Source organism: Agrobacterium sp. CCNWLW155, assembly GCF_036888815.1.
Lineage (GTDB): Bacteria > Pseudomonadota > Alphaproteobacteria > Rhizobiales > Rhizobiaceae > Agrobacterium > Agrobacterium radiobacter.
Map to the genome: position 1 here is coordinate 56,179 of NZ_JBAKFW010000003.1, position 230,686 is coordinate 286,864.

202 protein-coding genes and 1 riboswitch (2 of these 203 running past the window's edge) are annotated in these 230,686 nt (G+C 60.1%); of the genes, 120 read left to right on the plus strand and 82 right to left on the minus strand.

The genetic code is table 11. From position 1 onward, the window contains the following. Positions 1–94, minus strand: the 5' portion of a protein-coding gene (rhaS, locus tag V6S97_RS12850; RefSeq protein WP_003507005.1) for a rhamnose ABC transporter substrate-binding protein. Its footprint begins 917 nt before the window's first position; the window shows 94 of its 1,011 coding nt (coding positions 1–94); its start codon is at positions 92–94; the stop codon falls past the left edge of the window. Positions 95–141: 47 nt separating this feature from the next. Then, complete coding sequence (locus tag V6S97_RS12855) at positions 142–972, minus strand: DeoR/GlpR family DNA-binding transcription regulator (RefSeq protein ID WP_003507004.1); 831 nt, start codon at positions 970–972, stop codon at positions 142–144. Between the two features lie 200 nt (positions 973–1,172). On the opposite strand from V6S97_RS12855, the gene V6S97_RS12860 reads away from it, so the two are divergent. Both V6S97_RS12860 and rhaI read left to right on the plus strand, forming a co-directional pair. Next, on the plus strand, positions 1,173–3,269 hold the full coding sequence (locus V6S97_RS12860; RefSeq protein ID WP_003507003.1) for a bifunctional rhamnulose-1-phosphate aldolase/short-chain dehydrogenase: 2,097 nt from the start codon (positions 1,173–1,175) through the stop codon (positions 3,267–3,269). Between the two features lie 188 nt (positions 3,270–3,457). Next, a complete protein-coding gene (gene rhaI / locus V6S97_RS12865; RefSeq protein ID WP_003506998.1) occupies positions 3,458–4,750 on the plus strand; it encodes an L-rhamnose catabolism isomerase in 1,293 nt (430 codons plus the stop codon). 201 nt (positions 4,751–4,951) lie between these two features. On the opposite strand, the gene panB is transcribed toward rhaI, so the two are convergent. From panB to V6S97_RS12905, 8 genes are all read right to left on the minus strand, one after another. Further along, entirely contained in the window at positions 4,952–5,791 is an 840-nt protein-coding gene (gene panB / locus V6S97_RS12870; RefSeq protein WP_003506997.1) for a 3-methyl-2-oxobutanoate hydroxymethyltransferase, read from the minus strand. Further along, entirely contained in the window at positions 5,788–6,666 is an 879-nt protein-coding gene (panC, locus tag V6S97_RS12875) for a pantoate--beta-alanine ligase (RefSeq protein WP_003506996.1), read from the minus strand. Before panC ends, panB begins: the two co-directional genes overlap by 4 nt. Before the next feature lie 151 nt (positions 6,667–6,817). Beyond that, complete coding sequence (locus V6S97_RS12880) at positions 6,818–7,588, minus strand: enoyl-CoA hydratase-related protein (protein WP_003506995.1); 771 nt, start codon at positions 7,586–7,588, stop codon at positions 6,818–6,820. A gap of 5 nt (positions 7,589–7,593) precedes the next feature. Next, complete coding sequence (locus tag V6S97_RS12885) at positions 7,594–8,505, minus strand: hydroxymethylglutaryl-CoA lyase (RefSeq protein WP_003506994.1); 912 nt, start codon at positions 8,503–8,505, stop codon at positions 7,594–7,596. Between the two features lies 1 nt (position 8,506). After that, positions 8,507–10,498, minus strand: a complete 1,992-nt coding sequence (locus tag V6S97_RS12890) for an acetyl/propionyl/methylcrotonyl-CoA carboxylase subunit alpha (RefSeq protein WP_003506993.1) — start codon at positions 10,496–10,498, stop codon at positions 8,507–8,509. Positions 10,499–10,505: 7 nt separating this feature from the next. After that, positions 10,506–12,107 carry a carboxyl transferase domain-containing protein gene (locus tag V6S97_RS12895; RefSeq protein WP_003506991.1) on the minus strand — a complete coding sequence of 534 codons (1,602 nt, stop codon included), beginning with the start codon at positions 12,105–12,107 and terminating at the stop codon, positions 10,506–10,508. An 8-nt stretch (positions 12,108–12,115) separates the two neighbouring features. Further along, entirely contained in the window at positions 12,116–13,288 is a 1,173-nt protein-coding gene (locus V6S97_RS12900) for an isovaleryl-CoA dehydrogenase (RefSeq protein ID WP_003506989.1), read from the minus strand. A gap of 81 nt (positions 13,289–13,369) precedes the next feature. Beyond that, entirely contained in the window at positions 13,370–13,843 is a 474-nt protein-coding gene (locus V6S97_RS12905; RefSeq protein ID WP_003500312.1) for an Lrp/AsnC family transcriptional regulator, read from the minus strand. 230 nt (positions 13,844–14,073) lie between these two features. Between V6S97_RS12905 and V6S97_RS12910 the strand changes: the two genes are divergently transcribed. The 6 genes from V6S97_RS12910 (at position 14,074) to gpmI (ending at position 21,765) form a co-directional block, all read left to right on the plus strand. Further along, the gene (locus tag V6S97_RS12910; RefSeq protein ID WP_035213054.1) at positions 14,074–15,189 is read left to right on the plus strand and encodes an acetyl-CoA C-acyltransferase; all 1,116 of its coding nucleotides are present in this window, start codon (positions 14,074–14,076) and stop codon (positions 15,187–15,189) included. A 12-nt stretch (positions 15,190–15,201) separates the two neighbouring features. Next, the gene (locus V6S97_RS12915; RefSeq protein ID WP_003506985.1) at positions 15,202–16,329 is read left to right on the plus strand and encodes an acyl-CoA dehydrogenase family protein; all 1,128 of its coding nucleotides are present in this window, start codon (positions 15,202–15,204) and stop codon (positions 16,327–16,329) included. 44 nt (positions 16,330–16,373) lie between these two features. Beyond that, positions 16,374–17,612: a 3-methyl-2-oxobutanoate dehydrogenase (2-methylpropanoyl-transferring) subunit alpha gene (locus V6S97_RS12920; RefSeq protein WP_003506983.1), complete on the plus strand. Its 1,239-nt coding sequence runs from the start codon at positions 16,374–16,376 to the stop codon at positions 17,610–17,612. Positions 17,613–17,615: 3 nt separating this feature from the next. After that, positions 17,616–18,629: an alpha-ketoacid dehydrogenase subunit beta gene (locus V6S97_RS12925; RefSeq protein WP_003506981.1), complete on the plus strand. Its 1,014-nt coding sequence runs from the start codon at positions 17,616–17,618 to the stop codon at positions 18,627–18,629. A 2-nt stretch (positions 18,630–18,631) separates the two neighbouring features. Further along, the gene (locus tag V6S97_RS12930; RefSeq protein ID WP_003506980.1) at positions 18,632–19,903 is read left to right on the plus strand and encodes a dihydrolipoamide acetyltransferase family protein; all 1,272 of its coding nucleotides are present in this window, start codon (positions 18,632–18,634) and stop codon (positions 19,901–19,903) included. 344 nt (positions 19,904–20,247) lie between these two features. Next, positions 20,248–21,765 (plus strand): 2,3-bisphosphoglycerate-independent phosphoglycerate mutase, encoded by a 1,518-nt coding sequence (gene gpmI / locus V6S97_RS12935; RefSeq protein WP_003506979.1) that lies wholly within the window; start codon positions 20,248–20,250, stop codon positions 21,763–21,765. 73 nt (positions 21,766–21,838) lie between these two features. Here gpmI and V6S97_RS12940 read toward each other — a convergent pair whose 3' ends face one another. The 7 genes from V6S97_RS12940 to V6S97_RS12970 all read right to left on the minus strand — a co-directional run bounded on the left by V6S97_RS12940 (position 21,839) and on the right by V6S97_RS12970 (position 26,733). Continuing rightward, entirely contained in the window at positions 21,839–22,276 is a 438-nt protein-coding gene (locus V6S97_RS12940) for a YeeE/YedE family protein (RefSeq protein ID WP_003506977.1), read from the minus strand. Next, positions 22,273–22,680: a YeeE/YedE family protein gene (locus V6S97_RS12945; protein ID WP_003506975.1), complete on the minus strand. Its 408-nt coding sequence runs from the start codon at positions 22,678–22,680 to the stop codon at positions 22,273–22,275. The genes V6S97_RS12940 and V6S97_RS12945 overlap by 4 nt, the downstream gene beginning before the upstream one ends. Further along, the gene (bigR, locus tag V6S97_RS12950; protein WP_003506973.1) at positions 22,677–23,033 is read right to left on the minus strand and encodes a sulfite-sensing transcriptional repressor BigR; all 357 of its coding nucleotides are present in this window, start codon (positions 23,031–23,033) and stop codon (positions 22,677–22,679) included. Before bigR ends, V6S97_RS12945 begins: the two co-directional genes overlap by 4 nt. Then, entirely contained in the window at positions 23,027–24,322 is a 1,296-nt protein-coding gene (blh, locus tag V6S97_RS12955; protein ID WP_080866905.1) for a bifunctional sulfur transferase/dioxygenase Blh, read from the minus strand. Before blh ends, bigR begins: the two co-directional genes overlap by 7 nt. Before the next feature lie 265 nt (positions 24,323–24,587). Continuing rightward, positions 24,588–25,073, minus strand: coding sequence for a hypothetical protein (locus V6S97_RS12960; protein ID WP_003506968.1), 486 nt, complete (start codon positions 25,071–25,073; stop codon positions 24,588–24,590). 13 nt (positions 25,074–25,086) lie between these two features. Next, the gene (locus V6S97_RS12965) at positions 25,087–25,878 is read right to left on the minus strand and encodes an SDR family NAD(P)-dependent oxidoreductase (RefSeq protein WP_080866904.1); all 792 of its coding nucleotides are present in this window, start codon (positions 25,876–25,878) and stop codon (positions 25,087–25,089) included. Between the two features lie 27 nt (positions 25,879–25,905). After that, entirely contained in the window at positions 25,906–26,733 is an 828-nt protein-coding gene (locus V6S97_RS12970) for an alpha/beta fold hydrolase (protein ID WP_003506964.1), read from the minus strand. A 130-nt stretch (positions 26,734–26,863) separates the two neighbouring features. On the opposite strand from V6S97_RS12970, the gene V6S97_RS12975 reads away from it, so the two are divergent. Further along, positions 26,864–27,850, plus strand: coding sequence for a GlxA family transcriptional regulator (locus V6S97_RS12975; RefSeq protein WP_020812022.1), 987 nt, complete (start codon positions 26,864–26,866; stop codon positions 27,848–27,850). Positions 27,851–27,945: 95 nt separating this feature from the next. Beyond that, positions 27,946–28,677 (plus strand): FadR/GntR family transcriptional regulator, encoded by a 732-nt coding sequence (locus tag V6S97_RS12980; RefSeq protein ID WP_003506962.1) that lies wholly within the window; start codon positions 27,946–27,948, stop codon positions 28,675–28,677. Positions 28,678–28,704: 27 nt separating this feature from the next. Here V6S97_RS12980 and V6S97_RS12985 read toward each other — a convergent pair whose 3' ends face one another. Further along, entirely contained in the window at positions 28,705–29,340 is a 636-nt protein-coding gene (locus V6S97_RS12985) for a LysE family translocator (protein WP_080866903.1), read from the minus strand. 316 nt (positions 29,341–29,656) lie between these two features. On the opposite strand from V6S97_RS12985, the gene V6S97_RS12990 reads away from it, so the two are divergent. Genes V6S97_RS12990 through V6S97_RS13005 form a run of 4 tightly spaced genes read left to right on the plus strand, consistent with a single transcriptional unit; the run spans position 29,657 to position 33,164 of the window. Next, the gene (locus V6S97_RS12990; RefSeq protein ID WP_020813144.1) at positions 29,657–30,679 is read left to right on the plus strand and encodes an ABC transporter permease; all 1,023 of its coding nucleotides are present in this window, start codon (positions 29,657–29,659) and stop codon (positions 30,677–30,679) included. Beyond that, complete coding sequence (locus V6S97_RS12995; RefSeq protein WP_003506957.1) at positions 30,679–31,566, plus strand: ABC transporter permease; 888 nt, start codon at positions 30,679–30,681, stop codon at positions 31,564–31,566. Before V6S97_RS12990 ends, V6S97_RS12995 begins: the two co-directional genes overlap by 1 nt. A gap of 3 nt (positions 31,567–31,569) precedes the next feature. Beyond that, positions 31,570–32,406: an ABC transporter ATP-binding protein gene (locus tag V6S97_RS13000; RefSeq protein WP_003506954.1), complete on the plus strand. Its 837-nt coding sequence runs from the start codon at positions 31,570–31,572 to the stop codon at positions 32,404–32,406. Beyond that, positions 32,406–33,164: an ABC transporter ATP-binding protein gene (locus V6S97_RS13005; protein WP_003506952.1), complete on the plus strand. Its 759-nt coding sequence runs from the start codon at positions 32,406–32,408 to the stop codon at positions 33,162–33,164. The genes V6S97_RS13000 and V6S97_RS13005 overlap by 1 nt, the downstream gene beginning before the upstream one ends. A gap of 383 nt (positions 33,165–33,547) precedes the next feature. Here V6S97_RS13005 and V6S97_RS13010 read toward each other — a convergent pair whose 3' ends face one another. The 3 genes from V6S97_RS13010 to V6S97_RS13020 all read right to left on the minus strand — a co-directional run bounded on the left by V6S97_RS13010 (position 33,548) and on the right by V6S97_RS13020 (position 37,010). Further along, positions 33,548–35,146 carry an ABC transporter substrate-binding protein gene (locus tag V6S97_RS13010; RefSeq protein ID WP_003506950.1) on the minus strand — a complete coding sequence of 533 codons (1,599 nt, stop codon included), beginning with the start codon at positions 35,144–35,146 and terminating at the stop codon, positions 33,548–33,550. An 81-nt stretch (positions 35,147–35,227) separates the two neighbouring features. Continuing rightward, positions 35,228–35,857: an SGNH/GDSL hydrolase family protein gene (locus V6S97_RS13015; RefSeq protein ID WP_003506949.1), complete on the minus strand. Its 630-nt coding sequence runs from the start codon at positions 35,855–35,857 to the stop codon at positions 35,228–35,230. A gap of 4 nt (positions 35,858–35,861) precedes the next feature. Further along, positions 35,862–37,010 carry a mandelate racemase family protein gene (locus V6S97_RS13020; RefSeq protein ID WP_003506947.1) on the minus strand — a complete coding sequence of 383 codons (1,149 nt, stop codon included), beginning with the start codon at positions 37,008–37,010 and terminating at the stop codon, positions 35,862–35,864. A 424-nt stretch (positions 37,011–37,434) separates the two neighbouring features. Between V6S97_RS13020 and V6S97_RS13025 the strand changes: the two genes are divergently transcribed. Then, positions 37,435–38,463, plus strand: a complete 1,029-nt coding sequence (locus V6S97_RS13025) for an LLM class flavin-dependent oxidoreductase (protein WP_003506945.1) — start codon at positions 37,435–37,437, stop codon at positions 38,461–38,463. An 83-nt stretch (positions 38,464–38,546) separates the two neighbouring features. Here the strand turns inward: V6S97_RS13025 and V6S97_RS13030 are convergent, their stop codons facing one another. Next, complete coding sequence (locus V6S97_RS13030; protein ID WP_003506943.1) at positions 38,547–39,854, minus strand: NtaA/DmoA family FMN-dependent monooxygenase; 1,308 nt, start codon at positions 39,852–39,854, stop codon at positions 38,547–38,549. Positions 39,855–40,211: 357 nt separating this feature from the next. On the opposite strand from V6S97_RS13030, the gene V6S97_RS13035 reads away from it, so the two are divergent. From V6S97_RS13035 to V6S97_RS13070, 8 genes are all read left to right on the plus strand, one after another. Continuing rightward, positions 40,212–41,279, plus strand: coding sequence for an ABC transporter substrate-binding protein (locus tag V6S97_RS13035; protein WP_003506941.1), 1,068 nt, complete (start codon positions 40,212–40,214; stop codon positions 41,277–41,279). 7 nt (positions 41,280–41,286) lie between these two features. Continuing rightward, positions 41,287–42,183 (plus strand): NmrA family NAD(P)-binding protein, encoded by an 897-nt coding sequence (locus V6S97_RS13040; RefSeq protein ID WP_003506938.1) that lies wholly within the window; start codon positions 41,287–41,289, stop codon positions 42,181–42,183. Beyond that, entirely contained in the window at positions 42,174–43,358 is a 1,185-nt protein-coding gene (locus V6S97_RS13045) for an LLM class flavin-dependent oxidoreductase (protein WP_003506936.1), read from the plus strand. Before V6S97_RS13040 ends, V6S97_RS13045 begins: the two co-directional genes overlap by 10 nt. Positions 43,359–43,449: 91 nt before the next feature. After that, a complete protein-coding gene (locus V6S97_RS13050; RefSeq protein WP_113007388.1) occupies positions 43,450–44,649 on the plus strand; it encodes a M20 aminoacylase family protein in 1,200 nt (399 codons plus the stop codon). 35 nt (positions 44,650–44,684) lie between these two features. Further along, the gene (locus V6S97_RS13055) at positions 44,685–46,274 is read left to right on the plus strand and encodes an ABC transporter substrate-binding protein (RefSeq protein WP_334427006.1); all 1,590 of its coding nucleotides are present in this window, start codon (positions 44,685–44,687) and stop codon (positions 46,272–46,274) included. 418 nt (positions 46,275–46,692) lie between these two features. Continuing rightward, positions 46,693–47,043, plus strand: coding sequence for a DUF3088 domain-containing protein (locus V6S97_RS13060; protein WP_003506929.1), 351 nt, complete (start codon positions 46,693–46,695; stop codon positions 47,041–47,043). 40 nt (positions 47,044–47,083) lie between these two features. Continuing rightward, a complete protein-coding gene (locus V6S97_RS13065; protein WP_003506927.1) occupies positions 47,084–48,679 on the plus strand; it encodes an ABC transporter substrate-binding protein in 1,596 nt (531 codons plus the stop codon). A 45-nt stretch (positions 48,680–48,724) separates the two neighbouring features. Further along, positions 48,725–50,077 (plus strand): LLM class flavin-dependent oxidoreductase, encoded by a 1,353-nt coding sequence (locus tag V6S97_RS13070; RefSeq protein WP_003506925.1) that lies wholly within the window; start codon positions 48,725–48,727, stop codon positions 50,075–50,077. 16 nt (positions 50,078–50,093) lie between these two features. Here V6S97_RS13070 and V6S97_RS13075 read toward each other — a convergent pair whose 3' ends face one another. The 7 genes from V6S97_RS13075 to V6S97_RS13105 all read right to left on the minus strand — a co-directional run bounded on the left by V6S97_RS13075 (position 50,094) and on the right by V6S97_RS13105 (position 57,376). After that, the gene (locus tag V6S97_RS13075; protein WP_003506924.1) at positions 50,094–51,065 is read right to left on the minus strand and encodes a LysR substrate-binding domain-containing protein; all 972 of its coding nucleotides are present in this window, start codon (positions 51,063–51,065) and stop codon (positions 50,094–50,096) included. Between the two features lie 37 nt (positions 51,066–51,102). After that, positions 51,103–52,341, minus strand: a complete 1,239-nt coding sequence (locus V6S97_RS13080; protein WP_003506922.1) for an acyl-CoA dehydrogenase family protein — start codon at positions 52,339–52,341, stop codon at positions 51,103–51,105. 71 nt (positions 52,342–52,412) lie between these two features. Further along, positions 52,413–53,468, minus strand: coding sequence for an aldo/keto reductase (locus tag V6S97_RS13085; protein WP_099087217.1), 1,056 nt, complete (start codon positions 53,466–53,468; stop codon positions 52,413–52,415). Between the two features lie 18 nt (positions 53,469–53,486). Continuing rightward, positions 53,487–54,422: an ABC transporter ATP-binding protein gene (locus V6S97_RS13090; protein ID WP_003506918.1), complete on the minus strand. Its 936-nt coding sequence runs from the start codon at positions 54,420–54,422 to the stop codon at positions 53,487–53,489. Further along, positions 54,400–55,398 (minus strand): ABC transporter ATP-binding protein, encoded by a 999-nt coding sequence (locus V6S97_RS13095; RefSeq protein ID WP_003506916.1) that lies wholly within the window; start codon positions 55,396–55,398, stop codon positions 54,400–54,402. Before V6S97_RS13095 ends, V6S97_RS13090 begins: the two co-directional genes overlap by 23 nt. After that, positions 55,395–56,390: an ABC transporter permease gene (locus V6S97_RS13100; protein ID WP_113007392.1), complete on the minus strand. Its 996-nt coding sequence runs from the start codon at positions 56,388–56,390 to the stop codon at positions 55,395–55,397. The genes V6S97_RS13095 and V6S97_RS13100 overlap by 4 nt, the downstream gene beginning before the upstream one ends. After that, positions 56,387–57,376: an ABC transporter permease gene (locus V6S97_RS13105; protein WP_020808993.1), complete on the minus strand. Its 990-nt coding sequence runs from the start codon at positions 57,374–57,376 to the stop codon at positions 56,387–56,389. Before V6S97_RS13105 ends, V6S97_RS13100 begins: the two co-directional genes overlap by 4 nt. A 271-nt stretch (positions 57,377–57,647) precedes the next feature. Here V6S97_RS13105 and V6S97_RS13110 point away from each other — a divergent pair, with 271 nt between their 5' ends. From V6S97_RS13110 to V6S97_RS13120, 3 genes are all read left to right on the plus strand, one after another. Then, positions 57,648–59,255: an ABC transporter substrate-binding protein gene (locus tag V6S97_RS13110; protein ID WP_060724860.1), complete on the plus strand. Its 1,608-nt coding sequence runs from the start codon at positions 57,648–57,650 to the stop codon at positions 59,253–59,255. A 110-nt stretch (positions 59,256–59,365) separates the two neighbouring features. After that, positions 59,366–60,397, plus strand: a complete 1,032-nt coding sequence (locus tag V6S97_RS13115) for an ABC transporter substrate-binding protein (protein WP_035213062.1) — start codon at positions 59,366–59,368, stop codon at positions 60,395–60,397. Further along, positions 60,394–61,572, plus strand: a complete 1,179-nt coding sequence (locus tag V6S97_RS13120; protein WP_003506903.1) for an acyl-CoA dehydrogenase family protein — start codon at positions 60,394–60,396, stop codon at positions 61,570–61,572. Before V6S97_RS13115 ends, V6S97_RS13120 begins: the two co-directional genes overlap by 4 nt. A 60-nt stretch (positions 61,573–61,632) precedes the next feature. On the opposite strand, the gene V6S97_RS13125 is transcribed toward V6S97_RS13120, so the two are convergent. Further along, complete coding sequence (locus V6S97_RS13125; RefSeq protein WP_003506901.1) at positions 61,633–62,703, minus strand: LLM class flavin-dependent oxidoreductase; 1,071 nt, start codon at positions 62,701–62,703, stop codon at positions 61,633–61,635. Between the two features lie 399 nt (positions 62,704–63,102). Between V6S97_RS13125 and V6S97_RS13130 the strand changes: the two genes are divergently transcribed. From V6S97_RS13130 to V6S97_RS13160, 7 genes are all read left to right on the plus strand, one after another. Continuing rightward, entirely contained in the window at positions 63,103–63,705 is a 603-nt protein-coding gene (locus V6S97_RS13130) for an alpha/beta hydrolase (RefSeq protein WP_035213050.1), read from the plus strand. A 263-nt stretch (positions 63,706–63,968) separates the two neighbouring features. Further along, positions 63,969–64,898, plus strand: a complete 930-nt coding sequence (locus V6S97_RS13135; RefSeq protein WP_003506897.1) for a sulfurtransferase — start codon at positions 63,969–63,971, stop codon at positions 64,896–64,898. Positions 64,899–64,976: 78 nt separating this feature from the next. Beyond that, positions 64,977–66,158, plus strand: coding sequence for a YeeE/YedE family protein (locus V6S97_RS13140; protein ID WP_003506895.1), 1,182 nt, complete (start codon positions 64,977–64,979; stop codon positions 66,156–66,158). 206 nt (positions 66,159–66,364) lie between these two features. Next, positions 66,365–66,562 carry a hypothetical protein gene (locus tag V6S97_RS13145; protein ID WP_003506893.1) on the plus strand — a complete coding sequence of 66 codons (198 nt, stop codon included), beginning with the start codon at positions 66,365–66,367 and terminating at the stop codon, positions 66,560–66,562. Between the two features lie 168 nt (positions 66,563–66,730). Then, positions 66,731–67,900, plus strand: a complete 1,170-nt coding sequence (ssuD, locus tag V6S97_RS13150) for an FMNH2-dependent alkanesulfonate monooxygenase (protein WP_003506891.1) — start codon at positions 66,731–66,733, stop codon at positions 67,898–67,900. A 189-nt stretch (positions 67,901–68,089) separates the two neighbouring features. After that, on the plus strand, positions 68,090–68,635 hold the full coding sequence (locus V6S97_RS13155; RefSeq protein WP_003506889.1) for a flavin reductase family protein: 546 nt from the start codon (positions 68,090–68,092) through the stop codon (positions 68,633–68,635). Positions 68,636–68,685: 50 nt separating this feature from the next. Then, the gene (locus tag V6S97_RS13160) at positions 68,686–69,630 is read left to right on the plus strand and encodes an acyl-CoA dehydrogenase family protein (RefSeq protein ID WP_113007394.1); all 945 of its coding nucleotides are present in this window, start codon (positions 68,686–68,688) and stop codon (positions 69,628–69,630) included. A gap of 44 nt (positions 69,631–69,674) precedes the next feature. Here the strand turns inward: V6S97_RS13160 and V6S97_RS13165 are convergent, their stop codons facing one another. Next, positions 69,675–70,124 carry an RrF2 family transcriptional regulator gene (locus tag V6S97_RS13165; RefSeq protein ID WP_003506886.1) on the minus strand — a complete coding sequence of 150 codons (450 nt, stop codon included), beginning with the start codon at positions 70,122–70,124 and terminating at the stop codon, positions 69,675–69,677. A gap of 289 nt (positions 70,125–70,413) precedes the next feature. Here V6S97_RS13165 and V6S97_RS13170 point away from each other — a divergent pair, with 289 nt between their 5' ends. The 7 genes from V6S97_RS13170 to V6S97_RS13200 all read left to right on the plus strand — a co-directional run bounded on the left by V6S97_RS13170 (position 70,414) and on the right by V6S97_RS13200 (position 78,462). Next, positions 70,414–71,418 (plus strand): LLM class flavin-dependent oxidoreductase, encoded by a 1,005-nt coding sequence (locus V6S97_RS13170; protein ID WP_165001883.1) that lies wholly within the window; start codon positions 70,414–70,416, stop codon positions 71,416–71,418. Between the two features lie 22 nt (positions 71,419–71,440). Next, positions 71,441–72,781, plus strand: coding sequence for an LLM class flavin-dependent oxidoreductase (locus V6S97_RS13175; RefSeq protein ID WP_107677294.1), 1,341 nt, complete (start codon positions 71,441–71,443; stop codon positions 72,779–72,781). 83 nt (positions 72,782–72,864) lie between these two features. Continuing rightward, entirely contained in the window at positions 72,865–74,052 is a 1,188-nt protein-coding gene (locus V6S97_RS13180; protein WP_003506876.1) for a M20 aminoacylase family protein, read from the plus strand. 21 nt (positions 74,053–74,073) lie between these two features. After that, positions 74,074–74,628: a GNAT family N-acetyltransferase gene (locus tag V6S97_RS13185; protein WP_003506874.1), complete on the plus strand. Its 555-nt coding sequence runs from the start codon at positions 74,074–74,076 to the stop codon at positions 74,626–74,628. 13 nt (positions 74,629–74,641) lie between these two features. Continuing rightward, complete coding sequence (locus V6S97_RS13190) at positions 74,642–76,447, plus strand: amino acid ABC transporter permease/ATP-binding protein (RefSeq protein ID WP_003506872.1); 1,806 nt, start codon at positions 74,642–74,644, stop codon at positions 76,445–76,447. Between the two features lie 23 nt (positions 76,448–76,470). After that, positions 76,471–77,409 (plus strand): ABC transporter substrate-binding protein, encoded by a 939-nt coding sequence (locus V6S97_RS13195; RefSeq protein ID WP_113007398.1) that lies wholly within the window; start codon positions 76,471–76,473, stop codon positions 77,407–77,409. Positions 77,410–77,526: 117 nt separating this feature from the next. Then, positions 77,527–78,462, plus strand: coding sequence for an ABC transporter substrate-binding protein (locus V6S97_RS13200; RefSeq protein ID WP_113007400.1), 936 nt, complete (start codon positions 77,527–77,529; stop codon positions 78,460–78,462). 67 nt (positions 78,463–78,529) lie between these two features. Here the strand turns inward: V6S97_RS13200 and V6S97_RS13205 are convergent, their stop codons facing one another. Next, positions 78,530–79,453, minus strand: a complete 924-nt coding sequence (locus tag V6S97_RS13205) for a LysR family transcriptional regulator (protein ID WP_020812194.1) — start codon at positions 79,451–79,453, stop codon at positions 78,530–78,532. A gap of 113 nt (positions 79,454–79,566) precedes the next feature. On the opposite strand from V6S97_RS13205, the gene V6S97_RS13210 reads away from it, so the two are divergent. The 3 genes from V6S97_RS13210 to V6S97_RS13220 are packed head-to-tail and all read left to right on the plus strand — an operon-like array spanning position 79,567 to position 82,383. Then, on the plus strand, positions 79,567–79,878 hold the full coding sequence (locus V6S97_RS13210; protein ID WP_031234289.1) for a (2Fe-2S)-binding protein: 312 nt from the start codon (positions 79,567–79,569) through the stop codon (positions 79,876–79,878). Further along, the gene (locus tag V6S97_RS13215) at positions 79,857–81,239 is read left to right on the plus strand and encodes an FAD/NAD(P)-dependent oxidoreductase (RefSeq protein ID WP_020812192.1); all 1,383 of its coding nucleotides are present in this window, start codon (positions 79,857–79,859) and stop codon (positions 81,237–81,239) included. Before V6S97_RS13210 ends, V6S97_RS13215 begins: the two co-directional genes overlap by 22 nt. After that, a complete protein-coding gene (locus tag V6S97_RS13220; protein WP_031234288.1) occupies positions 81,232–82,383 on the plus strand; it encodes an NAD(P)/FAD-dependent oxidoreductase in 1,152 nt (383 codons plus the stop codon). Before V6S97_RS13215 ends, V6S97_RS13220 begins: the two co-directional genes overlap by 8 nt. Positions 82,384–82,390: 7 nt before the next feature. On the opposite strand, the gene V6S97_RS13225 is transcribed toward V6S97_RS13220, so the two are convergent. Beyond that, positions 82,391–83,716 (minus strand): NAD(P)/FAD-dependent oxidoreductase, encoded by a 1,326-nt coding sequence (locus V6S97_RS13225; protein ID WP_020812190.1) that lies wholly within the window; start codon positions 83,714–83,716, stop codon positions 82,391–82,393. A gap of 230 nt (positions 83,717–83,946) precedes the next feature. Between V6S97_RS13225 and V6S97_RS13230 the strand changes: the two genes are divergently transcribed. Continuing rightward, positions 83,947–84,423, plus strand: a complete 477-nt coding sequence (locus tag V6S97_RS13230; protein WP_003506856.1) for an Lrp/AsnC family transcriptional regulator — start codon at positions 83,947–83,949, stop codon at positions 84,421–84,423. A gap of 42 nt (positions 84,424–84,465) precedes the next feature. Here V6S97_RS13230 and V6S97_RS13235 read toward each other — a convergent pair whose 3' ends face one another. From V6S97_RS13235 to V6S97_RS13265, 7 genes are all read right to left on the minus strand, one after another. Next, positions 84,466–86,121, minus strand: coding sequence for an ABC transporter ATP-binding protein (locus tag V6S97_RS13235; protein ID WP_112356232.1), 1,656 nt, complete (start codon positions 86,119–86,121; stop codon positions 84,466–84,468). Beyond that, complete coding sequence (locus V6S97_RS13240) at positions 86,121–86,972, minus strand: ABC transporter permease (protein ID WP_020812188.1); 852 nt, start codon at positions 86,970–86,972, stop codon at positions 86,121–86,123. The genes V6S97_RS13235 and V6S97_RS13240 overlap by 1 nt, the downstream gene beginning before the upstream one ends. Further along, on the minus strand, positions 86,972–87,922 hold the full coding sequence (locus tag V6S97_RS13245; RefSeq protein ID WP_020812187.1) for an ABC transporter permease: 951 nt from the start codon (positions 87,920–87,922) through the stop codon (positions 86,972–86,974). Before V6S97_RS13245 ends, V6S97_RS13240 begins: the two co-directional genes overlap by 1 nt. Positions 87,923–88,015: 93 nt before the next feature. Next, on the minus strand, positions 88,016–89,626 hold the full coding sequence (locus V6S97_RS13250; RefSeq protein ID WP_087745712.1) for an ABC transporter substrate-binding protein: 1,611 nt from the start codon (positions 89,624–89,626) through the stop codon (positions 88,016–88,018). A gap of 93 nt (positions 89,627–89,719) precedes the next feature. Next, on the minus strand, positions 89,720–90,433 hold the full coding sequence (locus V6S97_RS13255; protein WP_003506848.1) for an HAD-IA family hydrolase: 714 nt from the start codon (positions 90,431–90,433) through the stop codon (positions 89,720–89,722). A gap of 256 nt (positions 90,434–90,689) precedes the next feature. Continuing rightward, the gene (locus V6S97_RS13260; protein ID WP_003506846.1) at positions 90,690–92,063 is read right to left on the minus strand and encodes an aspartate aminotransferase family protein; all 1,374 of its coding nucleotides are present in this window, start codon (positions 92,061–92,063) and stop codon (positions 90,690–90,692) included. Between the two features lie 14 nt (positions 92,064–92,077). After that, positions 92,078–92,914 (minus strand): GNAT family N-acetyltransferase, encoded by an 837-nt coding sequence (locus V6S97_RS13265; RefSeq protein ID WP_080864837.1) that lies wholly within the window; start codon positions 92,912–92,914, stop codon positions 92,078–92,080. A 323-nt stretch (positions 92,915–93,237) separates the two neighbouring features. On the opposite strand from V6S97_RS13265, the gene V6S97_RS13270 reads away from it, so the two are divergent. Together V6S97_RS13270 and V6S97_RS13275 are read left to right on the plus strand one after the other, a co-directional pair. After that, the gene (locus V6S97_RS13270; RefSeq protein WP_003506842.1) at positions 93,238–93,906 is read left to right on the plus strand and encodes a haloacid dehalogenase type II; all 669 of its coding nucleotides are present in this window, start codon (positions 93,238–93,240) and stop codon (positions 93,904–93,906) included. 15 nt (positions 93,907–93,921) lie between these two features. After that, the gene (locus tag V6S97_RS13275) at positions 93,922–95,196 is read left to right on the plus strand and encodes an NAD(P)/FAD-dependent oxidoreductase (RefSeq protein WP_111797133.1); all 1,275 of its coding nucleotides are present in this window, start codon (positions 93,922–93,924) and stop codon (positions 95,194–95,196) included. A gap of 208 nt (positions 95,197–95,404) precedes the next feature. On the opposite strand, the gene V6S97_RS13280 is transcribed toward V6S97_RS13275, so the two are convergent. From V6S97_RS13280 to argE, 9 genes are all read right to left on the minus strand, one after another. After that, positions 95,405–96,862 (minus strand): NAD-dependent succinate-semialdehyde dehydrogenase, encoded by a 1,458-nt coding sequence (locus V6S97_RS13280; protein WP_113075952.1) that lies wholly within the window; start codon positions 96,860–96,862, stop codon positions 95,405–95,407. A 15-nt stretch (positions 96,863–96,877) separates the two neighbouring features. Beyond that, entirely contained in the window at positions 96,878–97,921 is a 1,044-nt protein-coding gene (locus tag V6S97_RS13285; protein ID WP_111797135.1) for a tartrate dehydrogenase, read from the minus strand. Between the two features lie 13 nt (positions 97,922–97,934). Then, positions 97,935–99,398 carry an aldehyde dehydrogenase family protein gene (locus V6S97_RS13290; protein ID WP_003506835.1) on the minus strand — a complete coding sequence of 488 codons (1,464 nt, stop codon included), beginning with the start codon at positions 99,396–99,398 and terminating at the stop codon, positions 97,935–97,937. Between the two features lie 141 nt (positions 99,399–99,539). Then, positions 99,540–101,507, minus strand: a complete 1,968-nt coding sequence (locus tag V6S97_RS13295) for a hydantoinase B/oxoprolinase family protein (RefSeq protein WP_113007569.1) — start codon at positions 101,505–101,507, stop codon at positions 99,540–99,542. 3 nt (positions 101,508–101,510) lie between these two features. Beyond that, a complete protein-coding gene (locus V6S97_RS13300; RefSeq protein ID WP_113075951.1) occupies positions 101,511–103,553 on the minus strand; it encodes a hydantoinase/oxoprolinase family protein in 2,043 nt (680 codons plus the stop codon). 128 nt (positions 103,554–103,681) lie between these two features. Continuing rightward, complete coding sequence (locus V6S97_RS13305) at positions 103,682–104,137, minus strand: GNAT family N-acetyltransferase (protein WP_111817656.1); 456 nt, start codon at positions 104,135–104,137, stop codon at positions 103,682–103,684. Further along, positions 104,134–104,490: a cupin domain-containing protein gene (locus V6S97_RS13310; RefSeq protein ID WP_003524651.1), complete on the minus strand. Its 357-nt coding sequence runs from the start codon at positions 104,488–104,490 to the stop codon at positions 104,134–104,136. The genes V6S97_RS13305 and V6S97_RS13310 overlap by 4 nt, the downstream gene beginning before the upstream one ends. Before the next feature lie 26 nt (positions 104,491–104,516). Then, positions 104,517–105,440 (minus strand): 2-hydroxyacid dehydrogenase, encoded by a 924-nt coding sequence (locus V6S97_RS13315; protein WP_334427035.1) that lies wholly within the window; start codon positions 105,438–105,440, stop codon positions 104,517–104,519. Between the two features lie 23 nt (positions 105,441–105,463). Beyond that, the gene (argE, locus tag V6S97_RS13320) at positions 105,464–106,588 is read right to left on the minus strand and encodes an acetylornithine deacetylase (RefSeq protein WP_113007565.1); all 1,125 of its coding nucleotides are present in this window, start codon (positions 106,586–106,588) and stop codon (positions 105,464–105,466) included. Between the two features lie 203 nt (positions 106,589–106,791). Here argE and V6S97_RS13325 point away from each other — a divergent pair, with 203 nt between their 5' ends. The 5 genes from V6S97_RS13325 to V6S97_RS13345 all read left to right on the plus strand — a co-directional run bounded on the left by V6S97_RS13325 (position 106,792) and on the right by V6S97_RS13345 (position 111,432). Then, the gene (locus tag V6S97_RS13325) at positions 106,792–107,670 is read left to right on the plus strand and encodes a GNAT family N-acetyltransferase (protein WP_080864845.1); all 879 of its coding nucleotides are present in this window, start codon (positions 106,792–106,794) and stop codon (positions 107,668–107,670) included. 39 nt (positions 107,671–107,709) lie between these two features. Then, a riboswitch (cobalamin riboswitch) is annotated at positions 107,710–107,944 on the plus strand. Between the two features lie 158 nt (positions 107,945–108,102). Continuing rightward, positions 108,103–109,134 (plus strand): ABC transporter substrate-binding protein, encoded by a 1,032-nt coding sequence (locus V6S97_RS13330; protein ID WP_113075950.1) that lies wholly within the window; start codon positions 108,103–108,105, stop codon positions 109,132–109,134. Continuing rightward, a complete protein-coding gene (locus V6S97_RS13335; RefSeq protein WP_112356242.1) occupies positions 109,131–110,159 on the plus strand; it encodes a FecCD family ABC transporter permease in 1,029 nt (342 codons plus the stop codon). The genes V6S97_RS13330 and V6S97_RS13335 overlap by 4 nt, the downstream gene beginning before the upstream one ends. After that, positions 110,156–110,956, plus strand: a complete 801-nt coding sequence (locus V6S97_RS13340; protein WP_112356243.1) for an ABC transporter ATP-binding protein — start codon at positions 110,156–110,158, stop codon at positions 110,954–110,956. Before V6S97_RS13335 ends, V6S97_RS13340 begins: the two co-directional genes overlap by 4 nt. Continuing rightward, entirely contained in the window at positions 110,953–111,432 is a 480-nt protein-coding gene (locus V6S97_RS13345; RefSeq protein WP_113075949.1) for a pseudoazurin, read from the plus strand. The genes V6S97_RS13340 and V6S97_RS13345 overlap by 4 nt, the downstream gene beginning before the upstream one ends. 39 nt (positions 111,433–111,471) lie before the next feature. Here the strand turns inward: V6S97_RS13345 and V6S97_RS13350 are convergent, their stop codons facing one another. Then, positions 111,472–112,296 (minus strand): class I SAM-dependent methyltransferase, encoded by an 825-nt coding sequence (locus V6S97_RS13350; RefSeq protein WP_112356245.1) that lies wholly within the window; start codon positions 112,294–112,296, stop codon positions 111,472–111,474. 113 nt (positions 112,297–112,409) lie between these two features. Here V6S97_RS13350 and V6S97_RS13355 point away from each other — a divergent pair, with 113 nt between their 5' ends. From V6S97_RS13355 to V6S97_RS13400, 10 genes are all read left to right on the plus strand, one after another. After that, entirely contained in the window at positions 112,410–113,543 is a 1,134-nt protein-coding gene (locus V6S97_RS13355; RefSeq protein ID WP_111817660.1) for an ABC transporter substrate-binding protein, read from the plus strand. A gap of 96 nt (positions 113,544–113,639) precedes the next feature. Beyond that, the gene (locus V6S97_RS13360; protein ID WP_112592540.1) at positions 113,640–114,779 is read left to right on the plus strand and encodes an ABC transporter substrate-binding protein; all 1,140 of its coding nucleotides are present in this window, start codon (positions 113,640–113,642) and stop codon (positions 114,777–114,779) included. Further along, on the plus strand, positions 114,776–115,843 hold the full coding sequence (locus tag V6S97_RS13365) for a FecCD family ABC transporter permease (protein ID WP_003506805.1): 1,068 nt from the start codon (positions 114,776–114,778) through the stop codon (positions 115,841–115,843). The genes V6S97_RS13360 and V6S97_RS13365 overlap by 4 nt, the downstream gene beginning before the upstream one ends. Then, positions 115,837–116,589, plus strand: coding sequence for an ABC transporter ATP-binding protein (locus V6S97_RS13370; protein WP_003506804.1), 753 nt, complete (start codon positions 115,837–115,839; stop codon positions 116,587–116,589). The genes V6S97_RS13365 and V6S97_RS13370 overlap by 7 nt, the downstream gene beginning before the upstream one ends. A 206-nt stretch (positions 116,590–116,795) precedes the next feature. Further along, a complete protein-coding gene (locus V6S97_RS13375; protein ID WP_003506803.1) occupies positions 116,796–117,296 on the plus strand; it encodes an RNA polymerase sigma factor in 501 nt (166 codons plus the stop codon). Positions 117,297–117,406: 110 nt separating this feature from the next. Further along, entirely contained in the window at positions 117,407–118,402 is a 996-nt protein-coding gene (locus tag V6S97_RS13380) for a FecR family protein (RefSeq protein ID WP_112356247.1), read from the plus strand. A gap of 149 nt (positions 118,403–118,551) precedes the next feature. Beyond that, positions 118,552–121,323 carry a TonB-dependent receptor gene (locus tag V6S97_RS13385; protein ID WP_111817662.1) on the plus strand — a complete coding sequence of 924 codons (2,772 nt, stop codon included), beginning with the start codon at positions 118,552–118,554 and terminating at the stop codon, positions 121,321–121,323. Between the two features lie 103 nt (positions 121,324–121,426). Next, positions 121,427–122,182 carry a hypothetical protein gene (locus V6S97_RS13390; protein ID WP_003506796.1) on the plus strand — a complete coding sequence of 252 codons (756 nt, stop codon included), beginning with the start codon at positions 121,427–121,429 and terminating at the stop codon, positions 122,180–122,182. Positions 122,183–122,196: 14 nt separating this feature from the next. Next, positions 122,197–124,044: a type I secretion system permease/ATPase gene (locus tag V6S97_RS13395; RefSeq protein ID WP_112356249.1), complete on the plus strand. Its 1,848-nt coding sequence runs from the start codon at positions 122,197–122,199 to the stop codon at positions 124,042–124,044. Then, a complete protein-coding gene (locus V6S97_RS13400; protein ID WP_003506792.1) occupies positions 124,031–125,344 on the plus strand; it encodes an HlyD family type I secretion periplasmic adaptor subunit in 1,314 nt (437 codons plus the stop codon). The genes V6S97_RS13395 and V6S97_RS13400 overlap by 14 nt, the downstream gene beginning before the upstream one ends. Positions 125,345–125,368: 24 nt before the next feature. Here the strand turns inward: V6S97_RS13400 and V6S97_RS13405 are convergent, their stop codons facing one another. Together V6S97_RS13405 and V6S97_RS13410 are read right to left on the minus strand one after the other, a co-directional pair. After that, positions 125,369–126,289: an SMP-30/gluconolactonase/LRE family protein gene (locus V6S97_RS13405; RefSeq protein WP_162691880.1), complete on the minus strand. Its 921-nt coding sequence runs from the start codon at positions 126,287–126,289 to the stop codon at positions 125,369–125,371. A gap of 33 nt (positions 126,290–126,322) precedes the next feature. Beyond that, positions 126,323–127,036 carry a GntR family transcriptional regulator gene (locus V6S97_RS13410; RefSeq protein ID WP_020808676.1) on the minus strand — a complete coding sequence of 238 codons (714 nt, stop codon included), beginning with the start codon at positions 127,034–127,036 and terminating at the stop codon, positions 126,323–126,325. Positions 127,037–127,139: 103 nt separating this feature from the next. Here V6S97_RS13410 and V6S97_RS13415 point away from each other — a divergent pair, with 103 nt between their 5' ends. From V6S97_RS13415 to V6S97_RS13460, 10 genes are read left to right on the plus strand one after another with little or no spacing between them, the layout of a single operon-like run. Then, the gene (locus tag V6S97_RS13415; RefSeq protein ID WP_060724826.1) at positions 127,140–128,192 is read left to right on the plus strand and encodes a Gfo/Idh/MocA family protein; all 1,053 of its coding nucleotides are present in this window, start codon (positions 127,140–127,142) and stop codon (positions 128,190–128,192) included. After that, positions 128,185–129,201 (plus strand): Gfo/Idh/MocA family protein, encoded by a 1,017-nt coding sequence (locus V6S97_RS13420; protein WP_020808678.1) that lies wholly within the window; start codon positions 128,185–128,187, stop codon positions 129,199–129,201. The genes V6S97_RS13415 and V6S97_RS13420 overlap by 8 nt, the downstream gene beginning before the upstream one ends. Next, on the plus strand, positions 129,198–130,271 hold the full coding sequence (locus tag V6S97_RS13425) for a Gfo/Idh/MocA family protein (protein ID WP_003506782.1): 1,074 nt from the start codon (positions 129,198–129,200) through the stop codon (positions 130,269–130,271). The genes V6S97_RS13420 and V6S97_RS13425 overlap by 4 nt, the downstream gene beginning before the upstream one ends. 22 nt (positions 130,272–130,293) lie before the next feature. Continuing rightward, positions 130,294–131,565, plus strand: coding sequence for an ABC transporter substrate-binding protein (locus tag V6S97_RS13430; RefSeq protein ID WP_020808679.1), 1,272 nt, complete (start codon positions 130,294–130,296; stop codon positions 131,563–131,565). A 57-nt stretch (positions 131,566–131,622) separates the two neighbouring features. Beyond that, positions 131,623–132,591 carry a carbohydrate ABC transporter permease gene (locus tag V6S97_RS13435; protein ID WP_003506778.1) on the plus strand — a complete coding sequence of 323 codons (969 nt, stop codon included), beginning with the start codon at positions 131,623–131,625 and terminating at the stop codon, positions 132,589–132,591. After that, entirely contained in the window at positions 132,584–133,627 is a 1,044-nt protein-coding gene (locus V6S97_RS13440) for a carbohydrate ABC transporter permease (RefSeq protein ID WP_060724823.1), read from the plus strand. Before V6S97_RS13435 ends, V6S97_RS13440 begins: the two co-directional genes overlap by 8 nt. 22 nt (positions 133,628–133,649) lie before the next feature. Further along, positions 133,650–134,729: an ABC transporter ATP-binding protein gene (locus V6S97_RS13445; RefSeq protein WP_334427044.1), complete on the plus strand. Its 1,080-nt coding sequence runs from the start codon at positions 133,650–133,652 to the stop codon at positions 134,727–134,729. Between the two features lie 37 nt (positions 134,730–134,766). Then, entirely contained in the window at positions 134,767–136,491 is a 1,725-nt protein-coding gene (gene araD / locus V6S97_RS13450) for an L-arabinonate dehydratase (RefSeq protein ID WP_111817669.1), read from the plus strand. A gap of 11 nt (positions 136,492–136,502) precedes the next feature. Beyond that, positions 136,503–137,300, plus strand: a complete 798-nt coding sequence (locus V6S97_RS13455; RefSeq protein WP_112356252.1) for an NAD-dependent epimerase/dehydratase family protein — start codon at positions 136,503–136,505, stop codon at positions 137,298–137,300. 34 nt (positions 137,301–137,334) lie between these two features. Next, positions 137,335–138,045 carry a ribonuclease activity regulator RraA gene (locus tag V6S97_RS13460; RefSeq protein ID WP_003506768.1) on the plus strand — a complete coding sequence of 237 codons (711 nt, stop codon included), beginning with the start codon at positions 137,335–137,337 and terminating at the stop codon, positions 138,043–138,045. 3 nt (positions 138,046–138,048) lie between these two features. Here the strand turns inward: V6S97_RS13460 and V6S97_RS13465 are convergent, their stop codons facing one another. Then, positions 138,049–140,400 carry a helix-turn-helix transcriptional regulator gene (locus V6S97_RS13465; RefSeq protein WP_334427047.1) on the minus strand — a complete coding sequence of 784 codons (2,352 nt, stop codon included), beginning with the start codon at positions 140,398–140,400 and terminating at the stop codon, positions 138,049–138,051. A 136-nt stretch (positions 140,401–140,536) separates the two neighbouring features. On the opposite strand from V6S97_RS13465, the gene V6S97_RS13470 reads away from it, so the two are divergent. The 16 genes from V6S97_RS13470 to V6S97_RS13545 all read left to right on the plus strand — a co-directional run bounded on the left by V6S97_RS13470 (position 140,537) and on the right by V6S97_RS13545 (position 160,746). Next, positions 140,537–141,565, plus strand: coding sequence for an ABC transporter permease (locus tag V6S97_RS13470; protein WP_334427048.1), 1,029 nt, complete (start codon positions 140,537–140,539; stop codon positions 141,563–141,565). Next, positions 141,565–142,446 (plus strand): ABC transporter permease, encoded by an 882-nt coding sequence (locus V6S97_RS13475; RefSeq protein WP_334427050.1) that lies wholly within the window; start codon positions 141,565–141,567, stop codon positions 142,444–142,446. Before V6S97_RS13470 ends, V6S97_RS13475 begins: the two co-directional genes overlap by 1 nt. A gap of 4 nt (positions 142,447–142,450) precedes the next feature. Next, positions 142,451–144,097: an ABC transporter ATP-binding protein gene (locus V6S97_RS13480; protein WP_334427052.1), complete on the plus strand. Its 1,647-nt coding sequence runs from the start codon at positions 142,451–142,453 to the stop codon at positions 144,095–144,097. A 17-nt stretch (positions 144,098–144,114) separates the two neighbouring features. Further along, on the plus strand, positions 144,115–145,671 hold the full coding sequence (locus tag V6S97_RS13485; protein WP_026330690.1) for a hydantoinase/oxoprolinase N-terminal domain-containing protein: 1,557 nt from the start codon (positions 144,115–144,117) through the stop codon (positions 145,669–145,671). After that, on the plus strand, positions 145,664–146,797 hold the full coding sequence (locus V6S97_RS13490) for a DUF917 domain-containing protein (protein ID WP_013761623.1): 1,134 nt from the start codon (positions 145,664–145,666) through the stop codon (positions 146,795–146,797). Before V6S97_RS13485 ends, V6S97_RS13490 begins: the two co-directional genes overlap by 8 nt. Before the next feature lie 43 nt (positions 146,798–146,840). Continuing rightward, the gene (locus tag V6S97_RS13495; RefSeq protein ID WP_334427055.1) at positions 146,841–148,436 is read left to right on the plus strand and encodes an ABC transporter substrate-binding protein; all 1,596 of its coding nucleotides are present in this window, start codon (positions 146,841–146,843) and stop codon (positions 148,434–148,436) included. A 115-nt stretch (positions 148,437–148,551) separates the two neighbouring features. Next, positions 148,552–149,628 carry a DUF917 domain-containing protein gene (locus V6S97_RS13500; protein ID WP_112952793.1) on the plus strand — a complete coding sequence of 359 codons (1,077 nt, stop codon included), beginning with the start codon at positions 148,552–148,554 and terminating at the stop codon, positions 149,626–149,628. Then, entirely contained in the window at positions 149,625–151,163 is a 1,539-nt protein-coding gene (locus tag V6S97_RS13505) for a hydantoinase/oxoprolinase family protein (RefSeq protein ID WP_334427058.1), read from the plus strand. The genes V6S97_RS13500 and V6S97_RS13505 overlap by 4 nt, the downstream gene beginning before the upstream one ends. Positions 151,164–151,208: 45 nt before the next feature. Further along, positions 151,209–152,153 carry an isoaspartyl peptidase/L-asparaginase family protein gene (locus tag V6S97_RS13510; RefSeq protein WP_334427059.1) on the plus strand — a complete coding sequence of 315 codons (945 nt, stop codon included), beginning with the start codon at positions 151,209–151,211 and terminating at the stop codon, positions 152,151–152,153. 116 nt (positions 152,154–152,269) lie between these two features. Continuing rightward, on the plus strand, positions 152,270–153,175 hold the full coding sequence (locus tag V6S97_RS13515; protein ID WP_003506755.1) for a LysR family transcriptional regulator: 906 nt from the start codon (positions 152,270–152,272) through the stop codon (positions 153,173–153,175). A gap of 180 nt (positions 153,176–153,355) precedes the next feature. Then, entirely contained in the window at positions 153,356–154,300 is a 945-nt protein-coding gene (locus V6S97_RS13520; protein WP_060726914.1) for an ABC transporter permease, read from the plus strand. Then, on the plus strand, positions 154,297–155,115 hold the full coding sequence (locus V6S97_RS13525) for an ABC transporter permease (RefSeq protein WP_003511004.1): 819 nt from the start codon (positions 154,297–154,299) through the stop codon (positions 155,113–155,115). The genes V6S97_RS13520 and V6S97_RS13525 overlap by 4 nt, the downstream gene beginning before the upstream one ends. Next, a complete protein-coding gene (locus tag V6S97_RS13530; RefSeq protein WP_112356259.1) occupies positions 155,112–156,746 on the plus strand; it encodes an ABC transporter ATP-binding protein in 1,635 nt (544 codons plus the stop codon). The genes V6S97_RS13525 and V6S97_RS13530 overlap by 4 nt, the downstream gene beginning before the upstream one ends. 13 nt (positions 156,747–156,759) lie before the next feature. Further along, the gene (locus V6S97_RS13535) at positions 156,760–157,596 is read left to right on the plus strand and encodes a serine hydrolase (RefSeq protein ID WP_162691104.1); all 837 of its coding nucleotides are present in this window, start codon (positions 156,760–156,762) and stop codon (positions 157,594–157,596) included. A gap of 36 nt (positions 157,597–157,632) precedes the next feature. Further along, the gene (locus V6S97_RS13540) at positions 157,633–159,177 is read left to right on the plus strand and encodes an ABC transporter substrate-binding protein (protein WP_334427063.1); all 1,545 of its coding nucleotides are present in this window, start codon (positions 157,633–157,635) and stop codon (positions 159,175–159,177) included. 126 nt (positions 159,178–159,303) lie between these two features. Further along, the gene (locus V6S97_RS13545; protein WP_334427064.1) at positions 159,304–160,746 is read left to right on the plus strand and encodes a M20 family metallopeptidase; all 1,443 of its coding nucleotides are present in this window, start codon (positions 159,304–159,306) and stop codon (positions 160,744–160,746) included. A gap of 199 nt (positions 160,747–160,945) precedes the next feature. Here V6S97_RS13545 and V6S97_RS13550 read toward each other — a convergent pair whose 3' ends face one another. Continuing rightward, positions 160,946–161,281 (minus strand): hypothetical protein, encoded by a 336-nt coding sequence (locus tag V6S97_RS13550; protein ID WP_003506748.1) that lies wholly within the window; start codon positions 161,279–161,281, stop codon positions 160,946–160,948. Between V6S97_RS13550 and V6S97_RS13555 the strand changes: the two genes are divergently transcribed. From V6S97_RS13555 to V6S97_RS13565, 3 genes are all read left to right on the plus strand, one after another. Then, the gene (locus V6S97_RS13555) at positions 161,253–162,182 is read left to right on the plus strand and encodes a sugar ABC transporter substrate-binding protein (RefSeq protein WP_003506747.1); all 930 of its coding nucleotides are present in this window, start codon (positions 161,253–161,255) and stop codon (positions 162,180–162,182) included. The genes V6S97_RS13550 and V6S97_RS13555 overlap by 29 nt on opposite strands. A 239-nt stretch (positions 162,183–162,421) precedes the next feature. Then, positions 162,422–163,963 (plus strand): sugar ABC transporter ATP-binding protein, encoded by a 1,542-nt coding sequence (locus tag V6S97_RS13560; protein ID WP_334427065.1) that lies wholly within the window; start codon positions 162,422–162,424, stop codon positions 163,961–163,963. Between the two features lie 32 nt (positions 163,964–163,995). Next, on the plus strand, positions 163,996–165,027 hold the full coding sequence (locus V6S97_RS13565) for an ABC transporter permease (RefSeq protein WP_003510336.1): 1,032 nt from the start codon (positions 163,996–163,998) through the stop codon (positions 165,025–165,027). 80 nt (positions 165,028–165,107) lie between these two features. On the opposite strand, the gene V6S97_RS13570 is transcribed toward V6S97_RS13565, so the two are convergent. After that, a complete protein-coding gene (locus V6S97_RS13570) occupies positions 165,108–165,863 on the minus strand; it encodes a gamma-glutamyl-gamma-aminobutyrate hydrolase family protein (RefSeq protein WP_060724803.1) in 756 nt (251 codons plus the stop codon). A gap of 304 nt (positions 165,864–166,167) precedes the next feature. Here V6S97_RS13570 and V6S97_RS13575 point away from each other — a divergent pair, with 304 nt between their 5' ends. Next, positions 166,168–167,265 (plus strand): TRAP transporter substrate-binding protein, encoded by a 1,098-nt coding sequence (locus V6S97_RS13575; protein ID WP_003510333.1) that lies wholly within the window; start codon positions 166,168–166,170, stop codon positions 167,263–167,265. A 387-nt stretch (positions 167,266–167,652) separates the two neighbouring features. Here the strand turns inward: V6S97_RS13575 and V6S97_RS13580 are convergent, their stop codons facing one another. Together V6S97_RS13580 and V6S97_RS13585 are read right to left on the minus strand one after the other, a co-directional pair. Next, the gene (locus tag V6S97_RS13580; protein ID WP_112356263.1) at positions 167,653–169,122 is read right to left on the minus strand and encodes a TRAP transporter large permease; all 1,470 of its coding nucleotides are present in this window, start codon (positions 169,120–169,122) and stop codon (positions 167,653–167,655) included. 32 nt (positions 169,123–169,154) lie between these two features. Further along, on the minus strand, positions 169,155–169,694 hold the full coding sequence (locus V6S97_RS13585; protein ID WP_003510329.1) for a TRAP transporter small permease subunit: 540 nt from the start codon (positions 169,692–169,694) through the stop codon (positions 169,155–169,157). A 416-nt stretch (positions 169,695–170,110) separates the two neighbouring features. Here V6S97_RS13585 and V6S97_RS13590 point away from each other — a divergent pair, with 416 nt between their 5' ends. Both V6S97_RS13590 and V6S97_RS13595 read left to right on the plus strand, forming a co-directional pair. Next, positions 170,111–170,335, plus strand: a complete 225-nt coding sequence (locus V6S97_RS13590) for an aa3-type cytochrome c oxidase subunit IV (protein WP_003510326.1) — start codon at positions 170,111–170,113, stop codon at positions 170,333–170,335. A 69-nt stretch (positions 170,336–170,404) separates the two neighbouring features. Beyond that, positions 170,405–170,938, plus strand: a complete 534-nt coding sequence (locus V6S97_RS13595) for a hypothetical protein (protein ID WP_207909203.1) — start codon at positions 170,405–170,407, stop codon at positions 170,936–170,938. A 15-nt stretch (positions 170,939–170,953) separates the two neighbouring features. On the opposite strand, the gene V6S97_RS13600 is transcribed toward V6S97_RS13595, so the two are convergent. Then, positions 170,954–172,207, minus strand: coding sequence for an NAD(P)/FAD-dependent oxidoreductase (locus V6S97_RS13600; RefSeq protein WP_112356264.1), 1,254 nt, complete (start codon positions 172,205–172,207; stop codon positions 170,954–170,956). Between the two features lie 319 nt (positions 172,208–172,526). On the opposite strand from V6S97_RS13600, the gene V6S97_RS13605 reads away from it, so the two are divergent. Beyond that, entirely contained in the window at positions 172,527–174,260 is a 1,734-nt protein-coding gene (locus V6S97_RS13605; protein WP_060726905.1) for a methyl-accepting chemotaxis protein, read from the plus strand. A gap of 79 nt (positions 174,261–174,339) precedes the next feature. Here the strand turns inward: V6S97_RS13605 and V6S97_RS13610 are convergent, their stop codons facing one another. The 8 genes from V6S97_RS13610 to V6S97_RS13645 all read right to left on the minus strand — a co-directional run bounded on the left by V6S97_RS13610 (position 174,340) and on the right by V6S97_RS13645 (position 184,212). Then, positions 174,340–175,659: an LLM class flavin-dependent oxidoreductase gene (locus V6S97_RS13610; RefSeq protein WP_003510317.1), complete on the minus strand. Its 1,320-nt coding sequence runs from the start codon at positions 175,657–175,659 to the stop codon at positions 174,340–174,342. A gap of 18 nt (positions 175,660–175,677) precedes the next feature. Further along, complete coding sequence (locus V6S97_RS13615; RefSeq protein WP_080864868.1) at positions 175,678–177,024, minus strand: MmgE/PrpD family protein; 1,347 nt, start codon at positions 177,022–177,024, stop codon at positions 175,678–175,680. A gap of 4 nt (positions 177,025–177,028) precedes the next feature. Then, positions 177,029–177,829: an amino acid ABC transporter ATP-binding protein gene (locus V6S97_RS13620; RefSeq protein WP_003510314.1), complete on the minus strand. Its 801-nt coding sequence runs from the start codon at positions 177,827–177,829 to the stop codon at positions 177,029–177,031. A 12-nt stretch (positions 177,830–177,841) separates the two neighbouring features. Beyond that, on the minus strand, positions 177,842–178,624 hold the full coding sequence (locus V6S97_RS13625; RefSeq protein ID WP_020811963.1) for an amino acid ABC transporter permease: 783 nt from the start codon (positions 178,622–178,624) through the stop codon (positions 177,842–177,844). Beyond that, positions 178,621–179,364 (minus strand): amino acid ABC transporter permease, encoded by a 744-nt coding sequence (locus V6S97_RS13630; protein WP_003510310.1) that lies wholly within the window; start codon positions 179,362–179,364, stop codon positions 178,621–178,623. Before V6S97_RS13630 ends, V6S97_RS13625 begins: the two co-directional genes overlap by 4 nt. 279 nt (positions 179,365–179,643) lie before the next feature. Next, positions 179,644–180,483, minus strand: coding sequence for a transporter substrate-binding domain-containing protein (locus V6S97_RS13635; RefSeq protein ID WP_003510308.1), 840 nt, complete (start codon positions 180,481–180,483; stop codon positions 179,644–179,646). Positions 180,484–180,789: 306 nt separating this feature from the next. Next, a complete protein-coding gene (locus tag V6S97_RS13640) occupies positions 180,790–183,078 on the minus strand; it encodes an NADP-dependent malic enzyme (protein WP_099087181.1) in 2,289 nt (762 codons plus the stop codon). A 159-nt stretch (positions 183,079–183,237) separates the two neighbouring features. Beyond that, a complete protein-coding gene (locus V6S97_RS13645) occupies positions 183,238–184,212 on the minus strand; it encodes a LysR family transcriptional regulator (protein ID WP_162691884.1) in 975 nt (324 codons plus the stop codon). Positions 184,213–184,537: 325 nt separating this feature from the next. Between V6S97_RS13645 and V6S97_RS13650 the strand changes: the two genes are divergently transcribed. Together V6S97_RS13650 and V6S97_RS13655 are read left to right on the plus strand one after the other, a co-directional pair. Then, a complete protein-coding gene (locus V6S97_RS13650) occupies positions 184,538–186,967 on the plus strand; it encodes a glucose/quinate/shikimate family membrane-bound PQQ-dependent dehydrogenase (RefSeq protein WP_334427075.1) in 2,430 nt (809 codons plus the stop codon). Positions 186,968–187,247: 280 nt separating this feature from the next. Further along, a complete protein-coding gene (locus V6S97_RS13655; protein WP_080866852.1) occupies positions 187,248–188,678 on the plus strand; it encodes a mannose-1-phosphate guanylyltransferase/mannose-6-phosphate isomerase in 1,431 nt (476 codons plus the stop codon). A gap of 65 nt (positions 188,679–188,743) precedes the next feature. Here V6S97_RS13655 and V6S97_RS13660 read toward each other — a convergent pair whose 3' ends face one another. Next, a complete protein-coding gene (locus tag V6S97_RS13660) occupies positions 188,744–189,466 on the minus strand; it encodes a CPBP family glutamic-type intramembrane protease (protein WP_111817895.1) in 723 nt (240 codons plus the stop codon). A 222-nt stretch (positions 189,467–189,688) separates the two neighbouring features. Here V6S97_RS13660 and V6S97_RS13665 point away from each other — a divergent pair, with 222 nt between their 5' ends. The 9 genes from V6S97_RS13665 to queE all read left to right on the plus strand — a co-directional run bounded on the left by V6S97_RS13665 (position 189,689) and on the right by queE (position 197,977). Beyond that, positions 189,689–190,921 carry an ABC transporter substrate-binding protein gene (locus tag V6S97_RS13665; RefSeq protein WP_003506290.1) on the plus strand — a complete coding sequence of 411 codons (1,233 nt, stop codon included), beginning with the start codon at positions 189,689–189,691 and terminating at the stop codon, positions 190,919–190,921. A 144-nt stretch (positions 190,922–191,065) separates the two neighbouring features. Then, positions 191,066–191,968: a carbohydrate ABC transporter permease gene (locus V6S97_RS13670; protein WP_003506291.1), complete on the plus strand. Its 903-nt coding sequence runs from the start codon at positions 191,066–191,068 to the stop codon at positions 191,966–191,968. After that, positions 191,961–192,902, plus strand: coding sequence for a carbohydrate ABC transporter permease (locus tag V6S97_RS13675; protein ID WP_003506292.1), 942 nt, complete (start codon positions 191,961–191,963; stop codon positions 192,900–192,902). The genes V6S97_RS13670 and V6S97_RS13675 overlap by 8 nt, the downstream gene beginning before the upstream one ends. A gap of 5 nt (positions 192,903–192,907) precedes the next feature. Next, complete coding sequence (locus V6S97_RS13680) at positions 192,908–193,996, plus strand: ABC transporter ATP-binding protein (RefSeq protein ID WP_003506294.1); 1,089 nt, start codon at positions 192,908–192,910, stop codon at positions 193,994–193,996. A 57-nt stretch (positions 193,997–194,053) separates the two neighbouring features. Then, positions 194,054–194,818 (plus strand): sugar phosphate isomerase/epimerase family protein, encoded by a 765-nt coding sequence (locus V6S97_RS13685; RefSeq protein ID WP_003506296.1) that lies wholly within the window; start codon positions 194,054–194,056, stop codon positions 194,816–194,818. A gap of 24 nt (positions 194,819–194,842) precedes the next feature. Continuing rightward, positions 194,843–195,976, plus strand: coding sequence for a Gfo/Idh/MocA family protein (locus V6S97_RS13690; protein ID WP_020011901.1), 1,134 nt, complete (start codon positions 194,843–194,845; stop codon positions 195,974–195,976). A gap of 182 nt (positions 195,977–196,158) precedes the next feature. Then, positions 196,159–196,869 (plus strand): 7-cyano-7-deazaguanine synthase QueC, encoded by a 711-nt coding sequence (gene queC / locus V6S97_RS13695; RefSeq protein WP_281037546.1) that lies wholly within the window; start codon positions 196,159–196,161, stop codon positions 196,867–196,869. Continuing rightward, on the plus strand, positions 196,869–197,225 hold the full coding sequence (queD, locus tag V6S97_RS13700) for a 6-carboxytetrahydropterin synthase QueD (RefSeq protein ID WP_334427082.1): 357 nt from the start codon (positions 196,869–196,871) through the stop codon (positions 197,223–197,225). The genes queC and queD overlap by 1 nt, the downstream gene beginning before the upstream one ends. Then, positions 197,222–197,977: a 7-carboxy-7-deazaguanine synthase QueE gene (queE, locus tag V6S97_RS13705; protein ID WP_153316163.1), complete on the plus strand. Its 756-nt coding sequence runs from the start codon at positions 197,222–197,224 to the stop codon at positions 197,975–197,977. The genes queD and queE overlap by 4 nt, the downstream gene beginning before the upstream one ends. A gap of 175 nt (positions 197,978–198,152) precedes the next feature. Here queE and V6S97_RS13710 read toward each other — a convergent pair whose 3' ends face one another. The 6 genes from V6S97_RS13710 to V6S97_RS13735 all read right to left on the minus strand — a co-directional run bounded on the left by V6S97_RS13710 (position 198,153) and on the right by V6S97_RS13735 (position 204,224). Beyond that, positions 198,153–199,202 carry a Gfo/Idh/MocA family protein gene (locus V6S97_RS13710; protein ID WP_111780345.1) on the minus strand — a complete coding sequence of 350 codons (1,050 nt, stop codon included), beginning with the start codon at positions 199,200–199,202 and terminating at the stop codon, positions 198,153–198,155. A 6-nt stretch (positions 199,203–199,208) separates the two neighbouring features. After that, on the minus strand, positions 199,209–199,994 hold the full coding sequence (locus V6S97_RS13715; protein WP_112356269.1) for a ThuA domain-containing protein: 786 nt from the start codon (positions 199,992–199,994) through the stop codon (positions 199,209–199,211). Positions 199,995–200,050: 56 nt separating this feature from the next. After that, entirely contained in the window at positions 200,051–201,079 is a 1,029-nt protein-coding gene (locus tag V6S97_RS13720) for an ABC transporter ATP-binding protein (protein ID WP_013761592.1), read from the minus strand. 10 nt (positions 201,080–201,089) lie between these two features. Then, positions 201,090–201,923: a carbohydrate ABC transporter permease gene (locus V6S97_RS13725; RefSeq protein ID WP_087745639.1), complete on the minus strand. Its 834-nt coding sequence runs from the start codon at positions 201,921–201,923 to the stop codon at positions 201,090–201,092. Further along, complete coding sequence (locus V6S97_RS13730) at positions 201,920–202,894, minus strand: carbohydrate ABC transporter permease (RefSeq protein WP_112356270.1); 975 nt, start codon at positions 202,892–202,894, stop codon at positions 201,920–201,922. The genes V6S97_RS13725 and V6S97_RS13730 overlap by 4 nt, the downstream gene beginning before the upstream one ends. Before the next feature lie 64 nt (positions 202,895–202,958). Continuing rightward, complete coding sequence (locus V6S97_RS13735) at positions 202,959–204,224, minus strand: ABC transporter substrate-binding protein (protein ID WP_099087177.1); 1,266 nt, start codon at positions 204,222–204,224, stop codon at positions 202,959–202,961. 268 nt (positions 204,225–204,492) lie between these two features. Here V6S97_RS13735 and V6S97_RS13740 point away from each other — a divergent pair, with 268 nt between their 5' ends. The 3 genes from V6S97_RS13740 to V6S97_RS13750 all read left to right on the plus strand — a co-directional run bounded on the left by V6S97_RS13740 (position 204,493) and on the right by V6S97_RS13750 (position 206,300). Then, on the plus strand, positions 204,493–205,506 hold the full coding sequence (locus V6S97_RS13740) for a substrate-binding domain-containing protein (protein ID WP_003506318.1): 1,014 nt from the start codon (positions 204,493–204,495) through the stop codon (positions 205,504–205,506). A gap of 174 nt (positions 205,507–205,680) precedes the next feature. Then, positions 205,681–205,878, plus strand: coding sequence for a hypothetical protein (locus tag V6S97_RS13745; protein WP_003506320.1), 198 nt, complete (start codon positions 205,681–205,683; stop codon positions 205,876–205,878). Positions 205,879–206,105: 227 nt separating this feature from the next. Further along, on the plus strand, positions 206,106–206,300 hold the full coding sequence (locus tag V6S97_RS13750; protein ID WP_003506322.1) for a hypothetical protein: 195 nt from the start codon (positions 206,106–206,108) through the stop codon (positions 206,298–206,300). Here the strand turns inward: V6S97_RS13750 and V6S97_RS13755 are convergent. Further along, positions 206,269–206,850 carry a DNA-3-methyladenine glycosylase gene (locus tag V6S97_RS13755; RefSeq protein ID WP_003506323.1) on the minus strand — a complete coding sequence of 194 codons (582 nt, stop codon included), beginning with the start codon at positions 206,848–206,850 and terminating at the stop codon, positions 206,269–206,271. The genes V6S97_RS13750 and V6S97_RS13755 overlap by 32 nt on opposite strands. Positions 206,851–206,944: 94 nt before the next feature. Here V6S97_RS13755 and V6S97_RS13760 point away from each other — a divergent pair, with 94 nt between their 5' ends. The 4 genes from V6S97_RS13760 (at position 206,945) to V6S97_RS13775 (ending at position 210,146) form a co-directional block, all read left to right on the plus strand. Then, positions 206,945–207,328 (plus strand): hypothetical protein, encoded by a 384-nt coding sequence (locus V6S97_RS13760; protein ID WP_031234233.1) that lies wholly within the window; start codon positions 206,945–206,947, stop codon positions 207,326–207,328. Positions 207,329–207,330: 2 nt separating this feature from the next. Next, on the plus strand, positions 207,331–208,110 hold the full coding sequence (locus V6S97_RS13765; protein ID WP_112356271.1) for an SDR family oxidoreductase: 780 nt from the start codon (positions 207,331–207,333) through the stop codon (positions 208,108–208,110). 175 nt (positions 208,111–208,285) lie between these two features. Further along, positions 208,286–209,341: a L,D-transpeptidase family protein gene (locus V6S97_RS13770; RefSeq protein WP_003506328.1), complete on the plus strand. Its 1,056-nt coding sequence runs from the start codon at positions 208,286–208,288 to the stop codon at positions 209,339–209,341. Positions 209,342–209,360: 19 nt separating this feature from the next. After that, a complete protein-coding gene (locus V6S97_RS13775; protein WP_003506330.1) occupies positions 209,361–210,146 on the plus strand; it encodes a L,D-transpeptidase in 786 nt (261 codons plus the stop codon). A 99-nt stretch (positions 210,147–210,245) separates the two neighbouring features. On the opposite strand, the gene V6S97_RS13780 is transcribed toward V6S97_RS13775, so the two are convergent. Together V6S97_RS13780 and V6S97_RS13785 are read right to left on the minus strand one after the other, a co-directional pair. Next, positions 210,246–212,066, minus strand: a complete 1,821-nt coding sequence (locus V6S97_RS13780) for a methyl-accepting chemotaxis protein (RefSeq protein ID WP_111792900.1) — start codon at positions 212,064–212,066, stop codon at positions 210,246–210,248. Positions 212,067–212,209: 143 nt separating this feature from the next. Further along, entirely contained in the window at positions 212,210–213,544 is a 1,335-nt protein-coding gene (locus V6S97_RS13785) for an aspartate aminotransferase family protein (protein ID WP_111792899.1), read from the minus strand. A 146-nt stretch (positions 213,545–213,690) separates the two neighbouring features. Here V6S97_RS13785 and V6S97_RS13790 point away from each other — a divergent pair, with 146 nt between their 5' ends. From V6S97_RS13790 to V6S97_RS13805, 4 genes are all read left to right on the plus strand, one after another. Continuing rightward, positions 213,691–214,239: a cupin domain-containing protein gene (locus tag V6S97_RS13790; protein WP_003506334.1), complete on the plus strand. Its 549-nt coding sequence runs from the start codon at positions 213,691–213,693 to the stop codon at positions 214,237–214,239. A 618-nt stretch (positions 214,240–214,857) separates the two neighbouring features. Continuing rightward, positions 214,858–215,538 (plus strand): sugar transferase, encoded by a 681-nt coding sequence (locus V6S97_RS13795; RefSeq protein WP_003506336.1) that lies wholly within the window; start codon positions 214,858–214,860, stop codon positions 215,536–215,538. 194 nt (positions 215,539–215,732) lie between these two features. After that, positions 215,733–216,992, plus strand: coding sequence for a polysaccharide biosynthesis/export family protein (locus V6S97_RS13800; protein WP_087745626.1), 1,260 nt, complete (start codon positions 215,733–215,735; stop codon positions 216,990–216,992). 7 nt (positions 216,993–216,999) lie between these two features. Then, a complete protein-coding gene (locus tag V6S97_RS13805; RefSeq protein ID WP_003506343.1) occupies positions 217,000–218,268 on the plus strand; it encodes an O-antigen ligase family protein in 1,269 nt (422 codons plus the stop codon). On the opposite strand, the gene V6S97_RS13810 is transcribed toward V6S97_RS13805, so the two are convergent. From V6S97_RS13810 to V6S97_RS13830, 5 genes are all read right to left on the minus strand, one after another. After that, a complete protein-coding gene (locus V6S97_RS13810) occupies positions 218,265–218,759 on the minus strand; it encodes a hypothetical protein (RefSeq protein WP_003506345.1) in 495 nt (164 codons plus the stop codon). The genes V6S97_RS13805 and V6S97_RS13810 overlap by 4 nt on opposite strands. Before the next feature lie 84 nt (positions 218,760–218,843). Then, the gene (locus tag V6S97_RS13815) at positions 218,844–220,202 is read right to left on the minus strand and encodes an HlyD family type I secretion periplasmic adaptor subunit (protein WP_112293299.1); all 1,359 of its coding nucleotides are present in this window, start codon (positions 220,200–220,202) and stop codon (positions 218,844–218,846) included. A gap of 8 nt (positions 220,203–220,210) precedes the next feature. Further along, positions 220,211–222,400 (minus strand): type I secretion system permease/ATPase, encoded by a 2,190-nt coding sequence (locus V6S97_RS13820; protein ID WP_334427093.1) that lies wholly within the window; start codon positions 222,398–222,400, stop codon positions 220,211–220,213. 81 nt (positions 222,401–222,481) lie between these two features. Continuing rightward, a complete protein-coding gene (locus tag V6S97_RS13825; RefSeq protein ID WP_020809647.1) occupies positions 222,482–224,500 on the minus strand; it encodes a hypothetical protein in 2,019 nt (672 codons plus the stop codon). A 151-nt stretch (positions 224,501–224,651) separates the two neighbouring features. Next, the gene (locus tag V6S97_RS13830) at positions 224,652–225,608 is read right to left on the minus strand and encodes a fibrinogen-binding protein (RefSeq protein ID WP_111780237.1); all 957 of its coding nucleotides are present in this window, start codon (positions 225,606–225,608) and stop codon (positions 224,652–224,654) included. 912 nt (positions 225,609–226,520) lie between these two features. On the opposite strand from V6S97_RS13830, the gene V6S97_RS13835 reads away from it, so the two are divergent. Continuing rightward, on the plus strand, positions 226,521–227,294 hold the full coding sequence (locus tag V6S97_RS13835) for a helix-turn-helix domain-containing protein (RefSeq protein WP_020809646.1): 774 nt from the start codon (positions 226,521–226,523) through the stop codon (positions 227,292–227,294). Between the two features lie 59 nt (positions 227,295–227,353). On the opposite strand, the gene V6S97_RS13840 is transcribed toward V6S97_RS13835, so the two are convergent. Continuing rightward, positions 227,354–227,704 carry a hypothetical protein gene (locus V6S97_RS13840; RefSeq protein ID WP_020011870.1) on the minus strand — a complete coding sequence of 117 codons (351 nt, stop codon included), beginning with the start codon at positions 227,702–227,704 and terminating at the stop codon, positions 227,354–227,356. A 394-nt stretch (positions 227,705–228,098) separates the two neighbouring features. Here V6S97_RS13840 and V6S97_RS13845 point away from each other — a divergent pair, with 394 nt between their 5' ends. The 3 genes in view from V6S97_RS13845 to V6S97_RS13855 are tightly spaced (at most 1 nt apart) and all read left to right on the plus strand, a layout consistent with a single transcriptional unit that may run on beyond the window. Then, positions 228,099–229,121 carry a UDP-glucuronic acid decarboxylase family protein gene (locus V6S97_RS13845; protein ID WP_003506358.1) on the plus strand — a complete coding sequence of 341 codons (1,023 nt, stop codon included), beginning with the start codon at positions 228,099–228,101 and terminating at the stop codon, positions 229,119–229,121. Between the two features lies 1 nt (position 229,122). Then, positions 229,123–230,106: a UDP-glucose 4-epimerase GalE gene (gene galE / locus V6S97_RS13850; protein WP_112354795.1), complete on the plus strand. Its 984-nt coding sequence runs from the start codon at positions 229,123–229,125 to the stop codon at positions 230,104–230,106. Further along, a protein-coding gene (locus tag V6S97_RS13855; RefSeq protein ID WP_112346922.1) for a glycosyltransferase family 2 protein crosses the window boundary here: on the plus strand, positions 230,103–230,686 show its beginning. It continues 1,354 nt past the right edge of the window; only the first 584 of its 1,938 coding nucleotides appear in the window; it begins with the start codon at positions 230,103–230,105; the stop codon falls past the right edge of the window. The genes galE and V6S97_RS13855 overlap by 4 nt, the downstream gene beginning before the upstream one ends.

The window sequence follows — 230,686 nt, forward strand, 5'->3', positions numbered from 1 at the left end:
CATCGGCTGCCTGGGCAACGCCGCCCAGTCCAGCGACGGAGAGCGCCGCGCTGAGCGCCAGAGCGCTCGTCAATGTTCTGCGTGTAAGTTTCATGTCCCTTTTCCTCCCGTTTTGAACCTTTTTCCTCCCTCCGGTGCTCCTCAGGCGACCGAAGAAGAATCCTCTTCATCCGATGGGGTGGCTGTCTTGCCATCCTTCACCGCGCCGGCGATCAGCAATTCGACGCCGGCGTCTTCCACCATCCTCGCCGCCTCATCGGAAATCCCGTCATCGGTAATGATGGTCGAGACGTTTTCGAGCGGACATAAAATGAGGCTGGATCGTTTTCTGAATTTCGAAGAATCGACCATCACGATCAGTTCTTCCGCCTGCCGCATCAGCTTCTGCTCGCTCTGGATGACCAGTGCGTCGGATTCCATGATGCCGAGCGCACCCACGCCCTGCGCACCGAGAAAAATGCGTCGTGCATAAAAATTGCGGATCGCATCATTCTCGAAAGGCGACAGGATGAGGCTCTGGTCGCGATAGATCGCGCCGCCCGGCACACTGACATTGCATTTGGAATGCTTGACCAGATGTTCCGCAATCGCGAAGGAATTGGTCATCACCTGCAGACGGCGCGCCGCCATGTAATGCACCATCTGGAATGTCGTCGTGCCGCCATTCAGGATGATCGCATCGCCATCATTGCAGAGATCAACCGCCTTGCGCGCAATTGCGCGTTTTTTGTCGATGTTGACCGATTCGGACACACGGAACGGCCTTGCCGCGAGATTGCCGAGCTGCGGCGGATGTACCGCTTCGGCTCCACCACGCACGCGGCGCAACTTGCCCTGAACGTGCAGCGACGCGATATCCCTGCGGATCGTCGCTTCCGACGCATCCGTCAGTTCGGCAATATCCTGCACCGTCACGACAGCTTTTTCCTGTGTGGCGCTCAAGATGATGCGATGGCGTTCGCGTTCGTGCATGGGGTCCTCCTGATCGTGATTATTCGCAATCTCTTTACGTTGTCAATCAAGAACGATCAAATTAATCAATATCGCGCTGCAACATGAAAATTTATGATCGTTTTTGATTGACATTGTGCTTTTGGATGCGCGATATCTGTCCTCAAAGGAGGCGGGCCGGTATCGGCTCCGCGAATGCAGACAGATATTGGGAGGAAGACATGACGGGAAAATCCCGCCTTCTCGAAAGCCGTTGGGACGATGCTTACGCCAAGACGCTCGATGAGCCGGGCAAGCTGCTTTATCGCTCCAATCTGCTGGGTGCGGACAAGCGCATCACCAATTACGGTGGCGGCAACACATCCGCAAAGGTGCTCGAAACCGATCCGCTGACGGGCGAGAAGGTCCGTGTCATGTGGGTGAAGGGTTCCGGCGGCGATGTCGGCACCATCAAGCTCGACGGTTTTGCGACGCTTTATCTCGATAAGCTGGAAGCGCTGAAGGGCATTTACAAGGGTGTGGAGGACGAGGATCGCATGGTCGGCTTCCTGCCGCATTGCACCTTCAACCTCAATCCGCGCGCGGCCTCCATCGATACGCCGCTGCACGGTTTCGTACCTTATGATCATGTCGACCACATGCACCCCGATGCGATCATCGCGATTGCCGCCTCCAAAAACTCGAAAGAGCTGACGCAGCAGATCTTCGGCGATGACATTGGCTGGCTTCCCTGGCGCCGTCCGGGCTTTCAGCTCGGCCTCGACCTTGAGGCTTTCGTAAAAGCCAATCCCAAGGCCAAGGGCGTCGTGCTGGAAAGCCATGGCCTGTTCACCTGGGATAATGACGCCAAGGCGTGTTACGAACTGACGCTCGCCATCATCAACAAGGCGATCGAATGGTTTACGGCGCAGACCGAAGGCAAGACGATTTTCGGCGGTGCTGTGGCGAAAAGTCTGCCCGTTGCCGAGCGCCGCGCCATCGCTGCCCGACTAATGCCGGAAATCCGTGGCCGCATCGGCCGCGAGGAGCGCAAGCTCGGCCATTTCGACGATCAGGATCCGGTTCTCGAATTCGTCAATTCCAAGGATTTGAAGCCGCTCGGCGCGCTCGGCACCTCCTGCCCTGACCATTTCCTGCGCACGAAAATCCGCCCGCTGATCCTCGATCTCGATACCGCACATCCTGATGTGGACGCGTTGATGGCGGGTCTCGACGAGGCGCTGGAGGCTTACCGCGCCGATTATACGCGCTACTACGAAGCCTGCCGCCACGACAATTCACCTGATATGCGCGACCCGAACCCGGTGATTTTCCTGATCCCCGGTGTCGGCATGCTGTCGTTCGCCAAGGACAAGGCGACGGCCCGTATCGCCGGCGAATTCTACGTCAACGCCATCAACGTCATGCGCGGTGCTTCCACCGTGTCCGACTATCAGGGCCTTCCCGAGCAGGAAGCCTTTGATATCGAATATTGGCTGTTGGAAGAGGCAAAGCTGCAGCGCATGCCGAAGCCGAAGAGCCTTGCCGGTCGCGTGGCTTTTGTCACCGGTGGCGCCGGCGGCATCGGCCGTGCAACCGCCGAACGCCTGGCGGGCGAGGGCGCCTGCGTGGTGCTCGCCGATATTGACGAAGCGGCGCTGGATGCGGCCAAGGGCGATTTCGCCAAGCGTTACAGCACTGACGCGGTGCGTACCGTCAAGCTTGACGTGACGAAGGAAGATGCCGTGATTTCCGCCTTCGCGGAAGCGAGCGTGGAATTCGGCGGCGTGGATATTCTCGTCTCCAATGCCGGCATTGCCTCTTCCGCTCCGGTGGAAGACACGACGCTTGCCATGTGGAACAAGAATATCGACATTCTCGCCACGGGCTATTTCCTCGTTTCGCGTGAAGCATTCCGCCTGCTGCGGCGTCAGAACCTCGGCGGCAACGTGGTTTTCGTTGCGTCCAAGAACGGCCTTGCATCCTCGCCCAATGCTTCCGCTTATTGCACGGCGAAGGCTGCGGAAATTCATCTGGCCCGTTGCCTCGCGCTGGAAGGGGCGGAAGCGGGTATTCGCGTCAACACCGTCAATCCCGATGCCGTGCTGCGTGGCTCGAAAATCTGGAACGGCGAGTGGCGCGAGCAGCGCGCGGCCTCGTCCAAGATCGAGGTGACCGATCTGGAGGAGCATTACCGCAAGCGCTCGATGCTGAAGCTCAATGTGTTCCCGGAAGACATCGCCGAAGCGATCTACTTCCTGGCGTCCGATGCTTCCGCCAAGTCGACCGGCAACATCATCAATGTCGATGCCGGCAACGCGCAGAGCTTTACGCGGTAGGACGTTCGGCACGTTCTCACTTCCGTCATTCCGGCCTTGAGCCGGAATCCAGCCAGCCCAAGTCCTTGGGCTGAAAAGACTCTCTCCGCCGCACAGACGTGCGTCGGCTGGATTCCGGCTCAAGGCCGGAATGACGGAGGTGAGCGCGATGAACTAGCATGCACTGGACCGATTCCCGGGAGGAAGAGATGACCGAGACGAAAATCGCCGCCGATATCATCGCGGCCGAAAACGAAAAACGCGCTGGCGCGCTGAAGGACGATTATCAGGCGCTTGGCAACCAGCTGGCCCGTCGCAATATCGATATCGACGCAGTCACGGCCAAGGTCGCGGAGTTTTTCGTCGCCGTGCCGTCCTGGGGCGTTGGCACCGGCGGCACCCGCTTTGCCCGTTTTCCCGGCGCGGGCGAGCCGCGCGGTATTTTCGACAAGCTGGATGATTGCGCTGTCATCAACCAGTTGACACGGGCGACGCCGAACGTCTCCCTTCACATTCCGTGGGACAAACAGGACCCGAAGCGTTTGAAGGCCCATGCCGCGGCGCTGGGTCTCGGCTTCGATGCCATGAATTCCAACACGTTTTCGGACGCGCCGGGTCAGAGCCATTCCTACAAATATGGTTCGCTCAGCCACACGGATGCCGCGACGCGCCGGCAGGCCGTCGAGCACAATATCGAATGCATCGAGATCGGTGACGCCATCGGCTCGAAGGCGCTGACGGTTTGGGTGGGCGACGGCTCCAATTTCCCGGGCCAGAGCAACTTCACCAGAAGTTTCGAGCGTTATCTTGCGGCCATGGCCGATATCTACAAGGCGCTGCCGGATGACTGGCGTATCTTTTCCGAACACAAGATGTATGAGCCGGCTTTCTATTCCACTGTCGTGCAGGACTGGGGCACCAATTACCTCATTGCCAATACGCTCGGCGAAAAGGCCTTCTGCCTCGTTGATCTCGGCCACCATGCGCCGAACACCAATATCGAGATGATCGTCGCCCGGCTCATCCAGTTCGGCAAGCTCGGTGGTTTCCACTTCAACGATAGCAAATACGGCGATGACGATCTGGATGCCGGCTCAATCGAGCCATATCGCCTGTTCCTCGTTTTCAACGAACTGGTGGATGCCGAATATCGCGGCGTGAAGGGTTTCCATCCCGCCCATATGATCGACCAGTCGCACAATGTGACGGACCCGATAGAAAGCCTGATTTCCAGCGCCAACGAAATCCGCCGCGCTTACGCGCAGGCGCTGCTGGTGGATCGCGCGGCTCTCGATGGCTATCAGCAGGATAATGATGCGCTGATGGCATCAGATATGCTGAAAAGGGCTTACCGTACCGATGTGGAGCCGATCCTCGCCAAGGCCCGGCAGCTGGCGGGCGGCGCTATCGATCCGGTGGCGACCTATCGGGCGAGTGGTTATCGCAAGCAGGTTGCGGCGGAGCGCCCGGCTTCGGTTGGCGGTAGTGGCGGGATTGTGTAGTCGTTCGCTTTGCTGGATGCAAAGCCTGCGATCAGGCCGAATATACCGCTGAGAGCTGACAGCGTCGCCTCAACCTCTCCTCCGTCATCCTCGGGCTTGACCCGAGGATCCAGAGCCCCCACGCCATGGATCCTCGGGTCAAGCCCGAGGATGACACCGAGCTTTAGTCAGGGCGTTGTTCAGCAAGTCAGTCCGAATCCTTCAATCGCGCGAAGGCGATTGCCTGCGAACCTGAAACGTATGCTCCGGCCCCGGAAACGCCCCGGAGCGCACCTCATCTGCATAACTTGCCGCCGCTTCCGAAACGGTCGAACCTAGATCGGCGAAACGCTTGACGAATTTCGGTTTGAAGTCAGTGAAAAGGCCGAGCATGTCGTCGGAAACGAGCACCTGCCCGTCGCAGGCCGGAGATGCGCCGATGCCGACCGTCGGCGCGGCGAGTTTTTCGGTCAGTTCCCGGGCCAGCGGCTCGACGGTGCCTTCCACGACGATGGCGAAGGCGCCGGCCTGATCGACTGCAATCGCGTCACGCCAGATTTTCTGCGTTTCCGCGTCCGAATGTCCGAGCGAGCGGAAGCCGCCGGCGGTGTGCACCAGCTGTGGCATCAGCCCGACATGGCCGAAGACGGGAATGCCGCGCGCCACCAGAAAGGCGATGGTCTCCGCCATCTCCTCGCCGCCCTCCAGCTTAACGCCGTCGCAGCCGGTTTCCTGCATCAGCCGCACGGCGTTGCGGAACGCCTGTTCCTTGGATTCCTGATAGGTTCCGAAGGGAAGATCGACGATGACGCAGGCATGTTCGACGCCACGCATGACGGCGCGGCCGTGGGCGATCATCATGTCCAGCGTGACGCCGACCGTCGTGTCCATGCCGTAAAGCACCATGCCGAGGGAATCGCCGACCAGCAGCAGATCGCAATGCGGATCGAGCAGGCGGGCAATCGGCGTCGTATAGGCGGTCAGGCAGACGATGCGCGCCTCGCCTTTCATCTGCCGGATGGAGGCTGTTGTCAGCCGCTTGTGTTTTCCATGGGCGCTCATTGGGCAGCCTCCCGTTGATCGATCTTGACGCGCCCGATGACGCGGTTGTCGAGGAGCCGTGTACTTCCGACCCTGACGAACAGCGCCACCAGCACCGGTCCCGCCTGCAATGAAGCAATGGGGGCGAGCGTATCGGGATTGCGCACGGCGACGACTTCCGGTGAGGCCAGCGGCTCGGCGGCGATGAATTTTTCTATGGCTGCCTCGAATGCAGCTGGGTCGTCGAAGCCTTCAGCATAAAGCCGTTCCGCTTCGTCCAGCGCGCGCGGCACGATCACGGCGGCGGCGCGTTCTGCGGGGTTTAGATAAACGTTACGCGAGGAGCAGGCGAGCCCGTCGGCCTCGCGCACGGTGGTGACGGGCACGACCCTGACCGGCTGGGCGAGGTCCTCAACCATGCGGCGGATCAGTGTCACCTGCTGATAGTCTTTCTCACCGAAATAGGCGGCATCCGGCTGGACGAGGTTAAAAAGCTTGGTCACGACGGTCGTGACGCCGGCGAAATGCCCCGGCCGCACCGCGCCTTCCAGTTGGCTACCCAGTTCGGGCACATCCACGACGGTCTGCATCGGGCGCGGATACATCTCGGAAACGTCTGGCGCGAAAAGAATGTCGACATCAGCCTCTTCCAGCAATGCGCTGTCGCGGGCGAGATCGCGCGGGTAACGGGCCAGATCCTCATTCGCGCCGAATTGCAGCGGGTTGACGAAGATCGAAACCACTGTCACGCCGTTTTCCGCTTTGGCTTGGGCAACGAGCGTCAGATGACCGATATGGAGAAAGCCCATGGTCGGCACGAAGCCGATGGTTTTGCCCGCACGGCGAAAGGCAGCGGTGGCATCCCGCAATTCGGCGACGGTTTTTACAAGCTGCATGGGTCTCCTCCGGCTCCTCCAATCGCGGTCCGGCGAAAGGTGCTGGATAGAACGCGATTTGCCCAACGGGGTCAACGCACGCATCGGGATTATATCGATTGACCCCAGGACGACTTTCGAAAAAATCGGTCCTCGGGCAGCGCGGCGGCGATCACTCCACCCAGTGCGGCTTCCTTTTTTCGGCAAAGGCCAATCGCCCCTCCCGCGCCTCGTTGCTGCCGCTGATCGTGGCAATGACGCTTTCGGCAAAGGCAAGCCGCTCGGCGGACGACATATCGCGCATCTTCAGCAATGCCGCCTTTCCGGCCGCGATCGCGCCCGGCGCATTCTGCCGCAGCCGGGCGAGAACATCCTCAACCACGCCGTCGAGTTCGGCCGAAGGGACGGCCCGAGTGACGAGGCCAAGACGCTCCGCGTCAGCAGCGCTGATCGCGACGCCGAGATAGGCCATTTCCTGAAGCTGGCCCAGTGGCACCTTCGCCAGCAGCTTTGCCGCCACCATGGCCGGGAAAAGCCCGACGCGCACTTCCGGCAAACCGAATTCGGCATGAGCGGCGGCATAGGCAAGATCACAGGCGGCAACGAGGCCAAGCCCGCCGGCCAGAACCCGGCCATTGATGCGGGCCATGACGATCTTGTCGCAGGCCTCGATGGCGCGCATCACATCGGCAATGGGGTTCGTTCCATCCGGCGAGAGGAACATGCCGCCGGCGCTTTCCTTGAGGTCTGCCCCGGAGCAAAAGCTGCGGTCTCCGGCGGCCGTTATCACCACGGCGCGCAGGCCACCATCACTCGATGCCGCGCGGATGGCCTTCGCCAGGGCGTCCGTCATTGCGGCATTCAACGCGTTGTGCACCTCCTGCCGGTTGAGTGTCAGCCAGAGAACGTCCTTGCGCCTTTCGCTCAGCAGTTCATCCGCCATGCGCGTCACCCTTCCTGTCTTGCCGCAAGCAGCGCCTTGCCGGCGCGGGCTGCATTCGGTCTGCCGAGATGCCGGCTGATCCAGTCGCCGGTTTTAGCCACTGCCATCAGGTCGATACCGGTTTTAATGCCAAGCCCCTGCAACAGATAGACGACGTCTTCGGTGGCGACGTTGCCGCTGGCACCCGGCGCGAAGGGGCAGCCGCCCAGCCCGGCGACGGAACTGTCGAAGACGGAGATACCTTCATCCAGCGAGGCCAACACATTGGCGACGCCCTGGCCATAGGTATCGTGAAAATGCATGGCGATTTTTTTGCGCGGAATGTTGGCCGACACCCGTTCGATGATTTTGCGAATATGCGCGGCCGTGCCGATGCCGATCGTATCGCCGAGCGAGATTTCGTAACAGCCAAGCGCGATAAGCGCCTCGGCCATCGCCGCCACCTCATCGGGCGCGACCGCGCCGTCATAGGGGCAGCCGGCAATGCAGGAAACGTAACCGCGTATGAGGATGTTTCGCCCGCCCGCCGCCTCCGCAACATGGCGCAGGCGCTCGAGGCTTTCGGCGCGCGAGCAGCCTATATTGTGCTGGCTAAAGCCTTCGGAGGCGGACACAAAAACGGCGATTTCCGTCACGCCGGCTTCAATGGCGGCCTCGAAACCTTTCATATTGGGAACGAGCACCGGATAGGCGGTGCCGGATCGTCGTTTGAGGCCCTGAAATACCTCCTTCGAGTCAGCCATTTGCGGCACTTTTTTGGGCGAGACGAAAGCGCCCGCTTCCACCGCAGTCAATCCGGCTGCGGCCAGCCGCTCGATCAGCTCGATCTTGATGGCGGTTGGAACCTCGGCGCTTTCGTTCTGCAGGCCATCGCGCGCGCCCACTTCGACGATTTTTACCGTTCGGGGCCAGCTCATGTCATGCTCCCTCCGGTTCGAAATCCACCAGCACCGCACCGGCCGCGACCATATCGCCCTCGACGCAATTGATGGCCGTGACCGTACCTTTCGCCGGTGCACGGATCGTGTGCTCCATTTTCATCGCCTCCATCACCACTAGCGCCTCGCCGGCTTCAACCGCAGCACCGTTCCGGCTCAGCAAAGCACGGATAACGCCAGGCATGGGTGCTTCCAGACCACCGGTATGGGTGGAGGAATCCTCGATATCGACGGGATCAGGCTGGGCGATGCGATAATGTTCGCCATCCAGGAAAAGCGCGTAACTGCCGCCTTCTGCAAAAAAATGGCCCTGCCGTTTCCTGTCTTCCGCGGTTGCACGGAATTTGCCGTCGTCCGAGAGGCTGCCATGGGCGCTGATCGTCCGTCCGTCGATGGCAAGCGAAAAACCGTCCGCCTCATGCGTGACGCCGACGTTAAGCGGCTGGTTCTCAAAGGTGAAATACAGCGTTTCCCGCGACGGCGCGTTGAGGCGGAAGGCGGCTGCCGTGTTCCACGGGCTATAGGGATCGGCCTCTGAACCTGACTTTCCGTTTTTCTGCCGCGAGAGCAGCAGGCCCAGCGCGGCCATCGCTATCTCGTTCCCATCCTTCGGGGCCGGGGCAAAAAGCACGACATCGTTGCGGGCTATGAAGCCCGTATCGAGTTCGGCTTTTGCGAAGGCCTCCAGTCCCGCAAGCCGGGTCAGAAAGGCGGCATTGCTGGCGACGCCACAGATCGCCAGATTTTCCAGCGCCAACCGCAGACGCCGCACCGCCGATGGGCGATCACGATCCCAGACGATCAGCTTGGCGATCATCGGATCGTAATGCACGGTAATGGCGTCGCCGGCGCGGATGCCGCTGTCTATCCTGACGTGAGGGCCTTGATCGGGAAAAATGAGTTGGCTGATCGTGCCGATCGACGGCAGGAAATCGTGCGCCGGGTCTTCGGCATAAATCCGGGCCTCGATGGCGTGACCGTTTATGTCGAGATCGGCCCAGTCCTGCGGCAGTGCCTCACCATCCGCAACACGGAGCTGCCATTCGACCAGATCCAGGCCGGTAATATATTCCGTCACCGGATGTTCGACCTGAAGCCTTGTATTCATTTCCATGAAATAGAACTCGCCGGAAGGGTCGAGCAGGAATTCCACCGTTCCCGCGCCGCGATAGTCGATGGCGCGGGCGGCGGCGACCGCCGCTTCATACATGCGTTGCCTGAGCGCATCGGGCAAGCCGGGGGCGGGGGCTTCCTCTATGACCTTCTGGTGGCGGCGCTGGATCGAGCAATCGCGCTCGAAAAGTGAGAAACAATTACCGTGGCCATCGGCAAAGACCTGCACTTCCACATGTCGCGGCCGCTCCAGATATTTTTCGATCAGCATGCGGTCATTGCCGAAGGCGGCCAGCGCTTCGCGTTTTGCGCCCGCAAGTTCCGCCGCAAATTCGCGTTTCTTCCGCACGATGCGCATGCCCTTGCCGCCGCCGCCGGCCGAGGCCTTGAGCAGAACGGGATAACCTATAGCGTCCGCTTCACTGCGAAGCCGCTCTTCCGCCTGATCCTCACCGTGAAAGCCGGGAACGACGGGAACGCCCGCCTTCGCCATCAGCGCTTTCGCCTCGCTTTTCCCGCCCATGGCGCGGATCGCTGCCGCCGGCGGGCCAATGAAAACAAGACCGGCAGCGGCACAGGCTTCGGCGAAACCGGCATTTTCCGAGAGGAAACCATAACCCGGATGGACCGCTTCCGCGCCGGTCGCTTTTGCGGCGGCGATGATTTTTTCGCCGTCGAGATAGGAGGCACGCGCGGGCGCGGGGCCAATGGCAATTGCCTCGTCGGCCAGTGCCACATGCATGGCGTCACGGTCGGCATCCGAATAGACGGCAACGGTGCGTATGCCCATCTTGGCGGCGGTGCGGATGATGCGGCAGGCGATTTCGCCCCTGTTGGCGATCAGTATTTTCGAGAACATCGTCGCCTCACATCCTGAATATGCCGAAACGGGTGGGTTTTATCGGTGCGTTGAGCGCGGCGGAGAGACCGAGGCCAAGCACGAGGCGGGTATCCCTGGGATCGATGATGCCGTCATCCCACAGCCTCGCGCTGGCATAATAGGGATGTCCTTCCCGCTCGTATTTTTCCCGGATCGGTTGCTTGAACGCCTCTTCGCCTTCCTTCGACCAGTGGCGGCCATCGGCCTCGATACCATCGCGGCGGATTTGTGCCAGCACAGAGGCCGCCTGTTCGCCGCCCATGACCGAAATGCGGGCGTTGGGCCACATCCACAAAAAGCGGGGCGAATAGGCGCGACCGCACATGCCGTAATTGCCGGCACCGAAGGAGCCGCCGATGATGACGGTGAATTTCGGCACTTTTGCCGATGCGACGGCGGTGACAAGCTTTGCGCCATCCTTGGCGATGCCGCCGGCCTCATAGGCCTTGCCGACCATGAAGCCGGTGATGTTCTGCAGGAAGACCAGCGGAATACCGCGCTGGCAGCAGAGTTCGATGAAATGTGCGCCCTTCAGCGCCGATTCCGAGAAGAGAATGCCATTATTGGCGATGATGCCTACGGGATAGCCATGAATATGGGCGAAACCGCAGACCAGCGTGGTGCCGTAAAGCGCCTTGAATTCGTCGAATTCGGAACCATCCGCCAGACGTGCGATGATCTCGCGGACCTCGAAGGGTTTTCGCGTATCGGCGGGAACGATGCCGTAAAGTTCATCCGGCGGATAAAGCGGCTCCATCGGTTCGCGAATGTCCAGCTCCACCTGTTTGCGGCGGTTGAGCGTGGAGACGATCCGCCGGGTCAGTGAAAGCGCGTGGCGGTCGTCATGGGCGTAATGATCGGTGACGCCCGATTGCCGCGAATGCACATCCGCGCCGCCCAGTTCCTCCGCGCTCACCACTTCACCAGTTGCAGCCTTCACCAGCGGCGGGCCGCCGAGAAAGATCGTGCCCTGATTTTTGACGATCACGGACTGGTCGCTCATGGCGGGCACATAGGCCCCGCCAGCCGTGCAGCTGCCCATCACCACGGCGATCTGCGCGATGCCCTCCGCAGACATATTGGCCTGATTGTAAAAGATACGGCCGAAATGATCGCGGTCGGGAAATACCTCGTCCTGATTGGGCAGGTTCGCACCGCCGGAATCCACCAGATAAATACAGGGCAGGCGGTTTTCAGCGGCGATTTCCTGCGCGCGCAGATGTTTCTTGACCGTTAGCGGATAATAGGTGCCGCCCTTCACCGTCGCATCATTGGCGACGATGACGCATTCACGGCCCGACACCCGGCCAATGCCGGTGACGATCCCGGCGGCGGGAACGGGTTCGTCATAAACCTCGTAAGCGGCGAATTGCGAGAATTCGAGAAATGGGCTGCCGGGATCGAGAAGCGCTTCGATCCGGTCGCGCGCCAGCAATTTGCCACGGGACAGATGCCGTTCGCGGGCCTTGTCGCCGCCACCCCGCGTGATTTTTTCGACGTGCTGCCTCAGGTCGTCCACCAGACCAGACATGAACGCGGTATTGGCGGTGAAGGTGGGATCGCGGTTCAGACTGGATGTAAGCTTCATCGCGTTCCTCACCCGTTGCCTTTGACCAGTTCGCGGCCGATCAGCATCCGGCGGATTTCGCTGGTGCCCGCGCCGATTTCATAAAGCTTGGCGTCCCTCAGCAGCCGCCCGGCCGGGCTTTCATTGACGTAGCCGGAACCGCCGAGAAGCTGGATCGCATCCAGCGCCACCTGCGTCGCCCGCTCGGCAGCAAAAAGGATCGCGCCTGCCGCATCCTGCCGCGTGATGCGGCCATTGTCGCAGGCGCGTGCCACGGCATAGACATAGGCGCGGGAGGCGTTCATGGCCGAATAGATATCGGCGAGCTTTCCCTGCACCAGCTGGAATTCACCGATCGGCTTGCCGAATTGCTTGCGCTCACGGGCGTAAGGCAACACCAGATCGATTGCCGCCTGCATGATGCCAACAGGGCCGGCGGCCAGCACGGCGCGCTCGTAATCCAGCCCGCTCATCAGCACCGTCACGCCGTCATTGAGACGCCCGAGGATGTTTTCCTCGGGCACCTCGCAATCCTCGAAAACCAGTTCCGAGGTGGGTGAACCGCGCATGCCGAGCTTGTCGAGTTTCTGGGCGGGGCGAAAACCCTTGAAGCCCTTCTCGATCAGAAAGGCCGTGATGCCGCGTGGGCCGGCGGACATATCCGTCTTGGCATAAACCACCAGCGTATCGGCCTCGTGGCCATTGGTGATCCACATCTTCGCGCCGTTCAGGAGATAGCGGTCGCCCTCGCGTTCGGCCTTCAGCCGCATCGACACGACATCCGACCCGGCTTCGGTCTCGCTCATCGCGAGCGAACCGACATGTTCGCCGGAAACCAGCTTCGGAAGATATCTGCGCTTCTGATCTTCCGTTCCCCAGCGGTGAATCTGATTGATGCACAGGTTGGAATGCGCGCCATAGGAAAGGCCGATGGAAGCCGATGCCCGGCTTATCTCCTCCATTGCCACGCAATGGGCGAGATAGCCCATGTCAGCACCGCCGAATTCCTCCGAAACGGTGATGCCGTGCAGGCCCAGTTCGCCCATCTGCGGCCAGAGCTTTCTTGGAAATTGGTCGTCGCGATCGATCTCCGCCGCTAGCGGGGCGATTTCATCGTCGGCGAATGCTCTCACGCTGTCGCGCAGCGCTGCGATTTCCGGGCCGAGATCGGCGTCGAAAATGGCGGCGAGGTTCAAACTCATCGCGTCTCCTCCTCCGGACGGCCGTTTATCTCCGTCCCTCTCGTCAGCGGCCAGCACCTCCTCCGTGCTGGCAACTCTCATTTATGGCGCGTCACCTCCGGTGAAGGCGGCGGAACGGCGAACGAATGTCTTGATGGCGAAATTGGACTGGATGCGCGACACACCGGGAACCGTGGTCAGGAAATCCAGAAGCTGCTGATAATGCGGTAGATCCCGCACCATGGCATGAATGAGATAGTCGGAACTGCCGCTCGTCTGGTAGCCGCCCACCACTTCCGGAATGGAGGCGACATGGTGCTCGAACGTCGTCAGCGCTTCCTTGATCTGCCGTTCCAGCGTGACGGAAATGAAGACGCCCATATTGCCGAGCAGCCGGTTCTCATCGAACACGGCGGTATAACCGCGAATGATGCCTTCCTCTTCCAGCTTGCGGACACGGCGCAGCGTCGGCGTGAAGGAAAGGCCGATCCGGGCCGCCAGATCGCGCCAGCTCACCCGCCCGTCATCGCCGAGCACATGCAGAATCTTCTGGTCGAAACTGTCGAGCTCAATCATGGATCATTTGCTCTATGATATGACTATTTGTTGGATCAAAGATATCGCCAATCAAAAAACTGTCAATCAAAATAGCTTTGAAATGAATTCGAGATAGTGATAGCGTTCACGTCAGTCGAGGTCTGGAGGAGATCACGATGACGGTCGTTCTCTTGGTGGGAGGATGGCCTAGGGAGGTGAATTTGGCTGTGCATGACCCTGTCGTTATCGTCGGGGCCGCCCGTACTGCTATGGGTGGGTTCCAGGGCGAATTCAAATCGGTGGCTGCGCCCGATCTCGGGGCGGCGGCGATCCGCGCGGCCGTCGAACGGGCCGTAATTTCACCCGCTGATATCGACGATGTGCTGATGGGCTGCGTGCTCTCGGCCGGGCAGGGGCAGGCTCCAGCGAGACAGGCGGCCATTGCCGCCGGCATTCCCAACTCGATTGGCGCGACGACCATCAACAAGATGTGCGGCTCAGGCATGAAGGCGATCATGCTGGCGCATGACCAGCTTGCGGCGGGAAGCTCTTCCGTCGTGCTTGCGGGTGGCATGGAGAGCATGAGCAACGCGCCCTATTTGCTGGACCGCGCCCGCAATGGTTATCGTCTCGGCCACGGCAAGCTCACCGATCACATGTTTCTCGACGGCCTTGAAGACGCCTATGACAAGGGCAGGCTGATGGGGACTTTCGCGGAAGATTGCGCGCAAGATTATCAGTTCACGCGCGCCATGCAGGATGATTACGCGTTGGCTTCACTGGAACGCGCCCGACGCGCTATCGCGGAAGGGGCTTTCGAGGCGGAAATCACTTCTGTCGGCGATGTTGCCGTAGACGAACAGCCGGGGAAGGCCCGCCCGGAAAAAATCCCGCAACTGAAGCCCGCCTTTCGCGATGGTGGAACGGTGACGGCGGCCAATTCCAGTTCCATTTCCGATGGCGCGGCCGCTCTTGTTCTGATGCGCAGATCGGAAGCGGAAAGGCGGGGCCTTTTGCCGCTGGCGACCATTATCGGCCAGACCTCCCATGCGGATGCGCCTGCAAAATTTCCGACGGCTCCTATCGGCGCGATGAAAAAGCTGTTCGAAAAAACCGGCTGGGCGGCGAAGGATGTCGATCTGTTCGAAATCAACGAGGCCTTCGCGGTCGTCGCGATGGCGGCGATGCGCGATCTCGAGCTGCCGCATGAGAAGGTGAATGTGCATGGCGGTGCCTGTGCGCTCGGCCATCCCATCGGGGCTTCCGGTGCACGCATCGTCGTCACCCTGCTTGCGGCCTTGCAGCGTCACGGGTTGAAGCGCGGCGTTGCCGCCGTCTGCATCGGCGGCGGCGAAGCGACGGCGCTCGCGGTTGAACTACACTGAGGGGAGGCGGCGATGATCCTGAACGAAGCCCAGCAGCAGATCAGGGACATGGCCCGCGATTTCGCCCGCGAGCGGCTCGCCCCCGGTGCCGCCGCGCGCGACCGGGAAAGCCGGTTCCCGAAAGATGAGCTGAAAGAGATGGGCGAACTCGGCTTTCTCGGAATGCTGGTCTCTGAAGACTATGGCGGCTCGGAAACCGGTGCCGTCGCTTATGCCTTGGCGCTGGAGGAGATCGCCGCCGGTGACGGCGCCTGTTCCACCATCATGAGCGTCCACAATTCGGTCGGCTGCGTGCCGATTCTGAAATTCGGCACGGAAGACCAGAAGCAGCGTTTCCTGCCCAAGCTCGCCTCCGGCGAATGGATCGGCGGTTTTGCGCTGACCGAACCGCAGGCCGGTTCCGACGCTTCCAATCTTAAGACCCGCGCCCGGCGCGACGGCGACCGTTATATTCTCGACGGCGCGAAACAGTTCATCACGTCAGGCAAGAATGGCGATGTCGTTATCGTTTTTGCCGTCACCGACGCAGCGGTGGGCAAGAAGGGCATCAGCGCCTTCATCGTGCCGACCGATACGCCGGGTTACGAGGTCATCAGGGTCGAGGAAAAACTCGGCCTGCATTCGTCCGATACCTGCCAGATCGCCTTCACCGACATGGCGGTTCCAGCCGAATTGCGGCTCGGTGAAGAGGGGCAGGGGTATCGCATCGCGCTCGCCAATCTGGAAGGCGGCCGCATCGGTATCGCCGCGCAGGCGGTCGGCATGGCGCAGGCCGCTTTCGAGGCGGCGCGGGACTATGCCCGCGAACGCAAGGCCTTCGGGCAGGCAATCATCGAGCATCAGGCGGTGGCGTTTCGGCTTGCGGATATGGCGACGCGGATTACGGCGGCGCGGCAGCTGGTGCTGCATGCGGCGGCGCTGAAGGAGGCGGGCGAACCCTGCCTTTCGGAAGCCTCGATGGCCAAGCTCTTTGCTTCCGAAATGGCCGAGCGTGTCTGCTCGGACGCCATCCAAATTCACGGCGGTTACGGCTACATGGCGGATTATCCGGTGGAGCGGATCTATCGCGATGTGCGCATCTGCCAGATTTACGAGGGAACCAGCGATGTCCAGCGGATGGTCATCGCGCGCAACCTCTGAAAATTGTTTCGTCGTCTGGAGGAGATGGCGATGGGAGGAGTAGAATGGATATTACCGAAACCACGCATCTCAGCCTGCATGTGCCAGAGCCAGCGGTGCGGCCCGGTGACCAGCCGGATTTCTCCAATGTGAAAATACCCAAGGCCGGCTCCGTGCCACGCCCGGAGGTGGATGCCGCCCCTGAAAGCATGCGCGATCTCGCCTATTCGATCATCCGTGTCCTCAATCATCAGGGTGAGGCCGTCGGGCCGTGGGCCGGGCTGCTCTCGGACGAGGAATTGCTGGTGGGCCTCAAAAACATGATGCGGCTGCGGGCTTTCGATGCCCGCATGCTGATGGCGCAGCGGCAGGGCAAGACGTCCTTCTACATGCAGCATCTGGGCGAAGAGGCTGTCAGTTGCGCTTTCCGCAAGGCGCTTTCCAAAGGCGACATGAATTTCCCGACCTACCGGCAGGCGGGACTGCTCATTGCCGATGACTATCCGCTCGTCACCATGATGAACCAGATTTACTCCAACGAGCTCGACCCGCTGCACGGGCGGCAATTGCCGGTTCTCTATTCCTCGAAGGAACACGGCTTCTTCACCGTGTCAGGCAATCTCGCCACGCAATATGTGCAGGCCGTCGGCTGGGCGATGGCCTCGGCCATCAAGGGCGATACGAAAATCGCGGCCGCCTGGATCGGCGACGGTTCGACGGCGGAGTCGGATTTTCACTCGGCAATGGTCTTTGCCTCCACCTATAAGGCGCCGGTCATCCTCAACATCGTCAATAACCAATGGGCGATTTCCACCTTTCAGGGCATTGCGCGCGGCGGTTCTGGCACCTTTGCGGCGCGCGGGCTGGGTTTCGGCATTCCCGCACTCCGGGTCGATGGCAATGATTATCTCGCCGTTTATGCCGTGGCGCGCTGGGCCGTGGAACGGGCGCGCCGCAACCTCGGTCCGACGCTGATCGAATATGTCACCTATCGTGTCGGCGCCCATTCCACCTCGGATGATCCGAGCGCTTATCGCCCCAAGACGGAGTCCGAGGCGTGGCCCCTGGGTGACCCGGTTCTGAGGCTCAAGAAACATCTCGTCCTGCGCGGCGTCTGGTCGGACGAGCGGCACCGGCAGGCGGAGGCGGAAATCGCCGATGAGGTGCTGGAAGCCCAGCGCGAGGCGGAAAGCCACGGTACGCTGCATGAGGGTGGAAAACCGCCGAAAAAGGATATTTTCGAAGGCGTCTACGCCGAGATGCCGCCACATCTCGCCCGCCAGCGCCAGAAGGCAGGGTGGTGAGACATGACAAGAATGACTATGATCGAAGCCGTCCGCAGCGCCATGGATGTCTCCATGGAGCGCAGCGACGATGTCGTGGTTTTCGGTGAGGATGTGGGCTATTTCGGCGGCGTCTTCCGCGCCACGCAGGGGCTGCAGGGAAAATACGGCAAGACGCGCTGTTTCGACGCGCCGATCAGCGAATCCGGCATTGTCGGCACGGCGATTGGCATGGCCGCTTATGGTCTGCGGCCTTGCGTCGAAATCCAGTTCGCCGATTATATGTATCCCGCCTATGACCAGATCACCCAGGAAGCGGCGCGTATCCGGTATCGCTCCAATGGCGATTTCACCTGCCCGATCGTTCTCCGCATGCCCACCGGCGGCGGGATTTTTGGCGGGCAGACGCACAGCCAGAGCCCGGAAGCCCTCTTCACCCATGTCTGCGGGCTGAAGGTGGTGGTCCCTTCCAATCCTTATGATGCCAAGGGGCTGCTGATCGCATCCATCGAAGACCCCGACCCCGTGATGTTTCTGGAGCCGAAGCGGCTTTATAACGGCCCCTTCGACGGGCACCATGACCGGCCGGTAACGCCCTGGTCCAAACACGAGATGGGCGAGGTGCCGGAAGGGCACTACACCATTCCCATCGGCAAGGCCGAAATCCGCCGCCCCGGAAACGATGTCACCGTCATCGCTTATGGCACGATGGTGCATGTGGCGCTGGCGGCGGCGGAAGAGACCGGTGTGGATGCCGAGATTATCGACCTTCGCAGCCTCTTGCCGCTCGATCTCGATACCATCGTGAAATCGGTTTCGAAGACCGGCCGCTGCGTCATGGTGCATGAGGCAACGCTGACCTCCGGCTTCGGGGCGGAAGTCGTGTCGCTGGTGCAGGAACATTGTTTCTATCATCTTGAGGCCCCCGTCGTCCGCGTCGCCGGCTGGGATACGCCTTATCCCCATGCGCAGGAATGGGACTATTTTCCGGGACCTGCCCGCGTCGGGCGAGCCCTTGTCGAAGTCATGGAGGCCTGATTATGGCGGAATTTGTTCTCACTATGCCTGATGTCGGTGAAGGTGTGGCGGAAGCCGAACTGGTGGAATGGAACGTCAAACCGGGTGATCTCGTCCATGAGGACATGGTGCTGGCCGCGGTGATGACGGACAAGGCGACAGTGGAAATCCCATCACCCGTGGCGGGCGTGGTCACCTGGCTCGCCGTGACGGTTGGAAACACCGTGCCGGTGAAGGCGCCGCTCCTGCGCATTGAAACCGATGTCGCAGCCGTCGCGCCCAATGGCAGCATGCCGGAAGCGGAAGCACCCATCCAGATGACGGAAGCGCCTGCCGATATGACAGACACGCCGCCACCCGTTGAAACCCAGCCGACGGCACGAGAGCCCGAGGAAGCGCCACCGGCGCCCGCAGCCGAACTGCACCATAAACCGCTGGCATCCCCCGCCGTCCGCCAGCGCGCCGACGATCTCGATATCGATCTCGCACAGGTCAAGGGAACGGGCCCGGATGGGCATATTACCCATGCCGATCTCGACGGGTTTTTAACCGTGCGGGGGCGGCCTGAACGCCCCGAGCCGATAGCGCCCCACGATAGCGCCGTCGAGGAGGTGAAGGTGACCGGGCTCAGGCGCAAGATTGCCGAGAAGATGGTGCTTTCCGCCTCCCGAATTCCCCACATCACCTATGTCGAGGAAGTCGACGTGACCGATCTGGAGGATTTGCGGGCGACCATGAACGGCAACCGCCGTTCCGGGCAACCGAAGCTGACGATCCTGCCGTTTCTGATGCGCGCGCTGGTGAAAGCCGTTGCGGATCATCCCGGCATGAATGCCACCTTTGATGACGAAAAAGGGGTCGTCAGCCACTATGAAGCCGTTCATATCGGCATCGCCACGCAGACGCCGTCGGGCCTGACGGTCCCGGTCGTGCGTCACACGGAAACGCTCGGCCTCTGGGAATGCGCAGAGGAAGTCGCGCGCGTTGCAGAAGCCGCCCGCACCGGCACGGCGCATCGAGAAGAACTGATGGGCTCCACCATCACCATCAGTTCGTTGGGAGCCCTGGGCGGCGTCGTTTCGACGCCCCTCATCAATCACCCCGAAGTGGCGATCATCGGCGTCAACAAGATCATGACGCGGCCGGTCTGGGATGGAATTCGCTTTGTGCCGCGCAAGATGATGAACCTGTCTTCCAGCTTCGATCACCGTGTCGTCGACGGCTGGGACGCGGCGGTCTTCATCCAGGCCGTCAAGGCACTGCTGGAGAAGCCCGCGCTGATTTTCATCGAGTGAAGGAGACCGGCGACCACTCCGCCACGCGCTTCTCATCCCTGTGCTCGTCACAGGGATCCTTCCAGCCCAGGCCCTTGGGTTGAAAGGGGTCTCTCCGCCGCGCAGACACGCGTCGGCTGGATTTCTGTGACGAGCACAGGAATGAGGGGGTGAGTTTTTAAGCCGCCGTTTTCGACCTTCACGGAACTGTTTCGCTGTCGGTATAGGCTTGCGTTCGTCATCTTCGGGTATAGAAGAGAAGAACGAGAAGCATGTTTTCTCACCATGATCATAGTGGCGGAAGAGGGCGCTCCGGTGCCCGGCGGTCCGCCCTCCGCCGGCAACCGAACGAAGAAGGTCCTCCCATGCAAACTCCCAGACCCGTTGTCCTGACTATTCTCGATGGCTGGGGGCTGAGTGAGGATACATCCAGCAATGCGCCTGTTCTGGCGAACACGCCGACCATGGACCGGCTTTTTGCCACCTGCCCGAATGCGACGCTGACCACCTTCGGCCCGAATGTCGGCCTGCCCACCGGGCAGATGGGCAATTCTGAAGTGGGCCACACCAATATCGGCGCGGGCCGCATCGTTGCCATGGATCTCGGCCAGATCGATCTGGCGATCGAGGATGGCAGCTTTTTCCGCAATGCGGCGATGCTTGATTTCGCAGCCAGGGTAAAAGCCGCGGGCGGTGTGGCGCATCTGATGTGCGTGGTTTCCGATGGCGGCGTCCATGGCCATATCCTTCACGGCCAGGCGGCGGTGAGGTTGATGATCAGCCACGGCCTGAAGGTCGTGGTGCATGCCATCACCGATGGCCGCGACGTCGCGCCGCAATCGGCTGAAGATTTTGTGGCGGCGCTGGTAGCGAGCCTGCCGCAAGGTGCCAGCATCGGCACGGTAATCGGCCGTTATTATGCGATGGATCGCGACAATCGCTGGGAGCGCGTCGAGAAAGCCTATGACGCCATGGTTCTGGCGAAAGGCGAACACGCGCGGGATGCGGTGAGCGCCGTTGCCCAGAGCTACAAAAACAATGTCACCGACGAATTCATCCTGCCGACTGTGATCGATGGTTATGAAGGTTTCAAGGCTGGCGACGGCCTGTTTTGCCTGAATTTCCGCGCCGACCGTGCGCGTGAAATCCTGCTTGCCATTGGTGCCAATGATTTCGACGGTTTTCCGCGCGAAAAGCCCGTGCTTTCGGCGCTGCTCGGTATGGTCGAATATTCCACCCGCCACAGCCATTTCATGACGACGGCCTACCCCAAGCGCGATATCGTCAATACGCTCGGCGCCTGGGTGGCAAAACAGGGGCTCACGCAGTTTCGCCTCGCCGAGACGGAAAAATATCCGCATGTCACCTTCTTCCTGAATGGCGGCAAGGAAGAGCCGGAAGTCGGCGAAGACCGCTTCATGCCGAAATCGCCGAAGGTTGCGACCTACGACCTGCAGCCTGAGATGAGCGCGCCCGAGGTGACGGAGAAATTCGTCGAGGCGATCGGCAAGGGTTACGATCTTATCGTTACCAATTACGCCAACCCTGACATGGTCGGCCATACCGGCGATCTGCAGGCCGCAATCAAGGCCTGCGAAGCCGTGGATCGCGGACTTGGTGCCGTCGTTGCCGCGCTCGAAAAAGTGGGCGGCGCGATGCTTGTCATTGCTGACCATGGCAATTGCGAAACCATGGTCGACCCGGTGACCGGCGGCCCGCACACGGCCCACACCACTAATCCGGTGCCGGTGATCCTTTTTGGCGGGCCGGAAGGCGCAAAGCTGCATGCCGGTATTCTCGCCGATGTCGCGCCCACCTTGCTGCAATTGATGAATGTGCCGCTGCCGCCGGAAATGACGGGCAAGAGCCTGATCGACCTCTAATCAAACGAGTCGCACGGGAGCGTTCCAGCCCCGCGCGACTGCCCGTTTCCCGCGTTCGCGACGAGCGTCTTTGCTATGGCTGTTTTGCGTAGAGACGGTCGTGGACCAGCATGCCGGCAATCATGGCGCAGACGAAAAGAACGACCGGCATCAGCCCGAGGGCGAGAGCCGATAGTGCCGGGCCGGGGCAGAAACCGGCAAGCCCCCAACCGATGCCGAAAATGGCCGAGCCTGTTATGAGCGGCCGGTCGATGCGGGTTTTTGCGGGCAGGTTGAAATCCTCAGTGAGGACGGGCCTGGCAAGACGTCGGCTGAGCAGCACACCCGGCACGGCGACCATCACAGCACCGCCGAGAACGAATATCAGGCTCGGGTCCCAATGGCCGCTTGCCACGTCGAGAAAGCCGGAAACACGGGCGGGATCGACCATGCCTGACAGCGAGAGGCCGAAGCCGAACAGCGCTCCTGCGGCCAATGCCAGGGCAACACGGGCCACGGCCGGATTTTTCATGACAGGGCTCCTGCTATCGTCGCGGCACAGATGCCTGATATCAGGAAGGTTACGGTCGCGGCGATGGAGCGCCGGGAAAATCGCGCCAGTCCCATGATGCCATGGCCGGACGTGCAGCCGGAGCCCATGCGTGTGCCAAAACCCACCAGCAGGCCGGCAATGAGGATGAGCGGCCATGGTGCAACGAGGGTGATGGCAGGCAGCCGGCCGAAGGCCACAGCATAGATATAAGGTCCGGCCAGCAAGCCGGTGACGAAGGCGAGATCGGCAAGACGCCGCTCCTTGCCGAGCATTTTGCCCATGATCCCGCTGATGCCGGCAATACGGCCGTTAAAAAGAAACAGCATAATACTGGCAAGACCGAGCAGCATGCCGCCGAAAAGAGAGGGCCAGTAGGGGCTCACAGGGTCTCCTCCTCCGGCGCGCAGAATATGGTGTAAAGGGCCTCGATCAGTTGCGCCGCTTTCGCTTCGCTCAGTTGGTAGAAGATCTGCTTGGCGTCGCGCCGGGTTTCGACCACGCCGGCTTCCCGCAGCACGCCCAGCTGCTGGGAAAGCGTCGGCTGGCGGATATCCAGCTTGACCTCCAGCTCGCCGACGGAAAATTCCCCCTGCGCCAGCGTGCAGGCGAGCATCAACCGCGCCGGGTGGGCAAGTGTTTTCAGAAGCAGCGCGACCTCGACAGCCCTCTCCTCCATGGCGGGAAGGGGAATTTCAGCAATGTGCGGGGTCTTTTCCAGCGCGTTTTCCTTTACCATGTGCTGCCCTCCAGCACGTCGAGCGGGAATTTCAGATAACGTTTGCCATTCGCTTCCGGCTCCGGCAGGCGGCCGCCGCGAATATTGACCTGCAGGGCGTGCAGAATGAGCTTTGGCATCGGCAATGTGCGATCCCGTGTTTCCCTGAGGCGGATGAAGCCCTCCTCCGTCATGCCGGCCAGATGCGGATTGCTGCGCTTCTGTTCGCCGACCGTGCTTTCCCATTTCGGAGCGCGGCCACCGGGCTGATAGTCATGGCCGGTGAAAAGTCGTGTTTCGTCGGGAAGGGTGAGAATATCCTGAATAGACGCCCAGAGTTCTCTGGCGCTGCCGCCCGGAAAATCGGCGCGCGCAGTGCCTGAATCGGGCATGAAAAGCGTATCGTGCACAAAGGCGGCATCTCCCACCACATAGGTCACGGAGGCCAGCGTATGGCCGGGTGAAAACAGCACGCGCGCTTCCAGGGAGCCGATATCGAACCTGTCGCCCGCCTCGAACAGCCGGTCCCATTGCGAGCCGTCGGTTTCGAGATCCGGCCAGTTATATTTTTCCTGCCAGAGCCTCTGTACGCCGGTGACTTTCGCGCCGATCGCCGTTGGCGCACCCGTCTTCTGCTTCAGGTAATGGGCGGCGGAAAAATGATCGGCATGGGGATGGGTATCGAGAATCCATTCCACCGACAGGCCCTGGCTCGCCACATAATCCAGAATGGCGTCGGCATTCATGGTTCCGGTTGCACCGGACTTCTCATCGAAATCATAGACCGGGTCGATAATGGCGCAGCGCTTGGTCGCAGGATCGGAAACGACATATTGCACGCTCCATGTGCGCGGATCGAAGAACGCCTTGACGTGTGGAACCGCCGCTTCGCGTCGCTCCAGCCAGCGGGTGGCGCCGGAAAGGTCAAAGCCGTGCGCCTTGCCGAAAGCCTCGATGTCGCCCCGCTCGATGCGTCCATCCAGCGCTTCGCCGAGAACATGAAGGGTGAGTGCGCGCGTGCCGCCCTTGCAATGGGCGAAAACGGGGCCGTCCGCTTCCGCCATTTTCTGCTGGAAGGCGCGGATATCGGCTTCGGTGATGGCAGGGCCGCTGACCGGGATGAAGCCATATTCCATGCCTGCCGCGCTGGCGGCACTTTTTTCCTGCACATTGCCTGGCTGACCGGGCTCTTCACCATCAGGCCGGGCATTGATGATGCTTTTATAGCCCTGGGCGGAGAGCGATTGGAAATCGGCGATCATCGGCTGGCCCGCAACGGTCAGACGCTCGTTGATCTTCACGGCATTCATCGGCATCTCCTGTTGTAATAAATTAATATATATTATTATATAATGTATATTGTTTGTTTGCAAGAGGCGAAAAGCGTCTTCGTTCCGGATATCTCCCGCTGGATTTCAGGAGAGATTCGGGAGGAAACCCTAGAGACGGGATTTCTTCGTTTTGTGACGGATGAGCGGAGATTGCCTGTATTCGGCATGCAAAAACATGCCTAGTGCCTGAAAGCACTCAGGCACAAGGCATTTCCCCGGAAGCCGGTTCGAACTTCGGCTCGTTTCAGACGGCGAGCCTGCGGCGTGTCGCTTTCCAGCCGAGACAGATGGCTGCAACAAGCAGAACCGTCTGGGCGACTACAAAGGGCGGTTCATTGCCGTTCGGTGCCAGGTTGTTGAGTGTTTCGACCTTGAGAAAGGCCTGAACGATCAACACAAACATATTGAGATAAAGGCTGATCGTGGCGGTGATCGTATAAATAATGCGCGCCCTGCCATTCAGACCGTATCCGTAAAGCGCAACCAGTGCGATTGCCAGAACGAGGGTCGAGATGATGCCGACGCCGAGTGCCGGTGTGAAATTTCCGATTGGAAACAGAAAGCCAGTGAGTGTGGTGGCGAGCGTGGTGACGAGGAAAAGCGCCATCATGCGCGGCATCCACCGCCCCGCCGCATAAGCGGGCAGGGCGATCAGTCCGGTTACGATGCCAATGAGGCTCAGGGCAACGTGCAATGTCGTGAATTGGGGAATGGTCAGTCCGAGGATCATGATGCGTCTCCCTCTATTCGGTTTGAGTTGCACGATACCGGCTGGCGGCAAGTGCATGCGACAGATTGGGCCTCAATGCTGCGCGGGCTGCAAGGAAATTTTCGAAATCGGCCGCATCCGGCAGCGAAGGAATGGTCAGGGTCTCGCCAAGATCGAGACCGGCAAGGGCCGCATCCACCATCTCGTAAACATCCATGACCATGGCGGCCGGAATGGCCTCGAGCCGCTCCTCTTCCCAGATCGCCGTGCGGGTAATACCCGGCAGGACACCCTGAACCCGCACGCCGGACGGGGAAAGCTGCGCCTGCAGCGCTTCGGTGAAGGCGAGCACAAAGGCCTTGGTTGCCGGATAGACGGCGGTAAATGCCGCCGGCATCAGGGCCGTTACCGATGTGATGTTGATGATCGTGCCTTTGCCATCGGCGGCAAGCCGCGGCGCGATCGCCGCTGCAAGCCGGGTGACGGCAAGGATATTGAGGTTGATCATCGTCGTGACATAGGCCGGGTCCAGCGCCGTGATGGCGCCTTCACCGGCAATACCGGCATTGTTGACGAGGCCTGTGATCCGCCGGTCATCGCGCAGTCGTGCCTCGACCTTTTCGAGGTCTTCTGCTCTGGAAAGGTCGGCGGAGAGAACCTCGACTGCGATATGGTGATCCTTCTCCAGTTGGGTTGCCAGTGTCTTCAGCTTTTCGGCGCGCCGCGCCACGAGGATGAGATCATGGCCGCGTTTTGCCAGACGTTCGGCATAGACCGCGCCGATGCCGTCGGATGCGCCGGTGATGAGAAATGTATTCTGTGTCATGTCCCGTGTCTCCTGTGTCCGGTGGTTTCAGGCGTTGATGAAGGCGAGGAGGTCGGCGTTGAAGCGGTCCTGATGGGTCTGCGTCAGGCCATGGTCGGCGCCTTCGTAGATTTTGAGGACCGCGTGTTTGACGATCTTGACCGTGGAGAGTGCCGAAGCGCCGACCGGCACGATCTGGTCGTCATCACCGTGCAGAACCAGCGTGGGTTTGTCGAAGGCCTTCAGATCCTGGTGGAAATCGCTTTCCGAGAAAGCGCGAATGCTGTCGAGCTGACCCTTGAGCCCGCCCATCATGCCCTGACGCCAGAATTCGTCGCGGATGCCTTGCGAAATCACGGCGCCTTCGCGGTTGTAACCGTAGAAGGGAATGGTCAAATCCTTGAAGAACTGGCTGCGATTGTCGTAGGTGCCCTTGCGGATGCCGTCGAAAACATCGATCGGCAGGCCGATGACATTGCTTTCCGTCTTCAGCATCAGCGGCGGCACCGCGCCGATGAGGGCGATCTTGGCGACGCGGGCCGTACCATGGCGACCGATATAGCGTGTGACCTCGCCGCCGCCGGTGGAATGGCCGACCAGAATGATGTCGTGAAGATCGAGCTGTTCGATCAGTTCGGCCAGATCGTCGGCATATTGATCCATGTTATTGTTATGCCAGACCTGGTCGGAGCGGCCGTGGCTGCGGCGGTCGTGGGCGATGGTGCGGAAACCGTTGTTGGCGAAGAACACCATCTGCGCATCCCATGTATCGGCGCTGAGCGGCCAGCCGTGGGAGAAGATGATGGGCTGGCCGTCTTTCGGACCCCAGTCCTTGTAGAAGATGTGCGTTCCGTCTCTGGTGGTGATCGTTGTCATGGCTCTCTCTCCTGTTGCAGGGAGCTTGCTTGCGTCCCGTGGGAATAGAGATACTCTGGAGACAGCCGGGGCTGGATTGGCGCTTCTGACAGAAAGCGAGCCGAAACTGACAAAACGGGGGTGTGGGCGCATGGCGGGTGTAACGGGAAGCGCGCTGGAAGTCGGTCTGGTCCTCTATCGGGACTGTCAGATGGCCATGGTACATGGCATCACCGATCTTTTTGCCATCGCATCGGTATTTTCACAGGATCGCGGCGGGCCGAAATTGCGGGTCAGCCACTGGAGCATGGGCGAGGGCGGTGAATTTTCCCGCTGTCACGACACTCATTCCGGGCAGTCAGGACATCCCGACATTTTCGTTGTACCCGGCCGGTTGACGGGGCCTGCTGAGATCGAGGAAGCCGAGCCTTACGCCCGCTGGCTGCTGGATCGGCATGCGCAGGGGGCGACGCTCGCCGCCAGTTGCGGCGGCTCCTTCATGATTGCGGCAACGGGCCTCCTGTCTGGTCGCCCGGCCACCACCCACTGGCTGTTTGCCGAGCGGTTCCGCGAGCGTTTTCCCGATATCCGGCTGGAGATAGACAAGATCGTCATAGAGGATGGCGATATCATCACGGCTGGCGGGCTGATGGCATGGACCGATCTTGGCCTGCGCATCGTCGACCGGCTGCTCGGACCTTCGGTGATGATCGAGACCGGCAAGTTCCTGCTGATCGACCCCTCAGGGCGTGAACAGCGCCATTATAGCAGTTTCGCCCCAAGGCTGACGCATGGCGACGAGCCGATCCTGAAGGTGCAGCACTGGTTGCAGGCCCGTGCCGGGCGGGCGACGAGCGTTACTGACATGGCCGGACATGCCGGGCTGGAGGAGCGGACCTTCCTGCGCCGTTTCAAGGCGGCGACAGGCATGAAGCCGATTGAATATGTCCAGCATCTGCGGGTCGGGAAGGCGCGGGAATTGCTGGAATTCACCCGCCGTTCGGTCGATCAGATCGCATGGTCGGTGGGTTATGAGGATGCCGCCGCCTTCCGCCGGGTGTTCCACCGCATTCTCGGCCTCTCACCGGGTGAATATAGAAGCCGCTTTTCCAGCAGTTCGGCCATGGCTGCGGCGTGAGGGCCGCAACAGTCGCGGTGGTGCAGAGGTCCGGCCCTTGCAATGTGGCGGGTGTTTGCTAACATGCCAGACAAGTTTAAAACAGGTGGGCCGGAATGGACGTTGAGAGCAGCACGAAGCAGGGGGTATCGCTCGCGGCGAAAATCAGTTCGGCATTGCGGCGGGATCTGGCGGAAGGCGTTTTCCGCCCCGGTGATCGTCTTCCGAGCGAAAGCGCCCTGACGCGGGAATATTCCGTCAGCCGCACGGTGGTGCGCGAAGCCATCGCCATTCTGCGCGCCGATGGTCTCGTTGAAGCCCGCAAGGGCGCGGGCGTTTTCGCCGTTGAAGTAAAACCGGCCAAGGAACTGCCTTTTAACGATCTGGCCGTGGGGCGAATTTCCTCGGTGATCGAATTGCTGGAATTGCGCACCGTTTTCGAGGTCGAATCCGCCGGGCTTGCGGCATCGCGCCGTTCCGCCGTGCAGGTGGAGGCGATTGTGGATGCGCACCGGCGCGTCGGCGACTGTCTTGCCGCCGGGCTGCCGACGCGGGATGCTGATTTCGAGTTCCATCTGGCAATTGCGCAGGCGACGCAAAACAGGCGGTTTCCCGAGTTTCTTCAACTCATTCGCTCCGGCATCATTCCCCGCGGCGAATTGCAGGGGGCAGCGCCCGGGTCGCGTCCGAAGGACTACAACCTGCATCTCCAGGAGGAGCATGCGAGGATTGTCGATGCCATCATCGAAGGTGATGCCGATGCCGCCCGTCAACATATGGCGGCGCATCTGCGCGGCAGTCTTGAGCGCTACAAGGTGCTTCTGCGCTCCCGCACTGCCGCTGAATGAGCCGGAAATGAGCGAGAGGTCAGTGGGTTACGCAGTCGCCCGCCGATAGAAGGCCAGGGAGGCGGCAAGCGTCAGAAGCGCGCCGCCGCAAATCCGGTCGAGCCACAGGGCTCCGGATTTCCGCAACAGCCGGACGGCCTGCGAGCCGAGCAGGGCGTATCCGAACATCACGATGAAATCGATGCCGGCGAAGATCAGCGCAAGCGCCGCATATTGCTGGATCTGCGGCGCGGCGGGATCGATGAATTGCGGCAGGAAAGCGGAAAAGAACAGATATCCCTTGGGGTTGGTGACCGCCACGAGAAAGCTCTTGAGGAAAATCGAGCGAGCGGAAGCGACCCCGTTGGCCTCCGCGGATTGAAGAGCACCATCGAGCATGCCTCTTGAGCGCAAAAGCATGATGCCGAGGAAGGCTAGATAACAGACGCCCACCCATTTGACGACGCTGAACCAGAATTCGGAGGCGGCGAGCAAGGCGCCCAATCCTAGTGCTACTGCGCCGATCAGGACGAAATCCGAGAGGACAGCGCCAGCCATGCCGATCATGGCGCGGCGTACTCCGAATCTTGAGCCATTTGCAAGCGCGAGCAAGACGGTAGGGCCGGGCGTGGCAATGCCGATAAAGGCGACCACTGCAAATGCCAGAAGTGTCACGTCAGCCATATTTTCCTCCCCCTGTCGGCACGGATGTCATCGGTGCCACCGCCCGCCCAGCTAGCCTCCGCGCATTCCGCGAAGTCGGAGAATACAGGCTTTTACGGGTGCCGCAACACAAGTGCTTTTTCCCAAAGCAACACGAAAGCCGGATGATTTCAGCATGAGATTCCTCCTCGAGGCACGCCTTTCAGAGCCCTCGGCGATGCGGATTTCACAGTCACGCGCTTGACAGCTCTCAACACCTGTGACAACTTGCGAATAGTTGTCAGACAGGATTGCGCCTTGGTCACTTGCGCAATCGATCTCTGGCAAGGGAGGAATCATGTCAAAAAGACGCCTTTCGCTTTATGGCCTGTCCGGCCAGATCGGAAGTATTGCCGTTACGCTGCTTGGATTGCTGCTGCTGACCTTTTTTATCGGTCGCCTGATGCCGGCCGATCCAGTGCGGGCCATCGTTGGCGAGGATGCGACGCGCGAAACCTATGAACAGGTCTATCATGCGCTCGGTTTCGACCGTCCGCTGTGGCAGCAGTTCATCTATTATCTCGGTGATGTCTTCAGCGGCGATTTTGGAACCTCGATCCGCACCGGTCGTCCGGTCATCGAGGATATCATCAGGGTCATGCCGGCGACGATGGAGCTTGCGACCTTTGCGATCCTGATCGGTGCCGGCCTTGGCATTCCCATGGGTGTTTATGCCGCGGTCAATAAAGACCGCTGGCAGGATCATCTGGTACGTGTGCTCAGCCTGTTCGGCCATTCCATGCCGATCTTCTGGACCGGCATGATCGCGCTGATCGTTTTTTACGCCCATCTCGGCCTTGTCGGCGGCGGTGGCCGCATGGACCAGTTCTATATCGGACTGGTTGAGGAGCGGACGGGCTTTCTGCTGATAGACAGCCTGCTTGCGGGCGATATGGAGGTTTTCTGGTCGGCCATCAACCACCTGATCCTTCCCGCCGCTTTGCTCGGTTATTCCTCCTCGGCCTATATCACCCGCATGACGCGCAGCTTCATGCTGGACCAGCTGGGCCAGGAATATGTGACGACAGCGCGCGTCAAAGGTCTGTCGCAGCGGCAGACGGTGTGGCTGCATGCCTTTGGCAATATCCGGGTGCAGCTCGTCACCATCATCGCCCTTGCCTATGGTTCGCTGCTGGAAGGCGCGGTTCTCATTGAGACCGTCTTCGCCTGGCCGGGTTTCGGGCAATATCTCACCAGCAATCTTATCATCGGCGACATGAATGCCGTGATGACCTGCGTGCTTATCGTCGGCGTCATCTTCATCGGGCTCAACCTCCTGTCCGACATTCTCTACCGCTTTTTCGATCCGAGGACCCGCTGATGACGGCCCGTGCAGAAACTTCCTCTCGCCTTCCCGTGCCCTTGAACGCGCTGAAGAACATCGTTGTTTTCCTGCTGAAAAGCCCGACATCGGCTTTCGGTCTGGCCGTCCTGCTGCTTCTCGTCATCGCCGCTGTTTTCGCGCCCTGGCTTGCGACGCATGACCCCTACGCGCAGGATCTCGCCAATACGCTGCAGGCGCCCGGCAACGGCCATGTCTTCGGCACGGATGAGCTGGGGCGCGACATCTATAGCCGCCTTCTCTGGGGCGCGCGCATCACGCTCACCATCATCTCGCTGGTATCGATCATTGTTGGTCCCGTCGGCCTTCTGGTCGGCACGGCCTCCGGTTATCTCGGCGGCAAGTTCGACACGGTGATGATGCGCATCACGGATATCTTCCTGTCGTTCCCGAGCCTCATCCTGTCGCTTGCCTTCGTCGCAGCGCTCGGGCCGAGCCTCAACAATGCGATCATTGCCATCGCGCTCACCTCATGGCCGCCGATTGCGCGCCTTGCGCGCGCCGAGGCCATGACCTTCCGCAAGGCGGATTATATTGCCGCTGCGCGGCTTCAGGGCGCGTCGCCTCTGCGCATCATCGTCAAGTCGATCATGCCCATGTGTCTGCCCTCGGTCCTCATCCGCCTGACGCTGAACATGGCGACCGTCATTCTCACCGCCGCCGGCCTCGGCTTTCTCGGTCTCGGCGCGCAGCCGCCGTTGCCGGAATGGGGGGCGATGATCGCCACCGGCCGCCGTTACATGCTGGATAGCTGGTGGCTGGTGACCTTCCCCGGCGTTGCGATCCTGTCCGTCAGCCTCGCCTTCAACCTTCTGGGAGACGGCCTGCGGGATGCGCTCGACCCGAAGCAGATGAACCGGAGATAGGTCATGGAAAAGCCAATTCTTGACGTCGAAAATCTCCGCATCCGTTATGGCGGCTCACCCACCGAGGCGGTGCGGGGCATTTCCTTCACCCTTGGCCGGGAACGGCTCGGCATCGTCGGCGAAAGCGGCTCGGGCAAGTCCACCGTCGGCCGGGCCTTGCTGCGCCTTTTGCCATCGGCGACGATCACCGCCGACAGGCTGGATTTCGATGGTCTCGATCTTCTCTCGCTCGATGAGAAAGAGATGCTGAAGGTTCGCGGCCGGCGCATGTCGATGATCCTTCAGGATCCGAAATTCTCCCTCAATCCCATCCGCCGGGTCGGCGATCAGGTAACGGAAACCTATCTGCGCCACTTCAAGGCTTCGAAATCGCAAGCCCGGGAAAAGGCGCTTGCCATGCTCGATGCAGTGAAAATCCGCGATGCCGCCCGCGTTTACGAGCAATATCCGCATGAAATCTCCGGCGGCATGGGCCAGCGCGTCATGATCGCCATGATGCTGCTTGCCGATCCCGATCTCGTCATTGCCGATGAGCCGACGTCGGCGCTTGACGTGACGGTGCGGCTGCAGGTGCTGAATATTCTCGACGGTCTCGTGCGCGATCGCGGCATCGGCCTCATCATGATCAGCCACGACCTCAATCTCGTGCGCAATTTCTGCGACCGGGTGCTCATCATGTATTCCGGCCGTGTGGTGGAAACGCTGGCCGCGCGCGATCTCGATCGGGCGCAGCATCCCTATACGCGCGGCCTGCTGGCGGCGCAGCCGCGCATTGGCGGTACGCGTGCGCCGCTTGCGGTGCTGGACCGTCGCCCCGAATGGCTGGAGGAGAACGTATAATGGCCGTTTCCGTCGAAACCCGCGATCTCTCCATCACTTTCGGCAGCGGCCACACGGCGCTGAAAGTGCTGCCTTCCGTATCCTTCCGCGTCGAGCCGGGCGAGTGCTTCGGGCTGGTCGGCGAAAGCGGTTCGGGCAAATCCACCGTGCTTCGCTGCGTCTCCATGCTCAACGATTTCTGGACCGGCGATATCCTTATCGACGGCAGGTCGGTGCGCGACATGCCGCTGATCGAGCGGTGCCGCATGCTGCAGATGGTGTTTCAGGACCCCTATGGTTCGCTGCATCCTCGCCAGTCGGTGCGCACCGTGCTTTCGGAATCGCTTGCGATCCACAAGCTTGGCGACCGCGAAGAGCGCATGCGCAAGGTCATCACCGATGTCGGCCTGCCCGTATCGTTTCTGGATCGTTTCCCGCACCAGCTTTCCGGCGGCCAGCGGCAGCGCGTGGCGATTGCGCGGGCGCTGATTCTCGAGCCGTCGCTGCTTCTGCTCGATGAGCCGACCTCGGCGCTCGATGTCTCGGTGCAGGCCGAAATCCTCAACCTGCTGCAGCGGCTGCGCGAAGAGCGCGGCTTCACCTATATCATGGTGACCCATGACCTCGCCGTCGTCGATCATATGTGCGACCGGTTCGCGGTGATGCTGCGCGGCGAAATCACCGAAATCCTGCCGCGCGAGGCCATCGCCGACAATCGCGCGACGCATCCCTATGCGCGTGAATTGATCGGCGCTTCGCTGGAATATGAAGGCGCGTGACGGCTCCAAGAACGTGACCGTCCTCCTCCGGGGCGTCACGGATAATAACATCCTCCTTCCTTGCCCGGCCTCCCCGCCGGGCATTTTTTTGGAGGTAGCTAGGCGGGATGGCGGGCCGCCAACTGCGCCTAGGCTGCTGACATAGTGCGAGACCGGCCTTTCCGTCATGCCGGACTTGATCCGGCATCCAGCCACGGCGCGTCCGCGCCGTGAACGGACTCTCTCGCGATCAAGGACTTGATCGCACTAGACCCCGGATCTAGTCCGGGGTGACGGAGTGCGGAGGCTTCGCTTGCGCCTAACACATTGGGTGAGTGGGGCTTTGTTACAGCAAAAAGGCGCGGGGTTAGCCGCGCCTTTTTATTCGCAGATAGGACGGCCGATTACCGCTCCTTGCTCACCTCTTCAAACCGCGAAAGCCAGGGGCTGACGATCATGCCCTTGATGTCGCTGCGGAAGGCGGCGGTGTCGATGACTTCGGAGAAGGGCTGGATCGACATGACAGTCTCGTCCATATAGCCCTGCAGGTCCTCATAAAGCTTCGTCTGTTTTGCCACATCGCGCTCGACCAGCGCTTCCTCGATCATCTTGTTCAGTTTCTCATCGAAGAAACTGGTGCGCCAGCTCTGGTAATTGGTGAGCTTGGCATCGTCGGCATTGTTGGGGTTATAGGCGATCGAGCGCAGGTTGTTGTCCGGATGCGGCTGCTGGCCGCCGCCGCCGCGCCCGAGCAGCAGTTCGAAATTCCGTTCGCGCATTGCACCGTAAATCTGGTCGCCCGAGCCGCTGATCAATTCAGCCTGAATGCCGGCCTGGGCAAGCGTGTTCTGGATCGCCGTTGCCGCCTTCATGAAGGGATCTTCCGAAAGAACGCGCAGCGTGGTTTTGAAACCATTGGGATAACCAGCCTCGGCCAGAAGCGCCTTGGCTTTTTCGACATCGAGCTTGTAGCCCTGATCGGGCAGCGCGCCCATGACACCGGTGCTGAGGGAGCGCTGATGCAGCTTGCCGTAATAGGGCATGACCGCCTTGTCGAGGCCGTCGTAATCGATCAGGTAACGCAGGGCCTCGCGCACCTTCTTGTTCGCGAATTTCTCATCCTTCATCGAAACGCTGAGGTAATAAAAACCGGAGCCGGGCGTGGATTCGATGGTGACGGCCTTGTCGGCCTCAAGCGATTTCAGGTCCGGGGCCTGCAGGGAATAGGCAACGTCGATATCGCCTTTTTCCAGCATCAACCGCTGCGACTGCGATTCCGGCAGATGGCGCATCAGGATGCGTTTCATCCTGGCCTTCTCACCCCAATAATCATCGTTGCGCGTGAGGATGATATATTCGTTGGACTTCCATTGGGTGAGCTTGAAGGGACCGGAACCGGCGGAATTCAGCGTCAGCCATGCGCCGCCGAGATCGCCGTCCTTTTCATTGGCAAGCGCCGTCTGGCTGTCGATGATCGAGCCCGGACCATTCTGTGCAAGAATCATCAGCAGCAGATTGGGATCATCGGGCTTTGGAATATTGAGCACGAAGGTCTGGTCGTTTTCGGCAACGAAGAGCTTGTCGGCCTCTTCCAGCTTGAAACCGCGCGTTTTGAGGAAAGACGATTGCGCCAGATTGCGGGCGAGCAGCCGCTTCAGGCTCCACGCTACATCCTTTGCCGTCACGGCGTTGCCGGAGGCGAATTTCGCATCGCGGCGCAGATGGAAACGGATGGATTTGCGATCTTCGGCAATTTCAAAGCGTTCGGCAAGGCGTGGCTGGACGCTGCGATCTTTCGGTGAAAGTACGACCAGCGTGTCATAAACGTTGTTCAGAACCTGCACGGTCTCGCGGCCGGTAATGGCGGCGGGATCAAGGGTCAGGATGTTGCTCATGGTCGTGGCGACGATGAGCTGGTCTTTCGGCGTTTCGGCGAAAACACTGAGCGGCATCGCGCCGATCAGCAAGGCGCCAAGCGCTGCGGTTGCAAGAAAATGTTTCATTTTTCCTCCCAATACGGCCGGTTCATACGGCCTTTCCACGTTTTGATCCACGCGCCTGGTTCCTCCACAGGTGTCGCATGATCAGCCAAGAATCTCTCTGACCGGGTCTGCGAGCGCTCGCCCGATTGCGGCCGTTGCCGGCGCATCCAGATGCACGCCATCCACCGGTGAGGCGCTGGCGACCGATCCGGCATCGAAGAAGTGATGCCCCAGTTCGGCGGCGAGTTTGCGGTAAAGCGGCGCAAGCCGTAGCGATTGCGCGATATCCCGCCCGCCCGCCGGCTCCTCGCCCGGACCTGCAACGCAGGGCGGCGGGGCGACGATCAGCAGTTTCGGCACCGCCTCGCGCGGTTTGTAGATGAAGGTCTCGACGATCTGCGCCAGTCGCCGCATGCCGGAAACCGCCGCTTCCGCCCGCCCGCCATGCACCGGCTTGATGTCGTTGGTGCCGAGCATGATGATGACGAGATCGAGCGGCATATGGCAGGAGAGCGCGACTTCAAGCGCCCGTGCGCCATTGCGGCAGGCGGGGCCGGTATGGTCGTCATAACAGGTGGTGCGCCCGCCAAGGCCCTCGGGGTGAACCTTCGCCTTTCCGGAAAGCTCGGCCTCCAGCACCTCCGGCCAGCGATGCTCAGGCCGGTGGCGGAGACCCGTTGCCGGGTCTGCGCCCCAGGTGAGGCTGTCTCCAAAGGCGAGCACGGTTTTCATCGCCTTATCTCACCCGGTTGTTGTCGATGAAGGTGAAATCGATATCCTCGCCAAGGCCCGGCCGGTCGGGAACGTGGACGAAGCCGTCGCGATCCATCGGGTCGGACAGCGACTTCAGATAGTCGTGGCCGTCATCATATTCGAGGAAGGGATGTAGAAGGCCGCGCTCATACCAGCGGCAATTCTTGGTGGCGGCGACTACATGCAGGTTCATGGCCGTGTTGCCATGCACCTCGCATTCCATGCCGAAAGCCTCGGCCAGATGCATGGTCTTGAGCGCCGGGGTGATGCCGCCGACATCGTTGACGCCGGTGCGCAGAATATCGCAGGCACCGGCCTTGATCCATTCTGCCCGATGCCAATGCTTGCCGGCCGCACTTTCAGGGCCGACGACGGGGATATCGAGATTGTCGGAGAGCCACTTGTAGGAGGACAGCGACTGCTCATCCATCGGCTCTTCGATCCAGTCGAAGCCGAGTTTTTCGAGACCGCGCCCGAGAGCCAGCGCGTCGGTGCGGGAATACCAGTGGAAGGCGTCGATCATCAGCCGAATATCAGGGCCGACCGCCTCGCGCACGGCCGCGCAGGCCTTGAGATCCATCTTAACATCCGGCGCCCAGCTTACTGGCGGCATCCAGGTGTGCAGCTTGATGCCCTTATAGCCACGCTTCACCAGCGTTTCGGCAAAGCGGCCGTAATCTTCCGGCGTTGCCAGTCCGCCTTCCAGTTCATCGCCGCACATGATGGAGCCATAGGCCAGCACCTTGTCGCGATAACCGCCGATCAACTTGTATACAGGTTGCCCGAGCGAGCGACCGGCAAGGTCCCACAGCGCGCAATCCACCACCGCCAGCGTGCGGTCAGTCAGCTGTGCGGCCGAACCGCGCTGCCAGTGGGCAAGGTCCTGCCACAGCCGTTCCCGGTCGCGATGATCCTCACCGATCAGGACTTTCTTGACGAATTTTTCAATGACATGCGGGCGAACGATCTCCGGCGCGGTGAAGGAATGACCTTCCTGACCGTCTTCCGTGCGGATGGTCAGCATGGCCTGTTCCACCTGATGCGCCGGACCCGGATGCGCGTGACCGGCACTGTCCGAGTGGCGACGGGTCGTCGTGCGGAAAACACGGACCTCGACGTCGGTGATGATCATAATTCCTCCCTCATGCAGGTATGGCAGCGTTTGCGGCTGCTGCAATGTCATACATGTGCGCGATATTTGTCAACATGTATGATAATCTGTATTACATGTTGCCGCGAAAAATCAAGGCCATTTACAGGCGGTGTTGCACAGATCTTCGGTGGAGAGGGCGGTTGGGGAGATTTTGCCGCTTCGTAGAAGAAAATCGGGTGGGCGCGGCCTATGCTATCCGAGATTAATCTATAATTTTAGTAGACTATTAAATCGCGCAATGATCTTTCAACAATGACCGGGACTATAAACGAACATGCCGTGCCAGCCGTGCCTGTCATCATGCATTCTGCGTGAGCATGCGCCGCATTGAACGGCTGTCCCGCAACAAGGATGGCTGCATCTGCGCCGCTGAGCTTCAACACTCGTTTCCGGATGCACAACCATGCCCCTTTCCCATATCTCCCACTTCGCTTTTCTCGTTCCCGGCAATTATCAGGACGACGATCCGGCGCAGGGACTGGAAGAAACCCTGCAGCTTTTCGAGGCCGGGGAGGCGCTGGGGTATCACAGCGCCTGGGTTCGCCAGCGCCACCTGGAACGGGGCGTTTCCTCGGCGGCCACTTTTCTTGCAGCGGCATCGCAGCGCACTAAGCGGATCGGATTAGGCACCGCCGTCATTCAGCTTGGTTACGAAAATCCCTTCAGGCTGGCGGAAGATCTGGCCACCGTGGATGTGCTGTCGCGTGGGCGGCTGAATGTCGGGGTTTCCGTGGGCGCGCCGCCCTTCGCCCATCTGATTTCGGATTATGTCGATACGGTTCCCGATACGGATTACAGCCATGCCCGCGCCGAAAAGCTGGCGAGGGCTCTGAGATCGGAACCGCTGTCCAGCGAGACGGAAGCGGGCAATGCGGCCGGTGCGCAGGTGCCGCGCCTGCGGCCCGTCGCTGAAGGGCTGACGGACCGGTTATGGTATGGTGGCGGGTCGCAGAATTCCGCCCGCTGGGCGGGCAAGGCAGGGTTCAATCTTCTGACGGGCAATATCGTCAGCGGTGAAAATACCGATGATTTTCTGATTGCGCAGGCTGCTCTCGTTGCCCGCTTCCGGCAGGAGTGGGCGCATGAGCGTCAACCGCGTGTTGCTCTCGGGCGCGTGATCCTGCCGACGGATAGCGCCAGCCCCGCGACCCGCCGCCGTTACGAGGAATTCGCCGCCGAGCGCGACAAGCGTACGACCACGGCGCATGGCGCGCGCCGCACGCTTTTCCTGCCCGATATCGTTGGGACGACTGACGAAATTCTGGAGAAACTGTCGCGCGATCCCGTTCTGCCGCTCGTCTCGGAGTTCCGTCTTGAACTACCCTATGAGTTCCAGCCGGAAGATTATCGCCAGATCGTCACGGATTTCGCTTCCGTCCTGCCGCAGCTTTCCGGCGGGCGGCCCGTTTTGAAAGTGGTGACCGGCCAATAATATTTCCCGTTCCCGCCACTCCCGCTTCCAGCGGGAAGCGGCGGTAGATGGACGTGTGGCGCTTTACCTGCGCCACATCCTATTCAGTCGGGATAGGGCAGGCCATAGCGGTCGCGTATTGTCGCGCCTTCGTATTCGCGCGGGTAAACACCGCGATCCTGCAGCACCGGCACGACCTTTTCGACAAATTCAGCAATATCGTCTGGCGCACGCGGCGGCTGCAGGGTGTAGCCGTCCACCGTGCCATCCTGCCAGAGATCGATAATGCCATCCGCCACATCTTCTGGTGTGCCGAGTAGCAACCGGTGGTGTCCCTCCGAACGGCGTACGGCCTTGCGGGCTGTGAGCTTTTCGTGGGTCAAAAGGTCGGAAAGGCCAAGCCCCATGCCCACCGCCCACTGCCGGTTCTGGTCCGGGATGAAACGCTCTGCATCGAGCTTTGCATCGGGATCAAAATCGCGGGGATCAATGCCGTTTTCCCTGGCGAAACGCGCCAGCAGCCCGTCTTCCGAACCGGCTCCACTGTATAGTTCGTGTTTGCGCAACGCTTCCTCCCGGGTCTCGCCGAGAATGACAACGAGGCCGGGAACGATGCGGATGCCGGAGGGATCGCGGCCGAGGGAGGCAGCGCGGTCGCGGACCTTCTTGCCGAAGGCCTGGCCCGCCGGCCGGGACAATATGTTGCAATAGATGATCTCGCCATGGCGTGCGGCGAGATCGATGCCACCTTCGGAGGCGCCGGCCTGCGCGATGACCGGATGCCCCTGTGGTCCGCGCGGAACATTGAGCGGCCCTTTTACATGGAAATATTGCCCCTCGTGATCGATGGTTTCGGCCGTCGCCGCATCCCAGAAACGCTCTTCCGGCACCTCGCCTTCGCGGCGCGGATCCCAACTCGACCAGAGTTTTTTCGCGACATCGAGAAATTCGGTGGCCTTGGCATATCTCTCGTTGCGCGGCGGCAGCGGGTCGTTGCCGAAATTTGCGGCGACATTGGGATTGAAGGAGGAGACGATATTGACGATCAGCCGTCCGCCGGTGACGAGATCGATGGATTGGGTCCGTCTGGCAAAGTTATAGGGCGAGTTATAGGTGGAGGATATCGTTGCCACAAAGCCGATATCCGGCACCTGCGCGGCAAGCGATGTGGAGAGAATGAGCGGATCGATGGTGTGAAACGGCCGGCTTGCCGGGTCGGTCAGCAATGCGGGATGGTCAGAAAGGAAAACGGCGTCAAACCGGCCCTTGTGGGCCAGTTCCGTCAGCCGCCGGTAATATCCGATCTCGTTGATGTCGTGCCGATCTCCGCTCCGGTATTTCCAGGCGTTGGCGAGGTATCCGGTCGTGTTGATGCCGACATTGAGATTGAGCCGGCGTTTGGTCTTGCTCATGCTTTTACTTTTTCTTCTCGGTCTGCTGGGATTTCCGGCCTTGGCCGGTGCAATTGCATGAAAGCGTAACAGCCGGGGTTCGGGCCGCGAGTTAAAAATCCTTGCTGCTCGGAGAAGAAAAACTTTCATCAGTAGCGGCAGCCAAGCTGCAGTGGACTTAAAGAGCGGATAGAGTCCGGGCGATAATCCGACCCGAAATCCGGCCGCCATCGAAAGGATATTCCGTCATCCCGGTGAAGACGTGACAAGATGGAAACGAATTTCCTCAATCGCACCTGAAATAGTACACTTTATCTATAGAAAATATCTCATGACGTGTAGCGTGCCGTTCAGATCGCAATTTCGAGGACGAACGCCATGGCTGATGCCGCCCTTCGCCAGGTAACCCAACCCGTAACCGTGTGGTATACACGCTGCCCGGCGCCCACCCCGCTTTCCATCGCGGCGCAACTCGGCTGGATTGAGGAAAGTTTCGCCACCCATGGCATCTCCGTTTCCTCCATTCGTGATGCGGCCGACCCGGCCATTCGCCAGAGCCATTTCGACCATCGTCTGGACTGGTCCTTCCGTCAGGGCGGCAATATCCCGCCGATCTGGGCGAAATCCGGTGGCCGGAAAACCCGGCTGGTGGGGCTGACGAGAACCGATGAGTTCCAGGCCGTCATTGCCTTGCCCGCAAGCGGGATAAGCAAGGGCAGCGACCTGAAGGGGCGGCGTATCGGTTTGCCGAAGCGCCCGAACGAAACCATCGATTTCCAGCGCGCCACATCGCTCAAGGGCATCGTGTCGGCGCTGACGGTCTCGGGTCTCTCCGTCGCGGAGGTCGAGCTTGTCGATCTCACGGCTAAAGAACCGGTGTTGCTCGGCCCAGCGGATGAGCGGTTTCACGGTCTGCGCCGGCGGCTTCCCTATGGCGAAGAAATTGCAGCGCTGCACCGGGGCCAGATCGACGCGTTTTTCGTCAAGGGAGCGGAAGGCGTCACCGTCGCCAATCTCATCGGCGCGCAGGTCGTGGTGTCGACGGGGTTTCACCCCGATCCGAAAATCCGCATCAACAACGGCACCCCGCGTCCCTTAACGGTGGACGCCACCTTTGCCGATGAGCGGCCCGATCTGGTGGCGGAACTGGTGGCTACGGTTCAGCGTGTCGCCCAATGGGCAAATGACAATCCGGCCGAAGCCGTGCGTTTCATCGCCCGCGAGATCGGCGTCAGCGAGGAGGCGGTTCTGGCTGCGAATGGGGCGGATGTGCATCGCAATCTGAGGCTTGATCTCGATCCGACCGAGCTGGATGCGCTCAGCCACTTCAAGGATTTCCTGCTGGAATGGAAATTCATCCCCGAAGATTTCGACGTGCAGGAATGGGCTGATCCACGCGCCCTTTCTTTACTGCAAGACGCCACGCAACACAGCGCCGGAAAGTGAGGGAGCCATGGCATCCACCATTCTTGTGACAGGTGCAACCGGCAAGCTCGGGCAACGGGTCGTCAGCCGTCTTTTGCAAAATCACGCAGAGGTTCGCGTGCTGACCCGCCGGCGAGAAGATGCGCTGAAGCTCTGGGGCGACAGGGTCGATATTTCGGAAGGCAATTTTTCCGATCCTGCCAGCCTGAAAGAAGCTGCGCGGGGAATAGACCGGTTGTTCCTGCTTTCCCCCATCGGAGAGACGCTGGCGGCGGACCAGAAGGCGGTCATCGATGCCGCTCTTTCCGCCGGTGTGTCGCGGATCGTGAAAATATCCGGTTCCGACTGGACCATAAAAAATGCCGCACGCTCCATTTCGGGGGCGGCCCATGCAGAGGTGGAACAGCATCTGGCCGCAAGCGGCATCGCGCATGCGGTGCTGCGGCCGAACGCCTGGATGCAGGTTGCGCTGGAGCCCGTTGTCGCCGCGCTGCGCAAGGGGGAGGATGTGCCCGCTCGCTTTGGCGATGCGGCCGTCTCCTTCATTGATGCCGATGATATTGCCGATGTCGCCGTTCACGCCCTGACATCAAGCGCGCTGGTTTCCGGTACTTTTGTGCTGACCGGCGGCGAAGCCCTGACGGCGCTGGAAATCGCCCGCATCGCGGCGCGTATCCTGCATCGCCCTGTCGGGATTTCCCATCATGCCGCCCCGGCCCTTCCGGCCCATCTCGGTGCGTTTGAACAGACGGCGATCGGTGAATTCGGAGAACTCATCCGCGAAGGTCTCGCGGCATCTGTCACCGATACCACCCATCAGATTACGGGCCAACTGCCCCGTGGCGTCGAAGATTATCTGCGCGCCCGGCTGGCGGCGACCGCCCCGCAGGGCGGCAATTCCGAGGGAGAAAAGACATGGCGCTGACTGTCCCATTGCCCGAAGGTCCCGAGCTGAAAGGTCTTGAACTGAAAAGCCCGGTCGATTTCGAGGACAGCCCGCTCAGCCGCGCGGTAAAGCAGCCGCTGATTCTGGGCCTGTTCCTCAATCTGCAGGACATCAATTTCTCCAGCCTGCCGACCAGCAACAGCTGGACCTTCGATTACAACGTCGAACTGGTGAAGCGTGCGGAAGAGCTTGGTTTCGAAATTGCTTTCAGCCGAACACAATGGCTGCCCAAGGGTGGTTATGACGGTGAATCCTCGCTCGACAGTTTTATCGCGCTCGGCGCCATGGCGGCGGTCACGAAGAGCATTTTGCTGATCTCCACCATCCATGTGCTTTATGGGCCTCTGCATCCGCTGCATCTCGCCAAATATGGCGCGACGCTGGATCACATTGCTAGAGGACGATGGGGCATCAACATCGTCACCGGCCACCGCGCCGTTGAGCATGAAATGTTCGGCTGGCAGCGCATCGACCATGACAAGCGTTACGATATGGCCGGAGAATTGTTCGATGTGCTTCATCGCCTGTGGGGCGAAACTGAAAACTTCTCCTATGAAGGCAAGCTCAATCCCTGGGCGATCAACAATGGCTGGATCACGCCGAAGCCCGCCTTCGGCCGCCCGCCGCTGGTGACGGCGACAGGATCGCCCGCCGGTATCGATTTCGCCGCCCGTCATTCCGATCTGGTTTTCGTCACCTCGCCTGGCGGCGCGCATATAGACAGTGCGTTGGAAACGCTTCCCGATCACGTCGCCACCATCAAGAACCGCGCCAGGGCCTATGGCCGGCAGGTGAAGACACTCATCAACCCGATCATCGTAAGCCGCGACACGGAGAAAGAGGCGATCGCCTATGCCGACGCCATCGAAGCGGGAAAACCGCAGCCCGGTACCCGCGCCTTCGCCACCAATAATTATGACAGCGATGCCCATGCCTGGCGCGGCCGCGGCGATGCGCGCCACAAGCAGGGGCGCAATCTCGGCGGTAATATCGAAATCATCGGTTCGCCCGAGCAGGTGGTCGAGCAGCTTGTCGGTCTTAAAAAGGCAGGGATCGACGGCGTTCAGCTCAATTTCTACGATTTCCGCGAAGACCTCGACTATTTCGCCGAGCGCATTCTGCCCTTGATGAAGGAGGCTGGCCTGAGGCTCTGACGTCTTTCCAGCCCTGATTTTCCATATCCAAAGCCAACCCTTTGCAATCGCCCGATTGCGAAAACGATATTTTTTGCCCTGAGGAGATACCGTGAATATCGCCGTCGATCCCATCAAAACGCCCGCTCCTAAAATCCTTGATCGGATCGGGACCTATGTTCCCGAACTTGTCTCCATCCGCCACGATCTGCACCAGCATCCCGAAATCGGTTTCGAGGAGGTGCGCACGTCCGGCATCGTCGCTGAAAAGCTCGCTTCCTGGGGCATCGAGGTCCATCGCGGTTATGGCAAGACCGGCGTGGTCGGTGTGCTGCGCGGCCGTCATGCGGGCAACCGCTCCATCGGGCTCCGCGCGGATATGGATGCCCTGCCGATGCCGGAGGAAAGCGGTCTGCCCTATGCGTCCGTCTATCCTGGTAAGTTCCACGGCTGTGGGCATGATGTGCACACTACCATCCTGCTAGGCACCGCCCGCTATCTGGCGGAAACCCGGGATTTTGCCGGTACGGTGGTGTTTATTTTCCAGCCGGCCGAAGAGGGTCTGGGCGGTGCGCGCGCCATGATTGCCGACGGGCTGTTCAAGGATTTTCCCGTTGACGAGATTTACGGGCTGCACAATTCCACCCATGCCGCGCCCAATCACCTGAAGGTTTCGCCGGGCACCATTCTGGCAGGAGCGGATTTCTTCGATATCCGGTTGAAGGGCAGGGGTGCTCACGCTGCGCATCCCGATGTCTCTCGCGACCCGGTGCCGGCGACGGGCGAACTGATCCAGGCGCTGCAGACCATTGTCAGCCGAAACGTGTCGCCGACCGATCCCGCCGTGTTGTCGATCACGCGTATCGAGGCGGGATCAGCCTATAACGTCATTCCCGAAACGGCCGCGATTGCCGGGACTGTGCGGGCCTTCTCCGACAGCGTGCGCGAAACCATAAGGCAGCGCATCCGCACCATCTCGGATCACGTTGCCGCGGCTCACGACCTCACTGCCGAGGTGGATATTCGCGAGATATTCTCGGTCCTGACCAATGATGACGCATCGGTGGATATCGTCGCGGGCGTGGCGCGCGAGGTTTTGGGAGACGAGCGCGTTTCCACGGAGCCTGGCCGCTTCATGGGCAGCGAGGATTTCGCCGATCTCCTGAAACACGCACCCGGCGCGTTTTTCACGCTTGGCCATTCCGGCACCGTGCCCGCCCATAATCCTGGTTTTATCGTTGACGACGACATCCTGCCCGTCGGCGCCACCTTGTTTGCCCGGCTGGTGGAGACCCGGCTGAAGGCTGCCTGAAAATTTTAAAAACAAGTCTGCAAGAGGAAACATCCATGGATATTACAAGACGTAAGACATTGCTTCTGAGTGCTGCCCTTGCCGGGGCCATGCTGCTGCCGTCCTTGCCGGTGCTGGCGGCGGAAACGCCGAAGAAAGGCGGGATCGTTACCCTTGCAGGCCTTGGCGAGCCGACGACGCTGGTGCCGCTTTCCGATTCCAACACACGAACCCGCGCCATCTCCACGAAAATCCTCGAAGGACTGGTACGGTTCGACAGCGAGTTCAAACCGCATCCGGTTCTGGCCGAAAGCTGGGAAACATCAGCCGATGGGCTGCGCTACACTTTCAAGCTGCGCAAGGGCGTCAAATGGCATGATGGCAAGGATTTCACGTCGCAGGACGTCAAATTTTCCCTGCTGGCCTTCAAGAAGGTTGGCCCGCGCGGACGCATCACCTTTGCCAATGTTGCCGATATCGAAACGCCCGATCCACTGACGGCCGTGGTGGCGCTTTCCAAACCCGCACCCTATCTCTTGAGGGCGCTGACGGGCGGCGAAACGCCCATTCTGCCGGCTCATGCCTACACCTCGGAAAAATATAATGAGAGCCCGAACGGCAACGCGCCTGTCGGCACCGGCCCCTTCGTGTTTGAGGAATGGAAACGCGGCAGCTATGTGAAGCTGAAGAAGAACCCGAATTACTGGCAGGCCGATCTGCCCTATCTCGACGGTTTCGTGGCGCGCTTCGTCGCCGATGCGGCCTCCACCACCATTTCGGTCGAAACCGGTGAGGCGGATTACACCGCCGATGTCTCCTACAGCGATCTGGAGCGGTTGCGGCAGAATCCGAAACTTGCGGTGGAGGTCTATACCGACGCCTATCTCAACAACGCCGCCATATTCGAGTTCAATCTGGAGAATCCTATCCTCGCGAAGAAGGAAGTCCGGCAGGCACTGGCCCATGCCATTGATCGCGATTTCATCAACGATGCCATCTTTTTCGGGACGGCCAAACCAGCCGGTTCAAACATCCCGGCGGTCTTCACTGCCTATAATGACGAAAAGCCCTTCACCTATCCCTTTGATCTCGCCAAAGCGAATGAGTTGCTGGACAAGGCCGGTTATCCGAAGGGCGCGGATGGCACCCGCTTTTCGCTGCGGCTTGCCTTCCTGCCGTCAGACGTCTTCCGCAAGACCTCCGAATATCTGCGTTCATCCTTCGGCAAACTGGGCGTGAAGGTGGATATCGTCGAAGGCGATCTCGCCACCTTCATCAAGCGCGTTTATACGGAGCGCGGTTTTGACCTGACGGTGAACGGCATCAGCCGGCTGTTCGATCCGACGGCGGGCGTGCAGCGCCTCTACTGGTCCGACGGCATCAAGAACCCCGCTCCCTATGTCAACGCCGCCCACTACAACAACCCCAAGGTGGATGATCTCTTCCGTGCTGCTGCCATCGAGGTGGATGAAGCGAAGCGGGCCGGGCAGTTCCACGACATCCAGAAAATCACCGGGGACGATCTGCCGAATTTCTCGATCGTCGCCCTGCCGACAGTCATTTTACGCAACACCAGTCTGCAGTCGCTCGTGACGACCATCGACATTGCCTATGGGGATCTGGCGACGGCCTGGAAGAAGGAGTGAGCGTTTTCATCCAACTCCGTCACCCCGGACTGGATCCGGGATTCAGCGCGCTCAAGTCCTTGATCGCGAGAGACTTTCTTCACGGCACAGGCGCGCCGTGGCTGGATGCCGGGTCAAGCCTGGCATGACGGAAGAGGGGGTCTGCGATCATCAACATTAACCCGGCAATTCTGCCGGGTTTTTTATTACCGAAATTCGCCCTCCATCCTTTTTGCGCCTTCGCGCGGCACGCCCGTTTTCGAGAAAAACTTTGCGCATGAAACATGTCGGCCGAAACGGCGATGTCACCAGTGGAAATTTCGAAAAAATAAGTTTCATCAATAATTTAGCGCAAAGGAATTCTTCGTCTCAAAGCAAGAATTGCTTTCTGGACCCACGCTTTGGCCGCCTGCACTGTGCGCTGGAAATCTCACCGCAAATGATGGACGCCATGGCCAAGGATACGCTTTTTTTGATTGCCCCCGGTTTTGAGGACCCAAAGCACCCCGGTGTCCGCTTCGTCTGCCCGCATTGTAACCAGATCGAAGGCCTGCTTGCCGCCTTTCCGGATCTTGCCGCCGGCATCGATATCCACCGAGTCGATTTTCAGCGCCCGCGCGAGGCGGTCATCGCCGCCGTGGGTGAGGAAAACCAGTCGCTGCCGCTGCTCATCTTTGCTGGGGATGCACCCGGTGACGCGACCGCAAGGGGCGACACGCACTTCATTCAGGACACCAAACGTATTTTGCAAATCCTCGCCGAGCGCCACGGGTTCCCGCAGCTGCATTAAGCTGCCGCACCTCGCATATCGGATTTTTTCGGAGACAGACATGACCTTTTCCCGACGCCAGTTTCATAAAATTGCACTTGCCGCCGGCGCATTCGTGGCGCTTCCGGGCGGTTCTTTTGCCGCCGCCGAAGAGCCGGTTTCGGGCGGCACACTCAAGATTGTTTATTTTCCCGAGCCGACCCAGCTTGTGGCCATCAATACGAGCGCGGGCGGCCCGCAATTCATCGGCTCGAAGATCTATGACGGGCTTCTGACCTATGACTACGAGCTTTCGCCCAAGCCGAGCCTTGCCAGGGAATGGAGCGTTTCGGCCGACGGGCTGGAATATGTCTTTCACCTGCAGCCAAAGGCGAAATTCCATGATGGCAAACCGGTGACATCGGCGGATGTGGCATTTTCCATCCTGCGGCTGAAGGAGGCCCATCCGCGTGGCCGGGCGACTTTCGCAAATGTCGAGAGCGTCGATACCTCCGATCCGCTTGTTGCGAAGGTGAAACTTTCCAAGCCGGCGCCGGGTCTGATCACGGCGCTCGCCTCCTCGGAATCGCCTGTTGTGCCGAAGCACATCTTCGAGACCTTCAAACCGACTGATAATCCGAAGCCGGCGCAGATCATCGGTAGCGGTCCCTTCGTGCTGAAGGAATGGGTGCCGGGCAGCCATATTCTGCTGGAGAAAAATGCCGATTACTGGGATGCACCGCGCCCTTATCTCGACCGCGTCATCATCCGCCTCATCAATGATGCGGGCGCACGCGCGGCGGCGCTGGAAACCGGGGAAGGCGACATTGGCCCCAACCCGGTGGCTCTTGCCGATCTGGAACGGCTGAAATCCATCCCGACGCTGAAAGTGGATGACCGCATCTATGCCTATGCCGGCCAGCAGAACCAGCTGGTGATCAATCTTGAGAACGAATATCTGAAGGAATTGAAGGTCAGGCAGGCGATTGCCCATGCCATTGATGTTCCGGCGCTCATCGATACCGTGCTTTACGGTTATGCCGTGCCGTCGCCGACGCCGATCAGCCCCGGCCTTGCGAAGTTCCACAATTCCGATATCGGTTTTGCCAAATTCGATATAGCGCTGGCGGAAAAATTGCTGGATGAGGCAGGCTTTCCGCGCAAGGACGGCGGCAAGCGCTTCAAGCTCAGGGTCACCACCAACCCGTTCAATCCGCAGACCTATTCGGATTTCATCGCGCAGGCGCTGTCGAAGATTGGCATCGAGGCGGATATCCAGAAGTTCGATTTCGGCACCTATGTGAAGGTCGTTTATACCGACCGCGCCTGGGATCTTTCGGTGGAATCCCTCTCCAATACCTTCGATCCGACGGCCGGCGTGCAGCGTGTCTACTGGAGCAAGAATTTCAAGATCGGCCTGCCGTTCTCGAATGCCAGCCATTACGCCAATCCGGAAGTCGACCGGCTGCTGGAAGCGGCGGCGGTGGAGCCTGACATCGAGAAGCGCGCCGCCTTCTTCAAGGAATTTCAGGCCGTTGTCGCCAAGGATCTTCCCGTCATCAATCTGGTCTCACCCATCCAGCCGGTCGTCGGCAGCGTTCGCATCAAGGATTATGCGACCGGGGCGGAGGGGCTGAGCGGCAATCTCGCCAAGGCCTGGGTGACGAAGGAGGCGTGAGCCTCCTCACCTTTCGGTTCGTAGAGCGAAGAAGAGGTCATTTCCATGAGCAGAAAATCCGAAAAGCTGGTTCTCAATGCGTTCATCTATCCGGGCGGACATCATGAGGCGGCCTGGCGGCATCCGGACTCGGAGCCCCACCGCGTCACCGACATAAAGCTCTATCAGGATATTGCCCGCAAGGCCGAGGCAGCAAAGCTGGACGCCATCTTCTTTGCCGATGCGCCGGTGCTGGACGCCAATATCCGTTATGCCGCCCGCCACCGGCTGGAGCCTATCACCATGCTTTCGGCTCTCGCCGCCGTCACGGAAAAAATCGGCTTCATCGCCACGGCGTCCACTACCTATTATGAGCCGTATAATCTCGCCCGGCTGTTCGCTTCGGTCGATCATATCAGCGGCGGCCGCGTGGGCTGGAACATCGTGACGACTTCGGCCGATGCTGCGGCCGGCAACTTTAACCTCCAGAAGCACCCGCCGCATGCCGATCGATACCGTCAGGCCATTGAATTTGTCGACGTGGTAACGAAGCTCTGGGATAGCTGGGAAGATGACGCCATCGTCGCAGACAAGGAGAGCGGTCTGTTTGCCGAGACCGACCGCATCCATCCCGCCAATCACGACGGCGAATTTTACCGGGTGCGCGGCGCGCTGAACGTGCCCCGTTCACCGCAGGGACGGCCGGTTTACGTGCAGGCCGGCTCTTCGGAGGAAGGGCGCGGCTTTGCCGCCCACTATGCCGAAGCGATCTTTACCGCGCATCAGACTCTGGAGAGTGCGCGGTCTTTTTACTCCGATATCAAGAGGCGTGTTGCCGCCACCGGGCGCAACCCCGCCCATGTGAAAATCCTGCCGGGCATCAGCCCCTTCATCGCCTCCACGGAAGAGGAGGCGCGCAAGCTGGAGGCTTCGTTCAACGATCTCATCCAGCCGGCCTTTTCGCTCAAGCAATTGCAGCGCATCACCGGCATCGATCTCTCATCCGCCGATCTCGACAAGCCTTTGCCGAAAGAGGCAGTCGAGGCGACGCGGGCGCAGGCGGATAGCAGCCGCCATCAACTGGTTCTCGACGTCATCGACAGGGAGAACCCGACGATCCGGCAATTGCTGCACCGGCTTGCCGGCGGACGCGGGCACAAGGTGATTTCCGGAACGCCGGAACAGGTGGCGGATTGGATAGAAACCTGGTTCCGTGAGGGCGCGGCCGACGGCTTCAACATCATGCCGCCCTGGCTGAACGGCGGGTTCGATATCTTCGTGGACGAGGTGGTTCCGATCCTGAAACGGCGTGGTCTGTTCCGCGAGGAATATGAGGGTGATACGCTGCGTGACCACTATGGCCTGCCCCGACCGGAGAACATTTACGCGGCCAGAGAGTTGCAAAGGGAACGCGCCTGAGGTGGGACGGGCGTGTTCAGGCGGCGGCCTCAAGAGAGCGCATATCCTCGCGCAACAAAGCGAGTAGAGATGCAACCTCCGGCAGCCGCCGCCTGTCAGGACTGGTCAGCAGGTGATAACGGCTGGCGGTCGGCTGCGGCGCGCCGAAGGGGGCGATCAGGCGCCCGGTTTTCAGGTCTTCGGAAATCAGCGAGTGACGCACAAGACCGATGCCGTGGCCGGATGAGATCGCTTCTATCAGTGCGGTCTGGCGTGAAAAACGCGGACCCGTCGCCGAAATCCTGAGTGGAATGCGGCAGGCGCGAAGCCAGTTTGCCCATTCGAATGCCGGGTCCAGACCATTGCCGCGCAGCATCGCAAAGCCGAAATCCCGCAATCGCTCCGGTTCGCCTGCAAGCCCATGGCGGGCTGCGAAGTCCGGAGTACAGACGGCGCTGACCGTGTCGGTGAAAAGTGGCTCATGGATGAAACCCGGAATTTGCGCAGAAGTAGCGACGATCGCGCAATCGGCGTCGAAATGGGTGAGGTCGATGGTTTCACCATCAAGGGATTCGATGGAAAGCTCGACGTCTCCCAGTGCCGGAACGATACTTCCCAGCCGCGGTGCCAGCCAGCGGGCGGCAAAGCAGCCCTCGGCCAGAACCTTCAGCTGCGGTCTGGCGTTCGAAACCATCAGGTCGGAAAGGCTGCCGATCATGGTCTCGAAGGCATCGGCAAGGCCGGGATAAAGTGCGCTGCCGGCATCGGTCAGCAGCAATTCGCCGCGCTGGCGGCTGAAAAGCGGCTGGCCGAGATGGGTTTCGAGAATGCGGACCTGCTGGCCGATGGCAGCGGTTGATACATGCAGTTCCTCCGCCGCCCGCGAGAAGCTGGCGTGGCGGGCGGCCACGACAAAGGCGCGCAAGGCCGTCAGCGGCGGCAGCCGGGAAAGTGTCGGCAGGCGAAAAGCCGTCCGGCTCCCGGCGGGAGCGACAAACTCCGTTCTCATTGCTGTTTCTCCTTTGCCGTCTGGACCTCCGGCATGGTCAGAATACCCGGCCTTCCCTAAGGTGCGTCGTGGTGCCGTTGAGGTAATAATCACCGATGACACGCGCCTTGTGGGCAAGCGGATTGTGGTTGTAGACCGTGCGGATGTTGCGCCAGTGGCGATCGAAATTCCGATCGCTTGACGTCGCCGAGCCGCCGCCGAGTTCGTAGAGATTGGTGGCGACCGTCAGCGAAAGCTGCGAGGCGATGATCTGGGTGCGGGCGGTGGCGAGCGAGCCTTCCAGCAGGGCTGCCTCTATGGCCTCTTCGTCGCCGGTGGCAAACGCGACGGCGGTGCGGTCGAGCGTTCTGGCCGCCTCGCGGATCAGGGTCTTGACGGCGAAAGCGCCGGCGCTGATTTCGCCGAGCATCTTCTGCACGAAGGGATCCTGATTGGCTGTTTCCGCGCTGCTGTGGAGCGTGGTGCGCGCCTGCCGCAAGACATAATCGACGCCGTCCTTGAGCGCGCCCTGAACGGCGCCGGCGGCGGAGGCGGCAAGGTGCAGCTGCCGCATGGCCGAGCTGTGGCGGCCGATCTGGCTGCCGAGCTTGCGGGTCGTCAGCTCATGCGGCAGCACTTCGACATTTTCCAGCAGGACGCCGCCGCTCGCCGTCATGCGCTGGCCCATGCTGTCCCAGTCGTCGAGAATGGTGATGCCGGCGCGATCGAGCGGAATGAGCACGCCGATCGGCTGGCCGTCGTCACCGATGGCGCTGAAGGTGCCGAAATCGGCAAAGGCCGTGCCGGTCGCATACCATTTGCGGCCGTTAAGGCGATAACGCTCGCCATCGACGCTAAGGTGGGTGGTGATTTCGCCGGGGCGCTTGGTGCCCTGTTCGGTGCTGGCGCCCGCGAAGAGCTTGCCGGCGAGAACATGTTCGAGATGCCGCCGGTCCTCCAGTTCGATGGGGGAGAGAGCGAGGTTCTCGGTGAAATTGAAATGGCTGCGAAGTGCGTGCGGAATATTGCTGTCGGCTTCGCCAAGGATCATCAGCACCTCGATGTAGTCCGAAATCGAGCCGCCCGGTCCGCCCTTGGCTTCGGGAACGCGCAGCGTGCCGATCTTCGCCTCCTTGATAAGGGCGAAGATGTCGAAGGGAAGCTCCCGCTGGCGTTCGCGACGGGCGGCATCCTTTGCCGCAATAGCCGCAATGTCCTTTGCCCGGGCCAGAATCTCGTCCCGGCTCGGCACGCCGGCATTGTCGGTGGTGGTTGTCTGCAGTTTCGGATTGGACATTGCGGTTTTCCCTGAGCGGATGTGAAGGCCTGCGGCGCGGTCGCGCCGCAGGCATTTGTACTTCTGGACGATCAGGCGACCGCGCGCGGCCTGAGCGCCGGGCGGTGTGCCGGTTCGAGATTGCGCGGCACGCGGCCTTCGACGGGGTGGCTCGGATCGTTGAAGCCCGGCGTCGAGGGATGGCCTGTCGTGACGAGGCTATCGATAAGCGCCTCATCTTCCGCATCGATCTTCACATCGAGCGCACGGACGTAACCGTCCCAATGCTCCTCGGTGCGCGGGCCGGTGATCGCGGCGGTGACGAACTTGTTGTTCAGCACCCAGGCGAGCGCAAAATCCGCCGCCGAAACGCCCTTCGATGCGGCATGGGCAGCGACCTTCTGGGCGATTTCGACCGATTCCGGACGCCATTCCGTTTCCAGAACACGCTTGTCGCCACGGCCGACGCGGGTATCGGCGCCCGGCTGTTCGCCCGGCTGATATTTGCCTGTCAGCACGCCGCGTGCGAGCGGTGAATAGGACACCACGCCAAGGCCATAATGGTTGGCGGCCGGCAGCTGTTCGGCTTCCGCCGTGCGGTTGACGATATTGTAGAGCGGCTGGCTGGCAACGGGCCGGTCGATGCCGAGCTGGTCGGCCAGATGCGAAATTTCAGCGATACGCCAGCCGCGGAAATTCGACACGCCGAAGTAACGCAGCTTGCCTGCATGGATGAGATCGGCGATGGCGCGCACCGGCTCTTCCAGCGGCGCATCGAAGACGGCGCGGTGGAAATAGAGGATATCGATATAGTCGGTGTTGAGACGGCGCAGCGAATTCTCGACGGTCTCGATGACCCACTTCCGGGAATGCCCACCGAGGTTGGGGCCCTTGGTGTGGGAATTGACGAATTTCGTTGCCAGAACCCAGTGATCGCGATTGGCCTTGATGCCGCGGCCGACGACTTCTTCCGACTTGCCGTCGTGATAGACATCAGCTGTGTCGATGAAGTTGATGCCCTGCTCGCGCGCCTTGTCGATGATGCGGAAGGCCACGTCATCCGGCGTCGGGCCTCCGAACATCATCGTGCCGAGGCTCAGCGGTGACACTTTCAGCGCGCTGCGTCCGAGATAGCGATAGTCGACCATTATGGTTGCTCCTTCAGTTTATTGGGCATGGTGGCAGGCCACGGCGTGGTTCTTGCCGAAGAGGGTGTAATCCGGCGCTTTTTCGCGACAGAGATCGGTGGCGAGCGGGCAGCGGGTGTGAAACCGGCAGCCGGATGGCGGATCGTGCGGGCTCGGCAGATCGCCGGAAATGGGGGCTGCCTGCTTGCGGCGCGCGGGATCGGGAACGGCTGCGAGAAGCGCGCGGGTATAGGGGTGTTTGGGTGAGGCCCAGAGTTCCGATGTCGGTGCGCTTTCCACGATCTTGCCAAGATACATGACCAGCACGCGGTCGGAGAAATAACGCACCACGGACAGATCGTGGGAAACGAAGAGATAGGAGAGCGAAAGCCGCTTCTTCATCTCCACCAGAAGGTTGAGAATCTGCGCCTGTATCGACAGATCGAGCGCTGAAACCGGCTCGTCGCAGACCACCAGTTCCGGTTCCAGAACCAGCGCGCGGGCAATGCCGATGCGCTGGCGCTGGCCGCCGGAAAATTCATGCGGATACCGGTCGAGCGAATCCGCCGGCAGACCGACCTGCGTGACGATGGCTTCGACGATTTCCCGCTGGCGCGCCCGGTCTCCGATACCGTGCACCTTCAGCGGCCCGGTCAGAATGGTGCGCACGGTCTGGCGCGGGTTGAGCGAGGCGAAGGGGTCCTGAAAGATCATCTGGATGCGGCGGCGGATGCCGCGCAGTTCGGACGATGTCATTGCCGTGACGTCGGCGCCCTTGAAGGTGATCCGGCCGGAAGATGGCTCAACCAGACGCATCAGCGACTTGCCGAGCGAAGACTTGCCGCAGCCGGATTCGCCCACCAGCGCGACGGTTTCGCCAGCCTCGATATCGAGCGAGACGTCATCGACGGCGCGCACGGTGCCGCGCCCTCCCGAATAGTGGGTGGACAGGCTATGCACTGACAAGAGCGCCATCGGGTACCTCCTGGGATGTGGGAGCAACGAAGGGGCAGGCAGCGTAACGGCCTTCCGAAACCTGCCTCAGCGGCGGTACGAATTGCCCGCAAAAGCCGCGGGCGCTCGGACAGCGCGGTCGGAAGGCGCAGCCGCGTTCCCCCGTGGCGGAAACGATGGAGCCTGGAATTTCAATGAGCGGCCCATCGCGATAATGCTGGCCGTCTTCCGCGCGCGGCGAGGCGGCAAGCAGGCCGCGCGTATAGGGATGGTAGGGATTGGAGAAAACCGGTTCCGGCAATCCCTCTTCCACCTTGCGGCCGGCATACATGACCATCACCCGGTCCGCCCATTGCGCCACGATGCCGAGATCGTGGGTGATGAGAATGACGGCCATGTTGAGATCGCGGCGCAGATTGTCGAGCAGTTGCAGGATTTGCGCCTGTATCGTCACGTCGAGCGCCGTCGTTGCCTCGTCGGCGATCAGCAGTTTCGGATTGCAGGCGACGCCGATGGCGATCATGACACGCTGGCGCATGCCGCCGGAAAGCTGGTGCGGATAATCATCCACACGGCGGCGGGCATCGGGAATATTGACCAGTTCCAGAAGCTCGATGGCGCGTTTGCGCGCCTGGTGCCGGTCGATCTTTTCGTGGATGCGCAGTACCTCGATGATCTGCTCGCCGACCGTCAAAACCGGGTTCAGTGAGGTCATCGGCTCCTGAAAGATCATGCCGATATCGCGGCCGCGAATGCCGCGCCATTGCCGCTCGGAAAGCGGTAGCAGCTCGCGGCCTTCGAGCAGAACCCGCCCGCCGGTCTTGGCGTGTGATGGCAGGAGGCCGATCAGGCCGAGCGCTGTCAGGGATTTACCGGAGCCGCTTTCGCCGACGATTGCCAGCATCTCGCCCGGGCTGACATCGAAACTGACGCCTTTGACAGGCTGGGCCGAGCCGAAGCTGACGGACAGATCATGGACTTCAATCAGTTTGCTCATCGGCGTTCCTCCGAAAAGCGGGGGTTGAGCGCATCGTTGAGACCGTCGCTGATGAGGTTCAGCGAAATGACGGTGAAGACGATGGCAAGGCCGGGAAGGGCGGTCAGGTACCAGGCGGTGCGGATGACATCGCGGCCGGACCCGATCATCGATCCCCAGGAGACGCGGTTGGGATCGCCAAGCCCCATGAAGGAAAGGGCTGCTTCCATGAGGATTGCACCCGCCACCATGACGGAGGAAGTGACGATAATAGGCGGCAGCGCGTTGGGCAGGATTTCCTGAAAGACGATCCGCGCATGGCCGTAACCGAGGCTGCGGGCGGCGAGCACATAGTCCTTTTCGCGGATGGCGCGGAATTCCGCGCGGGTAAGGCGTGCCACCAGCGGCCATGTGATGATGCCGATAGCCGATGTGACCGTGGTGACGGAGGGCTGGGCGATGGCGACGAGCACGACGAGCAGCACGAAGTTCGGCAGGGTCTGGAAGATTTCGATCAGCTTCACGAGAATATCGTCGATGACGCCACCGAAATAACCGGCGAAGGCGCCGACGGCGATGCCGATGGTGAGCCCGATCAGCGTCGCCACGACGCCGACGGTGAGCGAGATACGCGCGCCATGCACGATCCCGGCCAGAACATCCCGGCCCATGGAATCGGTGCCGAGCGGATAGGCGGTATTCTGGCCGGGCCAGAGGAACGGGCGGGCCACCATTTCCAAGGGATCACCGGGATAGATCAAGGGGGCGATCAGTGCGGTGATGATGACGGTGGCGAGAAACAGCAGGCCGACGATGGCGTTGGGATTGGTGAGGAAAATCTTCAGTTCCCGCCGCAGGCCGCGCCGCGGCACGGAGACGGAGCGGGCCGAAAGCGCATCCGGTGCGTGGATATAGGGCCAGACCTTTTCTTCCGGCTTTTTCGGTTTGGGATTGGTCTCTTCAGTGCCGAGTTCGGCCGTGTCGAGAACCGCTGACGTATGGGAGGAATTCATCGGCTTTCTCCGATGCGGGGATCAAGCCATGCCTGCAACAGGTCCACGGCCGCATTGACGATGATGACGACGAGGGAAGAGAGGAGCAGAATGCCGAGCAGCACGCTGAAATCGCGCGCCATGACGGCTTCGAAAGCTAGACGGCCAAGGCCGGGCCAGCTGAAGACGGTTTCAACCACGACAGCGCCGCCGAGCAGGCCGCCAATGTGCATGCCGGCCATGGTGGTGATGGGGATGAGCGCGTTGCGCAGGATATGGCGTGTGGTGAGCCTGATCGGCGAAACGCCCTTGGCGCGGGCCGTGCGCACATAATCCTGCGACTTCACTTCCAGCATCGCCGCGCGGGTGAGGCGGGCATAGATCGCCAGAAAATAAAGCGCCAGCGAAAGGGCGGGAAGAACGATGTAACGTAACCGGTCCAGCAGGGCGGAAAAGCCGGTGAGGCTGCTGCCGATGGTGCTGTCGCCGCCCGAGGGAAGCCAGCCGAGCTTCACCGAAAAGGTCAGGATCAGCATCAGGCCGATCCAGAAGCCCGGCACGGAATAAAAGATCAGCGAGCCGATGGAAATGATCCGGTCCGGCAGCTTGCCTGAGAAAAGCGCCATGATGGAGCCGAGGAACACGCCGACGAAAATTGCTATGCCAAGCGCTGCTCCCATCAACGCAAGCGTGCCGGGCAGTCGCTGGCCGATGAGATCAGCAACCGGCATACCGTAACGGGGCGAAAAGCCGAGGCTGAACTGCGCGAGATTGCCGAGATAATTCATCAGCTGGTGCAGAACCGGCAGGTCCAGTCCGAAACGATTGCGGATTTCCGCCATGGTCTCGACCGTCGCCGAACCCGCTTCCGCGGCCAGCACATCGGCGGCATCGCCCGGCGCCAGCTGCAGCAGGAAAAAGTTCAGGATGACGATACCGAGAACCGTCGGAATGGCCTGAATGGCCACCCGCCTCGCCTGCGATAAAATCCTTTTCGAATTCGACATCGGCTCCAGTCCGTAAGCGTGAAATCAGGAAATCGGCCCCGCTGGGGCGTTGGTATTAGTTGACTAATTTTATGGAATTTGTCAAAGAGTAATAGAATTATTTTCTGAAATTTACGAAAATAAGCGCAATAAAGAAAAGATAATTCCTGTTTATGAGAACGACTGGTTCTTCATGCCAAGCTCGCTCTCGTCTGCGGAACAAACTTCTTCCTAAGCGCAACTGTTGAGTTTTGCCGGTTTTTCGCCGGTTCAATCAAGGAGAGGGTATCGCATGACTGTTTTCAACCAGACGACGCGGCGTGGATTTCTGCTGGCGTCGGTGGCGCTTGGCATGGTGTCGTTGCCGGGGCTGAAGCTAGAGGCTGCAGAGCCGGCCCGTGGCGGTACGGCCACGCTGCTGATCTCGTCAGAGCCGCCGGTGCTGACGACGATCGCGCACACGGCCTATAATTCCGTCTATATATCGCCCAAGGTCACCGAAGGGCTGCTGACCTATGGTTTCGATCTCAATCCCAAACCGCTGCTGGCCAAATCATGGGACGTGAGCGCAGATGGCCTTCGTTATACCTTCAAGCTGAGGCCCGGCGTGAAATGGCATGACGGCAAGCCCTTCACTTCCGCCGATGTGGCATTCTCCATAAACACCATCAAGGAAGTGCATCCGCGCGGCCGCAATACATTCCTGAACCTCACTGCTGTCGAGACGCCGGACGAGCTGACGGCGGTTCTGGTTCTTTCCAAACCCGCGCCGTACCTCATAACGGCGCTCGCGGCGGCCGAAACGCCAATCGTGCCGAAACATCTTTATGAGGGTACGAAGGTTACCGAAAACCCGGTCAATCTCGCGCCTGTGGGCACCGGCCCGTTCAAGTTCAAGGAGTGGGTGCGCGGCAGCCATATCGTTTTCGAGCGCAATGCCGACTATTGGGATGCGCCGCGCCCCTATCTCGACAAGCTCATCGTCCGCTTCATTCCTGACGCTTCTGCCCGCGCGATTGCCATAGAAACCGGCGAGATCGATCTCGCCCCCAGCACGCCAGTCGCCTATAGCGATCTCGACCGTCTCAAAGAACTGCCGAGCCTCGGCTTTGAGACCAATGGCTATCAATATACCAACTCGATCAGCCGCGTGGAATTCAACCTCGAAAAGGACGTATTCAAGGACGTGCGCGTTCGCCGCGCCTTCGCGCATGTGATTGACCGCAACGTCATCTTCAACACGGTCAATTACGGTTATGGCGCGACGATCACCGGCCCGATCAATCCGAAGCTGACGAAATGGTTCGTGGATGATCTGAAGACCTATCCGATCGATCTGAAGGCGGCGGAAGCGCTGCTGGATGAGGCCGGATACAAGCGCGGCGCGGATGGCATCCGTTTCAAGCTCAATCTGGACTACGTGCCGAGCACCGAAGCCTATCCGCGTGGTGCGGACTATATTCGACAGGCGCTGGCGAAGGTCGGCGTGGATGTGACGGTGCGGACGCAGGATTTCGCCACCTATACCAAGCGCATCTACACGGATCGCGATTTCGATTTTGCCTATGAGGGCATGAGCAATCTCTTCGATCCGACCGTCGGCGTGCAGCGGCTTTACTGGTCCAAGAACTTCAAGAAGGGCGTGCCCTTCTCCAATGGCGCGGCTTACAGCAATCCCAAGGTGGATGCGCTTCTCGAAGCCGCCGCCATCGAGATTGATCCGGACAAGCGCGTCGCGCAATGGAAGGAAATCCAGCAGATCCTGGTTGAAGACGTGCCGGCCATCGACATCGTCGCGGCACCTGAGATTACCATCTTCAACAAGCGCATTTCCGATCACACCATTGGCGCAGAAGGCGTGGCGGGAAGCCTCGCTTTCGCGCATATCGCTGCATCCTGATCGTCTCGCCAAACCCGGCTCGCCCTTTGGGGCGGGCCGGGATGTCCCTTCAGTCGACAGGCGCCGCAGCATCGCTTTCCGGTGCCATCGTTTTCATCGAGGCCAAAGCCATGAGCACGACACTTTCTGAAATCTGGTACACACGCTGCCCGGTGCCCACCCCAGTAGGGCTGGCGGCACAGCTCGGTTATCTTTCGCAGACCTTCGAGGAGGTAGGCATAGCGCTGAAATCCATCATCGATTCGCCTGACCGCTCCGTTCGCCAGAGCCATTTCAACCACACGCTGGAATGGTCGTTCCGCCACGGCGGCAATGTACCTCCCATCCGCGCCCGCTCGGAAGGGCGCAATACGCGTCTCATCGGGGTTACCTGGACGGACGAGTTTCAGGCAATCATCACCCTGCCGGAAACCGGTATCCGTTCGCTTGCCGATCTCGTCGGCCGTCGTTTCGGTGTGCCGCGCCGGCCGGAAGGCATCGTTGATTTCATGCGCGCGACGGCGTTGAAGGGCATCGTCTCGGCGCTTTCGCAGGAAGGGCTGAAGGTCGAGGATGTCGAGCTCAAGGATATTGTCATCAAGGATTCAGTGCTGGCCTCGCAGGAAGGGCCGTCGCTGTTCGGCCTGAAGCGCCGGCAATCCTTCGGCGAGGAAATCATCGCGCTGCTGCGTGGCGAGGTCGATGCGATTTTCGTCAAGGGAACGGCCGGCATTGCCGCCGCCAACCTGATCGGTGCCGTGCAGGTGGTGGAGTTCGGTTTTCATGCCGATCCGAAAATACGCATCAATTCCGGTTCACCCCGGGTGCTGACGGTCGACGGGCGGCTTGCCGATGAGCGCCCCGATCTGGTGGAGCGGCTGGTTGACGCCATCGCCAGGGCCTCTCTCTGGGCGGAGCAACATCCGGAAGAAACGCGCCGTTTCATCGCGCGCGAGGCCGGCGCGACGGAGGAACAGGTTCTGGCTGCCAACGGAGCTGAGGTTCACCGTCATCTTGGTCTCGGCCTCGATGCCGATCTTGTTGGCGCCGTCGGCCATTACAAGGACTTCCTGCACCAATGGGGCTTCCTTGAAAACGACTTCGATCTTGGCGACTGGATTGACGATCGTTTCGTCACGGCAAATGAAAGGGCGGTGGCATGAGCGTTGCACTTTCCGCCGTTGCGAACACGCCGGCGCAGCGGCCCGATCCCGTTGCCATCGCAACCGTGCTGGCCGGGGATTTCGGCCTGACGGCTGCGGACCACGACAAGAGCGGCGAATTCGCCGCCGGTAATTTCGAGGCGCTTTTCAAATCAGGCCTGCTTGGTCTCGTCACGGCTGAAAAGGATGGCGGCTGGGGCGAGGGCATGGAAACGGCCCATGCCGTCATTACGGCCATCGCCAAGGGCGATCCGTCGACCGCTCTCATTCTCGCCATGCACTACAGCGTCCATGCCGCGATCCGGCGTGGCAAGTGGCCGGCAGCACTTGCTGCAAAGGTACTGGCCGCCAATAGCACGGAGCCGGCGCTTTTGAACAATGCGCAGGCGGAGCCGGGTGTCGGTTCGCCGGCCCATGGCGGCCTGCCGGAAACGACGGCGCGGATCGAGGGCGATGTCTGGGTGGTCAATGGCCGCAAGAGCTTCGTCACCGGCCTGCCGGGTCTGAAATGGGCGATCGTGCTTGCCGTGACGACGGAAGAGACGCCGCGCCTCATCCAGCTTCTGGTGCCGCTCGATGCGGCTGGTATCGCCGAGGAAAAAGCGTGGGAAGCGACCGGCATGTACGCCACCGCCAGCCATGATCTGGTGCTGGAAGAGGTGAAGGTGCCGCTTGCCGACGTCGTTGCCGAACAGCCGGCGGATGAGCCGCTGCGGCGCGATGAGGCAGATGGTTATAATTTCTTCGTGCTGCTGGCTTCCGTCTACCACGGTGTCGCGCTTTCGGCGCGGGACGATCTGTTGAGCCATCTGAACGGCCATGTTCCGGCAAGCCTTGGCGCACCCCTGTCCTCCATTCCTCGGATTCAGGAAGGTCTCGGCCAGATCGAGGTGCTGCTGGCGGCGAACCGGCGCCTCCTTCTCTCCGTCGCCCGCGACGTCGATGCGGGCGAGAGGGTGGGAACCGATGCGCTCGCCGTTCGCCATGTGGTGATCGACAATGCGGTGGCGGTGACGGATCTGGCGCTGGAGCTTGGCGGCAATCGCGGCCTGCGCCGGGACTACAACCTTGAACGCCATCACCGCGATGCCATCACGGCAAGGGCACATGCGCCGCAGAGCCATATGATCCGTACGATTCTTGGCCGTCAGAGTATCAAGGCGGCGGGTGGCTGATCAATGAAGCAACAGGGCGGCCTTGTCTGGGGCGGGCCGCCCATGTTCAAGCCACGCCAATCAATCCCGCAACAGCGGCAGCAAGCTGTCGCCCTGCCTTTCGATTTCCTTGAGATAGGGCGTGTCGGAAAGCACGAAATGGGTGATGCCCAGCGCGCGGTATTTACGCAGTGACGCGGCGACATCCTCCGCCGAACCGACAAGCCATGTGGTTCCCGCACCGCCACCGCCGAATTTACCCGGCGCGGTATAAAGATTGTCGTCCAGCACGTCGCTTTGACGGTGCAAATCCAGCAGGCGGCGCTGGCCGACAGCTACGGCCTGAAGGTGGTCGTTCCAGCGTACGCCACTGTTTGCGGCCATCTCGGCAACTTTCGCTTCCGCATCGCGCCAAGCCTCGGCCGTGGTTTCGCGTACCAGCGTGGTGATCCGCAGGCCGAATTGCAGCGGCGGCAGATCGCGGCCGAGCTTTTCACTGAAGTGCCTGAGCCGCTCGATCCGTTCGCGCACGCCGGCGAGCGGTTCTCCCCAGAAAAGCTGCACATCGGCCTCGGTTGCGGCAACCTGCTCGGCTGCTTCGGAAGCGCCGCCGAAATAGAGTTTGGGATGCGGTCGGCCTTCGCGTGCGGTGATACGTGGTGAGACGGTGGAGTTCGTCACCCGGAAATGGTCGCCATTAAACGTGACGTTTTCCTCGGTCCAGAGCCGCCGTACCAGCCGCATGAATTCTTTCGTGCGCGCATAACGCTGCGCCTGATCACCTTCTTCGTCGCCATAGGCGGCAAGCTCATCCCTGCCGGAAACGATGTTGATCCGCACCCGGCCGGCGGAAAGCTGATCGAGGGTGGCAGCGGCCGATGCGAGGTTGGCCGGCTTCCAGTAGCCGGGACGGATAGCGATCAGCGGCTCGAATGTGGTGGTGCGCGCCGCAAGCGCCGCCGCCACCGTAAATGTATCCGGACGTCCCCAGCCGGTGCCGATCAGCGCGCCTTTCCAGCCATGGGTTTCAAGCGCCCTGGCATGGCTCGTCAATGTATCGAGACTGTTGTGGTTTTCGCTGACGGCGTCGCCCCGGTGGCCGGGTTTGATGTCATTGGGGATGTACCAGAGAAATTCGCTCGTGCTGCTCACATTATCCGCCTGAATTTTCGTTTTATGTTGCGGTGGAATGGCCCTGCCGACGCTTTGCCTTCACCACTTGGGGCTCGCGGAGGCGCAAGCCTCCGCTGGTGCGAGAATGGCAAAGCGGCGGCGGCCCGGCGAAGCAGCGACGTTTCTTTTGTCATCCGACAGAGGAAAAGCTTTCCGTCTGGAAAGACTATATTGCACATATTTTCTATATAAAAAATTTGAGGAAATGATTCCCTGCGATCGACATTATCTCCGTCGGTGGGAAAGCATTTTCTGCGCTACCGAAATTGTCTGGATTGATTTTTCTCGTGCGTCCGAAAGGTGAGCAAGGCAATAGTCGACTGGAATCGCGAAATTCACCATGCTTGCCACACACCGCCCACAACTCACGGAGCCGGCATGTGTACCACCTTGATTGTCCCTGGCCTGAATGGTTCGGATGAAGGACATTGGCAACGGCACTGGTTGCTGGATGATCCCGAAGCGCAACTGGTCGATCAGGACAATTGGCAATGCCCGGTTCTCGAGGACTGGCTCGACCGTCTCGAGGCAGCGCTGGCGACAGTCGACAGCGCTTATATCGTCGCCCACAGCCTCGGTTGCCTGCTGGTGGCGAATATGGGGTCTCGACCCTCTGCCGCCAAAATCAAGGGCGCGCTTCTGGTCGCACCCGCCCATCTCGACCGCGTAGAGGCGATGCATCCCTGCATCGTCAGGTTCGGTGCCTTTCCGCAGCAACCGCTTGCTTTCCCCAGCCTCGTCGTGGGCAGCATGAACGATCCCTATATGGATTCCGAAGAGCTCTCGCGCAGTGCGAGCCTGTGGGGCAGTGGCCTCATCAATCTCGGTCCCGTCGGACATATCAATATTGCCAGCGGTTACGGACGATGGCCTGAGGGTTATGCTCTTTTCGAGCGGTTGAAGGCAGATGGCGCACCTTCAAAGGCGGTGGCGGGATCGAGACTGCGCAGACTGACTGCCCTGGGCGACGCGCATTTTTAGAGAAAGATCGGGTTTTTCCAGCCTTCCTTGCTAAACGGGATGGATAGCGGTCGGTTTATCGCTCTTTTCGGTTTTGACATCATTTACAACCTTTGGGGGTTTTATTGATAATTTTTATTGATGGAATTTTGAATTTCGCCTGAAGATTGTTTTTGAGTGGCCGCATTTATTTTCTACAGAAAATATAGAAAAGCGTTTCTTCGCTCCGGACGGTTTTGTCGTCACCTTTCATTGGTCATCAAATCAGGGAAAGGGGTAAGGAAATGTCCAGAATCAAGCTTGTAACGTCGGCTCTCGGCGGATTGTTTTTGTCGGCGATATCGTTGGCCACGGCTGGAGCATCGGAAGCGCTTGTCACGGCCGACTGGCTGAAGGAGAATCTCGACAATCCGAAAGTGCGGGTCTTTGAAGTCAGCGTCGATACGGGCGTCTATGAGCGCGGGCATATTCCGGGCGCAGTGAACCTCAACTGGCATACGGATCTCGTTGACAAGGAAAAACGCGACATTGCCGCGCGTGAGAATTTCCAGTCCCTGCTGCAGAAAGCCGGCGTGGGTGACGATACGACGATCGTTTTATATGGCGACAACAACAACTGGTTTGCCGCCTGGGGTGCGTGGATTTTCGAAACCTACGGTCTTGGCGACCGCGTAAAGCTGCTGGATGGTGGCCGCAAGCTTTGGGAGGCGCAGGGCCTGCCTTTCGACACATCCGCACCGGCAACGGCCGAAACGAAACTGAAACTCGCCGAGCCCGACACCTCGGTCCGGGCGCGCTTTGTCGACGTCGTTGCGGTGGCTGAGGGCAAGCACAACATCAAGCTGGTGGATATCCGCTCGGCGGATGAATATTCCGGCAAGATTTTCGCGCCGGATGGCGTCAAGGAGCTGTCCGTCCGTGCCGGTCACATCCCCGGCGCCGTCAATGTTCCGTGGGGCACAATCGTCAACAAGGATGGAACCTTCAAAGCGGCAGAAGAGATCAAGGCGATCTATGCCGAGAAGGGCATCGACGGCTCGGCGCCCATCATCACCTATTGCCGCATCGGCGAGCGCTCCAGCCACACCTGGTTCGCGCTGAAGAAGATACTCGGTTACGACGTCCGCAATTATGACGGTTCCTGGACCGAGTACGGAAATGCGGTCGGTGTTCCCATCAGCAATCCGACGGGAACGGTCTGGACGGGCAAATAAGCCTCCACCGCCTCCATCATGGGGCCGGTGCGTCGGATGGCGCACCGGCATTTATTCTTCCGACATCGCCGGTATTCCATGCATTCGACCCTTTCCCGCCTCGCGGCGCTTGCCATTTTATGCGCCCTGACGGTCGCTGTTTATCAATTGGGGCTGCTTGAGAATGGCAGGCCGCTTGCATTTTCCCTTCTGGCCGGCACCGCTTTCGGCATCGTGATGCAGCGCGGACGGTTCTGCTTTCTCTGCAATTTCCGCGATTTCATCGACGGCAGGCGTTCGGACGGTGTTGTGGCCATTCTTGTGGCATTGCTGGCGGGCGTGGTGTTTTACCAGGTCGTCACCGCGGCGTGGATGCCGGTGCCGCAACCCGGCCGCCTGCCGCCCAATGCGCATATCGGCCCCGTCGGCTGGATTCTGGCGTTGGCTGCGAGCGTCTTCGGTTTGGGCGCAGCGCTTTCCGGCTCCTGCCTGTCCGGGCATTTTTACCGGCTGGGCGAGGGGGCTTTCGGTTCCGTGCTTGCCATAGCCGGAGCGGGGCTTGGTTTCCTGCTGGCATTTCTCAGCTGGAATTTTCTCTATACGGTCAGCATTTTTGACGATCTGCCCATCTGGTTGCCGCATCATCTTGGATACGGCCCGGCGCTGCTGGTTGCCTGCACTGTGTTGGTCATTCTGATCCTACTCGTTCTGTTTTTCGATAAAACCGAGCCCGCTTCATCGACTGCCGCCACGGCAAGCCGGCTGCAGCAGGCGCTCCGAAGCATTTTCGTCGAACGCTGGCCGCCCGTCATAACCGGCGTTCTTGTCGCGGCCATCAGCGCCTTTTCCTATTTCCGTGTCGCACCGCTCGGAGTGACGGCCGAACTCGGCAGCATCGTCAGAACGACGGGGGCTGCGGCGGGCTGGGTGCCGGAAACGCTTGCGGGACTAGACACGGTGCGGGGATGCATCAGCGCCGTTAAAACAACGATCCTGTCGCCGAACGGTGTTTTCGTCCTGGGACTGATGTTTGCGAGTCTGGCGTCCGCGCTTTCAGCGGGGAAATTTCAGCCCGCATGGCCTTCCGCCGGTGGGTTGGCGACACGGTTTGCCGGTGGCGTGCTGATGGGCTGGGGTGGCATGACCGCGCTTGGCTGCACCATTGGCGTGCTTTTGTCAGGCATCCACGCGGGCGCGCTTTCCGGCTGGGTATTTCTCGTTTTTTGCGGTTTGGGTGCATTTGCCGGCCTTTTTCTCAAGCGCCGGTTTGCCTTGCCATGAGACCGGATGCTTGAAATTTACCACCATCGTTAGATGAGGCGGCGATGGCCCATTCTCGGCGGCCGGAAACGGATTTTTTCCCGTCGCCGCAACCTTAGTCCACATTTGCCGGTGATCCTCCAATTATAGAATAGTAATTTTATGGAAAATATTGACGATTTCGGACCGTCGCCCGAGGATAAGGGAATTGAGCAAAGGAGGCGCACATGCCGCAGGGACTTCATGCGTTTACTTTCGATCTGTTCGGTTTGACCCGGCGCCAGCCGCGTAGCGAGGAACAGGTTAGTCTTCATCCTCTGGATCATTCCGGACGCATCAGGCAGGAGAAAAGCGATCTCGAACTCGAAAGGGAAGAGATCTGCGAAATGAACTTTGCGATGCTCGGCCTTTATCCGGTCTTCTGACGACCATTAACGAAGGCTCCTTTTCCTTTCGGAGCGCGGTTTATCGGGGAGAGAAACTCTCTTCGCCGGGTGGAAATTGGAACAAAATTTCTTAAACGCGCCGGGGAATTGGCTACCCTTTTATCATCAAGCCGCATTGCCCGAGGGCAGATTGCAAAGGACCTGCCGATGAGCACACCCGATAAGCCACTCGATTTTCTGTGGTTCATACCCACCTCAGGCGATGGCAGCTATCTCGGCTCAGACGATCTTTCGCGTCCTGCCGATCCCGGCTATTTCCGGGAAATAGCCCAGGCCGCTGATCGGCTCGGTTATTCAGGCGTGCTCATTCCCACCGGCGTTGCCTGTGAGGAATCCTTCATCCTTGCGGCCAATCTTGCCGCCTATACCGAAAAGTTGAAATTCCTGGTCGCCATCCGTCCGGGCGTCGCATCGCCCGCTTATTATGCGCGGCTCGCTTCCACTCTCGATCGCGTTTCCCATGGCCGGCTGCTGCTCAATATCGTGGTCGGCGGCAGCGCCCAGGAACTTGCCGGCGATGGCATTTTTCTGCCCCATGACGAGCGTTACGATCACGCCGGCGAGTTTTTCCAGGTGTTCAATTCGCTGATTGAAACCGGCAAGGGAAACCTCGACGGCAAATATATCAAGGCGGTGGACGCAAAACTCGGCCTGCCGCCGGTGCAGGAACCGCGACCGCCCATTTACTTCGGCGGCTCCTCCGATGCCGGCATCGAGTTTTCGGCCGGTATCACCGACAAATACCTGACCTGGGGTGAACCGCCGGCGCAGGTGGCTGAAAAAATCGCCAAGGTGCGCGCCGCCGCCGCCAAAAAAGGGCGCGAGGTTACCTTCGGTATCCGGCTGCATTTCATCGTTCGCGAAACAGACGAGGAAGCGTGGGCCGATGCCGACCGGCTGATCTCGAAGCTTTCCGACGAAACCATCGCATCCGCTCAGGAGGTCTTCTCCAAGGCTTCGGATTCCGTTGGGCAGGCGAGAATGCAGGCGCTGCACAATGGCCGGCGCGACCGGCTGGAAGTCTCCCCGAATTTGTGGGCGGGCATCGGTCTTGTCCGTTCGGGTGCAGGCACGGCGCTGGTCGGTTCGCCGAAGACGGTGGCGGCGCGGCTCAGGGAATATCAGGCGCTGGGCATCGATACCGTCATCGCCTCGGGTTATCCGCATCTGGAAGAAGCCTATCGGCTATCCGAACTGCTGTTTCCGGAAATCGGGCTCGGTGGGCCCCGTAACCAGATACGGTCCTCTTTCGGCGCGAAACAGGTTTTCGGCGGCGGCGGTCATGGCGGTAACGTCAAGCTGGTGTCCGGATCCTGATTCATCGGCGGGAGGCGGCTTATGCCTTCTTCCGTTTCGGCAGACATCCTTGCGGTGCAATGAAATCAGGCAACGGCATATAAGACATTATTTCTATAGAATATTATCAATATGGAAAACGATGTCTATTTCACCCCCCGCCATCGCTGCTAGCTATTGAACAATTCAGCTGTTTTCAGGAGCAACCCGATGACATTGCAATATGCGGCCAAGGATCAACACTTCATCAATCTCCGCGACCCGGTTGGCGGCAAGTCGGCGGATGCCGACAGCCTCAAGGCGGCGCTGAGAACGCTGGGCGGCGGTGTCAGCGTGATTACGGCGGGTGAGGGTGACGAGCGAACGGGAGCGACCGTGACTTCGGCCACCGCTTTGTCGGTCGATCCGCCGCGCATTCTGGTAGCGCTCAACCGTTCCTCGTCAACGTGGCCGGTGGTGCAGCGTTTCGGTCATCTTGCCGTCAACATCATCGGAGCGAACCATCAGTTCATTGCCAATCAGTTTGCCGGCATCGGTGGCCTGAAGGGCCCGGATCGGTATCGCGGCGCTGAATGGACACGGCTGTCGAGCGGCGCGCCCATCCTCGAAGACGCGGTTGCCGCGATCGATTGCACCATCGAAGAAACGATCGAACGGCACAGCCATGTCATCGTCATCGGCAAGGTGGAGGCGATCCGCATCGGCTCCGGTCATTCGCTGCTCTATCAAAACGGGCGTTATCATTCTCTGGACTGAGCGCCGGCCATTCGGCGCTTTCACTTTGTCATTCTTTGAGGGAGTTGAGCATGGGATCCGTCACGCCTCTCGGCGAAAGACTTCGTTTCGTTCCTCCACGCCTCGGCGCGGATATCGATGTGCTGACCGTTGCCCGGACGATCGCCGAAAACTGCGCCGTTGAAAGTCCCGGGCAAATTCATGCGCGGATCGCCCGTTCCGGTCTTCTTGCTCTTTCCGTTCCAACGGAACTCGGCGGGGCGGATATCACAAATGACGTTCTGTCACAGGCGTTAGCCATCATTTCCGCAGCCGATGCGGGGGCGGCGCATGATCTCGTTGAACATTTCACCGCCCTGGAATTCATCAGGAACGCGGGTAGCGAAGACCAGCGCAAGGCGCTCTTCGCCCGTCTTGATCTTGGCGAGACCTTCGCGCTGGCAATATCTGCCGCTGATCTGGATCAGGCGGTTGTGGTGACGGAAGACGACTACGCCCTGCGGCTGCCCGATGAAGTCGCGGGGTCGGTCAAGGTCGATGCGGACTGGATCGTTGTGCCGGCTGTCAACACGGCCGGACAGCCCCTGCTTGTCGTCCTGCGCAATCGCCCCAATACGTTATGGGAGGGTCTCTTGCGCGCCGATCAGGTGGTGTTCCTTGCCCAGGGCGCCGGGAACCTGGCCGCTTCCGTTTCCGCCCTTTTGAAAGCCGCAGTGGCTCTGGGGCAGAAGCAGCGTGAGCTTTCCGTTCTGCTGATCGACAGACTGGCGGACGAGGGCGCAGCGCGGCCCATGATAGGTGAAATATTTCTCGCCATCGAACTCCTGAAGGCGCAGATAACAAGCCTTGCGGCCAATATCGATGCGGCGCAGGTGGGGGCGGAGAATGTCACCTTTCGTTCGGTCCGCAACAATGCCATCACGCTTGAAATCCTGATGGCGCGCCTCGGTCTTGTCGAAGGCGTCAGCGAAGCCGGGCTGATCGCGTCGCTGGACAGTGATCTGCGCAGGCAATAAGCGACGCTCTGTCGTGGAACCCGAACGAAGGGCCGTGCGAAATTCTATTCGCCGGCCGGAATAGAGCGGGCATCCTGCCCGTCCTTTGCCACGAATTGCGCAAGCGTCATATTGTCCAGAATGGTTGCGATGGCGTCACGCACGTCCGTCATCGAAACCCTGACCTGACAGGTCTCGGGATCATCACAGTCGTCACAGGCTTCAAAGGCCGTGCGGCTTGCGCAGCGGATGGGAGCCAAGGGTCCATCCAGCGTACGGATAACCTGCCCGATCATGATTTCGGATGGCATTTTCGACAGTGAATAACCGCCATTCGGGCCCTTCTTGGAGCGCAGAATGCCGCTATTGCGCAGTTCCAGAAGAATAGTGTCCAGGAATTTTTTCGGGATGTTGTTGCGGGTCGCAATCTCCGTCACGAAGGCGGTCTCGCCCTGAGGCAACCGCGCCAGATCGACAAGAGCCTTTAATCCGTATTTGCCTTTTTTGGTCAACATCGCACGATCCGAAAAGAGAGTCGGCACAGTTTACAGTGCCGGGCCGTATTATTCCTTACTTACTAAGTAGTTTTTAGCGAATTCCGGCGCAAGCCCGTTTCGTCCGGGTTTGGTGCTCAAAGCGGCCTGTTGCAGCCTTTTTGAGACCAGGTCCCCCGTTTTGCCGGCACGGGCTTTCGAAAACATCACTGAAAACAATATTTTCTCTGATCGCGCCGCAACGTGGAACGATCATCCTTTATTAGAATATAAAATCGGTAGACAAAGTATGCATCAAAGACGCGAGGTGATGATGTATACGCTCAGTTTGCTGGACAAGAGCCCGGTTTCAACGGGGGAGGACGCCGCGAGCGCGTTCCGCGACACGATCAATCTTGCCAAACGCGCCGAAGAGCTGGGTTATCGCCGTTTCTGGGTGGCCGAACATCACAATTCGCCGGAGCTTGCCGGTTCCGCGCCGGAGGCGCTGGTTGCATGGATACTGGCGAAGACCTCCCGCATCCGGGTTGGCTCGGGCGGCGTCATGCTGCAGCACTATAGCCCTTACAAGGTTGCCGAGGTTTTCAACGTCCTGTCGTCGCTTGCGCCCGGCCGGGTCGATCTCGGCATCGGCAAGACACCGGGTGGGTTGCCGCTTGCGACGTCGGCCTTGCAGCAGGCCTATGATCCCGCCCGCAAGCCGGATTTCGAAGCGGCCTTCGGTGAACTCACCACATTTTTATCGGGCGCTGTGCCGCAGGATCATGCACAGGCCGGGCTGCAGGCAACACCTGCGCCGCCGGTCGCGGCAGAGAGATTTCTGCTCGGCGCCAGCCCGGAAAGCGCAAGGCTTGCGGCTTCAAGGGGATGGAATTTCGTCTTTGCCGGCCACCTCAATGGTGATGCGGAGGTTCTTCGCCGCAGCCTCTCGGCTTTCCGGGAGGAAAGCGGTGGAGTTGCCCCGATCCTTGCACTGTCGGCTTTTGCAGCCAGCGATCCCGCCCATGCCGCGAGACAGGTCGAAGGTCAACGCATCTACCGGGTATTCCTCAGCGACGGCAGGGCGTTCAACCTCGGCCGCCGCGAACAGGCGGAGGAATTCGCCCGCCAGTCCGGCGATACCGATTATCGCATCGAAGAGCGCAAGCCCAACGTCCTGCATGGCGGGCCGGAGGATATTCACAAGGCGCTTCGTGCGCTTTCCGAAGAGCACGGCATCGAGGAATTCATCATCGAACCGCCCCATGTCGGGGCCGATCAGCGGCTTGCCTCGGTCGAACTCTTGGCCCCACATCGCCTTTCCCGGGCGGCATAATTTTCTCTCAGGAGGGAATGACATGACGAGAAAGAAAATCCGTTTCGGCATCATGCTTCAAGGTCCCGGCGGGCACATGAATGCCTGGCGACACCCCAAAAGCCCTGTCGATGCCAGCGTCAATTTCGACTTTTTCAGAAAGAACGCGCTGAAGGCGGAAGCAGCCGGCATCGCCTTCGCCTTCGTGGCGGATGGGCTCTACATCAACGACAAGTCCATTCCGCATTTCCTCAACCGGTTTGAGCCGCTGACGATCCTTTCGGCGCTCGCCGCCGTCACCTCGAAGATCGGCTTGGCGGGAACCGTTTCGACCTCCTATAGCGACCCCTTCACCATTGCCCGCCAGTTTGCCTCGCTCGATCTTTTGAGCGGCGGCCGTGCCGGGTGGAATGCCGTGACGACACCGCTCGAAGGCACGGCGAAAAATTACAGCCGCAATCACCCCGAACATGCGCTGCGTTACGAGATCGCCGATGAATACCTCGAGGTTATCAAGGGCTTGTGGGACAGCTGGGACGATGACGCTTTCCTGCGTAACCGCGAGACGGGACAGTTTTTCGACCGCGCCAAGCTCCACACGCTCGGCCACAAGGGCCGCTTCTTCCAGGTGGAAGGCCCGCTGAACATCCAGCGTTCTCCACAGGGTCAGCCGGTGGTGTTCCAGGCAGGCTCGTCCGATGCCGGCATCGGTCTTGCTGGCAAACACGCGGATGCGGTCTTCACCAATTCCGCTTCGCTGGAGGAAAACCAGACCTTCCTCAAGCGTGTGAAGCAGAGCGCCGTTGCGCAGGGCCGGTCCGCTGCCGATGTGAAGATTTTCCCCGGCATCGGCCCGATCGTTGGCGAAACGCAGGAGGAAGCGGAGGCGAAATACGACGTCATCCGGAACCTCATCACTATCGAGGATGCGCTCGCCTATCTCGGTCGCTTCTTCGATCATCATGATTTCAGCGCCTATCCGCTGGATGAGCCTTTCCCCGAACTCGGCGAGATCGGCAAGAACAGTTTCCGCTCGACGACCGACCGCATCAAGCGGCGGGCCAAGGAAAAGAACCAGACGCTGCGCGAGGCGGCGCTGGAGGCTGCGACCCCGCGTGAAGGCTTCATCGGCACACCGGACAAGGTGGCCGACGAGATCATACGCTGGGTGGAACACGATGCGGCCGATGGCTTCATTCTGGGCTTTCCGGTGATTGCCGAGGGACTGGATGATTTCATCCGCCTCGTCATTCCGGTGCTGCAGCGGCGCGGTTATTTCGATCCGCATCTGGAAGGCGCGACATTGCGTGATCATCTCGGTCTGCCTTTCCGGGAAAGCGTCTATGCCGGCGGCGAAAACGCGTCTGACAAGGCCATCGCCTGAGCTTGCAGCCGGGCGGCGTTAATCGCTGCCCGGCGCATATTTCAAGACGCGGCGCGCAAAGGCCCCGCGCAGGAGACAGAACCATGAATATCCGCATTGACGGCGCGCGTCCGCAGGACGACGCCGAACGGGGAATCCTTGCCTTCATCGAAGAGAGCATCGCCATCCGGCATGATCTCCACCGGCATCCAGAGCTTTCGCTCAAGGAGACGCGTACGGCGGCGCTCATTGCCCGTTATCTCCTGTCTTTCGGATACGAGGTGACGGAGGGTGTCGGTGGTCACGGTGTCGTCGCCACGTTGAAGCGCGGTCATGGTGAAAAACGTCTCGGAATCCGCGCCGATATCGACGCCCTGCCCATTATCGAGGAAACCGGCCTTGCCTATGCCAGCCAGACGTCGGGCGTCATGCATGCCTGCGGTCATGATGGCCATACCACCATCCTGCTTTCAGCCGCCCGTTATCTTGCCGAAACATCGAATTTTTCCGGCACGCTGACACTGATCTTCCAACCGGCCGAGGAGATCGGTGCGGGTGCAAGGGCGATGATAAAGGACGGGCTGTTCGAGCGGTTTCCGGTCGATGCGGTCTTCGGCCTGCACAATTGGCCGGGTGTCGAAACCGGGCAGTTCGGCTTCGTCGAAGGTCCTGCCATGGCCTCCGTCGACAAGGCGAAGGTGCAGATCATCGGCAGGGGCGGGCATGGGGCGGCGCCGCATGAGACGGTCGATCCGGTTCTCGCCTCGGCAAGCTTTATCACCGCCCTGCAAAGCATCGTTTCGCGCAATGTCGATCCGCGCGAGATGGCGGTGCTGACGGTCGGCTCCATCCATGGCGGAACCGCCTCCAACGTCATTCCCGAGAGCGTCGAGCTGCAGATCACCGCCCGGGCTTTTTCGCCCGCCGTGCGTGACAGGCTGGAGGAGCGGCTTCCGGCGCTGGCCAGAGCGCAGGCGGAAAGTTTCGGCGCAAGCGCCGATGTCTCCTATTCCCGTGGTTTCCCGCCGGTCATCAATCACGCCCCGCAGACGGTCTTCGCCCGTGAGGTTGCCAAAAGGCATTTCCCGTCCGCGCAGATTGCCGAAGCGTTCCAGCCGCGCACTGCGAGCGAGGATTTTGCCTTCATGCTGCAGGAGCGGCCCGGCTCCTATCTCTTCGTCGGCAATGGCGACAGCGCGCCGCTGCACAGCCCCCACTATGATTTCAACGACGCGATCATCGCACCGGCAGCGCGCTTCTGGGTGCGTCTGGCGGAAGCATACCTCTCCTGACGCGAAATTTAGGACAAGGACATGAGCGACAGTTTTCTCTACACATCGGTCAAGGATCCGCTCGCAACGCCGCTTCTGGAGGAGTTGCTGTTTGAATATGACAGCCGTTACGGCACATTTTTCAACGCGGAAGGGGCCAAGGCGGAGCTGAACAAATATCCGCCGGAGGCCTTCAGCCCGCCATCGGGCAATTTCCTGCTGCTTTTGCGCGACGGTAAGGCGATCGCCGGCGGCGCTTTCATGCGCTACGACCACGAGACGGCCGAATTCAAGCGCGTCTGGACCCACTCGGCCCACCGCCGGCAGGGGCTTGCGAAAATCGTGCTTCAGGAGCTGGAGCAGCAGGCGATCCGGCAGGGTTACGCCCGCGTTTATCTGACCACGGGTTTCCGCCAGCCGGAAGCGGTCGGCCTTTATCTCACCAATGGCTATCGCGCCCTGTTCGACACGGCGGCCGATCCCGAGACGATCCGGTCGCTGCCCTTCGAAAAATGGCTTTCCGACGCTGCCGCCTCCATCCCGGATGGCGCGCCAGTACAGGCCGCCCGGCCGCAACTCTCTCCGGTTCATCCGTGAAAGGCTTTCTCCGATGACAATAGCCTCCGATTTTCCGCATGTTGCGGTGAACGAACAGAAGGGTGAGCCGGTCAAGGACGGTTACGCGCATTTTCGCGTCGTTCCCGCCCGTTATCCGCTGCGCACGGCGGGCACCGTTCTCTCGGTCCTCATCATCGCGGCCATTTTGCACTCCGTATTCGGCAATCCCCGCTGGGGCTGGAACGTGTTTGCGGAATGGTTCTTTGCCGAACCGGTGCTTGTGGGGCTCGGCCGGACGCTGTTGCTGACGGTGCTCGGGGCTTTTCTCGGTTTCGTGCTCGGCACGGTTCTGGCGCTTGCGCGCGTTTCAGGTTCGCCTTTGCTTGTCGCGATCTCCTGGACCTATATCTGGATATTCCGTTCCATTCCGCTGATCGTGCTTTTGCTGATCCTCAACAATCTCGGTTATCTCTACGAGACCGTGACGATCGGCGTGCCCTATACCGGCATCAATTTCTTCGGCTGGAATACCACGCAGCTGATGACGCCCTTTGCGGCTGCGGTGCTGGGGCTGACATTACATGCCGCAGCCTTTTCATCGGAAATCGTGCGCGGCGGTATTCTTTCGGTGGAACAGGGCCAGCTTGAGGCTGCGGCCTCACTCGGCCTGCCGCGGCGCAGACAGTTTTCACGCATCGTGCTGCCGCAGGCGATGCGCACCATTCTGCCGAATGGTTTCAACGAGATCATTCTGCTCGCAAAGGGCACCTCGCAGGTCTATATCCTCGCCCTGCCGGAGCTTTTTTATACGATCCAGATCATCTATCGCCGCAATCTGGAAGTGATCCCGCTGCTGATGGTCGCAACCGTCTGGTATCTGGTGATCCTGACGGCGCTTTCCATCGTGCAGCACCATATCGAACGGCACTTCTCGCGCGGCGCGCTGCGCAATCCGCCGCCCTCGCTGTTCGCCACGCTCTACCGCACCTTCCTGCCGCGCAAGCCCTTGCCTGAAGCGGTGGAGACGGCGACGCCTGCGGTTGCCTTGTCCCAACGCCCCGCCACCGTCAGGTCGGGAAGTTTCCAGCTCGGAAATCGCGGCGGTTCGGTCAATATTCACGGTGTCTCGAAATCCTTCGGAACGCTGAAGGTGCTGGACGACGTCAGCCTTTCCATCCCGGCAGGCAGCGTCACCACCATTCTTGGCCAGTCCGGCTCCGGCAAGTCCACATTGCTTCGTTCCATCAACCATCTGGAGCGTGTCGATGACGGCTTTATCGCCATAGACGGCGAGCTGGTCGGTTATCGTCAGAAGGGCGATACGCTTTACGAACTGAAGGAACGGGAAATCCTGAAACGCCGCGTCGAAGTGGGCATGGTGTTCCAGAGCTTCAACCTGTTCCCGCATCTGACCGCACTTGAAAACATCGCCGAAGCGCCGGTCGTGGTTCGCGGCATATCGAAAGAGCAGGCCGAGGCCGAAGCACGCGATCTTCTGGCCCGTGTCGGCCTTGCCGAAAAAGCCGGCGCCTATCCGCGCCAGCTTTCCGGCGGGCAGCAGCAGCGCGTGGCGATTGCCCGGGCGCTGGCCTTGCGGCCGAAGGTGCTGCTCTTCGATGAGCCGACATCCGCTCTCGATCCTGAACTCGTCAACGAGGTGCTTGACGTCATCAAGGAGCTTTCCCGCTCCGGCGTCACCCTCATCATCGTCACCCATGAAATCGGTTTTGCCCGCGAAGTCTCCGACAGGGTCGTCTTTATGGAGCAGGGCCGCATCCTGGAAACGGGCACGCCGGAAAAGGTGTTCAACAACCCGGACCACCCGCGCACGGCCGAATTCCTCGCAAAAGTTCTCTAATCAACAACAAAGGAAACACTCGCATGGTATTTTCATCGAAATTATTGTCCCTGCTCGCCGGCGGTCTTTTCACCGCCACCGCCGCACTCATTCCGGCTGCGCATGCGCAGGAAGTGGACCTGTCGCCCGAACAGAAAGGCCGGGTGCGCGCTGAAAAGGTGGAAGAGGCGATCAAGCTTCTGCCCGCAGGACATAAATTCATCGCCGACGGAAAGCTGACGGTCGCGACCGTGCCGTTCCGTCTGCCGCTGGTGGATTATGCGAGCGACACGAAAACGCCGATCGGCGTGGAGCCGGATATCGCCCAGCTGGTCGCCGACAGCCTTGGCCTTGAGCTGCAACTTGTTCCCATCGCCTGGGCCGACTGGCCGCTCGGTCTCACCTCCGGCAAATACGATGCCGTCACCTCCAACATCACGGTCACGGAAGCCCGCAAGGAAAAATTCGATTTTTCCAGCTATCGCAACGATCTGCTCGGCTTTTACGTCGGCAATAACAGCAAGGTTACGTCCATCGGCAAGCCCGAGGATGTAGCCGGGCTGAAGGTGATCGTCGGCGCCGCCACCAATCAGGAGCAGATCCTGCTGAAATGGATCAAGGACAACAAGGCCAAGGGTTTGGCCGATACCGACGTGCAATATTACGACGATCAGGCCGTGCTTGACGTCGCCCTGCAATCCGGTCGCGCGGATGCCTATCTCGGCCCCAACGCCACCTCTGCCTTCCAGGTGGCAAGCCAGAAGAAGACGAAACTTGTCGGCACCTTCTCCGGCGGCTGGCCTGAGGCGGCGGAAATCGCCGTCGCTTCGAAAAAGGACGCGGGCATCGCCGAGGCCATCACCGCCGCGCTGAACGCCCAGATCAAGAACGGCAATTACGGCAAGGTTCTCGCCCGCTGGAATCTTGGATCGGAAGCCATCACCGAATCCCGCACCAATCCGCCCGGCCTTCCGAAGAGCTGAGTTCTGGTTTGCTTGCCAAAAAGCTGAGTTGAAGGTGGGACATCACTCAGCCGGTAGCGCGGGCATCCTCCCGCCCGCGCTACCTCCGTCCCGCAATCATTCTATCGGGAAACCACAATGACTTTCACCTCTCGTCTCGCCACGGCCACGCTCGGTGCTTTTCTGTCCGTTGCCGGTTTCGCACCGGCTTTTGCAACGGATGTCTTCGATCTGTCGCCGGACCAGCCAGGCCGCGTCAGGGTTGAAAAAGACCCCAGCGCTATTGCCGCTATTCCCAAGGATTTCAAATTCGTCACGCCGGGCAAACTCACCGTCGCGGTCGCACCCGGTGGGCCACCGCTTGCGACCTATGCGACGGATGCAAAAACTGTGGTCGGTGCAGACCCTGATTATGCCCTTGCGGTGGCCGACAGCCTCGGCCTCGATCTGGAATTGGTGGCGGTGGCCTGGGCGGACTGGCCGCTGGGGCTTGCTTCCGGCAAATACGATGCGGTGATCTCGAATGTCGGTGTGACCGAACAGCGCAAGGAAAAGTTCGATTTCTCCACCTATCGTCAGGGCCTGCACGGATTTTTCGTCAAGTCGGATAGCGGTATAACCGCCATCCGCGAGCCGAAGGACGCGGCCGGCCTGAGGATCATCGTCGGCGCTGGCACCAATCAGGAGCGCATTCTGCTGAAATGGAGCGACGAGAATGTTGCCGCCGGGTTGAAGCCGATCGAGTTGCAATATTACGATGATGAAGCCACACGGTTTGTGGCGCTTTCTGCGGGGAGGGCGGATGTGATCGTCCAGCCGCATGCGCAGCTGGTTTTCATCGCCGCACGCGACAAGACGATCAAGCGCGTCGGAACCCTCTCCGCCGGCTGGCCGGAACGGTCCGATGTCGCCATCACCACCCGCAAGGGCTCGGGACTGGCCGATGCACTGACGCTTGCCACCAACGACCTGATCAAGAGCGGCGCTTATGCGAAGATCCTGGATCGCTGGCGGCTATCGGAAGAAGCCCTGCCGGAATCGCGCACCAACCCACCCGGCCTGCCAAAAAGCTGACCGGTCGAATAAATGCGGCGGACGACAATACCCGCAGGCTCAGGCCTTGCGGGTATTGTTTTGTCCGTCAGCCCTGGGCGGGAAGGGCGCGAAATAGCTGTCGCAATTCGCCGACAAAGGGTTTGAAGAAACGCGACAGCGGCCGGGCCGTGTTGGTGGAAACGGCGACATTCATCGTCACTTCAGGCATGAATGGGCGCACCGTCACTCCCTCGAAACTGTTCCACCGCACCAAGCCGTCAACAAGGGCGATGCCGATACCGCCACGCACCAGCGGCACAGCGCCGACCGATGAGGTGACCTGCACTGAGACATCACGCGTAAGCCCGTCGCGTTCGAAGACCTCGTTCAGCTGCGGGCCGATCTCGTCCGCCTGGTTGCCGTAGGAAATCAGCGGCCTGCCGGCGAGGTCGCGCGGCGTCACCGTCATCATTTCGGCCAGGGCATCATCATGCCGCATCACCGCCACAACAGGCACGGAGGCAAGAATTTCACTGCGCACTGTTGGTGCCTGAATGGTGGACAGCGTTACCGCAAAATCGATGTCTCCCAGCAGCAGCTGCTCGGCAATTTCTTTTTTGGGCAGGGCGTTGAGGTGGATTTTGACGGTCGGATGCGTCTGCCGGAAAGCGAGCAATGCTTCAGGCAGCACGGAATAGGTGACCGGCAGGCTGGCCCCGATGCGCAGAAGGCCAAGCTTGCGCTCGCCGATGGTGCGCGTCAGTTTTTTCAGCACTTCCAGTTCACGGAAAACCCGGTCGGCATCCTCGTAGATCAGATGCGCTTCCATCGTCGGCACCAGCCGCCCGCCGATGCGCTCGAACAGCTTGTAACCCAGCTGGCTTTCCAGATGGTGCAACACCTTGCTGACGCCGGGCTGGGAAACGGCAAGCGAATTGGCAGCCGCTGTCACGGAGCCGTCGCGCATGATGGCGCGGAAAATTTCAAGCTGTCGGGCGTTCATGGAAACCTCCGGCGTCATCTCTTCCATAACCCAAGGTTCTGTTCAAGCGACCATTTGCGATTGGCAGGAAACCTCCTGCCGTGGAAATCTGTGACGGTGCAGGAGAGGTGCCTGTGAAGGTTTCGGGAAAGGAAACGCGGATGCTTGCCAGATTCAGGCGCATCGCCGAAGAGCGACGCGCGGTTTGCCCTGTCCTGATCGACGGCATGCCGGTCGAGGCGCTGGAGGGAGACACGGTGCTGACGGCGCTGATGCTGTCGCGCGGGTTTGCCCGCCTTTCGGAATTCGCCGATGGCAAGCGCGCGGGGTTCTGTCTGATGGGCGCCTGTCAGGATTGCTGGGTCTGGACCGGGGAAGGGGAGCGGCTGCGCGCCTGTTCCACCGCCGTTCGCCCGGGCATGGATATCAGAACCGAGGTTCCGGAGGGGTTATGGCAGATTTGCGCGTCGTGATCGTGGGCGCCGGCCCCGCCGGTACGCGTGCCGCCGAGACGCTGGTGCGGGCTGGGCTTCGCCCCGTCGTCATTGATGAGGGAGATCGCAGCGGCGGCCAGATCTATCGCCGTCAGCCGCAGAATTTCAAGCGCTCATATACCGCTCTTTACGGCACGGAAGCGGATAAGGCGAAGGCTCTGCACGACACATTCGACGGGCTTTCAGACCATATCGATTACCGCCCGCAGACCCTGGCGTGGGCAATTCGCGACAATCGCATTCATATTCAGCGCGCAGAGACATCCGAAGCTCTGGATTTCGATGCCCTCATCATCGCATCGGGTGCGACCGACCGCATCATGCCCTTGCCGGGCTGGACGAGGCCGGGTTGTTTTTCGCTTGGCGCGGCGCAGATATCCCTGAAGGCGCAGGCCTGCGCGATAGGGCGACGGGTGGTTTTTATGGGCACGGGGCCGCTGCTTTATCTCGTGGCTTATCAATATATGAAGGCAGGGGCGGTGCCTGTGGCGGTGCTGGATACCACACCATTCTTCACGCAGATCAAGGGCCTGCCGGGGATGGTGGCACGACCAATGCAGCTCCTCAAGGGCATACGGCTTGTCGCGGCGCTGCTTGCGGGCGGCGTGAGGATCGAACGGGGCATCATGCCGATAGAGATTATCGGCGACGCTGAGAGTGGCGTGACCGGCATTCGCTATCGGGATGCGTCCGGTGAGGAAAAACGTCCCGCCTGCGATGCCATCGGCATGGGCTATCATCTGCGGGCGGAAAGCCAGCTTGCCGACCTTGCCGGTTGCCGCTTCTCCTTTGATCCGCTGATCCGGCAATGGCTTCCGGATGTGGACAATATGGGGCGGAGTTCCGTGCCTGATGTCTATCTGGCAGGCGATGGCGTGCGTATTCTCGGTGCAGATGGTGCGGAAGCCTCTGGCCGGCTCGCCGCGCTCGCGCTTCTTGAGGATCAAGGTTTGAAGCCATCCCGTGCGGAGATCGGCCGCTGCCGGAAATCGCTGAAAGCCGCGAGCCGCTTTGCGCAGGGAATGGCCCGGGCCTTCCCCTGGCCGCACCTGTTGGTGCGGTCACTTGCCGACGACACGATTATCTGCCGCTGCGAGGTGGTGACGGCGGGCGAGTTGCGCGCAAGTGTGAGCGGCAAGGGCGCGACGGAGGTCAACCGCTCGAAAGCTTTCTCGCGGGTTGGTATGGGGAGATGCCAGGGCCGGTTCTGCGGGCAGGCGGGACAGGAGATTGTCGCCGCCGCCTCTGGTCTATCGGTGGAATTGGCCGGACGGCTGCGCGGGCAGGCGCCGGTGAAACCGCTGCCGCTGGCGATTGTGAAGGGAGGCGATGATGCGTAACACGCTTGCAGAGGCCGATGTCATTATCGTCGGCGGCGGCATTGTTGGAACCGCGACGGCGTTTTTCCTGCGGCAACGGGGTGTCAGCGTCATTCTGCTGGAGCGTTTCCTCGTCGGCCAGCAGGCGAGCGGCACCAATTTCGGCAATGTCCGCCGTCAGGGCCGTTATCTCGGGCAGCTTCCGCTCGCCAACAGATCGCGGGATATCTGGAGCCGGATCCCGCAACTGACCGGTGCGGATGTGGAATTCATGCCCGTCGGCCATATCCGGTTTCTCTGGGCGGAAGAACAGATCGCCGTGGTCGAGAAATACCGCGACGATGCCACGCAATATGGTCTGGAATTGCAGATACTCTCGCGCGAGGCTGTCAGGCAGAAATTCCCCTTCATCGGACCGGAGGCGGTTGCGGGATCATGGTCGCCGCATGATGGTCACGCCAATCCGCGCCTTGTCGCGCCCGCCTTTGCCCGCGCGGCGCGGCGGGATGGTGCAACCATCGTGGAAAATTGCGAAGTTCTGGCCATCGAAAAGGCGGGCGAGGATTTCCGGGTGACGACGGAGGAAGGGGAATATCGCGCGCCCTCGGTGCTGGTTGCCAACGGTGCATGGGGCGGCGGGTTTGCCGGCGCCCTGGGAGAGGCGGTGCCGCTGGAAGTGGCCGGCCCGCAAATGGGCGTGACGGAACCTTTGCCATGGTTCATTCACCCCGTCGTCGGCGTCTCCACCAAAATTCACGGCGAGGTCATTTATATGCGGCAAATCCCGCGCGGAAACGTCATTTTCGGCGGGGTGAAACGATGCGCCGCCGCGCTGGACGAACGCCGGGCGAAATATGATCCCGCCGGGCTTGATGCTCAGCTGCGCCAGTTGCTGCGGCTGGCTCCCGCTTTGCGCCATGCCCGGCTGATCCGCACCTGGTCCGGCGTGGAAGGTTATATGGCCGACGATCTGCCGGTCATGGGGGAAAGTGCTGCAACCTCCGGCCTTTATTATGCCTTCGGCTTCAGCGGCCACGGTTTCCAGATTGGGCCGGGTGTTGGCGACGTGATGGCGGAGCTGATAGCGACCGGAAAGACCACGACGCCGATTGCGGATTTTCACATCGGCCGGTTCCATCGCGGTGAGTCTGTCGCATCCCATTAAGGGAGGGTCAGAAATCCGCGACCTTGCCCCAGGACGAATCGAGGAAGCGGCTGGGGTGATAGGGGGCGGCATCGACGATCGGGTTCGAGCCCGTCACGATATCGGCGATCAGATGGCCGGCACCCGGTCCGATGCCGAAACCGTGGCCGCTGAAGCCGGCGGCGAGGATGAAGCCGGGCAATTCGCTGGTTTCGCCAATGGCAGGCACGCCATCAGGCGTGCTGTCGATGAAGCCCGCCCAGGCGGCGGAAATCCGGGTTTTGCCGAGGGCCGGCAGAAGCTTCAGTGCCCTTTCATGGGTCTCGCGGATGGCGGCGGCATTGGGTTTCGGATCGAGAATACGAACCCGTTCCATCGGCGTCGGCGCATCGAGCCGCCAGCGTTTCAGCGTCTCGTGGCCGCCGCGAAGACCTTCCAGCCCGCCTGGCCGCAGGCTTCGCCAGCGCTTGAGAAACATCGGAACAAATTCACGGGCAAACCGCATCTGCTGCGCCGTCGGGTCGATGCGGCCCAGCCCGCTGATGGCGAGAGTATAGCCGCCGTCTTTTCTCTTCGTGGCTGAGACGGCGGCGGTGTGCAGTGCATCCGGCAGCCCCTCCGCACCCGGCGTGACGGACAGAATGGAGGAGCGGACGGAGGCCTGCGGGAAACGAATGCCAAGCTGGCGGCAAAAGGACGACGCCCAGGCCCCGCCGGACATGATGGCGGTTTTGGTGCGGATCGTGCCTTTTTCGGTGACAACGGCGCTGACACGGCCGCCTTCCGTCTCAAGCCCGCGCGCGGCGCAATTCTGATGCACCGTGCCGCCCAGTTTGATGATGGCGCGCGCCACGGCGGGTGCCGCCATGGAAGGATCGGCCGTACCGTCTGTCGGTGAAAACACACCGCCCTTCCAGCGTTTGCCCGTAGATCGGCCGCGTTCGCTCGCCTCATCGGCGCTCAGCATATGGGTCGTCACGCCTGCGGTAATGGCAAAGTCACGCCAGCGCGCCCAGCCGGCAAGCTCGGCTTCATTGTCGCTCAGATAAAACAGCCCACAGCGCCGAAAGCCCGTGTCCTCGCCGCTCTCTGCGCCAAATTCTTCCCAAAGCGCCAGGCTCTTGGTGGAAATCGGCAATTCGCGGGCGTCGCGGTTCTGCTGGCGGCACCAGCCCCAGTTACGGCTGGATTGCTCCGCCCCGATCAGGCCCTTTTCGACCAGCGCCACCTTCAGACCGCGCCGGGCGAGGTAATAGGCGGCGAAGACACCGACGATGCCGCCGCCGATAATGACGGCGTCCGCAGATGTCGGCAGTTCCGGCGATGTCGTGATCTGTTGCAGCGGGGCGGGCATGGTCGGACTCCTTATATTCGTCCTAATTTACCTCAGCTGGCGTGTAAACGCTGCCAGACTGGGCGTCTTGCCGGAATCTCATGCTGTTGGTGGCCACGTCTGCAACTCTTTATGCTGCACCAAAAAAACATCTCCACGTCGACAGGGCGCGCCCATGTGGTAAGATTTCCGATACCGCGCCAGAATTTTATGCCGCGTGTTCAAAAAACAAAAAAGGGGTTCCGCACGTGATGAAACTTGACCGGATCGATATCAAGATCCTCTATGAACTGCAGAAAAACGGTCGCATCACCAATGTCGAGCTGGCGGAGCTTGTCAATCTGTCGCCCAGCCCTTGCCTGATGCGGGTAAAGAAGCTGCAGGCGGAAGGTTATATCGAGGGTTATTCGGCGCAGATCAACATCAACAAGCTCGGCCAGACGCTGACTGTTTTCACCGAGATTACGCTGAAGAACCACCGCCAGATCGATTTCGCCCGCTTCCTCGGCGTTGTCGAAAAGATCGACCAGGTGGTGGAGTGCCACCTCGTTTCCGGGGGTTACGACTACCTGCTGAAATTCGTCACCTCTGGCATCGTCGAATACCAGTCGATCATGGAGCGACTGACCGATATGGATGTCGGCATCGATAAATATTTCAGCTTCGTGGTGCTGAAATCACCGATCATCAAGTCGCATATGCCGCTGACCAGCCTGTTTCCGCTTTGAGGTGTGGGAAACGGCCCTTTGCAGGGCCGTACTATCTCGTTCTCACCGCTTCGAAAACGCCCGCACCAGCTCCGCATCCTGCTGCAGATTGTCGAGCCATTTCGGGTCGAGTTTCGGCACCGAGGAGAACAGCAGTTTCGAATAGGGGTGGGTCGGCGACTTGATCGCTTCCGTCTCCAGATGCTCTACCTTCTGTCCGCCATACATCACGACGATTTCGTCACAAATGGTCTCCACCACCGAAAGATCATGGCTGATGAAGATGTAAGAGAGGTTCAGCTCCCGCTGCAGTTCCCCGAGAAGATCGATGATCGCGGCCGCGACCACGGTATCGAGCGCCGAGGTGATTTCATCGCAGATGATGAGCGATGGTTCGGCGGCAAGCGCCCGGGCGAAATTGACACGCTGCTTCTGCCCTCCGGAAAGGCCGGAAGGATGGCGATGGCGAACCGAGCGCGGCAGCTTCACCATATCGAGAAGCTGGTCGATCCGAGCATCGCGCGCCTTGCCCTTCATACCGTGATAAAAGGTCAGCGGCCGGCCGAGGATGTCCTCGATGGGTTTGGACGGGTTGAGTGCCGTGTCGGCATATTGGAACACGATCTGCATGCGGCGAAGCTGATCGCCGGTCCGTCGGCGTGCATCGGCATCCAGTTCCTTGCCTTCGAAGATCACATGGCCGCTTGCCGCCGGCAGAATGCCGGCAATGGCGCGCGCAAGTGTCGATTTTCCGCAGCCGGATTCGCCGATAATGCCGAGATTGCGGCCGGGATAGACTGAAAGACTGACGGAATCCACCGCACGCACCAGCGGCATCTTGTCTCCGCCCTTCGTTCCATATCCGGCGATCAGCTCCTCGATATCCAGGAGGGGCGTGGCCTGCTCCTGTTTGACGGGTGTGACAACGCGTGCCTTGTCGTGAAAAGCCGTCAGCAATTCCGTAGTATAGGGATGCTGCGCATTTTCGAGGATATCCGCCGTGGTTCCGGTTTCCTGCACCTCGCCGCCTTTCAAGACCACGATCCGGTCGGCAATCTGGGCGACGACGGCAAGATCATGCGAGACATAAACGCCGCCGATACCGCCCTTGCGCATTGCCGATTTGAAGGCGCGCAGCACCTCGATCTGGGTCGTGACATCGAGCGCCGTGGTCGGCTCGTCGAAGATCACCAGCTTCGGGTTGCCGATCAGCGCCATGGCGGCGGAGAGGCGCTGAAGCTGGCCACCGGACACCTGATGCGGGTAGCGCTCGCCGATGGTCTCAGGGTTGGGCAGCGACAGGGCCTTGAAGAGTTCCACCGCCCGCACCCGCGCCTCCTGCGGCGGCATCAGATGGTGGATGCGGGTGACTTCGATCACCTGGTCGATGATCCTCTGCGCAGGGTTAAAGGCGGCGGCCGCACTTTGGGGCACATAGGTCACCTTCGTGCCGCGGATCGTTGCTCGCTCGGCTTCGGAAAGCTGCACCATGTCGCGACCCGCCACCTTGACGCTGCCGCTGGAAATGCGGCAGCCCGGGCGGGCATAGCCCATCAGCGTCAGCGCAATGGTGGTCTTGCCGGAACCGCTTTCGCCGATCAGCGCAACGATCTCGCCATCGGCGATGTCGATGTCCACACCCTTGATGATGTCGATGCGGCGGCCGGAATCGGTGGTGGCCTCGACTTTCAGTCCGCGGATTTCAACGAGATTGCTCATTATTCACTCCTGTCGCGGATTTTCTGCGGCAGATTGTCGATCAGCAGGTTGACGCTGATCGTCAGGCTGGCAATCGCCAGGGACGGGAAGATGACGGCGGGTGCCGCGAACGGCAGGCCGCCGATGTTTTCGCGCACCAGCGCACCCCAGTCCGCATTCGGCGGCTGCAGGCCAAGGCCAAGGAAGGAGAGGCCCGACAGCAGCAGCACGATGAAGACGAAGCGCACGCCAAGATCGGCCAACACGGGACGGACGATGTTCGGCAGGATTTCGGAACCGATGAGATAAAGCAGGCTTTCGCCGCGCACGCGGGCGACGGTGACGAAATCCATGGTGTTGACATTGACGGCGAGCGCCCGGGCGAAACGATAGGCGCCGGGCGTATAGATGACCGAGAGCGTGATGATCAGCACCGGAATGGACGAGCCGACGGCGGCGACGACGACGAGGCCGAAAAGCTTGCTCGGAATGGAATTCACCGCATCGAGAAACCGGCTCAATGCCGCATCGAACCAGCCGCCGATGACGGCGGCGCACATGCCGAGCACGACGCCGGAGGTGCAGGCGATGGTGACGGCTGCGAGCGATATGCCGACCGTGAAACGCGCGCCCATGAGAATGCGGGAAAACACGTCACGGCCGAGGTAATCGGAACCGAGCCAGAGATCTGATGTCATCGGCCCGAAATAATCGAGATCGACGATTTCACCGACTGGATGCGGTATGAGATACGGCGCCAAGATTGCGACCATGGCCCAGGAAAAAATCATGAGAAAGCCGAAAACGCCGACTGCGTTGATCTTGTAACCCAAACGCGAAGTCCCCGAAGTTGTTTTGATATTGTCGGCCATCAGCGCAGCCTCGGATTGGACATGATGGCGATAATGTCAGCCGTCGTGATGAGGAGGAGATAACCGACGCAGAAGATCATCGCGCAGCTCTGGATCAGCGGCAGGTCGCGGGTTGCGACGCCATCCACCATCAGCTTGGCGATGCCAGGATAATTGAAGATCGTCTCAACGATGATGACGCCGCCGACGAGATAGGAAAGTGACAGCGCCACCGCATTGACGATGGGGCCGAGCGCATTGGGAAGCGCATGGCGAAGCACGATGCGCATGCGCGGTGCGCCCTTCAAAAGCGCCATTTCGACATAGGGCGTATCCAGCGTTTCGATGACGGCGGCGCGGCTCATGCGGATCATCTGCGCTGAGACGACGAAGGTCAGCGTGATGACCGGCATGGCATAGACCCGCAGTACATCGAAAAGCGTGTGAACCTCGCTGACCAGCGAAAGCGCCGGCAGCCATTTCAGGTAAACGGCGAAAAGCAGCACGGCGAGTGTGGCGATCATGAATTCCGGCACCGAGATGACACCGATGGTCAGCACGGTGACGGCCCGGTCATAAAGCGTTCCGCGCAGCATGGCGGAGCTGATGCCAAGCGTGAGCGCCAGCGGCACGGCGATGATGGTGGTAATGCCGGCAAGCTTCATGGAATTGACGAAGCGCGGACCGATAAGATCGGCAATCGCCATGTTGTTGGCATAGGAGGTGCCGAGCTCGCCATGCAGCAGGCCAAAAAGCCAGCGGACGAAACGCAGCAGGGCCGGGTCGTCGAGATGCATGGCGGTGCGCAGGCCCGCCACGGCTTCCGGCGTCGCCGCCTGGCCGAGAAGGATCGTCGCCGTGTCGCCGGGCAGCAGGCTGGTGGCGGAAAAGACGATAAACGACACGATCAGCAGCGTCGTCAGCATGACGACCAGCCGCCTGGCGATAAGGGACAATATCCGGCTGTTCATTCACATGCTCCTGCGACCTGCCTGATTGTGGAGGCTTCCCGCATCCTGCGGAAAACGTGCCGGGCGCATTTTCGCGCCCGGCCCCATGATCTATCAGGCTTCAAGCCAGACGTATTCCGCAAAGGAATAACCCATCATGCCGCCGAGCGGATTGGCTTCCAGCCCCTTTAGCTTGGAGGTGATGGCGTCGACATTCGAAATATAGGCGGGGATGATGGTGCCGGCTTCGTCGGCGATCATGGTTTGCAGTTCGAAGTAGATCTGCTTGCGCTTCTCCATATCGAGCATGCCGCGTGCTTCGAGCATCAGCTTGTCGAACTTCGGCGACTTGTACTGGCTTTCGTTCCACGGGGCGTCGGAAGCGTAGAGCAGCGAGAACAGGATGTCCGGCGTCGGGCGCGGGTTGATGTTGCCGAAGTGAACCGGCGCCTTCAGCCAGTAATTGCTCCAGTAGCCGTCCGAGGGAACACGCTGCACGTCCAGCTTGACCCCGATTTCGGCGGCCGAAGCCTGGATGATCATCGCCATGTCCACCGAAGAGCTTGCCGCATCCGATGCGATGACCGGAATGGACTGGCCGATGAGGCCGGCCTTCTGGAAGTGGAATTTCGCCTTGTCCGGATCGAAGGCTTTCGGCTTGAGATCCGGATTGTGGTAGGGGTTCATCGGCGGAACCGGCTGGTCGTTGCCGACTTCACCGAGACCGCGCAGGGCCGCCTTGACGATCTGCTCGCGATTGACGATCGACTTCATGCCGGCAATGAAATCGGCATTGTTGCCGGGCGCCTGGTCGAGACGCATGTTGAGGTTGGTGTAGTTCCCCGATGTCGTCTTGGACAGAACGACACCTTCCTGCTTGTCGAGCAGGCGAAGCGCACGCGGGTTGATGGAGGCCGCGAGCTGGATATCGCCCGAGAGAAGGGCGTTGACGCGGGCATTGTCGTCCGAAATCGCCATGAATTCGAAACTGTCGATGTGCGGGCCGCCCGACTTCCAGTAATTGGTATTCTTGGCCATGATCGAACGGACGCCCGGCTCGAATTTTTCGAGCTTGAAGGCGCCGGTGCCGTTGCCCTTGGAGAAATCCGTGGTGCCGTCGGCAACGATCATGAAATGGTGCAGGGCCAGAATGGATGGCAGATCGGCATTCGCGTTCGCCAGCGTGATTTCGACCGTGCTCTTGTCGAGAGCCTTGAAGCCGGTCATCTGCGCGGCAATCTTGGCGACCTTGGAACCGACGGCCGGATCGAGATGGCGCTTCAGCGAATAGACCACGTCATCGGCGGTCAGCGCCTTGCCGTCATGGAAGGTGACGCCGGAACGCAGCTTCACCGTCCAGGTCTTGGCGTCCTTCGTTTCGATGGCTTCGGCCAGCTCCAGCTGCGGCGTGCCGGAAACATCAAGGAAGCTCAAACGGTTATAGAGCGCGCAGCAACGGACATAATCCGTCGAAAGCGAGGCTTTTGCCGGATCGAGCGTATCGGCGGTGGAGGAGGACCAGCCGGCTGCCTTGAGGGTGCCGCCGGAGACCGGCGTTGCGGCCACGGCATTTGAGGCGCGACCGAGAATGGCCGAACCGGCGGAAAGGGCGACACCACCCGCCAGCAGCATGTGAAGCAGCTCGCGCCGCGTTGCGCCGCGTCGGATCGCCTGCTCAACGGCGGCATCGTCGGAGCGGGTCCAGTTTATAATCCTGTCACTCATGGTCTTCCCCTTTTGTATGATTTGTTGAAATGCATCTGAAGAAATTTCAGGCATGCCGCATCCCAGTTCGCGGCACGCCACTGGCGGTGCGGCTTAACCGCCCGCTTGCCTCGCGGCGTCGGCAAGGCCGGCCATTGAGGTGAAGTGGTAGTCCGGCTCGGTGAAGTTTTCCGGTTCGATGGTGCCGCCATATCCCTTCTGGGCGTGACGCCGCTCGATCCAGCAATTGGTCATGCCCAGTTTCCGGGAAATGCCGATATCGTGATACTGGCTTTGCGCGACATGCAGGATGTCATCCTTCGATGCGCCTTCGCTCTCCACAAAAGCAAAAACCTTTTCGAAGAAGGCAGGATCGGGCTTTTCCGTGCCGGTATCATCCGCCGTGAAGGCTGCATGAAAGGGATTGCCGAGTTCCTTCGCGAAATATTCGAAGGCCCAGCGCTGGGCATTGGTCATGGCGATGAGGCGATGCGTCTTGGCAAGCTCGGCCATGGCGGCGCGGCTGTCTTCAAAGCCTTTCCAGCTTTTTGCCGCGTCGCGCAGGCGCTCACCGAAAGCGCGTTCTGCCGGCAGTCCAAGTTGCGGAGCGATGATCAGATAAACGCGGACGAGATCGTCCGGAAACAGGTCGGTCGCGTCGGAGTAACGGGCAGCGCGATAAAGGGCGAGCGCCTTTTCACCATCGACCTCCACGCCGTTTTCCGCGCCGATTGCGGCCAACGTCGATTTCAGGCCGCCTTCGAAATCGATGAGGGTCCCCACCACGTCGAAGCTCATATATTTGAAGTCGCTCAGTTTTTTGGGCAATGTCGGTCTCCGCTTGGCCGCCTCGGCCTCTTGGGGAGGCTGCGGCAGATTATTCTGTTCCCGGACGGGATCCTTGCCCCGTTCCCATTTGTAATTACGCCCTTTTTTATGGCGTTTAGTGCTGTTTGCATTAATAGTTTGGCACTTTCGGCACGCCGGATACGCCGAAATGGATCGGCTCTTCGGCAGAATATTGCGAATATGCGGTGCGTTGCGACATTTCGAGAGGGTGCCGCAACGCTGCCCTTCTATCGGCTCAGGCCATGGCGGCCCTGACGGCCGGGTCTTCGAGTGTCTGGTCGAGCGTCTTCAGCGTCCGCTCGATAATGGCGTCGATCTCGCTATCGGTGCAGCAGAGCGGCGGCGCGTAACCGAGAATGCCGTTTGCAAAGGCGCGCACGATCAGGCCGTTTTCCCAGGCGCGGTCGAAAACCTTGCGTGCAGGGGCCGCTGCAGCCGGCAGCGGCGTCTTTTTGTCCTTGTCGGTCACAAGTTCGATGGCGGCAAGCATGCCACGGCCGCGCACATCGCCAACCAGCGGATGGCTTTTCAAGCCTTCCAGGCCGGCCATCAGTCGTTGACCGGCGCGGCGGCCGTTTTCCAGCAGTCCGCCCTCGTAGAGTTTCAGCACTTCAAGGCCGACAGCGGCGCTGACGGGATGGGCGGAGTAGGTGTATCCATGCCCCACGGCGGCATCGCCGGCAAAGTCGGCTATTGTATCATAGACGTGATCCGCCATGAAGACGGCGCCCATCGGCACATAACCCGACGTGAGACCCTTTGCAGCCGTGATGAAATCAGGCACGATGTCCTCGTCCGTGCAGGCAAAGAGCGGTCCGGTGCGGCCGAAGCCGGTGATGACCTCATCAGCGACGAAGAGAATGCCATAGGAACGGCAGAGTTCGCGCATGGCCTTGATCCAGCCCGGCGGCGGCACCAGAACGCCGCCCGAGCCCTGAATGGGTTCCGCATAAAAGGCGGCGACCCGGTCCGGGCCGATGGCCTCGATCTTGTCTTTGAGAATTTGCAGGGAGGAGGCGATGATCGCGGCCGGATCGCTGCCGGCCGGATTGCGGTAGGCGTAGTGCGACGGAATTTTGTGCTGCCAGTCATAAGGCACACCGAAACCCGCATGGAAAGCGGGCAGCGCCGTGAGACCCGACCCGGCGGTAGTGGAGCCGTGATAACCCTGTTCGATGGAAATGAACTGATCGCGCTGCGGCTGGCCTTTGGCGTGCCAGTAATAGCGGATGAAGCGGATGGTGCTGTCCACCGCATCGGAACCGCCAAGCGTGAAATAGACATGGTTGAGATCGCCCGGCGCGCGGTCGGCGAGTTCGGAAGCAAGCCGGATCGCCGGTTCACTGCCGATGTCGAAATAGGCAGTGGCATAGGGCAGCTCACGCATCTGTTTGGCTGCCGCTTCGACGATGCTGTCATGCCCGTAACCGGCATTGACGCACCAGAGGCCGGCAAAACCGTCGATGAGCTGGTGACCGGTCATGTCGGTGACCGTGGCGCCGCTTGCCGATTTCAGCACCCGCACACCAAGCTTCTCATGGCCGCGGAAGGAGGAGACGGGGTGCACCAGATGGGCGCGGTCCAGTTCGATCAGTGAATTGCTTAACATGGGTCTCTCCAGATTCAGCCCAGTGCCTGGCTGGTCAATGCGAATGTTTTCAGTTTTTTGTCGGCGGGGATTTCGGTTTTCGACCGGCGCATGGCGATGCCGCCGCCGACATGGGCAAGGCCACGTTCGGCAAGCCAGGGGCCAAGACCGGTATCGGCGGTGGTATCCACGCGCAGGAATGCGCCGGGGCGCTCGGAAACTCCAAAGGCGATCAAATCCCTAGCGATTTCAGCATTTTCCGCCACGACCGGGCCGATGACCTCGCCGCGCCCGAAGGTGCGAAGGGCGGCAAAACCCTTGATGACGCCCTGTTTCTCAACGATCGCGAAACGTGCCCTGTCGGCAAGCGCTGCAAAGAGCGCCGTGCGATCCGCGCCGAAAGCCTCCGCATCGAGTGCCGCAAGCGCGGCCGGATCAATGGTTTCGACCCAGATGACACCGGTTGGCCTGTCGGTCGTCACCGGAATTCCCTGATGTTGACGCACCTCGCCGCAGGCGACGAAGCCCAGTTTTTCGTAGAGCGGCAGGCCGTCGGCCGTGGCGACCAGACGGCATTCGCGGTCTTCTGCTGCGTCCATTGCCGCCTGCATCAACTGACGCCCGAGGCCGCGGCCGCGCATGCTCTCATCCACGATCACCATATTGACGGTGGCGCAGCTTTCTCCGAGAAGCGTCGCCATGGCGGTGCCGACGACGCGTCCGTTCTCAAGGGCGACAAAACCCTTGCTCAGGGAAAGGACCAGCGCCCAGTCTTCCTTCCGGTGCGGCCAGCCGGCCTGGCGGGAAAGTTCAACGGCCGCGTCGAGGTGGTCCGGTTGAAACATTTGGATATCGATCAGGCTCGCCTGCATGCCGGAACTCCGTTTTTTCTTACTCTTCATTGATAGACTGACGCCGGAAGAAGATTGTCCCGACAAATGGGAAGGTTCGATATGTTTCGCTGTTGCTTTTATCCGCCGCCGCATCTTATGCCGCATCTTGTCCGCACCCGGTCGTAAAACCAGGGCGGGCGGCGGCTTTCGGTTGGGCTCAACGCAACTCTCTGCCAAACTGGCGGCTGCATACGCAACAATCTGCTTCCGCTGATGGCAATTGCGGTGCGCCGACCGGGCAAAGGCTTTCTATGATCAACTCATTCCGGCACGGCCGATCCCCAAGCAAGGATGACGACGATATGACCATCTTCCGCCCGAAATACATCTCCTTTGATTGCTACGGCACGCTGATCAATTTCCAGATGGCAGAGGCCGCCCGTGATCTCTATGGCGATCGCCTGGATGAAGCGCAGATGCAGCAGTTCATCAAGAATTTTGCGGCCTACCGTCTTGATGAGATCATGGGTGACTGGAAGCCCTATGCTCAGGTGGTCCACAATTCGCTTTCGCGCAGCTGCAAGCGCAATGGTGTCGCTTTCAAGGATGAAGATGCCACCTTCGTTTACGAGCGCGTTCCGACCTGGGGGCCGCATGCCGATGTTCCGGCCGGCCTCGCGAAGGTTGCGAAGGAAATTCCCCTCGTCATCCTGTCCAACGCCATGAATTCGCAGATCATGTCGAATGTCGAAAAGCTCGGCGCACCCTTCCACGCAGTTTACACCGCCGAGCAGGCACAGGCTTACAAGCCGCGTTTCAAGGCCTTCGAATATATGTTCGACATGCTCGGCTGCGGTCCGGAAGATATGCTGCATGTTTCCTCCTCGTTCCGTTACGACCTGATGTCGGCCCACGATCTCGGCATCAAGAACAAGGTCTGGGTCAATCGCGGCCACGAGCCCGCCAATCCCTATTATGGTTATGTCGAGATATCAGATATTTCCGGCCTGGCAGGCGTGGTTGGATTGTAAGGAAAGGTCGGGACCATGAAGTTCGTCTCCTATTGGCACGATACCGCGCCGCAATTTTCAGGTGCCGCGCAAGGTCCCGTCGAAGGTCATTATGATGTCGCCGTCATCGGCGGCGGCTTCACCGGTCTCGGGGCCGCGCGCCAGCTGGCCAAGGCGGGCGCGCGGGTGGTCGTTCTCGAAGGGGAGCGGGTCGGTTGGGGCGCCTCTGGCCGCAATGGCGGGCACCTCAACAATGGCCTTGCCCATTCCTATCTCTCCGCCAAGGCGGAACTGGGCAAGGAACGCGCGATCGCCCTCTACAAGGCGCTGGACGATTCAGTCGACACGCTGGAAGCACTGATCGCGGAGGAGGGGATTGATTGCAATTTCCGCCGTTCCGGCAAGCTGAAGCTCGCTTCCAAGCCGCAGCATTTCGAAGGTCTGGCAAGGAATTTCGAGGCGTTGCATGCCGAGGTTGATCCCGATACGGCTCTCTTGTCGGCTGCTGATCTCGAGGCGGAAATCGGCTCGCCCTTTTATGGCGCCATGCTCTCGAAGAAAAGCGCAATGATGCATATGGGCCGCTATGTGGCCGGCCTTGCCGAAGCCGCCAGCCGCCATGGCGCGGTGATCTTCGAAAAAGCGGCGGTGACGAAACACATCCAGAACGGCAAGCTCCATGAGCTGGAAACTGCCCGTGGCAAGGTCACGGCCAACAATGTGCTTGTTGCTACCGGGGCTTACACACCCTCCGGCTTCGGTTATTTCCGCCGCCGCATCATCGCGGTCGGCAGTTTCATCATCGCCACGCGGCCGCTGACGGATGCCGAAATCAAGGCTTCGGTTCCCGGCAACCGCACCTATGTCAACTCCATGAATATTGGCAATTATTTCCGGCTCTCGCCTGACAACCGGCTGATCTTTGGTGGCCGCGCCCGTTTTTCCGCAACTTCGGATCAGCGTTCGGACTCCAAAAGCGGTGCGATCCTGACGGAAAGCCTGCATCGCATTTTCCCGCAGCTTGCCCATGTGCCGATCGATTATTGCTGGGGCGGACTGGTTGACATGACCAAGGATCGTTATCCGCGCGCAGGTTTCCATGACGGCGTCTGGTACGCCATGGGCTATTCCGGCCACGGTGCGCAGCTTTCCACCCATCTCGGCATGATCATGGCCGACGCCATTCTCGGGCGGCCGGACAACAATCCGCTGAAGGGGCTGGACTGGCCGGCGGTGCCGGGTCATTTCGGCAAGCCCTGGTTCCTGCCGCTGGTGGGATTCTATTATAAGATGCTGGATAAGATTCAGTAGAAGGGCTGTTAGTTCTTCCGTCATGCCGGACTTGATCCGGCATCCAGCCACAACGCGGTGAAAGAATTTCTTGCGATCAATGACTTGATCGCACTGAATCCGGACTGTGTCCGGGGTGACGGCGTGTAAATGCTGCCGCTTTTTCAATCCCACGCTTCAAAAAAGAAGGGCCGCAGAGCGGCCCTTTAGGCGGGGATGAGAAAAAGGCTCAAGCGAGCCCACCGATATGGAAGGTCTTGATCTCCAGATATTCCTCGATACCGACCTGCGCGCCCTCGCGGCCGAGGCCGGATTGCTTGACGCCGCCGAAGGGGGCGACTTCGGTGGAGATGAGGCCGGTATTGAGGCCGACCATGCCGAATTCCAGCGCTTCGCCCACACGCCAGGCGCGCTTGAGGCTCTCGGTATAGAAATAGGCGGCGAGGCCGAAGGGCGTGCCATTGGCGATGGCGAGTGCTTCTTCTTCCGTCTCGAAGCGGAAGAGCGGTGCGACGGGCCCGAAGGTCTCTTCGCTTGCCAGAAGCATGCCGGTCGTGGCGTCCGTCAGCACCACCGGTGCCGTATATTGCGGACCTTCCGGCAGATTGCGCGGCTTGGTGATGATCGTCGCGCCCTTCGAAATAGCGTCGTCGATATGGGCGCGGATCTTGGCGATGGCCGGCTCGTTGATCATCGGGCCGATGGAGACCCCCGCTTCCGTGCCGGGGCCGACCCGCATGGCATCGACGCGATCCGCCAGTTTTTTCGCGAAGGCGTCGTAAACACCAGACTGGACGAGAATGCGGTTGGCGCAGACGCAGGTCTGGCCGCCATTGCGGAATTTCGAAATGAGGGCGCCTTCAATGGCGAGATCGAGATCGGCATCGTTGAAAACGATGAAGGGCGCATTGCCGCCCAGTTCCAGCGACAGTCGTTTTATGCTGTCGGCGGCGCCACGCATCAAAAGCGAACCGACGCGGGTGGAGCCGGTGAAGGAAATCTTGCGCACCGTCTCGTTCGCCATGATTTCGTTGCCGATTTCCGTCGGCATGCCGGTGACGATGTTGATGACACCTGCGGGAATGCCGGCTCGTTCGGCGAGTACGCCGAGCGCCAGGGCGGAATAGGGTGTGAATTCCGATGGCTTGATGACCACGGTGCAGCCGGCCGCGAGTGCGGGCGCGACCTTGCGGGTGATCATGGCGTTCGGGAAGTTCCATGGCGTGATGATGCCGCAAACGCCGACAGGCTCCTTCAGCACCACGATGCGCCGGTCCGGCGTCGGTGACGGAATGGTGCCGCCGCCGATGCGACGCGCCTCTTCTGCAAACCATTTGACGAAGGATGCGCCATAGCGGATTTCGCCCTTTGCCTCCTCGAGCGGCTTGCCCTGTTCCGTGGTCAGGATCAGGCCGAGATCGTCTATATGCTCGATCATCAGCGCGAACCATTTTTCGAGAAGTGCCGCACGCTCCGCATGGGTCTTCTTCTTCCACGGGCTGAAGGCGGCGTTGGCTGCGTCGATGGCCGCGCGCGTTTCCGCGCTCCCCATATCGGGAACGGTGCCGATCACGGCCTGTGTCGCGGGATCGATGACATCGACCGCCTTGCCCGACGCTGCCGTCTTCCATGCGCCGCCGATCAAGCCCGTCTGGCGAAAGAGTTCTTTGTCCTTCAAGCCCTGCATCATAATTCTCCGAAATCAGTCGAGTGCCGCAAGAATCGCGGCGGTGATGGCGTCTGTCTTGTCCTTACCCGGCACCGTGCCGATACCCCGGCCGGTCGCCTTTTCCAGCGCCGTCATGATGCGCACTGCTGCATCTTTTTCGCCGAGATGCTCGAGCATCATCGCGCCGGACCAGATGGCGGCAATGGGGTTGGCTATGCCGAGATGGGCGATATCGGGGGCCGAACCATGCACCGGCTCGAACATGGAAGGCGCGCTGCGGTCAGGGTTGATATTGGCGGAAGCGGCAAAACCAAGACCGCCCTGAATGGCCGCGCCGAGATCGGTCAGAATGTCGCCGAAGAGGTTGGAGGCGACCACGACATCAAGGCTTTCCGGGGCCATCACCATGCGTGCCGCCATGGCGTCGATGTGATAGCTGGAAACTTCGACATCGGGATATTCGGCAGCGAGCTTGTGTGTCACCTCGTCCCAGAAGACCATCGAATATTTCTGGGCATTGGACTTGGTAATGGAAGCGAGCTTGCCGCGACGCTTCTGCGCCTGCTCGAAGCCGAAACGCAAAATGCGCTCCACGCCCTTGCGGGTGAAGATCGAGGTTTCGACCGCAACTTCATCATCGGTGCCCTGATGCACGCGGCCGCCCGCGCCGGAATATTCGCCTTCCGTGTTTTCGCGGATGCAGAGAATGTCGAATCCATCGGCTTTCAACGGGCCCTGCACGCCGGGCAGAAGCCGGTGAGGGCGGATATTGGCATATTGCACGAAGGCCTTGCGGATCGGCAGCAGCAGGCCGTGCAGCGAGACTGAGTCCGGCACTTCCGCCGGCCAGCCGACTGCGCCGAGCAGAATGGCATCGAAGCCGCGCAGGGTTTCGATACCGTCCTTCGGCATCATCGCGCCGGTTTCCTTGTAGAAGGCGCAGGACCAGGGGAATTCCGTGCCTTCAAGTGCAAAACCGGAGGTTTGGGCGGCGGCGTTGAGCACCTGCCACGCGGCATCAGTTACGCTTTTGCCGATGCCGTCTCCGGGAATGAGTGCGATGCGATGCGTTTTCAAGAGAATTCCCCTGTTACAGTCCAATCAGGACGCTTTTGCTCTTGCGGTTGGCGAGATAGGCCTCCCGTCCGAGATCCTTGCCGATGCCGGAGCGTTTGTAACCGCCTGTCGGCAATATGTGGTCGCGGGAGCGGCCGTAACGGTTGACCCAGATCGTTCCGGCCTGAATGGCGCGCGATAGACGCAAGACACGCGAGACATCACGGCTGAAAAGACCCGCCGCCAGACCGTAAGTCGGATGATCGGAAAGCGCCAGAGCCTCTTCTTCCGTCCGGAAGGTCTGCAGCGTCAGCACCGGTCCGAAGATTTCTTCGGTGACGGCGGGCGATGTCTGGTCGACATTGGCGATCAGTGTCGGCTGGTAGAAATAGCCGGGGCCGTCCATGTTCGCACCGCCTGTCAGGCATTCGCCTCCATGAGCGACGGCGGCCTGAACGATGCCGTCGATGCGCTTGCGCTGCACTTCGGAGATAATAGGCGAATATTGCGACGCCTCGTCCCATGTCGGGCCGGGCTTCACCGCCTTCATGCGGGCGATGATCGCAGCGGAAAGGGCATCTGCCGCACTTTCTTCAACGATGATGCGGGAACCGGCCACGCAGGCCTGCCCGGCATTGGAGAGAATATTGCCGGCGATTGCCGCCGCCGCTTTTTCGATATCGGCATCGGCAAAGACCAGTTGCGGGCTCTTGCCGCCGAGCTCCAGCGTCATGGGCTTGATGCCGGTGCGGGCGATATTGGCCATGATGGCGGCGCCCGCGGCTGTGGAGCCGGTGAAGCTGACCTTGGAGATATCAGGGTGCCCGGTGATGGCATTGCCCGTCACAGGCCCGTCACCCAGTACGATATTGATGAGACCGGCGGGGAGCCCCGCCTTGATCGCCAGCTGTGCCATAAAAATGCTGGAGAAGGGCGTCATTTCCGAGGGTTTCAGCACCACGGCATTGCCGGCGGCAAGCGCCGGGCCGAGCTTCCAGCCCGCCATGGAGACGGGGAAATTCCATGGCGTGATGGCGCCGACGACACCATAGGGTTCGGTCATGATCATGCCGAGGCTCGCATCGTCGGTCGGCACCAGATCGCCGCCTTCTTTGTCTGCGAATTCGGCGAAGAAACGGATTTGCTCGGCGGTGACGGCGATATCGCCGGCGATCAGCTGGCCCACGGGCCGCGTCGAGGAGAGCGCTTCGATTTTCGCCAGCGTCTCGGCTTCCTGTTCGATCAGGTCGGCCCAGCGCTGCAAGACCTTTGTACGCTCACGCGGGCGCACGCCGCCCCAGTTGCTGCTCTTCAACGCAGCCTTGGCAGTCTGCACCGCTTCATCGACCAGCGCTGCATCCGCCTTGGGACAACCGGCATATCCAACGCCATCGGATGGGCGATGCATGTCGATGCCGTTTGCCGCCGTAATCAGCCGGTCGCCGATGAAGTGGCCGATCGGCAGGGACAAGCTGTCTGGATCGAAGCTGAGCGTCATGTGGAATCCTCTCTGGATATGCCCCAACGCTAATCCCTGACGGCAAGCAGCATCGACCGACTGCGGCGTGGGCGGTGAATGAAAATCCTGTTTTGCCACCGGCAGACAGCGCAATCTTCGGCGGCGAAGGCAGGCCGCCGGTCAAACGCCGTAGCGTGCACTTATCCGGTCGAAAATCCCGGCCATCCGCTCGCAAAGAGGCCGGGGATCGTCGCCTTCGTTTTCGACTGCTTCAAACACCCGGTGTTTCAGGAAGAAACGCCATCCCACGGGCGATTTTTGCAGAAATTGAGTCAACAGGTCATAACGTTCCCGGGTCCAGACCGCCTCGAAGGCGAGCCGCTCCGGTCCATAACTGATGATATCGTCCGTCTTTCGGCGCGGTGTGGAGCGCAGGGCGGCCGTCGCTTCTTCATCGATCTCATCGCCGATGAGCGCGACCCCGTAGTGTCTTGCAGCATTTTCTGCCGACACTGCGCCGCGCCGCACATCGCGAAGCACGGCCTGTTGCGGGCGGGTGAAGGGGTCGCCGTAACCGCCGGCTCCCGGTCCGATGACACGAATGACATCGCCCGGGCCGCAATGGACGATGTCGGTATTGCCGAGCGAGATTTCGCCCTCCGTATCGGGATTGCGGAGGAAGCGGGAAATCAGCCCCGGGCCCGCACCATTGACGCCCCAGCTTGCCATCAGCGAGCGATTGCGGTTGCGTGCCGTGACCACCGTTTCCGGCGAGGATATTTCAAACTCCATGATGGCCGAAAGCCCGCCGCGAAAATGGCCTGCCCCGCCGGTATCGCGTTGCAACCCATAACGACGGAAGAGGATCGGCACCTCCGCTTCGCTGATTTCGATCGGCGTGTTGCGCAGAAAGCCGGTGGCGCCGCCCGCGCCGTCGCTGCCGTCGCAGAAGGGCGTACCGCCGCCACCGCCGCCAACCGGGCCGATGGAGGCCATGACCGGGCGGCCGCTCCGGTCGCTGGTCTTGATGTTCATGATGGCGTTTCCGCCGGGGGAGGCAGCGGGAATAAGCTCGGGCAGGGCCTTTGCGAAAGCGCCGATGGTGACGATCTGGGTCATGGCGCAGGTGAGTGAGCGCATGCCGACAGCGGCCGGGCGTTGACAATTGACGATCGTGCCTTCCGGCAGCACGGCCCGTACCGGGCACAGGGTCCCGGCGTTCAGAAGCAGGCTGTTATCGAGCGTATAAAGCACATAGGTCAGGCCGACCATGACGAGTGAATGTCGCTCGCGACCGCCGGTTGGCATATTCAGCGACGAGCCGAGCTGCGGATCGCTGCCGGTATAGTCGAGAACCGCCTCGCCGCCGCGGATTTTCAGCGTCAGCGCCACGCGGCATGGCCGGCCGCCAACGGAATCCTCGTCGGCATAGTCGGCAAAGAAGTAATCGCCATCGGGAACCCTGGTGAGGATTTGCCGGGTCTGCTCTTCCGCATAGTCGAAAATCTGGCGCACACCGTCCAGAAAATCATCAAAGCCGAAACGGGCAACGATCTCCTGCATCTTGCGTTCGCCGATGTTGACGGAGGCGATCTGGGCGTGGAGGTCGCCGATATTCTGTTCCGGCATGCGGACATTGGCCTTCATCATGTCGATGATGAAGGGGTCGAGCCTGCCTTTGCGAACGAGCTTGACTGGCGGGATGCGCAGGCCTTCCTGCTCAATTTCGGAAAGCGAGCGGGACAATGAGGCGGGAACCGCGCCGCCGACGTCGGTATTGTGAATGTGCCCGACCACGAAACAGGCGATTTTGCCCTCGTGGAAGACCGGTTTCCAGATGTGGATATCCGGCGAGTGGGTGGCGACGAAACCGCTATAGGGATCGTTGGTGATGCAGATATCGCCGTCTTCATACTCCTCGAACATGGAAATCAGCGGCGCGTAATCGATGCCGCTATACCAGGGCGCGCCGAATTGCCGGGGATTGGCGAAGGCAAGCCCCTCGCGCGTCACCACCTGGCAGGAAAAATCCTCGGTTTCCTTGACGAAGGCGGAATGGGCGGTGCGCATCAGCGTAAAGGCCATGGCGTCGGCGGCGGCCGAACAGAAATTGGCAAGCACCTTGAGATTGCGGCGATCGATGGCCATGGATCAAAACTCCCTCTTGGTAATGACGAGATTGCCGAAACGATCCACATGGACGGAGAAGTCGGGCGGCACCACGGTGGTGGTGTCGTCCTGAAGGATGATGGCGGGACCATCGAAATCGTGTCCGGCCGCCAGATCGGCACGATGATAGATAGCCATGTCGTGTTCCGTGCCACCAAACCAGCCTTTCGCGTGGAAGCGCGGTTTAGCGGGACCGGTGGCCATGCCTGTCTCCCGAAGAGGGGGCTTCGGTGTTTGGCCGGAAACGACGAGCCTGAGGTTGACCATTTGTGCGGCCGCCCGTTCATCGGAATGGCCATAAAGACGGGCATGTTCTTCGTGGAAAGCCTTGTTGATCGCGCCGGCGTCGCCTCTGCCCAGCCATTCCGGCTGCAGCGTGGTTTCGATTTCGTAGGACTGGCCGCGATAGCGCATGTCGGCGGAAAGCCGCATGTCGCAATCACCGTTAAAACCCTGTTCCTTCAGCCAGTTGCGGCCGGTCTCCTGCATTTCGGTGAGAAGGGGGGCGAGATCAGAGGCCGCCCTGTCGTCCACCTCGCAATAGGTGGTGCGGATGAAATCATTCTTGAGATCGGCAATCAGGCCGCCGAGCGCGGAAACGACACCGGGGGTGGGCGGCACCACCACACCTTTCATATCCAGTTCGCGGGCAAGGAAACAGGCGAGCATCGCGCCCGCGCCGCCGAAAGCGAAGAGGTGAAATTCGCGCGGGTCGATGGCGAAGCGGGAGGTCAGGGCGTTCACCTCCGCATACATGCCCGAGACGGCGATATCGACGATGTTGCCGGCGAGCGCCTCGACGGAAAGGCCGAGTTTTTCGGCAAGCGGCAAGAGGGCGGCGCGCGCTGCGGCGTGATCGACGGTCACTGCGCCATAACCGAGCGGCATGTGGCCGATGAGATTGGCGGCCGCCATGGCGTCCGTGATTGTCGGGCGGTCGCCGCCGCGTCCGTAACAGGCAGGCCCCGGCGTCGAACCGGCACTTTCCGGTCCGACCTGCAACAGGCCGAGACTATCCACCCACGCGACCGAGCCGCCGCCCTGGCCAACGGAACTGACGGAAACGGAGGGAACATGAATCTGGAAATCGCCGATCAGCTCACCGACCCCATATTGGGCCTCGCCATCAAGGATAACGGCCACATCGGCGCTGGTGCCGCCAATGTCCAGGCTCATCACCCGCTCAAAGCCGCTGGCCTTCGCCAGATAACCCGCGCCGATGACGCCGGAGGCGGTGCCCGACAGGATCATCTGCACACATTCGCGCCGCGCCTGATCGATGCCCATGACGCCGCCATTGGTCTTGGTGATGAGCAGCGGGCAGGCAATGCCTTGCCTGCGCAGCACCGTTTCAAAACGATCGAGGTAATGTGCGACGCGCGGCTGGACATAACCACTGATGACGGCGGTGACTGTGCGCTCATATTCGCGGATGATCGGCCATGTCTCGGCAGAGGAGACCACTGGCAATTGCGGTGCGATGCGCTCGATCATCGCCTTCACGGCCCGTTCGTTTTCGGGGTTACGGTAGGAATGCAGGAAGGCGAGAACGATGCCGTCGCAACCGGCTGCAATTGCTCCGGCGACAGCCTTCGCCACATTCTCTTCGTTCGGCGTGAGCTTTATCTCGCCGGTCGCCAGCATGCGTTCGGCTATGCCGAAAACCCGTTCACGCGGGATGAGCGGTTCCGGCCGCACGGAATAGAGATTGTGGATCTGCGGGATTTTCAGGCGTGCAACATCAAGCACGTCCTCGAAATTTTCCGTGGTGAACAGGGCGACGTTCTGGCCGTTGCGCTGGATCACCGTGTTGACACCGACGGTGGTTCCATGGGTGAAATAGGAAACGTCCTTCGCTTCGATGCCGTCGCGCTTTTTCAGCGTATCGAGCGCGAGAAGGATTTCTTCTCCCGGCGCATCGGGGCGGGAAAACACCTTCAGGGTGGAAAGCGAGCCGGTCCCATCGTCAAACACGGCAAAATCCGTAAATGACCCGCCCACATCAACGCCAATGCGATATCCCATCTCTTCCGTCTCCTTTTCCAGTCCTGATGATGCTGTCATCGGGACCGGAAAAGGGCCAAGCATTTATGGGGCAAGGGTCATAGCTCCAGGTTATGATGATGGCCGACATGACGTGCAAGTCAGGCTGATCAGCCTTCGCCGGGTTTTGGCACCGTCATGTAATATTCGGGATGCGGTGCGGCTCGATAGCCGGCCTTTTCATAGACGCCATGGGCGTCGCGGGTCGCGAGCATCCAGCTTGATACCGTTGAGAGCTCCGGATGCCTGCGTATCTCGGTGGCGATCCAGGAAGCAAGGCCGCGACCGCGATGATCCTCCACCGTGAAGACATCGCGCAGATAGCCGAAAACGGCATAGTCCGTCACCAGACGGGCGAAGGCGGCCATGGAACCATCGGGGGCGTAGACGCCGACCGGCAGCGAATGCGAAAGCGCCCGCTTCAGCCGGTCGGCGGTCATTCCCTGCGCCCAGTAGGAATCGCGGGCGAGAAAACCATGGACCAGATCGAAATCCACACGCGCCGGATCAGTGCTCAGCACGTAGCCGTCGCGGGTGATTTCGAAAATGGCCGGTTCCCAGTTCATCCGTTCACCGTAACATAGATCTTGCGGACGGTTTCAATGGTTTTCCATACGCCGACGAAGCCCGGCTTCATGACGAAACTGTCGCCCGCCGTATAACGCAGCGGTGCGCCGCCTTCCGGCGTGATTTCGATGACGCCTTCGAGAATATGGCAGAATTCGAAGGTTTCGCCCTTGATCGAACGGCTTTCGCCCGGCGTCGCTTCCCAGATGCCGGTGTGGACGGTGCCGTTGCGGGCTTCGTCCAGCGGCCAGGTCTTGAAGGAGGGATCGCCGGAGATGAGGCGTTCCGGCAGGGCCTTGGAAGCTTTCGGTTCGAAGGCGGGATGGGTGTCGATGGTCTTGAGAAGCGGCATGGGTGTCCTTTCCTGGAACGGTATGATCAATATCCGCGGTTGCGGTCGACGAGGCCGAGCGGCTCGAGGCCGGACTGGTATCGTTTGATGTTCTCGACAACGGTGCGTGCTGCCGAATGCGGCTGGGTGACGCTGGCGATATGCGGTGTCAGGAGAATTTTCGGATGGGTCCAGAAACGATGCTCTTCCGGCAGAGGTTCGGGTTCGGTGACGTCGATCACCGCGCCCGAGAGCCTGCCATTATCCAGCGCATCGACGAGGGCGTCGTGGTCGAGCTGCCTGCCGCGCCCGGCGTGCACGAGGCCAGCGCCTTCTGGAAGCATTGCCAGACGTTCGTCGTTCAGAAGCCCCACGGTCTCTTCGGTCAGCGGCAGCAGGCAGACGAGAATATCGCTTGTCGAGAGGATGGCGGCCAATCCGGCTTCGCCGTGATGGCAGGTGACGCCGTCGATCGCGCGCGGGGAACGGCTCCAGCCGGAAAGTGGAAAACCGAAGGGTTTCAGCCGCTCCAGCGCCGCAACACCCAGCATGCCGAGGCCGAGAACGCCCACGCGGCACTCTTCCGCCTGACGTTGCGGCAAAGCCTTCCAGAGTTGCTGGCGCTGCTGTTTTAAATAGACCGGCAGGTTGCGGTGAAGCGCCAGCACGCCAAGGCTTACATATTCCTGCATCATGCGGATGATGCCTTCATCCACCATGCGCACGACCTTCACATGCGCAGGGACCGCATCGATGTGGGACTGATCGACACCCGCACCGATGGAAAACAGGATTTCGAGATTGCGGTAGCGGCCGATATCATCAGGCACGGTCCAGGTGATGAGGTATCGAACCGCATCGGCATCAACGCTGTCGGCATCCATCGAGAAGGGCAGCTCCGGCAAGTCGCGGGCCAGGGCCTGCCGGAAAATCTCGCCGCGCTTCGCGTCGGAATTGAAGAAAAACGTCATCTGATATCCGTGGTTCCGAAGGTTTAAACCGTGCAGCGGTTCGCCAGTGTTTCCAGCATTGACTGGCAGGCCGAAAGTTCGCCGGCCGTTATGAATTCGTCCGGCTTGTGGGCGCGGCCGATATCGCCCGGACCACAGATGATGGCGTCGATGCCGGCCGCCTGAAAAAGCCCGGCCTCCGTGCCGTAGCTGACGGCGGCGATGCAGGGCGCGCCGGTCAATTCCTCCAGAAGCTTCACGAGCAGCGCATCGGCGGCGAGGGACATCGCCGGATAATCGCTCATCGGTGCCCATTCTATGTCGATGCCCTCAGCGGCGAGCGCTTCGACGCCGTCACGCACCGGCTGGAGCAGGGCGAGCGGCGACACACCGGCAATTGCTCGTGCTTCCAGTTCGATGGCGCAGAGATCGGGAATGATGTTGATCGCCTGTCCGCCTTTCACCGTGCCGATCTGCAGGGAGGAATAGGGTGGCTCGAATGTCGCCTCGAAGGGGCCTTGCGTCAGGGCCTGTGCGGTCTCGACAGCCTTCGCCATGATGCCGGTGATCAAATGGATGGCGTTCACGCCCTGATCCGGCCGCGAGGAATGGCCGGAGCGGCCGCGAATGGTGATGCGTGCAGCGGCCTTGCCCTTGTGGGCGCGCACGGCACGCAGATTGCTCGGTTCGCCGATGATCGCGCCCGCCGGTTTTGCGCATAGTTCCGGCAATCGGGCAATGAGGTGCGGGACGCCGCGGCAGCCCGCCTCTTCGTCATAGGAAAAGGCAATATGAATGGGGCGATTCAGCGCCATGCGCGAAAATGCCGGTGCCGCGGCGAGAACCGTGGCCAGAAATCCCTTCATGTCGGTGGTTCCGCGTCCGTAAAGACGCTCGCCTTCCGCTCTCAGGGTGAAGGGATCGGAGGACCATTCCGGCTCACCGGCAGGCACCACATCCATATGGCCGGACAGGATGTATCCGCTGGTATCTGTCGGCCCGAAGCTGGCGAAGAGATTGGCGCGGTCGCCCTCGGGACCGGCAAGCAGCGATACTTTCGCGCCGTGACTATCCAGATAATCGGCGATCCACCCGGCGATATCGCCATTGGCGGTTCCGACGACCGATGGGAAGCCGACAAGACGCTCCAGAATTTCGATTGCGTTCATGGCTGTCTCCGCCGCTTCAACGTCGAAAAGCTTAGAGTGGCCGGCGGCGTTTATCTGCTGAAATAGGGGTGTTTTCGGTAGATTGTTGTGTCTTTCCAGCGCTTTCGGAAAATTCCTGCCGGCAAGGCTGGTTATCTTCGGATGTCGTGGGCTGGGCTGCCGGGATCAAGGTTCCGCGCCGGAGGGAATGAGAGCCGTTTGTCATGGAGCTGCTCAAGGTCGATAGTTTCGAGTTGCGAACCGTGGATATCGCCGATGTGGAGGCCGATCATCTGCATGCCCTCTCCATGGCTGTCGGATGGCGATACCACGCGAATGAATGGTGTTTCCTGCGTCAATGTGGCATCGGCCTTGCCGCGCTTGACGAAATCGACCGCGTTGTCGCAACCGCCATGCTGTTTCCTTATGATGAAGGTTTCGCAACGGTCGGCATGGTCATCGTTTCCCCCCGTTTGCAGGGACAGGGCGTCGCACCATGGTTGGTGCGGCAACTCATGGCAGATTACCCTGACGCTGCACTGCGGCTGAACGCTACGGAAGCGTCACGGCGGCTTTTTGCCCGGCTGGGTTTTGCCGGAGATGCGGAAAAAGTACATCTCCTTCGTGGCAAGGCGCGCTGCCCTGCCGAGATGCCGACGCTCGGAAGAAAACAGAGGATCGAGCCGCTTTCGGGGGACCATTTGTCCGCTGTTGCGGATCTGGATCAGGCGGCTTTCGGTGTCTCGCGCCAGCGCGTCCTGCAGCGTCTCCTGCGGGAAAATAAGGGTTATGGCCTGTTCGAGGCGGATCGTCTCGTGGCCTTTGCATTGCGGCGCGCAGCGGGACGGGGCCATATTGTCGGCCCGGTCGTTGCGGGTGAGGAAACGCAGGCCATTGCGCTGGTCAGGCGGCATTTTTCCGATCTGGACGATCAGCTCGTCCGTCTCGATGCCGTGCGTGACAGTGGTCTTCTGACCGACTTTCTGACGCAATCCGGCCTGGTGGTGATCGAAACGCTTACCACCATGTCGAAAAACGTGCCGCAACCGGCTGGCTCTGGTTCCGCAATGATTTTCGCCCTGGCTGGCCCGTCTTTGTGCTGAGGTGCGGCACTATCGCAATTGACGCCCCGCCCGTTGCCCCTTATGTGAGAAAGCGACGGTTCCTGCAGCCGAAAGGCGAAGGGATTAATAGGGAACATGGTGCGGGCGATCTTTTTCGCCCAATGCCGTGGCTGCCCCCGCAACTGTAAGCGGATTGTCGTTCATCCCAGTGACGCTTCAAGGCGTCATGCCACTGTATTCTCTGGAATGCGGGAAGGCAGATGAGTGACGCAAATCCGTGAGCCAGGAGACCTGCCGTCAAAATATGAACCATCGTTACGGGCGGGGAAGCCCGGAGGAGGAGATTGTAATGTTATTTCATAACATTTGGTTTGCGTCCCGTCGTCGTTCTCCGTACAAGACGTCCCGCTGTTGCTGCGCGTTCTGACGCCTGCTGCTCTGGAATAAGTTTTACTTTCGACTGGAGAACACATGTTTCATTCTAGACGCCTGCCGGTCCATGCCGGCTTTCTGGCCGCCGCGTTTGCGGTTTTGCCTCTTGCCAACGCTAACGCTGCCGAAACCACTTACCCCCTGACGATCAACAGCTGCGGTCAGGAGATCACCTTCAAGCAGGCTCCCGCCCGCACCGTATCCGTCGGCCAGAGCACGACCGAGGTTCTTTATCTGCTCGGGGTTGCTGACAAGGTGGTCGGCACGGCGCTGTGGATCGGCCCGGTTCTGAAGGGCTACGAGGAGGCCAATGCCAAGGTCGAGCGACTGGCCGATAATGATCCGAGCTTTGAGGCGGTTGTCGGCAAGAGGCCTGACCTCGTGACGACGCAGTTCCAGTGGCAGATCGGCCCTGAAGGCGTCGTCGGAACGCCGGTGCAATTCGCCGAACTCGGCATTCCCGTCTATACCTCGCCTGCCGATTGCATCGGCAAGGATAATTCCGGCGGTGGCGACGGCGTGCGCAACACCGGCTTCACCATGGATCTGATCTATCAGGAAATCCGCGATCTCGCCAAAATCTTCAACGTGCAGGATCGCGGCGAGGAAGTCGTTGCCGATCTGAAGAAGCGTGAGGAAGCCGCCCGCACCAAGATCGCCTCGGCAAATGGCAAGCTTTCCGCCGTCTTCTGGTTCTCCAGCGCCGAGCTGGATATCGACCCCTATGTGGCCGGCCGCAACGGCGCGCCCGGTTACATCATGTCCGCACTGGGCTTGAAGAATGTCATCGAAAGCGATGAGGAATGGCCGACCGTCGGCTGGGAAACCATCGCCAAGGCAAATCCGTCCGTCATCGTCGCCGGCAAGATGGACCGCCGTCGCTTCCCGGCTGACGATGTCGCCGTCAAGCTGAAGTTCCTCGCCAGCGATCCCGTGGCCAGCATCATGCCCGCCGTCAAGCAAGGTCATGTGTTCGAAATGGATGCGCAGGCGATGAACCCGACCATTCGCACCATTGAAGGCATCGAAACGCTGGCTGAAGCGATTTCGGCTGCCGGCCTCGCCAAGTGAACAGTCTTTCCGTCCATTTCGGCAGGGTGGGACTGGCTTTCGCCGCGCTCGCCCTGCTGCTCGTCGCGCTGATGGCCGGAGCGGCCATCGGCGAGACCGCCATTCCTTTTGACGTCGTGGCGAAAACCATCGCCAACCGTGTTTTCCATGCGGGTTATCCGTTGGAGCCGCTGGATGAGGGCATTGTCTGGAGTTATCGCCTCAGCCGCGCCGTTGTCGCCGCCTGCTGCGGGGCTTCGCTGGCGCTCGCCGGGGCGGTGCTGCAATCGCTTCTGCGCAACCCGCTTGCCGATCCCTATATTCTCGGCATTTCCGCCGGCGCCTCCACCGGTGCCGTCGCTGTCGCGCTTCTGGGTTTTGGCGCGGGTTTCCTGACGATGCCGGCCGGCGCGCTCATCGGTGCTTTTGTGGCCTTTTCTCTGGTCAGCCTTCTCGCGGTGCGGGCGGGACATGGCAACAGCGCCATCATTCTGGCGGGGGTGGCCGGGTCGCAGCTGTTCAACGCCATGACCTCTTTCATCGTCACCAAATCCGCCAATGCGGAACAGGCGCGCGGCATTATGTTCTGGCTGCTCGGCAACCTCTCGGGCGTGCGCTGGCCGGATGTCTGGCTGGCGCTGCCGGTCAGCCTTGCGGGTCTTGCTGTGTGTCTCTGGTATGCCCGGGCGCTGGATGCCTTTGCCTTCGGCGGTCAAGCCGCCGCTTCACTCGGCATTCCGGTGCGCTGGGTCTATGCGGTGCTGATCTCGGTTTCGGCAATCATGACGGCCGCGATGGTGTCGCTGGTCGGCTCCATCGGTTTCGTCGGGCTCGTCATTCCCCATGCCGCGCGCATCTTCGTCGGCGTTCGCCATGGCATCTTGCTGCCGGTAACGGCACTGACCGGCGCGGTCTTCATGATCGTCGCGGATATTCTCTCGCGCATCGTCATTCCGGGGCAGGTGTTGCCCATCGGCGTCATCACCGCGCTTGTCGGCGCACCCGCCTTCGCCTTCATTCTGGGGCAGAAAAGGGGGCGGTCATGAAGTTATCCGCCCATGATTTGCATTTCCATGCCGGCAATATCGATATCGTGCGCGGCGTTTCGCTCAATGTCGGTTCCGGGGAGTTTCTGGGCATCATCGGTCCGAACGGTTCCGGCAAGAGCACGCTGCTTTCCATGCTGGCGGGAATTCGCAAACCACGCCGGGGGCACGTTACGCTTGGCGAGGAGCCGCTTGCCTCGCTGGGACGCCGCGATCTTGCCCGCCGGCTCGCCTTCGTGGAGCAACAGGCCGAAACCACCGAGCGCATCACCGCACGGCAGGCCGTGGAGCTTGGACGCACGCCCTATCTCGGGCCGCTTTCCGCGTGGTCACAGAATGACGACGCCATTGTTGATGCGGCACTTGCCAATGTCGACATGGCCGACAAGGCGGAGCGCAACTGGCATCATCTTTCCGGCGGCGAACGCCAGCGTCTGCATATCGCGCGCGCATTGACGCAGGAGCCACATATCCTGCTTCTGGACGAACCGACCAATCACCTCGACATAGGCCACCAGATCGGCCTGCTCGATCTGGTGCGCCGGCAGGGCCTGACCGTCGTTGCGGCGCTGCACGATCTCAATCACGCCGCCATGTTCTGCGATCGCGTCGCAATCATGCATCGGGGCGAGATGATCGCGGCCGGCCCGCCGCGGGACGTTCTGACACCGGCGACAATAGCCGAGGTTTTCGGAGTGGAATGCGTCGTCACCACGGATGAGGGCGGCTTTTCTCATATTCGTTTTCTGCCAGCCCATGGGCGGGCCGAGCACCCAAGGAAAGTATTGGCACGATGATGACATTGACGACGCTCGCGAACGCCGCTGCAAAGACCAGACTGTTTTACGCCGCTGCCGCAATTGCCGTGACGGTCATGGGCTTTCCGCTTCAGGCTGTAGCCGAGACTTTCGAGGTGAAAATGCTGAACCGGGGCGAAAAGGGACCTATGGTATTCGAGCCCGATTTTCTCGAAATCGCGCCCGGCGACCGCGTGCGCTTTGTGCCCACCCACAAGAGCCACAATGCCGCGACCATTGACGGCATGGTTCCGGACGGTGTCGAAGGGTTCAAAAGCCGGTTCAATGACGAGTTCGAGACCGGGTTCGAAAAACCGGGCTTTTACGGCATCAAATGCTCGCCGCATTACGGCATGGGCATGGTTATGCTGATCAAGGTGGGCGATGCGACCCTGCCGCAGAGCTACAGGACGGTGGACGTGCCGGGTCGCGCCAAACCACGGTTCGACGATCTTTTCGAGCAGGCGGAAAAATAGAACGATGTCGGAGGCTGAGCTGCGGTGGTTGATGCCGCCTCAGCTTTTGCCAGTAACATCCGGCTTCACCGCACATACCGCATAACGATGCTGCAGTCCGCGCAGGATGCCTTTCAGCAGGCTGAAGTTCTTCGCCTGGGCGCGGTGAATGGCCTGAAGCTCCTGATCGACCGAGACGAGTTCGAAACCGGTCGTGCGCAAGAGCGCCGCGACATCGCCGGCCCTTGCGCCGTTCGAAAAATAGACCCGTGAGAGGATGCTGTTGAAGGTGTTTTCCGGGTCCGCCGGCTTGTGCGGCTGGTCCGGTTTGACGAGGCCGATATTTTCGAGGCTGGCCGCCAGCTTCTTCACCAGTTTTTCGCGCCAGCCGGTATTCACGAAATCGCCGTCAACGATCAGAAGCCGCCCGCCGGGTTTCAAGACGCGGAGCCATTCGGCAAAACTTGCCTGCGGGTCCACCAGCGTCCAGACCAGATGGCGGGTGATGATGACGTCGGCGCTTTCATCCGGCTCCATGGTGTTTTCGGCATCGCCGACGAAAAAGCGGATGTTGCGCCCACGGCTTTTCGCCTTTTCCCGGGCGAGCGCCAGCATCGTTTCCGACCAGTCCATGCCGGTGACCTGAAAACCGAGATCGTCCATGAGGTGGGAGATGACGCCGGTGCCGCTGGCGAGATCAAGCGCCTTGCGGCCCTCTCCGCGGCCCAGATGTTTCAGGATAAGCGCGTGCCAGGCTTCACGCTCGTCTTCGGAGAAAATTTCATGCCCGGGCGAAAGGTCGAAAGTCGCGGCGCGGCCGGACCAATAGGATTTGATTTCGTCTCTCAGACTGTCGTTTTTGCCATATTGGATAGTATCGATCATCGGTGTTCAGCTCATGTACCGGTCAGTTAAGAATGGCTCTAAAACATAAATGTTGACTAGTACAGTCAGAAAATAATACAGCCGCGCCAGTCAACACTGGAGAGCAATATCCGATGCGCATTTCAGCCAAATCTGCGGCACTTGCCCTTGGCCTTCTCGTATCCGCCGCATGGCCGGCATTCGCCGAAAAGGTCACCGTCAAGGATGTGACCGGCCGCGATGTCGAGGTCAATGTGCCTGTATCGCACGTCATCCTCGGCGAAGGTCGCCAGATTTATTTCCTGGCTGCGCTCGACAAGGAAAACCCTTTCCAGCACGTCGTTGGCTGGCGCGACGACCTGGCGAAAGCCGATCCGGAAACCTACGCCGCCTATCTCGCCAAATATCCCGAGATTGCCAAGCTGCCGACTTTCGGCGGCATGAAGGACGGCACGTTCGATATCGAGCAGGCCGTTTCGCTGAAGCCTGACGTGATCCTGATGAATATCGACGCCAAGACGGCGACCGAAGAAGCGGGTTACATCGAAAAACTCGCCAAGGTCGGCATTCCGCTTGTTTACGTCGATTTCCGCGAAAAGCCGATGGAAAATACCGAGCCGAGCATGCGCCTCATGGGCCAGCTGACCGGCAAGGAAAAGATCGCCGAGGACTTCATCAAGTTCCGCGCCGACTCCATCGCCAAGGTCACCGATACGCTTGAAAAAGCCAATCCGAAGAAGCCTGTCGTGTTCATGGAGCGCGCCGGCGGTTACTCCGACGATTGCTGCATGTCTTTCGGCAACGAGAATTTCGGCAAGATGGTGGAGCTTGCCGGCGGCATCAACATGGCCAAGGACATCATTCCCGGCACCTTCGGTAACGTCAATCCGGAACAGATCATCGCCTCCAACCCGGAGCAGGTCATCATCACCGGCGGTAACTGGAACGGTTATGTTCCGGGCGGCAACTGGGTCGGCGTCGGTTATGGCGCGGATCTGAAGGAAGCCCATCGCAAGCTTGAAAACCTCACCAAGCGTCCGGCTTTCACCGGCGTGCAGGCGGTGAAGGACGGCAATGTCCACGCCATCTGGCATCAGTTCTACAATAATCCCTATCAGTTCGTGGCCATTCAGGAGATCGCCAAGTGGCTGCATCCCGACCTCTTCAAGGATCTGGACCCCGAGGCGACCTTCAAGGAGCTGCATGCCCGCTTCCTGCCGCTCGACTACAAGCCCGGCTACTTCGTTTCGCTGAAGGACGCCAAGTAATACAGGGACGGTGAAGGGGAGCGCCGTCCGACCGATGGATAAAGCCGCAGCCATGCGGCTTTATCGCTTTGTTTTGGAACTCAATGAGGACTTCTCATGCGGCTCAACGCTCTCAGGCATCTTGCGGTGCTGGCCTTCTCCCTTCTCGCCGTGACGGCTCATGCCGGGGAAATCACCGATGTCACCGGGCGCAAGGTTGAGCTGGACCTGCCAGCCAAGCGCGTTATCGTTGGTGAAGCCCGTCAGGTGCACGTCATCGCGGCGCTCAAGGGCGAGCAGACCTTTGATACCATCGTCGGCTGGCGTGACGACCTTCTCAAGAAGGATCCCGACAGTTATGCCGCCTATGTCGAGCGTTTTCCGCAGATCGAGAAACTGCCGCGTTTCGGTTATGTGCCGCAGGGCGATTTCAGCCTGGAAACCGCCATCACCCTTTCGCCGGATGTGATCACCCTCAATCTGGAAGCGGAGAAGTCCGCGAAGGAAAGTGGTTTCGAAGAAAAGGCCGCCGCCGCCGGTATCAAGATCATCTATCTCGATTTCCGCATCGATCCTGAAAAGAACAGCGAAGCCTCGGTCGAGATTCTCGGCAAGCTGTTTGGCGCCGAAGAGCGCGCGAGGGAATTCATTGCCTACCGCCGTGCTGAAATCGCCCGCGTGACCGATCGGCTAGCAAGCGTCAAGGACCTGAAGCGCCCGAACGTCTTCATCGAACGTGCGCCCGGCATTTCCGGCGAAAACAATTGCTGCCGCACTTTCGGGCCAGTCAATTTCGGTGCGATGGTCGATCTTGCCGGCGGCCACAATATTGCCGACGGCATCATCAAGACGACGTTCGGCGATCTCAATCCAGAGCAGCTCGTCGTTGCCGATCCGGACCATGTCATCGTCACAGGCTCCAACTGGGCGGCCGAATCCGACATCAACCAGTTCGTTCCTGTCGGCCGCGGCGCGGATATGACCCTTTCCCGCGATAGGCTCGCCAACCTGATGAAGCGCACGCCGTTTCCTGAACTGAAGGCCGTGAAGGAAGGCAATGTCCACGCCGTCTGGCATCAGTTCTATGGCGCGCCTTACGAGTTCTTCCCGATCCAGCAATTCGCCAAGTGGTTCCATCCCGATCTTTTCGCCGATCTCGATCCCGAAAAGAATTTTGAGGAGTTTCACCGCAAATTCCTTCCCGTCACCTACAAGCCGGGCTATTTCGCCTCGCTGGAAAAAGGTTTGAACCAATGAGTTCGCTGAATGAAAGCGCGGTTGGCATCAGTGGGCGCGATCAATATCGCGCCCTTGCCGCGCGCAGGATCATCATCCTCTTCGGGCTTTTTATCGCCCTGTGTTTCAGCATGGCCGCCGACATGGCGCTCGGCCCGGCGCGCTACACGCTCTCCGAGGTTCTGGCGACCATTGCCGATCCGGCTGCCGTCGGAAACCAGCTCAGGGTGGTGATCTGGGATATCCGCATGCCGATCGCGCTGATGGCAGTCACTGTCGGCGCGTCGCTTTCGGTTGCGGGCGCACAGATGCAGACCATCCTGTCTAACCCGCTTGCCAGCCCCTTCACGCTCGGCATTTCCGCCGCGGCAAGTTTTGGTGCGGCGCTGGCGCTGGTTGGCGGCGTGGCGATCTTTCCGGGCGCGGTGCATTACATGGTGCCGATCAATGCTTTCATCATGGCCATGGTCGCGGCCCTCTTCATCCATTTCGCCTCGACGCTTCGCGGAGTGACGGTTGAAACCATCGTGCTGCTCGGCATCGCGCTGGTGTTCACTTTCAATGCGGCGCTGTCGCTGCTTGAATATCTGGCGTCTGAACAGGCGCTTGCCGCCGTGGTTTTCTGGACCATGGGCAGCCTGACCAAGGCGACCTGGGACAAGGTCTATATCACGGCTGCCATCCTCCTCGTCACCGTGCCGATGTTCATGCGCAATGCCTGGGCGCTGACGGCGCTGAGGCTGGGTGACGACAAGGCGGCCAGCATGGGCATCAATGTCCGGCGACTGCGGTTGACGACCATGCTGACGGTCAGCCTTCTGGCGGCCATTCCGGTTTCTTTTGTCGGCACCATCGGTTTCGTCGGGCTGGTCGGTCCGCACATCGCCCGCATGGTTGTTGGCGAAGACCAGCGTTTCTTCCTGCCCGGTTCGGTGATCTGCGGCGCGCTGCTTCTGTCGGCAACCTCGGTCATCAGCAAGATCCTCATTCCCGGTGCGATCCTGCCGATCGGTGTCATCACCGCGCTTGTCGGCGTACCCTTCTTCTTCGCGCTTATTTTCGGCAACAGGAGACGCGCATGGTAGCGCTCGCACTGAGAGATGTCGGCGCCGCCTATGGGCGCATCACTGTACTCTCCAAGGTCGGCATCGATACGCTGGAAAGCGGTAGTGTTACGGCCGTAATCGGCCCGAATGCCGCCGGCAAGTCCACGCTTTTCAAACGCATCGCCAGCCTGATTTCTGGTCCCGGTCTGGTCGAGCTCTCGGACACGGCGCGTGGCAACCGCGCCATCTGCTATATGCCGCAGGATACCGGTGCCAACGCCGTGCTGACTGTCTATGAATCCGTGCTTCTTTCCGCCAAGCAGGGCGGCGGCTGGCGGGTTCACGATGACGAGCTGTTCGAGATCGACGCCATTCTCAAGGCGCTGAAAATCCACGATCTGGCTTTCCGCGGCCTCGGCGAGCTATCCGGCGGCCAGCGGCAGCTTGTTTCGCTGGCGCAGGCGCTGGCCCGCAAGCCGGAAGTGTTGTTGATGGACGAGCCGACCTCCGCGCTCGATCTCCACCGGCAGATTGAAGTTCTGGGCTTCGTTACCGATCTTGCGCAGAAGACCGGCATGATCGTGCTGATCGCCCTGCATGACCTCAACCATGCGCTTCGTTATTGCGAAAATACGATGGTGATCGCGCGCGGTGAAATGGTGGTGAGCGGCAGTACCGAAGCGGTGATAACCCCTGAAATGCTGCGCGATATCTATCGCATCGATGCCCGTATCGAGCCCTGCTCGCAGGGCAGACCCATGGTCATCGTCGACGGGGCCATCTGACCGGTCAAGACCCGGCCGCATCCGTTGCCGGGTCCGCTTGCCGACGGGGGCTTGGATTCGCAGCCTGCACAAATTCTTGATGATAAAAGTCATGAAATATCTGTTCGAGCCGCGGTTTGGATGCTAGAGCTTTGAACGGCAAAACTGCGCGGCCATTCGGGGGACGGCGGGTTTGGTCGATCCCTCAAATTTCTCTCGGTTGAGACATGGGCATACGGGAAGATGACAAGCGTTATAACGCTTACGTCGCGCATAGGGTCGACCTGATCAAATATGCCACCCTCATTCTGGGGTCGCGGGCGGATGCGGAGGACGTGGTTCAGGAAGCATTCCTGAAATTCGTTCCCGAGGCCTCCGGCAATCCTTCCAATCTCAAATCCTATCTCTTCCGCATCGTTCGCAATCTTGCACTCGACAATATCAGGCGCAGCCGCCAGGACCTGAGGGAACGGCCGGACGATACGCCGTTCTGGGGCATGCCGCAGGACAGTGGCACACCGGAGGAACATGCGCTTTTCTGCGACGAAGTCCGGCAGATGCGGACTATTTTGGCCGGCCTGCCGGTTCAGGCAAGGGTGGCATTGGAAATGCACAGATTCGGTGGTTACAATATGGAGGAGATTGCGCGTCACCTCGGCGTGTCCGTGGCCAGCGCACACCGTCTGATCAAGGGCAGCATTGCCGCGATTACCAAAGAAATGAAGTAAATTGTCCTGATTGTCCCGCCCTGTGAAAAAAAACTCTTCGTCAAACGTCTTTATAGCAATGCAGAAGACGACGCTTCTCCTCCGCCCCCCAAAGGAACTGGCCCGGTTCAATGACCATTGATCCAGAGAAAAAAATTGAACTGCCGGCCGGGAAGGCGGAAGAGGCGGCCGACTGGCTGCTGCGTTTGCAGTCGGGCTCAGCCGAACCGCGGCTGAAGGCGGAATTTGAAAAATGGCTGGCGGCTGCGCCCGCAAACCGTCTCGCCTGGGAACGAACATGCAAGACGTGGCGGAATCTCGGTCTGGTAGAGCCGGAATTCAAGAGCCTCTGGGAAGACGCGCCACATCTGCCGGGTGAGGCCGCGACAAAGCCGCAGCGGCGGCGCTGGTCCGTGCGGCATTATGCCGGCGCGGCCGCAGCGGCGGCATCGCTCTGTCTTGCGATGCTGTTCGTTCCAGCATTTTTCGTTCGCCTGGAGGCTGATTATCAGACCACCACCGCTGAAAACCGCACGATAACGCTGGAAGACGGCAGCAAGGTGCAGCTTGCGGCGGCGAGCGCGCTTTCAACGGATTTCATGGATGGCCGTCGCAATGTGACGGTGCTGAAGGGTGAAGCTTTTTTCGATGTCGTGCCGGACAAAACCCGTCCCTTTGTCGTGAAGGCAAAAAACCTGACCGTTCAGGTGCTGGGCACGGCTTTTGACGTCGACCTGACGGATGGAGTGACGCAAGTGGCGCTGGCGCATGGTTCCGTGGAAGCGTCCTTCCGCAATGCGCCGTCAACGCGGCTCGTGCCGGGCGAGATGCTGATCATCGATGCTTCCGGCGCGATCCGCAAAGAGACTGTTTCCGTCGAGGATATTGGCGGCTGGCGCAACGGTGAACTCTACGTGGTCGATGCGACGATAGGCTCGGTCGTGGAGCAGATCCAGCGCTACCATCCGGCATGGCTGACGATGGCCGACAAGCGGCTTGCCGAACAGAGGGTGACGGGTTTTTACGATCTGCGCGACCCGGATCGCGCGCTGGAGGCGCTCGTGGAACCCTACAAGGGCAAGGTGCATGCGATCGGCGGCAGCGCCCGCATCATCACCCGTTTCTGAAACACTTCGAAACAAAAAATCATATTTATTTTCAGTAATTTATAAAATTTCTCCCGAAAGTCTGAAAAAAATCGACGAGGCAATCGTCTTTTTGTTGAGTAATCCGGTCAAGATATATCCGGAGCGAAAGACAGGAAGACGAAAGCAATATGCGCCTCCAGACATGCAAGACCGGTTCAGAGGAAAAAGCGGCAAAGCAGGCGCGCAGGGGCGTGCTGCTGGCGACAACGGCGATCGCCGTTTCATTCGCCGCGCCTATTTTTGCTCAGACCGGGACTGACACCGCAAATTCTCAGCGCCCCGGTGGTGAGCAGGGGGCAACGCGGCCATTCAATATTCCCGCCCAGTCACTATCCTCCGTCGTGGGCGCTTTCGGGCGTCAATCCGGCCTTCAGGTCACGCTTGCCACCCCGTCTGCCGGCAATGTGCGCACCAATGCCGTCACTGGCAGTTTCACGGTACGGGATGCGCTGTCGCGGTTGCTGGCGGGAACGGGGGTCAATTTCCGCATCACCGGAAACGGCAGAACCGTCATCATCGGCACGGGGCAATCGACCGTCGATCTCTCGGGGACGGAGGGGACGACGGTTCTCGAAACCATTACCGTGACCGGCAAAACCGGGCGTAATTCCATTGCCGGCTCCGGTTATCAGGGCACGCCCGACTGGGTTTATGAAACGCCTGCCAGCGTCAGCGTGGTTGGCCGTGAGGCGATCCAGTCGGCCGGCGTGCGCAACACGCGCGATGTTTTCAACCGGGTTTCGGGCGTTTATGCCGGCGAAGGCAATGGTAGTTTCCCAACCGTTTCGCCCAATGTGCGCGGTTTGCAGGAAAGCGGCCGCGTGGTCGTCTCCATTGATGGTGCGCGGCAGAATGCGCAGCGTGGTGCGGCTTTCGGCGGCGCGACGAGCTACACCGCAAGCGCCGGGCAGGGTTATGTCGATGTTGCTTTCATCCGTGCCGTCGAAATCGAGAAAATAACCAATGCGCGCTCAGGCAATGCCGGCTCTCTGGGTGGCAAGGTCGAGTTCCGCACCGTCAGCGCCGATGATCTGATTGCCGCAGGTGAGAACAAGGGTGGGGAAGTGAATGTTTCCCGCGGCACCAATGGCTATGATTTTCAGGGCTCGGTTCTCGGCGCCGTCCGCTCGCCGGATGGTCCTCTTTCCTTCGTCGCCGGCTACAGCCGCACGATCATGGATGAATACAAGATCGGAACAAAGGGCGAGGCCCGAAGCACCGCGCTGACGATGAAAGACCTGCTCGGCCGCGATGGCTGGTCCACCTTTTTCAAGGGTGAAGGCGACTTCGGCGACGTGAAGGCCTCGCTTTCCTGGATGCATCAGGAGAATGATTTCGTTCAGGGCGCGTCCACGGTGATTGACCGGGAAAGCGTGCGAAACGACAGCGTTGTTGCGAAGCTGGACTGGGACCCGGAGAGCGAGCTCATCGACTTCAAATCGTCGCTGTGGCTGAACGATAATATGACGCATGAATTGCGGGCGGCGCGTACTTATGCGGTAGAGACGAATCTCGACATGGGCCTGCGCAGCTTCGGCGGCAGTCTGGAAAATACCAGTCGCTTTGACACGGTGGCGGGCGCGCTCAGCCTGAATTATGGAGCGGAAGCCTTCCGCGATATTGCCACATCCGTTGCGACAAGCGCCAAAATCGCGAAAAATCCCTCTTTCGCCAGCAGCTACACGTCATTCAGCCCGGCCGGGCGGCGCGATGTCGCCAGCCTGTTTTTGAACGGTGAACTGGAGCCGGCCGATTGGATCACCTTGAGCGGCGGCGTACGTTACGACTGGTCGCGTCTTAAGGGATCGGCGACCTACTATAGCGTTAAGGACACAACGGTCACGACGAGTGTGCCCTGCGATCTGGTGAAAAATCATTATACGCCTCTGGACTATTTCAATCAGGTCTTTCGTCCCGCCAATCCTCCGTCGTGGGCCTCGCGATATAACGTTTTTCTCGCTAGCGTCTGGCCGCGCACGTCAGCCAACTGCATGCCCGGAACAGGTATAACCACCAATACACCCGTCACAGAATATCCCGCGCACAATGTCGATATCGATCGCACCTACAGCGCCTGGCTGCCATCCGCCACAATTGAACTGAAACCTGTCGACTGGTTCCGCCCCTATGTGAGCTATTCCCAAAGCCTGCGTCCGCCGACAATTCTCGAGGCTTTTTTCGCCGGTGCGCGTCCGGGCGATAGCGCCGGATACGAATATGCGCCGAACCAGGCCCTGCGCGCCGAAAAAGCGACGACCTATGAAATCGGTGCGAATATGAGTTTCGACGGCGTGTTGCTGGACGACGATTCCATCCGCATCAAAATGGCCGCCTTTCGCCGGGAGGTGAAGGACTACATCGCTCTCGGTTATCTCGTCACGGATCAGGTCCTCGACCGCACTTATACCAGCTTCGTCAATCTTGATGGCACGACCTATATGCGCGGGCTTGAATTTGAGGGCAATTACGATGCCCGCAGTTTCTGGATCGGCGGCTCGGCGACGTTTCTGAAGACGGAATGGCCTGAAAAGACACAGGTTTTCTCCAACAGCACGACCACGACAACGGGTGAGATCGTCGCCTGGCCCGGCGATGTCGCGCCCAAGGTGAAGCTGACGCTCGATGGCGGCATGCGTTTCTTCGATGAGAAATTCTCGCTGGGCGCAAGGCTCAACCACGTCACGCCGACGCAGTCGCGCACGCTCGATACGGAGGGCAATCTGCGTGAGGTGACCGATCCCTACACGACGGTGGATCTCTACGGTTCCTATGCCTTCAACGACAAAGCCACGCTTCGCTTCGCCGTCAACAACCTGACGGACCGCAAATATATCCCGGCAGCCAGCGCCTACACGGCGCCGGGCCGCACCTTTATCGCGACGATGAACGTGAAGTTCTGAAATGCGAAAGAATTCTCCGGGCTGGGTTGCAGCCCGTCCCGGAGATGAAACGCCTTCGCTACAGGACGAAGGTACCTCTATTGGCCAGCAAAGGAGTACACCTATGGCTACCACAATTCAACTGACGCAGTCTTCCTCCGACCTGATCGGTTACCTCAACGGTTGGACGAGCGGTTTCGGTTCGACCTATGGTGCGTTCTACGACGCTCAGACCAGCTCTCTCGCCACCACCACCATCGATCCGAACACGACCTATGAGGCGTGGGGCGATGGCAGCTCCGGCGGCAAGGGCATCGTCATGAGCGGCGCTCTGCAGTACTCCCAGGGCAACCTGACAGGTTCGGTCGACAGCATCGTTCTCGGCACCGGCTACAGCCAGTCCACCAGCGGCATCGCCGTCAGCCAGCAGGAACTGCTGATCGATCCCGACAGCGCCTACTCGCTCGCCGGCGCGCGCGATCTTCTCGATCTCGCGGTTTACCAGCTTGCCCGCTTCGGTTCGCTGGCTGGATTCTATGATTATTTTGCCGCCACCGGCACGGTGATCGAGGACACGGCTGCCTCCAACACCCTGACCGGCTTTGCCGGCGCGGATACCTTCGTATTCTCCGGCGGTAATGATGTCGTGCAGGCCGGCCCAACCGGAACCTACGGCTATCAGGATGGCACGGATACGCTCGATGTTTCCGCCTGGGGCGCAACTTCGGTGGACGATTTGTTGTGGTATAATGATAACGGAAATGCCGTTATCCTTTCTGCAGCAGACACTTCCGTCTCCATCACGCTGAATGGCGTTGATGCAAATGTGCTCGATGCATCGGACTTCATTTTTGCCAACGCATCGGCGCTTGCCGCGTAAAGGAAAAACAGGCTGTGGGCTTTCAAAACCACCAGCAGACGCCGCCGCAGTCCCTCACTGCGGCGGTTGTTTCGCCCCTTAAAAGCACGTTTCTCGGCGTCGCGCTCGTCAGTGGCGTGGTCAACATACTCGCGCTGACGTCGCCGCTCTTCATGCTGCAGGTCTATGACAGGGTGCTGGCAAGCGGTAGCCTGCCGACACTGGTCGGGCTCGCTCTTCTCGCACTTGGCCTTTATGGCTTTCAATGCCTGCTTGATATCATCCGCGCGCGTGTCCTGATCCGTATCGGCGAAGACTTCGATATGCGCCACTCCGGCAGGGTGCATGATGCGGTGGTGCGCCTGCCGCTCGTCAATCGCATGCCGGGCGATGGTCTGCAGCCGTTGCGCGATCTCGACAATGTGCGTGGTTTTCTATCCGGCACGGGGCCGACGGCGTTTTTTGATCTGCCGTGGATGCCGCTTTATCTCGGCATATGTTTTCTGTTTCATTTCTGGATCGGCGTTACGGCCCTTGCCGGCGCGATACTGCTCGTCTCCCTTACGATCCTTACCAATATTTTCTCGCAGAAGCCGATCCGCGACACCATGGTGGAAAACATGGCCCGCAACCGGCAGCTGGAGGCCTCGCGTCGTAACGCCGAAGTCGTGCAGGCCATGGGGCTGGGTGGTCGGCTTGGCAAACGCTGGCAGAATTCCAACGAGGCCTATCTCGCCGCCAACCGCAAGGCGGGTGATGTGGCCGGCGGTCTCGGTAATATTGCAAAATCCCTGCGTGTGGTGCTGCAATCGGGCATTCTTGCGGTTGGGGCATGGCTTGTCATCAACCAGGAAGCGTCCGGCGGCGTGATGATCGCCAGTTCGATCATGATGGGTCGGGCCTTGGCGCCGGTTGATCTTGCCATCTCCAACTGGAAGTCCTTCGTGGCCGCCCGCCAGAGCTGGGCGCGGCTGAGGGAGCTTTTCGCGCAGATGCCAGCCAATGCCGTCGCCATGGCGCTGCCGAAGCCTGAAAAGGAATTGCGGGTCGAAAACGTCACCATCGTTCCGCCAGGAGAGAGAAAGCCGACGGTCACCGGTCTCGGTTTTGTCGTGAGCGCTGGAAACGCGCTCGGCGTTATCGGCCCCTCCGGCTCGGGTAAATCCACGCTTTCGCGCATTCTCGCCGGCGCGTGGATGCCGGCTGCCGGCAAGGTACGACTGGACGGCGCAAGTTTCGATCAGTGGGACCGGGAGGCGCTCGGCCGCCATATCGGTTATCTGCCGCAGGGCGTTGAACTGTTCGACGGCACGATCGGTGAAAATATCTCCCGTTTCGAGGATAATCCCGATCCCGAGGCCATCATCGCGGCGGCCAGGGCTGCCGGCGCGCATGAGCTGATCCTGCGTTTCGAAAAGGGTTATGACAGCGATATCGGCGAGGCGGGTTCGGCGCTTTCCGCCGGGCAGCGCCAGCGCATCGGTCTTGCCCGGGCTCTTTATGGTGATCCCTTCATCGTCGTGCTGGACGAGCCGAACGCCAATCTCGACGCGGAAGGCGAAGCCGCCGTGGTGAAGTCGATTTCTTCGGTCAAGGCGCGGGGCGGTATTACCGTCGTCGTCGCCCACCGGCCGAGCGCCATCGGTGCCGTCGATTTCATTCTGATGATGGAAGAGGGACGGATGAAGGCCTTCGGCCCGCGCGACGAGGTGTTGTCGAAGGTGCTGCGCGCTCCGCAGGCGCAGACAGCCAAGGGATTTACCGCATCCGCCCAGACGGTCTCGCCGCTGCGCGTCGTCGCCAATACCCAGCCTCAGGTTGCTGTGTTGGAAGAGGTCCGTGAAGAAAGCAGCCAGGAAGGAGATGCGGATGTCAAACATTGATCAGCGCAGCCATGTGTCCCACTCCATCCGCAAACATCTTCTTGCCGGTCTTGCCACTGGCGTTGTGCTGCTGGGTGGTGTCGGCGGGTGGGCCGCGACGACCAATCTTGCCGGCGCGGTGGTTGCCTCCGGCCATCTGGTGGTGGATTCCTACAGCAAGAAGGTGCAGCACCCGAGCGGCGGTGTCGTCGGTGAAATTCTGGTGAACGAGGGCGACAGGGTGAAGGCCGGCGATGTGGTCATGCGCCTCGACGCGACCCAGACCCGCGCCAATCTCGCCATCGTCACCAAACGTCTGGATGAGTTGAATGCGAGGATGGCAAGGCTGGAGGCCGAGCGTGACGATCTGCCGGAACTCGTCTTTCCGCAGACTCTCATCGTGCGAAAGGACGATCCCGATGTCGCCTCCGCCATGCGCAGTGAAACCAAGTTGTTCGAATTCCGCAAATCTTACCGCGAAGGGCGGAAAGCGCAGCTTTCGGAACGCATCACCCAGTTCGAACATGAGATCGAAGGGCTGAAGGCGCAGGAAGTCGCCTATGATAACGGCCTCGCCGTGCTGGAGGCGGAAATTACCTCGCAGAAATCCCTGCGCGAACAGGGTGTCGTGTCCGTGCAGCGGCTGAACAGCCTGCAGACACAGGCCGCGACATTCGGCGGTGAGCGCGGCGAAAAAATCGCCTATCAGGCGCAGACGGCGGGGCGCATCACCGAAACCAGGCTGCAAATCCTGCAGATCGATCAGGAATTACGAACCGAGGTCGGTCGGGAACTGCGCGAGATACAGGCCCAGATGGGGGAATTCGTCGAGCGCAAGGTCGCCGCCGAAGATCAGCTGAAGCGCATCGATATCGTCGCGCCGCAATCCGGCATGGTGCATGAAATGGCCGTGCATACCGTGGGCGGCGTGGTGACCCCGGCCGATCCGATCATGCTCATCGTCCCTGATGGCGATGAGCTGGCGCTGGAGGTGCAGATCGTTCCGAAGGATATTGATCAGCTGCAGGTGGGGCAAAAGGCGATGTTGCGCATGACTGCCTTCAACCAGCGGGTCACGCCGGAACTGGAAGGCCATGTCAGCCGCATTGCGGCTGACATCACCACCGATCAGCGTAGCGGCCTCTCCTATTATCTGGCACGAATTTCCGTGCCGGTCTCCGAGCGGCAGAAGCTGAACAATGCGCCGCTGGTGCCGGGCATGCCGGCCGAGGCCTTCATTCAGACCAGCGAAAGGACGGCGCTGTCCTATATCGCCAAGCCGCTGACGGACCAGATCAGCCGCGCCTTCCGGGAGGAATAGGAGGCCGAACCCGGCTTCCGGGCTTTATCCATCGTCGCCAAAACGGAAGCCGGCGAACCCTTTTGTCTGTGTCGGGATCGCCCAGACGCCGCCCGAAAATGGTGCTTTGTTCAGCCGGTCCTCGGACATGTTGTGGCGGTGTGATGTCAGGAACAGGATATTGAAATCGGGCCCTCCGAAGCAAGGCATGGTGGGGTGCGGGACAGGGGCCGCGATGACCTCCGCCTGCTTGCCGTCGGGCGTGAAAACGTTCAGCAGACCGGCGGAAACGCCTGCGCTGTAATAAGTGCCGTTGTTATCGAGACAGCCGCCATCGGGTCTTCCTGTCTCTTCCGTCATCTGGGCCACCAGCACGCCTTCATCGAACCTGCCGTTCCTGCTGTCGAATTTTCGCCGTCGTATCCATTTCTGGACGGAATCGCTCTGCCACATGATCGATCCGTCCTGGGAGAAGGCGAGCCCATTGGGGCATGTCAGCCCGGTCTGCATGCGCTCGGTGTTCTTTTCGGTGATCCGCCAAAGTTCGCCATATGGCTCCATGTCCGGGAGCGGCACATTGTGCATGGTTCCCACCCAGAAAGCGCCGTCAGGCCCGACCCGTCCGTCGTTCAGCCGGCAGGGGATGCCTTCCGGTGCCGGAACGGGGTGGAGGAGGCGCGTTTTGCCGCTATCCGGATCGAGGATGATAATATCCATGCCGTAGGCGACGATAAGATCGCCGTTCTGACAAAGCCCGAGGCTCGATACCGTGTGCGGGAACGACCATTCGCGATAGAAGCCCGGCTTAAGCGCTGCAGACCGCACCGTTCTGCCGAGGATGTCACACCAGAAAAGCACCTGTCGCCGCTCGTCCCAAACAGGGGATTCCGCAAGTGTGCTCATCGTGTCGCAAAGAAGTTTCGCCTGCGACATGGCAAGCGTTTTTCCGGGATTTGCCGTATTCATGATGCTCGAACCGTTGAGAAAGATGCCGCAGAATTATTCGAAATAGTCCTGATGGTTCTCGAAAACCTGCGAAAGAATGCCGAGGACACGTCTTAAGTGCTTGCGCAAATCGTCGGCCGCACGGGCTTCGTCCCCGGCCTTGATCGCGTCGTAAACCGCCTCGTGTTCGGAGAGCAGGCGTGCCATATGCGCTTCGTCGGTGATGGCGAGTGCACGCAGGCGATCCAGCCCCGCCTTTTCGCGGATCAACAGCGTTTCCAGTCTCTCGAGACCCGTTGCAGCGGCAAGCGCGCTGTGGAACTGGTCGTCATGTACGCGGAAAGCCTTTCTGTCTCCGCGGCGCATCGCTGCACGCTGGCCATTCAGGGCGTGTTCGATCTCCAGCTCGGCTTCCGCCGTCAGGCCGATCTGACACAGCCTGCTAACCGCTGCAACCTCCAAGGCCTCGCGGATGAATTGCGCGCTGCGAATGTTCTTTTCCGATAACCTCGAAACATAGGTCCCGCGGCTTGGCAGGGTGACGATCAGGCCGTCATCCCGCAGGCGGCTCAGCGCTTCGCGCACCGGCGTTCGGCTGGAACTGAAGGATTGCCCGATTTCGTTTTCCGAAACCGCCTGGCCGGGAAAAAGCTCCCGCGAAAGGATAGCCGATTTCAGCGCGGAATAGATCTGGTCAACGACCGGACGGTGAAGGTCCAGTCGTTCCATCGTCGGCACGGTGCCACCTGTTACGGGAATTTTCGGCATATACCCTCCAGCGTTTTCATAACCGGTATACCGGAACACAAGTGTGTTGACAACCGGCATACCGGTATGCAAATGATTGCGCATTGGGAAGGAGGCTCCCGAAATGCAAAATATCAAGACCTGCGTCATCGTCGGTGCCGGAATGGTAGCGAAGACGCATGTGCTTGCCTGTGCGGCAAGCCCAGAGAAAATTCGCCTGAAGGGAATCGTTGATGGTGGTTCCGGCCGCGCCAGGGCGCTGGCCACGGAAGCGTCGAAACACACCGGATACGATGTCGTCGTTTATTCCTCTGTCGAGGAAGCGGCGCGCGATGCGGATGTCGATTTCGCCATCATCGCGACGCCACCGAATGCCCGCATCGATATCGTCGGACAGCTCGCGAAAGCGGGCAAACACATCCTGATGGAAAAGCCCGTCGCCCGGAATACGCAGGAAGCCAATGGTCTTGTGGCTCTCTGTCGTGACGCTGGCGTCACACTCGGCATCATCTTCCAGCACCGCATGCGGGCTGCATCGCAGAAAGCCCGTGAGCTTGTCGATGGCGGCACGCTCGGAGCGCTGGGGCTCTGCGAAATTTCTGTGCCGTGGTGGCGTGCGCAATCCTATTATGATGAACCGGGCCGCGGCACCCTGGCGCGCGATGGCGGCGGCGTTCTGATCTCCCAGGCAATTCATACGATCGATCTGGCATTGAGCCTCACGGGGCCGGTCGCCCGTGTTCAGGCCATGGCGGCGACAACGCGTTTCCATCGCATGGAAACCGAAGATTACGTTTCTGCCGGTCTGCGCTTCAAGAACGGCGCTGTCGGTTCGCTCGTCGCAAGCACCGCAAGTTTCCCCGGTGCTGCGGAATCGATCCTCCTGCATTTCGACAATGCCAGTATGCGGCTCGCCTCCGGCCTGTTGCATGTCGACTGGCGTGATGGCCGGCACGAGACTTTCGGCGGCGCGGCCGCCGGCACGGGCGGCGGCGCCGATCCCATGGCTTTCACGCATGAATGGCATCAGGGCGTCTTCGAGGATTTCGCAGACGCCATCTCTTCAGGACGCCCGCCGGTCGTCACCGGTGACGCGGCTCTTTTGTCTCACAGATTGATCGACGCGATCATCAACTCGGCCGACACCGGCAAGGAAGTGGAACTGCAGGATGACTAAAGCAATCAAGTTCGTCGCTCTTGGCATAGAGCACCGGCATATTTTCGGCATGGCCCAGAATCTGCTGGACGCTGGCGCGGAATTTGCCGGCTGGTGGACCGAAGGCGAACCCGATGTCGTGGAAGGTTTCGTCAAACGCTTCCCGAATGTGCCGCGTGCGGCATCGAAGGAAGCCCTGCTTGCGGATGGCACCATCGACCTCGTGGTGATTGCCGATATCCCCTCCAAGCGTGCCGACCTCGCCATCGCCGCCATGGAAGCCGGCAAGGATGTCATGTCCGACAAGCCAGGCTGCACCACCTTCGAACAGCTCGATCGCCTTCGCCAGACCGTGGCCAAGACCAAACGCATCTGGACCGTCGATTTCTCCGAGCGTTTTGAAGTTCCGAGCGTGACCAAGGCGGCTGAACTCGTCGCGCAGGGCGCCATCGGCCGCGTCATTCAGACTGTCGGCCTCGGCCCGCATCGTCTGAACCGCCAGATCCGTCCGAAGTGGTTCTTCGAGCGTGAAGCTTACGGCGGCATCATCACCGATATCGCCAGCCATCAGATCGACCAGTTCATGTTCTTCACCGGCTCGACCGAAGTGGAGATCGTGGCTGCCACCGTTGCCAATTATGCCAACCCTGATGATCCGGGCCTGCAGGATTTCGGCGAAGTCGTGCTGCGCGGTGACAAGGGCCACGGTTATATCCGCGTCGACTGGTACACGCCCGATGCGCTGCCGACCTGGGGTGACGGCCGCCTGACGATCCTCGGCACCGAGGGTTACATCGAGCTGCGCAAATATGTCGATGTCGGCAATACGGAAGGCACCGACCGCCTCGTTCTCGTGAATGGCGACCGCTGCGAGTATATTGATGCTTCCGATGCTGGTTTGCCCTATTTCGCCCGTATCTGCGACGATATCCGCAACCGCACGGAAACGGCAATGACGCAGGAACACGTCTTCAAGGTCTGCGACCTCTCGCTTCAGGCACAGGCCAAGGCTGAGGGAGTCTCGAAATGATCGGTGTTGCCATCATTGGCGCCGGCATCGGCGCCCAGCATCTGAGCGGCTATCGCGCACTGCCCAAACGCTTTGTCGTCAAGGCGATCTGCGATCTCGATCTGGAGCGCGCCCGCTCTGTCGCCGGGGATGATACCTCCATTCGTCTGACCACCGATCTCGATGAGGTTCTGGCCGACGAGAGCATCCAGCTCATCGACGTCTGCCTGCCGCCGCACCTGCATTTCCCTGTCACGCTGAAGGCGCATGCTGCGGGCAAGGATGTGGTCTGCGAAAAGCCGCTGGTCCGCTCGCTGGAAGAGGCCAACGCGCTGATCGACTCCGTCAAGAAGACCGGTCGCGGTGTGTTTCCGGTCTTCCAGTACCGTTTCGGACACGCCATGCGGCAGCTGCGCGCGCTGATCGATGCCGGTCTTGCGGGCAAGGCCTTTGTCGCAAGCTCGGAAGTCCATTGGAACCGGGGCGCCAGCTATTACGACATTCCGTGGCGCGGTACGTGGAAGGGCGAGTGCGGCGGCGCGATCCTCGGCCACGCCATTCACGCCCATGATCTTCTCTGCCACGTTCTCGGCCCGGTCGACGAAGTTTTCGCCATGGCCGACACGCGCGTCAACAAGATCGAAACCGAAGATTGCGCGGCGCTCAGCTTCCGCATGAAAAGCGGTGCGCTGGCGACGAGCTCGGTCACGCTCGGTGCGGCCGAAGATACCTCGCGTCTGCGCTTCTGCTTTGAAGGGTTCACTGCCGAGAGCGGCACGCTGCCCTACCGCCCGGCTGAAGACACATGGCGTTTCATCGCCCGTGCACCGACGACGCAGGATCAGATCGACGCCGTTCTGGCAACGGTGGCCGATGGCGAAAACGGCTTTGCCGGTTTTGTCGAAGCCATTGCCGACGCGATGGAAGGACGCGGCGGCAAGGAAGTGACGGTTCATGACGGCTTGCAGTCCATCGAACTCGTCACCGCCATCTATCGCTCGGTCAGGGAAGGAAAGCCGGTTCGCCTGTCCGACGCCGCTGAAGGCGAGTGGATCAAGGGCTGGGCACCGCGCGCATCCGCCAACGCATAATCATCTAAAGGGAGGAAACCAGATGACCAGAAAATACAGCATGGCACTGGCGCTCGCCATTGGCGCAGCGTCCTTTGCTGGCGCCGCCCAGGCGGCGCAGGAAGTGCGCTTCACCTGCGCTTATGACGGAAACGGCTGTGAGATCCTCAAGGACATTCTCGCCCGTTACGAAAAGCAGCATACGGACGTCAAGATCGTCACTGACGTCGTGCCTTACAAGGCGCTTCTGGAAGGCCTGCCCGTGCAACTCGCCGGTGGCAGCGGCCCGGATTTCGCAACCGTAACCGACCTTGGCGGTCTCAACCGCTATTATCTCGATCTCACGCCCTATGTGGACGCGAAATATTGGGAAGACAATTTCTCGAACGTGCTGAAATGGTACCGCAGCGGCCCTGACGACAAGGGCATCTACGGCATGCACACCCAGCTCACCATCACCGGCGCTTTCATCAACCGCACCCTGTTCGATCAGGCCAATGTGGCCGTACCCGGCAAGGATGCAACGCTGGACGATTGGGCGAAGGCTGCTAGTGCCGTCGCCAAGGCAACCGGTACGCCCTATCCGATGGCCATCGACCGTTCCGGCCACCGCATTGCCGGTCCGGCCATTTCCTATGGCGCAAAGATTTTCGACGCCGATGGTAAGCCCATTCTCGTCGATGAAGGCTTCACGACCTTCGTGAAGAAATTCGTTGAATGGAACAAGGACGGCACCATGGCGCGCGACGTCTGGGCCGGACAGGGCGGTAACACCTATCGTGACGCCGCGCAGGAATTCATCAACGGCCAGCTGGTCTATTATTATTCCGGCAGCTGGCAGACCGCGCGTTTCGACAGCCAGGTCGGCGATGCGTTTGACTGGGAAGTCGTGCCGCAGCCCTGTGGTGGCGCTGCCTGCACCGGCATGCCTGGTGGTACCGGTGTTGTCGGCTTCAAGCAGACCAAGAACCCGAAAATCGTTGCCGACATCCTGAACTTCCTCGCTCAGGACGAGAATTATCTCGACTTCACCGTTCGCACCCGCAACGTTCCGGCCCACAAGGCCGTGGCCGACAAGGGCGTGACCTATACCGGTGCGACGCCTGCGACGCAGAAGGCCATGAACGCCTGGCTGGACCAGATCCCCGGCCTCAGCCCGATTGCCTACACCTATCAGGGTTACAAGAACAATCGCGCCATGTTCAACATCTCCGTCCAGCGCATCACGCAGGCCATCGTCGGTGAAAGCACCGTTGATGAGGCCATGGCCCGCGCGAAGACGGACCTCGAGGAAGCGTTGAAACAGGCAAAGTGATCCATCGCCTTCCGGCGCGGTGCATTCCGCGCCGCGCCGGATCGAAGGAGGACCCTCATGTATAAATTTCTTGCGCCCGTGATGGGCATCGTCGAACTGCCCTTTGCCTTCCTGCAGAAGGTTCTCGGCCATCGGCGGATCGCGTGGGTGTTTCTCACACCCAATCTGATCCTGTTCGCGGTCTTCGCCTTTCTGCCGATCGTGCTGAACATGGCCTATTCCGTGACCGGCAGCGAACACATATTGCTTTCCGAACGCCCTGCCGTGGGCGGCGAAAATTTCTCAGTCCTTCTTTCCTGTCAGAACTACCTCGACCCCAATTCCTGTGAGCGTGACCTGTTCTGGCGCTCCGTTTGGAACACGGTTTTCTTCGTGGTGCTGCAGGTGGGTTTCATGGTCGGCTTTTCGCTGATCACGGCCATCGTGCTCAACCGCGATATCCGGGCGCGGGGGTTCTTCCGTGCCGTCTTCTTCTTCCCCGTGCTGTTGTCGCCCGTCGTTGTGGCCTTGATCTGGAAGTGGATTCTCCAGCGTTTCGGCGTTCTCAACGCCGCGATGGAGGGCCTCGGCCTCGGTTCGGTCGACTGGTTGCTCGAAGCCAATCTTGCCTTCGGCTGGTCGGTCTTCCTCTCAGTCTGGGCGCATATGGGCTTCTACACGCTCATTCTTCTGGCCGGCCTGCAGGCGATCCCGCGCGATGTCTATGAGGCGGCGCAGCTCGACAAGGCAAGCCCTTGGCGCATCTTCCGGCGCATTACGCTGCCGCTGCTTGCACCCACCATGCTCGTCGTTCTCGTCCTGTCGCTCATCAAGGGCGTGCAGACCTTCGATGAAGTCTTTGCCTTCACGGGTGGCGGCCCGGGTTCGGCGACCACCTTCATCATTCAGTTTATCTATCAGACCGGCTTTGCCGGGACGCCCCGCAATTTCGGCCTTGCGGCTGCCGCTTCGCTGCTGCTCGCCGTGGTGCTCGTGGTGCTGACCGCCCTGCAATTCCGGGCAAACAGGAGCAAGGTCGATGGCTAGGATTGGCGCATTTCTGACCCGCACCCGCGGCCGCAACGGTAAGCTGCACTGGACCGACTGGCTGTCCTACGCCTATCTCGGCGTGGCTGTGCTGATGATGTTCGGCCCCGTCGTCTGGCTGGTGCTCTCCTCGTTCAAGACGGAAGCCGATCTGCAGCGTTTCCCGCCGCGCCTCCTGCCCTATACGCAGGAGACCGTGGTGGTGGACGGGCAGGCAGCGCCGCTGCCGGCCTATGTCGACAAGGATGGCCGCAAGTTCGGCATGATCAGGCGCATCGGCCTCGTTGCCCAGGTGGTTGACCCGGCCAAGCCCACTGAAGTCCTGAAGATGCAGTTCAACGAGCTGAAGCCGGCTGAAAAGGTGGCGCTCGCCACGGAAAACTACACCGAGCTTTTCCAGCGCTTCAATTTTCCGCTCTATTTCTGGAACTCGACCTTCATCACGGTGACGTCAACCCTCATCATGCTAATCGTCAATTCCATGGCGGCCTTTGCGCTCTCGAAATACCAGTTCAAGGGCAGGGGCGTGGTGCTGGCGCTGGTTGTCGGCACGCTGATGATCCCGCAGACCGTCGTGCTGGTGCCGCTGTTTCTCATCACCAGCCAGCTGGGCATGATCAACAGTCTCTGGGGCGTCATCATTCCCGGTGCCGCCACCCCGACCGGTGTCTTTCTGCTCCGGCAATATATGCTGACGATCCCGGATGAAATCCTCGATGCCGCCCGCATGGACAAGGCGAGCGAGTGGAAGATCTACTGGCGCATCATCCTGCCTCTTTCGGCGCCGGCGCTTGCCGTTCTGGCGATCCTTGCGATCATGTGGCGCTGGAACGATTTCCTCTGGCCGCTGATCGTGCTGACCCGCAATGACAACTTCACCCTGCAGCTGGCGCTCAACTCCTTCCAGGGGGAGATGACGACGGAATGGAGCAATCTTCTGGCCATGACGGTGCTGACGCTTGCGCCGATCGCGCTGGTCTTCATGTTCCTGCAGAAATACATCGCCACCGGCATTGCATCGACGGGCGGCAAATAATCCTCAGGGAGGAAATACGACAATGGCAAGTATTCAGCTTCGTCAGGTCAAAAAGACATATGGTGCCCTCGATGTGATCAAGGGTGTCGATCTCGATATCAAGCACGGCGAATTCTGTGTTTTCGTTGGCCCTTCCGGCTGCGGCAAGTCGACCCTGCTGCGCATGATCTCGGGCCTTGAGGAATTGAGCGGCGGCGATATCGTCATCGGCGGCGATGTGGTCAACGCGGTGCCGGCCGCAGATCGCGGCCTTGCCATGGTGTTCCAGTCCTACGCCCTTTATCCGCATATGACGGTTCGCGAAAACCTGTCCTTCGGGCTTGAGAATATCGGCACACCCAAGAAGGACATCGCTGAAAAGATCAACCAGGTGGCCAAGATGCTGCAGATCGACCAGCTTCTGGAGCGTCGTCCGAAGGATCTGTCCGGCGGTCAGCGCCAGCGCGTCGCCATTGGCCGCGCCGTCGTGCGCGAACCGCGCGTGTTCCTTTTCGATGAGCCGCTTTCCAACCTCGATGCGGAACTGCGCGTCGACATGCGCGGCGAGATTTCCAGCCTGCACCGGCGTCTCGGTAATACCATGATCTATGTGACGCATGATCAGGTGGAAGCCATGACCATGGCCGACAAGATCGCCGTTCTGCGCGCCGGCAAGCTCGAACAGTTCGGCGTGCCGCTCGATCTCTATAACCGCCCGGCCAATCTCTTCGTGGCGGGCTTCATCGGCTCGCCGAAGATGAACTTCTTTGCCGGCGAAGTGACTTCGGATGCAACGCCGTCCCTGAAGATCGCCACCGGCGAACTGATCCCTCTGCCGCAGACCGGTTTTGCCTACAAGCCCAGTCAGAAAGTGACGCTCGGTGTCCGTCCGAACCATGTGCAGGCGGGTGGCGAAGGCGCACTGACCATGTCTGTGCGCACCGCCGAGCAGCTGGGCGGCGAGTCCTATCTTTACGGCACTCTCGGTGATGGCACCCGGGTGACGCTGCATCTTTCCGGTCAGACCTCGACATCGGCTGACGAAGTCATCCGTCTGTCGGCGCCGCTGGAACACATCCATCTTTTCGATACGACGAGCGGGCTGACGCTCCGGCAGGACTGACAGCTCCAGGCGCAACCCGCAACGCAGGACCATTGACATGACCGATAAAAAACTCCGTTCCGACCGCTGGTTCGCACCCGACGACCTGCGCAGCTTCGGCCACCGCTCGCGCATGATGCAGCTTGGTTATGCGGAGGAGGATTTCGTCGGCAAACCCGTCATCGGCATCCTGAACACATGGTCGGAGCTCAACACCTGTCATTCGCATTTCCCAGAGCGGGTGAAGGATGTGAAGCGTGGTGTCCTGCAAGCGGGCGGCTTCCCCGTCGAAATGCCATCGCTCTCCGTCGATGAGAGCTTCACCAAGCCGACATCGATGCTTTACCGCAACATGCTGGCGATGGAGACGGAAGAAATGATCCGCTCGCATCCGCTTGACGGCGTGGTGCTGATGGGCGGTTGCGACAAGACGACACCCGGCCTCGTCATGGGCGCGATTTCGGCCGGCGTGCCGATGATCTATCTGCCTGCAGGCCCGATGTTGCGCGGCAATTATGCCGGCAAGGTGCTCGGTTCCGGTTCGGACGCCTGGAAATATTGGGACGAGCGGCGTGCCGGCAATGTTACGGATGAGGAATGGCGGGGCGTGCAGGGTGGCATCGCCCGCTCCGCCGGTGTCTGCATGACCATGGGCACCGCTTCGACCATGACCGCCATCACCGATGCGCTTGGCCTCACCCTGCCGGGAGCTTCCTCCATTCCGGCGGTAGATGCCGAACACCAGCGCATGTCGGCAGGTTGTGGCCGACGTATCGTGGAGATGGTGGGCGAGGAGCTGACGCCGGACCGTATTCTGACCGCGACGGCGTTTCGCAATGCCGCCATCGTCGCCATGGCGACCGGTTGCTCCACCAATGCCGTCGTGCATCTGATCGCCATGGCGCGCCGCGCCGGCGTGCCGATGACGCTGGACGAGCTGGACGAACTTGGCCGGGTCACGCCGCTCATCGCCAATGTCCGCCCCTCCGGCAAAGACTATCTGATGGAGGATTTTTATTATGCCGGCGGTCTGCGCGCGCTGATGAAGCAGCTGGAAAGCCGTCTCGACTGTTCGGCGCTGACCGTGACCGGCCGCAGCATGGGTGAAAATCTCGAAGGCGCGAAGGTCTACAACGACGACGTCATTCGCTCGCTCGACAATCCGGTTTATGCGGAAGGCTCGCTTGCGGTGTTGCGCGGCAATCTTTGCCCTGACGGCGCCGTCATCAAGCCCGCTGCCTGCGATCCGAAATATCATCTGCACGAAGGCCCGGCGCTGGTCTTCGACAGCTATCCGGAGATGAAGAAGGCGATCGACGACGAGAACCTTGATATCACGCCGGATCATGTTCTGGTGCTGCGCAATGCCGGTCCGCTCGGCGGTCCCGGCTTTCCCGAATGGGGTATGCTGCCCATCCCGAAGGCGTTGATCAAGAAGGGCCACCGCGACATGGTACGCATTTCCGATGCCCGCATGTCCGGCACGTCCTATGGCGCCTGCGTGCTGCATGTCGCGCCGGAAAGCTTCGTCGGCGGCCCGCTCGCGCTCCTGAAAACAGGCGATATCGTGCGCCTCGACCTGCCGCAGCGACGCCTCGACATGCTGGTCAGCGAAGAGGAGATCGCCAGCCGCCGTGCCGCCTGGCAGGCACCTGCGCCGCGTTATGAGCGCGGTTATGGTTATCTCTTCTCAAAGCACGTCACGCAGGCCGATCAAGGTTGCGATTTCGACTTCCTGCAGACGGATTTCGGCCGCACCGCCGGCGAGCCCGATATTTTCTAAGGGGCACCATCATGTTGAAGCGATTGCTCATCACCGGTGCCGGCGGCAAGCTGGGCAGCATACTGCGCGGGCGGCTTGGCCATGTCGCCGAAATCATTCGTCTTTCTGACGTCGTTGATCTCGGTTCACCAGCATCTCACGAAGAGCTCGTTCGTTGCGCGCTTGAGGACGAGCAGGCGGTCCATGATCTCGTGAGGGGCTGCGACGGCATCGTTCATCTCGGCGGAGTTTCCGTCGAGAGGGCCTTCGACCCGATTGAGTCTGCCAATTTGCGCGGGGTCTACAATCTCTACGAGGCGGCGAGGCTTAACGGCATGCCGCGCATTCTTTTCGCCTCCAGCAATCACGCGATCGGTTATTACCCGCAGGGCAAACAGCTTGCTCCCGACACGCCCTTTCTGCCTGATGGTCTCTACGGCGTCTCGAAGATTTTCGGCGAGGCGATGGCGAGCCTCTACCATTCCAAATTCGGCCAGGAGACTGCTATCGTCCGGATTGGCTCTTGCGAAGAAAAGCCCTCCAACTGGCGGATGCTGTCGACCTGGCTGAGCTACGGCGACTTCGTTTCGCTGATCGAGGCCACCTTCTGCGTGCCGAAGCTTGGATGCCCGGTCATCTGGGGCGTTTCCGCCAATGATGACAGCTGGTGGGATAATTCCCATGTCGATTTTCTCGGCTGGCAGCGGCGCGATAATGCCGCGCGCTACCGCGCGGAAATTGAACGTGATGTGCCGCGCCCCGATCCCGAGGCTGCGATCGCAAAATATCAGGGCGGCGTCTTCATAGACGAGCCCATTCACAGAACTTGAAACACATCTATCCGCCCATTGCGAGGAGACAGACATGAACAATGAAACGCGCGAAAAACTGATGACGATTTCCGTCGCTACCCTGGCGACGGCGCTTTACAAGCGCGGCCTGCGCAACCAGGTCATCCAGGGCGTGCGCCCGCTGGGCTACAAGGGCAAGAACATGGTCGGCCCGGCCTTTACCCTGCGCTACATGCCGGCCCGCGAAGACCGTAACCAGCTCGTCGAATTCCGCAATCCCGCCCATCCGCAGCGCGTCGCCATCGAAACCTGCCCGCCGGGCCACGTGCTTGTCATGGACAGCCGCAAGGATGCCAGCGCCGCCTCGGCCGGCGATATTCTGGTGACCCGCCTGATGGTTCGCGGCGGTGCGGGCATCGTTTCCGATGGCGGTTTCCGTGATGCGGCCACCATTGCCGAGCTGGATATTCCGGCTTACCACACCCGTCCTTCCAGCCCCACCAACCTGACCAAACACGAGGCGATCGAAATCAACGGCCCGATCGGCTGCGGCGATGCGCCGGTCTTTCCCGGCGACATCATCGTTGGTGACGCGGATTGCGTCATCGTCATCCCCGCCGGCATTGCCGACGAAGTTGCGACCGAGGCGGTGGAAATGACGGCTTACGAAGATTTCGTGGTGGAGCAGGTCAAGGCCGGCCAGACGATCATCGGGCTTTACCCCTGCACCAAGGAAGAACACCAGACGGCTTTTGCCGAATGGCGCAAGAAGAACAACCGCTGAACCTTATAGCCAGCCCAGTGCTTTCGCCGCGCGGATCGCCTCCGCGCGGCGTTTGCAATCCAGCTTGCGGAACAGGTTGCCGAGGTGAAACTTCACCGTCACTTCGGAAATGTTAAGCGTCTGGGCGATCTTCTTGTTCGACATGCCGCTGGCCAGAAGTTGCAGCATCTGCGCTTCCCGCTGCGAAAGCCCGCCATGCAGGGCGCGTGCCTGCGGCGAGTTCACCGAGGCGGCGAAAATCGACAGCGCGGTGCGGACATCGGAAGAGGTTTCGATGAAACTGCGGATGCGGCGATTGTTGAGAAGCGGCGACAGGAAGACGCGCTCTTCCGACAGGACGCCGCTGCAGCCAAGGCGGGTTGCCGATTCAAGCGCGGTCAGAATATGGGCACGGGCGGCGGCATTGTCGCGACGCTGGTGCGCGGCATAGCTCTGCCATATTCTGAGCGCGACTTTCTCGCGGTTGGTGACCTTGGGGTTGGCGATCATCGCGTCGATCTGGCGGGAGAGATAGGCGCGCGGCGTGAAAAGATGCACCGCATCGCGCAGCCAGGCCATGACATAGGCGATTTCATCGCGCCGCGTCAGCCGGGAGAGGTCGTCATGTGCGCTCTCCACCCAGTTGCGGCCCATCGGCATGCGGATCGCGGAAAGGGTTGCAGCGGCATCCGCCCAGCGGTTGGCGTTCTGATAGGCGATGGCCGTCCTGATTTCCATCATCGCATGGAATTGCAGCCCTTCCGACAGATGAATCCACAGACCGTCTAGAAAACCCGGGCGAACGGTCATCGGAAAATGGTCGATCAGCACCTGCGAAGCATAATGCAGGGCGAACTGCATGAGGCTCGGCCATATCTCGGCCGCAGCAAAATGATCGAATTCATGTTCGACGAAATGCAGGAGATCGCGGGGCTTTCCGGCCTCATAGGCAAGGCAGGCTTCCGCCAGTCGCAGCATCCGGAACTCCTGCACCGCATCATGCGGCACCTGTTCCAGCCGCGTGCGGGCCTCCTGTGCTGCGCGACGCGCCAGAAGCACATCACCGCTCATCAGCCGCAACACGATCTGGTGCAGGTGGATGAAGAATTCGAGCAGGGGCTGCCCGCCCATCTTGCGCAGATAGATCAGCGCACGGGCGGCAGCCGCCTCCGCCTCGCGGAAATTGCGGCGGCGAATTTCAAATTCCAGCAGTGCATTGTAATAGGCCGCCCACTTGCCGTGATCGTCCATGGGATAATCGGCCATGAACTCGGCGAGACGCGTTATCACCGCGTCATTGGGCGTCAGATCCTCGGCAATCATCAGGTTCAGCCGGAAGGTGCGGGCGGCAAAGGAAAAACGCGAACCACGGGCGAGCACCTTCAGCGGATCGAGATAATCCGATCCGAGGCTTTTGCCGAGCAGATGGCGCACGCGCTGCAATTCACCCTGTTTCAGCAATGCGCGGGTAACGGCAAAGAGCACGGTTTCATTCGTTGCGATCATGTCCTGCGAAAACCGCATGATGATCTCGCGAAACCTGTCGACGCTGCTTCGGTAGATCAGTTCGCGGCCATGGGCGCGTTCAAGAATTTGCGCGGCATGGGTCTCATAACCGCGGTCGAGCAGCATCGCCATGGCCGGGAGCGCATGTCCAGCCTTTTCAAAAGCCGATGCGACCTCCACCACGGCGCTGCCGGCCTGCAAGGTGGAGAGACGTTCTCGCGCAGCCAGGGTGAGAAGCCGTATTAGGGTGGGGTGATTTTCGGGGGTTCCAGTCAGGAAGGGCGGCAGCAGTTCTGTCCATTCCGCCTCGGGTTCTGCGGAGGGGTTTTCGAGCCAGAATGAAAGCTCAACCGTCTGGGCGGGTGAAAGATGCGGCAGGTAGTTTTCCCGAAGATAGTCGGCACACAGCTTTTCATCCGGATGCCGGGCAAGCGACAGAAAGGCCGGCCATCCTGCATAATCCTGCAGTACCAGACGCCGCTGTTGAGGGGGGAGGCTTTCGGTCTCATCTTGCCCTAGCGCCAGTTCATCCGGTCCGATGGTAAGCGAACCGCGATGCAGGATCTGCCGGGCCAGTCCGCTTATCCGTTGATCCGGGCGGCAGGCAATGACCATAAAACGCACCGTTTCCAGAATGGCGGCGGGCATGCGCACTGCCCGTGCGAAAACCGGCACGTCCCATAGAAGGCAGTCATTTGCTGCATCATCGCTTCGCGGCTGGTGCGTGCGGCATATCTGCGTTCCCAACTCCTTTGCCAGCATTTCCAGCAGCACGCTTTTTCCCGCGCCCGCCGGGGCGCGCAGAAAGATTATGCCGGCGGTTTCGCTGGCGATTCGGCGGCAGAGGCGGGTGCGGGGCAGGAGTGTCATTCACAAAGGGATAGGGCGTTTAAGCATAAAAACCTATACTCATCTTTCAAAAAACTATACCTTTCAGAGATTGTTCAAAAGGGATGGTGGTGAAAACTTGTGCTCAGGCAACTGATGCACAAGGAACGTTCCACCGATGCAGCAACATCCGCTGGTCGCGATTTTGAACAGGCTCGGCGCTTTCGTGCTGGTCATGATCGCCCTGTCCATCATGATTTTCGTTCTCGCTCGCGTGGTGCCGGGTGATCCAGCCCGTATGGCGCTCGGCCCTGCGGCGACGCAGGAACAGGTGGATGCGCTGCGTGGTGAGATGGGTCTCGATAAGCCGCTCGCCGTTCAATATCTCGACTATATCGGCAATGCCCTGCACGGCGATCTCGGTTTTTCGCTGGTTTCCCAGCGCCCCGTCACCACTGATCTGGCGCAGACTGTTCCCGCGACCGTCGAACTGGTTCTGGTCTCGGTCATCTTCATGTTTGCCGTCGCCATCCCGCTCGGCGTCATCACCGCGCATTACCGCGACCGTCCGCTTGACCATATCGGCCGCATCCTGTCGCTCACGGGCGTGACAATCCCGAGCTTTCTTTTCGCCATCACGCTGCAATTGCTGGCCGCCCGCTTTGTCTCCGGCTGGCCGATCATCGGCAGGCTCGATCACTCACTTGGCTGGCAGGGTGGCCCGACGGGCTTCATCCTGATCGACGGTACGCTTGCCGGACGGTTCGATGTGGTGCTGGAGGCGCTGAAACACCTTGCGCTGCCGGCTTTTGCGCTCTCCATGGCCGGTATCGGCCAGATCACCCGCATCACGCGTTCCTCGATGATCGAGAACCAGCGCAAGGATCACGTGCTTACCCTGCAAAGCTTCGGCGTGCCGGAGCGGGTCATCATCTTCCGTTATCTCTTGAAGCTCTCTTCCATAGCGCCGCTGACGATCATGGGGCTCGAATTCGCCTCGCTGATCGGCAATGCCTTCGTGATCGAAATGGTCTTCGCCTGGGGCGGCTTCGCTTCCTACGGGCTGAACGCCATCCTGCAGAAAGACCTCAATGCCGTGACCGCCGTGGTGCTGGTGGCCGGCCTGTTCTTCATCGTTGCGAACCTGATCGTTGATGTCCTGATCTCGATCATCGACCCGCGCCTGCGCCGCAAGGAGGCTCGCTGATGGCTGATATCAAAATGCTCGAACCCACCGATCGCGGTTTAAGCGCCGGTTACATGATGTGGTACCGCTTCAGCCGCAATCCGGCGGCGGTCATCGGTTCGCTGATCCTGTTGTCGGTGCTGGTTCTGGCAATCTTTGCGCCCTGGCTCACACCCTATCCCAAACATATCGGCGCTGTCGTCGATTTCCGTGCCCGCCACATGCCGCCGGATATGGAGCACTGGTTCGGCACCGACAAGGCCGGACGCGACATCTTTTCCCGTACCGTATTCGGGCTCAGGGTCTCGCTTCTTCTTGTTATCGGTGTGCTCGGCATTTCGGTTCCCGTCGGCACGGTGCTTGGTCTGATGGCCGGTTATTTCGGCGGCTGGACTGAAAAAATCATCAGCGGCCTGACGAATGTGATGCTGGCCATGCCGCCGCTCGTCATGGCGCTGGCGGTCTCCAACCTTTTGGAACCGACGCTGATGAACGCTATGATCGCGATCACGCTTCTGTGGTGGACCTGGCATGCGCGGCTGATTTATTCGGTGTCGAAGTCCATCGCGTCCGAGGATTACATCGAGGCGGCGCGTCTTGCCGGTGCCGGGCCATTCCACATCCTCTTTCGCGAAATCCTGCCCAATTGCGTCTCGGTCATATCAGTCAAGACGACGCTGGATGCGGCTTTCGTCATCCTCTTCGGTGCGACGCTGAGCTTCCTCGGTTTCGGCGTCAAGCCGCCGACCCCCGACCTCGGATCGATGGTTGCCGACGGGCGCCAGTTCATGCCGGATTTCTGGTGGGAAGTCCTCTGCCCCGGCGCGGCCGTGCTTTACGTGACGCTGGGTTTCAATCTGCTGGGCGACGGCCTGCGTGACATGTTCGACGTGGAAAGCTAAAGCCATGACTGAACCGCTTCTCAAAGTCGAAAACCTCAACGTCACCTTCACCAACTACGGTCGCACGCGCCAAGTGCTGCGCGATGTCGCCTTCACAGTCTCAGCCGGCGAGCGGGTGGCGCTGATCGGCGAAACCGGGTCGGGTAAATCGGTCACCGCCAAGGCGATCATCGGCACTTTGCCGAAGAATGCCACTATTGCCTCCGGCGCCATTGTCATCGACGGGCGGGATGTGCTCGCCATGCCGCGAAGGGAACGCGAGGCGCTTAAGGGAACGGCGTTTTCGCTGATCATGCAGGACCCGCTGTCTTCCTTCAATCCGGTCTTCAAGATCGGCACGCATCTCGATGATGTCATGCGCTTTGCCGACAAGCGCAACGGCATCAACTCGTCCAAGACAGAGCGCCGCACCCGTATCGCAGCGGTTCTGCGCCGCGTGCAGCTTGGCGATACCGAGCGGGTCATGAATGCCTATCCGTCCGAGCTTTCGGGCGGCATGCGCCAGCGCGTGTTGATCGGGCTTGCGCTGCTGCACCAGCCGAAGCTCCTGATCGCGGATGAGCCCGGTACGGCGCTCGACGTGACCACACAGGATGAAATCCTCAATCTCATCAACCAGCTGGTGGCCGAAGAAAACATGGCGCTGCTGATGATCACCCACAATCTCGGCGTCGTGCGCAAGGTGGCCGACAGGGTCGTGGTCATGCACCATGGCGATATCGTCGAGACCGGTCCCTGCACGCAAATCCTGCATGCTCCCGCTGCGGATTACACGCGTTCGCTGCTGGATGCGGTGCCGCCGCTTTATGGTCCCCGCGTCACCGATCTGGCACAAAGCACTCGCTCGCCCATCGTCATCATTGAAGGGCTGAACAAGATTTACGGCCGGCGTAACGGTTATCACGCTGTCCGCGATGTGAACTTGACGCTGAAGGAAGGCGAAGTTTTTGGTCTGGCGGGTGAATCCGGTTCCGGCAAGACCTCGGTTGCGCGCATGATCATGGGTCTTTCGCGGGCCACTTCCGGCAATCTGGTGATCGACGCTCCAGCGCCTGCGCGCGGCAAGCGGCTGACTCAGATCGTCTATCAAAACCCGGGCACTTCCCTCAATCCGAAGCGCACCGTCAGGCAGACGCTTACCCTACCGCTGAAATCCATCGGCATGGATGCGCAGGCGCGCGAAAACCGCATGCAGGAACTGATGGGGCTGGTGCGGTTGCCGCAATCCTATCTCGGCAAATATCCGCATGAGCTTTCCGGCGGACAGAAGCAGCGCGTGGCCATTGCCCGTGCGCTCGCGGCTGAACCGAAAATCCTCATCCTCGACGAGCCGACGGCGGCGCTTGATGTCTCCGTGCAGAAGACCGTTATCGACCTTCTGCTGCAGCTGCGGGAAGAGCTTGGCCTGACCTATCTGATGATCTCGCACGACCTCTCGCTGATGCGCAATTTCTGTTCGCGCATCGCCATCATGCTGCGTGGCGAGATCGTCGAGGAAGGGGTGACGTCTGCGGTTTTCGCCGAGCCGAAGCATCCCTACACCCGCGCCCTTATCGCGGCGATCCCCGTCGTTACCGACGAGGAAGAGCGCCTGAAACCCACCGTGACAGAGGAAGAGCGTATGCGCTTCCTCGTAAAAACGACCGATTGATAAAAGAGGAGCCTGACGTGTATCGCGTTGGAATTGACGTCGGCGGCACAAATACCGATGCCGTTGTGTTACAGGAAAAGACTGTTCTGGCGGGGGTGAAAGCCTCCACCACCGAAGATGTGACGTCCGGTGTCATCGAAGCCCTTGAAAAGGTGATCGAGGCGTCGGGCATCGACAGGGCACACATCGGTGCCGTGATGATCGGCACCACGCATTTCACCAATGCGGTGATCGAGCGGCGGCATATGGACGAGGTCGCCGCCATCCGGATCGGCCTGCCGTCCGGCGCCGGCCTGCCGCCGATGGTCGACTGGCCGGATGACCTCCGGGAAATCGTTGGTAACCACGGTTATCAGGTCCGCGGCGGATATGAATTCGACGGTCGCGAAATCTCAGCCCTCGATGAGGACGAAATCGTCCGCATCGCCGCCGATATCCGCGCAAAGGGCCTGAAGGCCGCGGCCGTCACCTGCGTTTTCAGCGGCATCAATGATGCGATGGAAGTGCGGGCGAAGGATATCCTGCAGGAGCGCTGCCCCGGCCTGCCGGTGGTTATGTCCAAGGATATCGGACGGCATGGTCTGCTCGCCCGCGAAAGTGCTGCGATCATGAATGCCAGCCTTCTTTCGCTTGCGGACCGCACCGTTGCCGCTTTCGGCGAGGCGCTGAAGGCAGCGGGCATAACCTGCCCGTTCTACATCACCCAGAACGACGGCACGCTGATGGCGGCGGATGTGGTGCGCGGCTTCCCTGTGCTCACCTTCGCCTCAGGCCCGACGAATTCCATGCGCGGCGCTGCTTTCCTCACCGGCCTCAAGGATGCCGTGGTCGTGGATGTCGGCGGCACCACCTCCGATGTCGGCTCGCTGTCGCACGGCTTTCCGCGCCAAGCGTCCACGACGGTGGATATTGGTGGCGTGCGCACCAATTTCCGCATGCCGGATGTGTTCTCGATCGGTCTCGGTGGCGGCTCGCTGGTGGTCAATGGCGAACATGGCCTCACCGTTGGCCCGAAATCAGTCGGTTACCGCGTCCGCCGTGAGGCACTCTGCTTCGGCGGCACGACCCTGACTGCAACCGATATCGCTGTCGCCTCCGGCAAGGCGGACGTGGGCGAGAAGGCTCTGGTTTCCACTCTGGACAAGCGGCTGGTGGATGCCGCAGTCAAAAAGATCAACGACATGCTCGAGTCCTGTGTGGAGCGCAGCCGCATCTCGTCATCACCGGTGCCGGTGATCGCCGTTGGCGGCGGCTCCATTCTCATGCCTGACCGTATCGGTGATCTGGACGTCATCCGCCCCGAGAATTTCGCGGTGGCGAATGCCGTGGGTGCAGCGATCGCGCAGATCAGCGGCGAGACGGACCGCGTCTTCTCGCTGATCGAGGGGCGCACGCGTGAAAGCGCGCTTGCGGAGGCGGAGGCCGAGGCACGCGAAAAGGCGATTGCGGCTGGTGCAGTGGCCGAAACGCTGGAAGTCATCGAGCGCGAGGATATGCCGCTTGCCTATCTGCCCGGCAATGCCACCCGCATTCATGTGAAAGTCGTTGGAGAAATGGGAGCCAATCATGGCTGAGACGCGCAAGCTGAAATATGACGAAGCGGCATTGCGTACGCTGACGAGGGAAGATCTCGACGCGCTGGAAATCGGTGCGGGCATTCTCGGCACTGGCGGCGGCGGCAATCCCTATCTGGGCAAGCTGCTTGCACTCGAGGCCATGAAGGCCGGTTACGAGATGAAGATCCTTGCGACAGACGCCATCGAGCCGGACGCGCTTTGCATGTCCATCGGCGGCATTGGCGCCCCCGTTGTTGGCGTGGAGCGCATTCGCGAGGGTCGTGAGGGGCTGCGTTGCCTGCGCGCCATGGAAGAGCTGATCCGCACGCCGGTAGACGCCATCGTCTGCGAGGAAATCGGCGGCTCGAACTCCATGAACCCGCTGGTGACGGCGGCGCTTGGTGGCCTGCCGATCCTCGATTGCGACGGCATGGGCCGGGCTTTCCCAGAGATGCAGATGACGACCTTCTCCATCTACGGCCACAGTTCGACGCCATCGGTGATGTGCGACCTGCACGGCAATGCCGTGATCTTCAGCCACGCCGTTTCCGAAGTCTGGCACGAGCGCATGGCCCGCGCCTGCGTCGTTTCTCAGGGCGGCGGCGCAATGCTGGCGACCGCGCCGATGCAGGCCCACTACGTGCACCAGTATGGTATTCCGAAAACCTACACCAAGGCGATCGCGCTCGGCGAGGCGGTGATCCGTGCCCGCAAGCAGCAGGAAGACCCGATTGCGGCAGTCTGCGCGCTTGAAGGCGGACGGCGCATCTTCAACGGCAAGATCACCGATCTGAAACGCCATCTGCGCGGCGGTTTCGCCGTGGGCGATGTCGAGCTTTCCGGCTTCGACGATTGCTCGGGCCAGACGGCGAGCGTGGCGATCCAGAACGAATTCCTGCTGTTCCGCCGTGACGGCAAGGTGGAAGTGACCGTCCCTGATCTGATCGTCTTGCTCGATGTCGATACCGGTTACCCGATCACCACCGAAGTCCTGCGTTACGGCCAGCGCGTGGCCGTGGTCGCGATCCCCTGCCACGATCTGCTGCGCAGCGCCCGCGCGCTCGAAGTCGTTGGACCGGCGGCTTTCGGTTACCCGGACATTCCTTTCTCACCGCTGCCCGTCCCGGTCGGCAAGGCTGCCTAACCATAAGCGGGGCAAATGACCCGCAATAAAGAGGAGAACGACAATGAAAATGCCAGGACTTTCTTCCCGCCTTGCCGTGCTTGCGCTCGGCACGGCAATCGCGTTGCCGCTTGTTTCTTCCGCTGCTTTTGCGGAAGACAAGGTGTCGGTCGCGGTCAACACCATGCAGATATTCAGTTCGCTCGACCCGGCGAAAGTGACGGACTATACCGGCTACATGGCCATCGTGAACATGTATGACGGCCTGACCACGGTGAACGCCAAGGGCGAAATCGTGCCGCATCTGGCAAAGTCCTGGGATATTTCTGAAGACGGCCTGACCTATACCTTCCATCTGCGCGACGATGCGAAGTTCCAGGACGGCACGGCGGTAAAGGCTGCCGATCTCGTCTGGTCCGTGCAGCGCCTGCTTGGCATCAACAAGGGGCCGTCGAACCTCATCGTCGGCGTGCTGAAGCCCGAAAACGTCACCGCGCCTGACGATGCGACGCTCGTCATGAAGATCGAGCGTCAGTTTTCGCCCTTCATGGCAGCCACGCCGCTGATGATGGCGCTGAACAAGACGCTGATCGAAGCCAATGCCAAGCCCGAAGACAAGTGGGGCGAGGCCTATGTTGGCGAACATTCCGCCGGTTCCGGCCCCTACAAGCTCGTCAGCTACAACCGTTCTGCCGATATGGTCATTGCCCGCAATGCGGACTATTTCCTTGGCTGGACCAAGGGTAAGCCGATCGATGAAGTACGCTTCGTCCAGACGAGCGACGACGCCACCGTCAAGGCGCTTGCGGAAAAGGGCGAACTTGGCCTTTCCTCGCACGGGCTTGGCAACGACACCTACGAATCCATCGGCCGTATGAAAAACTACAAGCTGATCCAGACCCGCACCGCCGGCGGTTTCGTCATCAAGCTGAACACCAAGGTCTACCCGACCGACGACGTTCACGTTCGCCGCGCCATTGCCTACGCAACGGACTACAAGACGATCCAGGAAGTGATCTATCCCGGTTTCGACATGAAGGGACCGCTCTCCGACGCTTTCAAGGACGCGCATAACGGCGATATCCAGCCCGGCGTCTACGATCTGGAAAAGGCGAAGGAAGAGCTGGCGAAGTCGAAATATGCCGGCCAGAAGATCACGCTCGTCAACAGCTATGTCGCTTCGCTGGCCTTCGAGGCGGAAGTGGCGCTGCTTTTGCAGTCCAGCCTCGAGCAAATCGGTATTACGCTCGATATCAAGCCAGAGCCGTGGAACCGTATCGTTGAGCTTTCCTCCAAGCCTGAAACGACGCCTGCGTCGACGCAGGTGAATATCTCGCCGACCTATCCGTCTCCGGATGCGATGTTCTACAACCAGTATCACTCCAAGGCATCAGGCACATGGATGTCGATGGAATGGTTGCAGAGCGCGGAAATCGACGGGCTGATCGACAAGGTTCGTGCCACGACCGATGTCGGCGAGCAGAACGCCACCTACAAGGAACTCCAGACGAAGATCGCCGATCTTCAGCCGGATGTCTGGGCGGTTGCACCGAACCGCCGTTATGCGGCGAACAAGTGCCTTCAGGGTTACGAGTTCATTCCCATGCAGAGCTGGGACCTGAACTTCTCCAACTTCCATTGGGACTGCAAGGCGGAGTGATCTCCGCCGCATGAAAACCGGTCCCGCCTGAGGGCGGGGCCGATGAGACTTGGAACGATAAAGGGAAGGAGCATTGCTTGCGCCGGAACGGCTGCGGCATGCCCGAGGATGACGCATGATCCAGGAATTTTCAGAAGACGATATCGAACCTCTGGCCACCGGCGCCTGGATTTTGGGAACGGGCGGCGGAGGTAATCCCTATATCTCGACGCTCAATCTGCGCCGGCTTTATGCCGAAGGCAGACGGGTGAAGGTCATGGACCCGATGGCGCTCGCAGATGACGACATGGTTGCCGTTGTCTCCAAGATGGGCGCGCCGCTCGTTGGTCAGGAGCGGTTGGGAGACCCCGTTCATCTCGCCCGCGCGGTGGAGGTGATGGAGGATTATCTCGGCAAGCCGTTCCGGGCGATCATGAGCGTTGAAATCGGCGGTTCGAACGCGCTGTCTTCTTTCCTCGCTGCCGCCATGCTCGACCGGCCCGTCGTCAATGCGGATGCGATGGGACGCGCCTATCCCGAAGCGCAGATGACGTCCTTCGCTATCGGCAATCTGCCGATGTTTCCGCTGTCGCTGGTTGATGTACGCGACAATGAGGTGATCGTGACGCGCGCCGCCTCGTGGAAGTGGATGGAGCGCATCTCGCGCAAGGTCTGCACCGAAGTCGGCTCCACCGCCGCCACCTGCAAGGCGCCGCGCACCGGCAAGGAAGTGAAGGAATGGGGCATTCATTACACCGTCACCAAGGCGACCGAACTTGGGCGCGCGGTGATGGAGGCGCGTGCGCGCCATGATGACCCGGTTCAGGCGGTTCTCAACCACGAGGGTGGAAAGCAGCTCTTCCGCGGCAAGGTGGTGGATGTGGCCCGCGAGACCACCGGTGGCTTCCTGCGCGGTAGCACCACTATTGAAGGCATCGACGCTGACAGGGGCTCGCGCCTCGAACTCGCCTTCCAGAATGAATGGGCGGTCGCCTTCCGCGATGGCCAGCCGGTTGCCATGACGCCGGACCTGCTTTGCCTTCTCGACACTGTTTCGGGCGGCGCCATCGGCACGGAATCGGTGCGGTATGGCCAGCGTGTCACGGTTGTCGCCCTGCCAGCGCCGGAACTCTTGACGACGCCTGCCGGCATCGCCGCCGTCGGCCCGCGTGCCTTCGGTTATGACATTGACTTTAAATCGGTATTCCCATGAAACGCATCGGTATTGACGTTGGCGGCACTAATACGGATGCCGTTCTCATAGATGGCGACACGATTGTCGCCTCCATCAAGGTTCCGACCACGCAGGATGTCCTTTCCGGCGTAAAGGCGGCGCTTGCCCATGTGGCGGGTCATGTCGGCGCGGCGGATCGCCCGATCGACGCGGTGATGATCGGCACGACCCATTTCACCAATGCGGTTGTGGAGCGCGCCCGGTTGGAGCGGGTTGCCGCCATCCGCATCGCGCTACCAACAGGTTCTTCGTTGCCGCCCATGTGCGACTGGCCGAAAGACCTCCACGAGGCCGTCGATCCGCTGATCTTCATGGTCCACGGCGGTCATGAATATGACGGCAGCCCGCTGGTGCCGATGATCCCGGATGAAATCCGTGAAGCGGCGATGAAAATCCGCGATGCGGGCATCACCTCCATCGCCATTTCCGCAACCTTCTCGCCGCTGACCACGGAGTGCGAGGTGAGGGCGGCGGAGATCGTCCGTTCGGTGATCCCCGATGCGCGCATCACGCTCTCCCACACGCTCGGACGTATCGGGCTCCTGGAGCGCGAGAACGTCGCACTTCTGAATGCCGCCCTTCAGACATTGGGCAAGACCACGGTACAGGCATTTTCCGATGCGCTACGGGAGGCTGGCGTGAAAGCGCCGTTCTATCTGACCCAGAACGATGGCACCGTGGCGCTGGCGGATGTGGCCGCCGCAAACCCCGTGCACAGCTTCGCTTCCGGCCCGACCAATTCGATGCGTGGTGCCGCCTTCCTCACCGGGCTTTCCGATGCCATGGTGGTGGATGTTGGCGGCACTACCTCCGATATCGGTTGCCTTGTCGGCGGTTTTCCGCGTGAGGCGAACAACATTGTCCATATTGGCGGGGTCCGCACCCTGTTCCGCATGCCCGATCTTCTACCGATCGCACTTGGCGGCGGGACGATTGTCGACCCGCAGACAGGCAAGATCGGCCCGCGCTCGGTGGGGTATCGCATCCTGACCGAAGCCCGCGTTTTCGGCGGCGAGACACTAACGACATCGGATATCGCCGTTGCCGCAGGCCTGATCGAGATGGGCGACAGGGACCGTGTGAAAGACCTCGATCCGGCATTCGTGCAGGCGACACTTCAACGCATTCGCGACATGGTGGCCGACAGTTTCGACCAGATGAAGACTTCTGCGGAAGACGTGCCGCTGGTCGCGGTCGGCGGTGGGGCGTTCCTGATACCTGAACGGGTTCCGGGCGCTTCCGAGGTGTTGCGTGTGGAAAATGCAGGGGTTGCCAATGCGCTCGGTGCGGCAATGGCGCAGGTTTCCGGCGAGGTGGATCAGGTCTTTTCCGGGTTGAGCCGCGACGAGGCGCTTGCGAAAGCCGAGACCGAAGCGCAGAACGCGGCGGTTGCTTCGGGAGCGGAGCACGCGAGCCTCAAGACGCTTGAGGTGGAGGATATTCCCATCGCCTATCTGCCCGGCGGCGCGCGGCGGGTACGGGTGCGTGTTATCGGCGATATCGCCTTTCATTGATGGCAAGAGGCCCTGCCGGCGGCGGGGCGACAGTGGAGTGAGGACATGACGAAGATCGCATTGGCCATTCACGGTGGTTGCGGGGTGATGCCGGAAGACAGCATGACGCCGGAGGAATGGGAGGCGGCTCGCCACGATCTGGCGGCGGCACTGCGCGCGGGTTATGGCGTGCTGAAGGCTGGCGGCACTGCGCTGGAAGCGGTTGAGGCGGCGGTCGTCGTCATGGAGGACAGCCCGCATTTCAACGCAGGTCATGGGGCGGCGCTCAACGAGAATGGCATCCACGAACTCGACGCCTCGATCATGGACGGCAAGACGCTGGCGGCGGGCGCGATCAGCGCCTCCCGCGCCATCCGAAACCCGGTAAAGGCGGCTCGCGCGCTGATGGTGGATGAACGGGCGGTCTATCTCACCGGCGAAGCGGCAGACCGGTTCGCGCAGGAGAAGGGGCTTGCAACGGAGCCTCAATCCTATTTCACCACGCAAAAACGTGTCGAGGCGCTGGCGGCCATGAAAGTCCATGCCGCCGCCGGTACGGAAGCGACGGAAAACGAAAAGCACGGAACCGTCGGCGCGGTGGCGCTCGATGCGGCGGGGCATCTTGCAGCCGCGACCTCCACCGGCGGCTACACCAACAAGCCTGACGGCCGGGTGGGTGACAGCCCGGTGATCGGGGCCGGCACCTATGCCCGTAACGGTGCCTGCGCCGTTTCCGGCACCGGCAAGGGCGAGTTTTTCATCCGTTACGTTGTCGGCCACGAGATCGCGTCCCGTGTCGCCTATCTCGGGCAGGATCTGGAAACCGCCGCCGGCAACCTCGTCCACAAGGATCTGGCGCCCTACGATATCGGTGCGGGTCTGGTTGCCATCGATGCCGAAGGTGGCATCGCCGCGCCCTATAATACGCCCGGCATGTTCCGGGGCTGGGTGACCCCATCAGGAGAGGCCCACGTTGCCACCCACGACAGGGTCTATGAGGTGGAATTGTAACCGGCGACCGAGCGGACCGCATGACAATGCTAAAAAAACCGGTGACATGAAGGCTTATCGGCGGCAAAAGGTCTGAACCGAAACCGGCTCGTCTTTTCATCCATGGTGCTGGCCTCATGAATATCAAGCAGCTCGAAGTCCTGCGCACGCTTCTGTCCACCGGCTCGACCATCGCCACGGCCAAGGCCATGGGGCTCAGCCAGTCCGGTATCAGCCGGCTTCTGGCGCAGCTCGAGGCGGACCTGTCGCTGACGCTGTTTGCCCGCGACAAGGGGCGGCTGATCCCGACACCGGAGGCGGTGCTTCTTGCGCGGGATGCGGAGAATGTGCTGCTTGCGGTCGATCGCATGTCTGGCCACGCCGAGGATCTGCGCAATGGTGCGGCTGGCCCGGAAATCGTCCGCATCGGCCTGCCAAGCAGCATGTGGGAAAATTTCGCGCCCGCCATGCTGATCGATTATGTCAGGGATTTTCCCGGCGTCCGTATCGAGACCTTTTTCGAAACGACGACCGCCATCAACAAGCTCGTTGGCGAGCGGGTGATCGATCTTGGTTTCCTGCGGATGGAGGGCGAGATTGGCCCGGGCATCGATGTCGAGCGTGTCGCGACCGGCAAAAGCGTCTGCGTGGTCCGTGAGGATCATCCGCTGGCCAAGCTTGACGAAATCACAGTCAAGGACCTGCGCAATGTTCCACTCATTCTGATCGGCCGCCAGCGGCCGAACCGCATGGCGCTCGATCAGGTTTTCAAAAAGGCCGGCGTCAAGCCGATGGTGAAGATCGAGACCCACACCAACAGTTCCGCCTGCGCCTATGTGGCGCACGGGTTGGGAGTAACGATCATCAGCAGTTTTTATGCTAACCTCTACCGGCACCTTCCCGTTGTTGCCCGACCATTCGTTCCCCAGGCGACGCAGGAGTTCGGTCTTGCCCGCGCTTCCGGCGCACCTTTGTCCATCGCCGCGCAGGCGCTGAGTGATGCCTTGAAGCGGGAAATCCAGCTGTCGCAAAAAATCGACTGAAAACGGGATTTTGGACGGAAAATCTCATTGTCCTCATCAGAATCAAACGCGCCGCCATTCTGCATAGACATATGACGTTTACGCATAATATTGCGCCTTATTTATCAATCCGTCATAGTTACCAGCAACGAAACCGATAGAGGCGGGATACCATTCCCCGCCATCAATCGTGGGGAACCGATGATAAGATTCATACTGAGCCGTCTTTTGATGGCGCTGCCGACGATCGCATTCGTGTCGATCACGGTCTTTGCGCTCATCCGCTTTATTCCAGGTGATCCGGCTGCCCTGATGCTGGGCGACATGGCGCAACCGGAACAGATCGAAGCGATGAGGACCGAACTCGGCCTCGACAAGTCCATGCCGCAACAGTTCCTCATCTGGGCCGGCAATGTGGTGCAGGGCGATTTTGGCCGCTCCATCGTCAATGACGAGCCGGTGCTGCCGCTGGTCGTGTCGCGCTTCCTCGTCAGCGCCGAGATCGTCGTGGTCGCCGTGCTGCTCGCCAGCCTGATTGCGGTTCCGGCGGGCGTGATCGCCGCCTGGAAGCAGAACAGCCTGACCGATCTTGCCCTTGTTGGAACGGCAACCCTGCTGCTGTCCATCCCGACATTCTGGCTGGGCCTTCTGCTTCTTCTGTTTTTCGGCCTCAAGCTCGGCTGGCTGCCGGTGCTGGGATATGTGTCGATCGGCGACAATCTGGTCGGCGGCATGCTTTATCTGGTCCTGCCTGTCATGACGCTGGTGATCCATGAAATGGGTGTTCTGATCCGCATGGCGCGTGCCTCGACGCTGGAAGTGCTGCGGCTGGATTACATCACCCATGCTCGCGCCAAGGGGCTTTCGGAAAGTGCGGTTCTCTGGCGGCACGCGTTCAAGAACGCCTTCGGCCCGACCTGGACCATGATCGGCCTCATTCTCGGCAATCTTCTTGGCGGCATCGCCGTCATCGAGACGGTGTTCACCATTCCCGGCCTCGGACGGCTGATGGTCGACAGTATTTTTGCCCGCGACTATCCGGTCATACAGGGCTGCCTGTTGTTCGTCTCGCTGTCCTATGTGCTGGTCAACCTGTTCGTCGACCTTCTTTATCCCCTCTTCGATCCGCGTGTGGTTGCCGAATGAAAAAGTTCACACTCAACGGGCTTATCGGCGGCGTTCTCATCGGCCTCCTGCTCATCACCGCCATTACCGGTCTGTTCTGGACGCCCTATGATCCGATGAAGCTCGGTTTCGCCTCGCGGCTGGCCGCGCCCGGTCCAAGCCATCTTCTCGGCACCGACGAATTCGGGCGCGACGTTTTGAGCCGGCTGATGGTCGGCGCGCGCGCCAGTGTCTGGATCGGTTTCCTGACGGTCAGCTTCGCGACGATCTGCGGCACGCTGATCGGTCTCGTCAGCGGTTATGCACGCGGCTGGGTGGATGGCGTTATCATGGCGATCAACAATGCGCTTCTGGCCTTTCCGGGCATTCTACTGGCGCTTGGCCTTCTCGCGGTTTTTGGCGCCAACCAGTACGGCATCATCTTCGCACTCGGCATCGCCTACACGCCATCCATGGCCCGCGTGGTGCGCGGTGCCGTGCTTTCTCTGCGTGAGCGGGAATTCATCGAGGCGTCGCTGGTCATGGGCAATGGCGAGATCTACACCATGTTCCGCCACATCCTGCCCAATTGCATCGCGCCGATCACGGTTCTGGCCACCTCCATGTTCGGCTGGGCCATCCTCTCGGAAAGCGCGCTGTCCTTCCTCGGTCTCGGCGTGCCGCCGCCGGCCCCCACCTGGGGCAACATGCTGGCCGCCGGCCGGCCCTTCATCCAGCAGGCCGTGTGGCTCGGGCTTTTCCCCGGTCTCTGCATCGCGCTGACGCTGCTTGGCATCAATCTTCTGGGCGACGCCCTTCGCGACAGGCTTGACCCGCGCATGAGAGGTCTCAAATGACTGATAGTACGCTTCTCACCGTTCGCGGCCTTTCGCTGGAGGTCGCCAGAACCGGCCACCCAGTCGTCAAGGATGTCTCATTCGATATTGCCGCGGGCGAAATCTTCGGCATCGTCGGCGAAAGCGGCTCGGGAAAGACGCTCGCAACCCGCGCGCTTATCTCGCTTTTGCCGCCGGCCATCGCCGTCACCGGCGGGTCGATCATCTACAAGGGGCAGGATGTCATGTCCTTGCCGGTGAAGGAGCTTCGGCGTCTCCGCGGCGCGGAGATCGGCGTGGTTTTTCAGGAGCCGATGACCTCCCTCAACCCATCGATGACGATTGGCCGGCAGCTGGAGGAGGGGCTGATCCTTCACACGAAGTTGTCGCCCGAAGAGCGTCGCGAGAAAATTCTCGACATGCTGCGACGGGTGGGCATCCGCGACCCCGAAGGTGCGCTGGCGGCCTATCCGCACGAGTTTTCCGGCGGCATGCGCCAGCGCATCATGCTGGCCTCGGTCATGCTGTTGAAACCCGCTTTGCTGATCGCCGATGAACCGACGACGGCGCTTGATGCGGTCATCCAGCGCGATGTCATGGAACTGATGGTCGAGCTGACGCGGGCGGAAGGCACTGCCGTTCTCCTCATCAGCCACGACCTGCCCATGGTGGCGCGTTATACCAGCCGCATCGTGGTGATGGAAAAAGGCGCGATCGTCGAGCAGGGCCGCACCGAGGACCTGCTGGATGCGCCGCAGCACCCCTATACGAAAAAGCTGCTTTCCTCCCTGCCATTTCGTGGCGAGCCGCGCAACATCGACACCTCCAAGGCGCCGATGGTTTCGGCTCGCGATATCGTCGTCGATTATGCCGGTCGCAAGTCGCTGCTCAAGAAAGCCAAATCGAAGCGGGCGCTGCATGGCGTCAGCATCGATATTCACGAAGGCGAGGTCGTGGCGCTGGTCGGTGGCTCCGGTTCTGGCAAGACCACGCTTGGCCGCACCATCGCCGGTCTCGTCAAGGAAAGCGAAGGGCAAATCCGCTTTCAGGGCCGGGAGCGCAACGAGGACTGGAAAGACTACCGTCTGAATTGCCAGATGGTGTTTCAAGATCCCTATTCCTCTCTCGATCCGCGCATGACCATTCAGGCGCTCGTGGAGGAGGCTCTGCGCCTCGTGCCCGGTCTCGATCAGGCCGCCAAGCGCAAGCGGGCACTGGAAACGCTGGAGGAGGTGGGGCTGGGAACGGACTACGCCACCCGTTACCCGCACGAGCTTTCCGGCGGCCAGCGCCAGCGTGTGGCGATTGCACGCGCCATTGCCCGCCGTCCGCGTTTCCTGATCGCTGACGAACCTGTCTCCGCGCTCGACGTGACGGTGAGGGCGCAGGTGCTCGATCTCTTTTCCGATCTGCAGAAACGTTACGGTTTTTCCTGCCTGTTCATCAGCCACGATCTCGGTGTGGTCGAGCAGGTGGCCGACCGTGTCGTCGTCATGCAGGACGGCCGCATCATCGAAGAGGGCGACCGCGACACGATTTTCGACAGTCCGAGAGAAGCCTATACGCGCCGGCTGCTCTCGGCCATTCCCGCCCTCGACCAGAATGAAAAGGGCGGTGTGACACTCAAATGGCGTCTGGAAGATGAAGTTTAACAGGAACATGACAATGACTGTGGCTGCCCAACTGAATGCTATCTGCGATGCACAGCCTTTCGTGACGCGCTTCATGGTGCGCAATCTCCTGACCGGCGAAGAGATCGGGCGGGGAGAAAACGAGGAAACGCCATCGGGCAGCACCCGCAAGACGTCGATCATGATGGCCGTGCTCAAGGCCGCCAGCGAAGGGCGGATCGATCTCGACCAGCCCGTCACCTATGAAAAGAGGCTGGCGGAAGAAGTGGCGAGCGGCATGTTCCGCTATCTGACGCCGGGCATTGTCATTTCCCTGCGCGATGCGCTCGCCGGCATGATGGTGCTGAGCGACAATGTCTGCACCAAGATGGTGCTGGAGAGGCTGACGCTGGAAGAGGTGGATGGTTATTGCAAATCACTCGGCATGGCCAATACCCATCATCGTTTCCTCATTCCGCCGCTGGCGCTGGCGGCAGACCATCCGCTGAAAACCGTCACCACCACCTCGGCGGCGGACCAGGTTCTGCTGCTTCAGACCATTCTCGATGCCCAGTCTTCGCCAGAGGCGCAGGCAAAGCTCGGCTGCAGCCCGCAATTGTGTGATTGGGCGATGCAGACGCTGAAGAACCAGATATTGCGCTATGGAATTCGCTCCCGCCTGCCTTTCGAGGCCGTGGTGGCGAGCAAGAGCGGCCGCGGCAAACGTGGGCGCATGGATGCCGGCATCGTCTACAGAAATGGCGCGCCAGCCTTCATCATCACCGCCTATACGGATGACGTGCCGCAAACCATGCCTGACGGCACGCCGGGCTATACCATCGCGCTCGAAACGATCGGCCGGCTGGCGCAGGCCTGCTGGGGTGGCTTTTAATCACTCACAATCAACGACAACAATGAGGGTAGAACAGTGAAAAAACTTCTTCTTGCAGGCGTTGCCTTGCTCGTGACCGCCAATATCGCCGCAGCACGCGATATCACCATCGCGCAAAGCTCGGATCTGCGCAGCAACAATCCGGGCGTGAACCGCGACGGCAATACGGACGGGGTTATCCTGCACATCGTCGAGGGCCTCGTCGGTTACAACAATGCCGGCGAGGTGAAGCCGCTTCTTGCCGAAAGCGTCGAGGTTGCGTCTGACGGCCTGACTTATTCGTTCAAGCTGCGCAAGGATGTGAAATTCCACAATGGCAAGCCTCTCACCGCGGAGGATGTCGTCTGGAACTGGATACGTTATCTGAAACCGGAGACCAAGTGGACCTGCCTCAACGATTTCGCGGAAGGCGGAGCCGCACACGTCACCGGCGTCAAGGCCACGGATGCATCCACGGTCGAGATCACGCTTGAAAAGCCGTCAGGCGTTTTCCTTGGCCTCATGTCGCGACCGGAATGCGGTTATACCGGCATGATCTCGCCGGAATCGGTTGCTGCCGATGGCAGCTTCGTCAAGCCGATCGGGACCGGGCCGTTCCAGTGGGACGAGTGGAAGAAAGGCGAATATATCCGCCTTGCCAAATTTGCCGATTATGTTTCGCCGGCAAATGACGGCAAGCCGGATGGTATGGTCGGCTCCAAGCGGCCGCTGGCCGACGGCATCAAGTTCATGGTTATTCCAGATGCTTCGACGGTGAAGGCGGGTCTTGAATCCGGCGTGCTCGATACGGCCGAGATTTCTCCCGATCTCATTCCGGAGTTCAAGACCAACGAAAAGATGCAGCTCATCGTCGCCCGCAACAACGGCAAGAACCTGTTCTATATCCAGACCCGTGACAAGGTGCTGAGCAATCCCGGTGTGCGCCGCGCCATGGCGATGGCGCTCGATCTCGACGAACTGGTCGCGGCTGCATCGAACGGTACGGGTGAAGCCAACGGTTCGATGGTCTCGCAGGATTCGGTCTATTACGACGAGGCCCAGAAGAAGCGTCCGGCCTATGACATCGAAGCGGCCAAGAAGGAGCTGGCCGCCGCCGGTTACAAGGGCGAGCCGATCTCCATCATCGCCAACAAGCGCGGCAACGTGCCGAGCTTCCCGGCTGCCGTCATGGCGCAGGCCATGATGCAGCAGGCGGGTCTCAACGTGCAGATCGAGGTGCTGGATTATGCGACGCAGGTGGATCGCCGCCGTTCCGGCAATTATCAGGTGATCTCGCAGTCGGTCGCCCCGCGTCTCGACCCGGCGCTGATGTATGCCTTCTATGTCGGCAACAAGGACAAGAACGCCTCCCTGATGTGGGATGATCCGAAGGCGATCGAACTGATGAAGGCGGCCTATGTCGAGGCTGACCAGACGAAGCGCCAGAAGATTTTCGACGAATTTCACGAACTGATGCTGAAGGAAATGCCGGGCATCTTCCTTTACGACATGGTCGATGTCTGGGGCGCGACGAAAAAGCTGAAGGGCCAGCCGGTCTGGCAGTCGAACGCCCGTCTCTGGGAAGTCTCGGTCGACAACTGATCTACTATGACCGCGCCGGAGGCGGACTCCGGCGCGGTCTTTCCATCATAGAGCGTAAGGATTTGGCGGAGTTTCCGCCGAAGCGCTTGCGCGTGCCCGCAAAGGGCGGAAATGCGAGGACAAGCCATGAACCGTGATGCCGTGATGTCGATTGCCGCCGAAGTCGAGGCGATGAAGCCCGATTTCACCACCCTGAGCGACAGTATCTGGGATTTTGCCGAGCTGAAATTCGAAGAACAGCAATCTGCCGGCGTTCTGGCTGCAGCGCTTGAGGAAAATGGCTTTGCGGTTCGCCGCGGCGTGGCAGGCATGGAAACGGCCTTCATCGGCGAATTCGGCAGCGGCAAGCCGGTCATCGCCTTCCTCGGCGAATTCGATGCGCTGGCCGGCATGAGTCAGTTGGCCGATGTGGCGCAGGTGCAGCCGCGCGAGGCAGGCGCCACCGGCCATGGCTGCGGCCACAACCTGCTTGGCGTCGGCTCATTGATGGCCGCTATTGCTCTCGCCCGGCATCTGAATGCCAATCATCTTCCCGGCACAGTGCGTTATTACGGTTGCCCCGGCGAAGAAGGTGGTTCCGGCAAGACCTTCATGGTGCGCGCCGGCCTGTTCGATGATGTCGACGCGGCGCTGACCTGGCATCCGGCACCGTTCAACGGCGTACGCTCAACCAATAATCTTGCCGTGCTGGAATATTTCTACCGTTTCAAGGGTGTTGCAGCCCACGCCTCCAACGCCGCCCATCTCGGGCGTTCGGCGCTCGATGCCGTCGAACTCATGAATGTCGGTGTCAACTTCCTGCGCGAACATATGCCGCAGGATTGCCGGGTGCATTATGCGATCACCGATACCGGCGGCAAGGCGGCGAATGTGGTGCAGGCGAAGGCCGAAGTACTTTACCTGATCCGCGCCCCGGAAATGCGCCAGGCGCTCGATCTTGCCGCACGGGTGGACAAGGTGGCGCGCGGCGCGGCGATGATGACCGAAACGGAAGTGGAGATCGTCTTCGATACCGCTTCCACCAATCTCCTGCCCAACATCACGCTGGAAACGGCGATGCATGAAAACATGGTGGCGCTTGGCCCTATCGCCTTCGATGAGGCGGATATCTCTTTCGCCAAACGCATTCAGGATACTTTCACCGACGAGGCGATCAAAAGCAGCATCCGGCTCTACCAGATAAAGGGCGATGTTTTTTCCAACCGGAAGATCGATGGTTCGACGCCCCTGCATCTCGGCCTGCGGGATTTCGAGGGCCAGTCGCATTTCCGGGCGGGTTCTACCGATGTCGGTGACGTCAGCTGGGTGACGCCAACGGCGCAGTGCTGGACGCCGGCCTGGGCGATCGGCACCAATCCGCATACCTGGCAGGTGGTGGCGCAGGGCAAAAGCCCTGCCGCACACAAGGCCATGGCGCATGCCGCCAAGGCAATGGCGTCGACAGGCCTTGCGCTGATGACCTCGCCGGAACTGCTCGCGAACGCCAGGAAGGAGTGGCAGGAAAAGACCGAAGGCAGCAACTATGTCTGCCCGATTCCCGCCGATGTCATGCCTGGCTCCCACCCGTAAGGCACTACGCACTTCCATTTGCCGCCGTCCGTCTGCCGCCAGATTTCCACAGGCGGCATGGTGAATCGCATGAACGTTCCAAGGTGAAGAAATCCGATGCGCCGCCGGCCTTCTGAAAAGAGGGCCGGCGGATTGCGGTTTGGAATAAATCTTCCATCTCAGCCGAGTTAATCCCAATTCCGAACCGCAAGCCGTAATTTCAACGGCTTATGGTTCCTCGCCCAAAGACCGGGAATGGGGCGAACAGAGCTTTGGCACCTTCATCGGCAATCCGGTCTGGAACGTGCGTGCTCTTGAATGTCCAATCATCACAGTCTTGTGCGCCGCTCCACAGCAGGGCTGCGAAGAAAGCATTGACGTTCGAACCAAAAATGGAATAAATATATCGAACAGACAGAAAATCGGTTTCATTATTCCGTTTTCTGGATGTGAGGAGGTTGCGGCGGGCTTTCGGGTTCGCCTCCGGCTGGGAGAGGCGGCGCCGGACGCCATGGAGGAGAAAAACAATGAGGAAATTTATCATCGGCGCAGCCATGTCTGTGCTTCTCGGCACAGCGGCACATGCGGAGACAGTCGGTGTCTCGATGGCGCTGTTCGACGACAACTTCCTGACCGTGCTGCGCAACGGCATGCAGGATTATTCCAAGGAACTGAAGGGCGTCACCCTGCAGGTCGAGGACGCGCAGAACGACGTCGCCAAGCAGCAGAGCCAGATCCAGAACTTCATCGCATCCAAGGTCGATGCGATCATCGTCAACCCGGTTGACACGGATGCGACGGCGGCCATGTCGAAGCTTGCCGCCGATGCCAAAATTCCGCTCGTTTACGTCAACCGCCAGCCGGTGAACGTCGACAGCCTGCCTGATGGCCAGGCCTTCGTCGCTTCCGACGAGACGGTTGCCGGTACGCTTGAGGCCAAAGAGGTTTGCCGCCTTCTCGGTGGCAAGGGTAATGCGGTCATCATGATGGGCGAGCTTTCCAACCAGGCTGCGCGCATGCGCACACAGTCTGCGAAGGATGTTTTGAAGACCGACGAGTGCAAGGGCATTTCCGTGGTTGAAGAGCAGACCGCGAACTGGCAGCGCACGCAGGGTTCCGACCTCGTGACCAACTGGCTCTCCAGCGGCATCGAGTTCAACGCCGTCATCGCCAACAACGATGAAATGGCGATTGGTGCTCTCCAGGCGCTGAAGGCCGCGGGCAAGGACATGAAAGACTATGTCGTCGCCGGCGTTGACGCCACGCAGGATGCTCTCGCGGCCATGCAGGCGGGCGATCTCGACGTCACGGTCTTCCAGGATGCGGCAGGGCAGGGCAAGGGTGCTCTCGATGCCGCGCTGAAACTCGTCAAGGGCGACAAGGTCGAGAAGAAGGTCTACATTCCTTTCCAGCTCGTCACGCCTGAAAACGTCAAGGACTACGTGGCCAAGAACTAACGGCCCCTTCCGGCATCTGCGCCTGTTTCAGGTGATCCCGGATGCAGATGCCGGTTCCCGACAGCACTGGGGAGCAAGCTTCGGTGTGTGAGCGGATTGCGATTGGATTTCAGTGAATTCAAAGTGTTACAGCGCCCTTGTGTCGTGATCGGCACGGCGCTGTAAGCCTCCCCGGAGGCAAGGTGCGCCCTCTGGCAAAACCCTATCTCCGGTCATTTTTGTCTATTGTGGAGGGTGAGATGGTCGTCAGTCCATCGACAATGGCCGCCGTGCGCGCCAGCGGAGCCGTGCCGAATGCGGAGTTTCTTCTCGCAGCGGATGGCGTACGCAAGGAATTTCCCGGCGTCGTGGCGCTCGATGATGTGCAGTTCCACCTCAAGCGCGGCACCGTGCATGCGCTGATGGGCGAGAATGGCGCCGGCAAATCGACGCTGATGAAGATTCTCGCCGGCATCTACCAGCCGGACAAAGGCGAAATCCGCCTGAAAGGCGCGCCGATCCGTCTCGATTCCCCGCTCGATGCGCTGGAGAACGGCATCGCCATGATCCATCAGGAACTGAACCTGATGGCTTACATGACGGTTGCGGAAAACATCTGGATCCGCCGCGAGCCGAAAAACCGGCTGGGCTTCATTGATCACGGCGAAATGTATCGCCGCACCCAGACCCTGCTTGAGAGGCTGGGTATTGATCTCGATCCGGAAACCCGTGTTGGTGAGCTTTCGGTGGCAAGCCGTCAGATGGTCGAGATCGCCAAGGCGGTTTCCTACGATTCTGACGTTCTCATCATGGACGAGCCGACATCTGCGCTGACGGAGCGCGAGGTCGAGCATCTCTTCCGCATCATTCGTGATCTCAGGGAGCGCGGCATCGGCATCGTCTACATCACCCATAAGATGAACGAGCTGTTCGAGATCGCCGACGAGTTCTCGGTTTTCCGCGACGGCAAATATATCGGCACTCACGCTTCCACCGATGTGACGCGTGATGACATCATCCGCATGATGGTGGGCCGGGAAATCACCCAGATGTTCCCCAAGGAAGAGGTTCCGATCGGCGACGTCGTTCTGTCGGTCAAGAACCTGAACCTTGATGGCGTGTTCCATGACGTCTCCTTTGATGTCCGCGCCGGTGAAATTCTCGGCGTTGCAGGTCTTGTCGGCTCGGGCCGCTCCAATGTGGCGGAAACCGTGTTCGGTGTGACGCCCGCTTCCTCAGGGACGATAACGATCAACGGCAAGCCGGTTTCGATCGACAGCCCGACGAAGGCTATCAGTCACCGCATGGCGTTTCTGACGGAGGACCGCAAGGATACGGGGTGCCTGCTGATCCTCAATATTCTTGAGAACATGCAGATCGCCGTCCTGCAGGACAAATATGTCGCCAATGGTTTCGTGCAGGAAAACGCGCTTTCGGAAGCCTGCGAGGAGATGTGCCGCAAGCTCCGGGTTAAGACGCCGCATCTTTACGAACGTATGGAAAACCTGTCCGGCGGCAACCAGCAAAAGGTTCTGATCGGTCGTTGGATGCTGACCAAACCGCGCATTCTCATTCTGGATGAGCCGACGCGCGGCATCGATGTCGGGGCGAAGGCCGAAATTCACAAGCTGGTTTGCGAGATGGCGCGCCAGGGCGTCGCCGTCATCATGATTTCCTCCGAAATGCCGGAGGTTCTGGGTATGAGCGACCGTGTCATGGTCATGCATGAAGGTCGGGTGACGGGCTTCCTTGATAGAAGTGAAGCCACGCAGGTGAAAGTGATGGATCTCGCATCGCGGTGAGGCGCGCCGGGATTTCTCGAGGAGGAACGATTATGAATACGAACGCCGCCGCCAACACGGAGTTGGATGCAAAATCCGGACGCAAGCCGCACCGGCGCATCCCGCCCGAGGCCAATATATTTTTCGTGCTGATCGGCATTGCGCTGGTTTATGAAATTCTCGGCTGGATTTTCATCGGCCAGAGCTTCCTCATGAACCAGCAGCGCCTGACGATCATGATCCTGCAGGTTTCTGTCATCGGCATCATCGCGGTTGGCGTGACCCAGGTCATCATCACCGGCGGTATCGATCTCTCCTCCGGCTCCGTCGTAGGCCTGACGGCGATGTTGTCCGCCAGCGTGGCGCAATCCTCCACATGGCCGCGAGCTCTCTATCCGGGGCTGACCGATCTGCCTTTCTTCATACCGCTCGCGGTCGGCATATTGGCCGGTACCCTGGCGGGTTTCATCAACGGACAGCTCATCGCGCGTACCAAAATTCCGCCCTTCATCGCAACACTCGGCATGATGGTGACGGCGCGCGGTCTTTCCAAATGGTATACGAAGGGCCAGCCGATCTCGGGGCTCACCGACGGTTTCAACTTCATCGGCACGGGTATCTGGCCGGTCGTGGTTTTCCTCGTCGTCGCCGTCATTTTCCATGTGGCGCTGCGTTATACGCGCTACGGCAAGTTCACCTATGCCATCGGCGCCAACCAGCAGGCGGCCCGCGTTTCCGGTATCAATATCGAGGCGCATCTGATCAAGGTCTATGCGATTGCCGGCATGCTGGCCGGTCTCGCCGGCGTCGTTACCGCTGCCCGCGCGCAGACGGCGCAGGCCGGCATGGGCGTGATGTATGAACTTGATGCCATCGCCGCGGCCGTTATCGGCGGCACGTCGCTCGCCGGCGGTGCCGGGCGCATCACCGGAACGGTGATCGGCACCATCATTCTCGGTGTCATGACGTCGGGCTTCACCTTCCTCAGGGTGGATGCCTATTACCAGGAAATCGTCAAAGGCCTCATCATCGTGGCCGCGGTCGTTGCTGACGTCTACCGGCAGAAGAAACGCGCAAAGCGCTAAATCCTCCTCCCAGACTTGGGGCAGGCCTTCAGGCTTGCCCCTTTTTTGTGTTCTTGTGGGCCGAGGGGATCAGCGGCGGTTCAGACCTTGCTGTTTCGATAGTCGTGGACGGCCTTGCCGAAGGCCTCGAACAATGCCCGTGAGGGTGCGTCTGTCTCGGCCCAATATTCCGGATGCCACTGCACACCAACGGCGAAGCCCTTGGCGTCGATGACGGAAACGGCCTCGATCGTGCCGTCCGCCGCCGTTGCTTCCACCTGCAGGCGTGGTGCGGTCTCGGCAATCGCCTGCCGGTGCAGCGAATTGATCTGGATTTCGCCTGATATGCCAAGATGCTGCGCAATGCAGGAGCCTTCGCGCACATGTACCGGCTGGCGGATGGCGAAGGCCACGTCGCGGTCGTCATGTTCCGGCTTGCGGTGGTCCCATATGCCGGGCTGCTCCTGAATTTCCGAAGCAAGCGTACCGCCCAGTGCGACGTTCAGTTCCTGAATGCCGCGGCAGATGGCCAGCATCGGAATACCGCGCTCGATGGCGCGGCGGATGAGCGGCAGGCTGGTGGCGTCGCGAGCCTGATCGAACGGGCCGTCGCTCTCCTGCGCTTCTTTTCCGTAAAGGGAAGGGTGCACATTGGTGGCGGAGCCGGACACGAGCAGGCCGTCCACCCGGTCGAGAATGGCGTCAACCTCGTTTCCGTCCTCGAAGGCCGGGATGATGAAGGACATGACACCAGCCACTTTCAATGCGGCGGAAACATACTGGTTCTGCGCGGCGTGCCAGTCGGCCCCGGTGAAATGCCTTATGTCGGCGGGTACGGCGATAATTGGTTTTGGCATGGTGGCTCCGGGACGAATCTTCGAAATTTGTGCGACTGCCGGCTGGCCAAGTCAAGCACGCGTTTTGCGTTCTGACGATCCTGTATGCGCCTAAAGTATAAGGCGGTGCCGGGATATTTCAGTTGCAAATAAAATGCGAAGCAGAGTTTCGGAAAATTCCCGGAAAGGCCGGTTTTTCCGTGATTAATTCTTGGCGCGGGTGCTTGTCAGCCGGGCGGTAACCGTGCTTACTTTGCTGTGATGCCTGAACAGCAACGAGGGGAATTCAAAGCTGCGGGCAGCGTTCATATCTGGGAGGATATAGATGGATCGCCGTTCCTTTATGAAAAAAGGTGCGCTTGCGGGAGCTGCCACTGCAGCTCTGGCTGCGCCCGCCATTGCACAGCAGAATACCAAGATCAACTGGCGTCTGACGTCGTCGTTTCCGAAATCGCTCGACACGATCTATGGCGGCGCCGAGGATATCGCCAAACACGTCGCCGCTGCCACCGACGGCAATTTCACCATCCAGCCCTTTGCTGCGGGCGAGATCGTGCCCGGCCTGCAGGCGGCCGATGCCGTGTCATCAGGCACGGTGGAAATGTGCCACACCTGCTCCTATTATTACGTCGGCAAGGATCCGACCTTCGCCATCGGCACGGCGATACCCTTCGGCCTCAACGCCCGTCTGACGAACTCATGGTTCTATGAAGGCAACGGCAACAAGCTACTCAATGAGTTTTACGCCAAACACAATCTCTACGGCATGATTTCGGGCAATACCGGCGCGCAGATGGGCGGCTGGTTCCGCAAGGAAATCAATACCGTCGACGATTTCAAGGGCGTGAAGATGCGCATTGCCGGTCTCGCCGGCAAGGTAGTGGAAAAGCTCGGCGTCGTACCGCAGCAGATCGCCGGCGGCGACATCTATCCGGCGCTGGAAAAAGGCACCATCGACGCGGCGGAGTGGGTCGGTCCTTACGACGACCACAAGCTCGGCTTCCAGAAGGTGGCGAAATATTACTATTATCCCGCTTTCTGGGAAGGTGGCCCGGTCATCCATTCCTTCGTCAATCTGGACAAGTGGAACAGCCTGCCGAAAAACTACCAGACGGCGCTGCAGGATGCCTGCGCTTTCGCCAACACCAGTATGATGGCGAAATACGACGCGAAAAACCCGATCGCCATCAAGCAGTTGGTGTCGGAAGGTGCGGTACTGCGGCCGTTCAGCCAGGAAATCCTCGAGGCCTGCTACAAGGCCGCACTGGAAGTGTACGCCAATATTTCGGCGTCCAATCCGGACTTCAAGAAGATCTACGAGGACCAGGTTGCCTTCAAGCGCGAAGGTTATTTGTGGATGCAGCTTGCGGAATACACTTTCGATACTTTCATGATGATCCAGCAGCGTAACGGCAAGCTCTGATTATTCGGTGACGGCGGACCGAGCAAAGGCCCTGGGGATTTCGATCTCCGGGGTTTTTGTTGTGCGCGCATGCCTTCACGTGTCCGACAACAAAGGATGATTTACGATCAAATCCGTTGTGAGCAAAAGCAGCAGGCTCCGCGACCAGCCGGAGTGTCGGCGGGGATTTGCCACGCCGACCTCGGCAAAGGCCCTGCTCTCAACTGTGGAGGTGATGCGATGTGGAAACCACTGAGCATTGCGTTTGCCGTTAGAAAAAAACCGAACAGGCTGGTCACTGACTGTCCGGCTTCATTTCAAACGATAAGCAAAACGGAAGGCAGGGCTGCAACCCTGTCTTCCACTCCGCAATCATAAGCGTTTCGCCAGGTCCTTACAAGACAGCTCTTACGGTCCGATCTTCGGTGGTTCGCCGAGATTAGGCATGCCTGGCAATCCACCCGGCTGACCGAAATTAGGCATGGTGTTGCCGCCCTGATTGCCAAATGAGGGTATCTCGATCTTGATGGAATTCAGATCGACTTCGGGTGCCTTGTCCAGCCAGTAGGTAACGGATTCCGGCCAGAAGATCACGATGGCGACGAGGATGAGCTGCATGCCGAGCCATGGAATGGCACCCATGTAGATATCCGACGTCTTGACCGTGCGCGGTGCGATGGAGCGCAGGTAGAACAGCGCAAATCCGAAGGGTGGATGCATGAAGCTCGTCTGCATGTTGATGCAGATCAGCACGCCGAACCAGATCAGGTCGATACCGAGCGCCTGTGCGATCGGGGCCAGCATCGGGATGACGATGAAGGCGATCTCGAAGAAATCGAGGAAGAAGGCGAGGAAGAAGATGAAGATGTTGACGAAGATCAGGAAGCCGATGGGGCCGCCCGGAATGCCCGACAGCATATGTTCGATCCACAGCGAGCCGTCCATGCCCTGGAAAACGAGCGAAAAGCAGGTGGCGCCGACCAGAATGAACACCACCATCGAGGTGATATGCATGGTGGAATGCATGCCCTGCTTGACGAGATCCCAGCTGAGGCGGCGGTGCGCGGCTGCCAAGGCCATTGCACCGACGACGCCGAGCGCACCGGCTTCGGTGGGCGTTGCGAGGCCGAGGAAGATGGTGCCGAGCACGAGGAAGATCAGCACGATGGAAGGGACCATGCCCGCCAGCACGCGGAACACCAGCTTGCGGTCGAGTTCGCCGCGCGCTTCCGGCGGCAGCGCCGGCAGGTCCTTCGGCCGTACGATCGACATGAACAGGATGAAGAGCATGAAGACGGCGACTTGCAGGATCGACGGGCCGATGGCGCCGAGATACATGTCGCCCACGGATTTGCCGAGCTGGTCGGCAAGAACGATCAGAACCAGCGAAGGCGGGATGACCTGCGTGATTGTTCCCGATGCGGCGATGACGCCGGTGGCAAGCCGCGGATTGTAGCCGTATTTCAGCATGATCGGCAGGGAGATGACGCCCATGGTGATGACCGAGGCGGCAACCGTGCCGGTAATCGCGCCGAGAATTGCGCCGACGATGATGACGGCATAGGCGAGACCGCCGGGAATGGCGCCGAACAGTTTGCCGGTCCCTTCAAGCAGATCTTCCGCAAGCCCACATCGCTCGAGGATCGCGCCCATGAAGGTGAAGAAGGGGATGGCCAGCAGAAGGTCGTTCGAGACGATGCCGAAGATGCGCAGCGGCAGCGCCTGAAGAAAAGCCGGTGAAAAATGCTCGGTGAAGATGCCGATGATGCCGAAAACGAGACCGACGGTGGCGAGCGAGAAAGCAACCGGAAATCCGTAAAGCATGAAGATGATCATGCCGAGGAACATCAGTGGCGGAAGAATACCATATTCGAACATGGGAAATATCCTGAAGGTTCAGATCGGTGTGATCATTGCAGGGGTTTTTCGTACTTCGTATCGAGCGCATAAAGCCCGTTAAGGGCCCCTATGCGCTTGATGAGTTCGGAAAAACCCTGAAGAACCAGAAGAGCGAAACCGGCGAAAATGATGAATTTCACCGGCCAGCGGATAAGACCGCCGGCATTGGAGGACATTTCGTTCTGATGCCAGGACAGGGTGAACATGGGCCAGGAAAGCCAGGCGAGGTAAAAGCAGCCGGGCAACAGAAACAGCACGATGCCGATAATATCCACCCAGATGCGGCTGCGCGGCGAAATCGCGCCATAAATGATGTCCACTCGCACATGTTCGTTCATGCGCAGCGTATAGGATGCGCCTATCAGCACGATGAAGGCGAACATGTACCACTGGATTTCCAGCCAGCCGTTTGAACTGTAGTTCAGGGCGTAGCGGACCATGGCGTTGCCGGCGCTGACGAGGCAGCAGATGAGCACGAGATAACCGGCGACCTTGCCCAGTGCTTCGCTTGCAAGGTCTATCAGCGCACTTAATTTTAAAAGCGACTTCATATAACTTTCCCCTCTTCCCTTTTCGGGCCCTTTGCGGGTTTATGGCGGAGAGCAAAGCCCGGTATCCCTGCTGCAGCCACGCCTCCACGTGCTTCCGCTGCCACAGGCTCCAGAGTTCCTCCCCACAGAATCCCGTGTATGGTCAGGCGGTTCGAAAAGCAACCAAAACCGCCATGAAACAGCTCGACCGAGTGCCCTTTTCAACCGTTTGCGAAAGAATGTTGCCCTATGGCATGTTTCGCCCGGTTGAGCGGTCGTGCTGCATGCCGTTGCCGCTCTTTCACGCAGAACGCATTGCGCTTTTCGGCGACTTCATGTTACCTCTGGCTACGGAGAATCCGGCATGGGTCCGTGATCGTCCGCGGGCAGATTTCCCCGTACGACGGGCATGACGGATGGAGCAAAGGGGAAGCGGAATGAGCGAACACCACACGGGTCCGGTCGAAGTTGGCGCCGAGATGAATTACGCCGAGCACGAAAAGACCTATAACGGTTTTCTGGCCCTGACGAAGTATGGCACCATGTTGCTGTGCGTGCTGATGCTGGCCATGGTCGCGGGGTTCTTCACCGCCGCCGGCTTCCTTGGCGGTGTGGTCGTCTTCGCCGTGCTGTCGGCCGCGGGTTTCTTTCTGCTGCGCTGAACAATCCCGTTCATGAGCGGTTTCCGTTCGGGGAACCGGGCGATGCCGGATAACCGGAGAGGCCAAGCCATGAAGCGCCTGTTTTATTGTTTGTTTCTGCTGGTGGCGATTGCGCATCCCGCTTTGTCGCGTGATCTTTCGCCCGCCGAGCAGGATAGCCTTCGCACACGGATAGAGCGGTTCAGCACGGCTTTGAATGCACAGGATTTCGAGCTTGTCGGCAGGACCGTGCCGCCGAAAATCTTTGAGTTCATCGCACGTGACGCGGGTGTTAGCGTGGAACAATTGCGCGGCGCCTTGATCACGCAGATGCAGATGGCGCTTGCGGCAGTCAAGATAACCGAATTCACCATGGATACGCAGGCAATCACCCTTGCGCAAACGCCTGATGGAACGCCCTATGCGCTCGTTCCGACGAAGACGGTGATGGAAACCGGCGGCCAGACGATCGAGGCGAAATCCCACACGCTGGCGCTGATGGATGGTGCGGACTGGTACCTGCTGAGGGTCAGCGACCAGCAGCAGGTAACTATCCTGCGCAAGGTCTACCCGTCCTTTGCCGAGGTGGAATTTCCTGATGATTCCATGCAGCCGGTAGAATAGACCGGCCTCTTTCGTTCAGGAGAAGCGTCCCGGACGGAATGGGTCGACCGAAATTGCCGTTTCCTCGCCGCTGGCCAGCTGCGTCACCAGACGGGCGGTGGCTGCGGATTGTGTCAGCCCCAGATGGCCATGGCCGAAAGCATAGATCACGGAGGGCGTGGCACGGGCCGTGCCGATGACGGGAAGACAGTCCGGCATCGACGGGCGGAAACCCATCCATTGTTTTCCATCCTCCAGCTTCAGTCCGGGCAGGAAACGCCCAGCCTTCTTCAGCATCGCCTCTGCACGGCGGAAATTCGGCTTCAGTTCCAGCCCGCCAAGTTCGACCGCGCCGCCGACACGGATGCCCGTTGCCAGCGGGGTGACGACAAAGCCATGATCGTTGAAGTAAAGCTGACGCGTCAGGTTGAAAGCGCCGGCGGGAAGGGTGGTGTTGTAGCCACGTTCGGTTTCCAGCGGCACGATGTTGCCGAGCGTCGCGGCAAGCTTTCTCGACCAGGCGCCGCAGGCAATCACCACCTTGTCGGCATCGATCTTGTCGCCGTTTTCGAGCGTCACGATCGTGCTTTCGCCAACGGCATCGATGCGTTCGGCTTCGCCCTTGCGCAGGCTCGCGCCACGGGCAATCACCAGATCGAAAATAGCGCGGGTGAAATCATAGGGGTCGGAGACCTGCAGGCCATCGGTAGAGAATATGGCGTGGCGAAACTGCGGCGCGAGACCGGGTTGCAGCTCTTCGATTTCGTTGCGGCCGACGCGCTCAAAGGTGAAGCCCGCGTTTTCCTTTTCGTCCCAGTCCTTGCGGGCAGCGTTGAGGCTTGCCTCACTGTCGTAAAGATCGAGCGTCCCGGTTTTTGAAACGAGGTGCGAAAGTTCCGGCATGGCGGTGATATGGGCCATTTCCATGGCCGCCAGTCGGTTGATTTCCGTCAGCGATTTCAGCCCGTGGCGGAAGTTGCGCTCGGCGCTGGCGCGCCAGAAACGCCACAGCCAGGGTGCGATCTTCGCCGCATAGGCAGGCGGCACGCTGAGCGGGCCGAGCGGATCGAACAACCAGCGCGGTGCTTTTTTTATGATGCCGGGAGCGGGAATGGGTATGATTTCGGGGAAAGCCAGAATGCCGGCATTGCCGGAACTCGCCCCCCGGGCAACCTCGCCGCGCTCCAGAAGCACTACCTCGCGTCCGGCATTCTGCAGATAAAGCGCCGCCATGGAACCGATAATGCCGGTGCCGATCACCAGCACATCGCATTTCAGGGTTTTGGTCATCGGCGCTCCTGCAACACAAATCTTTCAACCCCGCCATAACAATGAATGCCGCCCGGATGAAAGGCCGCATCGTGTCGCTGGCGCAGAAATATCAGCACTGTGGCAAATAAGCGGTCCCAAATAGACAAGGAGAATATAGTCGCCGTGAAGCATATCGGCAGTCGATTCAGGCTCCCGATCGATAGTTATGGAACATCATTAATCGCTATTTAACGGTGTCCGGCTAGTTTCGCGTGCAGGCGGACCGACCATTTTTCATCTTTATATTTCGGGGATGGAGGAGGTCTGCACATGGATTACTGTTGGGGGTTCAAAAAAGATGTCTCACCTTTCTAAACTCGGTCTGGACGCTTATGCGGTGCTTGATGCGCTCAGCCGCTCGCAGGCCATCATCGAGTTCGATCTGACCGGCAAGATTTTGAAAGCGAACGATAATTTCTGCAAGGCTGTGGGTTATCAGCAGTCTGAAATCGTTGGGCGCTCCCACCGCATGTTCCTTTCTTCCGAAGATGCGGCTTCGCCTGAATACAAGGCCTTCTGGGCAAAGTTGTCGCGCGGCGAATACGATCAGGGCCAGTACCGGCGTCAGGCCAAGAATGGCGACGAAATCTGGATTGAGGCCTCTTACAATCCGGTGTTTCGTTTCGGTAAACCTTACAAGGTGATCAAGATTGCAACCGACATCACCGCGATCAAGCGCAAGAGCGCCGAGGATGACGGCAAGCTGGCAGCGCTTTCCCGCGCGCAGGCCATGATCGAATTTACGCCCGACGGGAAAATCCTCAGCGCCAACGAGAATTTCCTCGCGACGCTCGGTTACACGGCGGAAGAGTTGATCGGTAAGCATCATCAGATGTTCTGCGAGCCGGCCTATGCCCAGTCTCAGGACTATCGGGATTTCTGGAAGGAACTCGGAAAGGGCCACTTCTCGACCGGGCAGTTCATGCGCCTTGGCAAGGATGGCAAACGCGTTTTCATTCAGGCTTCCTATAACCCGATCATTGATGATCGGGGCCGCGTCTTCAAGGTGGTGAAATTTGCTTTCGATGTGACGGACCGGATGCGCGCGGTCGAAGAACTTGGTGCAGCGCTTGAGCGGCTTTCTCAATGCAATATCCGTATTACGCTGGACAAACCTTTTGTCGGCGAGTTCGAAAGGCTGCGTTGCGATTTCAATAAATCCATCGCGGAATTCCAGAAGACGCTGGAAAATGTTCTCGGCCAGACCGGAGACCTGACCCGCAGCAGCCAGGAGGTCAGCGAAGCCTCCGTCAATCTTGCCGAACGCTCGCGCGAGCAGGCGGTGGCGCTTGAGGAAACGTCGGCAGCGCTCGAAGAAATCACCGCGACGGTCCGATCTTCGACTGAGAATATGAAAGAGACGCGCAAGCTTGTTCAGAGCGCGCGGGCATCCACCGTGGCCTCCACCGAGGTCGTGGAGCGGACAGTCGATGCGATGCAGCGTATCGAGACGGCATCGCGGGAAATCAGCCAGATCATCGGCGTGATTGACGAAATCGCCTTCCAGACCAACCTGCTGGCGCTGAATGCCGGCGTGGAAGCTGCGCGTGCGGGCGACGCGGGCAAAGGTTTTGCCGTGGTGGCGCAGGAAGTGCGCGAACTGGCGCAGCGTTCCGCCAATGCCGCAAAGGAAATCAAGGCGCTGATCAACAATTCCGGCACCGAGGTTCTTGAAGGCGTCCGGTTGGTGGGCGAGACCGGCACGGCGCTGAAGCAGATCGACGCGCTGGTCAGGCACATTGACGGCAACGTCGACATGATCGCCAAGGCGGCGGACGAACAGGCTGTCGGCATCAGTGAGATCAACAAGGCGGTCAATCGGCTGGATCGGATGACGCAGGAGAATGCGGCGATGAGCGCCCGCACCACCGTGATCAGCACCACGCTGGCGCAGGGTGCCGATGCGCTGGCGCAGCTTGTCAGCCTGTTCAAGTTGAACCGCCGCACGACGCAGCGCGAAGACGGATCTTCCGTCCGGTCGGAGTCTCCGAATACCGCCCGGCGGGATCGGACGTCGGCGCGGGCGGCATAAAGATCGGGCCCAGGTCCTCTTAGGGGCACTAACCAGATTTGGTGGATGCGGATGCCTTTGATCGGGCATCCGCATAAGGTTATCCCCGCAGAACCGGTCGTGTGATACCGAGATGGTCGCGCAGGGTCGAGCCTTCGTAGTCCTTGCGGAACAGGCCGCGTTCCTGCAGGAGCGGCACGACCTCGCGGTTGAATTCCTCCAGCCCGCCGGGGAAGAAGGGCGGCATGACGTTGAAACCGTCGGCGGCGCCGTTTTCGAACCATTGCTGCATGCGGTCGGCCACGTCTTTCGCCGTGCCCATGACGATGTGGTGGCCGCGGCCGGCGGCGACACGCAGCGCCAGTTCCCGGATCGTCAGCTTTTCGCGGCGCGCCAGTTCCGTCAGAAGTTCGGCGCGGCTGCGCAGCTGGTCGGAAATCGGAAGATCCGGCAGCGGGCCATCGAGATCGTAATCGGCAAGGCTGTGGCCGATGCGTTCTTCAAGCAGCGGCATGGCGCTTTTGATGTCCGTCCAACGGTTCAATTCCTTCAGCTTTTCACCGGCCTCTTCAAAGCTTCTGCCGATGATCGGCATGAAGCCGGGCATCACGGCGACGCTGGCCGGATCGCGGCCGAATTTTTCCACGCGCGCCTTGAGGCTGGTATAGAAGGCCTGCGCTTCGGAAATCGCCTGCTGGGCGGTGAAGACGATATCGGCGGTGCGGGCGGCGAGATCCTGTCCCGGGCCGGAGGAGCCGGCCTGGATGAGAACCGGGTGGCCCTGCGGCGAGCGCGGAATATTGAGCGGTCCCTTGACCGTGAAATATTTGCCTTCGTGGTTGAGGATATGGACCTTTTCCGGATCGACGTAACGGCCTGCCTGCTTGTCCTTGACGAAAGCATCGTCATCCCAGCTGTCCCAGAGGCCGCGCACCACATTCACATATTCTTCCGCCACGGCATAACGCTCGTCATGCTCAGGATGGTCCTTGGAAAAATTCGCCGCCGTGCGGGCGTATGAGGTGGTGACGATGTTCCACGCCGCGCGGCCGTGGCTTAGATGGTCGATGGAAGCGAAGGCGCGGGCGGTGTGGTAGGGCTCGCCATAGGTGGTGGAGGCTGTGGCGGCCAGCCCGATCTTGTCGGTGACCATGGCAAGCGCGGCAAGCAGGGTCAGCGGCTCGAAACGCGCGATCATTGACGGATGGGCGTCGACGCCGCTGGTGAGGCCGTCGGCGAGGAATACCATGTCGAATTTCGCCGCCTCGGCCATTTTCGTAACACGGGTGAGCAGATCGAAATTCTCGCTGCCGGCCTCCGCGTCGGGGTGACGCCAGCCGGAAACGTGGTGCCCGGCGCCCTGCAGGAAAAGGCCGAGATGCATCTGTCTTTTGCGTGTCGTGGTGGTCATGGGGATCATGCCTTCATGTCAGTCGAGTTATATTTGCGATACCAGAAGCGTTTCAAGCTTTCTGAGGTCGGCTGCGGTTTTCATGGACCGCACCAGTGCCGGAATGCTGGCGAATTTTTCATTGCCGCCGGTCGCGTCGGCAAATTTTTCGGTCGGGTCATCAATGCCGGGGAGGCCGTCGACACGGCGCGAGAGCACCGTGCCGTCCTTCTTCGTTACGTCGACGACCACGAAACGGGTGGTGGGATCGGGCGAGAGGCGGCGGGCGGTCTCATCATGCCGGCGTGAGATCTTGGCGGAAAGGGCAAGCAGGTCGGCGCGTGTCGGGTGCTCGTCGAAATGGCCGATCCCGAGTGCTCCATCCGTCAGTGCTGCGGCAAAGACATATTCGGCGCTGAAGCGCGCATCGATGCCGGTGGTGGGCGTGGCCGGTCCAACGAGCGCGGCATCACCGCCGGGCGGGAAGGTGATGGTGACCGCCTCGACCTCATCCGGTGTCAGACCATTGCTGTTGCGGAGCGCCAGCGCACCGACGGCAACGGGATGGCTCGCGGTGCAGCAGGGAAAGGCCTTGAGGGTGAGGCCGGGCGAGACGATCTGCCAGGGTGCGCCCCAGCCGGAGAGAACGCGTTTCGGCTGTTCTGCACCGAAGGCGAAAGCGGAATAAAAGCCGATGGGATTTTCAAGAAAATCCGGCGCGCCCTGAAAACCGGATCGCGCCAGCCGCGCGGCGGTGAGGCCGGCGCGCGTGGCAAGCCCGGCATGCAGCGGCTTGGCGTCATAACCGAATTGCAGGCGAAGTCCGGCCGATTGCGTGGCGGCAAGGCCGAGCGCCACGGCCGTGGTCTGAGGATCGAATTTCAGGATATGCGCAATTGCTGCCGCAGCGCCGATGGGGCCGAGTGTGGCGGTGGCGTGGAAGCCGTTTTCGTAGTGTTTGGTCCCGAGCGACAGGCCGAGACGCGCCATGGTTTCCAGCCCGACGATATAGGCCGCGATGAAGGCATCCGCCGTTGATCCTTCCTCGACCGCGATAGCCAGTAAAGCGGGAATGATGGCGACGGTCGGGTGGCCGCGCACGCTGCCATGGACGTCGTCATAGTCAAGCACATGCCCGGCGTGGCCGTTGATGAGGGCTGCGGTAAAGGCATCCGTGCGCAGATCATGGCCGATAATGCCCGCCGTGCCTGACGCGCCCGGTGTAAAGCTGTCGATCAGGATTTTCGTGCTTCTATCCGCAGCTCCGCCCAGCACGCAGGCGAAAAAGTCGATCAGCGCCGCGCGGGCGATGGCAACCGCCTCGTCGTCGCGCAACGGATCGGAGGCAGCGATGGCCTCGGCCAGATGAAGCGTGAGTTTCTCGTCGGCGGTCATGACATCAGATCCCTTCGCCGTCAGCGACCCGCGCTACCTGTCCTCCGAGACCCTTGACGAAGGCGTTGATGCGGGGATTGGTCGACCTGTAGAAGATGTGCTCCGGCGTGCCCTGATCGACGATCAGGCCGTTTTCGGTGAAGACGATATTATCACTGATTTCTTCGGCAAAACGCATTTCGTGGGTGACGAGAATGCTGGTCATACCGTCATTGACGAGATCACGGATGACGGCGAGCACCTCGCCCACGGTTTCCGGGTCGAGCGCGGAGGTGACCTCATCGAAGAGCACCAGTTCCGGCCGCATGGCCAGCGCCCGGGCAATCGCCACGCGCTGCTGCTGGCCGCCGGAAAGCTGGCCGGGATAGGCATCGACTTTTTGGGAGAGGCGCACTTTTTCCAGCAATTCGCGGGCATGGCGCTCGGCTTCAGCCTTCGGCGTGCCGAGAATCTTGATTGGTGCGATGGTGATGTTTTCCATGACAGTCAGATGCGGGAAGAGATTGAACTGCTGGAAAACGATGCCGATACGCTTGCGCAGTGCGATGCGTTCAGCCTCGGTCTTCAGCTGGTCGACACGGGTGCCGCCGACGGTGATCTTGCCGGATTGCGGGATGAGCAGGCCGTTGATGCAGCGCAGGATGGTGGATTTGCCGGAACCGGAAGGGCCGATGATGGAGACGGCGTCGCCCTTGTTGACCGTAAGATCAATGCCCTTCAGAACCTGATTGTCACCGAAGGACAGGTGTATGCCTTCCAGTTCGACCAGAGCTTTTGCGGCGGTTTGTGGTGCGGGTGCGGACATGGCTTGTTCCAATCAGCGGGAAGCGAAGCGCCGCTCGAGGCGCTGCGTGAAACGGGAGACGGGATAGCAGAACAGGAAGAACGCCATCAGGACAGTGAGATAGACCACGACGGTGAAATCGTTGCGCTGCACGGCGGTGCTGGCGTCTGTCGCGGCATGCAGAAGCTCATGCACGCCGACCAGCGAGGCAAGCGCCGTGCCCATTGTGATGGAGGCATAGAGGTTCATCCATGGCGGCAGCGAGCGCTTCACGCATTGCGGCAGGATGATCCAGCGCAGCGTCTGGTTGCGCGAGAAGCCGAGCCCCTGCGCCGCTTCCCATTGTGCGGTCGGAATGGACTGGATGGCGCCGCGGGTGATTTCGGCGATATGGGCGCTGGCCGGAATAGCAAGGCCGACCACGGCCTTGATCCAGTCCGGAAACGGGATGTAATTGCCGAAAGCGACGATCTCGAAGGGGAAGATGTAGGTCGCGGCAAAGATCAGCACCAGATGCGGGGCGTTGCGGAAGATCTGAACATAGGTCAGCGCCGGCGCGCGCACGAGACGGTAGGGCGCAAGCTCCATGATGCCGAGCAGGACGCCGATGAAGGTGCCGATGGCGATCGCCAGGATGCTGATCAGCACGTTCATGGCAAAACCCTTGGCCAGATAGGGCAGCCATTGCAGCAGCACCTGGCCGAGCGAGGGATCGAGGATCAGCCACAGGATGACTGATATCGCCACGCCGAGCAGCAGAATGGTGCCGAAGGGCGGCTTCTTTACCGCCTGTGTTGGAGAAACCACCGCACTCATTGACCGAACCCCGGAACCGCAAGACGCCGTTCAAGCCACAGACCGGCCCTTGCGACGATAAAATTGATGACGCTGAAGAAGATGAGGATGACGATCATCAGCTCGACCACATTGTCGCGCTGCGTCCAGATCAGGATCGAGGCATAGGTGATTTCACCCACTGCAATTGCCGAGCCGACAGTGGTGAGCTTCACCAGATTGACGAGGTTATTGATGATGGAGGGCAGCGCTGTACGGATCGCCAGCGGAAACTCCACATAGCGTAAAATCTCGAAGGAGCTGAAACCAATCGCGCGGGCCGCCTCGATGGTAGTGGCCGGCACCGCCTCGATACCGCCGCGCAAGGCTTCCGCGTGGAAAGCGGCAATGTGCAGGCCGGTAATGGCAACGACCCAGAAGAAGGGTGTCAGCGGATTGTTCTGTGCGCCGCCGAGTACGTTGGAAATCAGCATGTTAAGCACGAGAAAGCCGCACATCAGCTGCACCAGCGTCGGCGTGTTGCGCGTCAGTTCCACATAGGCGCGGACGGGGCCGGCAAGCCAAGTTTTGCCTGATGTCAGCATGGCTGCGAAAATGAAACCGAAGACGAGGCTGAGCGGCAAGGTGACGGCGACGAGGATCAACGTCATCTTCATGCCGTCGAGCCAGATCTGAACCTCGTAACCGCTGTTCAGAAAGTCATAGTTAAGGCCGAGATGCGCGGCCAGTTCTATGAAGCGCGCTGTAAATGAATCCTGCATCGGAAATCCATGCTGTTATTGCGGGTGCCGTCCGGCGGGCGGCGCCAGAATGGCCTGCCTTGTTATAAAGCAGAAAAGAACGGCAGGCGAAACCGGCCGTTCTTGATGGTTGGGGGAAATCGCGATGATAGCCGCCGCCCTTTCCGTCATGCCGGTCCCCGGAACAAGCCCGGGGATGATCCGGCATCCAGCCGCGGCACGTCCGCGCCGCGAAGGAGACTCTCGTGGTCAAGGACTAGATCGCGCTGGACCCAGACCCGAGCGGGGTTGCCCCGGTCCTTATTGCGCGGCGGAGAGCTTCTTCTTCTGCTCTTCCATATAACCGATGCTGGGCAGGCGGTTGGCCTTGGCGAATTCGATCATCTTGCCGGAAGCGTGCAGTTCCTTGACAATCTTGTCGAGAGCGGCCTGCGTGTCGGCCTCGCCCTTGCGCAGCCAGATGACGGAATCCGACGGGATGAGGTCGGTCGGGATCAGGATGCCGTAATCTTTCCACTCGTCGGCGCGGTCCTGAAGCATCAGGCTCAGCGTACCGTTGACGTGTACGGAAACATCGCAATTGCCGCCCTTCAGCGCCAGAAGCGATTCTGGCTGGCTCGGCAGCGCCTTTACCTGTGCGCCATATTGTTCGATCAGCGGCTGCGTGTAGTTGGAACCTTGCGAAACGCAGGCGATCTTGCCCTTCAGGTCCGGCCAGTCCTTGATGCCACTGTCCTTGCGGCCGATTGCGGCGCCACCCTGGCGGTCATAGGGGGTGGGCACATAATCGAGCGTTTTGGCGCGCTCTTCGGTGTACTGCATGTTGGCGATCAGAATATCGACCTTGCCCTGCTGCAGGAACTGCACGCGGTTGGGCGGCGTCACGGTCTCAGTCACCAGCTCGACGCCGAGACCGGCGGCCAGCGCCTTGGCGACGTCGATGTTGAGACCCTTCTGCTCCTGCGTTTTCGGATCGATAAAGCCGAAAGGCGCGCCGGAGAGGATGACGCCGACGGTGAGCTTGCCGCGACCCTTGATCCGGTCGAGCGTTGCATCCGCGTGAGCGGCGGTTGCCATCGAAGCGATGACGACGGTTCCGGCGATGAGTTTTGCGGCAAATCTGGAGAAAGAAAGGGCCATGGGTATTTCCTTTTGATTGTAGGTGGAAACTACATGAGGCACCCGCCAAGAGCGAGAATTGGCATTGCGCAAAAAATACTATGAATAGAAACCGGTTCCAAGAAAGTTTTTCAGCGGAAAAAATATCCTAATAACCGGAAATCGTAGAATCTTGTTCTTTGTCCCGCCGCTTCGTGTCCTGCCATGGGGCGGGAGAGTAATCCGGATGTTGCTGAGGACCGGATGGCCATATGCGGAGCGAGCGCATCCGGCTTGTTTCTTCTCCCCGCCGGGGAGAAGAAACGTGCTGCAACGTCCCAGCCTGTCTCAACGACCGGCGTTATAGGCCGCGATTGCCGCCATGTTGACGATATCGCTGTCCTTCGCGCCCATCGAGGTGATCTGCACCGACTTGTCGAGGCCGACGAGAAGTGGGCCGATGACGGTCGCGCCGCCCAGTTCCTGCAGCATCTTGGTGGAGATGGAGGCGGAATGGATGGCGGGCATGACCAGCACATTGGCCGGGCCGGAAAGGCGCGCGAAAGGATACTGGCTCTGCATGCGGTGATGGTTGAGCGCCACATCCGCCGACATTTCGCCATCGACCTCGAAATTGACATTGCGCTTGTCGAGGATTTTCACGGCCTCACGCACTTTGTCTGAGCGCTCGCCGGTCGGCTGGCCAAAGGTGGAATAGGCAAGCATGGCAACGCGCGGCTCGTAGCCGAAACGGCGCGCAAGGTGGGCTGCTTCTTCGGCGATGTCGGCAAGGTCCTCCGCGTTCGGCATGTCATGCACGGCGGTATCGGCCACGAAGACGGTGCGGTTGCGCGAAACGACCAGCGAAACGCCGATGACGCGGTGGCCGGGCTTGGTGTTGATGCAGCGGCGGATATCCTCGAGCGCCGTCGAATAGTTGCGGGTAACGCCTGTTACTACCGCGTCCGCATCGCCCATCGCCACCATGCAGGCCGCGAAATGGTTGCGGTCGTTGTGGACCAGGCGCTGCACGTCACGCAGCAGGAAACCGCCGCGCTGCAGACGCGCATAGAGATAATCGACATAGGCATCGACCCGGCTGGAAAGGCGGGCGTTGGTGATCTCGATATTGGCGCGGTCGAGATCGATGCCGGCGCGCTCCGCATTGGCCTTGATGATATCGTCACGGCCGAGCAGGATGGCGGTGCCGAGGCCCTGCGCAGTGAAGGAAATCGCCGCGCGCATGACCTGTTCTTCTTCGGCTTCCGCAAAAACGACCCGTTTCGGAGAGCGGCGCACGCGCTCGTAAAGGCGCTGCGTGGTCGACGCCATCGGGTCGCGGCGGGCGGAAAGCTCGCGGGCATAGGCGTCGAGATCGGGCAGTTCCCGGCGGGCGACGCCGGTTTCAATGGCAGCTTTGGCGACAGCCACCGGAATGGCCGAGATCAGACGCGGATCGAAGGGAACCGGAATGATGTATTGCGATCCGAAGCGCGGGCGGTTGCCCTGATAGGCGGCGGCCACATCGTCAGGCACGTCTTCGCGGGCGAGGTCCGCCAGCGCCTGTGCAGCGGCGATCTTCATCGCGTCGTTGATCTGGCTGGCGCGAACATCGAGCGCGCCGCGGAAGATATAGGGAAAGCCGAGGACATTGTTGACCTGGTTCGGGTAATCCGAACGGCCGGTCGCCATGATGGCGTCGTCGCGAATGCGCGAGACTTCTTCCGGCGTGATTTCCGGATCCGGGTTGGCCATGGCGAAAATGATCGGCTTCGGCGCCATGGAGCGGATCATCTCTTCGCTGAAAGCGCCCTTCTGCGACAGGCCGAACACCACATCCGCACCCTTCATGGCTTCGGCCAGCGTGCGGTTGTTGGTTTTTACCGCGTGCGCGGATTTCCACTGGTTCATGCCTTCGGTGCGACCCTGGTAGATCACGCCCTTGGTATCGCAGAGCGTGATGTTTTCAGGGTTGAACCCCATCGCCTTGATGAGGTCCATGCAGGCGATTGCCGCAGCACCCGCGCCGTTGCAGACGAGCTTCGTGGTCTTGAAGTCACGCCCGGTCAGTTCGATGGCGTTGATGAGGCCGGCGGCGGCGATGATGGCGGTGCCGTGCTGGTCGTCATGGAAAACGGGAATATCCATCAGTTCGCGCAGGCGGCTTTCGATGATGAAACATTCCGGCGCCTTGATGTCTTCCAGATTAATGCCGCCGAAGGAGGGGCCGAGGTAACGCACGCAATTGATGAACTCATCGGCGTCTTCGGTGTCGACCTCGAGATCGATGGAATCGACATCGGCGAAGCGCTTGAACAGCACCGACTTGCCTTCCATGACCGGCTTGGAGGCGAGCGCGCCGAGATTGCCGAGACCGAGGATGGCCGTGCCGTTGGAGATGACCGCCACCATGTTGCCGCGCGTGGTGTAGTCGTAAGCGGTCGCCGGATTTTCGGCGATGGCTTTCACCGGCACGGCCACGCCAGGCGAATAGGCAAGCGACAGATCCCGCTGCGTCGCCATCGGTTTGGTCGGGGTGATTTCCAGTTTCCCGGGTCTGCCTTCCGCGTGGAAATCCAGGGCTTCCTGATCCGTAACCGATGTTCTTGTGCTGGCGGGTTTCGTCGTGTCGGACATGGGCTGAGCGTGCTTTCCTGTCGATAATAGTGTAAAAATATCCGCCGTTGTTATTGTATTTTTCGCGCGCCTGCCAAGCCTTGAATGTTGTTCAGTGCAGCAAATTTAAGCGTGATGAAATTTGTGGCCGATTCAATCGATTAATTCCTGTCTTTCGTGTCAGAGGCTTGGCCGATAGGCATGACGGGCCATGTTCACGAAGGCTTCGACATGCAGGGCGAGGGCGCCGCGCCTGACGACCAGCACACAATCGGACCACGCATCCGCGCTCTCCAGTGGCACGCCGGCAATGCCCCTTGCGGAACGCACGGTGGTTTCCGGCAGGATGGAAATGCCCGCACCCGCCTCCACGAGCGCGAGGATCGTATTGACGTTGGCGATACGCATGCCGATTTCCGGCGTGCAGCCGGCATCCTCGAAAAGCGAAAGCGCGCTGCTGCTGAGGCCAAGGCCAATCTCGTCAACCGGCAACAGCAGTTTTTCGCGCACGATATCGCCGACCGAAATCCGCGAGCGGTTGGCGAGTGCGTGCCGTTCCGGCAAGGCGACGCAAAGTTTCGAACGATCGAAGGGCATGGCGCGCAAGGTCTGCGGCAGCGAGGGAAGGGGCGCGCGAATGAAGGCAACATCGGTCTTGCGGGTCGCCACCTGCTCGATCAGCTGCTCCATCGTCATGCCGGGCAACAGTTCAAGCGTCACATCAGGGTGTTCGTCGCCATAGCGGGTAATCAGCGCCGGCAGTTTGCGTTCCGCCATGACACTGGTGCCGTAGCCGATGCGCAGCGTGCCGAGCTGGCCGCGCCTGATCTGCTGCGCCTTTTCCAGCGCGCCTTTGGTGCGGGCAAGGATTTCTTCCGCCTCGATGAGCATGGATTGGCCGGCAGGCGTGAGTTCCACACCTCGATTGATGCGGTGAAAGAGCTTGAAGCCCAAATTTTCCTCCAGCTGCCGGATACGCTGGGTCACGGCAGGCTGGGCGATGCCGAGCTGCAGGGCGGCGGCGCGAAAGTTTCTGGCCCTTGCGGCTTCCACGAATATTGTGAGTTGGCGAATATCCATCGGCGGACAGGTCTTTGTGTTGTCGTGCTTGGTGTGATATAAGTATAGCTTATCAAAATTGCCCGTCTTGCGCATTGTCATCTTGTCGCAGGCGACGTTATACCGCAGCCAGTGTTTCGCTCGTCTTTGCCGCTTATGCGGGCATTGGCGATACGAACCGGGGAGGATTTGTTCAAGCACCTTGTCCGCCGTCCATGGGGCCGGCGGTTACCTGCAGTGAATGGGTCAAAATGACAGTCACGACGGAAGTCTTCCCCACCATTGTTCCCCGTTCAGCCGCGCCGCCTCCGGCGCATCTTCGCCTGGCCGCAATGGCCGCGAACTGTCCCGGCTTTGCCGGACATTGAACGATCATCGGGCTTCAGCCTTTTGGGCGGCTCTTCTAACCGGACATTCTTTCATGGGTAATCCAGCAACTTCACTATCGCTCCCAGCCAGATTATGGCTGTTGGTGCTCGGCGCGGTCATCATTGCCGCAGGCCTGTTCTTCGCCATTGGCGGCGGCCAGCTCGCGGCCCTCGGCGGCAGTCTTTACTTCATTGCGGCGGGCATCGCGTTGATCGTCTCCGGCCTGCTCATCCTGTTGCGCAAGTCTGCCGGCGCGCTTCTCTTCGGCCTCGTCGTTGTCCTCACCGGCATCTGGGCGGTGTGGGAAGCCGGGTTGCACTTCTGGCCGCTCATTTCCCGCCTTCTGGCGATAGGTGTCGGCGCCGCTGTCGTTGCGCTCTCCTATCCCCTCTTGCGCCGTGCGGCAGGCAAGACCCCGGCATATGGCACTTCTTTCGCCATTGCCGCCATTCTCGCCATCGCTTCCGGTGCAGGTTTTGCCGGCATGTTCGTGCCGCATCCGACCGTCGCCTTCAATGGTGAGGCGGCCGCGCTGACGCCGGTAACCCCGGAAACCGAGCAGAAGAACTGGGAGCATTACGGCAATACGTCCGGCGGCAGCCGCTTTGTCGCGCTCGACGAAATCACCCGTGACAACGTCAAGAACCTCGAAGTCGCATGGACTTACCATACCGGCGACACCCCGATCAGCCCCGGCGCGAATGGTGCGGAAGATCAGGAAACGCCGCTGCAGGTTGGCGACACCGTGTTCCTTTGCACGCCGCACAATAATGTCATCGCTCTCGATGCCGATACCGGCGCTGAGAAATGGAAGACGGAAATCAACGCGAAATCCTCCGTCTGGATGCGCTGCCGCGGTCTTGCCTATTTCGACGCCAAGGCGCCGCTGAAGCAACCGACCGCACCAGGTTCCACGCCGGTTACCCCGGCAATCGTGGCTGAAGGCGCGCTTTGCCAGCGCCGTATTCTGATGAACACCATCAATGCGGAACTGATTGCGCTTGATGCCGACACCGGCGCGTTCTGCCCTGACTTCGGCACCAATGGCCGTGTCGATCTGAAGATCGGTCTCGGTAATGCGCCGGACCCGCAATATGTGCTGACCTCGGCCCCTACACTGGCGGGAACGACCGTCGTGGTCGGCGGCCGTATCGCCGACAACGTACAGGTGGATATGCCCGGCGGTGTTATGCGCGGTTTCGATGTGGTGACGGGCGCGCTTCGCTGGGCCTTCGACCCCGGTAATCCTGATATCACCGGACTGCCGCCCGAAGGGCAGACCTACACGCGTTCCACGCCCAACGTCTGGGCGTCCATGTCCTACGATCCGGAGCTGAACACCGTCTTCATGCCGGTCGGCAGCCCTTCGGTGGACTTGTATGGCGCGACGCGCACGCCGCTCGACCATAAATATGGTGCTTCGATGCTGGCGCTCGATGCCACTACCGGCCGGGAAAAATGGGTCTACCAGACGGTTCATAACGACCTCTGGGACTTCGACGTGCCGATGCAGCCAAGCTTCATCGATTTCCCGAAAGCGGATGGAACGACTGTTCCGGCACTGGTCTTCGGCACCAAGGCGGCGCAGATCTATGTTCTCGACCGGGCGACCGGCCAGCCGCTGACGAAGGTTGAAGAAGTTCCGGTCAAACCCGCCAATATTCCGAACGAGCCCTATGCGCCGACACAGCCGCGCTCGGTCGGCATGCCCGAGATCGGTGCGCAGACCCTGACGGAAGCGGATATGTGGGGTGCAACCCCGTTCGACCAGCTTCTTTGCCGTATTGCCTTCAAGGGAATGCGCTACGAGGGGCTCTATACAGCGCCGGGTACGGACCTCTCCCTGTCATTCCCGGGTTCGCTCGGCGGCATGAACTGGGGCGGTCTTTCGACTGACCCGACGACGAACACCATTTTCGTCAATGACATGCGCCTCGGCCTCTGGATTCAGATGAAGGAAGCCGCACCCAGCAAGGCAACGGCAAGCGGCGGCGAAAGCGTCAATACCGGCATGGGCCTCGTGCCTATGAAGGGTACGCCCTATGCCGTCGACAAGAACCGTTTCCTTTCGGTTCTCGGCATTCCTTGCCAGGCTCCGCCCTATGGCACGATGACCGCGATCGACATGAAGACCCAGAAGATCAAGTGGCAGGTGCCTGTTGGTACCGTCGAGGATACCGGGCCTCTCGGCATCAAGATGGGCCTGCCCATCCCGATCGGCATGCCGACGCTTGGCGGCACGCTTGCCACACAGGGCGGTCTCGTCTTCATCGCCGGCACGCAGGATTATTATCTGCGCGCCTTCGATACGGCGACCGGCAAGGAAGTCTGGAAGGCCCGCCTTCCGGTCGGCAGCCAGGGCGGTCCGATGAGCTACAAGTCTCCGAAGACCGGCAAGCAATATGTCGTCATCTCGGCCGGTGGTGCGCGCCAGTCGCCCGATCGCGGCGACTATGTGATCGCCTATGCGCTGCCGGATTGATCTTGGCGGTTTATCACTCTGAAAAAGGAACCCCGGGGCATGGTCCCCGGGGTTTTTCTTTGCCCTTGGCCGGAGTGCGAGGCCATTCCGTGCGGAACCTTGCACCCTCCCTTGCGTTAGGAAAACGGTCCTGCCGGCAAAACCCCGCCGTTCACCAAGCTTTCACAAGGCGAATTTATGAGCTTGCGCTTATCCGCCCGTGAACCGATGATGGCGGCATTTCGAAATATGTATATTGTCCGGCGCGCCGGGAAATTTTTAGAGTTGGAAAGGTTTTGTTGTGAAGGAACACTCTCGAAAGATCACGCCGGTTCTTCTTGCCGGCGGTGCTGGTTCCCGGCTTTGGCCGGTATCGCGCGATCAGTTGCCCAAGCAGTTCCAGCCGCTGGTCGGCAATCTTTCGACCTATCAGCAGACGCTGCAGCGGGTGGGCGACAAGAGCCTTTATGCCGAACCGCTTGTGATCACCAACGAGGATTTCCGTTTCTTCGCTCGCCGCCAGGCGGAAGAGATCGATCTGCCGGCAACGGTGGTGCTTGAGCCCGCCCGCCGCGACAGCGCCGCCGCGATGGCCGCTGCCGCCGTGCTTGCCGAGCGCCGCGAGCCCGGATGCCTGGTGCTGGCGCTTGCCGCCGACCATGTGGTGCTCGATGCCCAAAAGTTTTCCGATGCCGTGAAGCTCGGCGCAAAAGCCGCCGATCAGGGCAATATCGTCGTCTTCGGCCTCGTGCCGACCGAGCCGCGTACCTCCTACGGTTATATCAAACCGGGCGAGGCGATCGACGGCGAGGAAGACCTCAGCACCGTCGATGCTTTTGTCGAGAAGCCGGATGTGAAGACGGCGATCTCCTACTTGGAAAAAGGTTATCTCTGGAACTCCGGTAACTTTCTGTTCCGTTCCGATGTGATGATCGCCGAACTGAAGGCCTTCGCGCCGGAGATCCTTGCCGCGGTGACGCAGGCCGTCGAGCAATATGAAAGCGACCTCGGTTTCGTGCGCCTGCATCAGGAAAGCTTCGAGGCTTCCCCGAAAAACTCCATCGACTACGCGGTGATCGAGAAGACCAAGCGTATGGCGGTGGTGCACGGCCATTTCCGCTGGTCGGATATCGGCAGCTGGGATGCGATCTGGGAGATTGCCGACAAGCGCGGCAACGACAACGCACTGGAAGGTAACGGCGTCTTCATCGATTCCGAAGGCTGCCTCATCCACTCCACGCAATTGCTGACGACGGTGGTGGGCGCGAAGGACATGGTGGTGGTGGCCACCAAGGATGCGGTTCTGGTGGTGCCGAAAAACCGGGTGCAGGATGTGAAGGGTCTGGTGGAAAAGCTGAAGGACAGCGAGCACGCGCCACAGACGCAGACCCACAAGCGCGTCTATCGCCCCTGGGGTTATATCGAACACATGTATGTGGACGAGCGTTACCGGGTGGGCCACATCACGGTCGATCCCGGCCACCGCATTTCGTTCCAGAAACACTATCACCGCTCGGAACACTGGATCGTCGTGAAGGGAACCGCGACTGTCACGATCGGCGAGGAAACCCGGCTGCTGACGGAAAACCAGTCGGTTTATATCCCGATCGGCCAGCCGCACCGGCTGGCAAACGAGGGGCAGATTCCGCTCGAACTGGTCGAAATCCAGACCGGGGCCTATATCGGCGAGGACGATGTCATCCGCATCGAGGATGATTACAAGAGGCAATAGGGGCGCTGCCTACGCAAAGGGAACATAAGGCGAGGTGGACATAAGTCCGCTTCGCCTTTTTTGGTTCAGGCAGCCAGCGCGTTCACGCAATGGGCAAAGCCATGGGACAGTATCGCCGCTTCCAGTCCCCGACGCCAGAATAGCCACCCGAAGATGAGGCCGGGAATAAAGTTGCCGAGCAGCACCGCAAGGACGAGCGCCGGTTGCGGCTGAGCGGCGATCGTGAACAGAAACGGCAGATGGCCGGCGGCGAAGAGAGCTGCGGCGATTATGATGGCAGCCCATACAAGAGATGATCGGATTTCCCCGCTTCCTGTCATGCGCCAGAGGGCCCATGCGAAAAACGACATCAGGCCCCACCGGGTCAGCAGCTCTTCCGTGATGCCGCCATATAAAATCCGGGTCGCCAGCGGGACGTCAAATCTGGTCATTTTTGCCAGGGTTGCCGCATCCGTGATCATGGGCAGGATCACCGACGAATAGATGATCATCAACACGGCGACGGCAATGCCCGCCGCAAGCGCAGGCGGCAACTGTCTTCGCAGCACTGCGCGCGTATTGTCACCCTGCAACCAGCTATCGATCAACGGGGCGCCAAGCCCGAGTTTCGCGGCAAGAGCCTGACCGGTTGCCACCGCTGTAACGGTCAGGATTGCCGGCTGGACGAGGATCAGCAGGCGCATAGCCAATGAAGCTTGCTGCCCCGGTATAAGCTGCTCAAACGTTGCCAGTAAAAGCGATGCGACACCGGTCAGTCCGATGATCAAAAGAATATGCCAGCGTTTCATGGTCTCTTTCGCCTGTTTTCCTCACCATGAGGTCTGTAAATGACCGGCATTGCGTTTGGATTACGCGGTCCAATCCCCTGCGTCGCTTGGCTGTTCGGCATATTTACTGCCCGTTCGAAATGCCTCCTGACGGTGGTGGCGAGATTCGTATTTTAGGCGGTTGCCTAATCAAAAATCTTCGCATACGTTCCAACTGCAACGTTTCAGTGAGGGAGGAGACTCATGCGAATGCGTGTTATTTCTGCGGCTTTTCTGGCCAGCGTCATGATTCCGGCGGGTATTGCCGGGGCCACCGATCTTGAGGTGACCCATTGGTGGACATCAGGCGGCGAAGCCGCTGCCGTCGCCGAACTGGCCAAGGCTTTCGACGCGACCGGCAATAAATGGGTGGACGGCGCGATTGCCGGTTCGGGCGGCACGGCCCGGCCGATCATGATCAGCCGCATCACCGGTGGCGACCCGATGGGTGCCACCCAGTTCAACCACGGCCGGCAGGCGGAAGAGCTTGTCCAGGCAGGCCTGATGCGCGATCTTTCCGATGTTGCCGCAAAGGGTAACTGGAAAGATGTGATCAAGCCGGCAAGCCTGCTCGACAGCTGCACCATCGACGGCAAGATCTATTGCGCGCCGGTCAATATCCATTCCTGGCAATGGCTGTGGCTTTCCAATGCGGCCTTCAAAAAGGCGGGCGTAGAGGTTCCGAAGAACTGGACGGAATTCGTCGCAGCCGCACCGGCGCTGAAAAAGGCGGGCATCCAGCCGCTCGCGCTTGGCGGCCAGGCATGGCAGGCGAACGGCCTGTTCGACACGCTGACGCTTTCGATTGGCGGCAAGGACCTTTATCAGAAGGTCTATGGCGACAAGGATGCCGAAGCGGCAGCCGGGCCTGAGATGGCCAAGATTTTCGCGGCTGCCGTCGAGGCGCGCGACATGGCCAAGGGCACCAATGTTCAGGACTGGAATCAGGCCACGAATATGGTGATAACGGGCAAGGCCGGCGGCCAGATCATGGGCGACTGGGCGCAGGGCGAATTCCAGCTTGCCAATCAGAAAGCCGGCACGGACTATTCCTGCCTTCCCGGTCTGGGCCTCAGTGAATACCTCACCACGGGTGGCGACGCCTTTTATTTCCCGGTTTTGAAGGACGAGGCGAAAACCAAGGCGCAGGACGTTCTTGCCGCAACCATTGTTGATCCGAAAACGCAGGTTGCCTTTAACCTGAAAAAAGGCTCGCTGCCGATCCGCGGCGACGTCGACCTCAATGCAGCCAATGACTGCATGAAAAAGGGTCTGGCAATTCTGGCCAAGGGCAATGCGCTGACCAGCACCGACCAGCTGATTTCTGCCGATACGCAGAAACAGAAGGAAGACCTGATGGCGGAGTTCTTCGCGGGCTCGATGTCGGCAGAAGACGGGCAGAAGCGCTTCGCGGACATTATCGGTTCGGCTGACTGATTGTGATCTCTCCGGATCGGGGAGCGGTTCGCTGCTCCCCTTTCCAACGTCCGGCTTGCGCCAGAACAGTTGGCACTGGTCGGGGTTTCACGCGGCGGGGCTTTTTGCTCGGTCGTTGACTGTAACGTTACAGGAGGAGGTAACATGGCAGGTCAAACGCGCTCAGGGCGTCCCAACCAGCTTTTCCGCAATCTCAATTCCAAGATTGCCTCCATTCCCATGATCCTAACCGCCATGGTGATTTTCCTTGGCGGAACGATCTGGACGGTGATTTATTCCTTCACCAATTCCAAGCTTCTGCCGCGGGCAAGCTTCATCGGTTTTGACCAATATGAGCGGCTGTGGGCCGCGCCGCGCTGGATCGTGTCCATCCAGAATCTCGCGATATACGGCGTGCTGTCGCTGATCTTCAGCCTCGTCATCGGCTTCGTGCTGGCGGCGCTGATGGACCAGAAAATCCGGTTTGAAAACACCTTCCGCACGATATTTCTTTATCCCTTCGCCTTGTCCTTCATCGTTACCGGCCTCGTCTGGCAATGGCTGTTGAACCCGGAATTCGGCATCCAGTCCGTGGTCCGCTCGATGGGTTGGGAAAGCTTCACCTTCGATCCGCTCTATAATTCCCAGATCGTCATTTACGGCATCTTGATTGCAGCGCTCTGGCAGGGCACGGGGCTCGTCATGTGCCTGATGCTCGCCGGTCTTCGCGGTATCGATGAGGATATCTGGAAAGCTGCACGCGTCGACGGCATTCCGATGTGGAAGACCTATATTCTCATCATCATTCCCATGATGCGGCCCGTCTTCATCACCACGCTCGTCATCATCGCCAGCGGCATCGTCAAGGTTTACGATCTGGTGGTGGCGCAGACCAGCGGTGGGCCGGGCATCGCCTCCGAAGTGCCGGCGAAATATGTCTATGACTATATGTTTCAGGCGCAGAACCTGGGGCAGGGCTTCGCCGCCTCGACCATGATGCTTCTGACCGTCGCCATCATCGTCATCCCATGGGCCTACCTCGAATTCGGAGGCAAGAAGCGTGGCTAATATCAGCACACTGAACACGGTCGCCGCCGCAACCGATGCGGTTGCCCAGGACCTTTCCGGCCCGCGCGGCAAGAAGCCAAGGAAAACCTTTTCCCGCCGCAACATCATTCTTTACGGCACGCTGTTCGTTGCCGCCGCCTATTACCTGCTGCCGCTATACGTGATGGTTGTCACCTCGCTGAAGGGCATGCCGGAAATCCGGCTGGGCAACATCTTTGCGCCGCCGGTGGAAATCACCTTTGAGCCCTGGGTGAAGGCCTGGGCCAATGCCTGCACGGGATTGAACTGTGACGGGCTTTCGCGCGGATTCTGGAACTCGGTGCGCATCCTCGTGCCGTCGGTCGTCATCTCGATCATCGTCGCTTCCGTCAGCGGTTACGCCATCGCGAACTGGAAGTTCAAAGGGTCAGAACTGTTCTTCTCGATCCTCATCATCGGTGCCTTCATCCCCTATCAGGTGATGATCTATCCGATCGTCATCGTGCTGCGCGAAATGGGCGTTTATGGCACGCTGACCGGCCTCGTCATCGTGCATACCATCTTTGGCATGCCGATCCTGACGCTGCTGTTCCGCAATTATTTTGCGTCGCTGCCGGAGGAACTGTTCAAGGCGGCTCGTATTGATGGCGCCAATTTCTGGCAGATTTATTTCCGCATCATGCTGCCCATGTCACTGCCGATCTTCGTCGTGGCGATGATCCTGCAGGTGACCGGCATCTGGAACGACTTTCTGTTCGGCGTGGTGTTCACGCGGCCGGAATATTACCCGATGACCGTGCAGCTCAATAACATCGTCAACTCCGTGCAGGGCGTGAAGGAATACAACGTCAACATGGCCGCAACCCTACTGACCGGGGCTGTGCCGCTGATCGTCTATTTCGTCTCCGGCAGGCTTTTCGTCCGCGGCATTGCTGCAGGCGCAGTAAAAGGTTGAGTTATATGAACAAAAGCGTTTCCATTCGCGATCTTTCCCTGTCCTTCGGCGCCGTTACCGTGCTGAAAGATCTCAATCTCGATATTTACGACGGCGAATTCCTCGTGTTGCTCGGCTCTTCCGGCTGCGGCAAGTCGACCCTTCTCAACTGCATTGCCGGGCTTCTGGAGCCGACCGACGGGCAAATCTTCATCAAGGACCGCAACGTCACCTGGGAGGAGCCGAAGGATCGCGGCATCGGCATGGTGTTCCAGTCCTATGCGCTTTATCCGCAGATGACGGTGGAGAAAAACCTGTCCTTCGGCCTTCAGGTCGCCAAGGTGCCGAAGGAGGAGATCGACCGGCGCGTGAAACGGGCGGCGGGCATCTTGCAGATCGAGCCGCTTTTGAAACGCAAGCCTGCCGAGCTTTCCGGCGGCCAGCGCCAGCGTGTGGCGATTGGCCGGGCGCTGGTGCGGGATGTGGATGTGTTCCTGTTCGATGAGCCGCTCTCCAACCTCGACGCCAAGCTGCGCTCGGAACTGCGCGTCGAAATCAAGCGGCTGCACCAGTCGCTGAAAAACACCATGATCTATGTGACGCACGACCAGATCGAGGCGCTGACGCTGGCGGATCGCATCGCCATCATGAAAAGCGGTGTCATCCAGCAGCTGGCCGATCCCGTCACCATCTATAACAAACCGCGGAACCTCTTCGTCGCCGGCTTCATCGGCTCGCCCTCGATGAATTTCCTGCGCGGCGAGTTGATCGAAAAGGACGGCAAGGTGGTCTTCACCACCAATGGCGTGACTTTCGCGCTGGACGGTTATCATCCGGAGACGCCGCTTGCCGCCGGCCGTGCCGTGGTTCTGGGTGTCCGCCCGGAACATGTGCGCGTCGATGCCGATATTGTTGGCGGTGAGGTGCACGAGGCGATCGTCGATATCGAGGAGCCGATGGGCGCCGACAATCTGATCTGGCTGAAACATGCCGGGCATACCATGTCCGTGCGTGTCGGCGGCCACAGACGGTTTTCACCGGGCACCAAGGTGCGCCTCGGCCTCGACATGACGATGGCCTCGCTTTTCGACGCGCAAAGCGAGGAACGGCTCTAGAACAGCTTCGATTTCCCCCCACACAATCCCAAGACCCAGATCTCTATGGAGGAGACAATGACAGAACTCGGTTTCCAGCTTTACAGCGCCCGCAATTTTCAGCCTTTTTCCGATATTCTGAAAAAGCTTTCGGCGGCGGGTTATAAACATGTCGAAGGTTATGGCGCGATGTATGCGTCGCTGGATGAAGCTGGTCTGAAAGGTCTGCGCGCCGAACTCGATGCCAACGGCCTGACCATGCCAACTGGCCATTTCGGTCTCGATCTTCTTGAGGGCGATCCAAAAAAGGCGCTGAACATCGCGAGAGTTCTGGGCGTGGAGGCGATCTATTGCCCTTATCTGATGCCTGACCAGCGCCCGACAGATGCTGCAGGCTGGTTCGCCTTCGGCAAGCGCCTGCAGGAAGCCGGAAAGCCCTTCGTGGATGCCGGGCTGATCTTCGGCTGGCATAACCACGATTTCGAGTTCAAGACGCTTGACGATGGCTCGACGCCGCAGGAGCAGATTTTTGCCGGCGGCCCGGACCTGAAATGGGAAGCGGATATAGCCTGGATTATCAGAGGCAATGCCGATCCGCTCGCATGGATCGAAAGCTACGGCAAGCGCATCACCGCCGTGCATGTCAAGGATATCGCGCCTGCGGGAGAGAATGCGGATGAGGATGGCTGGGCCGATGTCGGCCATGGTACAGTGGACTGGAAGGGCCTCGTTGCTGCGTTGAAGGCGAAATCCGCCACGAAACATTTCGTGGTCGAGCACGACAACCCGAAAGACATCGACCGGCTCATCACCCGCTCGATCGCATCGTTCAAAACCTATTGAGTTTCAATTTTTCGGAGTTTTATCATGGCCAGAGATCTTGGCGTCGGCATCATCGGATGCGGCAACATCTCGTCTGCTTATTTCTCGCTGGCACCGCTCTTCAAGGGCATCAAGGTGCTTGCCTGCGCCGACCTCAACCGCAATGCGGCGGAACTGAGGGCGGAAGAATTTGGCGTTGTCGCGCAGTCCATCGAGGAGCTGCTCGCCAACAAGGACATCGACGTGGTGGTGAACCTCACCATTCCCGCCGCGCATTTTCCGGTGTCGAAGGCGGCACTCGAGGCGGGCAAACACGTCTATTCGGAAAAGCCGCTGGTGCTTTCGCTGGAGGAAGGTGAGGAACTGCGGCGTATCGCCCGGGAAAAGAACCTGTCCGTCGGCTGTGCGCCGGATACTTTCCTTGGCGGCGCGCACCAGCTCGCCCGGCAATATATCGACGAGGGCAAGGTCGGCCGCATCACATCAGGCACCTGCCATGTGATGAGCCCCGGCATGGAGATGTGGCACCCCAATCCCGGCTTCTTCTTCCTGAAGGGCGGCGGGCCGATCCTCGATCTTGGTCCCTATTATGTGGCGAACCTCATCAACCTCATCGGCCCGGTCAAGCGCGTCGGCGCGTTGACCTCCATGGCCAATCCCACCCGTACGGTGACCAGCCAGCCGCTCAACGGCGAGGTCATCCCGGTTGAAACGCCGACCAATATCCATGCGCTGCTGGAATTCGTGAACGGCGCAACGATTACGCTTTCGGCCAGCTGGGACGTGTGGTCGCATCGCCACGCCAATATGGAGCTTTACGGCACGGAAGGCTCTATCTACGTGCCGGACCCCAACTTCTTCGGCGGCGTGGTGGAAGCGAGCGGGCGCGACAAGAATATCCAGCCGCTTGAAGACTGGGCGCATCCCTTCGGCATCGCCAATCAGGAAAGCCCGAACGGCCCTCGCGCCAATTACCGTACCGCAGGCCTTGCCGATATGGCGATTGCCATTCTGGAGGGCCGTGATGCCCGTTGCTCGCTGGATCGCTCCCTGCACGGCATCGACGTGATGACCTCCATCCTTAAATCCGGGGAAGAAGGCCGCTTCATCGAGATGACCACGACCTGCACCCAGCCGGCAGCGCTCGGCATTGAAGAGGCGCAGGCGCTGCTGCGTTGATGTGACGACCGATCGAACAGGCGGCGGAGGCGACTCCGCCGCTTTTTTGTTTTCGGTGGCAACGGCAGCAGCTGGTGCGCTACCGCTGTCATCTTAAAGCTCTTCACAATCCCTTCGCTTTGGTTTAAAGCCGCGCCGTATCCGGTCGCAGCCCACCCGGTCAAAACAAGGGATCCTAAGTTATGAAAACCATCGTCATCTGCTCCGGCGGATTGGACTCCGTTTCGCTTGCGCATAAAATCGCCGCGGAACATGAACTTCTCGCTCTCGTCTCTTTCGATTATGGCCAGCGCCACAAGAAGGAATTGGATTTTGCCGCCGATTGCGCGAGGCGTCTCGGCGTGCCGCATCATGTCATCGACATCAGAACCATCGGCGCGCATCTCACCGGCTCGGCGCTGACGGACGACATAGCGGTGCCGGACGGACATTATGCGGAAGAGACCATGCGCTCCACCGTTGTGCCGAACCGCAACGCCATCATGCTCACCATCGCCTTCGGGCTCGCCGCAGCACAACAGGCGGATGCGGTAGCAATCGCCGTGCATGGCGGCGACCATTTCATCTACCCCGATTGCCGGCCGGGCTTCATCGATAGCTTCAACGCCATGCAGGCCCATGCGCTGGAAGGTTATGCGGACGTCAAGCTTTTCGCGCCCTATGTGACAGTCTCCAAGGCGGCGATCGTTACCGACGGCGTGAAATACGGCACGCCCTTCGGCGAAACATGGTCCTGCTACAAGGGTGGCTTGCGTCATTGCGGCCGCTGCGGCACCTGTGTGGAACGGCGTGAAGCGTTTCATCTGGCCGGCGTTACCGACCCGACCGACTACGAGGACCCGGATTTCTGGGTGGCCGCCACCAATGCCTATGCGGCGCAGGAGGTGCGCTGATGTTCCGCATCACCAAGGAGTTTCATTTCTCCGCCTCGCACCAGCTGAAAAGCCTGCCCGCCGACCACCAGTGCGCCCGCCTGCACGGGCACAATTATATCGTTGAGGTCGAACTATCAGGCGCGGAGCTGAACGAGCATGGTTTCGTGCGCGACTATCACGAGCTTGCACCGCTGAAGCGTTATATCGATGATCATTTCGATCATCGCCACCTAAACGATGTTCTCGGCCATGACCGGGTGACGGCGGAATGTCTGGCGAAGCATTTTTATGACTGGTGCAAGCTTAGCCTACCGGAAACCAGCGCCGTGCGGGTGAGTGAAACCGCCAAGACCTGGGCGGAATACCGGCCATGACGGCGGCTGCACAGAAGGTTGCAGCGAAGGAAACGGCGATCCGCATCAGCGAAATCTTTGGCCCGACCATTCAGGGCGAGGGGCCGCTGATTGGCCTGCCGACCGTATTCGTGCGCACCGGCGGCTGCGATTACCGCTGTTCCTGGTGCGATACGCTACATGCGGTCGACAGCGAGTACCGCGATACGTGGAAACCGATGCCCGTCGAGGTGATCTGGCAGGAGGTGCAGCGGCTTTCCGGCGGCGTGCCTTTGACGGTGTCGCTCTCCGGCGGCAACCCTGCCATCCAGCCGCTCGGGGCCTTGATCGCGATGGGGCAGGGCGAGGGGTATCGTTTCGCACTGGAAACGCAGGGCAGCATCGCGAAAGACTGGTTTGCCGATCTCGACCATCTGGTGCTCAGCCCCAAACCGCCGTCGAGCGGCATGGAAACGGACTGGCAGGCTTTAGAGAACTGTCTTGCCGCCACCGGCGACGGACCGCAGGTGGCGCTGAAGATCGTGGTTTTCGATGATGCGGATTATGCTTACGCCAAAGCGGCATCGGCACGTTTCCCGCATCTGCCCGTTTACCTCCAGCCCGGCAACCATACCCCACCGCCGCCCGATGATGACGACGCGCGCGTGGACGTCGATGGGATCATGGACCGCATGTTGTGGCTGGTGGACAAGGTGAGCGAAGACCGCTGGTTTTCCGCCCGCGTGCTGCCGCAGCTGCATGTGCTGTTGTGGGGGAATAAGCGGGGCGTTTGAGAGTATTCTCCTCCGTCATGCCGGGCTTGATCCGGCATCCAGCCACGGCGCGTCTGCGCCGTGGGAAGAGTTTTTTGCGATCAAAGACTTGATCGCGCTGGACCCCGGATCTAGTCCGGGTGACGGGAGTGAACGGCATTCTAAGCGGCGGATTTCTCCGCCGCTTCCTTATAATTCAAGCCGAAACGGCCAACTCACGCCTCTCCCGATCGGCAATGATCGAGAGATCAAGCACCTTCTGCAGATTGGCGGCATGGCGGAAGTCGGGGTCGGCGATGCCGCCTTCCATAACCGCCTTGGCGAATTTTTCGTAGTTCGTCGGCACCGGGTCGACGTCGATGGTCTTCCAGATTGCCTTCTCCACATCTTCGCCAATGCAAGCCCGCAGGCTGGAATAGTCAGGCGTGTGGATGACTTCGAGCGCGCCCTTGTCGCCATGGATGCGCAGGCGGAGTTCGTTGAGGTGGCCCGTCGCCCAGCGGCTGGCGTGGATGACGCCCATGGCGCCGTTCTCAAGCTCGGCGGTCATGGTGAAGCTGTCATTGGCGTCGAGATCGTAGACGCCGATCTTGTTGCCCTCATATTTGTCGAAGGTCTTCAGCCGCGTGAAGATGCGCTCCACATCGCTGCCCGCGCCATAGGAGGCAAAGTCGAGAATGTGGATGCCGACATCGCCCAGCACGCCGTTGGAGCCGTGCTTGGTAGAAAGCCGCCACAGCCACTTGCTCTCCGTCATCCAGTCGCCCCAGGCCTTGGAAACGAGCCAGCTCTGGAGATAGGAGGCTTCGAGATGCCGGACCTTGCCGATCTTGCCCGCCAGCACCATTTCGCGTGCCGCCTGCAAGGGGGCGACATTGCGATAGGTGAGGTTGACCATGGCGACGAGGCCCGCCTTTTCGGCGGCATCGGCCATTTCGGCGGCCTTGGCGTAGTTTTCCGCCAGCGGCTTTTCGCAGAAGACGTGCTTGCCCGCCGCCAGCAGTTTAAGGCTGGTCGGGTGGTGGATGGCGTCAGGCGTGACGTTCGCCGCAGCGTCGAATTCACCCCAGGCAATTGCGTCATCCAGCGAGGTGAAGGAGAGCGGAATGTTGTGGCGCAGCGCGAAGCCCCGCACTACCACATCATCCACATCCACCGCAGCCACCAGTTCGACGCCGGGGATTTGGGAGAAATAGGTGGCATGGTTGTTGGCCATGCCGCCGGTTCCGAGAATGAGAAGTCTCATGGCTTATTACCTGTAACCTGCTTCGCCAGCCTTGTGCAGCTTGGGGCCGCGTTCTTCGATCGGCTCCAGCGCCTTGTCGACGGGAACATTGGGGGCAGCATGGATGCTCGTCAGTGCGCCGGCCGGATTATAGGCCCATTTCACCGAATTGCTGATGACCTTTTGCACGTTGGCATCGTGGTAGGTCGGATAGGTCTCGTGGCCGGGGCGGAAATAAAAGATGTTGCCCGCGCCGCGACGCCAGGTGAGACCGGAGCGGAAGACTTCACCGCCCTGGAACCAGGAGATGAACACGGTTTCCAGAGGCTCCGGCACGGAGAACTGCTCGCCATACATTTCTTCGTTTTCCAGCTCGAAATGCTCGGGCAGGCCGACGGCAATCGGGTGGCGCGGATTGATCGTCCACAGGCGTTCACGTTCACCCGCCTCGCGCCATTTCAGCGCGCAGGGCGTGCCCATCAGCCGCTTGAACGGCTTGGAGAAGTGGCCGGAATGCAGGACGATGAGGCCCATGCCTTCCCAGACGCGCTTGGCGACGCGCTCGACGATCTCGTCCTGAACCGCGCCATGGTCCTTGTGGCCCCACCAGACGAGAACGTCGGTCTTGTCGAGGCGCTCCTGCGAAAGGCCGTGTTCCGGCTCCTGCAGCGTGGCGGTGGTAGCGTTGATCTCGGGGTTCTTGTTCAGCGCGTCGGCGATGGTGTTGTGCATGCCGTTTGGATAGATCGAACGCACAGTCTCATTGATGTGTTCGTGGATATTTTCGCCCCATACAACGGTGTTGATGGTCATTTTCTTGCTCCTTGGTGAAAGCCGGAAGCTTGGGTGATCCGGCGAAAGTTAACTGTTCAGGCGGCGCCGCGCACGGGATTGCGGGCAAGGGCCTGGCCCTGCGCGTCGAAGCGGTGGATCTGCGCCGCATCCGGCACGAGAACGATTTTTTCTCCCGGCTTGCGGTCGGTCACACCTTCCTCACGAACGACGATGGGTTCGCCAGCACCAATCTCGACATAGATGTAGCTGTCCGATCCCAGCATTTCCGAATGGATGATTTCGCCGTTCCAGCCGGTCTCACCGGCACCGATCGCAAGGTGTTCGGGGCGGATGCCGATGGTCGCGGCACCTTCGACTTCCGCATATTTGCCGGCAAGGAAGTTCATCTTCGGCGAGCCGATGAAGCCGGCAACGAAGGTGTTGACCGGGCTTTCGTAAAGCTCGAGCGGCGTGCCGATCTGTTCGACGCGGCCATCGCGCAGAACGCAGATGCGGTCGGCAAGCGTCATGGCTTCCACCTGGTCGTGGGTGACGTAGATCATCGTCGTGTCATGCATCTCCCGGTGCAGCTTGGCGATTTCGAGACGGGTTGCGACGCGCAGCGCCGCATCGAGGTTGGAGAGCGGTTCGTCGAACAGGAACACCTTCGGATCACGCACGATGGCACGGCCGATGGCGACACGCTGGCGCTGGCCGCCGGAAAGCTGCTTCGGCAGACGTTCCAGATAGGGCGTGAGCTGCAGCATTTCCGCTGCCGCCTCTACACGCTTGCGGCGCTGTTCCTTGTCGGCGCCAGAGAGTTTCATGCCGAAGGCCATGTTTTCGAATACGGTCATATGCGGATAAAGCGCATAGGACTGGAAGACCATGGCGACGCCACGCTTGGCGGGTGGCAGGCGGTTGACGGCCTCTCCGTCAAAGGAGAGCGTGCCGCCAGTGATTTCCTCGAGCCCGCAGATGAGGCGTAGCAGCGTGGACTTGCCGCAACCGGAAGGGCCGACGAAGACCATGAATTCGCCGGAGCGGATGTCCATGTCGATGCCCTTGATGACATCGAAGGCGCCGAAGGATTTACGAAGATTGCGCAGTTGAATGGTGGTCATGAGATTTCTCCTAGCCTTTGACGCCGCCGGCGGTGAGGCCGGAGATGATGCGTCGCTGGAAGATCAGAACGAGGACGACGAGCGGGGCGGTGACGATGACGGACGCGGCCATGATCGTTCCCCAGGGGATTTCGAACTGCGAGCCGCCTGACAGAAGTGCGATGGCGACCGGCACCGTGCGCTGTTCGTTCGATGAGGTGAAGGTGAGCGCGAAAAGGAACTCGTTCCATGCCGCGATGAAGGCGAGAAGCCCGGTAGTAACCAGCGCGGGCCACATCAGCGGCATGAACACCTGGGTGATGATGACCCACGGTGTCGCACCGTCGACAATCGCCGCTTCCTCGATTTCGATCGGCAGGTCGCGCATGAAGGTTGTCAGCACCCACACCGTGAAGGGCAGGGTGAAGATCATGTAAGAGAAAATCAGCGCCAAGGGCGTGTTGAAGATGCCCGCCCAGCGGATCAGTTCGAACAGACCGGCGAGAACGGCGATCTGCGGGAACATCGAAACCGACAGGATGGTGAGCAGAAGCAGCGAGCGGCCCCGGAAGCGGACGCGGGCCAAGGCATATGACGCTGTTACCGCAAGGAACAGCGACAGTATGACGACTGAAGATGCAACGAACAGCGAATTGCCGAGATTTCGCAGGAACGTGCCGTTGCCGATGACGAAGTTATAATTTGTCAGCGAGAATTCGCGCGGCCAATAATTGACCTGGAACAGCGCCGAGCCGGATTTCAGGCTCGTCAGGATCGCATAGTAGAACGGGAATACCGAAATCACCATGATGACGGCGACCAGCGCATAAAAGGCGGTGGTTTTCAGGATGCTTGGCAGGGTCATCGCGCAGCTCCATCGGTGTTGACGCGCCCGAGCCACATATAAATTACGGTGATCGAGGCGATGATGAGGAACAGCATGGTGGATGCGGCGGCGCCATAGGCGAACTTGTCGAAATCGAACAGGTTCTCGCGTGCCAGCACGGACATGGTGCGGGTCTGGGCATTGTTCGGCGTCAGAATATAGATGAGGTCGAAAACGCGCATCGCATCCAGCATGCGGAAGATGACGGCGACCATGAGCGCAGGGCGGATCATTGGCAAAGTGACGCGAAAGAACACCTTGACCGGATGGATGCCATCCACCTTCGCCGCCTCATACATGTCCTTCGGAACCATTTGCAGGCCGGCGAGGATGAGCAGCGCCATGAACGGCGTCGTCTTCCAGATGTCGACGATCAGCACGGCGACCATCGCGGTGTCCGGGTTGGCGGTCCATGCGATCTTGTGGGAGATCAGCCCGAGATTGAGGAACAGGTCGTTCAATATGCCGAACTGGTCGTTCAGCATCCACGCCCACATCTGCGCCGAGACGATGGTGGGAATGGCCCATGGCACGAGGATGGCGGCGCGCACGAGGCCGCGTCCCTTAAATTCGGCATTCAGCACCAGCGCGACGATGAGGCCGAGCACGGTTTCGAAGCTGACCGAGAGGATGGTGAATTTCAGCGTGTTGAGAACCGCACCCCACCAAGCGGGATCGGCCAGCAGGCCACGATAGATGGTGCGGCCGCTGCTGAGTGTGATCCAGGTGAGGTAGTTCTTGAGGCCGACGAACTGCGCACCCTCGAGATTGGTCAGCGACGCGTCGGTGAGGCTGAACCAGACGGTGCGCACCAGCGGCCAGCCGGCCACCAGCGCCAGCACCAGAAATGTGGGGGCAAGAAACAGCCAGGCGGATTTCAGCCGTTCCGATTGAAGATCGGAACCGGTGCCGGATGCCGCAACCGGTCTTTGAAGGGTGGTATCATTCATGGGGACATCTCGCGGTTGGGGCGCGGGAAACGGCCAGGCGAGGCCGCCTCCCGCGCGGGCCGGGTTACCAGCCGTTGCCTTTGAGATCGGTCAGTTCCACCTCGAGCAATTCGAGATTTTCAGCCGCCGTGCCGTTGCCGGAGAGCGTGTTGTGAACCGCGCCCCAGAACTTGGCCGAAACCTCGTTATATTTCACTTTGGCCGAGGCGGAAGGACGGGGAACGGCGGTCTGGAAGATCGGCTTCCATGTCGGCATGAACGGCTGTGCGGCCGCGACATCATTGTCGTCATAAAGCGAGGCGATCGTCGGCATGTTGGAGAGCTGGATCGCGCGCATCTTCTGGGTGTCTTTCGATGCCAGGAATTTCACGAGCTGGATGGCCGCGTCCTTGTCATCTGAATATTTCGAAACGGCGAGGTTCCAGCCGCCGAGTGTCGAGGCAGGCGCTTCGCCTTCTGCGCCTGCCGGCAGCGGGGTGACGCCGAACTTGCCCTTGATGGCGCTGTCGGCGCCATTTCCAAGTGCATAGGCATAGGGCCAGTTGCGCATGAAGACGGAATTACCAGTCTGCCACACGCCACGCGCTTCCTCTTCCTTGTAAGCGAGCACGCCCTGCGGCGCGATTGTGCCGACCCAGCCCTTGGCGGCTTCGATCGCGGCTGCGGCTTTCTCGTTATTGATGGAGATGTCGCCGTTGGTCTCGACGATATGGCCGCCCCCGGCGGATGCGATCCATTCGAGCGCGTTGCAGGTTAGGCCTTCATAGGCGCTGCCCTGGAAAACGAAGCCCCAGAGGTCCTTCTGCCCGCCTTCGCGTTCCTTGTCCTGAATTTCCTTGGCGGTCTCGCCCAGTTCCTTCCAGGTTTTCGGCGGCTGCTTGCCGTATTTTTCCAGAAGGTCCTTGCGGTAGAACAGAGCGGGTGCGTCGGTGAACATCGGCATGGCGACAAGTTTGCCGTCCACGGTCTGCGACGCAACGATGGAGGGGAAATGATCGCCGATGACGTCCTTGGTCGCTTCGGTCAAATCCACGAACTGGTCGGAGAGCTGCGGCGCCCAGATCACGTCGGTCTGATAGACGTCGACATCCTTGTTGCCGGCCGCGAGCCACAGACGGTACTGGCTGAATTGTTCGCTTGATGAAGAAGGCATGGTGACGAGATTGACCTTGTGGCCGGTCTCTTTTTCGAAGGCGGCGATCCGCTCCTTGAAAAATGCGATGTTCTTGCCGGTGGAATTGGCGGCGATGGAAAGTTCGGCCGCTTGCGCCGAAACTGCTGCGGAAAGTACGCTGCCGCACAGGAACAAAGTCTTCATGGAAATATTCATTGTCAAACTCCTCCGTTGACGCTTCCGATTGTCCTCAAAATTGAAAGCGCTTTTGACTGGCGTGAGGCTCTCAAAAGCGGATCAATCTGTCAATACTCTTTCTAATTGTGTGAAAACCCGGCATTTCCGACGATGGTTTTGCGGTGTTTGCTTTTCGAAATGACCGACTGTAAGGTTTCAGATGGATAAAAATTGAAATCGTTTTCAATTATTGTCCGCTTGAAAAATCTGCGGCGGCAACGCATGCAGAGGGAAATTGGCGAAAAACATGAAACTCAAGGAATTCGCAGAAAAGGTTGGGCTATCGCCCACCACCGTCAGCCGTGCGCTTGGCGGCTATCCCGAGGTGCGCGAGGAAACGCGGCAACGGGTGATGGAGGCTGCGCTGAAATACGGCTACCGGCCGAATGCCAACGCCGTCAGGCTGGCAACGGGCAGGGCGGGCGCCATCGGCGTCGTCATGGGCCGTTCGGGCGGCGGGCATTTCTTTTCGGAATTCATGGGCGGCATGGCGACCCGTCTGGAACAGGAAGAAACCGACATTCTCGTCAGCGTCACCGTCGACAATAATCTCGATGAGGAGCTGGCGATTTTCAGCCGGCTGGCGGCGAGCGGCCGGGTGGATGGCATCATCGTGCATTCGCCGCGCCCCGAGGATGAGCGCATCGCGCTGCTTCACCGGCTGGGCGTGCCCTTCATCGTGCATGGCCGCTCCAAGACGCCGTTCGAACATGCCTGGCTTGATATCGACAACCACGATGTAACCTATCGACCAACGATCCATTTTCTGGAGCGCGGCCATCGCCGCATCGCCCTAATCAACGGTCCCGTCGGCCGCACCTTCGTTCAGGACCGCGAGCAGGGGTTCAGGGATGCGCTGGCCACCCATGGCATCACGCCCGATCCGCGTTTCATGATGAACGCCCATTTCAGCGAAGATACCGCCTTCCGCTTTGCCCGCTCGCTGCTGGAACAGACGCCGCGCCCGACGGCCTTCGTCGCGGGCGCGATGATGACGGCGCAGGGTGTCTATCGCGCCGCCACGCAGATGGGGCTGGTGATCGGCAAGGACGTTTCCGTCATCGCCCATGACGACGTGTTTCCCTATCTGACGCCGGAAAGCATGATGCCGCCGCTTTCCACCACCCGCTCGCCCATGCGCATGGCGGGCATTCGGGTGACGGATCTGTTGTTGCAGATCATCGGCGGTCGTCCCGTGCGCGAGGTTCAGGAATTGTGGCCGGTCGAACTGATCCTGCGGGAATCGGTCGGCCCTGCCTGAGCTTCTCGTCATAGCTCACTGATTCCACTCCGTTTTGTCAACGTCAGTTGATAACGTTCGTCTTTCGTCATCTATACGTCCGCGCCGTCTCATGTATAATCCGAACAGTTACGGGTGTTATGGAACAGGACCCGGGCCGGCGCGTTGAGGGGACGTGTCGAAGGAGGTGGACGGATGTTTGAATTTTTAAAACCGCAACAGCAGACTGTGATCGATGACGTCGAGGCAACCGGCACCTATGCCGATGCGCTGCTCAACGTTCCGAGCCCGGAACTTTCCCGTTCGACCGCGCGCGAGCATGGTCACGAGGCTCATTCCCGCGATTATTGCGAAAACCGCGATATTTCCCGCAGCGCGCTCGGTTTCGCCTGAGCGTCGCAAAAACTTCCTTAAAAAACGGAACGGACAGGCCGTGCCCGCGTTTCCCTGTACGACCCGCTGGGCGGCGCAACCGGACCGAAGGGACCTGACCGGCATTTGACCGATGGGCGAATTGGGTGTCGCGCCGCCCGATTGGCGACGGCGCGAAGGCGTTGTCCCGAGAGATAAAAACGCAGCTTGTGTCCATTGCGGCAAAGCGTGTTTATCAGGAGTCCGCGATGCCAGCCGTTCCCGTCGAACCCTATCCCGAACCGCCGATGCCCGTGCCGCCGCAGCCGGACATACCGCCGGTGGAAGAGCCGGAACCCGATAGGTTGCCGGACGAGGTGCCGGTACCCAACCCCGACGAAAATGACGGGCCGCCGAAGGTGCTCTCGTCTTTCACGGGTCTCCAGTCTGGAATTTCTTGCTGACGAAAGCCGAGCCCTTGAGCCCGAAGCGCCACGGGTATTCCGTCGCGCGGCTGATGCCGATTCGCCTGCCGCTGGCGATGGCGGCGGCTTCTTTCGGCAACCGCAGGAAAAACGGCGGTGCGTTCAACGGCGCGCCGTCCATCTCTCCCGTAATCGCGAGCGCCTGGCAAAGTCGGCCCGGGCCTGAACATAGAAGTTTCGGCTTGTCAGTTCCCCGGCGCAGTTTCATCATGTCTATACCGGTGATCGGTTCGATGGCGCGCAGAAGCACGGCGGAGCCCGGAGCGCAGACAAAGTTGGCGCACCAGTGAATGCCGTAGGACCGGTAGACATAAAGACGGCCGGCCGGGCCGAACATCGCCCTGTTGCGCGGGGTCTGCCCGTTGAAACTGTGGGATGCCGGGTCGTCCGGATGATAGGCTTCGGTTTCCACGATGATGCCGCCGGTATTGCCGATGCGGAACTCCGCGCCGATGAGGGCGCGGGCCACATCCACCGCATCGCGCAGGAAGAAACTCTCCTGCATTTCCGGGCCAAAGGCCTCATCCATCCGGAACCCCTTCCGCTCTGTGTCGTTCTGAAGTCAGCTTATTCGTTTCCCCGCACCGGTTTTTGCCGGTGCTTTCCAAGCCGGAGGGCATGTCATGCAACTTTCGACGACCTATGTAAAACGCAATAACGGGGTTATCTCCGTCGAGTTCGTCGGCAGCGACGGTGACCAGGTCTCTGTTCGCCTTGCCGATGGTCTTGAAGGGATCGACGATGCGGAGGCCATCAAGCGGGCAAGTGCGGTTATGGTGCAGCTCACCGCCTTCGGAACACGCCATGGCGCGGATGCGCCTTCGCAATTTTCCGCTCTCGGCACGGCGCAGGATGAGGCTCCGCACGGCCAGGCGAGCGCCCGCACATCGAAGGATCGCGACGTTCTGGAGGAGGAGTTGGAAGAGGGGCTGGAGGAAAGCTTTCCAGCCAGCGATCCCGTCTCGGCGATCGGCACCTCCATCGCCTCCAGAAAGGGAGGCCTGTAACATTGGCTGACGGCAAAGTCGCTCTCGTCACCGGCGCTGGCTCCGGCATCGGCCGCGCTGCCGCCCTTCATCTGTCTGCGGAGGGGTTCTCGCTCGGCCTGCTTGGCCGCACCGAATCAGAATTGAACGATGTCGCGCGGGAAATACACGCCGCATCCGGTTCGTCGAAGGTCCTTGTGGCCGATGTGGCGAATGAGGAGGCTATGCGTCATGCGGTCGCAGCACTGGTTGGGGCTTTCGGGCGGCTTGATGTCGTGGTGGCGAATGCTGGCGTCAACGGCGTCTGGGCACCCATCGATGAATTGAAACCGTCCGAATGGGACGATACGATCCGCATCAACCTGCGCGGCACCTATCTCACCGTTCATGTAAGCGTGCCGCATCTGAAGGCGGCCGGCGGCGGATCCATCGTCATCATCTCGTCGATCAATGGTACGCGCACCTTCACGTCGCCCGGCGCTACCGCCTATTCCGTGACGAAAGCCGGACAACTTGCCATGGCGCAGCAACTGGCGCTGGAACTGGGGCGTCACCGTATCCGCGTCAATGCGGTGTGTCCGGGCGAAATCGAAACGGCAATCGACGAAAATACCGATATACGCGGGCGGGAAAAAACGGAGGTTCCTGTCCGTTTTCCAGCCGGGGACATTCCTGTGACCGGCGGCGTGGCCGGAACGAGCGACGACGTCGCCGCGCTGATCGGTTTCCTGGCGTCGGATGCATCCCGTCACATTACCGGCACGCCGGTATGGATCGATGGCGGCCAGGGGCTGCTCCGATAATCACGGCATCCAAGCTCAGCGCCAACGGCATCACGGGCTTGTGTCCCTATGATTAACGAATGGGTAACGTCTGTTCACGAGACTTTGTACATGGGCGAGGTTGCCGTGTTGTGGCCACCTTCGATAGTTAAGCGTCTGCCGGAAAGGCGGGCAAATCAGGCGGGCAGAACAATCCATGGGCATGCAGGCATTGCTGGATTTCGCGGTTGCGGGGTTGCGGCATAAGGTAAAGGCAGGGGCAAGAATGGCTGCGGTCGTCGCGATCGGCGGCGGTCTTGCGGCGTGCACCTCCATGGGCCTCGACAGTGTCAAGAAAGACCCGCCGAAACTGTCGTCCAAGATGATGGCGCAGATGTCGGCCAAGAGCATGCGCCCGGAAAGCCCGGTCCTCGTTCGTATTTTCAAGCAGGAGAGCGAACTCGAGGTCTGGAAGGTCGACAAGACAGGAAATTACGCGCTCCTCAAGTCCTATCCCATGTGCCGCTGGTCGGGAAAGCTCGGCCCCAAGATGAAGACTGGTGACCGGCAGGCGCCGGAAGGTTTTTATCATGTCTCGGCCGGCATGCTGAACCCGAACTCACAATATTACGTTTCCTTCAATCTCGGTTATCCCAACCGGCTGGAATCGGCGCTCGGTTACACCGGCGAGGCGCTGATGGTGCACGGCGCCTGCTCCTCTTCCGGCTGCTACGCCATGACCGACGCCCAGGTGGGTGAGATTTACGCTATCGTCGCGCGTGCATTGCAGGGCGGACAGGACCGCTTTCAGGTGCAGGCCTATCCCTTCCGCATGAGCGCCCGGAACATGGTGGCGCATCGGGATGATCCTAACATGCCGTTCTGGAAGACGCTGAAGGAAGGTTACGACTATTTCGAGGTGACGCGCCGGCAGCCCAAGGTTTCCGTCTGCGGCCGCCGTTATGTCTTCAACAGTGAATTTGCTGGCGGCGAGCCTGCCGATCCGCTGGCGGCGTGCCCGCCGGCCGTCAACCAGCAGGATCCGCTGGTGGCGTCAAAACTCGGTGAAGAGCAACAAAAACTTGCCGCCGCGATGAGCGAGGGAACTTCTGCCTCCCTCAGCGCGTATGTGGACGGCGGCATGCATCCAAGCTTCCGGGCCATTCTGAAATCCAGCGGCGCCAAGGCCATGGCATCGCAGGTTTCCGGCACGAAGTACCCTATCAGCCGCCCAGAGGCGGCGCTGGCAGATCCCTTTGCCAGCGTGAGATGACGTAAATGAGGTTTTTCAATTGAACGAGACGACAACGACCCGGCGGGGTTTCCTGCTTGGAGCAGGTGGACTGGCGCTTGCCGGCCTTGCGGGCTGCAACACAACGGCGCGTGAGGCCGCCCGGCCCGCGGCGCCTGCCGAAGACCCGATGTATGCCGCCATGTACGGTCCGAGGCCTGACGAGCAGTTCCCGCTGCCGGAAATCCCCTATAAGCGGATTCCGCGCCAGTTCCTGCGGCAGATGGTGGCGAACCCGACCGGTGAACGCCCCGGCATCATCGTGGTCGATACGGCCAATCATTTCCTCTATCTCACCTATGAGAATGGTCAGGCCATGCGCTATGGCGTCGGTCTCGGCCGTGCAGGCTTCGAATGGTCCGGCCGCGGCGTCATTCAGTACAAGCGTCAATGGCCGCGCTGGACGCCACCCGATGAAATGGTCGCCCGCCAGCCGGAACTGGAACCCTATAGCAGCCGTAACGGCGGTATGGAGCCGGGCCTCAAGAACCCGCTCGGCGCGCGTGCGCTCTATATCTTCAAGGATGGCAAGGATACGATCTACCGCCTGCACGGCTCGCCTGAATGGTGGACCATCGGCAAGTCGGTCTCATCAGGCTGCGTGCGCCTGCTGAATCAGGATATCATCGATCTTTATAACCGCGTGCCTGACGGTACGCCGATCGTCGTGACGGCACTCGGCCCTGCGCAGCAGGGCGTGCCGATCGGCCAGGAAGGTGTGCCCGTGGCGCAATACGGCAATGGCGTGATCGGCGACGGCCTGTCGCAGCCGACACAGGCTTATTGATCAAGAAACGTTCACCTCACGGCGCAGGCGCGCCGTGAGGGTGGCCCGCCTCAAGGACTGTATGATGCGAGGCGATGTTCTCGCGTTTCACCATTGCTCTCACGCAACTCGGCGTGTCTCTTCCCGGCTGCCAGTAATTTCCATCTCAAGACGGAAACGCGATACCAGCGCGCGCAGCTTTGCCGTTTCGGCGGCAAGTGTTGCGGAAGCGGCGGTGGATTGTTCCACCATGGCCGCATTCTGCTGGGTGGCGTGATCCATCGAGTTTACGGCCGCGTTGATCTCCGCAAGGCCGGTCGATTGTTCGGCGGCCGATGTGGCTATCGCATTCATATGGCGGTCGATGCCGGCAATGCGTTCGCCGATATCCTTCAGCGCCGTGCCGGTATCGAGAACCAGCTTCACACCGCTTTCCACCTCGACGGATGACTGGCGGATATGATCGCGGATTTCACTTGCGGCCTTTGCCGCGCGCTGGGCGAGATCGCGCACCTCCTGCGCCACGACGGCAAAGCCCTTGCCGGCCTCGCCGGCGCGGGCGGCTTCAACGCCAGCATTCAGCGCCAGAAGATTGGTCTGGAAGGCGATCTCGTCTATGACGCCGATGATGCCGGTGATCTGCCGCGACGAGGTTTCGATGCGGCGCATCGCCTCTTCGGCATGGCCGACCACTTCGACCGATTTCAGCGCGCTTTCGTTTGCGTCTGTGGCGGCGAGCCTTGCTTCCGCGGCGCGCTTGTTGGCGTTCGACACGTTGACCGTGATTTCATCGAGCGCCGCGGCAGTCTGTTCAAGTGAGGCGGCCTGATTTTCCGTGCGGCGGGAAAGATCGCCGGCGCCGGCGGCGATCTCGCGGCTGCTACCGTCGATGGTGCCGATGCCATCGGAAATGGCGAAGAGCGTTTCGGCCAGTTGCCGCACCGAGCTGTTGAAATCGTGGCGCAGGGCTTCAAATTGCGGGGCAAAGGCATCGTCGAGCTGGAAGGCCAGATCACCCGATGCGAGCCGCTTCAGGCCGGCCGCGAGGCCGGAGGTGGCGATGCGCAGCCGCTCGGAAGCATCTTCCTCCGCCTGCCGCCGCGTTTCCTCCTGGTCGGCTTCCGCCTGCCGGCGGGCGGAAGCTGCCTGCTCTTCGAGCGCCCGGTTGGCGATGGCTGCCTGCCGGAATATCTCGACCGCGCCGGACATGGAGCCGATCTCGTCCCTGCGGTCGGTGCCGGAGGGCGGTTGCGACGTATCGCCGGCCGCCAGGATTTCCATATTCTTCGACAATTGCAGAACGGGGAGGATGATTGACTTGCGGGTGAGGAGGAAAAGTCCGGCGGAGAAAAGCACGGCTAGAACCAGCAGCCCCTTCAAAACGAGGTTGATGGTCGCCTTGGTCTTTTCGCTTTCGGCCGAGGCGGCGTCGGAAAGGGCTTCGATCTGGTCGCCGGCTGTTTCCATCGCTTTTTCAAGCGCCGAAAATTGCCGCGTGAATTCGGGCATCAGTTTGAGAGCCTCTTCCTGACGGGCGCCGGCAAGGCCGACAACCGCATTTGCGGCATCGATATAAGCAAGAAGCGGTTTTTCGGCGCCGTCGATGACGGCCCTGACGTTCGTACCGGCTGACAGAGACCTGTTTTCCTCGATCATTTGCCGGAAGGTGGATTCATGTTCCGCGAGATCGGCTTTTACCGCATTCAGCTCCAGGCCCATCCCTTCATCGGAAGAAAGGATGGCGGCGAGCACGTCGGAACGCAGCGCGTCGTGCATCATGTCCGCTTGCATGTGGTTGCGAAGTACATGGGCCGAAAGCGCCACATATTCGCTATTACGGTTGAGCGTTTCCGTTGCCCACATGCCGACACCTGTGGCGCTGCCGGCGATGAAAAAGATGGCGACGCTTGCCAATATTGTCTTCTGCTGTATCGACGCCATGGAACGCTCCCGCGCTGTTGGTTATGCTGTGAAAAAATAATAGAATATGCTTAATAAATGATCTATTTCGCTCTGCTCTTGATAAAAGCAAAAAAAAGGCTGCAATTTTTATTGCAGCCTTTGCTTTATTAGAAGTTTATACTTTAATTTGCGCGTTTCAGTGCATCGCCGAGGATTGAGACAATATCGTCGAAATGGGATTTTTCGGCGATCAGCGGCGGTGAAAGGGCGATGATATCGCCGGTGACGCGAATAAGCAGGCCGCGCTCGAAGCAATCCGTAAAGACATCATAGGCGCGTGCGCCGGCAGCACCTTCGCGTGACTGCAGCTCGATACCGGCGATGAAACCGATGGTGCGGATGTCGATGACGTTGGGCAGGCCCTTCAGGGAGTGGATGGCGTCGTGCCAGACATTCTGCAACTCCGCCGCGCGGGTGAAGAGGCCCTCATCGCGGTAGATGTCGAGCGTCGCGATGCCGGCGGCGCAGGCGACCGGGTGGCCGGAATAGGTATAGCCATGGAACAGCTCGATCTGGTTTTCCGGCCCATGCATCAGCGCATCATGCACCTTGCGGCTGGTGAAGACCGCCCCCATGGGGATCGCGCCGTTGGTCAGGCCCTTGGCCGTGGTGACGATATCTGGCGTAACGCCGAAATAGTTGCTGGCGAAGGTGGAGCCCATGCGGCCGAAACCGGTGATGACCTCATCGAAAATCAGCAGAATGCCGTGCTTGTCGCAGATGGTGCGCAGGCGTTCCAGATAACCTTTCGGCGGCACCAGCACGCCGGTGGAGCCGGCCACGGGTTCGACGATGCAGGCGGCGATGGTTTCCGCGCCATGCAGGGCGACCAGGCGTTCCAGATCGTCCGCAAGCTCTGCGCCGTGCTCGGGCTGACCCTTGACGAAGCTGTTCTTCGCCGGATCATGCGTGTGGCGCAGATGGTCTGCGGGGATCTGCGGGAAAACGCGGCGGTTGTTGACAAGGCCGCCCACGGAGATACCGCCGAAACCGACGCCATGATAACCGCGTTCACGGCCAATCAGCCGGCTGCGGGTGCCCTGGCCGATGGCACGCTGATAGGCGATGGCGATCTTCAGCGCCGTATCGACCGATTCCGATCCGGAGCCCGTGTAGAAGACGCGATCAAGCTTCGCTCCTTCCGGGCCGGGCGCGATTTCCGCCAGCCGTTCGGCAAATTCAAAGGCAACCGGGTGTCCCATCTGGAAGGAGGGTGCGTAATCCATGGTCGAAAGCTGGTGCTTTACGGCAGAGGCGATCTGCTGGCGGCCGTGGCCGGCATTGACGCACCATAGGCCAGCCGTGCCGTCGAGAACCTGGCGTCCGTCATTGCTGGTGTAATACATGCCTTCGGCGCTCGTCAGCAGGCGGGGATTGGCCTTGAACTGCCGGTTGGCGGTAAACGGCATCCAGTAGCTGTCGAGTGAGGTGGAATTGGATCGGCTCGGATTGTCCATGGTGGTCTCCTGTTCGTTACCGGTGATTGAAAGCTATTTTTGCGACTGAACAAGCCCTTTTCTCTCTGTGGCCAAGTCATTGAAAATGCTATAGGCCTCAACACGGATTTTCGATATTTCGAACAAGGGCAACGGGGGGCTCGGGCATGTCGGTGGATATAGGTGGACGTTTGCGGCATTTGCGGCTGCGCCATAATATTTCCCAGCGGGAACTGGCAAGACGTGCCGGTGTCACCAATTCGACGATTTCGCTGATCGAATCCAACACCTCCAACCCATCCGTCGGTGCGCTGAAGCGCATTCTTGACGGTATACCGATCGGTCTTGCCGAGTTTTTCGCTTTCGAGCCGGAGACAAGCCGGAAGGCCTTTTACCGGGCGGATGAACTGGTCGAAATCGGCAAGGGGCCGATCTCCTTCCGGCAGGTAGGGGAAAATGTTTTCGGCCGCAGCCTGCAAATCCTGAAGGAATGTTACCAGCCGGGCGCCGATACCGGCAAGGTGCCGCTGGTTCACGATGGGGAAGAGGGGGGCATCATTCTCTCCGGGCGTCTGGAAGTGACGGTCGATGATGAGAGGCGGGTGCTCGGGCCGGGGGATGCCTATTATTTCGAAAGCCGCAGGCCGCACCGATTCCGTTGTGTGGGTCCCGTGCCGTGCGAGGTCATCAGCGCTTGCACTCCGCCAACCTTCTGATTCCAGCGGATTTGGCGCTTAGCGCCGCTCGTGAAACGGCTGAGAGGGTGAGGTGGAGAGAATTCGATTGTCAGCTCTTGCATTTTTGCGTAGCTGCCATGATCAGAACGCACTGTCGCGCCACTATTTTGCCGTCTTTGCGCCCTTCTTGCGATTTTTCCATCGTTTTTTATTGGCGCAGTGGCAATGTCGGGCAAAAAAATCCCAGCCAATATGTCAAATTTTATATGCATTGCCACAATCTTGCTGCGCTGCAACAAACTTTAATAGTCTTTTACGGGCATGTCTGTTCTTGGCGTTCCTGTCTCATCTGCGCAAGTCATAAGAAACACATAAGAAAAGACTGTAGACGGCACAAAACCCAATACATGCCGGCGCGACACCCATGCTCTCAACACATGGCCGCCCGCCCATTTGTTGCTTTTTTATGCAACCGTTAATATTGCCCGGACGTTAATCGGCCGCTCGCGCAAGAAATCGCATAGACGGTTATGGGCAATGTGCCTTACAAAAAATCCATTAGCATCAAATTCCGAACACAGACTTGTTATCTCTTTTAGACGGAAAGACGCGCCTCCGGGCACCGACCAATCGCAAAACATAAATGGAGTTCTCTCTATGAAGTCCGCGACCCAATCGGCTGAACAGACACTCAGCAGCTCCGAAGATTTCGATGTCAGTTTCCCTATCGGGGGCATCGCAAAACGCAGCTTCGATATGACATCGGCTGCCCTTGCGCTGCTCATCTTCAGCCCGATATTCCTGTTGATCGCCGCGCTGGTGAAATTGTCTGATCCCGGCCCGATCTTTTATGGCCACCGGCGTGTGGGACATAATGGCCGCTATTTCCATTGCCTGAAATTCAGGACGATGGCGATGAACGGCGATGAGATTCTGCGGCAATATCTTGCCGCCAATCCGGAAGCCGCCGAAGAATGGCGCGCAACCCGCAAGCTCAAGAACGATCCGCGTGTTACGGCCGTCGGCGCCGTGCTGCGCAAGCTCTCGCTTGACGAACTGCCGCAGCTCCTCAACATCATCCGCGGCGAAATGAGCGTGGTTGGCCCACGCCCGGTCGTCGATGAGGAACTGAGCTACTATGAAAGTGCTGCCGCTTATTATCTCAGCACCCGTCCAGGCCTGACCGGCCTGTGGCAGATCAGCGGCCGTAACGACGTCTCCTACAAGACCCGCGTCGCTTTCGACACGCAATATGTCCAGAACTGGTCGATGCGGCAGGATGTCTTCATCATCGTCAAGACCATTCCCGCCGTGTGCCTTTCACGCGGAAGCTACTGAAAACCGATATTGAGTTCGGCTTTATCGATCTTCGTTTCGACACGCACCCCGACCGGGATCCCAAGTCCGGTCTTTGGGTGCGTCATTGGTGCTAATCATACCGGCCGCTTTTTGCGGCGCTGCGCAGCCGGCCTTGCCCGGTTGCGCGACGGCCGGACCGCCTGCATGGCGATCCGCTAACAGGGAGTTTCCCGATGAACGGCCTTATTGCTGCCGCCCACCGCCCGTTTGTGGCCCTCGTTCTTGCCGCTTCCGTCGCCCTTGCCGCGCCGCTCTCCGCACTGGCTGCGGATGGCGCTCAATATAAGCTCGGTACCGCCGACAAGCTGCGTATCCGCGTTGCCGAGTGGCAGCCTGCCGATGGCAGCATCCGCAACTGGGACGTCATCAACGGCGATTATTCCGTCGGCCCGTCTGGTGCGTTGTCTCTGCCTTTCATCGGGCAGCTGGATGTGGCGGGCAAGACGCCCTCGGAGGTCAGCGAACAGATCGGTGCCCAGCTTCAGAGCAAGTTCGCCCTTCGAAACCTTCCTTCCGCTTCCGTCGAGATCGCCCAGTTCCGGCCGATCTTTCTGAGTGGTGATGTGCAGACGCCGGGTGAATATCCCTATGCCGCCAATCTCACCGTGCTGAAGGCGGTCAGCCTTGCCGGCGGCCTGCGCCGCTCCGACGCCGGGCAGCGTTTTGCCCGTGACTTCATCAATGCCCGTGGCGATGCCGCGGTTTACGACAACCAGCGGGCAAGGCTGCTCGCGCGTCAGGCGCGGCTGATCGCCGAGGTCAAGGGTGACACGACCATCGCCAAGACGCCTGAAATGGAGAAGATCAGCGAGATCGACGTGCTGCTGGCCAGCGAGAGCGCGCTGATGAAATCGCGAACCGACCGTTACACCCTGCAGCTCAAGGCGCTGACCGACCTGCATGCGCTTTTGCAGAGCGAAGTTGAATCCCTGAAGAAGAAATCAGAGACACAGAACCGCCAGCTGCAGCTTGCCAATGAGGACCGCGACCGCGTCAACCGGCTGAACGAGCAGGGGCTTGCGTTGTCGCAGCGGCGTATTTCTGCGGAAGAACGCGCGGCGGAGGTAGAATCCACCCTGCTTGATATCGATACGCAGTCGCTGCGCGCCAAGCAGGACATCAACAAGGCAACCCAGGACGAGATCAACCTGCGCAACGACTGGGTGGCGCAGCGCTCCAAGGAATTGCAGGACACCGAAGCGGAACTCGACAAGCTCAATCTGCAGCTGACTACCAGCCGCGAATTGATGTCGGAAGCACTGGCGCAATCGGCCGAAGCGATCCGTTTCGATCCGTCGGGCAAGTCCGCGACGATCAGCTATGTCGTGGTGCGTGAGGAAAACGGCAAGCCGAAGGAAGTGAAGGTGGATGAAAACGCACTTCTCCAGCCCGGCGACGTCATCAAGGTCTCGTCCGAAATCCTGATGCAGTGAGGTTTTCATGCGGATCGCCAAATCGGCGCTGATCGATCCCGAACGCAATGAAATCTACGGAATGACGGCGGTTGCGCTGTCATTCTTCGTTTTCGCCTATTCGTCGCGTTTCGGGCAAATCTCGGTTCTGGCCTATTATGGCATGTGGCTGCCGCTGGTGGTGGTCGATTACCGGCGCGTGCTCGGCAACTATCCGCGTTATCTGTGGATTTTCGCCTTCGGCATTTTGACGGTTCTGTCCAGCTTCTGGTCGGAAGCTGCGTCGGTGACCATGCGCGCCTCCATCCAGTATATGACGCATATCGTCTGCGCGCTGATCGCGATGCGGGTGATCTCGATCCGGACGCTGACGCGTGGCGCGCTTATCGGCATCGCCGTCGTTCTGCTCTATTCGCTGCTGTTCGGCATCTACCTCTTTGATGCGCTTGACGGCACCTACAGTTTCGTCGGCGCTTTCTCCTCCAAGAACCAGCTCGGCTTTTATGCCTCGCTCGGCGTCATCTTTGCCGCCGCGTCGGTGCTGGTGCTCAAGCAAAGGGGCATCTGGCTGCCGGTTGCCGGCGTCACCGGGCTCCTGTCGGCCTATAGCCTCCTTGCGTCGCAATCGGCCACATCCACTATTACCACGGCGGCGGTGGTCGCCCTCATCATCGGCTTCATTCCCATCGGCATGCTTTCGCCGGCGAACAGAAAGATGACGTTTTTCGCGCTCGGTGGACTCGGCGCATTGCTGGTGGTCGCTTCCCTGCAATTCGGCCTGCTCGACGCCATTCTCGGCATTTTCGGCAAGGATTCGACGCTGACCGGCCGAACCTATCTCTGGCAGCAGGGCATCGAGGCGGCGAAACAGACACCAATCCTCGGCGTTGGTTATCAGGGGTTCTGGGTCGCGGGTTTTCCCGATGCCGAACGCCTTTGGAACGATTTCTTCATTACCGGCCGCACCGGCTTCCACTTCCATAATACCTATATCGAAACCGTGGTGGAAAACGGGTTCGTTGGCATGCTCCTGCTTGGCATGGTGCTTTACGGAACTTTGCTCGGGCATCTGCGCTCGGTGCTGATGCGCAAGAGCGACCCGCAGGGCGTCATCCTGTTTGCAATCTGCGCCCTGTTTGTCGTGCGTTCCTTCGTGGAGATCGACATCATCTTCCCCTACCAGATCGGTTCGTTCCTGCTTTATTTCGCAGCCGGGAAACTGTGCCTCCCGGCAAGGGCCGCAGAGGGTAGCGAGCCTCACCCGGCGATCGGCATGCGGTTACAGACGAGAGCCTAGAGATAATCCGCCGAGACATGCGGACTGGCGTGGATGAAACTCCACATGTCCTTGCTGACCTCGACGATGTCGGCGATCGATTTTTCCAGCTGGCCGATTTCCTTCTCGTCCATGCGCTCGACCTTGCCGTAACGCACCTGGCTGTCGTCCTCCACCAGCCGCATCAGCTGTGTGCTGGCGATTTCGCCCTTCTCGTCGAAGGAATAGATGCAGTGATTGTATTTGTTGCGCGTCTTCGCTTCCTTCTTCAGCCGCGCCATGATGGAGAGGATGGTCTTGCGATCCTTCGCATCGGTGGAGGGAAGCTTCGCCAGGCGCTCGATGAGATCCATACGCGCCCGCGTGGTGTTGAGGGTCAGGAATACGACGATGGCCGCTTCCTTCTCCACTTTTAGGAGATGGACGATCAGATAGATCATCAGGCTTTCGGTGTTGGTCCACACGTAATTCAGCCTGCCGACCAGCAGCAATACGTCCGACATCACCGCCATGCCCGCTTCTCCCACCCCAAAGAATTATACGGGCATTATATGCCGACAGGGCCGGGATTGACAGTGTAAATCCCTGTTATCTCTTCATCTTTCCTTGAAGGCGCGGGACATGCTGTCGGAGATCGGCTTGGTCAGATATTCGAAGAAGGTACGCTCCGAGGTCTGGATCAGCACGTCGGCGGGCATGCCGGGCACGGGATGGAAATTATGGACCTTGGCGATCTCTTCGTCAGGTATCTGGACGCGCACGATATAGACGTCCTTGACCTGCAGGCCGGCATTTTCCTCGATGCTATCGGCTGAAACGTAGAAAACCTTCCCATTCAGAACCGGTGTGGTGCGGCGGTCGAGTGCCGAGAGGCGGATCGCGGCGGTCTGCCCCTCATGCAGCTGGTCGATGGAGGTCCTGAGCACCTGTGCCTCGAGGATGAGGGGAACATGGGCGGGCAGGATTTCCATGATCGGCTTGCCTGTCGTGATGACGCCCCCAGGCGTGTGATAATAGGCGCGCACCACGGTGCCGTTGACGGGAGAGCGGATGATGGTGCGTTCCAGCACTTCGGCTGCGCCGCGCACCTGTTCGCGTACGCTGTCTAGATCGGATTCAGCAATTTCCAGCGCGTCGAGCGCCGCCTGCTTGTTGGCGTTGACGGCGATGATCGCTTCCTGCCTGAACTTGGCGATCTCCGCCTCACTCTGGTTCATTTCGCCGCTCAGCCGGGCGATGTCACCCATCACATCGGCAATGGCGCGCTCCAGCGCCAGCATGTCGGTCTTGCGAATGACGCCATCCTTCGCGAGCCTCTCCTTGGAATCGCGCTCCTGCGTCAAAAGCGCCAGTTGCCGGTCGAAGGACTGTTTTTGTCCGTCATAACCCGCATAGCGGAACTCCAGCGACCGGATGTTCTTGTCGATCAGGTTGAGCTGTTCCTCCAGCTTGACGAGCTTGCTGTGGAACACGATGTTCTGGCTCTGGATGATGGCGTTGATGTCAGGATCGCCGGCTTCCTTCATGACGATATCAGGCACCTTGAAGCCCTTTTCCCCCTGCGCTTCGGCGCGCAGGCGCGTGACGATGGTTTCGAGGCGAAGCCGTCTCATCTGCAACATGCGTTCATTGGCAAGTGCCGTCGTCTTGTCCAGCGTCAGAAGAACGTCGCCTTCCTTGACTGTCTCACCTTCGCTGATCATCATTTCCTTGATGATGCCGCCTTCGAGATGCTGGACGACCTTGTTGTTACCGGTGGCGACGAAACTACCCTGGGCGATGATGGCAGAGGAGAGCGGTGCCGTGCCGGCCCAAAATCCGAAACCACCGAAGGAAGCGAGCAGCACGGCAAGACCGATCGAACTATGCAGGCGGATCGAGCGCGGCACTTCGCTATACCATTCGAGCTGGCCCTGGGGTTTGATTTCGGCAACGGCGGTTTTCTTCTTGAACATGACGGTCCTCAACCCTCGATCTGCGGGGACTGGCTGGCCGGGCGGCCATTGCCGGAAAGCGCTTTCAGCACATCCATCCTTTCGCCGAACATGGCGACCGATCCGTCCTTCAGCACCATGATCTTGTCGACGCATTGAAGAAGCGCCGGGCGCTGGGTGATGGTGACAGTGGTGATGCCCTGTCTTTTGGCGTGCAGCAGGGCTTTGGCCAGCGCCTGTTCGCCCTGCGTATCCAGGTTGGAGTTCGGCTCGTCCAGCACCACGAACTTGGGGTCGCCGAAGAAGGCGCGGGCTAGCGCGATGCGCTGTTTCTGGCCGCCGGAAAGCGGCGCGCCGTCGGCGGCGACCACGGTCTCATAGCCCTGCGGAAAACCGGCGATCAGCTCATGCACATCCGCAAGCACCGCTGCCTCATAGATCTGCCGGTCCTCGATATCGTCGCGCATGCGGCAGATATTGGCCTTGATGGTGCCCGGAAAGAGCTGCACGTCCTGCGGCAGATAGCCGATGCTTTCACCGAACTGCCGCTGGTCCCAGTTACGCAGATCCATGAGGTCGAGGCGCACATTGCCTGAAGTAGGCAGGATGGAGCCGACCAGCATCTTGCCGAGCGTCGTCTTGCCGGAGCCGGAATTGCCGATGATGGCAAGCGATTCCCCCTTTTTCAGCGAAAAGGAGATGCCGTTCAGGATCACCTTCTTCTGCGGCGGCGGCACGAAGAGGATGCGCTCCACGTCGAGACGCCCTTCCGGATTGGGCAGGCGCAGGCGCGGGAAATTCAGCGGCGAATTGACGAGAAGCTGCTTGATGCGGCCATAGGCGGCGGCCGATTTGTTGAATTGGTGCCAGCCTTCGATTGCCCCTTCGATGGGCGCCAGCGCACGGCCGGAAATGATGGAGGCTGCAATCACCATGCCGCCGGTCAGTTCACCTGATAGCGACAGATGCGCGCCCCAGCCAAGCAGCGCCACCTGGGTGATCATGCGCGCCGCCTTGGAAACGCCCGAGAACATGATGTTGCGATCCTGCGCCGCCACATGAGATTTCAGGGACCCTGCGGTTTCGCGCCCCCACATCTTCACCGCTTCCGGTATCATAGCCAGCGCATTGATGATCTGCGAATTGCGCGACATGGAGTCGAGGTGGAAATTGGCGCGGCTGAGATAACCGGACGCCTCGGAAAACTGTCTCGCGGTGAAGCGCTGGTTCAGCCAGGCGATAATGAACAGCACGGCGCAGCAGACCATGATGATGATGCCGAGATGCGGATGGACAAGATAGACCACCACGATAAAAAGCGGCATCAGCGGTGCGTCGAGAAAGGCGATCAGGGTGCCGGAGGTGATGAACGAACGCAATTGCTGCAAGTCCTGCAATGTCTGGTAGTCCTTGCCGCTGCCATGCAGGGAGGCGCGGGCGGCGGCCGAAAGGATCGGCGCGCCAAGCTGTACCTCAAGTTCGACGGCGGTTCGCATCAGGATGAAGCGGCGGATGGCGTCCATGAAGGCTTGCAACAGAACCGCGCCGAGCACGGCAACCGTCAGCATGACAAGCGTATCCATCGAGCGGCTGGTCAATACTCGGTCGGAAATCTGGAACAGATAAAGGGGGATGGCGAGCAGCAGGACGTTGATGGCGACGGTGAACAGCGTCACCACCACCATGTTGCGTCGCACGGCGGCGATGCCCTTGGCGAGACTTGCGGCGAAGTTGATCGGCTCGCTGCGCTTATGGAAACCGCTCTTGCTTCCGCCACCACCACCGCCGCCGCCGCCACCGCCATTGTCCGTCGGTTCCTTGCCGCCACCACCCGTTACCGGCCGGCGCTCGTTTTCACGGATCGGCCCTTCATTATTGTCGATGGTCTTGACGAAAGGCAGGTCGGTATTGTCGATCTTGGCATGTGGTTCCGGCGGGGAGACGGGTTGCCGGTCCTTTTCCGCGGGAACGTCGCGCAGCTGTTCCGCCTGTTCCGTTTTTGCATGAGGTTCGGAAAGAGATTGCGGGGGAATGATCTGCGCTGGTGATGAAATGGTTTTTGCGGCCTGTTCCGCGCCGGATAATTGCCGCAGGTTTTCGACGGCTTCATTGATGGCTGAAATACAGGCGTCCGTTAGTTTGCTGTCTTCCGCCTCCTGATCCAGCGGCAAGTCCAGCGAGCGTCCGTCGGCAATGGTTTTTCTTGAAATATGATCCATTTTTTATCGGTCCCCTCGGTGATCTCACGGTGTTTGCGGTTCGGCCGTGACGGGACGCGATTGTCGCCCCGCCAGCCAAATCTACGCGGTCACCGCCTGCATGACGTCGGCCGAATGTCCGTTAGACCATGACAGGTCGTGACCGGCATTGATGACGCCATCGGATTCGTTTTCGATGGTGGCGGGATCGTCGTGAAGAAAGGCGATGACCTCGTTTGCCAGCTGACCCTGCTGGGGTTGCGACGTGTCGTTTTCGATGATGCCGCCCTGAATAAGGATGGCATCGGAATAAACGCCGCCGGCGACATAGGTGGTGGAGCCAAAGCTGTCGTAATCGACGATCTGCGCCAGATTGACGACGGCGTTGCTGCCGGTATCGATGTGGACGGTGGCGTCCTCGTTGTTTTCGAGAACCTTGGCGGCTGCCTGCGTCACGTCGTCGGAATCGCCCAGCACGCTCACCTGTTTGATGATGCTGACATCATAAAGATTGCCGGTGATATAGAGGACGTTCAGCCCCTCATAGCCGGCGAAATTGACGTCATGAGCCAGCGCATCCGGCATGTTGGGGTCGCGCGCGTTGATCGCGTTGACCGTCTGCGTCATGTAGTCAGGCATGGTTTCGAAACGGTCGTTGCTGCCAACATTGTGAATGGCTGCATCGTTCCACAAAAGGTTGTTGCCGGACTGGATGGTGGCGCCATCGGGCGCATCGGGATTGGCGCGCGCCCAGTCATTGTCGTAAAGCACGGCGATCTGGCTAATCAGGTTCATGTCCAGCACATTGCCGCCGACGATGATCAGGTCGTATTGCATGCCGATGCCGAGGAAATTCGCAATGTTGAGCGCGGCGTTGCCGCCCGTCAGCAGACTGACGGTAGCGCCCGAGGTTGTTATCGTCATCGTGTCGTTGTCGCTGACGAACTGGTATTGCTCGATCCAGTGCACGAAGGAAACGTCGCCTTCCAGCACGCTGACACGCCAGGCGGTGGGGAATATTGGGGGGGCGCCCGTTTCCTGGCTGTCCGCTGCGGCGTTTTCCGCGCCGGGATAGATGGTGCGCTCGAAGCTGGCGATGTTGAAGGCAACCGTCGCCGCCTGATCTTCCGAGTGTGTGAACACGGAGTCGATCTCGTCCCGGTCGCTATAGATATAGGCCTGGGTGATGGCGTCGATCTGATGATAATCGCCCATGACGGCGGTCACCGAAGTCATGACGCCTGTATTGACCAGAGTAGCGATGTTGGCGACGACGTTGGCGCCTGCGGCGACATCAAGGCTGTTGCCGGCCGGGCTATCCTCATGCAGCGAAACATCGCTCTTTTCCGGCTCTTCCGGCGGCTTGGCGATACCGCGATCGGGCATGTAGTCATCAAGCATCGGCTTTTCGCTGGCTGTCGAGCCATTGACGTAAAGACCGTCGATATCGTTGCCGGCCAGAACGAAATCCTGGTCCGCACCGGTGCCAAGAGAGGTGACATCGTTTTCACGGGCATGGTCGATATAGTCGTGTGCGGATTTGGCGAGCGCCTGCAGCGCATCGTAACTGTCGGTGCGCTGGAAAACGGAAAAAGGCGTAAAGATAGCTGCTTCATTGTAGAACTCGACGGTACGCTCTGTCACGAAGCTGGTGTCGCGCCACACATAGGGGCCATCAGTCATGTTCAGATAGTCGTCGTCCTGAAGAATATTGACCTGCGCTACATGCGCGATGACCGAGCCGGGGCCGGGGTGAACCACCAGTTCATATTCTTCCTCAAAGGAAAGGCGGCCCGGGAAGCGGAAATGAGCGGCGGAAATATCGACCGGAATGGCATTTGCAAGCTGCTGCATGTCGTATTCGACAGCGCGGGCGAAATGCGGTCGGATATAGTCAAAATCATAATAGCCGGCGCTGTATTTGACGCCGGGGTCGTAGTCCTGCAGCGGCACGTCGTAGTTCTTGTCGAGCAGCTTTGCCGCTTCATCGTCCGGCAGGCGGTCCGGATCAGAACGTGCCGGGCCCTCGCTATAGTTGGTTCTCAGACGCGCATCCTCGATCACCGTGTCGAACAGGCCGATGAAATGCGCAATCATGTCCGAAATCTTGTCGATATGCATTGGAGGTCCCTCCCTGATCATCGCGGCAGAGCCTGGGGCTGCGCATGGCACACGTCTCAGAGGCGGTGCTTCGTTTTACGCAAACCCGGTCCTTCAACCGCGAACTGCACCGGCGGGTGCCGGTGCAGCTCTTTTCGTCAAGAGGTGGGTATCAGGAGTGATCCTCACCGACGTCAGAAACATGCGAGTTACCGCCTGTGACCGTGGCGTCAACTGCGTTGGAGAGCATGTTGGCACCCTGCACCAGTTCCAGATGGAAGCCGGAATTTGCAAGGATTGCCGATGCATCTGCAGTGCTGGTACCTGCGGCGTCGTCGCCGGCCTTGAGGTCCCATCCCTTGCCGTCGATGCCTTCGGCGCCGAAGGCGTCACCGGCATTGGCGCTCAGATGGTTTTCCGCGCCGCCATTCTGCATCTTGATGTCATAGGCCTCATCCTGATCTGCCAGGTGGTTGGCCTGCACCATGCTGAAGCCGGTGTCGTTGCCGTCGCCATTGAGCGAGCCGTTGAGGATGTTGTCAACGTCCAGCGTGAAGGAGAAGTCGTCACCGAGGTTGAAGGTGAGGTCTCCGCCGGCGATGCCTAGATTGCCGACATCCTTGACGCCCGTGATGTTGCCGAAGTCGTCATCCGACTTGTAGAAACTGTCAGCGGAGTTGAAGCTGTCGGAGGTCGTTGTGGTCTTGGTGGAGGTGTCGTTGTCGGAATAGTTGGACGTCTTCGTGTCCGTATCCGTAATGGTCTTCACATTGGTGTCGTTGTCGCTGTACGACTTGCTTTCATAGCTCCAGTCGTAGTCGACCTTGATATCGGTGTTGGTTTCGGTGCTCGTCTTGGTGCTCGTGTCGTTGTCGCTATAGGACTTGCTGTCATAGCTCCAGTCATAGTCGTTGTCGCGATTGTCACCGTTATTGGCGGAAACATCGACCTTGGCGTCAACATCCACATTGGTGCTGTTGTCGCTGTTGTCGTTGTTGCGGTTTTCACCGTTTGCGGTGCCGACGTTGCTGTCTTCCACCTTGGCGTCGTTGGTCGCCGTGTTGGCAAAACCATCGGAAAGCGCGCCGATCTTGGTGATATCGTCGCCGGACTTTGGATTATAACCCATTTCGATTTCCTCCGAAAAGCTCGGAGCAGCTTTCGAAATCCCTCTCATCTCAAACGGGATTTTTTCGCGCTTGCTCCTGATAGCATTAAGATTGATGTTTGCAGATGCACTCGGTACGCATCATCTGCGGTTCGGTATTGACCCGTGACCGGGCTCTTTTCGTTCAGCCCTTGTGCGCTACTCGGTAAAACGGCGCACAAATCCGTTCCTCGCTCCGATGGGGAGCGCGGTGGCTTTCGTCTTTTTCGCTTTGCATATTTCTTGAAAAGGGACCGGCGTTTTCAAACACACGTCAAGGCCGGAGGTGTCTTTCCATCGGCCGCCGTTCAGCGACGGTCAGACTGTGCCGCAGAAAAATTGCGCTTCCTAGATATCAATTCGGGCTAAACACATCGGCGCCCATCCCGAATATATATGTCGCGAGCGGTGGTCCGGCGGTCCGTTTCGCTGGTTTGGCCGCAGAAAAATGCCGCTGTGCCGGGAGAAACGCGGCTTTTCGAAAAACATGGTTTATTTCGGTGGGAAAAGGCCATTATCCCGAAAAGGAACAGCTCCGGGCGTCCTTCGTCGGCGAGCTATGTAAAGGGATATCAACTAAAAGTTATATTTTCCAGGATTGCAAAACCACAGCGAAAGCTTTTCCGATGTGTTTGTTTTTGCAGCGGGTTACCGGATGAATGATTCTATCTCGGCGTAACCTATTTTGTATGTCAATTGTAAAAAATAACCCGTTTGGGCCATTTATTTACACAGCTTTTCGTATTAGCGTGTGTTAATTAACGGGTGATTAATAATAGTTGACATGGCCTGAGGCGGGGAGAGGCCCCTAAAGATCCAGGGGAAAGATACCCGACGGACAACAGACTGCACAACCAAAAGAACGTAATGCGTAAGCGCTTTAGGGAGGCGTCAATGTTCATGGGAACTTCAGATTATGCGGCAAAACAAAAAAACGCCGTTGCTCCTATAAATGGAACTTTATTGGTCATCGCGGATCCGGACCTGTTTTCCGAGTGCCTCATGGAGGCGCTGGGCAAAAAGTTCCCTACATTCGCGGTGGTGAGTATAACCTCGTCAGGGGGGATCGAGGACGATTACGGTAACAATGTGCGGTTGGTTTTGCCTTACCGGATGTCCGGTGAGCGCCTTCATGCCGTTCTTTCGGAGGTTCGGGAAAAGCATCCCGACGCGCCGATCGCGCTGGTCGTCGAAACCATCGACAAATTCGAAGAGCCGCTGAAAAGGCTGGTGGGAATGCGCGTCATTGATGGCGTGCTGCCGCTCAATCTCAGGCTCGATGTCTTTATGGCGGCCGTCGATCTGCTTATGAAGGGCGGGGAGCATTTTCCCGCAGCTCTTCTCGGCAAGCTCACGCCCTATTCGCCTTCCATCAACGGCAAGAGCGTTCAAAGCAATGCCGTGATCGCCAACCGCGCCGATGCCCTTGCTGCGAGCAGGGGCGACGTGGCCGCGCTGACGACGCGCGAGGTGCAAATTCTCGACCTGCTTTGCAAGGGAACGCAAAACAAGATCATCGCTGATCGGCTGCATCTGTCCGAGAACACTGTCAAGGTTCACGTTCGCAATATCTATAAGAAAATGAACGTGCGCAACCGCACGGAGGCGGCGTCGCGCTTCTTCAACAAAGACGAAGACACGACCTTCTCCGGCGGCTGGAAGAACTGAGCGTCGGGGCGGCTAGAGCCGTCCGGACGCCAGTTCCCTCCGGTTTCTCTCCAGGAGGCTCAGGGCCTCAGGAAGCAGCGGGATTTCTGCCCGAATCCGCTCGGTGAGCAGATATAGGGAGAAGAACCCGAATAGGACTGCCGCGATGCCGCGGGTGTGCCCGAGGCATCGGCAACAAGCGTAACGGCTGCGTTGCCGGTTTTTTGATAACCGTAGGACGCCTTCGCCGGAGCAACCCGGCTGTTGATCGTGGCGGTATTGGCCGACGCGGTCTTGATGAGAACGGCGTCTTCGACCACTGAGCATGAAGCCGTCGCGAAAGTGAAAGTTACAAGTGCTGCGGCAACAAGCGCAAAACGACAATGGCGGGCTGCTTTGCCGCCATGGGAATAAGGCATTTCATTCATCATGTGTGTCCCCTGAAATCGACTGTCTGTCGCATCTCGCCGGGCGGTTTTGTTCCCGGTGGACCGAGCCTTACAAAACCAGGATAGCCCCGACTGGTTGAGCGAAGCTTGCGCTAATGCTCAATAAGAAAGGCATAATGGAGGCATAGTTAAAAAGTATTAAATGAAGAGACTATTTTGAGTAATTTTGGGTAATCAATTGTAATATTTTGATGAAATTAAGTTGACCTGTTTTCTTCCGCGCCTATCATGAAAGTTGAAATTTATCGAATCGAAATATTAAAACCTCCAGAAGAAGTAAAAACCGGAGGGTGATATTCAAGATTTCGTGCAATCGGGAGTTTGATCCAGTTTAGTTGAATCAGCTGCGCTGATTCATCATGGGGAGGAGTGTGTAATGCGTAATTTCGTTCCCAACGAACATGACAACGGCGTCACCATCTACTCCGAGTGGAGGCCTGGCCAACGTGTTCTCGTCAATGGCGGCGCCGGTTTTCTCGGTTCCCATCTTTGCGAACGCCTGCTGAGTTGCGGTCACGAGGTGATCTGTCTCGACGATCTCTCGACCGGGCGCACTGCGAATGTGGCGCATTTGCGGGACAATAAGCGTTTTTTGCTGGTCGAGCACGATGTGCGCAAACCCTATGACATCGATGTCTCGCTGATCTTCAACTTCGCCTCACCGGCCTCACCGCCAGATTATCAGCGCGATCCCGTCGGCACGCTGCTCACCAATGTGCTTGGCGCCGTCAACGTGCTCGAGGTAGCGCGCAGATGCGGTGCAACCGTAGTGCAGTCGTCGACCTCGGAAGTCTACGGCGATCCGCACGTCAATCCGCAGCCGGAAACCTATTTCGGCAATGTAAATACAATCGGGCCGCGAGCTTGTTACGATGAAGGGAAACGCAGCGCCGAAACGCTGTTTTTCGATTATCACCGTAGCTTCGGTGTCGATATCAAGGTGGGACGCATCTTCAACACCTATGGGCCGCGTATGCGCCCGGATGACGGACGTGTGGTTTCGAACTTCATCGTCCAGGCGTTGAAGGGCGCTGACATCACTATTTACGGCGATGGCAGCCAGACCCGTTCCTTCTGCTATGTCGATGACCTGATCGACGGTTTCCTGCGCTTCTCGGCCAAGCCGAAGGATTGCACCGGGCCGATCAATCTCGGCAACCCGACGGAAATTCCGGTGCGGCAGCTCGCCGATATCGTCATCCGCATGACGGGTTCCCGGTCGCGCATCGTGCATCTGCCCGCCGCGATCGATGATCCGCAGCAGCGTCGCCCCGATATTTCGCGGGCAAAGGAACTGTTGAGATGGCAGCCGCGCGTGCCGCTCGAAATCGGCCTGGAAAAAACCATCGTCTATTTCGATGCACTGCTGGCAGGCAAGACTGTAGCGGAGGCCGTATGAGATGCCCCGCACAATCCTCGTCACGGGCGGGGCCGGATTCATAGGCAGCCACATCTGCAAGGCGCTGGCCCAATCCGGCTTCAAGCCCATCGCTTATGACAATCTCTCGACGGGTCACGCGGATTCTGTCCGCTGGGGTCCCTTCATCGAGGGGGATATTCTGGATCGTGGTCTCCTGAAGGCCACGCTCAGGGAATTCTCGCCGGCCTTCGTCATTCATTGCGCCGCCAATGCCTATGTCGGCGAATCCGTCGAAGATCCGCGCAAATATTACCGCAACAATGTCGGCGGCAGCCTGGCGCTCCTGGATGCCTGTCTCGACCAGAATATCGGCGGGCTGGTGTTTTCTTCCAGCTGCGCCACCTATGGCGTTCCGCCGCAATTGCCGATCCGCGAGGAAACGGCACAAATGCCGGTCAACCCTTACGGGCGCACCAAGCTGATATTCGAAATGGCGCTTGATGATTATGCTGCGGCCTATGGTCTGCGGTTCGTTGCCCTGCGTTACTTCAATGCCGCCGGTGCCGATCCGGACGGTGAGCTTTACGAACGGCATGAGCCTGAAACCCATCTGATCCCGCGGGCGCTGATGGCGGCTGCCGCACGGCTGCCGCAACTGGATGTCTTCGGGGCGGATTACGACACCAGCGACGGCACCTGCATTCGCGATTATATCCATGTCAGCGACCTGGCCGATGCCCATGTCGCCGCCGTCAACTATCTTGCCGAGGGTGGCGAGACGTTGCGCGTCAATCTCGGCTCCGGTCACGGCACATCCGTCGGTGACATCATCCGGGCGATCCACCGCGTGACGGGGCAGGAAGTGCCGGTTCATTTCGGTGCGAGGCGTGCCGGCGATCCGCCAGCCCTGTTTGCGGATATACAGCGTGCGGAAGAGATGCTCGGCTTTATCCCGAAGCGTTCGGATATCGATACCATCATCCGGACGGCCGGTCCCGGTTTCGGACTGGAGGTGCGGTCATGAAAGCGCGTTCAACCCCTTCCGTTCCCTCGGCCCGCGCCGTCGCAGTCACCAGCGATCTGCGGATGCTGCCGGTCTTTGCCGGCTGGAACCGCATGGCCTATCTTCTCGGCATCGGCGGATGGATGGTGACGCTCGCCTATTTCTGGATCTGGTGGCTTGATCGCGATCGCGTCATCGACTGGCCCTATTATACCGTCGTCACGATCACGCTCGCGTGGATCACGCTTCTGCCGTCCTATTTCATCTTCATCTTTCTCAACGCAAGGGTCGTCGACCGGCGCTCCCCTCTGCCACGGGGCAGGGTGGCGATGGTCGTCACCAAGGCGCCGTCGGAACCTTTCGCCGTGGTGCAGAAGACGCTGCTCGCGATGCTGGAGCAGAAGGGCCTGGAGTTCGACGTCTGGCTTGCCGATGAGACCCCGGATGCGGAAACGCTGAAATGGTGTGGCGCGCACGGCGTTTTCGTTTCCACCCGACAGGGTGTCGCCGAGTATCATCGCAAGAGCTGGCCTCGGCGCACGCGCTGCAAGGAGGGCAATCTCGCCTATTTCTACGACCATTACGGGTATGGGCGTTATGA

Bases quoted from the DNA above. Each gene is read 5' to 3' on its own strand.
- V6S97_RS13085 (WP_099087217.1), bottom strand. From the start codon at position 53,468: ATGGTCGACTATCGCTATCTCGGACGCAGCGCGCTGAAAGTGTCACCG.
- V6S97_RS13445 (WP_334427044.1), top strand. From the start codon at position 133,650: ATGGCAAGTATTCAGCTTCGTCAGGTCAAAAAGACATATGGTGCCCTC.
- V6S97_RS13615 (WP_080864868.1), bottom strand. From the start codon at position 177,024: ATGACCGCCGACGAGAAACTCACGCTTCATCTGGCCGAGGCCATCGCT.
- V6S97_RS13205 (WP_020812194.1), bottom strand. From the start codon at position 79,453: ATGGAAGAGATGACGCCGGAGGTTTCCATGAACGCCCGACAGCTTGAA.
- V6S97_RS12885 (WP_003506994.1), bottom strand. From the start codon at position 8,505: ATGAGCTGGCCCCGAACGGTAAAAATCGTCGAAGTGGGCGCGCGCGAT.
- V6S97_RS13685 (WP_003506296.1), top strand. From the start codon at position 194,054: ATGACAGAACTCGGTTTCCAGCTTTACAGCGCCCGCAATTTTCAGCCT.
- V6S97_RS13755 (WP_003506323.1), bottom strand. From the start codon at position 206,850: ATGGATGAGGCCTTTGGCCCGGAAATGCAGGAGAGTTTCTTCCTGCGC.
- V6S97_RS13770 (WP_003506328.1), top strand. From the start codon at position 208,286: ATGGGCATGCAGGCATTGCTGGATTTCGCGGTTGCGGGGTTGCGGCAT.
- V6S97_RS13185 (WP_003506874.1), top strand. From the start codon at position 74,074: ATGAGCGACAGTTTTCTCTACACATCGGTCAAGGATCCGCTCGCAACG.
- V6S97_RS13660 (WP_111817895.1), bottom strand. From the start codon at position 189,466: ATGAAACGCTGGCATATTCTTTTGATCATCGGACTGACCGGTGTCGCA.
- V6S97_RS13040 (WP_003506938.1), top strand. From the start codon at position 41,287: ATGGCATCCACCATTCTTGTGACAGGTGCAACCGGCAAGCTCGGGCAA.
- V6S97_RS12970 (WP_003506964.1), bottom strand. From the start codon at position 26,733: ATGACAACGATCACCACCAGAGACGGAACGCACATCTTCTACAAGGAC.
- V6S97_RS13210 (WP_031234289.1), top strand. From the start codon at position 79,567: ATGCTTGCCAGATTCAGGCGCATCGCCGAAGAGCGACGCGCGGTTTGC.
- V6S97_RS13070 (WP_003506925.1), top strand. From the start codon at position 48,725: ATGAGCAGAAAATCCGAAAAGCTGGTTCTCAATGCGTTCATCTATCCG.
- V6S97_RS13610 (WP_003510317.1), bottom strand. From the start codon at position 175,659: ATGATCCCCATGACCACCACGACACGCAAAAGACAGATGCATCTCGGC.
- V6S97_RS12985 (WP_080866903.1), bottom strand. From the start codon at position 29,340: ATGGCTGACGTGACACTTCTGGCATTTGCAGTGGTCGCCTTTATCGGC.
- V6S97_RS13475 (WP_334427050.1), top strand. From the start codon at position 141,565: ATGGCTGATATCAAAATGCTCGAACCCACCGATCGCGGTTTAAGCGCC.
- V6S97_RS13250 (WP_087745712.1), bottom strand. From the start codon at position 89,626: ATGAGTGACAGGATTATAAACTGGACCCGCTCCGACGATGCCGCCGTT.
- V6S97_RS13325 (WP_080864845.1), top strand. From the start codon at position 106,792: ATGGAGCTGCTCAAGGTCGATAGTTTCGAGTTGCGAACCGTGGATATC.
- V6S97_RS13175 (WP_107677294.1), top strand. From the start codon at position 71,441: ATGACGAGAAAGAAAATCCGTTTCGGCATCATGCTTCAAGGTCCCGGC.
- V6S97_RS13075 (WP_003506924.1), bottom strand. From the start codon at position 51,065: ATGAGAACGGAGTTTGTCGCTCCCGCCGGGAGCCGGACGGCTTTTCGC.
- V6S97_RS13470 (WP_334427048.1), top strand. From the start codon at position 140,537: ATGCAGCAACATCCGCTGGTCGCGATTTTGAACAGGCTCGGCGCTTTC.
- gpmI (WP_003506979.1), top strand. From the start codon at position 20,248: ATGCAAACTCCCAGACCCGTTGTCCTGACTATTCTCGATGGCTGGGGG.
- ssuD (WP_003506891.1), top strand. From the start codon at position 66,731: ATGAGCACACCCGATAAGCCACTCGATTTTCTGTGGTTCATACCCACC.
- V6S97_RS13790 (WP_003506334.1), top strand. From the start codon at position 213,691: ATGTCGGTGGATATAGGTGGACGTTTGCGGCATTTGCGGCTGCGCCAT.
- V6S97_RS13230 (WP_003506856.1), top strand. From the start codon at position 83,947: ATGAAACTTGACCGGATCGATATCAAGATCCTCTATGAACTGCAGAAA.
- panB (WP_003506997.1), bottom strand. From the start codon at position 5,791: ATGAGCGCCCATGGAAAACACAAGCGGCTGACAACAGCCTCCATCCGG.
- V6S97_RS13300 (WP_113075951.1), bottom strand. From the start codon at position 103,553: ATGGGATATCGCATTGGCGTTGATGTGGGCGGGTCATTTACGGATTTT.
- V6S97_RS13625 (WP_020811963.1), bottom strand. From the start codon at position 178,624: ATGAGTGCGGTGGTTTCTCCAACACAGGCGGTAAAGAAGCCGCCCTTC.
- V6S97_RS13440 (WP_060724823.1), top strand. From the start codon at position 132,584: ATGGCTAGGATTGGCGCATTTCTGACCCGCACCCGCGGCCGCAACGGT.
- V6S97_RS13240 (WP_020812188.1), bottom strand. From the start codon at position 86,972: ATGGCCGACAATATCAAAACAACTTCGGGGACTTCGCGTTTGGGTTAC.
- V6S97_RS13120 (WP_003506903.1), top strand. From the start codon at position 60,394: ATGAGCGTTGCACTTTCCGCCGTTGCGAACACGCCGGCGCAGCGGCCC.
- V6S97_RS13350 (WP_112356245.1), bottom strand. From the start codon at position 112,296: ATGATCGATACTATCCAATATGGCAAAAACGACAGTCTGAGAGACGAA.
- V6S97_RS13510 (WP_334427059.1), top strand. From the start codon at position 151,209: ATGACGAAGATCGCATTGGCCATTCACGGTGGTTGCGGGGTGATGCCG.
- V6S97_RS13635 (WP_003510308.1), bottom strand. From the start codon at position 180,483: ATGGCCCTTTCTTTCTCCAGATTTGCCGCAAAACTCATCGCCGGAACC.
- V6S97_RS12880 (WP_003506995.1), bottom strand. From the start codon at position 7,588: ATGGCGGATGAACTGCTGAGCGAAAGGCGCAAGGACGTTCTCTGGCTG.
- V6S97_RS13620 (WP_003510314.1), bottom strand. From the start codon at position 177,829: ATGTCCGCACCCGCACCACAAACCGCCGCAAAAGCTCTGGTCGAACTG.
- V6S97_RS13550 (WP_003506748.1), bottom strand. From the start codon at position 161,281: ATGGCTGCGCCGATGATAAATTTCCTCATTGTTTTTCTCCTCCATGGC.
- V6S97_RS13305 (WP_111817656.1), bottom strand. From the start codon at position 104,137: ATGAACTGGGAACCGGCCATTTTCGAAATCACCCGCGACGGCTACGTG.
- V6S97_RS13800 (WP_087745626.1), top strand. From the start codon at position 215,733: ATGAACGGCCTTATTGCTGCCGCCCACCGCCCGTTTGTGGCCCTCGTT.
- V6S97_RS13090 (WP_003506918.1), bottom strand. From the start codon at position 54,422: ATGGCGCTCTTGTCAGTGCATAGCCTGTCCACCCACTATTCGGGAGGG.
- V6S97_RS13160 (WP_113007394.1), top strand. From the start codon at position 68,686: ATGGGATCCGTCACGCCTCTCGGCGAAAGACTTCGTTTCGTTCCTCCA.
- V6S97_RS13380 (WP_112356247.1), top strand. From the start codon at position 117,407: ATGACCATTGATCCAGAGAAAAAAATTGAACTGCCGGCCGGGAAGGCG.
- V6S97_RS13245 (WP_020812187.1), bottom strand. From the start codon at position 87,922: ATGAACAGCCGGATATTGTCCCTTATCGCCAGGCGGCTGGTCGTCATG.
- V6S97_RS13845 (WP_003506358.1), top strand. From the start codon at position 228,099: ATGCGTAATTTCGTTCCCAACGAACATGACAACGGCGTCACCATCTAC.
- V6S97_RS12860 (WP_003507003.1), top strand. From the start codon at position 1,173: ATGACGGGAAAATCCCGCCTTCTCGAAAGCCGTTGGGACGATGCTTAC.
- V6S97_RS13030 (WP_003506943.1), bottom strand. From the start codon at position 39,854: ATGAGCAAGACCAAACGCCGGCTCAATCTCAATGTCGGCATCAACACG.
- V6S97_RS13575 (WP_003510333.1), top strand. From the start codon at position 166,168: ATGGATCGCCGTTCCTTTATGAAAAAAGGTGCGCTTGCGGGAGCTGCC.
- V6S97_RS13640 (WP_099087181.1), bottom strand. From the start codon at position 183,078: ATGTCCGACACGACGAAACCCGCCAGCACAAGAACATCGGTTACGGAT.
- V6S97_RS13430 (WP_020808679.1), top strand. From the start codon at position 130,294: ATGACCAGAAAATACAGCATGGCACTGGCGCTCGCCATTGGCGCAGCG.
- V6S97_RS13515 (WP_003506755.1), top strand. From the start codon at position 152,270: ATGAATATCAAGCAGCTCGAAGTCCTGCGCACGCTTCTGTCCACCGGC.
- V6S97_RS13340 (WP_112356243.1), top strand. From the start codon at position 110,156: ATGAAGTTATCCGCCCATGATTTGCATTTCCATGCCGGCAATATCGAT.
- V6S97_RS12910 (WP_035213054.1), top strand. From the start codon at position 14,074: ATGGGTGGGTTCCAGGGCGAATTCAAATCGGTGGCTGCGCCCGATCTC.
- rhaI (WP_003506998.1), top strand. From the start codon at position 3,458: ATGACCGAGACGAAAATCGCCGCCGATATCATCGCGGCCGAAAACGAA.
- V6S97_RS12975 (WP_020812022.1), top strand. From the start codon at position 26,864: ATGGCGGGTGTAACGGGAAGCGCGCTGGAAGTCGGTCTGGTCCTCTAT.
- araD (WP_111817669.1), top strand. From the start codon at position 134,767: ATGACCGATAAAAAACTCCGTTCCGACCGCTGGTTCGCACCCGACGAC.
- V6S97_RS13225 (WP_020812190.1), bottom strand. From the start codon at position 83,716: ATGCCCGCCCCGCTGCAACAGATCACGACATCGCCGGAACTGCCGACA.
- V6S97_RS13420 (WP_020808678.1), top strand. From the start codon at position 128,185: ATGACTAAAGCAATCAAGTTCGTCGCTCTTGGCATAGAGCACCGGCAT.
- V6S97_RS13670 (WP_003506291.1), top strand. From the start codon at position 191,066: ATGGCAGGTCAAACGCGCTCAGGGCGTCCCAACCAGCTTTTCCGCAAT.
- V6S97_RS13690 (WP_020011901.1), top strand. From the start codon at position 194,843: ATGGCCAGAGATCTTGGCGTCGGCATCATCGGATGCGGCAACATCTCG.
- V6S97_RS13600 (WP_112356264.1), bottom strand. From the start codon at position 172,207: ATGACCAAAACCCTGAAATGCGATGTGCTGGTGATCGGCACCGGCATT.
- V6S97_RS13740 (WP_003506318.1), top strand. From the start codon at position 204,493: ATGAAACTCAAGGAATTCGCAGAAAAGGTTGGGCTATCGCCCACCACC.
- V6S97_RS13345 (WP_113075949.1), top strand. From the start codon at position 110,953: ATGATGACATTGACGACGCTCGCGAACGCCGCTGCAAAGACCAGACTG.
- V6S97_RS12995 (WP_003506957.1), top strand. From the start codon at position 30,679: ATGACGGCCCGTGCAGAAACTTCCTCTCGCCTTCCCGTGCCCTTGAAC.
- V6S97_RS12960 (WP_003506968.1), bottom strand. From the start codon at position 25,073: ATGATCCTCGGACTGACCATTCCCCAATTCACGACATTGCACGTTGCC.
- V6S97_RS13105 (WP_020808993.1), bottom strand. From the start codon at position 57,376: ATGTCGAATTCGAAAAGGATTTTATCGCAGGCGAGGCGGGTGGCCATT.
- V6S97_RS13570 (WP_060724803.1), bottom strand. From the start codon at position 165,863: ATGCCAAAACCAATTATCGCCGTACCCGCCGACATAAGGCATTTCACC.
- V6S97_RS12895 (WP_003506991.1), bottom strand. From the start codon at position 12,107: ATGAAGCTTACATCCAGTCTGAACCGCGATCCCACCTTCACCGCCAAT.
- V6S97_RS13280 (WP_113075952.1), bottom strand. From the start codon at position 96,862: ATGCAGGGCTTGAAGGACAAAGAACTCTTTCGCCAGACGGGCTTGATC.
- V6S97_RS13330 (WP_113075950.1), top strand. From the start codon at position 108,103: ATGTTTCATTCTAGACGCCTGCCGGTCCATGCCGGCTTTCTGGCCGCC.
- V6S97_RS13795 (WP_003506336.1), top strand. From the start codon at position 214,858: ATGAAGTCCGCGACCCAATCGGCTGAACAGACACTCAGCAGCTCCGAA.
- V6S97_RS13400 (WP_003506792.1), top strand. From the start codon at position 124,031: ATGTCAAACATTGATCAGCGCAGCCATGTGTCCCACTCCATCCGCAAA.
- V6S97_RS12890 (WP_003506993.1), bottom strand. From the start codon at position 10,498: ATGTTCTCGAAAATACTGATCGCCAACAGGGGCGAAATCGCCTGCCGC.
- V6S97_RS13595 (WP_207909203.1), top strand. From the start codon at position 170,405: ATGAAGCGCCTGTTTTATTGTTTGTTTCTGCTGGTGGCGATTGCGCAT.
- V6S97_RS13365 (WP_003506805.1), top strand. From the start codon at position 114,776: ATGAGTTCGCTGAATGAAAGCGCGGTTGGCATCAGTGGGCGCGATCAA.
- V6S97_RS13710 (WP_111780345.1), bottom strand. From the start codon at position 199,202: ATGAGACTTCTCATTCTCGGAACCGGCGGCATGGCCAACAACCATGCC.
- V6S97_RS13060 (WP_003506929.1), top strand. From the start codon at position 46,693: ATGATGGACGCCATGGCCAAGGATACGCTTTTTTTGATTGCCCCCGGT.
- V6S97_RS13605 (WP_060726905.1), top strand. From the start codon at position 172,527: ATGTCTCACCTTTCTAAACTCGGTCTGGACGCTTATGCGGTGCTTGAT.
- V6S97_RS13235 (WP_112356232.1), bottom strand. From the start codon at position 86,121: ATGAGCAATCTCGTTGAAATCCGCGGACTGAAAGTCGAGGCCACCACC.
- V6S97_RS13495 (WP_334427055.1), top strand. From the start codon at position 146,841: ATGAAAATGCCAGGACTTTCTTCCCGCCTTGCCGTGCTTGCGCTCGGC.
- V6S97_RS12980 (WP_003506962.1), top strand. From the start codon at position 27,946: ATGGACGTTGAGAGCAGCACGAAGCAGGGGGTATCGCTCGCGGCGAAA.
- V6S97_RS13195 (WP_113007398.1), top strand. From the start codon at position 76,471: ATGGTATTTTCATCGAAATTATTGTCCCTGCTCGCCGGCGGTCTTTTC.
- V6S97_RS13290 (WP_003506835.1), bottom strand. From the start codon at position 99,398: ATGACGCTCAGCTTCGATCCAGACAGCTTGTCCCTGCCGATCGGCCAC.
- V6S97_RS13020 (WP_003506947.1), bottom strand. From the start codon at position 37,010: ATGATCATCACCGACGTCGAGGTCCGTGTTTTCCGCACGACGACCCGT.
- V6S97_RS13490 (WP_013761623.1), top strand. From the start codon at position 145,664: ATGGCTGAGACGCGCAAGCTGAAATATGACGAAGCGGCATTGCGTACG.
- V6S97_RS12965 (WP_080866904.1), bottom strand. From the start codon at position 25,878: ATGACACAGAATACATTTCTCATCACCGGCGCATCCGACGGCATCGGC.
- V6S97_RS13360 (WP_112592540.1), top strand. From the start codon at position 113,640: ATGCGGCTCAACGCTCTCAGGCATCTTGCGGTGCTGGCCTTCTCCCTT.
- V6S97_RS13065 (WP_003506927.1), top strand. From the start codon at position 47,084: ATGACCTTTTCCCGACGCCAGTTTCATAAAATTGCACTTGCCGCCGGC.
- V6S97_RS13140 (WP_003506895.1), top strand. From the start codon at position 64,977: ATGCATTCGACCCTTTCCCGCCTCGCGGCGCTTGCCATTTTATGCGCC.
- V6S97_RS13830 (WP_111780237.1), bottom strand. From the start codon at position 225,608: ATGGGTTATAATCCAAAGTCCGGCGACGATATCACCAAGATCGGCGCG.
- V6S97_RS13815 (WP_112293299.1), bottom strand. From the start codon at position 220,202: ATGTTCAAGAAGAAAACCGCCGTTGCCGAAATCAAACCCCAGGGCCAG.
- V6S97_RS13165 (WP_003506886.1), bottom strand. From the start codon at position 70,124: ATGTTGACCAAAAAAGGCAAATACGGATTAAAGGCTCTTGTCGATCTG.
- V6S97_RS13730 (WP_112356270.1), bottom strand. From the start codon at position 202,894: ATGAATGATACCACCCTTCAAAGACCGGTTGCGGCATCCGGCACCGGT.
- V6S97_RS13415 (WP_060724826.1), top strand. From the start codon at position 127,140: ATGCAAAATATCAAGACCTGCGTCATCGTCGGTGCCGGAATGGTAGCG.
- V6S97_RS13155 (WP_003506889.1), top strand. From the start codon at position 68,090: ATGACATTGCAATATGCGGCCAAGGATCAACACTTCATCAATCTCCGC.
- V6S97_RS13840 (WP_020011870.1), bottom strand. From the start codon at position 227,704: ATGATGAATGAAATGCCTTATTCCCATGGCGGCAAAGCAGCCCGCCAT.
- V6S97_RS12990 (WP_020813144.1), top strand. From the start codon at position 29,657: ATGTCAAAAAGACGCCTTTCGCTTTATGGCCTGTCCGGCCAGATCGGA.
- V6S97_RS13560 (WP_334427065.1), top strand. From the start codon at position 162,422: ATGGTCGTCAGTCCATCGACAATGGCCGCCGTGCGCGCCAGCGGAGCC.
- V6S97_RS13425 (WP_003506782.1), top strand. From the start codon at position 129,198: ATGATCGGTGTTGCCATCATTGGCGCCGGCATCGGCGCCCAGCATCTG.
- V6S97_RS13455 (WP_112356252.1), top strand. From the start codon at position 136,503: ATGTTGAAGCGATTGCTCATCACCGGTGCCGGCGGCAAGCTGGGCAGC.
- V6S97_RS13535 (WP_162691104.1), top strand. From the start codon at position 156,760: ATGACTGTGGCTGCCCAACTGAATGCTATCTGCGATGCACAGCCTTTC.
- V6S97_RS12915 (WP_003506985.1), top strand. From the start codon at position 15,202: ATGATCCTGAACGAAGCCCAGCAGCAGATCAGGGACATGGCCCGCGAT.
- V6S97_RS13525 (WP_003511004.1), top strand. From the start codon at position 154,297: ATGAAAAAGTTCACACTCAACGGGCTTATCGGCGGCGTTCTCATCGGC.
- V6S97_RS12940 (WP_003506977.1), bottom strand. From the start codon at position 22,276: ATGAAAAATCCGGCCGTGGCCCGTGTTGCCCTGGCATTGGCCGCAGGA.
- V6S97_RS13585 (WP_003510329.1), bottom strand. From the start codon at position 169,694: ATGAAGTCGCTTTTAAAATTAAGTGCGCTGATAGACCTTGCAAGCGAA.
- V6S97_RS12905 (WP_003500312.1), bottom strand. From the start codon at position 13,843: ATGATTGAGCTCGACAGTTTCGACCAGAAGATTCTGCATGTGCTCGGC.
- V6S97_RS13835 (WP_020809646.1), top strand. From the start codon at position 226,521: ATGTTCATGGGAACTTCAGATTATGCGGCAAAACAAAAAAACGCCGTT.
- V6S97_RS13265 (WP_080864837.1), bottom strand. From the start codon at position 92,914: ATGCAGGCGAGCCTGATCGATATCCAAATGTTTCAACCGGACCACCTC.
- argE (WP_113007565.1), bottom strand. From the start codon at position 106,588: ATGAACGCAATCGAAATTCTGGAGCGTCTTGTCGGCTTCCCATCGGTC.
- V6S97_RS13310 (WP_003524651.1), bottom strand. From the start codon at position 104,490: ATGCCGCTTCTCAAGACCATCGACACCCATCCCGCCTTCGAACCGAAA.
- V6S97_RS13135 (WP_003506897.1), top strand. From the start codon at position 63,969: ATGTCCAGAATCAAGCTTGTAACGTCGGCTCTCGGCGGATTGTTTTTG.
- V6S97_RS13725 (WP_087745639.1), bottom strand. From the start codon at position 201,923: ATGACCCTGCCAAGCATCCTGAAAACCACCGCCTTTTATGCGCTGGTC.
- V6S97_RS13315 (WP_334427035.1), bottom strand. From the start codon at position 105,440: ATGACGTTTTTCTTCAATTCCGACGCGAAGCGCGGCGAGATTTTCCGG.
- V6S97_RS13035 (WP_003506941.1), top strand. From the start codon at position 40,212: ATGGCTGATGCCGCCCTTCGCCAGGTAACCCAACCCGTAACCGTGTGG.
- V6S97_RS13590 (WP_003510326.1), top strand. From the start codon at position 170,111: ATGAGCGAACACCACACGGGTCCGGTCGAAGTTGGCGCCGAGATGAAT.
- V6S97_RS13215 (WP_020812192.1), top strand. From the start codon at position 79,857: ATGGCAGATTTGCGCGTCGTGATCGTGGGCGCCGGCCCCGCCGGTACG.
- V6S97_RS13545 (WP_334427064.1), top strand. From the start codon at position 159,304: ATGAACCGTGATGCCGTGATGTCGATTGCCGCCGAAGTCGAGGCGATG.
- V6S97_RS13405 (WP_162691880.1), bottom strand. From the start codon at position 126,289: ATGAATACGGCAAATCCCGGAAAAACGCTTGCCATGTCGCAGGCGAAA.
- queD (WP_334427082.1), top strand. From the start codon at position 196,869: ATGTTCCGCATCACCAAGGAGTTTCATTTCTCCGCCTCGCACCAGCTG.
- V6S97_RS13465 (WP_334427047.1), bottom strand. From the start codon at position 140,400: ATGACACTCCTGCCCCGCACCCGCCTCTGCCGCCGAATCGCCAGCGAA.
- V6S97_RS13530 (WP_112356259.1), top strand. From the start codon at position 155,112: ATGACTGATAGTACGCTTCTCACCGTTCGCGGCCTTTCGCTGGAGGTC.
- V6S97_RS13750 (WP_003506322.1), top strand. From the start codon at position 206,106: ATGCCAGCCGTTCCCGTCGAACCCTATCCCGAACCGCCGATGCCCGTG.
- V6S97_RS13665 (WP_003506290.1), top strand. From the start codon at position 189,689: ATGCGAATGCGTGTTATTTCTGCGGCTTTTCTGGCCAGCGTCATGATT.
- V6S97_RS12925 (WP_003506981.1), top strand. From the start codon at position 17,616: ATGACAAGAATGACTATGATCGAAGCCGTCCGCAGCGCCATGGATGTC.
- V6S97_RS13645 (WP_162691884.1), bottom strand. From the start codon at position 184,212: ATGCGCAAGACGGGCAATTTTGATAAGCTATACTTATATCACACCAAG.
- V6S97_RS13785 (WP_111792899.1), bottom strand. From the start codon at position 213,544: ATGGACAATCCGAGCCGATCCAATTCCACCTCACTCGACAGCTACTGG.
- V6S97_RS13820 (WP_334427093.1), bottom strand. From the start codon at position 222,400: ATGGATCATATTTCAAGAAAAACCATTGCCGACGGACGCTCGCTGGAC.
- V6S97_RS13295 (WP_113007569.1), bottom strand. From the start codon at position 101,507: ATGGCCATCGATCGCCGCAATCTCAAGGTGCTTGCCAATTTCTGTTCG.
- V6S97_RS13735 (WP_099087177.1), bottom strand. From the start codon at position 204,224: ATGAATATTTCCATGAAGACTTTGTTCCTGTGCGGCAGCGTACTTTCC.
- galE (WP_112354795.1), top strand. From the start codon at position 229,123: ATGCCCCGCACAATCCTCGTCACGGGCGGGGCCGGATTCATAGGCAGC.
- V6S97_RS13410 (WP_020808676.1), bottom strand. From the start codon at position 127,036: ATGCCGAAAATTCCCGTAACAGGTGGCACCGTGCCGACGATGGAACGA.
- V6S97_RS13650 (WP_334427075.1), top strand. From the start codon at position 184,538: ATGGGTAATCCAGCAACTTCACTATCGCTCCCAGCCAGATTATGGCTG.
- V6S97_RS13825 (WP_020809647.1), bottom strand. From the start codon at position 224,500: ATGCATATCGACAAGATTTCGGACATGATTGCGCATTTCATCGGCCTG.
- V6S97_RS13505 (WP_334427058.1), top strand. From the start codon at position 149,625: ATGAAACGCATCGGTATTGACGTTGGCGGCACTAATACGGATGCCGTT.
- V6S97_RS13500 (WP_112952793.1), top strand. From the start codon at position 148,552: ATGATCCAGGAATTTTCAGAAGACGATATCGAACCTCTGGCCACCGGC.
- V6S97_RS13630 (WP_003510310.1), bottom strand. From the start codon at position 179,364: ATGCAGGATTCATTTACAGCGCGCTTCATAGAACTGGCCGCGCATCTC.
- V6S97_RS13715 (WP_112356269.1), bottom strand. From the start codon at position 199,994: ATGACCATCAACACCGTTGTATGGGGCGAAAATATCCACGAACACATC.
- bigR (WP_003506973.1), bottom strand. From the start codon at position 23,033: ATGGTAAAGGAAAACGCGCTGGAAAAGACCCCGCACATTGCTGAAATT.
- V6S97_RS13580 (WP_112356263.1), bottom strand. From the start codon at position 169,122: ATGTTCGAATATGGTATTCTTCCGCCACTGATGTTCCTCGGCATGATC.
- V6S97_RS13000 (WP_003506954.1), top strand. From the start codon at position 31,570: ATGGAAAAGCCAATTCTTGACGTCGAAAATCTCCGCATCCGTTATGGC.
- V6S97_RS13270 (WP_003506842.1), top strand. From the start codon at position 93,238: ATGACCATCTTCCGCCCGAAATACATCTCCTTTGATTGCTACGGCACG.
- V6S97_RS13435 (WP_003506778.1), top strand. From the start codon at position 131,623: ATGTATAAATTTCTTGCGCCCGTGATGGGCATCGTCGAACTGCCCTTT.
- panC (WP_003506996.1), bottom strand. From the start codon at position 6,666: ATGCAGCTTGTAAAAACCGTCGCCGAATTGCGGGATGCCACCGCTGCC.
- queE (WP_153316163.1), top strand. From the start codon at position 197,222: ATGACGGCGGCTGCACAGAAGGTTGCAGCGAAGGAAACGGCGATCCGC.
- V6S97_RS12855 (WP_003507004.1), bottom strand. From the start codon at position 972: ATGCACGAACGCGAACGCCATCGCATCATCTTGAGCGCCACACAGGAA.
- V6S97_RS13010 (WP_003506950.1), bottom strand. From the start codon at position 35,146: ATGAAACATTTTCTTGCAACCGCAGCGCTTGGCGCCTTGCTGATCGGC.
- V6S97_RS13275 (WP_111797133.1), top strand. From the start codon at position 93,922: ATGAAGTTCGTCTCCTATTGGCACGATACCGCGCCGCAATTTTCAGGT.
- V6S97_RS13180 (WP_003506876.1), top strand. From the start codon at position 72,865: ATGAATATCCGCATTGACGGCGCGCGTCCGCAGGACGACGCCGAACGG.
- V6S97_RS12900 (WP_003506989.1), bottom strand. From the start codon at position 13,288: ATGAGTTTGAACCTCGCCGCCATTTTCGACGCCGATCTCGGCCCGGAA.
- V6S97_RS13390 (WP_003506796.1), top strand. From the start codon at position 121,427: ATGGCTACCACAATTCAACTGACGCAGTCTTCCTCCGACCTGATCGGT.
- V6S97_RS12930 (WP_003506980.1), top strand. From the start codon at position 18,632: ATGGCGGAATTTGTTCTCACTATGCCTGATGTCGGTGAAGGTGTGGCG.
- V6S97_RS13720 (WP_013761592.1), bottom strand. From the start codon at position 201,079: ATGACCACCATTCAACTGCGCAATCTTCGTAAATCCTTCGGCGCCTTC.
- V6S97_RS13385 (WP_111817662.1), top strand. From the start codon at position 118,552: ATGCGCCTCCAGACATGCAAGACCGGTTCAGAGGAAAAAGCGGCAAAG.
- V6S97_RS13100 (WP_113007392.1), bottom strand. From the start codon at position 56,390: ATGAATTCCTCCCATACGTCAGCGGTTCTCGACACGGCCGAACTCGGC.
- V6S97_RS13480 (WP_334427052.1), top strand. From the start codon at position 142,451: ATGACTGAACCGCTTCTCAAAGTCGAAAACCTCAACGTCACCTTCACC.
- V6S97_RS13780 (WP_111792900.1), bottom strand. From the start codon at position 212,066: ATGGCGTCGATACAGCAGAAGACAATATTGGCAAGCGTCGCCATCTTT.
- V6S97_RS13555 (WP_003506747.1), top strand. From the start codon at position 161,253: ATGAGGAAATTTATCATCGGCGCAGCCATGTCTGTGCTTCTCGGCACA.
- V6S97_RS13810 (WP_003506345.1), bottom strand. From the start codon at position 218,759: ATGGCGGTGATGTCGGACGTATTGCTGCTGGTCGGCAGGCTGAATTAC.
- V6S97_RS13805 (WP_003506343.1), top strand. From the start codon at position 217,000: ATGCGGATCGCCAAATCGGCGCTGATCGATCCCGAACGCAATGAAATC.
- V6S97_RS13520 (WP_060726914.1), top strand. From the start codon at position 153,356: ATGATAAGATTCATACTGAGCCGTCTTTTGATGGCGCTGCCGACGATC.
- V6S97_RS13190 (WP_003506872.1), top strand. From the start codon at position 74,642: ATGACAATAGCCTCCGATTTTCCGCATGTTGCGGTGAACGAACAGAAG.
- V6S97_RS13375 (WP_003506803.1), top strand. From the start codon at position 116,796: ATGGGCATACGGGAAGATGACAAGCGTTATAACGCTTACGTCGCGCAT.
- V6S97_RS13370 (WP_003506804.1), top strand. From the start codon at position 115,837: ATGGTAGCGCTCGCACTGAGAGATGTCGGCGCCGCCTATGGGCGCATC.
- V6S97_RS13220 (WP_031234288.1), top strand. From the start codon at position 81,232: ATGCGTAACACGCTTGCAGAGGCCGATGTCATTATCGTCGGCGGCGGC.
- V6S97_RS13680 (WP_003506294.1), top strand. From the start codon at position 192,908: ATGAACAAAAGCGTTTCCATTCGCGATCTTTCCCTGTCCTTCGGCGCC.
- V6S97_RS13355 (WP_111817660.1), top strand. From the start codon at position 112,410: ATGCGCATTTCAGCCAAATCTGCGGCACTTGCCCTTGGCCTTCTCGTA.
- V6S97_RS13760 (WP_031234233.1), top strand. From the start codon at position 206,945: ATGCAACTTTCGACGACCTATGTAAAACGCAATAACGGGGTTATCTCC.
- V6S97_RS13115 (WP_035213062.1), top strand. From the start codon at position 59,366: ATGAGCACGACACTTTCTGAAATCTGGTACACACGCTGCCCGGTGCCC.
- V6S97_RS13025 (WP_003506945.1), top strand. From the start codon at position 37,435: ATGCCCCTTTCCCATATCTCCCACTTCGCTTTTCTCGTTCCCGGCAAT.
- V6S97_RS13460 (WP_003506768.1), top strand. From the start codon at position 137,335: ATGAACAATGAAACGCGCGAAAAACTGATGACGATTTCCGTCGCTACC.
- V6S97_RS13005 (WP_003506952.1), top strand. From the start codon at position 32,406: ATGGCCGTTTCCGTCGAAACCCGCGATCTCTCCATCACTTTCGGCAGC.
- V6S97_RS13095 (WP_003506916.1), bottom strand. From the start codon at position 55,398: ATGAGCAAACTGATTGAAGTCCATGATCTGTCCGTCAGCTTCGGCTCG.
- V6S97_RS13110 (WP_060724860.1), top strand. From the start codon at position 57,648: ATGACTGTTTTCAACCAGACGACGCGGCGTGGATTTCTGCTGGCGTCG.
- V6S97_RS13045 (WP_003506936.1), top strand. From the start codon at position 42,174: ATGGCGCTGACTGTCCCATTGCCCGAAGGTCCCGAGCTGAAAGGTCTT.
- V6S97_RS13145 (WP_003506893.1), top strand. From the start codon at position 66,365: ATGCCGCAGGGACTTCATGCGTTTACTTTCGATCTGTTCGGTTTGACC.
- V6S97_RS13130 (WP_035213050.1), top strand. From the start codon at position 63,103: ATGTGTACCACCTTGATTGTCCCTGGCCTGAATGGTTCGGATGAAGGA.
- blh (WP_080866905.1), bottom strand. From the start codon at position 24,322: ATGAATGCCGTGAAGATCAACGAGCGTCTGACCGTTGCGGGCCAGCCG.
- V6S97_RS13170 (WP_165001883.1), top strand. From the start codon at position 70,414: ATGATGTATACGCTCAGTTTGCTGGACAAGAGCCCGGTTTCAACGGGG.
- V6S97_RS13200 (WP_113007400.1), top strand. From the start codon at position 77,527: ATGACTTTCACCTCTCGTCTCGCCACGGCCACGCTCGGTGCTTTTCTG.
- V6S97_RS13080 (WP_003506922.1), bottom strand. From the start codon at position 52,341: ATGTCCAATCCGAAACTGCAGACAACCACCACCGACAATGCCGGCGTG.
- V6S97_RS13745 (WP_003506320.1), top strand. From the start codon at position 205,681: ATGTTTGAATTTTTAAAACCGCAACAGCAGACTGTGATCGATGACGTC.
- V6S97_RS12920 (WP_003506983.1), top strand. From the start codon at position 16,374: ATGGATATTACCGAAACCACGCATCTCAGCCTGCATGTGCCAGAGCCA.
- V6S97_RS13055 (WP_334427006.1), top strand. From the start codon at position 44,685: ATGGATATTACAAGACGTAAGACATTGCTTCTGAGTGCTGCCCTTGCC.
- V6S97_RS13015 (WP_003506949.1), bottom strand. From the start codon at position 35,857: ATGAAAACCGTGCTCGCCTTTGGAGACAGCCTCACCTGGGGCGCAGAC.
- V6S97_RS13565 (WP_003510336.1), top strand. From the start codon at position 163,996: ATGAATACGAACGCCGCCGCCAACACGGAGTTGGATGCAAAATCCGGA.
- V6S97_RS13260 (WP_003506846.1), bottom strand. From the start codon at position 92,063: ATGTTAAGCAATTCACTGATCGAACTGGACCGCGCCCATCTGGTGCAC.
- queC (WP_281037546.1), top strand. From the start codon at position 196,159: ATGAAAACCATCGTCATCTGCTCCGGCGGATTGGACTCCGTTTCGCTT.